Annotated in this window: 223 protein-coding genes, 5 tRNA genes and 1 pseudogene (2 of these 229 cut by a window edge); 117 read left to right on the top strand and 112 right to left on the bottom strand. The window is 63.2% G+C overall.

The window, feature by feature from the left end; all coding sequences use genetic code 11:
* The 3 genes in view from ACO08C_RS06210 to ACO08C_RS06220 are tightly spaced (at most 47 nt apart) and all read right to left on the bottom strand, a layout consistent with a single transcriptional unit that may run on beyond the window.
* Positions 1-1,367 carry the 5' portion of a primosomal protein N' gene (locus ACO08C_RS06210; protein ID WP_421788659.1) on the bottom strand. It extends 769 nt beyond the left edge of the window, so 1,367 of the gene's 2,136 nt are visible here — the first part of the coding sequence; its start codon is at positions 1,365-1,367; its stop codon lies off the left edge, out of view.
* Between the two features lie 47 nt (positions 1,368-1,414).
* On the bottom strand, positions 1,415-1,720 hold the full coding sequence (locus tag ACO08C_RS06215; RefSeq protein ID WP_421788415.1) for a HigA family addiction module antitoxin: 306 nt from the start codon (positions 1,718-1,720) through the stop codon (positions 1,415-1,417).
* A 21-nt stretch (positions 1,721-1,741) separates the two neighbouring features.
* Positions 1,742-2,026, bottom strand: coding sequence for a type II toxin-antitoxin system RelE/ParE family toxin (locus ACO08C_RS06220; RefSeq protein ID WP_421788416.1), 285 nt, complete (start codon positions 2,024-2,026; stop codon positions 1,742-1,744).
* Positions 2,027-2,162: 136 nt separating this feature from the next.
* On the opposite strand from ACO08C_RS06220, the gene ACO08C_RS06225 reads away from it, so the two are divergent.
* From ACO08C_RS06225 to ACO08C_RS06240, 4 genes are all read left to right on the top strand, one after another.
* Positions 2,163-2,840: a DUF484 family protein gene (locus ACO08C_RS06225; protein ID WP_421788417.1), complete on the top strand. Its 678-nt coding sequence runs from the start codon at positions 2,163-2,165 to the stop codon at positions 2,838-2,840.
* Positions 2,822-3,757 carry a tyrosine recombinase XerC gene (locus ACO08C_RS06230; protein WP_421788418.1) on the top strand — a complete coding sequence of 312 codons (936 nt, stop codon included), beginning with the start codon at positions 2,822-2,824 and terminating at the stop codon, positions 3,755-3,757. The genes ACO08C_RS06225 and ACO08C_RS06230 overlap by 19 nt, the downstream gene beginning before the upstream one ends.
* 94 nt (positions 3,758-3,851) lie before the next feature.
* A complete protein-coding gene (locus ACO08C_RS06235; protein WP_421788419.1) occupies positions 3,852-4,472 on the top strand; it encodes a hypothetical protein in 621 nt (206 codons plus the stop codon).
* Entirely contained in the window at positions 4,465-4,767 is a 303-nt protein-coding gene (locus ACO08C_RS06240) for a winged helix-turn-helix domain-containing protein (RefSeq protein WP_421788420.1), read from the top strand. Before ACO08C_RS06235 ends, ACO08C_RS06240 begins: the two co-directional genes overlap by 8 nt.
* Here ACO08C_RS06240 and ACO08C_RS06245 read toward each other — a convergent pair.
* The 11 genes from ACO08C_RS06245 to ACO08C_RS06295 all read right to left on the bottom strand — a co-directional run bounded on the left by ACO08C_RS06245 (position 4,764) and on the right by ACO08C_RS06295 (position 17,044).
* Positions 4,764-5,309 carry a GNAT family N-acetyltransferase gene (locus ACO08C_RS06245; protein ID WP_421788421.1) on the bottom strand — a complete coding sequence of 182 codons (546 nt, stop codon included), beginning with the start codon at positions 5,307-5,309 and terminating at the stop codon, positions 4,764-4,766. The genes ACO08C_RS06240 and ACO08C_RS06245 overlap by 4 nt on opposite strands.
* A 163-nt stretch (positions 5,310-5,472) precedes the next feature.
* Positions 5,473-6,873 (bottom strand): dihydrolipoyl dehydrogenase, encoded by a 1,401-nt coding sequence (gene lpdA / locus ACO08C_RS06250; protein WP_421788422.1) that lies wholly within the window; start codon positions 6,871-6,873, stop codon positions 5,473-5,475.
* 70 nt (positions 6,874-6,943) lie between these two features.
* Positions 6,944-7,342 (bottom strand): hypothetical protein, encoded by a 399-nt coding sequence (locus ACO08C_RS06255; protein WP_421788423.1) that lies wholly within the window; start codon positions 7,340-7,342, stop codon positions 6,944-6,946.
* A gap of 9 nt (positions 7,343-7,351) precedes the next feature.
* Complete coding sequence (locus ACO08C_RS06260; protein WP_421788424.1) at positions 7,352-7,789, bottom strand: hypothetical protein; 438 nt, start codon at positions 7,787-7,789, stop codon at positions 7,352-7,354.
* A 168-nt stretch (positions 7,790-7,957) separates the two neighbouring features.
* Positions 7,958-9,538 carry a 2-oxoglutarate dehydrogenase complex dihydrolipoyllysine-residue succinyltransferase gene (gene odhB / locus ACO08C_RS06265; RefSeq protein WP_421788425.1) on the bottom strand — a complete coding sequence of 527 codons (1,581 nt, stop codon included), beginning with the start codon at positions 9,536-9,538 and terminating at the stop codon, positions 7,958-7,960.
* A gap of 29 nt (positions 9,539-9,567) precedes the next feature.
* Complete coding sequence (locus tag ACO08C_RS06270) at positions 9,568-12,546, bottom strand: 2-oxoglutarate dehydrogenase E1 component (protein ID WP_421788426.1); 2,979 nt, start codon at positions 12,544-12,546, stop codon at positions 9,568-9,570.
* A 132-nt stretch (positions 12,547-12,678) separates the two neighbouring features.
* Positions 12,679-13,584 carry a succinate--CoA ligase subunit alpha gene (gene sucD, locus ACO08C_RS06275; RefSeq protein WP_421788427.1) on the bottom strand — a complete coding sequence of 302 codons (906 nt, stop codon included), beginning with the start codon at positions 13,582-13,584 and terminating at the stop codon, positions 12,679-12,681.
* A 12-nt stretch (positions 13,585-13,596) separates the two neighbouring features.
* Complete coding sequence (locus ACO08C_RS06280; protein ID WP_421788428.1) at positions 13,597-14,043, bottom strand: acyl-CoA thioesterase; 447 nt, start codon at positions 14,041-14,043, stop codon at positions 13,597-13,599.
* The gene (locus tag ACO08C_RS06285; protein ID WP_421788429.1) at positions 14,040-14,333 is read right to left on the bottom strand and encodes a hypothetical protein; all 294 of its coding nucleotides are present in this window, start codon (positions 14,331-14,333) and stop codon (positions 14,040-14,042) included. The genes ACO08C_RS06280 and ACO08C_RS06285 overlap by 4 nt, the downstream gene beginning before the upstream one ends.
* Before the next feature lie 161 nt (positions 14,334-14,494).
* Positions 14,495-15,688, bottom strand: coding sequence for an ADP-forming succinate--CoA ligase subunit beta (gene sucC / locus ACO08C_RS06290; RefSeq protein WP_421788430.1), 1,194 nt, complete (start codon positions 15,686-15,688; stop codon positions 14,495-14,497).
* A 108-nt stretch (positions 15,689-15,796) separates the two neighbouring features.
* Positions 15,797-17,044, bottom strand: a complete 1,248-nt coding sequence (locus ACO08C_RS06295; protein WP_421788431.1) for an MFS transporter — start codon at positions 17,042-17,044, stop codon at positions 15,797-15,799.
* Positions 17,045-17,103: 59 nt separating this feature from the next.
* Between ACO08C_RS06295 and ACO08C_RS06300 the strand changes: the two genes are divergently transcribed.
* Complete coding sequence (locus ACO08C_RS06300) at positions 17,104-17,700, top strand: YceI family protein (RefSeq protein WP_421788432.1); 597 nt, start codon at positions 17,104-17,106, stop codon at positions 17,698-17,700.
* On the opposite strand, the gene ACO08C_RS06305 is transcribed toward ACO08C_RS06300, so the two are convergent.
* From ACO08C_RS06305 to ACO08C_RS06340, 8 genes are all read right to left on the bottom strand, one after another.
* Positions 17,697-18,407 (bottom strand): methyltransferase domain-containing protein, encoded by a 711-nt coding sequence (locus tag ACO08C_RS06305; protein ID WP_421788433.1) that lies wholly within the window; start codon positions 18,405-18,407, stop codon positions 17,697-17,699. The genes ACO08C_RS06300 and ACO08C_RS06305 overlap by 4 nt on opposite strands.
* Positions 18,408-18,540: 133 nt before the next feature.
* Positions 18,541-19,116, bottom strand: a complete 576-nt coding sequence (locus ACO08C_RS06310; RefSeq protein ID WP_421788434.1) for a DoxX family membrane protein — start codon at positions 19,114-19,116, stop codon at positions 18,541-18,543.
* A gap of 13 nt (positions 19,117-19,129) precedes the next feature.
* Positions 19,130-19,876 carry a DNA-binding domain-containing protein gene (locus ACO08C_RS06315; protein ID WP_421788435.1) on the bottom strand — a complete coding sequence of 249 codons (747 nt, stop codon included), beginning with the start codon at positions 19,874-19,876 and terminating at the stop codon, positions 19,130-19,132.
* Positions 19,869-20,738: a DUF692 domain-containing protein gene (locus ACO08C_RS06320; protein WP_421788436.1), complete on the bottom strand. Its 870-nt coding sequence runs from the start codon at positions 20,736-20,738 to the stop codon at positions 19,869-19,871. The genes ACO08C_RS06315 and ACO08C_RS06320 overlap by 8 nt, the downstream gene beginning before the upstream one ends.
* 20 nt (positions 20,739-20,758) lie before the next feature.
* A complete protein-coding gene (locus tag ACO08C_RS06325) occupies positions 20,759-21,058 on the bottom strand; it encodes a DUF2282 domain-containing protein (protein ID WP_421788437.1) in 300 nt (99 codons plus the stop codon).
* Between the two features lie 165 nt (positions 21,059-21,223).
* Complete coding sequence (locus ACO08C_RS06330) at positions 21,224-22,387, bottom strand: alkaline phosphatase D family protein (RefSeq protein WP_421788438.1); 1,164 nt, start codon at positions 22,385-22,387, stop codon at positions 21,224-21,226.
* 125 nt (positions 22,388-22,512) lie between these two features.
* Positions 22,513-23,250: a hypothetical protein gene (locus ACO08C_RS06335; RefSeq protein ID WP_421788439.1), complete on the bottom strand. Its 738-nt coding sequence runs from the start codon at positions 23,248-23,250 to the stop codon at positions 22,513-22,515.
* Positions 23,251-23,355: 105 nt separating this feature from the next.
* Positions 23,356-23,895, bottom strand: coding sequence for a DUF2306 domain-containing protein (locus tag ACO08C_RS06340; RefSeq protein WP_421788440.1), 540 nt, complete (start codon positions 23,893-23,895; stop codon positions 23,356-23,358).
* 148 nt (positions 23,896-24,043) lie between these two features.
* On the opposite strand from ACO08C_RS06340, the gene ACO08C_RS06345 reads away from it, so the two are divergent.
* Positions 24,044-24,778 (top strand): LytTR family DNA-binding domain-containing protein, encoded by a 735-nt coding sequence (locus tag ACO08C_RS06345; protein WP_421788441.1) that lies wholly within the window; start codon positions 24,044-24,046, stop codon positions 24,776-24,778.
* Here ACO08C_RS06345 and ACO08C_RS06350 read toward each other — a convergent pair.
* Positions 24,775-25,326, bottom strand: coding sequence for a GNAT family N-acetyltransferase (locus ACO08C_RS06350; protein ID WP_421788442.1), 552 nt, complete (start codon positions 25,324-25,326; stop codon positions 24,775-24,777). The two genes, ACO08C_RS06345 and ACO08C_RS06350, sit on opposite strands and share 4 nt — an antisense overlap.
* A 141-nt stretch (positions 25,327-25,467) precedes the next feature.
* Between ACO08C_RS06350 and ACO08C_RS06355 the strand changes: the two genes are divergently transcribed.
* A complete protein-coding gene (locus ACO08C_RS06355; RefSeq protein WP_421788443.1) occupies positions 25,468-25,980 on the top strand; it encodes a tryptophan-rich sensory protein in 513 nt (170 codons plus the stop codon).
* A gap of 78 nt (positions 25,981-26,058) precedes the next feature.
* Here ACO08C_RS06355 and ACO08C_RS06360 read toward each other — a convergent pair whose 3' ends face one another.
* From ACO08C_RS06360 to ACO08C_RS06370, 3 genes are all read right to left on the bottom strand, one after another.
* Positions 26,059-27,339: a hypothetical protein gene (locus tag ACO08C_RS06360; RefSeq protein WP_421788444.1), complete on the bottom strand. Its 1,281-nt coding sequence runs from the start codon at positions 27,337-27,339 to the stop codon at positions 26,059-26,061.
* A gap of 300 nt (positions 27,340-27,639) precedes the next feature.
* Positions 27,640-28,602, bottom strand: coding sequence for a malate dehydrogenase (mdh, locus tag ACO08C_RS06365; protein ID WP_421788445.1), 963 nt, complete (start codon positions 28,600-28,602; stop codon positions 27,640-27,642).
* A 70-nt stretch (positions 28,603-28,672) separates the two neighbouring features.
* Positions 28,673-29,449, bottom strand: coding sequence for a helix-turn-helix domain-containing protein (locus tag ACO08C_RS06370; protein ID WP_421788446.1), 777 nt, complete (start codon positions 29,447-29,449; stop codon positions 28,673-28,675).
* Positions 29,450-29,508: 59 nt separating this feature from the next.
* Between ACO08C_RS06370 and ACO08C_RS06375 the strand changes: the two genes are divergently transcribed.
* Positions 29,509-29,949 (top strand): DUF6265 family protein, encoded by a 441-nt coding sequence (locus tag ACO08C_RS06375; RefSeq protein WP_421788447.1) that lies wholly within the window; start codon positions 29,509-29,511, stop codon positions 29,947-29,949.
* Here ACO08C_RS06375 and ACO08C_RS06380 read toward each other — a convergent pair.
* The 5 genes from ACO08C_RS06380 to ACO08C_RS06400 all read right to left on the bottom strand — a co-directional run bounded on the left by ACO08C_RS06380 (position 29,946) and on the right by ACO08C_RS06400 (position 35,558).
* Entirely contained in the window at positions 29,946-30,617 is a 672-nt protein-coding gene (locus tag ACO08C_RS06380) for an O-methyltransferase (RefSeq protein WP_421788448.1), read from the bottom strand. The two genes, ACO08C_RS06375 and ACO08C_RS06380, sit on opposite strands and share 4 nt — an antisense overlap.
* A 133-nt stretch (positions 30,618-30,750) precedes the next feature.
* A complete protein-coding gene (gene zapE, locus ACO08C_RS06385) occupies positions 30,751-31,869 on the bottom strand; it encodes a cell division protein ZapE (RefSeq protein WP_421788449.1) in 1,119 nt (372 codons plus the stop codon).
* 321 nt (positions 31,870-32,190) lie between these two features.
* On the bottom strand, positions 32,191-32,625 hold the full coding sequence (locus ACO08C_RS06390) for an acyl-CoA thioesterase (RefSeq protein WP_421788450.1): 435 nt from the start codon (positions 32,623-32,625) through the stop codon (positions 32,191-32,193).
* Positions 32,622-33,761, bottom strand: a complete 1,140-nt coding sequence (locus tag ACO08C_RS06395; protein ID WP_421788451.1) for an iron-containing alcohol dehydrogenase — start codon at positions 33,759-33,761, stop codon at positions 32,622-32,624. Before ACO08C_RS06395 ends, ACO08C_RS06390 begins: the two co-directional genes overlap by 4 nt.
* 300 nt (positions 33,762-34,061) lie before the next feature.
* Positions 34,062-35,558: a CoA-acylating methylmalonate-semialdehyde dehydrogenase gene (locus tag ACO08C_RS06400; RefSeq protein ID WP_421788452.1), complete on the bottom strand. Its 1,497-nt coding sequence runs from the start codon at positions 35,556-35,558 to the stop codon at positions 34,062-34,064.
* 185 nt (positions 35,559-35,743) lie between these two features.
* Here ACO08C_RS06400 and ACO08C_RS06405 point away from each other — a divergent pair, with 185 nt between their 5' ends.
* The gene (locus ACO08C_RS06405) at positions 35,744-38,242 is read left to right on the top strand and encodes an ATP-binding protein (protein ID WP_421788453.1); all 2,499 of its coding nucleotides are present in this window, start codon (positions 35,744-35,746) and stop codon (positions 38,240-38,242) included.
* On the opposite strand, the gene ACO08C_RS06410 is transcribed toward ACO08C_RS06405, so the two are convergent.
* A complete protein-coding gene (locus tag ACO08C_RS06410) occupies positions 38,239-38,559 on the bottom strand; it encodes a 2Fe-2S iron-sulfur cluster-binding protein (protein WP_421788454.1) in 321 nt (106 codons plus the stop codon). The two genes, ACO08C_RS06405 and ACO08C_RS06410, sit on opposite strands and share 4 nt — an antisense overlap.
* A gap of 99 nt (positions 38,560-38,658) precedes the next feature.
* On the opposite strand from ACO08C_RS06410, the gene tsaE reads away from it, so the two are divergent.
* The 6 genes from tsaE to trxA (ACO08C_RS06440) all read left to right on the top strand — a co-directional run bounded on the left by tsaE (position 38,659) and on the right by trxA (ACO08C_RS06440) (position 47,892).
* Entirely contained in the window at positions 38,659-39,114 is a 456-nt protein-coding gene (gene tsaE / locus ACO08C_RS06415) for a tRNA (adenosine(37)-N6)-threonylcarbamoyltransferase complex ATPase subunit type 1 TsaE (protein ID WP_421788455.1), read from the top strand.
* Positions 39,107-40,201, top strand: a complete 1,095-nt coding sequence (locus tag ACO08C_RS06420) for an aminoglycoside phosphotransferase family protein (protein WP_421788456.1) — start codon at positions 39,107-39,109, stop codon at positions 40,199-40,201. Before tsaE ends, ACO08C_RS06420 begins: the two co-directional genes overlap by 8 nt.
* Complete coding sequence (locus ACO08C_RS06425; protein WP_421788457.1) at positions 40,198-40,908, top strand: nucleotidyltransferase family protein; 711 nt, start codon at positions 40,198-40,200, stop codon at positions 40,906-40,908. Before ACO08C_RS06420 ends, ACO08C_RS06425 begins: the two co-directional genes overlap by 4 nt.
* Entirely contained in the window at positions 40,905-43,922 is a 3,018-nt protein-coding gene (addB, locus tag ACO08C_RS06430; RefSeq protein ID WP_421788458.1) for a double-strand break repair protein AddB, read from the top strand. The genes ACO08C_RS06425 and addB overlap by 4 nt, the downstream gene beginning before the upstream one ends.
* Positions 43,915-47,478, top strand: coding sequence for a UvrD-helicase domain-containing protein (locus tag ACO08C_RS06435; protein ID WP_421788459.1), 3,564 nt, complete (start codon positions 43,915-43,917; stop codon positions 47,476-47,478). Before addB ends, ACO08C_RS06435 begins: the two co-directional genes overlap by 8 nt.
* A gap of 78 nt (positions 47,479-47,556) precedes the next feature.
* Entirely contained in the window at positions 47,557-47,892 is a 336-nt protein-coding gene (gene trxA / locus ACO08C_RS06440; protein ID WP_421788460.1) for a thioredoxin TrxA, read from the top strand.
* 54 nt (positions 47,893-47,946) lie between these two features.
* On the opposite strand, the gene ACO08C_RS06445 is transcribed toward trxA (ACO08C_RS06440), so the two are convergent.
* The 10 genes and pseudogenes from ACO08C_RS06445 to ACO08C_RS06490 all read right to left on the bottom strand — a co-directional run bounded on the left by ACO08C_RS06445 (position 47,947) and on the right by ACO08C_RS06490 (position 57,801).
* Entirely contained in the window at positions 47,947-49,263 is a 1,317-nt protein-coding gene (locus ACO08C_RS06445) for a bifunctional folylpolyglutamate synthase/dihydrofolate synthase (protein WP_421788461.1), read from the bottom strand.
* A complete protein-coding gene (gene accD, locus ACO08C_RS06450; protein ID WP_421788462.1) occupies positions 49,250-50,152 on the bottom strand; it encodes an acetyl-CoA carboxylase, carboxyltransferase subunit beta in 903 nt (300 codons plus the stop codon). The genes ACO08C_RS06445 and accD overlap by 14 nt, the downstream gene beginning before the upstream one ends.
* 12 nt (positions 50,153-50,164) lie before the next feature.
* Entirely contained in the window at positions 50,165-50,950 is a 786-nt protein-coding gene (trpA, locus tag ACO08C_RS06455) for a tryptophan synthase subunit alpha (protein WP_421788463.1), read from the bottom strand.
* Positions 50,951-51,116: 166 nt separating this feature from the next.
* The gene (trpB, locus tag ACO08C_RS06460; protein WP_421788464.1) at positions 51,117-52,331 is read right to left on the bottom strand and encodes a tryptophan synthase subunit beta; all 1,215 of its coding nucleotides are present in this window, start codon (positions 52,329-52,331) and stop codon (positions 51,117-51,119) included.
* A gap of 169 nt (positions 52,332-52,500) precedes the next feature.
* The gene (locus ACO08C_RS06465; RefSeq protein WP_421788465.1) at positions 52,501-53,136 is read right to left on the bottom strand and encodes a phosphoribosylanthranilate isomerase; all 636 of its coding nucleotides are present in this window, start codon (positions 53,134-53,136) and stop codon (positions 52,501-52,503) included.
* Positions 53,137-53,151: 15 nt separating this feature from the next.
* The gene (locus ACO08C_RS06470; RefSeq protein ID WP_421788466.1) at positions 53,152-53,439 is read right to left on the bottom strand and encodes an integration host factor subunit beta; all 288 of its coding nucleotides are present in this window, start codon (positions 53,437-53,439) and stop codon (positions 53,152-53,154) included.
* 350 nt (positions 53,440-53,789) lie between these two features.
* Positions 53,790-55,484: pseudogene (gene rpsA / locus ACO08C_RS06475) on the bottom strand (30S ribosomal protein S1); the annotation flags it as partial.
* Between the two features lie 190 nt (positions 55,485-55,674).
* A complete protein-coding gene (cmk, locus tag ACO08C_RS06480; protein ID WP_421788467.1) occupies positions 55,675-56,313 on the bottom strand; it encodes a (d)CMP kinase in 639 nt (212 codons plus the stop codon).
* Positions 56,310-57,656, bottom strand: a complete 1,347-nt coding sequence (gene aroA / locus ACO08C_RS06485) for a 3-phosphoshikimate 1-carboxyvinyltransferase (protein ID WP_421788468.1) — start codon at positions 57,654-57,656, stop codon at positions 56,310-56,312. The genes cmk and aroA overlap by 4 nt, the downstream gene beginning before the upstream one ends.
* 22 nt (positions 57,657-57,678) lie before the next feature.
* On the bottom strand, positions 57,679-57,801 hold the full coding sequence (locus ACO08C_RS06490) for a hypothetical protein (protein WP_421788469.1): 123 nt from the start codon (positions 57,799-57,801) through the stop codon (positions 57,679-57,681).
* On the opposite strand from ACO08C_RS06490, the gene ACO08C_RS06495 reads away from it, so the two are divergent.
* Both ACO08C_RS06495 and ACO08C_RS06500 read left to right on the top strand, forming a co-directional pair.
* Positions 57,800-58,237, top strand: a complete 438-nt coding sequence (locus ACO08C_RS06495; protein WP_421788470.1) for a TIGR02300 family protein — start codon at positions 57,800-57,802, stop codon at positions 58,235-58,237. The genes ACO08C_RS06490 and ACO08C_RS06495 overlap by 2 nt on opposite strands.
* 91 nt (positions 58,238-58,328) lie before the next feature.
* Positions 58,329-58,404, top strand: a tRNA-Ala gene (locus ACO08C_RS06500).
* A gap of 108 nt (positions 58,405-58,512) precedes the next feature.
* On the opposite strand, the gene ACO08C_RS06505 is transcribed toward ACO08C_RS06500, so the two are convergent.
* Entirely contained in the window at positions 58,513-59,298 is a 786-nt protein-coding gene (locus ACO08C_RS06505; RefSeq protein ID WP_421788471.1) for a MipA/OmpV family protein, read from the bottom strand.
* Positions 59,299-59,401: 103 nt separating this feature from the next.
* Here ACO08C_RS06505 and ACO08C_RS06510 point away from each other — a divergent pair, with 103 nt between their 5' ends.
* The gene (locus ACO08C_RS06510) at positions 59,402-59,842 is read left to right on the top strand and encodes a hypothetical protein (RefSeq protein WP_421788472.1); all 441 of its coding nucleotides are present in this window, start codon (positions 59,402-59,404) and stop codon (positions 59,840-59,842) included.
* Here ACO08C_RS06510 and ACO08C_RS06515 read toward each other — a convergent pair.
* From ACO08C_RS06515 to ACO08C_RS06525, 3 genes are all read right to left on the bottom strand, one after another.
* A complete protein-coding gene (locus ACO08C_RS06515; protein WP_421788473.1) occupies positions 59,839-60,120 on the bottom strand; it encodes a 4a-hydroxytetrahydrobiopterin dehydratase in 282 nt (93 codons plus the stop codon). The two genes, ACO08C_RS06510 and ACO08C_RS06515, sit on opposite strands and share 4 nt — an antisense overlap.
* 53 nt (positions 60,121-60,173) lie before the next feature.
* Positions 60,174-61,208, bottom strand: coding sequence for a CPBP family intramembrane glutamic endopeptidase (locus ACO08C_RS06520; protein WP_421788474.1), 1,035 nt, complete (start codon positions 61,206-61,208; stop codon positions 60,174-60,176).
* 113 nt (positions 61,209-61,321) lie between these two features.
* On the bottom strand, positions 61,322-62,401 hold the full coding sequence (locus tag ACO08C_RS06525; RefSeq protein ID WP_421788475.1) for a helix-turn-helix domain-containing protein: 1,080 nt from the start codon (positions 62,399-62,401) through the stop codon (positions 61,322-61,324).
* A gap of 97 nt (positions 62,402-62,498) precedes the next feature.
* Here ACO08C_RS06525 and ACO08C_RS06530 point away from each other — a divergent pair, with 97 nt between their 5' ends.
* Positions 62,499-62,771, top strand: a complete 273-nt coding sequence (locus ACO08C_RS06530) for a histidine kinase (protein WP_421788476.1) — start codon at positions 62,499-62,501, stop codon at positions 62,769-62,771.
* Between the two features lie 6 nt (positions 62,772-62,777).
* Here ACO08C_RS06530 and ACO08C_RS06535 read toward each other — a convergent pair whose 3' ends face one another.
* Positions 62,778-64,043, bottom strand: a complete 1,266-nt coding sequence (locus ACO08C_RS06535; protein WP_421788477.1) for a UbiH/UbiF/VisC/COQ6 family ubiquinone biosynthesis hydroxylase — start codon at positions 64,041-64,043, stop codon at positions 62,778-62,780.
* A gap of 101 nt (positions 64,044-64,144) precedes the next feature.
* Here ACO08C_RS06535 and ACO08C_RS06540 point away from each other — a divergent pair, with 101 nt between their 5' ends.
* The 8 genes from ACO08C_RS06540 to ACO08C_RS06575 all read left to right on the top strand — a co-directional run bounded on the left by ACO08C_RS06540 (position 64,145) and on the right by ACO08C_RS06575 (position 72,314).
* Entirely contained in the window at positions 64,145-65,152 is a 1,008-nt protein-coding gene (locus tag ACO08C_RS06540; RefSeq protein ID WP_421788478.1) for an AraC family transcriptional regulator ligand-binding domain-containing protein, read from the top strand.
* Between the two features lie 104 nt (positions 65,153-65,256).
* Positions 65,257-66,102, top strand: a complete 846-nt coding sequence (locus ACO08C_RS06545) for an NAD(P)H-binding protein (protein ID WP_421788479.1) — start codon at positions 65,257-65,259, stop codon at positions 66,100-66,102.
* Complete coding sequence (locus tag ACO08C_RS06550) at positions 66,099-66,533, top strand: DUF4345 domain-containing protein (RefSeq protein ID WP_421788480.1); 435 nt, start codon at positions 66,099-66,101, stop codon at positions 66,531-66,533. Before ACO08C_RS06545 ends, ACO08C_RS06550 begins: the two co-directional genes overlap by 4 nt.
* A complete protein-coding gene (locus ACO08C_RS06555) occupies positions 66,530-67,081 on the top strand; it encodes a DUF1772 domain-containing protein (RefSeq protein WP_421788481.1) in 552 nt (183 codons plus the stop codon). Before ACO08C_RS06550 ends, ACO08C_RS06555 begins: the two co-directional genes overlap by 4 nt.
* 128 nt (positions 67,082-67,209) lie before the next feature.
* The gene (locus ACO08C_RS06560) at positions 67,210-69,564 is read left to right on the top strand and encodes a DNA translocase FtsK 4TM domain-containing protein (RefSeq protein ID WP_421788482.1); all 2,355 of its coding nucleotides are present in this window, start codon (positions 67,210-67,212) and stop codon (positions 69,562-69,564) included.
* A gap of 51 nt (positions 69,565-69,615) precedes the next feature.
* Positions 69,616-70,476, top strand: a complete 861-nt coding sequence (locus tag ACO08C_RS06565; RefSeq protein WP_421788483.1) for an SMP-30/gluconolactonase/LRE family protein — start codon at positions 69,616-69,618, stop codon at positions 70,474-70,476.
* A gap of 54 nt (positions 70,477-70,530) precedes the next feature.
* The gene (locus tag ACO08C_RS06570) at positions 70,531-71,211 is read left to right on the top strand and encodes a LolA family protein (RefSeq protein ID WP_421788484.1); all 681 of its coding nucleotides are present in this window, start codon (positions 70,531-70,533) and stop codon (positions 71,209-71,211) included.
* A gap of 302 nt (positions 71,212-71,513) precedes the next feature.
* A complete protein-coding gene (locus tag ACO08C_RS06575; protein ID WP_421788485.1) occupies positions 71,514-72,314 on the top strand; it encodes an undecaprenyl-diphosphate phosphatase in 801 nt (266 codons plus the stop codon).
* Between the two features lie 10 nt (positions 72,315-72,324).
* Here the strand turns inward: ACO08C_RS06575 and ACO08C_RS06580 are convergent, their stop codons facing one another.
* Positions 72,325-73,284, bottom strand: coding sequence for a complex I NDUFA9 subunit family protein (locus ACO08C_RS06580; RefSeq protein WP_421788486.1), 960 nt, complete (start codon positions 73,282-73,284; stop codon positions 72,325-72,327).
* Positions 73,285-73,468: 184 nt separating this feature from the next.
* On the opposite strand from ACO08C_RS06580, the gene ACO08C_RS06585 reads away from it, so the two are divergent.
* The 3 genes from ACO08C_RS06585 (at position 73,469) to ACO08C_RS06595 (ending at position 75,122) form a co-directional block, all read left to right on the top strand.
* Positions 73,469-74,689, top strand: coding sequence for a hypothetical protein (locus tag ACO08C_RS06585; protein ID WP_421788487.1), 1,221 nt, complete (start codon positions 73,469-73,471; stop codon positions 74,687-74,689).
* Complete coding sequence (locus ACO08C_RS06590) at positions 74,686-74,982, top strand: hypothetical protein (protein WP_421788488.1); 297 nt, start codon at positions 74,686-74,688, stop codon at positions 74,980-74,982. Before ACO08C_RS06585 ends, ACO08C_RS06590 begins: the two co-directional genes overlap by 4 nt.
* A gap of 53 nt (positions 74,983-75,035) precedes the next feature.
* Positions 75,036-75,122 (top strand) — tRNA-Leu (locus tag ACO08C_RS06595).
* 310 nt (positions 75,123-75,432) lie between these two features.
* Here ACO08C_RS06595 and ACO08C_RS06600 read toward each other — a convergent pair.
* Positions 75,433-76,143 (bottom strand): winged helix-turn-helix transcriptional regulator, encoded by a 711-nt coding sequence (locus tag ACO08C_RS06600; RefSeq protein WP_421788489.1) that lies wholly within the window; start codon positions 76,141-76,143, stop codon positions 75,433-75,435.
* Positions 76,144-76,309: 166 nt separating this feature from the next.
* Here ACO08C_RS06600 and ACO08C_RS06605 point away from each other — a divergent pair, with 166 nt between their 5' ends.
* From ACO08C_RS06605 to ACO08C_RS06620, 4 genes are all read left to right on the top strand, one after another.
* The gene (locus ACO08C_RS06605; RefSeq protein WP_421788490.1) at positions 76,310-76,726 is read left to right on the top strand and encodes a DUF1330 domain-containing protein; all 417 of its coding nucleotides are present in this window, start codon (positions 76,310-76,312) and stop codon (positions 76,724-76,726) included.
* Positions 76,727-77,225: 499 nt separating this feature from the next.
* Positions 77,226-79,403: a catalase/peroxidase HPI gene (gene katG / locus ACO08C_RS06610; RefSeq protein WP_421788491.1), complete on the top strand. Its 2,178-nt coding sequence runs from the start codon at positions 77,226-77,228 to the stop codon at positions 79,401-79,403.
* Positions 79,404-79,581: 178 nt separating this feature from the next.
* A complete protein-coding gene (locus ACO08C_RS06615; RefSeq protein ID WP_421788492.1) occupies positions 79,582-80,046 on the top strand; it encodes a YybH family protein in 465 nt (154 codons plus the stop codon).
* Positions 80,047-80,180: 134 nt separating this feature from the next.
* Positions 80,181-80,654, top strand: a complete 474-nt coding sequence (locus tag ACO08C_RS06620) for a hypothetical protein (protein WP_421788493.1) — start codon at positions 80,181-80,183, stop codon at positions 80,652-80,654.
* A 31-nt stretch (positions 80,655-80,685) separates the two neighbouring features.
* Here ACO08C_RS06620 and ACO08C_RS06625 read toward each other — a convergent pair whose 3' ends face one another.
* A complete protein-coding gene (locus ACO08C_RS06625; protein ID WP_421788494.1) occupies positions 80,686-81,171 on the bottom strand; it encodes a hypothetical protein in 486 nt (161 codons plus the stop codon).
* A 184-nt stretch (positions 81,172-81,355) separates the two neighbouring features.
* Between ACO08C_RS06625 and ACO08C_RS06630 the strand changes: the two genes are divergently transcribed.
* Positions 81,356-81,826: a GNAT family N-acetyltransferase gene (locus tag ACO08C_RS06630; protein WP_421788495.1), complete on the top strand. Its 471-nt coding sequence runs from the start codon at positions 81,356-81,358 to the stop codon at positions 81,824-81,826.
* The gene (locus ACO08C_RS06635; protein ID WP_421788496.1) at positions 81,823-83,301 is read left to right on the top strand and encodes a RimK family protein; all 1,479 of its coding nucleotides are present in this window, start codon (positions 81,823-81,825) and stop codon (positions 83,299-83,301) included. The genes ACO08C_RS06630 and ACO08C_RS06635 overlap by 4 nt, the downstream gene beginning before the upstream one ends.
* Here ACO08C_RS06635 and ACO08C_RS06640 read toward each other — a convergent pair.
* Both ACO08C_RS06640 and ACO08C_RS06645 read right to left on the bottom strand, forming a co-directional pair.
* The gene (locus tag ACO08C_RS06640) at positions 83,298-83,693 is read right to left on the bottom strand and encodes a hypothetical protein (protein ID WP_421788497.1); all 396 of its coding nucleotides are present in this window, start codon (positions 83,691-83,693) and stop codon (positions 83,298-83,300) included. The two genes, ACO08C_RS06635 and ACO08C_RS06640, sit on opposite strands and share 4 nt — an antisense overlap.
* 68 nt (positions 83,694-83,761) lie before the next feature.
* Complete coding sequence (locus ACO08C_RS06645) at positions 83,762-84,160, bottom strand: hypothetical protein (RefSeq protein ID WP_421788498.1); 399 nt, start codon at positions 84,158-84,160, stop codon at positions 83,762-83,764.
* Positions 84,161-84,287: 127 nt separating this feature from the next.
* Between ACO08C_RS06645 and ACO08C_RS06650 the strand changes: the two genes are divergently transcribed.
* The 7 genes from ACO08C_RS06650 to ACO08C_RS06680 all read left to right on the top strand — a co-directional run bounded on the left by ACO08C_RS06650 (position 84,288) and on the right by ACO08C_RS06680 (position 89,768).
* Entirely contained in the window at positions 84,288-84,902 is a 615-nt protein-coding gene (locus tag ACO08C_RS06650; RefSeq protein WP_421788499.1) for a ribonuclease D, read from the top strand.
* Between the two features lie 156 nt (positions 84,903-85,058).
* Entirely contained in the window at positions 85,059-85,637 is a 579-nt protein-coding gene (gene lptC / locus ACO08C_RS06655; RefSeq protein WP_421788500.1) for an LPS export ABC transporter periplasmic protein LptC, read from the top strand.
* Positions 85,634-86,233, top strand: coding sequence for an LptA/OstA family protein (locus ACO08C_RS06660; RefSeq protein ID WP_421788501.1), 600 nt, complete (start codon positions 85,634-85,636; stop codon positions 86,231-86,233). Before lptC ends, ACO08C_RS06660 begins: the two co-directional genes overlap by 4 nt.
* On the top strand, positions 86,230-87,003 hold the full coding sequence (gene lptB, locus ACO08C_RS06665) for an LPS export ABC transporter ATP-binding protein (protein ID WP_421788502.1): 774 nt from the start codon (positions 86,230-86,232) through the stop codon (positions 87,001-87,003). Before ACO08C_RS06660 ends, lptB begins: the two co-directional genes overlap by 4 nt.
* Positions 87,004-87,066: 63 nt before the next feature.
* Positions 87,067-88,527: an RNA polymerase factor sigma-54 gene (rpoN, locus tag ACO08C_RS06670; RefSeq protein ID WP_421788661.1), complete on the top strand. Its 1,461-nt coding sequence runs from the start codon at positions 87,067-87,069 to the stop codon at positions 88,525-88,527.
* A 115-nt stretch (positions 88,528-88,642) separates the two neighbouring features.
* Entirely contained in the window at positions 88,643-89,239 is a 597-nt protein-coding gene (gene hpf, locus ACO08C_RS06675) for a ribosome hibernation-promoting factor, HPF/YfiA family (RefSeq protein ID WP_421788503.1), read from the top strand.
* Positions 89,240-89,303: 64 nt separating this feature from the next.
* On the top strand, positions 89,304-89,768 hold the full coding sequence (locus ACO08C_RS06680) for a PTS sugar transporter subunit IIA (RefSeq protein WP_421788504.1): 465 nt from the start codon (positions 89,304-89,306) through the stop codon (positions 89,766-89,768).
* Positions 89,769-89,894: 126 nt separating this feature from the next.
* Here the strand turns inward: ACO08C_RS06680 and ACO08C_RS06685 are convergent.
* Positions 89,895-89,970: transfer RNA gene (locus tag ACO08C_RS06685), tRNA-Ala, on the bottom strand.
* A gap of 144 nt (positions 89,971-90,114) precedes the next feature.
* On the opposite strand from ACO08C_RS06685, the gene ACO08C_RS06690 reads away from it, so the two are divergent.
* From ACO08C_RS06690 to ACO08C_RS06710, 5 genes are all read left to right on the top strand, one after another.
* Positions 90,115-91,290 (top strand): sensor histidine kinase, encoded by a 1,176-nt coding sequence (locus ACO08C_RS06690; protein WP_421788505.1) that lies wholly within the window; start codon positions 90,115-90,117, stop codon positions 91,288-91,290.
* A gap of 126 nt (positions 91,291-91,416) precedes the next feature.
* Complete coding sequence (locus ACO08C_RS06695; RefSeq protein WP_421788506.1) at positions 91,417-91,728, top strand: YggT family protein; 312 nt, start codon at positions 91,417-91,419, stop codon at positions 91,726-91,728.
* A gap of 20 nt (positions 91,729-91,748) precedes the next feature.
* Complete coding sequence (gene folD / locus ACO08C_RS06700; RefSeq protein ID WP_421788507.1) at positions 91,749-92,645, top strand: bifunctional methylenetetrahydrofolate dehydrogenase/methenyltetrahydrofolate cyclohydrolase FolD; 897 nt, start codon at positions 91,749-91,751, stop codon at positions 92,643-92,645.
* 74 nt (positions 92,646-92,719) lie between these two features.
* Positions 92,720-93,130, top strand: coding sequence for a response regulator (locus ACO08C_RS06705; protein WP_421788508.1), 411 nt, complete (start codon positions 92,720-92,722; stop codon positions 93,128-93,130).
* Positions 93,131-93,328: 198 nt separating this feature from the next.
* Entirely contained in the window at positions 93,329-94,246 is a 918-nt protein-coding gene (locus ACO08C_RS06710; protein ID WP_421788509.1) for a glycosyltransferase family 2 protein, read from the top strand.
* Here the strand turns inward: ACO08C_RS06710 and ACO08C_RS06715 are convergent.
* Complete coding sequence (locus tag ACO08C_RS06715) at positions 94,243-95,940, bottom strand: hypothetical protein (protein ID WP_421788510.1); 1,698 nt, start codon at positions 95,938-95,940, stop codon at positions 94,243-94,245. The two genes, ACO08C_RS06710 and ACO08C_RS06715, sit on opposite strands and share 4 nt — an antisense overlap.
* A gap of 127 nt (positions 95,941-96,067) precedes the next feature.
* On the opposite strand from ACO08C_RS06715, the gene ACO08C_RS06720 reads away from it, so the two are divergent.
* The 4 genes from ACO08C_RS06720 to ACO08C_RS06735 all read left to right on the top strand — a co-directional run bounded on the left by ACO08C_RS06720 (position 96,068) and on the right by ACO08C_RS06735 (position 99,113).
* Complete coding sequence (locus ACO08C_RS06720) at positions 96,068-96,772, top strand: response regulator transcription factor (RefSeq protein WP_421788511.1); 705 nt, start codon at positions 96,068-96,070, stop codon at positions 96,770-96,772.
* Positions 96,741-98,363, top strand: a complete 1,623-nt coding sequence (locus ACO08C_RS06725) for a stimulus-sensing domain-containing protein (RefSeq protein WP_421788512.1) — start codon at positions 96,741-96,743, stop codon at positions 98,361-98,363. Before ACO08C_RS06720 ends, ACO08C_RS06725 begins: the two co-directional genes overlap by 32 nt.
* A 70-nt stretch (positions 98,364-98,433) precedes the next feature.
* A complete protein-coding gene (locus ACO08C_RS06730) occupies positions 98,434-98,841 on the top strand; it encodes a PTS sugar transporter subunit IIA (protein WP_421788513.1) in 408 nt (135 codons plus the stop codon).
* Entirely contained in the window at positions 98,841-99,113 is a 273-nt protein-coding gene (locus tag ACO08C_RS06735; protein WP_421788514.1) for an HPr family phosphocarrier protein, read from the top strand. The genes ACO08C_RS06730 and ACO08C_RS06735 overlap by 1 nt, the downstream gene beginning before the upstream one ends.
* 2 nt (positions 99,114-99,115) lie before the next feature.
* Here the strand turns inward: ACO08C_RS06735 and ACO08C_RS06740 are convergent, their stop codons facing one another.
* Complete coding sequence (locus ACO08C_RS06740) at positions 99,116-100,756, bottom strand: hypothetical protein (RefSeq protein WP_421788515.1); 1,641 nt, start codon at positions 100,754-100,756, stop codon at positions 99,116-99,118.
* Positions 100,757-101,020: 264 nt separating this feature from the next.
* Here ACO08C_RS06740 and ahcY point away from each other — a divergent pair, with 264 nt between their 5' ends.
* The 5 genes from ahcY (at position 101,021) to xth (ending at position 105,021) form a co-directional block, all read left to right on the top strand.
* A complete protein-coding gene (gene ahcY / locus ACO08C_RS06745; protein ID WP_421788516.1) occupies positions 101,021-102,412 on the top strand; it encodes an adenosylhomocysteinase in 1,392 nt (463 codons plus the stop codon).
* A 64-nt stretch (positions 102,413-102,476) separates the two neighbouring features.
* Positions 102,477-102,929 carry an energy transducer TonB gene (locus ACO08C_RS06750; protein ID WP_421788517.1) on the top strand — a complete coding sequence of 151 codons (453 nt, stop codon included), beginning with the start codon at positions 102,477-102,479 and terminating at the stop codon, positions 102,927-102,929.
* A gap of 5 nt (positions 102,930-102,934) precedes the next feature.
* Positions 102,935-103,525: a hypothetical protein gene (locus tag ACO08C_RS06755; protein WP_421788518.1), complete on the top strand. Its 591-nt coding sequence runs from the start codon at positions 102,935-102,937 to the stop codon at positions 103,523-103,525.
* A gap of 12 nt (positions 103,526-103,537) precedes the next feature.
* Positions 103,538-104,209 carry a phosphoribosylanthranilate isomerase gene (locus ACO08C_RS06760; protein WP_421788519.1) on the top strand — a complete coding sequence of 224 codons (672 nt, stop codon included), beginning with the start codon at positions 103,538-103,540 and terminating at the stop codon, positions 104,207-104,209.
* Positions 104,206-105,021, top strand: a complete 816-nt coding sequence (gene xth / locus ACO08C_RS06765) for an exodeoxyribonuclease III (RefSeq protein ID WP_421788520.1) — start codon at positions 104,206-104,208, stop codon at positions 105,019-105,021. The genes ACO08C_RS06760 and xth overlap by 4 nt, the downstream gene beginning before the upstream one ends.
* Here the strand turns inward: xth and ACO08C_RS06770 are convergent.
* Positions 105,018-105,584 carry a DUF922 domain-containing protein gene (locus ACO08C_RS06770; RefSeq protein WP_421788521.1) on the bottom strand — a complete coding sequence of 189 codons (567 nt, stop codon included), beginning with the start codon at positions 105,582-105,584 and terminating at the stop codon, positions 105,018-105,020. The two genes, xth and ACO08C_RS06770, sit on opposite strands and share 4 nt — an antisense overlap.
* 203 nt (positions 105,585-105,787) lie before the next feature.
* Between ACO08C_RS06770 and ACO08C_RS06775 the strand changes: the two genes are divergently transcribed.
* Positions 105,788-106,162 (top strand): hypothetical protein, encoded by a 375-nt coding sequence (locus ACO08C_RS06775; protein WP_421788522.1) that lies wholly within the window; start codon positions 105,788-105,790, stop codon positions 106,160-106,162.
* Positions 106,163-106,228: 66 nt separating this feature from the next.
* Here the strand turns inward: ACO08C_RS06775 and ACO08C_RS06780 are convergent, their stop codons facing one another.
* On the bottom strand, positions 106,229-106,915 hold the full coding sequence (locus tag ACO08C_RS06780; RefSeq protein ID WP_421788524.1) for a response regulator transcription factor: 687 nt from the start codon (positions 106,913-106,915) through the stop codon (positions 106,229-106,231).
* A 306-nt stretch (positions 106,916-107,221) separates the two neighbouring features.
* Between ACO08C_RS06780 and ACO08C_RS06785 the strand changes: the two genes are divergently transcribed.
* Entirely contained in the window at positions 107,222-107,728 is a 507-nt protein-coding gene (locus tag ACO08C_RS06785) for a L,D-transpeptidase family protein (RefSeq protein ID WP_421788525.1), read from the top strand.
* Here ACO08C_RS06785 and ACO08C_RS06790 read toward each other — a convergent pair.
* Positions 107,718-108,401, bottom strand: coding sequence for a YggS family pyridoxal phosphate-dependent enzyme (locus ACO08C_RS06790; protein WP_421788527.1), 684 nt, complete (start codon positions 108,399-108,401; stop codon positions 107,718-107,720). The two genes, ACO08C_RS06785 and ACO08C_RS06790, sit on opposite strands and share 11 nt — an antisense overlap.
* On the opposite strand from ACO08C_RS06790, the gene ACO08C_RS06795 reads away from it, so the two are divergent.
* Complete coding sequence (locus ACO08C_RS06795) at positions 108,400-109,017, top strand: thiamine phosphate synthase (RefSeq protein WP_421788529.1); 618 nt, start codon at positions 108,400-108,402, stop codon at positions 109,015-109,017. The two genes, ACO08C_RS06790 and ACO08C_RS06795, sit on opposite strands and share 2 nt — an antisense overlap.
* Here ACO08C_RS06795 and ACO08C_RS06800 read toward each other — a convergent pair.
* A complete protein-coding gene (locus ACO08C_RS06800) occupies positions 109,014-109,433 on the bottom strand; it encodes an NtrZ family periplasmic regulatory protein (RefSeq protein WP_421788530.1) in 420 nt (139 codons plus the stop codon). The genes ACO08C_RS06795 and ACO08C_RS06800 overlap by 4 nt on opposite strands.
* A gap of 102 nt (positions 109,434-109,535) precedes the next feature.
* Positions 109,536-110,720 (bottom strand): porin, encoded by a 1,185-nt coding sequence (locus ACO08C_RS06805; RefSeq protein WP_421788532.1) that lies wholly within the window; start codon positions 110,718-110,720, stop codon positions 109,536-109,538.
* Between the two features lie 267 nt (positions 110,721-110,987).
* On the opposite strand from ACO08C_RS06805, the gene ACO08C_RS06810 reads away from it, so the two are divergent.
* The 8 genes from ACO08C_RS06810 (at position 110,988) to ACO08C_RS06845 (ending at position 118,828) form a co-directional block, all read left to right on the top strand.
* Positions 110,988-111,467, top strand: coding sequence for a DUF3576 domain-containing protein (locus ACO08C_RS06810; RefSeq protein WP_421788534.1), 480 nt, complete (start codon positions 110,988-110,990; stop codon positions 111,465-111,467).
* A 42-nt stretch (positions 111,468-111,509) separates the two neighbouring features.
* Positions 111,510-114,104: a leucine--tRNA ligase gene (gene leuS / locus ACO08C_RS06815; RefSeq protein ID WP_421788536.1), complete on the top strand. Its 2,595-nt coding sequence runs from the start codon at positions 111,510-111,512 to the stop codon at positions 114,102-114,104.
* 2 nt (positions 114,105-114,106) lie between these two features.
* Entirely contained in the window at positions 114,107-114,598 is a 492-nt protein-coding gene (gene lptE / locus ACO08C_RS06820) for an LPS assembly lipoprotein LptE (RefSeq protein ID WP_421788538.1), read from the top strand.
* On the top strand, positions 114,595-115,647 hold the full coding sequence (gene holA, locus ACO08C_RS06825) for a DNA polymerase III subunit delta (protein ID WP_421788540.1): 1,053 nt from the start codon (positions 114,595-114,597) through the stop codon (positions 115,645-115,647). Before lptE ends, holA begins: the two co-directional genes overlap by 4 nt.
* Positions 115,648-115,692: 45 nt before the next feature.
* Positions 115,693-115,769 (top strand) — tRNA-Arg (locus ACO08C_RS06830).
* Between the two features lie 263 nt (positions 115,770-116,032).
* Complete coding sequence (locus ACO08C_RS06835; RefSeq protein WP_421788541.1) at positions 116,033-116,572, top strand: DUF4019 domain-containing protein; 540 nt, start codon at positions 116,033-116,035, stop codon at positions 116,570-116,572.
* A 78-nt stretch (positions 116,573-116,650) separates the two neighbouring features.
* Complete coding sequence (locus tag ACO08C_RS06840) at positions 116,651-117,196, top strand: molybdopterin-dependent oxidoreductase (RefSeq protein WP_421788542.1); 546 nt, start codon at positions 116,651-116,653, stop codon at positions 117,194-117,196.
* A 105-nt stretch (positions 117,197-117,301) separates the two neighbouring features.
* Positions 117,302-118,828 (top strand): alanine/glycine:cation symporter family protein, encoded by a 1,527-nt coding sequence (locus ACO08C_RS06845; RefSeq protein WP_421788543.1) that lies wholly within the window; start codon positions 117,302-117,304, stop codon positions 118,826-118,828.
* 46 nt (positions 118,829-118,874) lie between these two features.
* On the opposite strand, the gene ACO08C_RS06850 is transcribed toward ACO08C_RS06845, so the two are convergent.
* Both ACO08C_RS06850 and ACO08C_RS06855 read right to left on the bottom strand, forming a co-directional pair.
* Entirely contained in the window at positions 118,875-119,699 is an 825-nt protein-coding gene (locus ACO08C_RS06850; protein ID WP_421788545.1) for a heme-dependent oxidative N-demethylase subunit alpha family protein, read from the bottom strand.
* On the bottom strand, positions 119,696-120,016 hold the full coding sequence (locus ACO08C_RS06855; RefSeq protein WP_421788547.1) for a teicoplanin resistance protein VanZ: 321 nt from the start codon (positions 120,014-120,016) through the stop codon (positions 119,696-119,698). The genes ACO08C_RS06850 and ACO08C_RS06855 overlap by 4 nt, the downstream gene beginning before the upstream one ends.
* Before the next feature lie 70 nt (positions 120,017-120,086).
* Between ACO08C_RS06855 and bioB the strand changes: the two genes are divergently transcribed.
* Positions 120,087-121,085: a biotin synthase BioB gene (gene bioB / locus ACO08C_RS06860; RefSeq protein ID WP_421788548.1), complete on the top strand. Its 999-nt coding sequence runs from the start codon at positions 120,087-120,089 to the stop codon at positions 121,083-121,085.
* A 193-nt stretch (positions 121,086-121,278) separates the two neighbouring features.
* Here bioB and ACO08C_RS06865 read toward each other — a convergent pair whose 3' ends face one another.
* The 7 genes from ACO08C_RS06865 to ACO08C_RS06895 form a co-directional block, all read right to left on the bottom strand.
* Positions 121,279-121,575, bottom strand: coding sequence for a gamma-butyrobetaine hydroxylase-like domain-containing protein (locus tag ACO08C_RS06865; RefSeq protein WP_421788550.1), 297 nt, complete (start codon positions 121,573-121,575; stop codon positions 121,279-121,281).
* Positions 121,572-121,784 carry a Trm112 family protein gene (locus tag ACO08C_RS06870; RefSeq protein ID WP_421788552.1) on the bottom strand — a complete coding sequence of 71 codons (213 nt, stop codon included), beginning with the start codon at positions 121,782-121,784 and terminating at the stop codon, positions 121,572-121,574. Before ACO08C_RS06870 ends, ACO08C_RS06865 begins: the two co-directional genes overlap by 4 nt.
* 32 nt (positions 121,785-121,816) lie before the next feature.
* Positions 121,817-122,050: a helix-turn-helix domain-containing protein gene (locus ACO08C_RS06875; RefSeq protein WP_421788554.1), complete on the bottom strand. Its 234-nt coding sequence runs from the start codon at positions 122,048-122,050 to the stop codon at positions 121,817-121,819.
* Positions 122,050-122,499 (bottom strand): hypothetical protein, encoded by a 450-nt coding sequence (locus tag ACO08C_RS06880; protein ID WP_421788556.1) that lies wholly within the window; start codon positions 122,497-122,499, stop codon positions 122,050-122,052. Before ACO08C_RS06880 ends, ACO08C_RS06875 begins: the two co-directional genes overlap by 1 nt.
* A gap of 83 nt (positions 122,500-122,582) precedes the next feature.
* Positions 122,583-123,212: an LON peptidase substrate-binding domain-containing protein gene (locus tag ACO08C_RS06885; protein ID WP_421788558.1), complete on the bottom strand. Its 630-nt coding sequence runs from the start codon at positions 123,210-123,212 to the stop codon at positions 122,583-122,585.
* Positions 123,213-123,255: 43 nt separating this feature from the next.
* A complete protein-coding gene (gene trxA, locus ACO08C_RS06890) occupies positions 123,256-124,188 on the bottom strand; it encodes a thioredoxin (protein ID WP_421788559.1) in 933 nt (310 codons plus the stop codon).
* Between the two features lie 57 nt (positions 124,189-124,245).
* Positions 124,246-124,755: a prolyl-tRNA synthetase associated domain-containing protein gene (locus ACO08C_RS06895; RefSeq protein ID WP_421788560.1), complete on the bottom strand. Its 510-nt coding sequence runs from the start codon at positions 124,753-124,755 to the stop codon at positions 124,246-124,248.
* Positions 124,756-124,816: 61 nt separating this feature from the next.
* Here ACO08C_RS06895 and ACO08C_RS06900 point away from each other — a divergent pair, with 61 nt between their 5' ends.
* Together ACO08C_RS06900 and ACO08C_RS06905 are read left to right on the top strand one after the other, a co-directional pair.
* Positions 124,817-125,383 (top strand): DsbA family protein, encoded by a 567-nt coding sequence (locus ACO08C_RS06900; protein WP_421788562.1) that lies wholly within the window; start codon positions 124,817-124,819, stop codon positions 125,381-125,383.
* 82 nt (positions 125,384-125,465) lie between these two features.
* Positions 125,466-125,540: transfer RNA gene (locus ACO08C_RS06905), tRNA-Gly, on the top strand.
* Positions 125,541-125,634: 94 nt separating this feature from the next.
* On the opposite strand, the gene ACO08C_RS06910 is transcribed toward ACO08C_RS06905, so the two are convergent.
* From ACO08C_RS06910 to ACO08C_RS06920, 3 genes are all read right to left on the bottom strand, one after another.
* Complete coding sequence (locus ACO08C_RS06910) at positions 125,635-126,297, bottom strand: peroxiredoxin (protein ID WP_421788564.1); 663 nt, start codon at positions 126,295-126,297, stop codon at positions 125,635-125,637.
* A gap of 134 nt (positions 126,298-126,431) precedes the next feature.
* Entirely contained in the window at positions 126,432-127,337 is a 906-nt protein-coding gene (locus ACO08C_RS06915; protein ID WP_421788565.1) for a hypothetical protein, read from the bottom strand.
* A gap of 69 nt (positions 127,338-127,406) precedes the next feature.
* Positions 127,407-127,832: a hypothetical protein gene (locus ACO08C_RS06920; RefSeq protein WP_421788566.1), complete on the bottom strand. Its 426-nt coding sequence runs from the start codon at positions 127,830-127,832 to the stop codon at positions 127,407-127,409.
* 176 nt (positions 127,833-128,008) lie between these two features.
* On the opposite strand from ACO08C_RS06920, the gene ACO08C_RS06925 reads away from it, so the two are divergent.
* Entirely contained in the window at positions 128,009-128,866 is an 858-nt protein-coding gene (locus ACO08C_RS06925; protein ID WP_421788567.1) for a LytR/AlgR family response regulator transcription factor, read from the top strand.
* 139 nt (positions 128,867-129,005) lie between these two features.
* The gene (locus tag ACO08C_RS06930) at positions 129,006-130,331 is read left to right on the top strand and encodes an acyl-CoA thioesterase/BAAT N-terminal domain-containing protein (RefSeq protein WP_421788569.1); all 1,326 of its coding nucleotides are present in this window, start codon (positions 129,006-129,008) and stop codon (positions 130,329-130,331) included.
* A gap of 4 nt (positions 130,332-130,335) precedes the next feature.
* Here the strand turns inward: ACO08C_RS06930 and ACO08C_RS06935 are convergent, their stop codons facing one another.
* From ACO08C_RS06935 to ACO08C_RS06955, 5 genes are all read right to left on the bottom strand, one after another.
* Positions 130,336-131,457, bottom strand: coding sequence for an NAD(P)/FAD-dependent oxidoreductase (locus ACO08C_RS06935; protein ID WP_421788570.1), 1,122 nt, complete (start codon positions 131,455-131,457; stop codon positions 130,336-130,338).
* 63 nt (positions 131,458-131,520) lie between these two features.
* Positions 131,521-132,177, bottom strand: a complete 657-nt coding sequence (locus ACO08C_RS06940) for a hypothetical protein (RefSeq protein WP_421788571.1) — start codon at positions 132,175-132,177, stop codon at positions 131,521-131,523.
* A 54-nt stretch (positions 132,178-132,231) separates the two neighbouring features.
* Positions 132,232-134,484, bottom strand: coding sequence for an MFS transporter (locus ACO08C_RS06945; RefSeq protein ID WP_421788573.1), 2,253 nt, complete (start codon positions 134,482-134,484; stop codon positions 132,232-132,234).
* Entirely contained in the window at positions 134,481-135,425 is a 945-nt protein-coding gene (locus ACO08C_RS06950) for an alpha/beta fold hydrolase (RefSeq protein ID WP_421788574.1), read from the bottom strand. Before ACO08C_RS06950 ends, ACO08C_RS06945 begins: the two co-directional genes overlap by 4 nt.
* 53 nt (positions 135,426-135,478) lie before the next feature.
* Complete coding sequence (locus ACO08C_RS06955) at positions 135,479-137,797, bottom strand: TonB-dependent receptor (protein ID WP_421788576.1); 2,319 nt, start codon at positions 137,795-137,797, stop codon at positions 135,479-135,481.
* 244 nt (positions 137,798-138,041) lie between these two features.
* Here ACO08C_RS06955 and ACO08C_RS06960 point away from each other — a divergent pair, with 244 nt between their 5' ends.
* Both ACO08C_RS06960 and ACO08C_RS06965 read left to right on the top strand, forming a co-directional pair.
* On the top strand, positions 138,042-138,680 hold the full coding sequence (locus ACO08C_RS06960) for a TetR/AcrR family transcriptional regulator (RefSeq protein ID WP_421788577.1): 639 nt from the start codon (positions 138,042-138,044) through the stop codon (positions 138,678-138,680).
* 95 nt (positions 138,681-138,775) lie between these two features.
* Positions 138,776-140,317, top strand: a complete 1,542-nt coding sequence (locus ACO08C_RS06965; protein WP_421788578.1) for a class I adenylate-forming enzyme family protein — start codon at positions 138,776-138,778, stop codon at positions 140,315-140,317.
* Between the two features lie 53 nt (positions 140,318-140,370).
* Here ACO08C_RS06965 and ACO08C_RS06970 read toward each other — a convergent pair whose 3' ends face one another.
* From ACO08C_RS06970 to ACO08C_RS06980, 3 genes are all read right to left on the bottom strand, one after another.
* Positions 140,371-140,883 (bottom strand): RT0821/Lpp0805 family surface protein, encoded by a 513-nt coding sequence (locus tag ACO08C_RS06970; RefSeq protein ID WP_421788579.1) that lies wholly within the window; start codon positions 140,881-140,883, stop codon positions 140,371-140,373.
* A 63-nt stretch (positions 140,884-140,946) separates the two neighbouring features.
* Entirely contained in the window at positions 140,947-141,642 is a 696-nt protein-coding gene (locus ACO08C_RS06975; RefSeq protein ID WP_421788580.1) for an anti-sigma factor family protein, read from the bottom strand.
* The gene (locus ACO08C_RS06980) at positions 141,639-142,151 is read right to left on the bottom strand and encodes a sigma-70 family RNA polymerase sigma factor (protein ID WP_421788581.1); all 513 of its coding nucleotides are present in this window, start codon (positions 142,149-142,151) and stop codon (positions 141,639-141,641) included. The genes ACO08C_RS06975 and ACO08C_RS06980 overlap by 4 nt, the downstream gene beginning before the upstream one ends.
* A gap of 104 nt (positions 142,152-142,255) precedes the next feature.
* Here ACO08C_RS06980 and ACO08C_RS06985 point away from each other — a divergent pair, with 104 nt between their 5' ends.
* Complete coding sequence (locus ACO08C_RS06985) at positions 142,256-143,515, top strand: S8 family serine peptidase (RefSeq protein WP_421788583.1); 1,260 nt, start codon at positions 142,256-142,258, stop codon at positions 143,513-143,515.
* Positions 143,516-143,608: 93 nt separating this feature from the next.
* On the top strand, positions 143,609-144,478 hold the full coding sequence (locus ACO08C_RS06990) for a hypothetical protein (protein ID WP_421788585.1): 870 nt from the start codon (positions 143,609-143,611) through the stop codon (positions 144,476-144,478).
* A 47-nt stretch (positions 144,479-144,525) separates the two neighbouring features.
* Here ACO08C_RS06990 and ACO08C_RS06995 read toward each other — a convergent pair whose 3' ends face one another.
* The gene (locus ACO08C_RS06995) at positions 144,526-146,523 is read right to left on the bottom strand and encodes a TonB-dependent receptor (protein ID WP_421788587.1); all 1,998 of its coding nucleotides are present in this window, start codon (positions 146,521-146,523) and stop codon (positions 144,526-144,528) included.
* Between the two features lie 120 nt (positions 146,524-146,643).
* On the opposite strand from ACO08C_RS06995, the gene ACO08C_RS07000 reads away from it, so the two are divergent.
* Complete coding sequence (locus ACO08C_RS07000; protein ID WP_421788589.1) at positions 146,644-147,435, top strand: DUF3108 domain-containing protein; 792 nt, start codon at positions 146,644-146,646, stop codon at positions 147,433-147,435.
* Positions 147,436-147,495: 60 nt separating this feature from the next.
* Here ACO08C_RS07000 and ACO08C_RS07005 read toward each other — a convergent pair whose 3' ends face one another.
* The gene (locus tag ACO08C_RS07005) at positions 147,496-148,281 is read right to left on the bottom strand and encodes a hypothetical protein (protein ID WP_421788590.1); all 786 of its coding nucleotides are present in this window, start codon (positions 148,279-148,281) and stop codon (positions 147,496-147,498) included.
* 199 nt (positions 148,282-148,480) lie between these two features.
* Between ACO08C_RS07005 and ACO08C_RS07010 the strand changes: the two genes are divergently transcribed.
* Complete coding sequence (locus ACO08C_RS07010; protein WP_421788591.1) at positions 148,481-149,704, top strand: saccharopine dehydrogenase family protein; 1,224 nt, start codon at positions 148,481-148,483, stop codon at positions 149,702-149,704.
* Here ACO08C_RS07010 and ACO08C_RS07015 read toward each other — a convergent pair.
* Positions 149,701-150,060 (bottom strand): winged helix-turn-helix transcriptional regulator, encoded by a 360-nt coding sequence (locus tag ACO08C_RS07015; RefSeq protein WP_421788593.1) that lies wholly within the window; start codon positions 150,058-150,060, stop codon positions 149,701-149,703. The genes ACO08C_RS07010 and ACO08C_RS07015 overlap by 4 nt on opposite strands.
* A 261-nt stretch (positions 150,061-150,321) precedes the next feature.
* Between ACO08C_RS07015 and ACO08C_RS07020 the strand changes: the two genes are divergently transcribed.
* Positions 150,322-150,735, top strand: coding sequence for a GFA family protein (locus ACO08C_RS07020; RefSeq protein ID WP_421788594.1), 414 nt, complete (start codon positions 150,322-150,324; stop codon positions 150,733-150,735).
* Here ACO08C_RS07020 and ACO08C_RS07025 read toward each other — a convergent pair.
* From ACO08C_RS07025 to dinD, 5 genes are all read right to left on the bottom strand, one after another.
* Positions 150,732-151,790, bottom strand: a complete 1,059-nt coding sequence (locus ACO08C_RS07025) for a helix-turn-helix domain-containing protein (protein ID WP_421788595.1) — start codon at positions 151,788-151,790, stop codon at positions 150,732-150,734. The genes ACO08C_RS07020 and ACO08C_RS07025 overlap by 4 nt on opposite strands.
* A gap of 82 nt (positions 151,791-151,872) precedes the next feature.
* On the bottom strand, positions 151,873-152,208 hold the full coding sequence (locus ACO08C_RS07030; RefSeq protein ID WP_421788597.1) for a UrcA family protein: 336 nt from the start codon (positions 152,206-152,208) through the stop codon (positions 151,873-151,875).
* Between the two features lie 144 nt (positions 152,209-152,352).
* Complete coding sequence (locus ACO08C_RS07035) at positions 152,353-155,016, bottom strand: M14 family zinc carboxypeptidase (RefSeq protein WP_421788598.1); 2,664 nt, start codon at positions 155,014-155,016, stop codon at positions 152,353-152,355.
* A gap of 71 nt (positions 155,017-155,087) precedes the next feature.
* Positions 155,088-157,337, bottom strand: a complete 2,250-nt coding sequence (locus tag ACO08C_RS07040) for a M3 family metallopeptidase (RefSeq protein WP_421788599.1) — start codon at positions 157,335-157,337, stop codon at positions 155,088-155,090.
* Between the two features lie 139 nt (positions 157,338-157,476).
* The gene (gene dinD, locus ACO08C_RS07045) at positions 157,477-158,415 is read right to left on the bottom strand and encodes a DNA damage-inducible protein D (protein WP_421788601.1); all 939 of its coding nucleotides are present in this window, start codon (positions 158,413-158,415) and stop codon (positions 157,477-157,479) included.
* 240 nt (positions 158,416-158,655) lie between these two features.
* Between dinD and ccoN the strand changes: the two genes are divergently transcribed.
* The 9 genes from ccoN (at position 158,656) to ACO08C_RS07090 (ending at position 166,968) form a co-directional block, all read left to right on the top strand.
* Positions 158,656-160,311, top strand: a complete 1,656-nt coding sequence (gene ccoN / locus ACO08C_RS07050; RefSeq protein ID WP_421788602.1) for a cytochrome-c oxidase, cbb3-type subunit I — start codon at positions 158,656-158,658, stop codon at positions 160,309-160,311.
* Positions 160,312-160,322: 11 nt separating this feature from the next.
* Positions 160,323-161,078, top strand: coding sequence for a cytochrome-c oxidase, cbb3-type subunit II (ccoO, locus tag ACO08C_RS07055; RefSeq protein ID WP_421788604.1), 756 nt, complete (start codon positions 160,323-160,325; stop codon positions 161,076-161,078).
* Between the two features lie 9 nt (positions 161,079-161,087).
* Positions 161,088-161,276 (top strand): cbb3-type cytochrome c oxidase subunit 3, encoded by a 189-nt coding sequence (locus ACO08C_RS07060; protein ID WP_421788606.1) that lies wholly within the window; start codon positions 161,088-161,090, stop codon positions 161,274-161,276.
* Entirely contained in the window at positions 161,269-162,183 is a 915-nt protein-coding gene (gene ccoP / locus ACO08C_RS07065) for a cytochrome-c oxidase, cbb3-type subunit III (protein ID WP_421788607.1), read from the top strand. The genes ACO08C_RS07060 and ccoP overlap by 8 nt, the downstream gene beginning before the upstream one ends.
* 41 nt (positions 162,184-162,224) lie before the next feature.
* A complete protein-coding gene (ccoG, locus tag ACO08C_RS07070) occupies positions 162,225-163,709 on the top strand; it encodes a cytochrome c oxidase accessory protein CcoG (protein WP_421788609.1) in 1,485 nt (494 codons plus the stop codon).
* Entirely contained in the window at positions 163,706-164,164 is a 459-nt protein-coding gene (locus ACO08C_RS07075) for a FixH family protein (protein ID WP_421788611.1), read from the top strand. Before ccoG ends, ACO08C_RS07075 begins: the two co-directional genes overlap by 4 nt.
* Positions 164,152-166,311 (top strand): heavy metal translocating P-type ATPase, encoded by a 2,160-nt coding sequence (locus ACO08C_RS07080; RefSeq protein ID WP_421788613.1) that lies wholly within the window; start codon positions 164,152-164,154, stop codon positions 166,309-166,311. Before ACO08C_RS07075 ends, ACO08C_RS07080 begins: the two co-directional genes overlap by 13 nt.
* Entirely contained in the window at positions 166,311-166,508 is a 198-nt protein-coding gene (gene ccoS / locus ACO08C_RS07085) for a cbb3-type cytochrome oxidase assembly protein CcoS (protein ID WP_421788614.1), read from the top strand. Before ACO08C_RS07080 ends, ccoS begins: the two co-directional genes overlap by 1 nt.
* Positions 166,509-166,596: 88 nt before the next feature.
* On the top strand, positions 166,597-166,968 hold the full coding sequence (locus ACO08C_RS07090; RefSeq protein ID WP_421788616.1) for a VOC family protein: 372 nt from the start codon (positions 166,597-166,599) through the stop codon (positions 166,966-166,968).
* Between the two features lies 1 nt (position 166,969).
* Here the strand turns inward: ACO08C_RS07090 and ACO08C_RS07095 are convergent, their stop codons facing one another.
* On the bottom strand, positions 166,970-167,749 hold the full coding sequence (locus ACO08C_RS07095) for a DUF2189 domain-containing protein (RefSeq protein ID WP_421788617.1): 780 nt from the start codon (positions 167,747-167,749) through the stop codon (positions 166,970-166,972).
* 110 nt (positions 167,750-167,859) lie between these two features.
* On the opposite strand from ACO08C_RS07095, the gene ACO08C_RS07100 reads away from it, so the two are divergent.
* Complete coding sequence (locus ACO08C_RS07100) at positions 167,860-168,561, top strand: sulfite exporter TauE/SafE family protein (protein WP_421788619.1); 702 nt, start codon at positions 167,860-167,862, stop codon at positions 168,559-168,561.
* On the opposite strand, the gene ACO08C_RS07105 is transcribed toward ACO08C_RS07100, so the two are convergent.
* Positions 168,558-169,082, bottom strand: coding sequence for a CC0125/CC1285 family lipoprotein (locus ACO08C_RS07105; protein ID WP_421788620.1), 525 nt, complete (start codon positions 169,080-169,082; stop codon positions 168,558-168,560). The two genes, ACO08C_RS07100 and ACO08C_RS07105, sit on opposite strands and share 4 nt — an antisense overlap.
* Before the next feature lie 138 nt (positions 169,083-169,220).
* Here ACO08C_RS07105 and ACO08C_RS07110 point away from each other — a divergent pair, with 138 nt between their 5' ends.
* Positions 169,221-169,559, top strand: a complete 339-nt coding sequence (locus ACO08C_RS07110) for a hypothetical protein (protein ID WP_421788621.1) — start codon at positions 169,221-169,223, stop codon at positions 169,557-169,559.
* Positions 169,560-169,562: 3 nt separating this feature from the next.
* On the opposite strand, the gene ACO08C_RS07115 is transcribed toward ACO08C_RS07110, so the two are convergent.
* The 3 genes from ACO08C_RS07115 to ACO08C_RS07125 all read right to left on the bottom strand — a co-directional run bounded on the left by ACO08C_RS07115 (position 169,563) and on the right by ACO08C_RS07125 (position 172,539).
* Complete coding sequence (locus tag ACO08C_RS07115; RefSeq protein ID WP_421788623.1) at positions 169,563-169,835, bottom strand: usg protein; 273 nt, start codon at positions 169,833-169,835, stop codon at positions 169,563-169,565.
* 107 nt (positions 169,836-169,942) lie between these two features.
* A complete protein-coding gene (locus tag ACO08C_RS07120) occupies positions 169,943-171,226 on the bottom strand; it encodes a hypothetical protein (protein WP_421788624.1) in 1,284 nt (427 codons plus the stop codon).
* Between the two features lie 74 nt (positions 171,227-171,300).
* The gene (locus ACO08C_RS07125; protein WP_421788625.1) at positions 171,301-172,539 is read right to left on the bottom strand and encodes an argininosuccinate synthase; all 1,239 of its coding nucleotides are present in this window, start codon (positions 172,537-172,539) and stop codon (positions 171,301-171,303) included.
* A gap of 148 nt (positions 172,540-172,687) precedes the next feature.
* Between ACO08C_RS07125 and ACO08C_RS07130 the strand changes: the two genes are divergently transcribed.
* Complete coding sequence (locus ACO08C_RS07130) at positions 172,688-173,203, top strand: GAF domain-containing protein (protein WP_421788626.1); 516 nt, start codon at positions 172,688-172,690, stop codon at positions 173,201-173,203.
* A gap of 81 nt (positions 173,204-173,284) precedes the next feature.
* Positions 173,285-174,214, top strand: a complete 930-nt coding sequence (locus ACO08C_RS07135) for an NAD-dependent epimerase/dehydratase family protein (RefSeq protein WP_421788628.1) — start codon at positions 173,285-173,287, stop codon at positions 174,212-174,214.
* On the opposite strand, the gene ACO08C_RS07140 is transcribed toward ACO08C_RS07135, so the two are convergent.
* Both ACO08C_RS07140 and ACO08C_RS07145 read right to left on the bottom strand, forming a co-directional pair.
* Complete coding sequence (locus ACO08C_RS07140; protein ID WP_421788630.1) at positions 174,211-174,897, bottom strand: SdpI family protein; 687 nt, start codon at positions 174,895-174,897, stop codon at positions 174,211-174,213. The two genes, ACO08C_RS07135 and ACO08C_RS07140, sit on opposite strands and share 4 nt — an antisense overlap.
* Entirely contained in the window at positions 174,894-175,163 is a 270-nt protein-coding gene (locus ACO08C_RS07145; protein WP_421788631.1) for a metalloregulator ArsR/SmtB family transcription factor, read from the bottom strand. Before ACO08C_RS07145 ends, ACO08C_RS07140 begins: the two co-directional genes overlap by 4 nt.
* A 67-nt stretch (positions 175,164-175,230) precedes the next feature.
* On the opposite strand from ACO08C_RS07145, the gene ACO08C_RS07150 reads away from it, so the two are divergent.
* Complete coding sequence (locus tag ACO08C_RS07150; RefSeq protein WP_421788632.1) at positions 175,231-176,607, top strand: alpha/beta hydrolase family protein; 1,377 nt, start codon at positions 175,231-175,233, stop codon at positions 176,605-176,607.
* 24 nt (positions 176,608-176,631) lie between these two features.
* On the opposite strand, the gene ACO08C_RS07155 is transcribed toward ACO08C_RS07150, so the two are convergent.
* Both ACO08C_RS07155 and ACO08C_RS07160 read right to left on the bottom strand, forming a co-directional pair.
* Positions 176,632-177,810 (bottom strand): dipeptidase, encoded by a 1,179-nt coding sequence (locus tag ACO08C_RS07155; protein ID WP_421788633.1) that lies wholly within the window; start codon positions 177,808-177,810, stop codon positions 176,632-176,634.
* An 89-nt stretch (positions 177,811-177,899) separates the two neighbouring features.
* Positions 177,900-178,337 carry a hypothetical protein gene (locus ACO08C_RS07160; protein WP_421788635.1) on the bottom strand — a complete coding sequence of 146 codons (438 nt, stop codon included), beginning with the start codon at positions 178,335-178,337 and terminating at the stop codon, positions 177,900-177,902.
* A 237-nt stretch (positions 178,338-178,574) separates the two neighbouring features.
* On the opposite strand from ACO08C_RS07160, the gene ACO08C_RS07165 reads away from it, so the two are divergent.
* Positions 178,575-179,411, top strand: a complete 837-nt coding sequence (locus ACO08C_RS07165; protein WP_421784414.1) for an SDR family NAD(P)-dependent oxidoreductase — start codon at positions 178,575-178,577, stop codon at positions 179,409-179,411.
* A 4-nt stretch (positions 179,412-179,415) separates the two neighbouring features.
* The gene (gene pyrF / locus ACO08C_RS07170; protein WP_421784416.1) at positions 179,416-180,102 is read left to right on the top strand and encodes an orotidine-5'-phosphate decarboxylase; all 687 of its coding nucleotides are present in this window, start codon (positions 179,416-179,418) and stop codon (positions 180,100-180,102) included.
* Here pyrF and ACO08C_RS07175 read toward each other — a convergent pair.
* Both ACO08C_RS07175 and ACO08C_RS07180 read right to left on the bottom strand, forming a co-directional pair.
* Entirely contained in the window at positions 180,099-181,274 is a 1,176-nt protein-coding gene (locus tag ACO08C_RS07175; protein ID WP_421784418.1) for a hypothetical protein, read from the bottom strand. The genes pyrF and ACO08C_RS07175 overlap by 4 nt on opposite strands.
* A gap of 63 nt (positions 181,275-181,337) precedes the next feature.
* Complete coding sequence (locus tag ACO08C_RS07180) at positions 181,338-181,559, bottom strand: DUF1674 domain-containing protein (protein WP_421784420.1); 222 nt, start codon at positions 181,557-181,559, stop codon at positions 181,338-181,340.
* Between the two features lie 34 nt (positions 181,560-181,593).
* Here ACO08C_RS07180 and ACO08C_RS07185 point away from each other — a divergent pair, with 34 nt between their 5' ends.
* From ACO08C_RS07185 to ACO08C_RS07210, 6 genes are all read left to right on the top strand, one after another.
* Complete coding sequence (locus ACO08C_RS07185; protein ID WP_421784422.1) at positions 181,594-182,898, top strand: RsmB/NOP family class I SAM-dependent RNA methyltransferase; 1,305 nt, start codon at positions 181,594-181,596, stop codon at positions 182,896-182,898.
* A gap of 43 nt (positions 182,899-182,941) precedes the next feature.
* Positions 182,942-183,604, top strand: coding sequence for a ribulose-phosphate 3-epimerase (gene rpe, locus ACO08C_RS07190; protein ID WP_421784424.1), 663 nt, complete (start codon positions 182,942-182,944; stop codon positions 183,602-183,604).
* A 5-nt stretch (positions 183,605-183,609) separates the two neighbouring features.
* Positions 183,610-185,325, top strand: coding sequence for a heparinase II/III family protein (locus ACO08C_RS07195; protein WP_421784425.1), 1,716 nt, complete (start codon positions 183,610-183,612; stop codon positions 185,323-185,325).
* 71 nt (positions 185,326-185,396) lie between these two features.
* A complete protein-coding gene (gene purH, locus ACO08C_RS07200) occupies positions 185,397-186,986 on the top strand; it encodes a bifunctional phosphoribosylaminoimidazolecarboxamide formyltransferase/IMP cyclohydrolase (RefSeq protein WP_421784426.1) in 1,590 nt (529 codons plus the stop codon).
* Positions 186,987-187,022: 36 nt separating this feature from the next.
* A complete protein-coding gene (locus ACO08C_RS07205) occupies positions 187,023-187,847 on the top strand; it encodes a dienelactone hydrolase family protein (RefSeq protein ID WP_421784428.1) in 825 nt (274 codons plus the stop codon).
* A gap of 36 nt (positions 187,848-187,883) precedes the next feature.
* Positions 187,884-188,759 carry a dienelactone hydrolase family protein gene (locus ACO08C_RS07210; protein WP_421784429.1) on the top strand — a complete coding sequence of 292 codons (876 nt, stop codon included), beginning with the start codon at positions 187,884-187,886 and terminating at the stop codon, positions 188,757-188,759.
* Here the strand turns inward: ACO08C_RS07210 and ACO08C_RS07215 are convergent.
* Positions 188,741-193,639 (bottom strand): NAD-glutamate dehydrogenase, encoded by a 4,899-nt coding sequence (locus ACO08C_RS07215; RefSeq protein ID WP_421784431.1) that lies wholly within the window; start codon positions 193,637-193,639, stop codon positions 188,741-188,743. The two genes, ACO08C_RS07210 and ACO08C_RS07215, sit on opposite strands and share 19 nt — an antisense overlap.
* A gap of 514 nt (positions 193,640-194,153) precedes the next feature.
* Positions 194,154-194,642, bottom strand: coding sequence for a hypothetical protein (locus tag ACO08C_RS07220; protein WP_421784432.1), 489 nt, complete (start codon positions 194,640-194,642; stop codon positions 194,154-194,156).
* A gap of 267 nt (positions 194,643-194,909) precedes the next feature.
* Between ACO08C_RS07220 and ACO08C_RS07225 the strand changes: the two genes are divergently transcribed.
* The 4 genes from ACO08C_RS07225 to ACO08C_RS07240 all read left to right on the top strand — a co-directional run bounded on the left by ACO08C_RS07225 (position 194,910) and on the right by ACO08C_RS07240 (position 201,600).
* Positions 194,910-196,694 carry an N-acetylglutaminylglutamine amidotransferase gene (locus ACO08C_RS07225; protein WP_421784433.1) on the top strand — a complete coding sequence of 595 codons (1,785 nt, stop codon included), beginning with the start codon at positions 194,910-194,912 and terminating at the stop codon, positions 196,692-196,694.
* Complete coding sequence (gene ngg / locus ACO08C_RS07230) at positions 196,691-198,466, top strand: N-acetylglutaminylglutamine synthetase (protein ID WP_421784435.1); 1,776 nt, start codon at positions 196,691-196,693, stop codon at positions 198,464-198,466. The genes ACO08C_RS07225 and ngg overlap by 4 nt, the downstream gene beginning before the upstream one ends.
* Complete coding sequence (locus tag ACO08C_RS07235) at positions 198,463-199,611, top strand: osmoprotectant NAGGN system M42 family peptidase (RefSeq protein ID WP_421784437.1); 1,149 nt, start codon at positions 198,463-198,465, stop codon at positions 199,609-199,611. The genes ngg and ACO08C_RS07235 overlap by 4 nt, the downstream gene beginning before the upstream one ends.
* A gap of 87 nt (positions 199,612-199,698) precedes the next feature.
* Positions 199,699-201,600: a cytochrome c peroxidase gene (locus ACO08C_RS07240; RefSeq protein ID WP_421784438.1), complete on the top strand. Its 1,902-nt coding sequence runs from the start codon at positions 199,699-199,701 to the stop codon at positions 201,598-201,600.
* Here the strand turns inward: ACO08C_RS07240 and ACO08C_RS07245 are convergent.
* Positions 201,597-202,253 carry a DUF6445 family protein gene (locus tag ACO08C_RS07245; protein WP_421784440.1) on the bottom strand — a complete coding sequence of 219 codons (657 nt, stop codon included), beginning with the start codon at positions 202,251-202,253 and terminating at the stop codon, positions 201,597-201,599. The two genes, ACO08C_RS07240 and ACO08C_RS07245, sit on opposite strands and share 4 nt — an antisense overlap.
* An 86-nt stretch (positions 202,254-202,339) precedes the next feature.
* On the bottom strand, positions 202,340-202,546 hold the full coding sequence (locus tag ACO08C_RS07250; RefSeq protein ID WP_421784441.1) for a hypothetical protein: 207 nt from the start codon (positions 202,544-202,546) through the stop codon (positions 202,340-202,342).
* Between the two features lie 121 nt (positions 202,547-202,667).
* Here ACO08C_RS07250 and egtB point away from each other — a divergent pair, with 121 nt between their 5' ends.
* The gene (gene egtB, locus ACO08C_RS07255) at positions 202,668-203,981 is read left to right on the top strand and encodes an ergothioneine biosynthesis protein EgtB (protein WP_421784443.1); all 1,314 of its coding nucleotides are present in this window, start codon (positions 202,668-202,670) and stop codon (positions 203,979-203,981) included.
* 1 nt (position 203,982) lies between these two features.
* On the opposite strand, the gene ACO08C_RS07260 is transcribed toward egtB, so the two are convergent.
* The gene (locus tag ACO08C_RS07260) at positions 203,983-204,762 is read right to left on the bottom strand and encodes an SDR family NAD(P)-dependent oxidoreductase (RefSeq protein WP_421784445.1); all 780 of its coding nucleotides are present in this window, start codon (positions 204,760-204,762) and stop codon (positions 203,983-203,985) included.
* Between the two features lie 141 nt (positions 204,763-204,903).
* Between ACO08C_RS07260 and ACO08C_RS07265 the strand changes: the two genes are divergently transcribed.
* Both ACO08C_RS07265 and ACO08C_RS07270 read left to right on the top strand, forming a co-directional pair.
* Positions 204,904-205,779, top strand: coding sequence for an isoaspartyl peptidase/L-asparaginase family protein (locus ACO08C_RS07265; protein ID WP_421784446.1), 876 nt, complete (start codon positions 204,904-204,906; stop codon positions 205,777-205,779).
* Positions 205,780-205,793: 14 nt separating this feature from the next.
* Positions 205,794-206,309 (top strand): RNA methyltransferase, encoded by a 516-nt coding sequence (locus tag ACO08C_RS07270; protein ID WP_421788663.1) that lies wholly within the window; start codon positions 205,794-205,796, stop codon positions 206,307-206,309.
* On the opposite strand, the gene ACO08C_RS07275 is transcribed toward ACO08C_RS07270, so the two are convergent.
* Positions 206,306-206,989, bottom strand: a complete 684-nt coding sequence (locus tag ACO08C_RS07275) for a ChrR family anti-sigma-E factor (protein WP_421784448.1) — start codon at positions 206,987-206,989, stop codon at positions 206,306-206,308. The genes ACO08C_RS07270 and ACO08C_RS07275 overlap by 4 nt on opposite strands.
* A gap of 73 nt (positions 206,990-207,062) precedes the next feature.
* The gene (locus tag ACO08C_RS07280; protein WP_421784450.1) at positions 207,063-207,644 is read right to left on the bottom strand and encodes a sigma-70 family RNA polymerase sigma factor; all 582 of its coding nucleotides are present in this window, start codon (positions 207,642-207,644) and stop codon (positions 207,063-207,065) included.
* Positions 207,645-207,778: 134 nt separating this feature from the next.
* Here ACO08C_RS07280 and ACO08C_RS07285 point away from each other — a divergent pair, with 134 nt between their 5' ends.
* Positions 207,779-208,276 carry a hypothetical protein gene (locus ACO08C_RS07285; RefSeq protein WP_421784452.1) on the top strand — a complete coding sequence of 166 codons (498 nt, stop codon included), beginning with the start codon at positions 207,779-207,781 and terminating at the stop codon, positions 208,274-208,276.
* Between the two features lies 1 nt (position 208,277).
* Here ACO08C_RS07285 and ACO08C_RS07290 read toward each other — a convergent pair whose 3' ends face one another.
* Both ACO08C_RS07290 and ACO08C_RS07295 read right to left on the bottom strand, forming a co-directional pair.
* Positions 208,278-209,024, bottom strand: coding sequence for a DUF6065 family protein (locus tag ACO08C_RS07290; RefSeq protein ID WP_421784454.1), 747 nt, complete (start codon positions 209,022-209,024; stop codon positions 208,278-208,280).
* Positions 209,025-209,034: 10 nt separating this feature from the next.
* Positions 209,035-210,255, bottom strand: coding sequence for a hypothetical protein (locus tag ACO08C_RS07295; protein WP_421784456.1), 1,221 nt, complete (start codon positions 210,253-210,255; stop codon positions 209,035-209,037).
* 90 nt (positions 210,256-210,345) lie between these two features.
* On the opposite strand from ACO08C_RS07295, the gene rlmN reads away from it, so the two are divergent.
* The 4 genes from rlmN to ACO08C_RS07315 all read left to right on the top strand — a co-directional run bounded on the left by rlmN (position 210,346) and on the right by ACO08C_RS07315 (position 213,992).
* Positions 210,346-211,482 (top strand): 23S rRNA (adenine(2503)-C(2))-methyltransferase RlmN, encoded by a 1,137-nt coding sequence (rlmN, locus tag ACO08C_RS07300; RefSeq protein WP_421784457.1) that lies wholly within the window; start codon positions 210,346-210,348, stop codon positions 211,480-211,482.
* Positions 211,479-212,330, top strand: a complete 852-nt coding sequence (locus tag ACO08C_RS07305; RefSeq protein ID WP_421784459.1) for a GNAT family N-acetyltransferase — start codon at positions 211,479-211,481, stop codon at positions 212,328-212,330. Before rlmN ends, ACO08C_RS07305 begins: the two co-directional genes overlap by 4 nt.
* Positions 212,331-212,444: 114 nt before the next feature.
* Positions 212,445-213,113: an extensin family protein gene (locus tag ACO08C_RS07310; protein WP_421784461.1), complete on the top strand. Its 669-nt coding sequence runs from the start codon at positions 212,445-212,447 to the stop codon at positions 213,111-213,113.
* Positions 213,114-213,221: 108 nt separating this feature from the next.
* Positions 213,222-213,992 carry a DUF3800 domain-containing protein gene (locus ACO08C_RS07315; RefSeq protein WP_421784463.1) on the top strand — a complete coding sequence of 257 codons (771 nt, stop codon included), beginning with the start codon at positions 213,222-213,224 and terminating at the stop codon, positions 213,990-213,992.
* Positions 213,993-214,127: 135 nt separating this feature from the next.
* Here the strand turns inward: ACO08C_RS07315 and ACO08C_RS07320 are convergent, their stop codons facing one another.
* Positions 214,128-214,925, bottom strand: coding sequence for a class I SAM-dependent methyltransferase (locus tag ACO08C_RS07320; RefSeq protein ID WP_421784465.1), 798 nt, complete (start codon positions 214,923-214,925; stop codon positions 214,128-214,130).
* A gap of 172 nt (positions 214,926-215,097) precedes the next feature.
* Here ACO08C_RS07320 and ACO08C_RS07325 point away from each other — a divergent pair, with 172 nt between their 5' ends.
* Entirely contained in the window at positions 215,098-215,841 is a 744-nt protein-coding gene (locus ACO08C_RS07325; protein ID WP_421784467.1) for a creatininase family protein, read from the top strand.
* Here ACO08C_RS07325 and ACO08C_RS07330 read toward each other — a convergent pair.
* Genes ACO08C_RS07330 through tsaD form a run of 3 tightly spaced genes read right to left on the bottom strand, consistent with a single transcriptional unit; the run spans position 215,838 to position 218,253 of the window.
* Entirely contained in the window at positions 215,838-216,167 is a 330-nt protein-coding gene (locus ACO08C_RS07330) for a Rieske (2Fe-2S) protein (RefSeq protein WP_421784469.1), read from the bottom strand. The two genes, ACO08C_RS07325 and ACO08C_RS07330, sit on opposite strands and share 4 nt — an antisense overlap.
* Positions 216,167-217,168 (bottom strand): NAD(P)H-dependent glycerol-3-phosphate dehydrogenase, encoded by a 1,002-nt coding sequence (locus ACO08C_RS07335; protein WP_421784471.1) that lies wholly within the window; start codon positions 217,166-217,168, stop codon positions 216,167-216,169. The genes ACO08C_RS07330 and ACO08C_RS07335 overlap by 1 nt, the downstream gene beginning before the upstream one ends.
* Positions 217,165-218,253, bottom strand: coding sequence for a tRNA (adenosine(37)-N6)-threonylcarbamoyltransferase complex transferase subunit TsaD (gene tsaD, locus ACO08C_RS07340; protein ID WP_421784472.1), 1,089 nt, complete (start codon positions 218,251-218,253; stop codon positions 217,165-217,167). Before tsaD ends, ACO08C_RS07335 begins: the two co-directional genes overlap by 4 nt.
* A 115-nt stretch (positions 218,254-218,368) precedes the next feature.
* On the opposite strand from tsaD, the gene ACO08C_RS07345 reads away from it, so the two are divergent.
* Positions 218,369-219,103, top strand: coding sequence for a uroporphyrinogen-III synthase (locus tag ACO08C_RS07345; RefSeq protein ID WP_421784473.1), 735 nt, complete (start codon positions 218,369-218,371; stop codon positions 219,101-219,103).
* Between the two features lie 56 nt (positions 219,104-219,159).
* Positions 219,160-220,267 carry the 5' portion of a COG4223 family protein gene (locus tag ACO08C_RS07350; protein ID WP_421784475.1) on the top strand. It continues 113 nt past the right edge of the window, so only the first 1,108 of its 1,221 coding nucleotides appear in the window; it begins with the start codon at positions 219,160-219,162; its stop codon lies off the right edge, out of view.

The following is a 220,267-nucleotide window of genomic DNA, read 5'->3' on the forward strand; positions in this document are numbered from 1 at the left end:
CGCGGCATGGAAAAACCGGTGAGATGGCAAATCAGCTGGCCGGTATAGCGGTGCTCAGTGAGATAGGCGTCGACATCGGGCGATTTCATCCGGTGCCCGCAGTCGCGGCACAAGACCAGCGGCGCATAGCCGCGGCGGTTGAGATAGAGCAACACCTGTTCACCGCGCCGCAGCGTGTCGGCCATCGCCTCGACCAGCGGATCGGACAGCCACAGGCCGCGTGCCGGGCGATTCTGGCGCAGATCGATGGTGGCGATCTCGGGTAGCACAGCCTGGCCGATCCGGTCGGGCAGCTGAATGTAGGCGTAGCGGCCGGCCCGCGCGTTCGCCAGCGTCTCTATCGAGGGGGTGGCCGACGCCAGCACAATGGCGGCTTTTGACGCGCGGGCCCGCACCACGGCCAGATCGCGCGCCTGATAATGCAAGCCATCACCCTGCTTGTAGGTCGCGTCATGTTCCTCGTCGACGACGATGAGGCGCAAATTCTGGAAAGGCAGGAAGAGTGCCGAGCGCGCGCCGATGACGATGCGGGCGCGGTTCTCGTTCACTTCACGCCAGATGCGCCGGCGTTCCTTGTGGCCCTGATCGGAATGCCAGACCGCGGGCTCCGCCCCGAAGCGCTCGATGAAACGCGCGGTGACGGCCTGGGTCAGGGCGATCTCCGGCAGCAGGACGAGGATCTGTGCATCGGGGTCGCTGCGCAATGCATGCGCGATGGCCTCGAAATAGACCTCGGTTTTGCCGGACCCGGTGACGCCGTCCAGCAATGCCGCCTGAAAGCCGCCGGCATCGAGCATGCGCTTGAGCTGATCGGCCGCTTGCGCTTGTTGCGGGACCAGGTCAACGCCCGGCCGGTCAGGATCAGGCGCGGCAAAAGGCGGATCGGCCGGCCGCTCAATGCGGCGCAGCCCGGCGGCCTTCACAAGCCCGGTGACCACGCCCGGCGTGACGCCCGCAAGGCGGGCGATCTCGGCAGCGCTGTCGGGGCCGTGGCCGGCGATGACGTCCATCACCTTCTGGCGCGCTTCAGTGAGACGGGCCGGTTCCTCCCCGGTCGCCTCGAACAATATTTCCGTGGGCGAGGGATGAAGCGAATCCTCGCTGCGCAACACATTGCGCAACATGATGCCGGGCAGCTGGACAAGATATTTCGCCGACCAGTCGACGAATTCGATCATCGCCGGCGACAGGGGCGGCGCGTCATAGACGCTGTCGACGGCTTTCAGATTACGCGTGCCGTCATCGGCCGACAGCGCCCAGACAACGCCGCGTGCGATGCGCGGGCCGATCGGCGCACGAACATGATCGCCCACCCGCAAATCCATGCCATCGGGGACCGTGTAGTCGAACGGTTCTGGCAGCGGCATCGGAAACAGGATCGAAGCCTTGGTTTTGAGGATGGGTGGCACGAAGGTCAGGTCTCGGTGGTAAAGGGGCGCGCGGGTTCGCGGATCGAAGCGACAATCTGCTTGCCCTTGTCCGCCTGCAACTTTGAAAGCTCAAATGCGGATTGCAGATTTAGCCAGAATTCGGGCGACGTTTTGAAGTAAGTGGCCAATCTGAGCGCCGTGTCCGCGGTTACCGCGCGGCGTGCATTAACAATGTCCGAGACGCGCGAAACCGGGATATCGAGATCCCCCGCGAGCTTGTTGATCGACACGCCATGCGGCGCCATGAATTCCTCTCGCAGCACTTCGCCCGGATGTGTTGTGATTCTCATTTCCGCTTCCTCGGTTGCCGCTCAGTGATAATCGACGATTTGCACGCCATGCGCCCCGTTTCGCCAGACGAAACAGATGCGCCACTGGTCATTGATCCGAATAGAATGCTGTCCGGCGCGATCCCCGGATAGCGCCTCCAGCCGATTGCCTGGTGGTGCAACAAGATCGTCCAGGCGATGAGCGGCGTTCAGCATGTCGAGTTTTCGCGCCACGACCCGCGCCGCCTTTTTCCACCCGGCCCGCTTGCCGATCCGGCCGGTCTCGAAAAACACTTTCGCCGTCTTGTCATGCCAGCTGACGATCATGACCCCTGTGTTCTGTTTGCCGGAATATGTATATCAGAACACTTTGCTGTCAGCAATTGGTCTCACGTTTACGGAACACCAAGGCGTTTCTGTTATCCCGGTCTCCAATATCAATCCGAAAACGGATGGTGGGACATTGACGGATGTTTTTGAAGAGCCGGGCTCCGCGCCCGCAGCGATGGATCGCGCCATGCTGCGCCAAATGCTGATTGAAAACCCGGACTGGGTTCGCGGCGATACCGAATTGCTGTCGCACCTTGCCGGTGCGCCGGAGGGTGTCGCCGATCTCGGCCGCGTGGTCCGCGACCGGCTTCTGGGCGAGGTGCGCCAGCTGAAGCAGCGGGAGAAGGCGATCGCCCATGCGGCGCGCGAAAACCTGGCCCTGATGGCCCGCGCCCAAGGATTTGTCCTGTCGCTGATAAATTGTGCAGACATGGACGAGCTGGATTACACGCTGGCCTGGGAAGCGCCGGCGGCCCTCGGCGTCGATTGCGTGCGCCTGTATCTGGAAGGCGCAACGCCGATGATTGTGTCCGAAGCCATTCACGCTTGCGCCGGCGGCCTGACGAACGAGCTATTGGGCGACGACAATGATTTCACCGGGCTGTGCCCGTCCCGGACCGCGCGGACGCTCTATGGCGCGGAGATGGGCAGCCATGCGCTGTGCCGCCTGGAAATAGGCGGCCAAACGGGCCTGCTGGCCCTTGCGGCACGGGAGCCGGACATTTTCCATACCGGACAAGGCACCGAAATCCTCAATTTCGTCGCCCGCGCCGTGGAACAACGGCTTTCTCTATGGCTGACGACGGACTAGGCGCGCCTGCCGACTTCGCGCTGTCGGCCTGGCTCGATCATCTGGCCGGCGAGAAGCGCTACAGCACCAACACGCTGGAAAGCTATGGCCGCGATGTCGAGGGCTTTCTCGACTTCCAGTTCAGCCATTGCGGCACGCGTCTGACGGTGTCTGGCCTTGGCCAGCTGAAGGCGGCCGATATCCGTGCCTGGCTGGCCGACCGGCGCCGCGACGGAGCGTCCGCCCGGTCGCTTGCACGCTATCTGTCCGCGCTGCGCAGCTTTTACGCTTATGCCGACCGCCGATGGGGCGTCGACGGCAGCGCGCTGGGTCTCGTTGAAACACCGAAAGTACCGCGCAGCCTGCCACGGCCGGTCAGTGCGGATGCGGCGCGCCAGCTGATCGCCGAGACGGAGGCGCGCGGCAAACCGGCCTGGATCGCAGCCCGCGATGCGGCGGTGCTGTTACTGCTCTATGGCTGCGGATTGCGGATCAGCGAGGCGTTGTCGCTTGAGGGAAGAGACCTGCCGCTTGGCGACATGCTGCGCGTGACCGGTAAAGGCCAGAAAACCCGGCTGGTACCGGTGCTGCCCGCCGTGCGCGAAGCGATGACCCGCTATGCCGCACTTTGCCCGTTCGATCTCGCGCCCGACGGACCGGCCTTTCGCGCCGTGCGTGGCAGCGCGCTGGGGTCTCGCGCGGTGCAGGCGCTGGCAGCCGAGCTACGCGGGCGGCTGGGATTGTCCGCCAGCACAACGCCGCACGCCTTGCGCCACAGTTTCGCAACGCATCTGCTGGCGGGCGGGGGCGATCTGCGCACGATCCAGGAATTACTCGGCCATGCCAGCCTGTCCTCGACCCAGATCTATGCCGCCGTCGAAGGCGATCAGCTGGCCGCAGTCCACGCCGCCGCCCATCCGCGCGCAAGGCGTCGCTAACGGCGATCCGGCACGCGGGACTTGGATGCGATCTTTCCCCTTGCGGTTTCCTAGCCCTTCTATACTTTGCTTTACAAAGTTGTTGGAGGGACCAATGAGCCAAGCACAACCATCGGATCTCGATTATCTGCGCCGCATGGCGGAATCGGGCGAACAGGCGCCCTTGATCGGCGGCCGCTTCCTCGTCATCTGGGGCGGTCTGGCCGTGATCGCCTGTATCGCGCATTGGGCGATCATGGCGCAGGCCGTACCTGTTGCGACGCCCTATGTCGGCGCGGTCTGGCTCGTTTACGGCGTGACAGGCCTTTTACTGACCGCCATTTTCTGCCGCGGGCTGATGCGCAAGCCGGGGAGTGGATCGATCGGCAACCGGGTCAATCGCACGACCTGGCGGTCGGTCGGTATCGGAATCGGCCTCTATGTGGCCGGTGTCGTGTTTTCCGTCAGCGCGCTTGACGCCTCGCCGGTGCTCTTCGATTCGATCCTGACAATCGCCTTGTTCGGCTATGCGATTGCGTTTTCGGTCACCGCCGCACTGTCGCCGGAAAAGTGGCTCTACGGACCGGCCTGGATTTCGATTGCCGGCGCCGCCCTGTCGCCCGCCTTCTACGGCCGGCCTGAACTCTATCTGCTGGTAGCCGCCATCATCGTCTTTGCGGCCGTCTTGCCGGGGTTCCGGCAGATGAGCCGGGAGCCGGGCGCTGACGATGAGTGAAGACGCTTTCAACGCCGCCGCGCTCGACGAGGTCATTCATGGCAAGCTCCGTCTTGCCATCATGGCCTATCTGTCCGCGGTTTCGGAAGCCAGCTTTACCGAGGTCAAAGCCCGGACCGAGGCTTCGGACGGCAATCTCTCGGTTCACATGCGAAAGCTGGAAGAGGCCGGTTATGTCGATGTCGACAAAAGCTTTGTCGGGCGCCGGCCGCGAACCACATTGAAACTGACGGGCAAGGGCCGGAAGGCCTGGATCGCCTATCTGGATGAATTACGCCGGTTGACCGGCGGTTAGGCTGCGGCTTTCTCGCGCGTCAAGGCAAAGCGCAGGATGCGGACGCCGTCCTCCTCGCGCATGCCGGTCTCGACGAAGCCGGCTTTCTCCAGAACGCGCTGCGAGGCGATCAGATGCGGCAGGGTCTCGGCGACGACCTCGCGGACCTGACCCGTCGAGAACGCCCAATCGACGAGCAGGCTGACCGCTTCGGTCGCCAGCCCCTGCTCGCGGAACGACACCAGCATGGAGTAGGCGATCTCGACCCGGCCCTGCGCATCCGGCGGGCCATTGAATCCGCCGCCCCCGACCAGCCGGTCCATCCCGCCGGCCGCGCCCGGCCAAATAAAGGCCCAGAAATACCAGCCGGTCTCGCGGGGGCGTTCTCGGAGCGCCGTTTCCGCACGTTCAACGGCGGCCGGATCGAGCATTTCCGGCGGCCAGCTGGCTTCGGACTGGACATTCAGCGCTTCGAAAAAAGCCGCTGGCGCGCGGGCGTGCAGACCCGTCAGGCGCGCATCCAGCGCGACCAATTTCAACCTGTCTGAACTGACCTGCAGCATGGCCTCGAATCCTGCGCGAATCCCATGTCCCGCTGACATAAGAAGTGGTCCAAATCCAATTGTCCGATCACAGATCAAATGCGCCGCCAACGCCGATCTGATGCGAAACATCATAGCACAAGTTTCTGATTCTGCGTCTGACTTTTTCGTCAGCAGCGCGAGATCAGGCTTGCATGGTCCAGCCTTCGACGCCCATTGCGGCCTGGCGAATCGCCTCCGTCATGGTCGGGTGCGGATGGGAGGTGCGGGCGATGTCTTCCGACGCGGCGCGGAATTCCAGGGCAAGACAGAGCTCGGCGATCATCTCGCCGACGCCCTTGCCGATCATGTGGGCGCCCAGAAGCTCGTCCGTTTCGGCGTCGGCGAGGAGTTTGACCATGCCGTCGGTCTCATGGTTCGCCCGGGCACGGGAGTTGGCCATGAAGGAGAACTTGCCGGTTTTGTACTTGCGGCCCTGCTGCTTGAGCTCGTCTTCGGTGGCGCCGACCGCCGCAATCTCGGGATGGGTGTAGACGACACCCGGAATGGCGCCGTAATTGACATGCCCGGCCTTGCCGGCGATCCGCTCGGCACAGGCGACACCCTCGTCTTCAGCCTTGTGCGCCAGCATCGGCCCGTGCGTGCAATCGCCGACCACCCAGACGCCCTCGGCGCCGGTCTTGAATTGGTCATTGGGGATAAAGCCGCGCTCGTCGGTTTTGATGCCGACAGATTCGAGCCCGAGACCCTCGGTGTAAGGCCGGCGGCCGATACACACGAGCGCGACATCGGCGTCGAACGTCTTTTCCTTGCCGCCATCGGCCGCTTCGGTCTTTACGGTGAGGCCGTTGTCGGACTTGTCGATGCCGGTCACCTTGCGCGACAGCTCGAACGTCATGCCCTGCTTCCTGAAAATGCGCTGGGCCTGTTTGGTGATTTCCGAATCCATGCCCGGCAGGATCCGGTCGAGATATTCGATCACGGTGACTTCCGCGCCCAGCCGCCGCCACACCGAGCCCAGTTCCAACCCGATCACCCCGGCGCCGATCAGCACCAGCTTCTTCGGCACCTCCTTGAGGTCGAGCGCGCCCGTCGAGGAGACGATGCGTTCTTCATCGATCTCAACGCCCGGCAGCGGCGTGACCTCAGATCCTGTGGCGATGACAATGTTCTTGGCCTCAAGCGTCTGCTTCCCGTCCGGCCCGTCGACCTCGACCTTGCCCTTACCGGCAATCCGTCCCTTGCCGCGGATATGATCGACCTTGTTTTTCTTGAACAGGAAGGCCACGCCCTCGGTCAAGCCCTTCACGGCTTCAGCCTTGCCGTCCATCATTTTCGGCAGATCGATGCCCAGCCCCTCGACCTTGATGCCGTAATTGCCGAAATCCTTGTTGGCGGCCTCATAGAGTTCGGACGAATGCAGCAGTGCCTTGGAGGGGATGCAGCCGACATTCAGGCAAGTCCCGCCCAAAGTTTCGCGCATCTCGATGCAGGCGGTCTTCAGCCCCAGCTGGCCGGCGCGAATGGCGCAGTTATAGCCCCCAGGACCGCCTCCGATGATGACGATGTCGTAGCTCTTGGACATGGGGCGGCCTTTCGTGTGTGGAGCGATTTCGCTCCTACCTAGAACCGCCCCCGCGGGGATTCAACCGGCTTCACGCCCTCCTGGTGCCGAAAAGCCGGACAGTCAACACGACCGCCAGAACCGTGATCAGCGGCGTGGCTATCATCATCCAGACGGGATGGGGGATCATCGTCATGGTGACGATCCCCATCGCGAGCACGGCAAGGCCGACAATCCAGGCCGACCAGTTCCGCTTCGAGATCAGAATGGCCAGCGTTCCGCCGATGAAAATGCCGATCGCCCAAGCGACCAGAACGGTGATTTTCGCACCGAGCGGGATCTCGCTCATGATCGCAGCGAGTTGCTCAGGATCGGTGATGTCGACGCCTTCGGGCGGCGGAAATATCATGTGGCCGATCGTCTCAACGATCATGACCGTGACGACCGCCGCCACCAGGCCGGCGACAATGCCGAGAATGATACGGAGCATGTCCCGTTCCTACTTCAGAATACCGCGTTGGCTGGCCCAGCGGGCGAGCCAGAAATAGGCGAGGATGGACACAAATATGACCGCCGAAAAAATGACGGCCCCGAAGCCGCCCATGATTTCCACGCCATTCGTGAATCCGAAGCTGTAGATGGCGCCGACGATGAAGCTGATCAGGCTCACGAGAAACAGCAGCGAGGCCAGTTTCATCCGGAGCAGGAGGAGGATGGCGCCGATGAAGCTCCCCCAAACCGAAATCGCCCATGTGGCGACATACCATGACGGAAACCCATAAAAATAAGCCAGCTGTTCCTCGGTGAAGTTCGACATGTAGAAATCCAGCCGGAGCTGAGTCGCCGCATAGTCGAACGCACCCATGGCAAACCATAGCAGGCCGATCACGGCCAGAATCCAGTACCAGACCGGTGTTTTCGCTTGAGATGCTGTCATTTAACCCTCCCCAAAATGTGGGCCGACGTTAGCGTGAAAGCCTTCGCGTGGGGAGAGGGTAAAGCCAAGCCACCCGTCGTCGCCCGGCTTGTCCGGGTGATGCTCCGAATAAATCGGGGGATGACGAGGCGTTATTCCTCGACCGAAAACGACAGAGAAATTCGTCCCCTAAATATCAAACAACAGGCGCTGCGGGTCTTCCAGCGCGTCCTTGACGCGGACGAGGAAAGTCACGGCCTCCTTGCCGTCGACGATGCGGTGGTCATAGGACAGAGCCAGATACATCATCGGCCGGATCACGACTTCGCCGTTCTCGGCGACCGGGCGTTCCTGGATCTTGTGCATGCCGAGAATGCCCGATTGCGGCGCGTTGAGGATCGGCGTCGACAGGAGCGAGCCGAAAATGCCGCCGTTTGACAGGGTGAAGGTCGCGCCCTGCATCTCGTCGATCGACAGCTTGCCGTCGCGCGCCTTGGTGCCAAGCTCGATGATCTTCTTTTCGATATCGGCAAGCGACATGGTGTCGGCGTCGCGCACCACCGGCACGACGAGGCCGCGCTCGGTCGAAACCGCCACGCCCATATCGTAATAGTTCTTGTAGACGATCTCGTCGCCGTCGATCTCGGCATTGACGTTCGGGATTTCCTTCAGCGCATTGACGCAAGCCTTCACGAAGAAGCTCATGAAGCCGAGCTTGACCCCGTGCTTGGCGACGAAGGCGTCCTGGTGCTGCTTGCGCGCCTTCATGATGGCGGACATGTCCGCCTCGTTGAAGGTGGTCAGCATGGCCGCCGTGTTCTGCGCGTCCTTCAGGCGGCGGGCGATGGTCTGGCGCAGCCGGGTCATCTTCACGCGTTCCTCGCGCGGATCGTCAGCGCGGTCGTCCGACGAGGACGAGGCCGGCTTCGGGGCCGGTGTTTTCGGGGCCGTCGCGCCGCTCTCCAGCGCTTTCAGCGTGTCGCCCTTGGTGATGCGGCCATCCTTGCCGCTGCCCTCGATCTTGGAGAGGTCGAGATCATTCTCTTCTGCGATCCGCGCCGCTGACGGCATGGCCCTGGTTTCACTGGAAGTCTCGGACTTCTTCTCGGCCTTGGCCTCGGCCTTCGGTTCCGGCTTGGCCTTTTCGGATTTGGCGGTCCCGCCTTCACGGATTTTGGCGATCACATCGCCGGGAGACACGCTGTCGCCCTCGTCGGCATTGCGCTCCTCAAGCACCCCATCCACCGGGCACGGTACTTCGACCGCAACCTTGTCGGTCTCGATCTCGACCAGAGCCTGGTCCTTCTTGACCGCCGCACCGACATCGACCAGCCAAGCGCCGACCGTGCCTTCCGACACGCTCTCGCCCATTTCCGGGATTTTGGCTTCGACGAGATTGCCGCCGTCATCGCCGCTTTCGTCCTCGCCGCTGTCATCCTCGCCGGAGGCGTCTTCAGCGGGTGCGTCCTCCTTTGCGGATTTATCTTCGGCCGGCTCGTCGCCGCCATCGTCCTGGGCCGCATCCGAGGATCCGCCACCGGAGCCCAGCTCAGCCAGCTTGGCGCCGATCTCGACGGTTTCGCCTTCGGCGGCCACGATTTTCGACAGCGTTCCGTCTTCCTCCGCGCGGACTTCAATGGACACCTTGTCGGTCTCCAGCTCGACCAGGATGTCGTCTTTCTTGACGGCATCGCCTTCCGAGAAATTCCACGAACCTACCGTCGCTTCGGAAACGGATTCGCCCAGCTCGGGAACCTTGATGTCGGTCATGTCTTGAAAGAGTCCTTCGTCTCGGAATATCAGGCCAGGGCCTCGTTGATCAGTGCGTCCTGTTCCGCCTTGTGGGCGGCGGCGGTACCGGCGGCCGTGGAGGCCGCGGCGCTGCGCCCGGCATATTTCGGGCGGCTTTGCTTGGCGCCGGTTTGCGCCAGCACCCAGTCCAGCGTCGGCTGGATAAACGTCCAGGCACCCATATTCTGCGGTTCTTCCTGACACCAGACCAGTTCGGCGTTCGGGAAGCGCTGGAATTCCAGCAGCATGGAGCGCGCCGGGATCGGATAGAACTGCTCGATGCGGAGCAGGTAGACATCGTCGATACCTTGTTCCTCACGCGCTTCGAGGAGATCGTAATACACCTTGCCCGAGCACATCACGACGCGGCGTATCTTGTCGTCGGCGACGAGCGTCGTCTCAACGGTGTCGGCGCCGCCTTCGGCACGATGCGACGGGTCGGCATGATCCCAAAGGACACGGTGGAAAGACGACCCTTCACCCATCGCTTTCAGGGTCGACACGCAGCGCTTGTGCCGGAGCAGCGATTTTGGAGTCATCAGGATCAAGGGCTTGCGGAATCCGCGATGGATCTGGCGGCGCAGGATGTGGAAGTAGTTCGCCGGCGTGGAGCAGTTGGCGACCTGCATATTGTCCTGCGCGCAGAGCTGCAGGAAGCGTTCAAGGCGGGCCGAGGAGTGCTCCGGACCCTGGCCCTCATAGCCGTGCGGCAACAGCATGACGAGGCCGGACATGCGGAGCCATTTGCGTTCACCCGAGGCCAGGAACTGGTCGATGATGACCTGGGCGCCGTTCACGAAATCGCCGAACTGGGCTTCCCACATGACCAGCGTGTTGGGCGCCGACAGCGAATAACCGTATTCGAAGCCGAGCACGGCCTCTTCGGACAGCATCGAATCGATCACCTCATAACGGACCGGCGCGGTGCCGAGTTCGCATAGCGGCGTATAGCGCTCCTGCGTTTCCTGATCGATGATGTGCGAATGGCGCTGCGAGAAGGTGCCGCGGCCGGAATCCTGACCGGACAGGCGGACCGGAAAGCCCTCATCCAGCAGTGAGGCGAATGCCAGGCTCTCGGCCGTCGCCCAGTCCAGTCCCTCACCGGCCTTGATCGCTTTTCGGCGGCCTTCGAGCACGCGCTTCAGCGTCTTGTGAATGTTGATCTCGTCCGGATAGGTGGTGAGCTTGTCGCCCAACGCCTTGAGTTTCTCGACCGGAACGGCGGTTTCGCCGCGGCGATCATCATCCTCCGGCAATCCCAATCCCGACCAGACTCCATCGAGCCAATCGGCGTCCTTGGATTCGAAGGCGCGGCCCTTTTCGAACTCGGCTTCCAGATAGTCGTCGAATTCCTTCGCCATCTGATCGGCTTCCGCGTCGGTGAGGATGCCTTCGGCGACCAGGCGTTGCTGGTAGAGTTCGCGGGTTGTGGGATGTCCCTTGATCGCGCGGTACATGATCGGCTGGGTGAAGGACGGATCGTCGCCCTCATTGTGGCCGTAGCGGCGATAACAGAACATGTCGACAATGGCGTCCTTGCCGAAGAGCTGGCGGTATTCGGTCGCCATCTTGGCGGCAAAGACCACGGCCTCGGGATCGTCGCCATTGGCATGGAAAATCGGCGCCTGAACCATCAAGGCGACATCCGACGGATAGGGCGAGGAGCGCGAATCCTTCGGGTCGGTGGTAAAGCCGATCTGGTTGTTGACGATGAAATGGATCGCCCCGCCCGTGCGGTGTCCCTTGAGGCCCGACAGGCCGAAACACTCCGCGACAATGCCCTGGCCGGCGAACGCCGCATCGCCATGCAGAAGCAGCGGCATGACCTGTTCGGCGGTGTTCACGTCATCGCCCTGTTCTCGGCGGAATTTGGTCTGCTTGGCGCGTGCCTTGCCCAGAACGACCGGGTCGACGGCTTCAAGGTGGGACGGGTTGGCGGTCAGCGACAGGTGCACCGTCTTGCCGTCAAATTCGCGGTCGGATGACGCGCCGAGATGGTATTTCACATCGCCGGAGCCAAACTCGCCGCCCTGCGTCGTGCCGCCCTGAAACTCGTGGAAAATCTGGTGATAGGGCTTGCCCATCACGGCGGCGAGCACGTTGAGGCGGCCGCGATGCGGCATGCCCAGGATCATGTCGGTCACGCCCATCTGACTGCCGCGCTTGATGATCTGCTCGAGCGCCGGAACCATGGCCTCGCCGCCGTCGATGCCGAAGCGCTTGGTGCCGGGATAGCGCTTGTGCAGGAAGCGTTCGAATGCTTCCGCTTCCACCAGCCGCGAGAAAATCGCCTTCTTGCCGTCGGCCGTGAAATTGACGCCCTTGTCAGGCCCTTCGAAGCGCTCCTGAAGCCAGGCTTTTTCCTGCGGATTGGAGATGTGCATGAACTCCACGCCGATCGTGGAGCAGTAGGTGCGGCGCAGAATATCGAGCATCTGCCGCGGCGTGGCCGTTTCGAGGCCGAGATAGCCGTCGATGAATATCTCGCGATCCATGTCGGCCGCGCCGAAACCATAGGAGTCCGGCTGCAATTCCGGCTGTTCACCGAATGTTGTCAGCGACAAGGGGTCGAGATTGGCAGCCAAGTGTCCGCGCATCCGGTAGGCGCGGATCATCATGATGGCCCGGATGGAATCCTGGGTGGCCTTGCGGACGTCTGCCGGATCGGCATCGGGCAGGCGTTCGGCGACCTTTTCGATCAGCGCCGGTTCGGCCGCGGCATCGATGGCGCCGAGTGCGGATGTCAGGTCGCCATTGGCTTCACGCGGCCAGTCGGCGCGCTTCCAGCTTGCTCCACGCGCCGCCCGGCCGGTTACCGCCGGATCGCTGCCATTATCCTCGAAAAAGGCGCGCCATTCGGGCGGAACCGATGTCGGGTCTTCGGCCCAGGCGGCGGCCATTTGCTCGATATAGCGGGCATTGCCGCCGTAAAGAAAGGAGGTTTCGAGGAAGGTCTGGTTCGCGTCGGTGCGCTTGGTGTCGGACATATCCGTTCCTGTTTGGCCAACCCCCGCACGGTCGACCGTAATCGCTAGTCTCCGGGTGGGCCGGTCCCGTGTAAAGCCCGAATTGGCGCGGCCTGCCTGCTGTCGCCGCGCCTCCTTATGTGTGCCGCGGGCCTAGCCCTTCAATACCTCGACCATGGTCGTGCCCAGACGAGCCGGGCTGTCGGACACGGTGATACCCGCCGACTTCATGGCTTCGATCTTGTCCTCGGCGCCGCCCTTACCGCCGGACACGACCGCGCCGGCATGGCCCATGGTGCGGCCCGGAGGGGCGGTGCGGCCGGCGATGAAGCCGACCACCGGCTTGGAGCGGCCTTTTGCAGCTTCAGCCTTGAGAAACTCTGCCGCTTCTTCCTCGGCGGAACCGCCGATCTCGCCGATCATGACAATCGACTGGGTCTCGTCATCGCCCAGGAACATTTCCAGGCAGTCGATGAAATTGGTGCCGTTCACCGGATCGCCGCCAATGCCGATGCAGGTGGACTGGCCGAGGCCGACATCGGATGTCTGCTTCACCGCTTCATAAGTCAGCGTGCCCGAGCGTGAGACCACGCCGACCGTGCCGCGCTTGTGGATGTGACCCGGCATGATGCCGATCTTGCATTCGCCCGGCGTGATGACGCCCGGGCAGTTCGGGCCGACCAGCCGGGATTTCGTGCCGGAGAGCGCGCGCTTCACCTTGATCATGTCGGACACCGGAACGCCCTCGGTGATCGCGACGATGAGCTCGATGCCGGCATCGATCGCTTCCAGCATGGCGTCACCGGCGAAGGGCGGCGGGACATAAATGACGGACGCATTGGCACCGGTGGCCGCGCGGGCTTCCCCGACCGTGTCGAAGATCGGCAGGGAGAGGTTCTTGTTCTCATCGCCATGCCAGGTCTGGCCGCCCTTGCCGGGCGTCACGCCACCGACCATCTGCGTGCCATATTCCATGGCCTGCTCGGTGTGGAAGGTGCCGTTGCGGCCTGTGAGGCCCTGGCAGATCACCTTGGTATTCTTGTCGACGAGTACGGCCATAGTGCTTGAACCTCAGGCAGCTTGTTTCGTTTCAATCGGGTGTTTCTCGAAGGCGAGAAGGCGGGAGGTGTAGTCCTCCGGCAGCGGTTTCGGGCGGCGGGTTTCAGCGTCGGCGCAGACATAGGTCATGGTGCCGTCGGCGAGCAGTTCGTCGCCGCGGAAAATGCCGAAGGCGTAAACCACGGAAGAGGTGCCGAAACGCTGGCAGCGGAAGCCGATCCGGATCAGATCGTCGAGCTTCGCCGGCGAGCGGAAATTGCAGTTCGCATTGACGGTGAAGAAGTCATAGCCGCGCTCCAACGTGTGTTCCCACATCAGATCATTGGCGCGGAAATATTCGGTCACGGCATGATCGACGAAAACGAAATAATTCGCATTGAAGACGATCGCCTGCGGGTCGACTTCGGACCAGCGCACGCGGTGCTCGTGGAAAAAGGTGAAGTCCGAGCGCTGGGTCATGTGTCGCGTCCATTGAAGCGGAACATGAGGGCCCCGCCGAGCCAGCCGGCGCCGGCCGAGACGCCCATCAGCATGGGGACGGCGAGCGCCGTACCGGTCTCGACATGCTCGATCATGGCCTGGGCGACGAGCAGGCCGATGAGGACCGGTGTCAACAGCCCCATCATCAGGGCGAAGGCATAGATGTTCCAGCGCATGGCCGCGAGCCGGCTGCGCAAATACCAGGCGGCAGCGCCGCCCACCGCCACCGGCAGGGCGATCATGACGAGGATCTGGAACAGATTGCTCACTCTCTTCTCCCCCTGCTTGCGGGGGGAGTGCCCCCCACGGGTCCGACCTTCGGTCGGCCCGAGGACAGGCTCCTGGCCGAGGGGGGCATGCCCCCTCCGTCAGCTTCGCTGACACCTCCCCCGTGAACGGGGGAGGAAAAATATGAGTCGCGCCTCGCCACCTAGCCCTTCACCGCCTTGACGATCTTCTGGGCGGCATCGTCGAGATCGTCAGCCGCGATCACGTCGAGATCGCTCTCATTGATGATGCGCTTGCCCTCTTCGACATTGGTGCCTTCGAGGCGGACGACGAGCGGCACCTGGAGGCCCACCTCCTTGACCGCCGCGATGACGCCGCGGGCGATGACATCGCACTTCATGATGCCGCCGAAAATGTTGACCAGAATGCCTTTGACGTTCGGATCGGCGGTGATGATCTTGAAGGCTGCGGTGACCTTTTCCTCGGAGGCGCCGCCGCCGACATCGAGGAAGTTGGCCGGTTCTGCGCCATAAAGCTTGATGATGTCCATAGTCGACATGGCGAGGCCCGCGCCGTTGACCATGCAGCCGATATCGCCATCGAGCGCAATATAGGCGAGGTCGTATTTCGAGGCTTCGATTTCCTTTTCGTCCTCTTCGGTGAGGTCGCGCAGGTCCTGGATATCCGGATGGCGGTAAAGCGCGTTATTGTCGAAGCCGACCTTGGCATCGAGCACGTGCAGATTGCCCTCACCGGTGACGATCAGCGGGTTGATCTCCAGGAGCGCCATGTCTTTCTCGACGAACGCCTGATAAAGCTGACCCATCAGCTTCACGCATTGCTTGACCTGCGCGCCTTCCAGCTTCAGCGCCGCGGCAATTTTGCGGCCGACATAAGGGCTGTAGCCTGCCGCCGGATCGACATGCACGGTAATGATCTTTTCCGGCGTCTCCTCGGCGACCGCTTCGATATCCATGCCGCCCTCGGTGGAACATACATAGGCGACCCGGCTGGTTGCCCGATCGACGAGCAGAGACAGGTAAAGCTCGCGCTGAATGTCAGCACCGTCTTCCACATAGATCCGGTTGACCTGCTTGCCGGTATCGCCGGTCTGCTTGGTGACCAGCGTATTGCCCAGCATCTGCTTGGCGAATTCGCGCACCTCGGCCACCGACTTGGCGAGGCGGACACCGCCCTTGTCGCCGGCATCGGCCTCCTTGAACTTGCCCTTGCCGCGGCCGCCTGCATGGATCTGCGCCTTCACCACCCATAGCGGGCCGGGCAGATTCTTGGCGGCGGCTTCGGCCTCAGCGGGCGTCATCGCGACACCGCCATCGGCGACCGGCGCGCCAAAGGATTTGAGCAGGGATTTGGCCTGGTATTCGTGGATATTCATGGATCAAGAGCCTCGCGTGAGAATCGGCGGTCAGGCGAATGGATGTACCGGGCTTATAACACCGGCATGTTGGGGTGCAATGCGGGTTGGACCGCGCTTGCGCAGGACCTATGGCTGGGGATCGTCGGCCTTGTTTTCGGCAAGCGCTGCGGAGGTGGCGTGAAGGTTCACGAACTCCTCGCGCTCGGCCTCGCTGGCCGCTGTACGGCTGCGGGATCGCAGCAGCATGGCACCGGCGAGAGCGGCACCGAAAATCGCCGAGAACAGGAACACCCCGCGCATGCCCATCGGGCTCGCATAGAGCGCGCCGGAAATCAGCGGCCCGACGACGGATCCGACTGCCCAGACCAGCAATAATCCGGACGCCATGGCGGGCAATTGTCCCGGCTTGGCGCGATCGGCGGCGTGCGCCACCGCGATGCCGTAATGGGCAAGCGATGTCGCGCCCCAGAGGCCGATCAGCAGGATGCCGATGAACAGGCCTGGATCGACAAAAGCGGTCAGGACCAGAGAAACCGCGGCCCAGCTGGCGCCCAGAACGCCGATCACCAGGCGCCGGTCATATTTGTCGGAGATTTTGCCGGCCGGCCATTGGCTCGCCATCGAGGCCGCGTAGATAATCCCCATCACGAGTGCCGCAGCGGCCGCAGTATTTGCGTCCTCGGACGGGGTTCCGAGCTGACCCGCCCAAATCGGAATAAAGGCCAGAACGCCGGTATTCACCATGCCTGCGGCGAACACGGCGATGGCGGCCGCCGGGGCCACTTTCAGCACGGCGAGCGGTGAGTGCGGCGGATGATCCGGCAGGATCGGCTGCGCGCGGCCGGTCGCGGCCACCGGCGAGATAGCCAGTGCAAGGAAGACGCCGGCCGTCAGCAATGCCCCGCCGATCAGCGTCTCGCCACCGGCGATCAGGAACGGTCCGACGACGATGCCGGCGCGTCCGGCGATCTGATAGGCCGAGATGACACCGCCACGGCGGTCCGCCGGGGTCGCATCGGCAATCCAGCTCTCGGCGACTGCGAAGAGGACCGCCGCGCTGGCGCCGAACACCAGGCGCAGGGCGAACCAGAGATAAACATTGGTGTCGGTGCCCAGCAGCAGCGTGGCCGCCACGGCCAAGCCGCCAGCGGCCGCGAAGGCGCGGATATGGCCGATCCGCGCGATCAGCGTCGGGGCGTAAAAGGCGCCCGCCATGAAGCCGATAGCATAGGCCGAGGCGATGGCACCGATCGCAATGCCCGACCAGCCGGATTGCGCCATGGTCAGGGGCAGGGCGACATTCAGAAGGCCGTTGGCGATCTGCCAAACGCCCATCGCCAGCATGACAACGGCAACATTGCGATAGAATTTCACGGTGTTTGTCCTAGGTTCGGGTTCGGCAACCGGCTGCGAAGCAACAGGAAGGCGACGCCATGTTCAAGGGTCTGACAGCTATTTTTCTTGCGGCCGCACTGGCAGCCTGTTCGGCGGAGCGTCCGGTTAGCAGCGGTTCGTGGCAGTTGAATGGCAGCCAGTCGGATATCGTGTTTATCAGCGTCAAGAATGGCGACGTTGCGGAGATCAGCCGCTTTGGCGAGCTTTCAGGTGCGGTTTCCGCCGACGGGCTCGCCGAGCTGACCGTCCAAGCGGCCAGCGTCGAAAGCTATATCGACATCCGCAATGAGCGCCTCCGGGACATCTTCTTCGAGGTGTCGCAATATCCGCAGATCACCGTGACCGCCCAACTGAACCCGGCCGCGTTCGAGGACCTGGCGGTCGGCGCCGCGACCTCCATCGAGCTGCCCTTGACGGTCAGCCTGCATGGCGAAGCCCGCACAGTCTATGCACCGGTGCGGGTAACGCGCAGCGCGGCCGATCAGGTGGTGGTGACATCCAGCGAGCCGGCGCTCGTCGATGCCCGCGATTTCGGCCTGGGCGATGCCGTCGATGCGCTGGCGGAGATTGCTAATCTGAACGGAATCACGCCGGTTTTCCCGGTCAGCGCGCATCTGGTGTTCGAGCGCCGCTAGCCCGGCTTGCGGCACAAATAGATCACGTCCTGCTTGAAGAGGCCGTATTTCGGTTCTTCCTCGGGCTCTAGCCGCCATTCGGTGACATTGAAACCCGCCTCGCGAACCCGGCCGGCAAAGTCACGGCCGTAATAGCGGACATGGCTGGCATCATCATAATGCGCAAACTTTTCGGCCGGCGTTTTCACGTCCGGGTTTTCATAGGTTTCAGCGCGCGCCCAGTTTTGCGGCACGGAAAAGATGGCCAACCCGCCGGGCTTCAAAACGCGGAAGCTCTCGCGCATCGCCTCTTTGTCGTCGGGCACATGCTCGAGAACATGATGGGCCAGAACGCAATCGACGCTGGCGTCCTCGAATGTCATCGCCGACATGTCCATCGCATGGCGCGCCTTGCCGGGTACCAGGTCAGCGGTGTGATAGTTCGGGGCATCCCCCATCATTTTCTTGAAATAACCTTCCGGCGCAAAATGCAGGATGGTGCGCCCGTCAGTCAGATCGATGCCCTCGCGTTCCAGACAGATGTGAAGCAGACGGTGGCGTTCCCGCGAGCCGCAGCTCGGACATCTGCCGTCCCAGCGCGGCGGCGTTCCCAGCGACAGGAATTTCCCCTCATAGCCGCAGATCGGGCAGTGGCGGTCCATCGACGGGACCGAAAACTGGCGCGGATCGCGGAAGCGGGCCTGCAGTTTCTTGAGGAAGATGCGCATTTGATATCCGGGTCTGTAGCGGTCTGTCAGCGGCATAGCGCGTTCAGACCGCATCGCCAAACCCGAAGCGCCGCTGGCGTTCCGGGGGGAAGTGGATCGTCAGCGGCGCGGGGTGACCAGCTTGCGCGGAGGGTTATCGGGCAAGCTGGCGGGACAGGAGATGATCGACGGAGATAGGTCCCGATCCGCGCCCGACAAGATAAAAGAGCGGAACGAACCAGAGGGCGATACTGCCCCAGAAGTGCGCATTGGTCGGAAACACAAATATCTGGATCACCAGCGCCATGACAATCAGGCCGGTTGCCGCAAAGCGGGTCAGCAGGCCGAGCACCAGCAAAATGGGAAGAATTCCCTCACCCGCCGTTGCCATAACCGCCGCGACGCCGCCCGGAATCAAGGGCAGCTCAAACATGCCGCCTTCTCCGAACTGGGCGAACGTCGAGTCCTCGATGGTGATGGGAAAGGCCGGAACTTTCATCAAGGATCTCTGCACTTCGAAATTATTGATGACCTCGACATAGTCGAACAGGCCGTTGGTCTCGACCTTGTTCAGAAAGGACCGCCAGAACACGCCGGCAATCGCCAAACGGGCGAACAAAGCCAGCAAGGCGTGGCTGATCAGATTTTGAGCCGTGCCGTAGACGCTCTGGTAGAGGCGCCCAAGCGCACCGAAAACCGGCGGATTGCCGTCGAATGGTTGAGTGGTCATGTGTGGTCCCTTTTTATTCCAACCCCTTGAAAACGCCTTCCTTCATTAAGGCGATAAAGACCGGGGCCGGTTCGGCTCCGGGAAACTGGTCGGCAACAGAGCTGGAAGCGGTTTCGAAGCTCCCGCCGGCGGCGATAATCGACAAGAATGCGGTCTCGGCCGGCGACAGCCGGCGATGCCGGACCTCCATCTGCGGGCGATGGATGAGGGCCGTTTCGGCGCCGGTTTCGAGGCTGATACGCTTGACCTCGGCGTCCTCGCGATTGGTCCGCCAGATCGCATAGGCCGGCAACCGGGATTCTCCGATCCTGACCGAAGGGTGGAGGCCCGGCGCCATGGCGGCGAGATCTTCTGGCGGCAAGCCGGCCACATCCTTCGTCGTGAGGGGCGGCGCATCCGGCGCGTGATGTGCTTCCAGCCAGGCCCGGTCGAGCCGGGCGACATCCGCGAGGTAGATCAGCGGGCGAGCCGGCTCGAAGCGCTCGATAAATGCCGGAAAGGCTTCCCCGTAGAGTGTGAGCGTGCGTTCCGCGGGCGGGTGTTCGGCCCAGAAAGCCCTGGCCATTCCCTGGAAAAAGCTTTCCCCGACGAGACGTTTGATCGCCGGATAGGCGTCACCGAGCGTATCAGCGGCCCCTTTGACGACATTATTGCGATAGACCTGAAAGCGGCTGTCCGGCTCGCCGTCCGTGAATGCGGATAAAGCGTGCGCATCGCCATTTTTCAATGCAGCGGCAAAACTGTCGTGGAAGTCAGGCATGGGCCGGCTCCGCGGCCAAGGTATCAAGGATGGCCTGAGCGCGCATGCATTCGGCCATCAGTGTCTCGAAGGCCGGCAGATTGCTGTCGCGCTCGATCAGTGTCGGTTTCGGACCGATCCGCTCGATTGCATAATCGTAGAGCGCCCACACCTCGTCGCGCACCGGCGCGCCATGGGTGTCGATCAACAGCTTATCGCCGAGATTTTCGTCCTGTTCGTGTCCGGCCAGATGAATTTCGCCGATGGCAGCCGCTGGCAGTGCATCGATATAGCCGTGCGGGTCCTGGCCGAGATTCCAGCTCGTGACGAAGACATTATTGATGTCGAGCAGGAGGCCGCAGCCGGTCCGTTCGACGGCTTCGGCGAGAAATTCCTGTTCCGTCATCTCTGCTTTCAGCGGCAGATAGATGGACGGGTTCTCAATCAGAATGGCGCGGCCAAGCGCGTCCTGCGTTTCGCTGACATGCGCGCAGAACCGGTCGAGCTGGTCGCGCGTGTAAGGCGTCGGCAGAAGATCGCCGAAATAGGTTCCGTCATGCGCACACCAGGCGAGATGCTCGCTCATCAGTTCGGGCTGGTAGCGGTCGGCCAGCGCGCGCAACTTTTTGAGGTGCCCGCGGTCCGGCCGTTCGGCACCGCCGAGCGACAGCGCGACCCCGTGCAGGGATAGGGGACGGTCGCGGCGGATCGCCTCAAGCCAGGCGTGGCGCGGCCCGCCGGCCGTCATGTAATTCTCGGGGTGAACCTCCACCCAGAGCCCGGCCTCGCGGTTTTCCAGCACGCTGCGATAATATTGCGGCTTGAGACCGATTCCGGCCCCCATGACAGGGGCCGGTGCCGAGGCGGGGTGGACGGAGGTCATTCCGAAGTCGGTGCGGCTGATTACGGACGTTCGACCGGCTCAAGCGAACCGTTGCCATAAGGCGTTTCGATCGACTCGCAGGTGCCTTCCGGGACATAGGTCCAGGCATTGCCCTGATAGTCGACCGTCGAGGTTCCTTCGCAGGACGTGCCCGGTCCGGCGGCACAATCGTTTTCACCGGCGAGGGCGATGCCGTAACAGCGCTCCATGCCGTTGTCCGATGACTCGCCGTCGCTGTGGTTGTCAGCGTTGGCCGCAGCGGACAGGGACAGGGCCATTGCCGAGGCGGCGATGGTCGCGAATGCGGATTGGTTCTTCATGGTCAGACTCCCGTGGGTTTCAACTCCCCGGCCAGATGTCCCGACCGGTGGACTGAACGATGTCTGAATGGCCCATGATTGACCAGTCACGTTCCGATAACAGCGCTAACAGCCACGTTATCGCGTGCTAGCGGATTTGCGGATCTGCGTGATCGGCAAACCGGTTCAGCGGTGACGCAAACTGTCGAGCGCAACCTCGACATGCCGCACCACAGCGCCTTCCGCGTCACGAATCTGCAGGCTCACGAAACGCTCCCCCCAGTTCACATCGATCACGCCATAGTTCACGGGCGCGTACATTTCGCCGATGCGGTGGGGCCCCGGTTCGTTGTTTTCATCGTGGAATGACCGGTTGAGGGAGGACGACGTGATCTCGTAAAGCGGATAGCCGATCACATCCTCGCGAACATAAAGGCCCGAGGAATGACGGTCGCCTGACACGATGATCACGCCTTCGGCACCCGATTCGCCGATCAGATCGTAAAACCGCTGGCGTTCCGCCGGCATGGTCCGCCAGGCTTCCCAGCCATGTCCGTCGGCGTGAAGCTGGATCGAGGTCACAACCAGACGCAAGTCTGCGGGAACCTGCAGCTGATCCGCCAGCCAAGCCCATTGCGCGTCACCCAACATGTTCTGGTCGGGATCGTCGGTCGGCACATAGCGTTCCATGCCCGGTTCACCGCGCTGAGGCGAGCGCGCCAGGTCGGTGCGGAAATAGCGCGTGTCGAGCAGGATGATCTGGGTGCGTTGGCCCTCCGGACCATAGACATCCGACGCATAAATGCCCGGGCGTGTGCGGCGCGCATCGTTTTCGGGGATATCCCAGAAATCCAGGAACAGCGTTTCAGCAAATTCCTTGTAAGGAAAACCGCCGCCGAAATCGTTCATGCCATAATCATGGTCGTCCCAGGTCGCGAGCAGCGGCGTTGTCGACCGCAAGGTCTGGAAGTGGTCCGTGGCCGCGAGCATGGCATAGGCTTCACGCAATTCGGGCAGGGTCGCATCCCAGGTCCATGTGTCGCCATAGACATTGTCTCCCGTGTAGATGAATACGTCCGGACGATCGCCTGCGACGCGGCTCAATATCTCCATGCCCTCATGCTCGGGATCGTGACAGGAGCCGAACGCAATCCGGGTCAGCGGCTGTCGCGGATCCAGTGTCAGAACCTCACCGGCGTGGGGCGGTTCATAATCCAGATGGGCGTAGAAGGGGCGCAAGGCCTCGAACACGGTGGCGGGCGCCCAGTCGGCGGGTGCCTCTTCGGGATCCGTGGGTTGTGCGGCGGCGCAGGCAGAAACGGCCAGGGCCAGGACAAGGGCGACACGCATGCATAACTCCTTCGACTGCCCGATCGGAGCTACACCGGATTTGTGAAGGGCTGACGACATTTCGGCGCGGATAAAAAAAGCGGAGCCGGTGGCTCCGCCTTCTCGCATCGAACGCGCGTCTGGCCCTATTCGCCCGCGGGCGCCGGAATGGCTTCAAAGCGCAGGGGCTGACCCAGAACATCAATGCGCACGACCTGACGCACGCCGTCATTGGCCGTCACATAGATATCGTTCTCGGTGCTGCTGCCGCGCACCTCAATCCGGATGGTGTCATGGCTGCCGCTCAAGGTCTCGATCGTGCCGCCATCGGCCACGGTAAGCGTGACGCTTTCCGCAATACCGGCGAGCGGAGCGAACCAGTCGAAGCTGACCGATTCCCCCACCGAAAGCGGCAGGGTCTGCGACACGAAAAAGGCGGCGCCGCGCATGATCAAGCTGTCGGTGACCGCAATATCGATCGGCGCCGACTGCTCCCCGGCATAGGGCCGCATGAAGGTCCGGCCGCCGGTAATCACGCCATTGCGGGCCGCCGCATTCACCGTGAGGATGGCATTTTGCTGGAAGAAGGTGATGTCGATGTCGACCGGCGCCAGCGTTTCGCTGTTCACCGACCCTTCCACCGTCTCGAAAATTTCCTGACTGCCCCACATGGTGCGGTCGTAGAAATGGATGAGTCCGGCGTCCTCGTCGCGCTGCCAGCCGAGCCGCATGAAGCCGTCGGCCTCGCCGTCGACCAGCATCTGCAGGTGCATCTCGCCGCTGTCCGGCAAGGCCGCCGCGGCTGCAGCCCGCCAGTCATCCCGAGCCAGGGCCGGGCTTGCGATCAGCGCAGCCGCCCAAGCCGATAGAATATAATTGCGCATTTCAATCCCCCAGGGTCAAAATTGTCCTCCGGAAATCGAAAACTACACGATCAGTTACAGGCCTATACTGAGAAGGCGGTAAGAGAGTTCACGAGGGCGTGAAGCTCAGCCGCCGAAAAACATCTGCCACATCAGCCGGCCCGGCATGAAAGCAAACAAGCCGGGCACAATGAGCGCGCCGAAGAACAGGCCGAACACGGCATTACGATGCTTGTCGGTGCGGAGGGCACGGGCATGGGTGATCAGGCCGAACAAGCCGAACAGGGTGAGCGGCACGAAGATGTGGATGAAGCTGAACTGGCCGTCATTGATCTGGCGGATGAAGATCGCGGTCAGCGCGGTGATCAGCATCAGCGCGACCCAGACATAGCCGAGCGTGCGGTGCGGAATGGTGCCTTTCGGAGCGAGCAGCTGGACCAGGCCGAGCCCCAAGGCGCCGATCGCCGCGCCGGCATGAATCTGAATGATCAGCGGCGCCGTTGCGAAAGCGTTGAAGTCGGGGCGGAAGCCGCCCGCCATGCTGGTGAGTTCACGCCAGTAGGCTGCAAGATATCCGTCTTGAAGAATACCGCCCTGAACGAGGGCGAAACCGACGACGACCGTGACGATGCCAATGCCAATAGCGAGATGACGGACTGCATTCATTTCCAACTCCCTTGATGTGCGAGATCTGACGGCGATTGCGTGCCATGACGCGGGTTTGCGGGGGAGCGGCAATTCGCTGGCGGGCTGTTTCTTGACGCGAATGGCGCTAGGTTTCCGTTCGCGAACCGTGAATGGAGTGTCAGCCAAGGTGCAGCGGATCATCGAGTCTCTTAACGCGCGAACCCGCTATTTGCTTTTTCTGCTCGGAGTCGGGACGTTTCTCGCCATTCTGGGCCCCTACAACACCGGCGGGCTGGGCTGGCCTTGGGTCTGGATCTACTGGACCGGGCTGATGGCCCTCGGCGGTTACAGCGGAATGGCAGTCTCAGCCCTGCTCGACCGGTTTGCACCCGACCTGCCGGTGTGGGCGTCCTACACGATCATCGCCTTCCTGGTCGCGCTGCCGGTCACCGTCGCCGTCATCGCCCTGCAAAGCCTGATCGGGCCGATGCCGCCGATCTATTTCTGGCCGGTCATTTACGGTTTCGTTCTCGTCATTTCCGGTGCCGTCACGCTGCTGGCCTATCTGCGCGACCGCCCGGGACAGACGACGTCGACGCCGGCCATCGGCCGGACGCTCACGGACAAGCTGCCAGTCAGGCTGCGCACCGCCGACCTATTCGCGCTGCAATCCGAAGATCATTATCTGCGCGTTCACACCAGCCGGGGGGATGCGCTGATTTTGATGCGCTTGTCCGACGCGATAGCGGCCGCCGAAGGGCTTGAGGGCACACAAACTCACCGGTCCTGGTGGGTTGCCCGCGCCGCGATCGACCATGCGGAGAAATCCGGCGGGCGGGCGGAACTGACCCTCACGAATGGCGTCACGGCGCCTGTGAGCCGGCGATACTATGCCGAATTGCGCGATCGCGGCTGGATCTAGCGCCGTCTTTGACGCCATTCCTGCCGCGTCTGGCCCCATTGATCGGCCATCATGTTGAATCCCGCCACTTCGACCGGCTGGTTCCAGTTATACGAGCCGATTTTCCGGGCCACGCCTTGCGAGGCGCGATTGTCCGCGTGGATCAGGTGAATGACCGAGTCCCAGCCGAGATCCTCGAACGCCCAGGCCAGGCAGCGTTCGGCAGCTTCAGCGGCCACGCCCCTCCCCCAGGCTTCCCGCTTGACCGTCCATCCGATCTCCGGCTGCGGCCAACCCATCGGATACCAGGGTCCGATCCGGCCGAGCCACTCCCCGGTGGCCTTGTCCTCCACCGCGAAAAATCCGTATCCGCGCAGCGCCCAGTGACCGATGATCGAGGCCACAGCCCGCCAGACCATGGGCGGCGACTGGACGCCGCCGATGTATCGGGCGGTTTCCTCGTCCGCCATCACGGCGATCAGGTGCTCGACATCGCGCTCTTCCAAAGGACGCAGGATCAGGCGTTCCGTTTCGAGACGCGGGCCGAAGGTGGCGATATCGACCGGCAATTGATCCTCCCCTGGGCGACCGGCAGCGGGGATAGGCTGCGGCACTGGCATTGGCAAGCCGGCGACCATGCTTGCGCCTAGATTGGCGCGATTCTTGCGCAAGACAGGTGTTGTTTAACCCGAGCCGAAGCCAGGACCGGAATGGCCAAACAGAACCGTCCCACAATCGTACGCCTCGCCGTGTACTGGATCTTTGCGTCCGGCATGATGGGACTGATCATCGGCCTGGCGTTCGCGACAGGCGTGGTCGAGTGGGTCTATGACGAACTCAACACACCGGCCTGGCTCCTGCCGACACAGGTGCTGACCTGGCTGTGGGTGGCGAAAACCATGTGGATGGCCTTCATCCTGTGGATGGTCGACCGGTTCGGCCACAGCTGGTGCCGGTGGGCGTCGATGGGGCTGATCACGCTGTTGTTTGCGGCCTCAGGCGGCTGGATTACCGGGTTTGTCATCCTGCGCGATCTGACGGTGGGGTTTTATGCCATACTCGTGAGCTGGCTGATCACGGTGGTGACCCTCTTACTGATCGGGCGGGCGCACAAAGCCGCCGGGATGCTGATGTGGCCGGTCTTCATCTGGACGACCTATATGACGGCCGTGTCTTTCGAGTTGATGCGGCTCAACACAGGGCTGCAGATCGCCGGGCTGTAATACTTCGGAATGACTTGCGTCAAACCGCGCGGGATCGTCGCGCAATCATGCAATGGGCGTCTGTTTCACGACGAATCGTCACCTTCCGATTTCCAATCGTTTCAGTGGCGACTGGTCATTTGAATGCGTTGATGCAACCAATGACTCGAGTTCTGCATTTGTTTCGCGCGAGCGACGATCTCCGCGTATCTTAAACGCAAACGCGCTTTTGCGGAGCGCGCGGACAAGAAATCCGGGATTCGAAACAGACTCCGGGGAAGCGCGCATATCATTGATCCCTTCTTTGATGAGTCCGAACGCCGTACTCGGAAAGATAGAGGTCAATGCGAGGGCAAAACCGTAATCGACCTTCGCTTCGCCGAGCGCATGGCGGTTAGTCGCCAAGCTTTCTCTGATGGCTAAAGCCTCGGCTAAGTCTTGCCTTGCTTTCAGAAGTTGGAGGGGGTGTCCAACTCGCGCCAATTGCAGTCGCGCATTGCCGCGAATCAGCAGCGATCCCGAGCGGTCTCCTGTAACGCCTTCCAGTTGACTCGAAACCAGTCGGACTACGAGCCTGAACAGACCAACTTTTGTTTTTTTCGCTCGCTGGGCAATCGAATGCAATGCGCTGGCACGGGCACCGAGTAGCGGTCGCTCGGGATCGACACCCGAGACACGGCCCGAACGACGCAAGTGAATTTGCGATTGAACCGCCGCGAGTGGGCTAATTTCGCTGTGATAATGCAGGCCGTACCAAGAACCGGATATTGCCCAAAGTCCAAGCGCTTGGTCCCACAAGGCCGCAGTTGATGGCTCGCTCAAACCGCATTCGCCTAAAGCGCCGAGATCGCGTATCGCGACCCAGAGTCTGGACAAGCGTTCAAGATATGAAATCGGATTGCCGTTGTCGCTTTTTCCTAATCGGACTTCGCGCAAACAAGCCGCAACAAATGCATGATTAAATGAAAACGTCTCGTGATACGCTCCCCGCCAGCCGCCCAAAAAACGGAGCTTCGGATTTGAAGCTTCCATGGACATCCGGTCGCGTTGTCGACGTATTGCACACATATCCACAAATCTTGCCGCTCGGGCGCGGCTAGGATGCGACGAATTCAGACAAAGTTCGCGGACAGAGAATAGGATGTCAGCCCAAGCATTTTTCAGCTCTTTGTAGCTTCGGCATCTGTGAACGGAATTGCCGAACAGCCGCTGGAAAAGCACTAAAAACTCATCGAGTTGACGCGCCGTCTCACGTGTCCTGAAATCGATTACGAAGCAGAACTTGTTCGCTAATGCCGCCGCGAACAGCTCCGCCTCCAAGAAGGTCGAGTAGCTGAGGTGGGCCTTCTCCGAACCGTTCGGTGCTTGTCCGAGTGCCATGCCCGAGCCGTGAGACCCTGTGAGCAAGAATACTACGGCGTCGCATCCCGCAACCGCGCCTACACAACGGTCCAAAATAGTTGGCGGGTCCGGATTGTCACGACCGAATACGGCTTCGTAAGTCCAAATGTTCGCTGCCGGAATCCCGGAAACTGGTGCTAGAGTCGGGAGTTCCTCCCTCTCGAATCTCAGATAGCCCGAAGTATCCCTCTCGGGCGTTATGTCTTTGAATGCAGAGGAGAGAAATACCTTAGGAAAGCGGGGATCAGGCGACCAATTTCCAAGAGTTTGCGTCACTGTTTATCCCAAGCTGGGCTCCAGACCCTTGCACGCTTCGACCAGACCCTTCACCGCCTCGACCGAGTGGTCGAACATCGCCTGTTCGTCCTTATTGAGCTCGATCTCGACGATCCTCTCGGCGCCGTCCTTCCCGATGACGATCGGCACGCCGACATAAAGATCATCGACGCCGAACTGACCGGTCAGGTGAGCCGCGGCCGGCAGGATGCGTTTCTTGTCGCGCAGGTAGGAGACCGCCATGTCGATGGCGCTCTCGGCCGGGGCGTAATAGGCCGAACCATTGCCCAGGAGGCCGACGATCTCGCCGCCGCCCTTGCGGGTGCGATCGACGATGGCGTCCATCTTCTCTTGCGTCGACCAGCCCATCTTGACCATGTCCGGCACCGGGATGCCAGCGACCGTCGAATAGCGCAGCAGCGGCACCATGGTGTCGCCATGACCGCCCATCACGAAAGCCGTGACGTCTTCCACGGAGACACCGAACTCGTCGGCGAGGAAATAACGGAAGCGCGCCGAATCGAGCACGCCCGCCATGCCGACCACCTTGTGGGTCGGCAGGCCGGAAAATTCGCGCAGCGCCCAGACCATGGCATCCAGCGGGTTGGTGATGCAGATCACGAACGCGTCCGGCGCGTGTTTCTTGATGCCCTCGCCGACGGCTTTCATGACTTTCAGATTGATGCCGAGCAGATCATCCCGGCTCATGCCCGGCTTGCGCGGCACCCCGGCGGTGACGATGCAAACATCGGCGCCGGCGATGGCGGCATAATCGTCCGATCCTTTCAGATTGGCATCCTTGCCGAAGACCGGGGACGCCTCGGCAATATCGAGCGCCTTGCCCTTGGCAATGCCTTCGGCAATGTCGAACAGGACCACATCGCCCAGCTCGTCGCGGGCTGCGATATGGGCGAGCGTGCCGCCGATCATTCCGGAACCGATGAGGGCGATTTTATTGCGGGCCATGGGATGCTCCTTCGCAAGCGCGGCAATTTTCGGAAGGGTCTAGCGCCCGGCTGACGCGGCGGCAAGGCGGTCAGTTGTCATAGTACAGGTCATGGCCTTCGCCGGCGCGCTTGCGGCGCGGGGTGAGGCCGGAAAAGTGCCGGAATTCGCGGGTCATGTGGGCTTGGTCGGCATAGCCGTGATCGGCGGCGATGTCCGCCAGATTCGCCGCCCCCGCGCTCACCGCCCGCCGCGCGGCGTGATAGCGGTGGATCCGCAGATATTCTCCGGGCCGCAATCCGGTTTGCGCCAGAAAGGTCCGGTCGAGCGTGCGGATAGAAATGCCCAGCTCAGCCGCCAAACGGCGTGCTGTCAGGCCCGGCGCGGCGGCCAGAAGCTGCGCCGCCCCGGCAATCCGGCCAGACCGCCGGGACGGTGAGTCATGGGGCAGGGCCGCGGCCGCGGTTTGCAATGCCGGCAGCCCGCGATGCGCCGCTGCCTGGAGCTTTGACGCCGTTTCGGACCCCATCACCGACGCGAGCTCATGACTGGCATTGCGCAGCGATGGCGGATCATTCGCCAGCTCGCCAATGCCGCCGGGTTTCAGCCGGATCGCGTGAAGTTTCATCGGGCCGTCAAACTTGAGGCCCAGCACGCGCGTCAGCGGACCATAGAGCAAGGCCGGCGCCTGCCGGCGCCAGCCGGACGGCAAGCGTTCAAGCGGAGGTTCAGCGAGATGGAAAATGATCTCGCAACAGGTGTCGGGCGCGATCCGGTCTTCGCCCGGACCGGTTTCAAGCGACCAGACGCCCTCGACCGCCGCATGCCCGCTCACCGGCTGAAAGCGATAGTCTGGTGTCGTGTCCATTTTCTTCAAGAATTCCGGCTGCGCGCCCGCTAGTCTTGCTGCGAACAGGAGACAAATCCATGCGAAACATTGCTTGCGCGCTCGCGCCCCTTTTGACCGCCGCCGCACCGGCCCTTGCCAATGATCTCGACTGGATCACAGGGCATTGGCGCGGCGAAGACGGCGGTCAGGTTTCGGAAGAGATCTGGACAAATGGCGACGGGGGTCTGCACCTCGGGGTTAACCGGACAGTGATCGACGGCCAGGCGCGCGGCTATGAATTCCTGCTGATCGCGATGACCGAAGACGGCGCCACCTATTGCGCCCAGCCGGGCGGCAATGAGGCGACCTGTTTTGCCTCGACCAGCGTTGCGGCGAACCGGGCCGTGTTCGAGAATCCCGAACACGACTTTCCGCAGCGCATTGTCTATCAGCGCGATGGCGATGTGCTGACCGCCACCATCTCGGACCTTAACGGCGAGCAGGTCTACGAGTTCGGCTGGACGCTTGTGCCGGACTAGCGCTTCATGGCGATCAAGAGCCCGTCACCGATCGCCGTGAAGGCGTTTTCGACGCGGTCGTCCTGATTGACCTTTTGCGCGATCGCACGAAGCGCTTCGGTGTCGGGATCGGTGGTCGACGGGTCGGCGACGGACCCGCTCCACAGGACATTGTCGAACAACATCACCCCGCCCGGGCGCAGGAGTGTCAGACCGGCCGTGTAATATTCAGGGTAACCGGTCTTGTCAGCGTCCACGAACATCATGTCGACTGACTCTGCGAGACCATCATTGATAAGGCCGATCAGGCTCTCGCGGGCGTCGCCGATCACGGGGCGGATGACATCGGCAACATCGCCTTCCTTCCAGTAATCCTCGGCGATACCGATCAGCTCGTGCGAGACATCGCAGGCATAGAGCCGCGCCTTCTCGCCGTGCAGCGCCTTCATCGTCTCGGCAACGGCGAGTGCGGAATACCCTGTGAACACGCCGACTTCGACCGCGGTTTTCGCGTTCACCATGCGGGCGATCATCTTCATGAAGGCCGCCTGTTCCGGACTGACCTGCATGTTGGCGTCCTCGCGCGCCTCGGTCTCTTCGCGGCAGCGTTTCAGGGCTGGCGATTCCGCCGGATTCACCTTGCGGACATAGTCTGTGAGCGTGGCGTCCAGCCCGATCGATCGTGACATTTTCTAAGCTGCTCCCGAGTTTTTCGTCGTGTTTTCTCCCCCCGCAGGCGGGGGGAGTGGTCCGAAGGACCGAGGGGGGCCTGCCCCCTCCACCCCTTCGGGGTCCCCCTCCCCCGTAAACGGGGGAGGAAAATCAATCTTCTAATCCCTCTTCCGCCAGCGCTTCCTCGTGCGCGGCGGCGAGATATTCCTGTGTGCGCATTTCCATCAGACGCGATGCGGTGCGCGCGAACTCGAAGGCGCCATCTCCCTCTTTGTATAGCCCGTCCGGTCCTGCCGCAGCGCTCATCACCAGCTTCGTCTTCGCTTCGTAAAGCGCATCGATCAGCGTGACAAAGCGTTTGGCTTCATTGCGCTTGGCCGGTTTCAGGACGGGTACGCCTTCGATCAGCAAGGTGTGGAAGCGTGCCGCCAAAGCCAGATAATCCGCCGGTCCCAGCGGTTTCGCGCACAACTCCGCGAAGGTAAAGCGGGCAACACCCGCGGCTTCGCGCGGCACCGTCACCGCGCGGTTCTGGACGGTCAGCGTACAGGCCTGCGGCTCGGCACCCTGGGTGAGACGTTCCCAGGCCTCCTGCATGGCATTGTCCGCGCTATCGTCCAGAGGCGCATAATAGACCGGCGCGGCGGTCAGCTGCCGTAGCCTGTGATCCTCGCCGGAGGGGATTTCCATCACCGCGAGGCGATCTTTCAGCATATCGATGAAGGGCAGGAAGAGCTGGCGGTTGATGCCGTCCTTATAGAGATCGTCAGGCACGCGGTTGGAGGTTGCGACGACCACGACGCCGATACCGAACAATTGTTCAAACAGGCGGCCGAGCAGCATCGCATCGGCAATGTCAGTAACCTGGAATTCATCGAAACAGAGCAGGCGGGCGTCTTGCGCGATTGCCTCGGCGACGGGCGGGATCGGATCGTCCTGTCCCTTCTTGCGCTCGAGGCGCTTTCGCCACGCGGCAATGCCTGCATGGGTTTCCTGCATGAATTGGTGAAAATGAACGCGGCGTTTCTGTTTTACCGGTGCATTGGCGAAGAACATGTCCATTAGCATGGACTTGCCGCGGCCGACACCGCCCCAGAGATAAAGTCCTTTGGGGGGCGCGGTCTTGTGCCGGACCCAGCCATCCCTGATGCGCCAACCGGCGAGGCGCTGGTGCAGATCGGTCAGCGCCTTGGCGGCGGCGACCTGCCCGTCATCACGCGTCAGCGTGCCCGCTTCGATGCGCGATTCCAGCACCTCCAACGGGGTCATGCGCCGAACACCAGAATGGCGGTCAGCAGCCCGAAGGCGATGATCGCGGCAGCGATGAGAAAGACCGGGCGTTTAACCTCGCGCATGCCCCGCGTGATGGCAGCGGTCCACGCGGTTGGCAAGATGGGGGTAGCGCGGCTCCGAAGATTTTCCAGTGACCGCGGGCGGCTCAAAGAGGGCAGTGTCTTTCTCCCCCCGTTCACGGGGGGAGTGTCGCGAAGCGACGAGGGGGGCCTAGCTGTTTGCGCCTGCCCCCTCCGTCTTTCGCTTCGCTCAAGCCACCTCCCCCGTAAACGGGGGAGGAAAACTTGCGCCTGATACTCAGCCTGTCCGCAGCGCTTCCACCACGGCACGGAAGTCGTCGCGCATTGGCACCGGGCGGCGGGTTTTCGTGTCGACATAGACGTGGACAAAAAAGGCTTCCGCGGCCGCCGTGTCCGCGCCTTTCGCGAAGGCGCCGACCTCGTAGCGCACCGACGAATTGCCGACATGCGCCACGCGCAGTCCGATCTCGACCGGTTGGGGATAGGCAAGCGAGGCGAAATACCTGCAACCTGATTCGACGACGAGGCCGATGCGGTCGCTGCTCGCCGGGTCGAGCACGCCCTGCTCGATCAGATGCCGGTTCACGACCGTGTCGAGCAGTTCGTAATATACGACATTGTTGAGATGACCGTAGACATCATTATCCTGCCAGCGCGTCGCGATCTCGTGGAAGACGGCATAGCCGGCGCGGGTCGACGGCGCCGTGCTCACACGATCTCCTCATAGAGGCGAACGATGTCGTCATAGGTCAGCTCGCGCGGATTATTGGGCAGGAGGCGGTCGTTCGCGGCAACATCCTCAGCCATGCGCGGAATGTCATTGTGCGAAATGCCGAGCTGCGACAGGCGGCGCTCAATCCCGGTGGCGTCGGCGATCCGTTCCATCTCGTCGATCAGGGCGGTGGATGACGCCTCGAGGCCGATATGCGCCGCCATCTCGGCATAGAGGGATTCCGCCGCCACCGCGTTGAATTTCAACACGGGCGGCAGGACGACGGAATTCGACAGGCCGTGCGGCACGTGGAAAATCCCACCCAGCGGATAGGCCATGGCATGCACCGCACCGACCGGCGAATTCGAGAAAGCCTGGCCGGCCAGCATCGCGCCGAGCAGCATGTCGCCGCGCGCTTCGAGATTCGACGGTTCCTCGCAGGCGGTCAGGATCGCGCCCTGCAGTTTCTTGAGCGCCGCCAGCGCCAGAGCGTCGGAGACCGGGTTCTTCGAGCGCTTGTTGGTGAAAGCCTCGATGGCGTGGACCATGGCATCGATGCCGGTCGCCGCCGTGGCATGACGCGGCAGGCCGAGCGTCAGTTCCGGATCGAGGATCGCCATGTCGGCATAGAGCGCCCCGGCAGCGATGCCGCGCTTGGACGTTGCGCCGGTGGTGATGACGGCGACATTGGTCACCTCCGAGCCGGTGCCGGCCGTGGTCGGGATCATGATCGAAGGCAGGCCGGAAACACGCACCTGCTCCACGCCGTACATTTCCGACAGGGGCTGATCGCTGCCGGCGAGGAGCGAGACCACTTTCGCTGTGTCCATGGGCGAGCCGCCGCCAAATGCGATAATGGCTTCGGCGCCGAATTGCCGTGCCTTGTCGGCCGCGTCGAGGACCACGGCCTCCGGCGGGTCGGCGACCACCTCGTCGTAGACGCAAACCTCGAACCCGTCAGATTCCAGCGCGGCCAGCGCCGCGTCAATCAGGCCGGCAGCGCGCACGCCCTTGTCGGTGACAAAGAAGAGGCGTTTCGCGCCCTTCAACACCGGTGCGGCGAGCGTCGACAAACGTTTCGAGGCGCCGGCCTCGAAGACGATGTGCGGTACCGTGCGGAAGGAGAAAGCGTGCATGGGCGCGAGAGTAGTCGGCAGTCTGGAAGTGGCAAGCCTCAACCCCTCACTCTCGCGGGTCGGTGAACACAAGCCCCGCCCTTCAACCTCCGCCTTCCTCCGATTTAATCGGAGGATCTCGATGTCGCGGAGGCCCTCCGGTCAAGCCGGAGGGAGGCGGGAATCCGGGAAAGCCAGCATCGTTCTGGTCGTCATTCCGGGGCGCGCCGCAGGCGAGAACCCGGGACCCATGCCGCGTCGCTACCGCTCCGGAATGGGTCCCGGATCAGGCTGACGCCTGTCCGGGATGACGATTGAGGGTTACTGCATTGTCGGGATGACGAAGGCCTGGTCGCCAATGTCGCCTGTGGGCCAGCGCTGGGTCACCGTCTTGATCTTGGTGAAAAAGCGAATGCCCTCGGTGCCGTACTGGTTGGTGTCGGTAAACGCCGAACGCTTCCACCCGCCGAAGCTGTGATAGGCGACCGGCACGGGGATCGGCACATTGATACCGACCATGCCGACCTGGACCTTCGATGCAAACTCGCGCGCCGCCAGCCCGTTGCGGGTGAAGATGGCGACACCATTGCCGTACTGGTGATCGCTCGGCAAATGAGCCGCCTCGTCGAGGTTTTCCGCGCGCACCACCTGCAGCACCGGGCCGAAAATCTCTTCCTCATAGGACTGCATGCCGGGCTTCACATTGTCGAACAGGGTCGGGCCGATGAAGAAGCCGTTTTCGTGGCCCTGCAGCGAGAATCCACGCCCGTCGAGCAGGAGGTCAGCGCCCTCTTTTTCACCCATGGTGATGTAGTCTTCGACGCGCTGCTTGTGCGCGGCGGAGACGACCGGGCCGTAATGCGCATCCGGGTCTGTGGAGACACCGACGCGCAGCTTGGCGGCCTCGTCCTTCATGCGGCCGACGAATTCCTCGGCCGTGTCGCGGCCGACCGGGACGGCGACAGGCAGCGCCATGCAGCGTTCGCCGGCGGACCCGAAGGCCGCGCCGAGGAAGTCGTTGACGACCTGGTCCATGTCGGCGTCCGGCATGATGATGCCATGGTTTTTCGCCCCACCCATCGCCTGGAAGCGCTTGCCATGCTCGGTGCAGGTCCTGGCGATGTAATGCGCGATATCGGACGAGCCGACGAAGGAGACCGCCTTGATATCGTCATGGGTCAGAAGCGCGTCGACCGCCTGCTTGTCGCCGTGCACGACTTGCAGCACGCCTTCCGGCAGACCGGCTTCCATCCACAGCTCGGCGAGACGCACCGGGACGCTCGGATCCTTCTCGGAGGGTTTCAGCACCAGCGCATTGCCGGTCGAAATCGCCATGCCCATGAACCACATCGGGATCATGGCCGGGAAGTTGAACGGCGAGATGCCGGCGACCACGCCCAGCGGCTGGCGCATGGAATAAACATCGATGCCGGTGCCGGCGCTTTCCGTGTACTCGCCCTTTAAGAGGTGCGGTACGCCGCAGGCGAACTCGATCACTTCGAGGCCGCGGATGATGTCACCCTTGGCGTCGGCAATGACCTTGCCGTGCTCGGAGGAGAGCAGCTCGGCGAGCGAGTCCATCTCGTTCTCGACCAGCGTCTTGAAGGTCATCAGAACGCGGGCGCGGCGCTGCGGGTTCATCGCCGCCCAGGCGCGCTGGCCCTTCCTGGCGCCCTCGATCGCCTTGGCGACCTCGCCCTCGTCGGCAAACTGGACGCGCGCTTGCACCTCACCGGTATTGGGATTGTAGACGTCGCCAAACTTGCCGGTCGAACCGGTGAAGCTCTTGCCGTCGATGAAATGATTGATCTCGCGCATCGTGTTCTCCCTCGCCAATTGGGCGGTGATTTCTTGGCGGCTCATATCGCGCGGGGCGGGGGGAAGGTCAAATGACGTGTCAGGTATTCACCCCCTCCCCACGGATTCGCGAAGCGGCTAGAGTGGTGATTCGTCAAGGCCGGTCAGCCCAGCCTCGCCTTTGCACCATGGGGGACACACCCGGCATGCCCGACGCCGGACCGGACATAACGCAAATCGTCTCGATTTCCGTCACCCTGGCGGCCGTCCTTTTCGCTCTCATCTCCGGAGCCTGGGCTTACCGGCTGACGGCCGGTGCGCGGGCCGCGCAGGCCCTGTGGCGCCGGCGTTCGCGCGAGCTGGAAGACAGGATTGCCCGGGCCGATGGCGTGTTCGGCGCTTTTCCGGGCCTGGTGCTGGTCTGGGATGATGCGCCGGAGCTTGCCGACGGCAAGCTCGACAGCTGGGGCAAACCCCGGATTTTCGGCTCCCCCTCGGCGCTGGCCAGCCTGTTGAAATTCGCCGAAGCCAGCGACGGGCCGGATCCGGCCTCGCTGCTGCTGGAGGGCGTTGCCGACTACGAAGCGCGGTCGGCAGCGGGTGACGACACGACGCTGCGCCGGCGCTTTGGCGAGCTAATTTCGGACGGGCGGCCGTTCTCGCTGACCATTATCGGGCCGGAAGGACGATTCCTTGAGGCCGACGCACGGGCCGCGGGCAGCCAGCTCGTTGTCTGGCTGTCAGACGCGACGATCCGCGGGCTGGACGAGTCGGAAGCACGCGGCCGGGTCGAGGAAGCGCGGCGGCAGCTGGAAGCCGATCCGATTGCTATTCTCGACACGCTGGAGCGGGCGCCCTTCCCCGCCTGGCGGATCAATGCGTCGGGCCGCATCATCTGGGCCAACGGCGCCTATGCACGGGCGGTCGAAGCCGAAGCGCCCTCCATCGTTCTGGAACAGCAAATCGCGCTCGAACCCGCGATCAAGACGCTTGCCCTTGATGCGGCCAAGTCGGGCGAAGCGGTCTCAGCGCTGAAACCAGTCGTGGTCGATGGCTCGCGGCGGGCGCTCGACCTCGTCAGCTTCCCGATTTCGGGCGGAGCCGCCGGGTTCGCGCTGGATGTCACCGATGGCGAGGAAGCGAAAACCGCGCTGAAGCGCTTCCGCCGCGCCTTCGACGATACGCTGAACCAGCTGGCCGAGGCGGTCGCGGTGTTCGATCGCGGCCAGAAGCTGGTCTTCCGCAATACCTCTTTCGACAATCTGTTCGGGCTTGATGCCAAGATGCTGGACGCACGGCCCGGCCATGGCGAAATGCTCGACCGCCTTCGGGAAGCGCGGCAAATCCCGGAACAGGCCGATTATGCCGGCTGGAAAAAGGCCGAGCTGGCGCGCTATGACGATGCGCCGGATGCGGAAATTCCGGACGATCTGTGGAATCTGCCCGATGGCCGGACATTGCGCGTGGCGCGCCAGCGCAACCCGCTGGGCGGCCTGCTCCTGGTATTCGAAGACAAGACGGACGAGCTGGCCCTGCGGGCACGTTATAACACGCTGATCAATGTCCAGCGGGCCACGCTGGACAAGCTGCACGAGGCGGTCGCCGTGTTCGGATCGGACGGGCGGCTGCGCCTGCACAACACAGAGTTCGAGCGGTTGTGGAATCTGGATGCCGCGGAGCTGGAAGGCCGGCCAGAACTGGAAATCGTCGCCGAAAAATGCGCGGCCCTGTTCGACGATCCGGATGTGTGGACCGAGATGAAGGCGCGGGTCGCCGATCCGAGCCCCGAGGCGCGGCGTCACGTCACCGGCGAGATGGAGCGCGAGGACGGCAAGACGCTGGTCTGGCTGTCACGCCCGCTGCCGGACGGTGCCACGCTGATCGCCTGGCAGGATGTCACAGACAGCCGGCGCATTGAGGAGGCGCTGCGCGAGCGAGCCGAAGCCCTGGAAGCGTCGGAGCGGATCAAGGGTGAGTTCGTCGAGCATGTCAGCTACCAGCTGCGCACGCCGCTGACCACGATTACCGGTTATACCGACATGATCCTGCAGGGCATTGCCGGCGAGCTGGGTGAGCAGCAGACGACCTATATGGGCTATGTGCGCAGCGCCGCCGACGAGCTTGAGAAAATGGTCACAGACATCCTTGATGTCGCAGCGATCGACGCTGGTCAGCTGGAGCTCGAAACGTCGGAGGTCGATCTCAAGGACGTTGTCCAGGACGCGGTCGAATTACTGGCCTCAAAGGCCGAGCATGGCGGTGTGCGCCTGGCGATCAACGCGCCGTCGGGCGACGCGACCATCACCGGCGACGCCAAGCGGCTGCGCCAGATTACCGTCAACATGTTGTCCAATGCGCTCAAGCATACGCCCCGCGACGGTCGCATCACGCTGACCGTCAAGATGGACGAGGATGGGGCGTCGATTGCGGTAGCCGATACCGGCGAGGGCATTGATCCGGATCGTCAGGCGACCGTGTTCGAGCGGTTCGAGCGCGGCAGCCGCGGCGGCGCGGGGCTGGGTCTCGCTCTGGTCAAGGAAATCGTCGAAATGCATGGCGGCTGGGTCGATCTGGCCTCGGAGCCCAAGAAGGGTACGACCGTGGTCTGCCATTTGCCGGCGATCGCCAAGACGCAGGCTGCACCGGATCTCGATCTGACAGGATTGCTGCGTCCGGACGGCGAGAAAGCCGCGGCCGACGGCTAGCCCTGATATTCCGGCATGCGCACAACCAGCCCGTCGAGCTCGGGCGAAACCTTGATCTGGCAGGACAGGCGGGAATTCGGTTCCACATCGGTGGCGAAATCGAGCATGGATTCTTCCACGCCGGACTTTTCGCCGGTCTTCGAGAGCCAGGCTTCGTCGACATAGACATGACAGGTCGCACAGGCGCAGGCGCCACCGCAATCGGCATCGATCCCCGGCACCATGTTACGGATTGCGCCTTCCATGACGGTCAGCCCGTCAGCGACGTCGATCTCGTGCTTGGTGCCGTCGTGCTCGATATAGGTGATCTTGGCCATCGACTTCCTCCGCGAACCGAGGGCGAATTGGCGGCTAAGACCCGGAAAGTCAAGGCATGGACGCTTGCCGCACGCGGCTGGCTTCACTAATCCGTGTCCATGCCGCGCCGCGATCCGATCCTGCTGCCCGATCCCGCCGCCACCGAAGCGCTTGGTGCGCGGTTGGGCGCTGTGCTTGCGCCGGGCGATATCGTCCTGCTGCACGGAGATCTCGGGGCGGGAAAGACGACGCTGGCGCGGGGACTGATCTCGGCGCTGTGCGACGTCGAGGAGGTCCCGAGCCCGACCTACACGCTGATGCAGCATTACGACACGCGCAGCGGAGACTGGCTGGTGCATGCCGATCTCTACCGTATCGAAGATGAGGCCGAGCTGGCCGAGCTGGGACTCGATGAGGCATTCGACAATGCCATCTGCCTGATTGAATGGCCGGACCGGCTGGGCGCCTATGCGCCGGAGCGGCGGATCGATCTTCACCTCAAGGCGGACGACGGCACACGAATCGCGGAGATTGCCGCGAGGGGAGATTGGGGAGACCGGCTGGATCATGTCTGAACGCGAAGCGGAGATCAGCGATTTTCTGCGCAAAGCGGGTTGGGGTGCAGCGCGCCAGCAGGCGTTTCCCGGCGATGCCTCGACGCGCAGCTATCGGCGGCTGTTCCGCGAAGATGAGACTGCGGTTCTGATGAATGCGCCCGCGCAGGCCGAAGCCCCGGCCTGCCCGCCCGGGGCCAGCCCGCAGGAACGCGCCAGGCTCGGCTATAATGCGCTTGCGCGCCTGGCCGGGCCGAACCTCGCCGCCTTCGCGGGTCTCACCGAAGCGCTGACCACCCGCGGTTTTTCAGCGCCCCGCATCCTCGCAGCCGACCTGTCTGCAGGTCTCTTGCTGCTGGAGGATCTGGGCGACGACCTGTTCGCGCGGGCGATCCCGGCCGGTGCGGACGAAACCGCGCTCTACGCCCATGCGGTCGACACGCTGGCAGCGATCTACCGCTCGAGCTTTCCCGCCGAGCTTGCTGCGCATGGCGGGCAGTGGCAGGTCATGGATTACGACGCACCGGCGCTACTGGCCGAGACCGGTTTGCTCCTCGACTGGTTTGTTGCCCGCCATCTGGGCCGGGACGTGCCGGAGACCGCGCGCCGCGACTGGGACCGGGCCTGGATCGGAGCGTTCGAAGCGCTTTCAACCGAAGCCTCCGGGTTGGCGCTGCGCGATTATCACGCCGAGAACCTGCTATGGCTGCCAGACCGGGCCGGGCCCGCGCGGACCGGGCTGATCGACTACCAGGACGCGCTGTTCGCACACCCGGCCTATGATCTCGTCTCGCTTCTTGAGGACGCACGCCGCGATGTACCGGCGGACATCCAGGCCGAGATGAAGGCACGCTTTATGGCCGCGGCGCATATCCGCGACAATGACGCCTTCGACGCGGCTTATGCCGTTCTTGGCGCCCAGCGCAACGCCAAGATTACGGGCATTTTCGTGCGGCTGGCGGTACGCGATGGCAAACCGAAATATCTCGGCCTATTGCCGCGTGTGGCGCGCCATTTTCTCACAGATATCTCTCACCCTGCCCTTTCGGAGGTGCGGGCTCTGATCCATGATCTGGCTCCGGAACTGACAGATCTCGCGCGGACATGACATCGATCAAAACAGGCATGGCGCTGGCGGCCGGGCTCGGCACGCGCATGCGGCCCCTGACGCTTTCACGCCCGAAGGCGCTGGTCGAAGTGGGCGGCAAGGCGTTGCTCGACCATGTTCTCGACCGTTTTGCCGCCAGCGGCATCGAGACAGCCGTGGTCAATGTCCATCATTTCGCCGACCAGATGCGCACGCATATCGCCGCGCGGGCCGGCGCGCCGGACATCATCATTTCCGATGAAAGCGACCTTGTGCTGGAAACCGGCGGCGGACTTGTGAAGGCGCGGGAATGGCTCGGCGACGAGCCGGTCGTCGTCTCCAATATCGACGCGATCTGGTCAGAGGGCGAAAGCCGCGAGCTCAACCGGCTGATGGCGGCCTTCGATGCCAGCCGCATGGATGCCCTGCTGCTGCTGGCGCCGAAAGAAAACACACTCGGCTATGACGGTGCGGGCGATTTTTTCCTTTACGCTGACGGGCAGGTGGGGCGGCGCGGTGCCGCAAAAAGCGCTCCCTTCGTCTATGCGGGCACGCAGATTCTCAATCCACACGTATTGAAGAACTATCGAGAAGAGCCCTTCTCGCTGAATGTCGTGTGGAACGATCTGCTGGCGCGCGGCCGGGTCTACGGCCACGCGATGTCGGCCTTCTGGATGCATGTCGGCAATCCCGAAGCGCGCGAGGCGGCCGAGCGCCGGCTGGGATGAGCCGGTTGTTCGAGACCCCGGCGCCGCGCGTCTTCACCACACCGCCGCAGGCGGATTTCCTCAAATTGCTGGCGCGCACGCTGAAAGACGAGTTCGGGCAGACGCCGGAATCGCTGGCGGCTGTCACCGTGCTGACGCCGACGCGGCGCGCCGGGCGGGCTCTTGCGGCGGCGTTCACCCAGTTGGAGGATGGCGGCGCCGCTACGCTGCTGCCATTAATCCGGCCGATCGGCGATATCGATGCCGACGATCCGCCTTTCGAACCGGGTGAACTCGCAGGGATTGCCCCGGCTTCGATCAATCCTGTCCGCCGCACATTCGAACTGGCGCGACTGATCCTCGAAAAGGACAAGGCGCAGGGCGGGCGGATGTCGGCGTCCGGCGCGATCGCCTTGGCCGGACCACTGGCCGCGCTGATCGATGATCTCGAAACCGAGCAGACCGGCGATGTGAAAGCGTTAGGCGAGACGATTCGTACCCTCCTGCCGGAGCATTTGCGCGAATCCGCGGATTTCGTCTCGATTGTGTTGACCTACTGGCCGCAGCGGCTCGCCGAGCTGGGCTTTACCGATGCCACCCAGCGGCGCTCGATTTTGCTCGCGGCATTGGCGGATCGGTGGCGCGAGGCGCCGCCGCAGGGACCGGTGATCGCGGCGGGCTCGACCGGTTCGATTCCTGCCGCCGCGGATCTCATGGCAGCGATCGCACAACTGCCGGAAGGCGCCGTAGTGCTGCCCGGGCTCGACAGGGACATGGATGACAAGGCCTGGGCAGCGCTGAAGGACGATCCGCAACATCCGCAACAGGCCATGCAGGCCTTTCTCGACAAGATCGGGCACGATCGCCGCGACGTCGCACACTGGCCGGGACAAGCGCCTGACCGTGCGGCCATTGCGCGCCAGCGTATTCTTGCGGAGGCGCTCCGGCCAGCTGAGGAAACCGGAGACTGGCTGAAACGGATCGACGATTTGGAAACAGGCCGCGGCGCAGGATTTCTCGAGAGCGGTTTCAAGGGTCTCTCACTGATTGAGGCGGCGACACCGGAAATGGAGGCGCGTGCCATCGCGCTGGCCTTGCGGGAAACGCTGGAGACGCCGGGCAAGACGGCCATGGTGGTGACGCCCGATCGCGGCATCGCTGACCGCGTCCTGTCAGCCATGCGCGGTTATGGCGTGGCACTTGATGACTCCGCCGGCCGGGCACTGTCGCAGACCCCGACGGGCAGTTTTCTTCGGCTGATCCTCGATGCCGCCGGCGATCCGGGCGCAGCGCAGCCTCTGGCGGCACTATGGGCTTCGCCCCTGTTCGCATTGGGCGAGGACCGGCCGAAGCTGAAACGGCGGCTCGACCGGATCGATATCGCGCTGCGCGGCGCGCGCCCTGGCCGCTCTTTCGAGGCCGTTCTGTCGCGGCTCGACACGCCCGACGACCGGACGCTTATAGCCCGTCTCACCGGGACGCTGAGCCGTCTGGCCGGCTATGAGCGGACGGTCGCCGACTGGGCACGCTGTCATGCCGAGATTGCCGAAGCCCTTGCGGCCAATGACCAGCAGTCGGGCGCGGAGCGATTATGGCGCCGGGAGGATGGCGAAGCCGCGGCCGGTCTGGTGCGCGAGTTGATCGCCGAATCCGAGACCCTGCCGCCGGTATCGCTGACGGGTTATCGGGACCTTTTCGACACGCTGGCGCGTGCCCGGCCGGTGCGGCCACGCGGGGCGGTGCATCCCCGGCTGCGTCTGCTCGGGCCGATCGAAGCGCGCCTGCTGTCCGCCGACCGGGTCATCCTGGCCGGGCTCAATGAAGGCATCTGGCCGGCCGGTCTGGGGCTCGATCCCTGGATGTCGCGAGGCATGCGCGCCGAAGCCGGCCTGCCGCCGCGCGAGAAGCGTCTCGGGCTCGCCGCGCACGATTTCGCGCAGCTGGCATGCGCGCCGGAAGCCATTCTGACCCGGTCACAGCGGCAGGACGGGGCCCCTGCCGTCGCATCGCGCTGGCTCTGGCGGTTGAAGACGCTGGCCCGCGGCGCGCTCGGCGATGACGGCGCGCGCGAGCAGCTCAAGCCCGAGCCCGATTTTCTCGCCTTTTCCCGATTGCTTGATTATACGCCGCAGCCCGAACCGATTGCCGAACCGCAGCCGAAGCCCCCCGCCGGAGCCCGGCCGACCCGCCTGTCGGTCACCGAAATCCGGAACTGGATCCGCGATCCCTATGCGATCTACGCCCGGCGTATCCTGCGGCTCGAAGTGCTGGATGCGCTCGACCAGGATGCCCGGCCGCGTGAGCGCGGTACGGCCATTCATGCTGCGCTGGAAGCCTTCCTGAAAGCGGCAGGATCGAGCCCCATGTCGGCGACGGCGCTTGAGGAATTGATGGCGCTGGGCCGGGCCGAAGCGGTAACAGCGGGCATGGACGATGCCGAGCTGGTGGCCGAGATGATCCGGTTCGAGCGCGCCGCGCGCTGGTTTATCGGCTGGGAGACTGCGCGCAGGGCGTCGGGCATCGTGCCGCTGGGTCTGGAAGTGACCGCGGAATGGGCGGTGCCAGGCACCGGCTTTATCCTGCGCGGCAAGGCCGACCGGCTCGACACACGTCCGGACGGCCGTATCGATGTTCTCGATTACAAGACCGGTGCGACGCCGACTACCGCTGCCACGGTGGCCGGTTTCGAGCCGCAAACGCCGCTGGAAGCCGCCATGTTACGGGACGGTGCGTTCGCCGCGATCGATCCGGCGGAACCCGGCGATCTGGTCTATGTGAAGATCAGCGGCGGACGTCAGCCGGGCGAGATCCGGACGATCAATAACGAGACCAAGGACGATGCGTCCTCCGATGCGCTCGCCAGCCGGTATGAAGCGCTGCTGCGCCAATTGGTCGAGAGATATTCCGACCCCGAGACGCCCTACCGCGCCCAGCTTTTTGCGCAGTTTCAGAATGATTACGGCGATTACGACCGATTGAGCCGCCGTGCGGAATGGGCGTCGGCTGACGACAGTGACGGAGGCGGGCATGGCTGATGCCGTGAAGGACGCCACCGAGCAGCAGACGCTCGCCGCGCAGCCGGATTACCAGATCCATGTCGAAGCCAATGCCGGTTCCGGTAAGACACGCGTGCTGGTCAACCGCGTGGCACGTCTGCTGCTCGACGGCGCCAAGCCGGACAAGATCCTCTGCCTGACTTATACCAGGGCCGCTGCGGGCGAGATGAAATCGCGCCTGTTCGACACGCTGGGCAGCTGGTCGATCGCCGATGATGCCGCGCTGACGAAAAAGCTCAATGCACTGCACAATGACGAAGGCGGTTCGTATTCGCGCGACGCGCTGGCCGATGCACGGCGGCTCTTTGCCCGCGCGCTGGAGACGCCTGGCGGACTGGCGGTGCAGACCATCCACGCCTTCTGCCAGTCGCTTTTGCAACGCTTTCCGCTGGAAGCCGGCCTGGCGCCCGGTTTCGAGGTGGCGGATGATGGAGAAGCCCGCGCGATCGCCGCTGAGGCCAGGCGTGGCCTGTTGCTAGAAGCGGGCCGAAATAGCGGTTTGCATACTGCTTTGGCCACGCTGCATAATCGCGGCAGCGATGCGTTCGAGCTTGTGACGCGTACTGCGGCGTCGAAGCGTTTAGCACTGGCGCATCTGCTGATCGCAGAAGGCGGGGCCGTCTTGCGCAGCGCGCTGCGCCGCGAGCTTGGCCTCTCTGAACAGGAAACCGTCGCCAGCCTGATCGACAGCGCCTGGGCGGACGCACCGCACGCAGCGCTGCGATCGGCGGCTGAGACGCTTGCGGGCGGAATACAGGCGGATCAGAACACGGCGCAAGCGATCGACACCGCGCTCGCGGCCCGCTCGCCGGACGAGGCTTATGGCGCCTACAGCGGAGCGTTTCTCACTCAGCAAGGAAAGTTCCGGGCGCGCATCATCGGCGCGAAGACGGCCAAGGATCACCCGGCGGTCGCGGAGCTCATGGCCGGCGAAGCCACCCGCATGACTGAGATCATCACACGGGTTGCTGCCGCGGACATGGCCGAGACATCGGAGGCCGCCATGACCGTCGCGGCAGACTATATCGCGCGCTATGAGACCGGTCTGGCGGCGCGCCGTCGGCTCGATTATGCCGATCTCATCGCCTACGCGGTCAAGCTCCTGCAAGACTCTTCCGCGCGCGATTGGGTCCGCTACAAGCTGGACGCTGGAATCGATCATGTTCTGGTCGATGAAGCGCAGGACAATGCACCAGAGCAGTGGCAAGTCATCGGCGCTCTGGTCGACGAATTTTTCACCGGCAACGGGATCGCGCGCGAGCGGCCGCGTACCGTGTTCACAGTCGGCGACGAGAAACAGTCGATCTATTCTTTCCAGGGGGCCGAACCGAAACAGTTCCTGGCCTGGGGCGAACGGATCGCGCGCGGCGCAGCCGATGCCGCCCTGGTATTCCAGCAGCCCTCCCTGGCCGTCTCTTTCCGCTCTTCGGCAGTGATCCTCAACGCTGTCGATACCGCTTTCGAACCGGAACGGCTTCTGGGTGAGATAAAGGCGCTGTCGTCTGCGCCGGAAACCAAGTTCACCGCCGATCCGGCAACGCTCACCGCGCCATATCCGCCGGCGCAGGACGCCTTCGAGCGCTACCAGCCGCATCGGCCTGCCTGGAAAGACCGGCCAGGCTGCGTCGAGCTTTGGCCCGCGGTGCCGCGCGATCCCGCTGGTGAGAAACCGGACCCCGCCGCGCCGGTGGACCGCGAGAGTGCCGCCAGCGCCGCGCACCGATTGGCGCGACTAATCGCAACCGAAATCGCGCGCATCCTGGCCGACGGTGATGGCGTCCATGACGAGGGCCACCGAGATTTACGGCCTGCCCTTCCCAGCGACATCATGGTGCTGGTGGCCAAACGCGGCGGTTTTTTCCGGGAGTTGATCCGGCAACTCAAACTGCGCGGTGTGCCGGTCGCCGGTGCCGACCGCATGATCCTGACCGAAGAGCTCGCCGTTCAGGACCTCATCTGCCTGGCTGAGGTCGCGCTTAATCCGCTCGACGATCTGAAGCTGGCCGAACTCCTCAAATCGCCTTTCCTCGATCCCGCCGATGCGCCGCCGCCGATCGACGAGGAAAAGCTGTTTTCGCTGGCTCACGGGCGCGGCGAAAGCGCCTTGTGGTCGCGGCTGATGGACAGCCAGGACGACGCGTTTGCGGACGCCCAAGCGATGATCCGGCGCGCCCGGCAGCGAATCGAAACCGCCGGCGTGCACGGCTTCTTCGCCGACTTCCTGCATGAGCGGACGCCGACCGGCGAAACCCGGCTGAAACGCCTTTTTGCGCGGCTTGGCGAAGAGGCCCGCGATCCGGTCGAGGAATTTCTCGCCCGCGCCATTGCGTTCGATCAATCGCGGACCGCCTCGCTGGCCGGTTTTATCGCCGAAATGAAAGCCGGATCCGGCGAGATCAAGCGCGAGATGGATGATGGGCGCGGCGAGGTCCGGGTCATGACGGTGCACGGGTCGAAAGGACTGGAAGCGCCGATCGTAATCCTGCCGGATACGACCGCCAAGCCTGCGCTGCGCGCGGATCGCGGCCTTTATGCCGATGACCGGCTGGGCCTGGCCTGGGCGCCGCCGGGAAAAATACAGCCGGATCTGTCCGATCGACTGAAGCTGGCGGACGAAAAGCGCGCCGAAGGCGAGCATGCCCGATTGCTGTATGTGGCGCTGACCCGCGCCAGCCAGCGGCTCGTGGTTTGCGGCTGGAAGCGCGGCGCCGGCGAGGGGCGGATAGAGAGCCGCAGCTGGTATGAACGTCTCGACACGCTCTGGCAGGGCGGGGATTGGACAGAGATCGAAAGCCCGGTGTGCGATCCCGACGGCGCGCCGCTGGCCGGGCGCCGCCTCGGTTCACCATCGCCGGCCCTGGGCGGTGCCGCCCGCCCGGATGCGGACACTCAGGTTCCCGAATGGGCACGCACGCTTGCGCCGGAGGAAGAATATCGCGCACGCACGGTCGCGCCCTCCCATCTTGTGGAAGGCGATGAAGGGCCGGTTTACTCGCCCCTGACGGACGATGGCGGACGCCGTTTCCGGCGCGGCGCGTTAATCCACAAGCTATTGGAAACGCTACCTGACTTGCCTGACCCTCGCCGTGCTGCAGCTGCTGAAGCCTATCTGGCGTCTCAATCGGACCTCGATGACGCGGCGCGCAGCGAGATCGCGCAGGAAACCCTGGCGGTGCTGTCGCACCCTGATTTTGCCGCACTGTTCGGCCCCGGCAGCCTTGCCGAGGTGTCGTTGACCGGGACCGCGCCCGGCCTGCCCAAAGATATTGTGCTTAACGGCCAGGTCGACCGGCTTGTGGTGACCGATCACGAAGTTCTGATCGTTGACTACAAGACCAACCGGCCACCCCCAGCCGACGCCAGCGGCGTCCCGCGCCTTTATCTGGCCCAGATGGCTGCGTATCAGGCGGTCCTGCAGGCCATACACCCGGACCGGAAAGTGCGCTGTGCGCTGGTTTGGACAGACGGTCCGCGCCTGATGGAACTGGCCGATGACGTTCTTGCGGATGCTCTCGCCTCGGGAGTGAAAGCTTGACGCTGACCGCCGCAATTCCTAGGTCACGCCCAACCGGATTTCGCCCCGCGGAATCGGTCAACAAGAAGGAGAGTAGCGATGTCGACCATAGCGGTCAGCGATGACTCGTTCGAAAACGACGTTCTGAAAGCCGACAAACCCGTCCTCGTGGACTTCTGGGCGGAATGGTGCGGCCCCTGTAAGCAGATCGGGCCGGCGCTCGAAGAGCTTGCCAATGAAATGTCGGGCGAGATCACGATCGCCAAGGTCAATATCGACGAAAACCCGATGACCCCGGGCAAGTACGGCGTGCGCGGCATCCCCACGCTGATGATCTTCCAGGGCGGCGATGTCGCTTCGACGAAGATCGGCGCCATGGCCAAGGGCAAGATCGAGGAATGGATCAAGGAAACGCTGGTGTCGGCCGCGGCCTAGTTTCGATTTCCAATGTCATTTGAGAAGGGCCCGCCAGTTGGCGGGCCCTTTTCTTTAGCCGCTTGTTGTATGCGGCGTGATGCCCTCATTGAGGCCGAGCACTTCACCCGCCAGATAAAGCGAGCCGCAGATCAGGATGCGGGGCGCCGGATCGTCCCGGACCGCGTCAGCGATGGCGGAATAGAGATCGGCATTGCTTTCGGCGACAAGCCCCGATGCCTCGGCGGCGGCGACAATGGCGTCCGGCGCCTGCGAACCGGCCCTTCCACCGGAGAACCCGATCGCCTGCACCCGCCGGGCCAGCCCGGCAAATGGCATGAGGAAAGCGGCGGCATCCTTGTTCGGCGACATGGCGCAGATCAGTATCAGAGGCCGCGGGGCGCGGGTCTCCAGGTCCGCCATGGCGCGCGCCAGCGCCTGGCCCGCCGAGGCGTTATGGCCGCCATCCAGCCAGATCTCCCCTGCCCCGGCCGCTTCGACGACGGGCCCCGAACCCAGCCGCTGAAGGCGGGCCGGCCAGCTGGCCGCTTGCAGCCCCTCGCGGACTGCAGGCTCGGGCAGTCCGGCGGCGCGGGCGGCAGCAATCGCGATCCCGGCATTGACGATCTGGTGTTCGCCTTCCAACGCCGGGCGGGGCAAATCCCAAAGCAGGTTTTCTTCCTCGTAGACGAGGCGTCCCTGTTCGCTCCAGGCGCGGTAGTCGCGCCCCCAAAGCCGCGCCGGTGCACCGATGGCGTTGGCGATCGACGTGATGCGGTCGTCGGCTTCGGGCGTTTGCGGTCCGATAATGGCCGGCACGCCCTTTTTCAGGATGCCCGCCTTTTCACCCGCGATTCCGGCGATATCGGTACCAAGAAATTCCGCATGATCGAGGCTGACCGGAGTGATCACGCTGACCTTCGGTCCGGCAATGACATTGGTGGCATCCAAGCGCCCGCCGAGACCGACTTCGAGGATCAGCCGGTCCGCAGGGGTTTCTTCAAACAGGAGAAAGGCGGCGGCCGTTGTGATCTCGAAGAAGGTGATCGGCGCGCCATCATTTGCCGCCTCACAGCGGGCAAAAGCATCAATGAGCCGCTGGTCGTCGACGATTTCGCCGCCCAATACGATGCGTTCATTGAAGCGCACCAGATGCGGTGAAGTGTAGACATGGACTTGCTCGCCCACGGCTTCGGCCATGGCCTTCAGATACGCGCAGACCGATCCCTTGCCATTGGTGCCGGCGACGTGGATGACCGGCGGCAAGCGACGCTGCGGATGGCCCAGTTTTTCCAGCAGGCGTTCTAGACGGCCCAGCGAGAGATCGATTTTCTTCGGATGGAGGCCGGCCAGCCGGTCGAGGACCGGCTGGAGCGCGTCACTCTTCGGCATAGTCGGCCGGGGCCGTATTGCGGCGCAGCGCCGGTGCGTTCGATCCGCCGCGTTTCGTCAGCGTGCGCAGTATGCGGCCGAGAACAGAGCGCAAGTCGCGGCGGTGCACGACGCGGTCAATCATGCCTTTCTCCAGAACGTATTCCGCTGTCTGGAAATCCTCCGGCAGTTTCTCGCGAATGGTCTGCTCGATGACGCGCCGGCCGGCGAAGCCGATCATCGCGCCGGGCTCGGCGATATGAATGTCACCGAGCATGGCGTAGGACGCTGTCACGCCGCCGGTCGTCGGATCGGTCAGAACCACGATATAGGGCAGGCCGGCCTCATTGAGCTCCTGGATGGCCAGCGTGGTACGCGGCATCTGCATCAGCGACAGACAGCCCTCCTGCATGCGGGCGCCGCCTGCGGCGGTGAAGGCGACAAGCGGTGTGCGATCTTTCATTGCCGCCCCGGCCGCAGTGATGAAGGCCTCGCCGGCTGCCATGCCGAGCGAGCCCCCCATGAAGGCGAAATCCTGGACCAGAACGGTTGCCGGCACGCCACCAATCGCGCCTTGGGCGATCGCCATCGCATCGTCGCGGCCGGTCTTCTTGCGCGCCGCGGACAGGCGTGAGGTGTAAGTTTTGTCATCCTTGAATTTGAGCGGGTCTTTGGGAACGTCCGGTGTGCCGAGCGTCGTCCAGTCGCCGTCAAACGTGAATTTGAAGCGATGGTCGGGGCCGATCCGCATGTGATGACCGGCGGGTGTCACAAACAGCCCGGCCTCGAGGTCCTTGTGGAAGACCATTTCACCGGAGATCGGGCATTTGACCCAGAGGTTTTCCGGCGTGTCGCGCTTGGCGAACATTTTCGAGACACCCGGAGGCGTGAGACGTTCCAGCCAGCTCATGGCAATCCTGCTCTATGACGCAGCGCGAACCGCTGCCGACAGTGTCCAGACCAGTTCTAACGCACTTTGCGTGCCGCCGTCATGGTTTGCACTCACAATGGCGCTGCCGACCACGACGGCATCCGCGCCGCCGGCCGCGATCTCGGAAGCCTGATCGGGTGTTTTCACGCCAAAGCCCACCGCAACCGGCAGGCCGGAGGCGGTCTGAACACGCCTGACGGCTTCGGCGACATCTGTCGCCGCGCCGCGGCCCATTCCGGTCACACCGGTCGTTGAGACATAGTAGACAAAACCGGACGATCCTTCGGTGACGGCTTTCAGGCGTTCATCATCGGTCGTCGGTGTCGCGAGCCGGATGACGGAAATGCTCACCGCCGCCAGTGCTTCACGCAGCTCGGTATCTTCTTCCGGCGGCAAGTCCACGCAGATCAGACCGTCGACACCGGCCGCGGCGGCCGCCTTGGCGAAGTTGGCGAAGCCGAAATGATGGATGGGATTGGCATAGCCCATCAAGACGAGCGAGGTGTCGGGGTGCTTTTCGCGAAAGGCTTTCGTGAGTTCGAGCGTTCCCTTCAGCGTCATGCCGTTGTCCAGCGCGCGCAGGGCGGCGGCCTGGATGGCCGGCCCGTCCGCCATCGGATCGGTGAAAGGCATGCCCAGCTCGATGATGTCAGCGCCGGCAGCGGGGAGCTGGTCAAGAAGGTCTGCCGTCTCGCCATCGCCGGCCATAATGTAGGCGACGAAACCGGCGCGGTTTTCGGACTTCAGGCGTGCGAAAGTGGTGGTGAGGCGGTTCATATATTCAAGCTCACGATCGGCGCGACACGAAACGCCCATCCTCCCCCTTGACGGGGGAGGTGGTTGAGCGACGCGAAACCGGAGGGGGTGGGGGCTCCACCCCTCCCGTCCCTTCGGGACACCCTCCCCGTCAAGGGGAGGGATGAATGGGCGCGGCGAACGAAGATCATACCTCCACTCCCAGCATGCGCGCGACCTGCGGCACGTCCTTGTCGCCGCGGCCGCACATATTCATGAGGATGATGCCGTCCGGGCCGAGTTCCTTGGCCAGATCACGGACGCGGGCCAGCGCATGGGCCGGTTCGAGCGCCGGAATGATGCCTTCCAGTTTCGAGCACAGCTGGAACATTTCCATCGCCTCGTCATCCGTCGCGGAGACATATTCGGCGCGTTTCACATCGTGCAGGAAGGCGTGCTCCGGACCGATGCCGGGATAATCCAGCCCCGCGGAGATGGAATGGCCCTCGACGATCTGGCCGTCCGCATCCTGCAAGAGATAGGTGCGATTGCCGTGAAGAATGCCGGGTTCGCCGCCATTGAGGCTGGCGGCGTGGTCGGGCGTATCGAGCCCCTTACCGGCCGCTTCGACGCCGATCAGCCGGACGTTTTCGTCCTCCAGGAAGGGGTGGAACAGGCCCATCGCATTGGAGCCACCGCCAATGCAGGCTACGGCGGCATCCGGCAATCTTCCGATCCTTTCAAGCATCTGTTCGCGCGCTTCGCGGCCGATCACCGACTGAAAGTCGCGGACCATCATTGGATAGGGGTGCGGGCCCGCGACCGTGCCGATGACGTAGAAGGTCTCGCCGGGATAGGTCACCCAGTCGCGCAGCGCCTCGTTCATCGCGTCCTTCAGCGTGCCGCGCCCCGAGGACACGGCATGGACCTTTGCGCCGAGGAGCTTCATCCGGAAGACGTTCGGGGCCTGCCGCTCGACATCGGTGGCGCCCATGAACACTTCGCAGGGCAAGCCGAAACGCGCCGCAACCGTAGCCGTGGCGACGCCGTGCTGGCCCGCACCGGTCTCGGCGATGATGCGGGTCTTGCCCATGCGGCGGGCCAGCAGGACCTGGCCGAGGCAGTTATTGATCTTGTGGGCGCCGGTGTGATTAAGCTCGTCGCGCTTCAGCCAGATCTGCGCGCCGCCAAAAACTGCCGTCAGGCGCTCGGCGAAATACAAGGGGCTCGGCCGGCCGACATAGTGTTTCGAAAAATCCTCGAATTCGGCGGCAAAAGCCGGATCGGCCTTGGCCTCGTCATAGGCTTTTTCCAGCGCCAGAATATTCGGCATCAGGGTTTCGGCGACATAGCGTCCGCCGAATTCGCCGAAGCGGCCATTGGCGTCCGGATAGTGCGAGAAAGCGTTGGGTTTAGATGACATGGGCGGCGTTTCCTTTTCCTCCCCCGTTCACGGGGGAGGTGGCTTGAGCGAAGCGAAAGACGGAGGGGGATGACAACAGCCTCGCCATCGCCCCCCTCGTCCGGGCGTTCCGCCCGGCCACTCCCCCCGCAGGCGGGGGGAGAAAAGCTTTATTTCTCCTGTCGTCACCCTATTCCCTCACCGCCTTTGCAAAAGCCCTCATCAACGCCACAGACTTCTCGCCCGGCGCGGTCTCGATGCCGGACGAGACATCAACCGCACGCGCACCCGAGGCTGCCACAGCGGCGCGGACATTGTCCGGCTTGAGCCCGCCGGACAAGAGCCAGGGCGTTTGAATGTTCAGCTGTTTCAGCAGTGCATAATCATAACCCTCGCCCCAACCGCCGGGGCGGTCGGCGCCTGCGGGTGGTTTGGCGTCGAACAGCAGCATGTCGGCGACGCCATCATAGGCCGCCGCCGCTGCGAGATCGCCGGCGCCCGCTACCGGCAAGGCCTTGATCACGCCTTTTCGGGCGAACGCGCGTGCCACGCCGGCTTGTTCTGGCGTTTCCGATCCGTGCAACTGGATCCAGTGGGGTTCAAGCGTGCGGCCGATCTCCTCGAGCAGAGCGAGATCGGCGTCGACGGTTACGGAGACCGCCTCGACATCGTTGCGGACGGCGGAGACCAGCCCCGCCGCCATGTCGGGATCGATATGGCGCGGCGAAGGCGGAAAATGCACAAAGCCGACCCAGCGCGCGCCAAAACGGACGGCGTCCAGCACATCGCTCTGCGTGCGCAGGCCGCAAAACTTGATCTCGGTCATGCGAAGGCAGATAGCCTATTTTGCGGAGGCGTCGACGCGTTCGCGCAATTCCTTGCCGGTCTTGAAGAAGGGCACGTGTTTGTCCTTCACGGAGACCGTTGCGCCGGTGCGGGGATTGCGGCCCTCCCGTGCTTTGCGATGACGCACGGAGAAAGCTCCGAAGCCGCGCAACTCGACCCGGTTTCCATCGGCCAACGCATCGCCAATCTCGTCGAAGATCGCGTTCACGACGCGTTCGACATCCCGCTGGAACAAGTTCGGATTTTCCTCGGCCAGCCTGGCAATGAGTTCCGACTTGATCATGGACGTCTCCCCCCTCAAGCTGTGAGCGGGTAAGTTGCGCCAGCCCAAGCCAATGAGTCAATGAAAGATCACAAGAAAAGGCCGGGCGCTTATGCACCCGGCCCGATCCTGTGGCGAAAACAACCTTTCGGCTATTTTCCGGCGCCGGCTTTCACGGCCTCGCGCACCTCGGCGACTTTCGCCGATTTCACGATCTCGATGCCATTGGCTTCTGCATATTCCACCAGCTGAGCCTTGGTCATCTTGTCGAAGTCGACGTCATCGGATGCTTCTTCGACTTTCTCTTCGACCTTTTTAGCCGCTTTTTCGGAACCCGTTGCCGTTTCATCCGACGCCTTGCGGTCGGTCGACTTCGGTTCCTGCTGCTTCAGGGCTGCACCGAGGATGTCGCCCAGCGACGCGCCCGAATCGGACGAGCCATACTGTTCGACAGCTTCTTTTTCCTCGGCGATCTGTAGCGCCTTGATCGACAGCGAAACGCGGCGCGAGGACTTGTCGATATTGGTGACCTTGGCGTCGATCTTGTCGCCGACCGCAAATCGCTCGGGGCGTTGTTCGTCGCGGTCGCGCGACAGGTCGGACTTGCGGATGAAGGACTTCATCGCATTGTCGTCGCCGAAGGTGACCTCAATACCGCCCGAGGTGATCTCGCTGACGGTAACGGTCAGCGTCTGACCCCTGCGGACACCGCTTTCGTCCATCGGATCGCCGGCGAGTTGCTTGATGCCGAGCGAGACGCGCTCTTTCTCGACATCGATGTCCAGCACTTTGGCTTTGACGATATCGCCCTTCTTGTAGTCCTGAACCGCGGCATCGCCGGACTTGCTCCAGTCGATGTCGGAGAGGTGGACCATGCCGTCGATATCGTCGTCGATGCCGACGAAGAGGCCGAATTCGGTGATGTTCTTGACTTCGCCCTCGACGGTCGAGCCGATCGGGTGCTTCTCGGCGAGCAGATCCCAGGGATTGCCCTGCGTCTGCTTGATACCGAGCGAAATGCGGCGCTTGTCGCTGTCGACGTCGAGCACCATGACTTCCACTTCTTCGGAGGTGGAGACAATCTTGCCCGGATGGACGTTCTTTTTCGTCCAGGACATTTCCGACACGTGAACCAGGCCTTCAACGCCCGGCTCCAGCTCCACGAATGCCCCATACTCGGCGATATTGGTCACGCGGCCTTTGAAGGTGGCGTTGACCGGGTATTTCGCGGCGATGCCTTCCCACGGATCCGACATCAGCTGCTTCATGCCGAGCGAGATACGCTGGGTTTCCGGATTGATGCGGATGATCTGGACGTTAACGGTCTGACCGACTTCCACGACCTCGGACGGATGACCGACGCGACTCCATGACATGTCGGTGACGTGCAGCAGGCCATCGATGCCGCCGAGATCCACGAAGGCACCGTAATCGGTGATGTTCTTGACGACGCCTTCGCGGGCTTCGCCCTCGGCCAGCTGGCCCACAAGCTCGGCACGCTGTTCGGCGCGGGATTCTTCGAGAACGGCGCGACGCGAAACGACGATATTGCCGCGCGGGCGGTCCATTTTCAGAATGGCGAATGGCTGTTCGATATTCATCAGCGGGCCGACATCGCGGACCGGACGGATATCGACCTGCGAGCCCGGCAGGAAGGCGGACGCTCCGCCCAGGTCGACCGTGAAGCCGCCCTTGACGCGGCCGACGATGGCGCCGTTGACCGGATCCTTGGTATCGAAGGCTTTCTCGAGACGATCCCAGCTTTCTTCGCGGCGCGCCTTGTCGCGCGAGATGACGGCATCGCCGAGCGCATTCTCAATGCGCTCCAGATAAACTTCCACGTCATCGCCAATGGACGGTGCGGTCGAGCCCGGGCCGGTGAATTCCCGAAGCGGAATCCGGCCTTCGGTCTTCAGACCGACATCGACGGTGACGAAATCATTTTCGACCGCGGTGACGCGGCCTTTGACGACCGTGCCCTCGGCGAGGTCCTGGCCGGCAAAGCTGGCTTCCAGCATCGCGGCGAAATCATCGCGGGACGGGGTTTGGGTTTGGGTTTCGGACATGGGTTGGAGGAACTCCGGTATGAAACGATATTCCGGCCTGCCGGTTGGCTCCGGCGGTCTTGCCTGATCGGCCTATTTCATACGCGCTGTGCCGCGCGGACGCGGCGGGTTGAAGAATGGACGAACTGACATCGGATACCCAATGGGCGGAGAGTCCCACCATCAGGACCCGAACGTTCAGGCAGTCCGGCTAGTTGCGCGGCGTGGCGCCCGTCTTGTTCTCGATGATGCGGACGGCCTCGGCGAGCGTGGCGTCTATACTCAAATGAGTCGTATCCAGCAAGATGGCATCCTCTGCCCGCATCAGCGGGGCGGATTCCCTGGAGGCATCGCGGCGGTCGCGTTCCTCGAGCTGGCGGCGGACGTCTTCCAGGCTTGTGCTATCGCCGCGTGCGACCAATTCGCGCCATCGGCGCTCGGCGCGGACGCCGGGATCGGCGTCGATATAAAGCTTCACATCGGCATCCGGACACACGACCGTGCCGATGTCCCGTCCGTCGAGCACGGCGCCGCCATCCTGCTCGGCAAAGCGCCGTTGCAGGGCGAACAAGGCGTCGCGCACCTTTGGCTGGGCAGCGACAACAGATGCAGCAGCGCCAGCCTCGGCAGTGCGAATGGCGGTCTCGTCGATTTCAGCCGGGTTCAATGACAGCGCCGCCTGTTCCGCAGCGGCCACATCGGCGGGGTCCTTGCCAGCCGCAAGAACGCTGATGGCGACCGCCCGATAGAGCGCGCCCGTATCGAGATGCGCGAGGCCGAACCGGACCGCCAGTCCGCGTGCCACCGTGCCTTTTCCCGAAGCTAAAGTTCCATCTACCGCGATAATCATGGCAGCGCCTCTATCATGGCCCCGGTCCGGTTCATATCCCCTGTAAAGCCCGGATAGCTCGTGGCGATCATGCCGGCCTGATCGGCGATGACGGGCTGCTCGGCCGCGGTGCCAAGAACCAGTGCCGCCATCGCGATGCGGTGATCGCCATGTGTGTGAATGGCGGCACCGCCCCTGACCGTATCGGCGCCGACGATGATCAGGTCGTCGCCTTCAATCTGCGCCTCGACACCGCTGGCCACCAGCAGCGCGTGTGTCGCCGCCAGCCGATCGCTCTCCTTGGCGCGCAATTCGTGCAGGCCGCGCAGTCGCGATGTCCCCTTTGCGAACGCACAAGCGACTGCGAGCACCGGGTATTCATCGATCATATCCGGCGCGATATCGGGTTCCAGATCGATGGCCTGCAAACGCGACGCACGGACCGACAGGCCGGCAACGGTCTCGCCGGCGGCGGTTCCGCTGTTATCGAAGCGAATCGCGGCCCCCATGCGCTCAAGAACCCGGTAGAGCCCGGTGCGGGCGGGATTTGTCATCACATTCCGGATCGTGATGGACGAGCCCGGACAGATGAGGGCGGCAACGGCCGCGAAAGCCGCCGAGGACGGATCTCCCGGAACCGTCAGTTCGGCCGCCGTCAGGGATTGCGGGCCGGCCAGGCGGATCACGGCGCCCCCTGATGATTCCGGTTCAACGGTGAGTTCGGCGCCGAACAGGCGCAGCATTTTTTCCGTATGATCACGGGTCAGACGGCTCTCGCGCACAATGGTCTCGCCCGCCGCGCCGAGACCCGCCAAGAGAACGGCCGATTTGACCTGGGCCGAGGCAATCGGGGGCGAATAATCGATTGCGGTGAGTTGCGCCCCCTCAAGGATGACCGGAAGCCGCCCGTCGCGCGATCCGGCTTTCACGCCCATCGCTTCGAGCGGATCAAGGATGCGCCGCATCGGGCGCGATGACAGGCTGTCGTCGCCGATGAATTGCGCGCTAATGCCGGCGCCGGCGACCGCCCCCATCGTCAACCGGGCGCCTGTGCCGGAATTGCCGAAATCAAGCGGTTCTGACGGTGCTACGAAGCGACCGCTACACCCTTGCACAGTCCACACACCCGTCTCGATCTGATCGCGCTGGATCCCGGCACCTAGTGCGCTCATGGCCCGCGCAGTCGCGAGAACATCGTCCGATTCGAGCAGGCCGCGGATCCGCGTCGATCCGTGCGCCAGCGCTCCGAGGATCAGTGCCCGGTGGGAAACCGATTTGTCGCCCGGCGCGGCGAAGCTGCCATGCAGGGGAGCGGCGCGTGAGGCGCGCGCCTTGGCAGCCGGTGACGATGGAGCGTTGGACATTGGCAGATGGACAATTCACGAGTCAGCAGACATAGGCTTTTGACAGGACGCGGTGAACGTGGCAACGACGCGCGCCGTAACCACAGACATCCGGGCCGCCATGCTTGTCGCCAAGGCCCGACAGACTGCCGATGGGGACCGTCATGGCTAAGCCCAACCTTGGTGAAAAGCGCATTTGCCCGGAATGCAGCGCGAAATTTTATGATCTGAACAAGGATCCGGCGCACTGTCCGAAATGCGAACACGAGTTCACGCCGGATACGGTGCTTCCGGTCGAAAGCAAAGCCCCGGCACCGGAGCGGTCGACCGAAAAGGACGACCAGACAGACGAAAAGGAATCGGACGACGAAGAAGACGAGGACGACGTCCCGGAAATCGACGAAGGCGACACGGTGCCGCTCGACGACGCCGATGACGACGACGATGATGATGATGAAAAGCCGGAAGGTGATGACCTTCCCGAGGGCTTTGACGAAGACGATATCGACATCGACGATGATGATGATGACGACGTGCTGCTCGATGATGATGAAGACGATGATGACTTCGGCATCGCCGGCGAGGAAGACGACGACGATTAATGCTGATTGAGCGGCGCTAATGCCGCTTGATCCGTGCGTGGGCTTTGACTAGTTTCCGCGCCTCGCGCCGCCCCAAGGGCGCAAAGATTTCGGGGCTATAGCTCAGTTGGGAGAGCGCTTGAATGGCATTCAAGAGGTCGGCGGTTCGATTCCGCCTAGCTCCACCAAGTCAAACCCCGCGCTGACAAGCGTGGGGTTTTTCTTGCAAAGCGCCGGAGTCAGCACGCGTCACAGGACGTGACCGTCTGCCCCCAAAGCCGCGCATCTCTCCGATGCTAGAAGCGGCGGCCCAGCCCGATACCTGCGAAATACTGCATATCGTCACCGCGGATGGTGACGATCGGGCTGTCCGCAAAGTCGCCCTGCAGACGGCTGATCCCGAAAATGCCCGTTACCGACCAGTCATCGGTCACGAGTTGGTCGAGGAAGAGGGTCAGGCCGATGTCCTGGACGCCGCTCTGGGCCGTATAGACCGGGAGGCCAGAGGCGGCCGATCCGTTGGGGGTCACCGAGAACAGCGCGTCAGCATAATCATCCGGCGATCCCGAGACCGACAGGTTCGCGATGAACAGCGTCGAACGGGACAGCGGCGTCGCATAAGCGGCCGAGCCGGACCAGAAGACGCCGCTGTATTCACCCGTCACGTCCATGCCGAGGCGGCCGCTGAAATAGACGCGGTCATGCGGATTTAACAGGCCTTCCGCGGCCAGGTAACGCACGAAGCCGCCGGTCACGATCGCATTGTCGGCTTCCGGCAGGAGGTCGACCACGGCATCGCCCGTGTCGTCGTCACGGCCGCCATAATAACGAAAATAAGCGCCGGCCTCGATCCCGTTCTGGTTCACAAAACCGGCGGACAGGCCCGGCCCTTCCGCCTGCAGCACGACGCTTCCGAGCCGGACACGGCCAGCCGCGAAGGGGATGAAACGGTAGCTGTCGGCGCCCGGCGATTCCGGAATGGCCGCAACGCCACCGGCAATGAAGTTCGGCGCGCCTTCGCCGTCTTGGGCCAGGGCGGGCGTCGTGGCGAGGGCTGCGATCAAAATGGCGAGGCGGAACATGGTCGACTCCTGACGGTGTGCGGATGTTCTTCTCTACGAAAGCTAATGAATAATGGATTGGCAGCGAACGCTTCTTTTACCCAGAGCGGATAAAAGTGGCGATGTGAAACACGCGCTTGCAGCCCTCCTTTCCAGCTTGCTGTTGACCATTCCGGCCGACGCCCTCGGCGGTGGCGGCGGCGACGGCGATGAGGAAAGCGGCGGACGGCGTCACCGTATCATCACATCATCGGACGATTTTATACCGCTCGATCCGCTCACCGCGACGGTACATTCCGATTTCCGCTTGCGGGGCATCCTGCATATCGAGGCCGGGCTGGACATTCCCGACAGCCGCTTGCGGCATCGTGCGGAGCGGCTGATGCCGCGTCTGCGCGACCGCTATGTCTCGGCGCTGGCGATGTACGCCGGTGCGAATTACAGCTATGGCGAAGTGCCCGACGCGGACCGGATTTCAGACATTCTGCAGCAAGCCACCGATGAGGCGCTCGGCGAAAGCGGCGCCGAAGTCCTGCTCGGCATGGTCATTATCCACGACAACTAGGGCGCGATGGTGTCCATGAAGCGCGCCAGCTCGAGATCGAGTGTGGTGACGCCGCCGGCATCATGGGTCGAGAGCAGGACATCGACCTTGTTGTAAACATTGAACCATTCTGGGTGATGGTCCATCTGGTCGGCGCGCAGAGCGACGCGTGTCATAAAGCCGAACGCCTCATTGAAATCGGCAAACTGGAAGACTTTCCGGATCGCGTCGCGGCCGTCGACCACCGCCCAGCCTTGCAGTTCCGCGACTGCCTTTGCCGCGCCGATCTTTTCCGCCATGACGGCCTCCCGCTGTTGATGCAGGAGGCAGTCTGCCGATTGGCCGGAGCGGATCAAGAGGCCGATTGCCGCCAGGCCGAGCGGTAGACGAGGCCCAGCGCAAGCGTGGCGAATACGACCATTGCCAGGATCCAGATGGCGTATGCCTGGAACATGACCGCCAGAATACCGAGCGCAGCTATCGGCGCGAGCACCGCCAATGCCATTAATGTCGAGGTCCGGAAGAACAGCCGGGCCCACTCGCGCACTTCGCGGCCAATCGGCCGGTGAAACACAATCAGCAATGCCAGGCCGGCCAGGAGCTGGATAGCGCCCAACCAGGCGTCGGCAGGGAAATTGGTCAGCGCATGGCCGATGATGGCGGGCCAGACCGTGCCGGTGCGGATCGTCGCAAACGCAAAAGCGAGGCTGACAATCATGACCGAGACGCTGGTCGCGATCATCGCCGGATCGGTCGAGGCATACTGGACATGCAGCAGCGCAAAGGGAATTGCGGTGAAGAGTACGGCGGCGCCCGGCGCGAGGGCTTCGGTGAGCCGGCCAATCGCATAGCTGCGCCAGGTCAGTTCTTCGAGGGGCGGCACCAGTCCGAAACTGCCGATAAACAGGAAGGTCCAGAAGCTGACATCGCGCTCGGCTTCCCGCAATGCAGCCCAGATGGGTGTGTCCTGGCCGATCGGCGCGACATCCTGCAGGAAGAGAACCAGCGTTCCCGGAGCGCCGGCGATCAGCCCCAGCGCGATCCCCCATTTGAAAATACCGGTCAGGGTGAGATTGCCGCGGCCCAATGCGTAACTGCGGGCGGTTCGCCGGCCGCGCACAAGCCCGAAGGCGAGCGCCAGAATGAGCAGAATTCCGTACTGCATCGCGAACATCTGGAGCAGCGTCCCGCTGCCGGCCAACAGGTCCTGCTCGCCGCCAGTGAGGCCGAGCGCTTCCCCGATGGACGGGGTAATGAACTGCTGCGCCATTATGGCCGCCGTGGTCGACGCGCCGATCAGCGCCACAACTTCCAGTCCGGCGCCAAGCGCCGGCAGGTATCCGCGCTGTGGTGCGTCTGGCTGGAAAGCGGTTTGGGATGACGTCATGGTTTGCTCCTTTTGTCCCATTGGACCCAAGGAGAGCCATACGCTTCGCGCGGCGTCGTCCGGTTCGGTTGGAAAACTTCAACCGGACCTTCATTTCACATATTTTCAATATGTTACGACTGCGCCAGCTCACGCCGCCAGGCGCCGGGCGAGGTGTTCAATTCGCGCCGGAACGCCTCGTACATAGCGGATTTCGATCCAAATCCGGCATCGAAGCCCAGCGCCAGCGTCGTGACGCGGCGATTGACCGGATCGCGGGCTAGCCGCTCCATTTCCGCTAGACGCGCCCGCAGGACCGCATCGTGGAAATTGGTGTCGCCGCCAATCCCGATAGCCTGCGTCAGCCGCTCCGGGGCCCAGCCCAAGGCGTCCGCGAGCCGCGGTGCCGTGAGGTCCGGATCGAGGAAGGGTTTCTGCGTGCCGAGATGGTCCCGGACGGTGGCGAAATCGGCTTCGGCCGCGGCGCGATCAATGCTGGGTTCAGCGCGCGCCTGACCGGCCATAAATATCCCGGGCCGGGTCAATCCCCGATGCGCGACATAAACCACTTGCAGGATCTGAAAGCAGAGTAGCGCTGCGACATGGAGGCCGAGGGGCAATACCGCGACAAATGAATTGCCATAGGCGAGCAACGACACCGTCAGCACGATCAGCGAGGAGACAGCCCAGATCCGGATCCAGCCCGGATCCACCGGTCCAAGATTGGAGTAGCGGTCCTTGGCGCGCCGGCGCAGGCGCGCGGCTATCTTGAGCGAAAGCAGCGGCCACAGTGCGGACAGGATGAGGGCGGCCGGCGGCAATCCGATCAGCCAGGCGGGCGGTTGCTCGACCAACATGGTGCCTTCGCGGATTTCGACGCGCGTCAGCATGGGCATCAGTGTGACCAAAACGGCCACGAGCAGCAGGGCGGCACCCTGCCAGCCGAGTCCCAAGGGCAGTCCGGCGGACGCCCGCGCGTAGGTCAATTGGGCGGGACCCAAGCTAAACAGCAGGAACTGTCCCAAAGACAGCAGGATCAGCGGCCAGACGGCCGGGAACGCCGAAGCAAGGGCGACCACCGTAAAGGCGCCGGCCTGTGCGGCCAGCCAAAAAAGCAAGGCGCCATCGGCGGTCTGGAAAGGGCGTTTCACCGCGAGCACGGTCAGCAGGAAACCGCATATCGCTGTGCCCAGAATGGCGAGGGTCAGGATCATTGCGGAAAGACTTGCGACACCGCGCCGGCATTGTCAGCCGAAAATTAACGCGTTTCTGTTTGGATGCTTGCAGTTCGTGGATGGAAAGGAGGCGGCGATGACCCGTTTTCTGAAATCGGAAGCCAATCCGGGCGGCCGCAAGCTGGAAGACATTCTCATGGAGTTGCGCTCGGACGTGCTCCTGCGCTGTACGAAGATTGCCGATGATCACCGGCCGGAAGCGCTGAAAGTGCTCGCCAACAACATGAAGGTGCTCGAACACCTCACGGCGGCGTTGGAACTGGCTCAGGACTCGACCAATGTGCTGGATCGCGCCTTCGGCCCGTCGGAGGCCGGCGATGGCGGGCAGCCGCGCATCGGCGTCGCCTGAGCCGGCTTAAGCGGCCAAGCTTTCCCCCCTTAGGAGTTTCGGCAGATCGCCGGTTTCGCCGCCGGCTTCGCGCATGAAAAACCGCCGGGCAGGCGCAATTCTGTCGACCATCGAAAGACCCAGCCCGCGCGCCCAGCGCAATGGGCCGATATCATTGGAAAACAGGCGGTTGAAAAGATCGGTCGCGGCCACCAGCCCCATGGAATCGAGCTTCCGCCAGTTGGCATAGCGCTGCAGCGTGACTGGCGATCCGAGCTCCAGCCCCAGCGACTTGGCTTCGACCAAGACTTCGGCGAGGGCTGCTGCATCGCGAATTCCCAAATTAAAGCCCTGCCCGGCGAGCGGATGGATGCCGCGCGCTGCATCCCCGACATAGGCGATCCGGTCTTCGTAGAAGTTCTCCGCAAAGCGAACGCTCAACGGATAGGAGAATTTCGGCCCGACCGGTTTGACCGCGCCGAGGAAATCGCCAAAGCGTTTTTCAAGTTCCGCCTGCAATCCCGCTTCGTCGAGCCCGAGGATGGCCGCGGCGATATCGGTCTTCTCGGTCCAGACCAGCGATGACCGGTTGCCCGGCAGCGGCAGGATGGCAAACGGTCCGGCCGGCATGAAATATTCATAGGCGGCGCCGTCGTGCGGTTGTTCGTGCTCCACCGTCATGACAAGGCCGGCCTGGTTATAGGTCCAGCCTGCCGTCCGCGTCCCGGCCTGCTGCCGGGCGCGCGAGAACTTGCCATCGCTGGCGCATAGCAATCGCCCCGTGACGGCGCTTCCGTCTTCCAGATCCAGCCGGATCCCGCCGGGGATACGCTCCCAATTGCTGGCCTTGGCCGGCGCCCGTAAATCCAGCCATTTCGACGCCTTCAGGCATTGCGTCAACGCGTGACGGGTATGACGGTTTTCGGCCATGTAGCCCAAGGGCTCGCCGTCCTCTTCAGGGTGAATTTCACGGCGGTCGAAATGCAGGGTGTGCGCACCCGGTCCGCCGGGGCGGGCGCCGCCATAGGGCCGGCCATCGCACACCAGAATATGTTCGATACGCTGGACGTGTTCACGCAGTTGGTCTGCGGCGCCAATCGCCTCGAGCATGCGGAAGGACGTGTAGGCCAGCGCCGATGCCCGGCCGTCAAATTCCGGCGCCAGCATGTCATCCAGCGGCGCCGCGTCGACGAGCGTGACGGATAGACCGGCCTGATCGAGCGCCAGCGCCAGCGTCTGACCGGACAGCCCGCCGCCGAGCACGATCACATCGCAGTCGAATGTCTTTGTCATGGCGCGGACTTTAGACGGATGCGCGACGCGGGAAAGGGGGCGGGCTGCCGCAGGCCGGCCGCCTGCTTACATTCCACAAGTGACCGTATATAGCTGACCGGATGGCGCAGATTACGTCGCTCTATGTCTACAAGGTGATCAGCCAGGCGAGTCCGGGTGTTAAGACCCGTGACCTCCTGAATGGGCTTGGCCTTGATCCGGACGGGGCGGTCGATCCGGCTCTGCTGATTTCGTCTTCGGACTATTATGATTTCTTCGCAGCACTGGCGGAGCGCGACCCGAACGGGCTGCTGCTGCCACTGCGTATCGGCGCGTCCATGCGAACTGACGAGTACGGCGCCTTTGGCCTGGCCTGGAAGTCGGCTCCAGATCTGCGCGGATCGATGTTGCGGTCAGAACGCTACGGCCAGGTCCTCGGCAGCGCGGAAGTCTACTCGCTCGACGAGACCGCCGAAGGATTCTTCTTCTGTCTGGACAAGGCGGGCGACAGGCGGCCGGGAATGTTGCTTTCCAACGAGGCCAGCCTTTCCGCCGTGGACGTTATATGCCGCGAAGTCACGACAGCCGAATTCAGGCCGCTCGCCATATATTTCAAGCATGCCCCGCGCGGCGATATCGCGATTTACGAGAACCATTTTGGCTGTCCGGTTCTGTTCGAAACCGGACGCGATGCCCTTCAGCTGCGCGAAGACGATATTGATGCGCCCAACAAGGTCGGAGATGAAACCATTGCGAGCTTCTTTGACCGGCATCTCGAAAGGGAGCTTGCGATGATCGAGCGCGAAGCGGGGCTGGAACATGACGTTCGACGCGCCGTGGCAGACGTGCTCAGCGAGGGTGTGCCGACGCTTTCCCATATCGCATCGAAATTGGGTATCGGTGCCCGAACCCTGCAAAGGCGATTGTCAGATCAGGGTCATTCATTCCAGTCCGTCGTGGACGCGGCCCGCAAGGATCTCGCACGGCGATTGCTGCACGAGACGGCCTACAGTCTTGCGGAAGTGGCCTTTCTGACCGGGTTTTCCGAACAGAGCGCTTTTACCCGCGCGTTCAAGCGGTGGGCCGGCCAGACGCCGCGCTCCTACCGGCTTCAGGCCGGACGTCTTTAGCCACCCTTTTGACGCGATCAGTCAATTAATTGGCACAGGCCGCAAAGAGTGCGTGGGCGGATGCGCATAGCCATGACTTGCAAACCCGATAACGGAGCAAGTCAATGAAACATCTCGAGAATACCGAAGAGCTTACCCTGGTTCTGGGTGCCACAGGAAAGACCGGCCGCCGTGTGGCCGAACGCCTGGAAGCCAAGGGCCGCGCCGTCCGCCGGGGCTCACGATCGGCCTATCCGTCCTTCGACTGGGACAATGAAGACAGCTGGGAGGCCAGCCTGGAGGGTGTCACGTCAGCCTACATCACCTATGCGCCGGATCTGGCGATGCCCGGCGCCAGGGATGCGGTCCAGGCCTTTGTCGATCTCGCCAGCCAGCGCGGCGTGAAGCGGCTGGTTCTCTTGTCCGGGCGCGGTGAGGAAGAAGCGCAGGCTTGCGAGCGCATCGTTCAGACTTCCGGTCTGGAATGGACCATTGTCCGCGCCAGCTGGTTTTACCAGAACTTCTCGGAAGGCGCCTTCGTCGACATGGTGCTGAACGGTGCCATCACCCTGCCCGCGGGCGATCAGGTCGAGCCGTTCGTGGATGTGGATGACATCGCCGATGTCGCTGTCGCCGCCTTCATCGAAGATCACCACAATGGCGAAATCTATGAAGTCACGGGCCCCCGCGTGATGACGATTGCCGATGTCGCCGCGGACCTGTCGAGGGCGACCGGCCACAAGGTCGCTTATGTGAATGTCGCGCATGACAGCTTTGTTACCGAGGTCGCGAAATCCGGCGCGCCCAAGGATGTTGTCTGGATGCTCGACTATCTGTTCTCGACCGTTCTCGACGGACGCAACGCGCATCTGACGAATGGCGTACAGCGTGCGCTGGGCCGGACGCCGAAGGATTTCGCGGATTATGCCCGCGACGCCGCGGCCAACGGGGCGTGGGAGCGTGCGCAATGAAACGGATTGTCACGAGAACCGCGCTTGCCGCGGCGGGCGCCCTTCTGGGCGTGGTAGGCGGTGCGCTGATGTTGGCACCTCAGGATTTCCTGGCGACCAGCCATGTCGTCATCGAAAGCGATCCGGGCTTGATGTCCGAACTGGCAGCGCCGGCCGGCCTTCTGTTGGTGGCGGGTGTCCTGATGGTATCCGGCGCGATCCGTATCCGGCTCGCCGATCGGGCCCTTGTGGCCGGGGCGATCGTCTATGGCAGCTATGGCGCGGGACGCGTGATCAGCATGATGCTTCACGGCCTCCCGTCCGGCGCGCTTGTCGCCGCGACCGTGATCGAGCTGTCGGTGGCGGCCGTCCTGACCGGTCTGTGGCGCTCCGGCCTGTCCCGGAAACCGCGTCTCGATGCGGACGACGATCTGCGCGGCGCCATCGTTTGAGCCAGGCGCGTCAAACGATAATTCCCAACACAGGAGTTAGAACCATGACTTATGAATGGCTTGTCTTCGCCAGTTTTTTCCTGGCTCTTTGGAGCGCCGTTATCGGCGGTGTTTTCTCGGCTTTTTCTGAATTTATCATGGCCGGCTTGCGCAGGGCCAAGCCGTCCGCGGGCATCCAGGCGATGCAGGAAATCAACAAGACGGTCATCCGAACCCAGTTCGTCGCCGGAATATTGCTGATCCCGGTTCTGTCGGTTGCCGTGGCGATACTGGGTGCCAACGCCCTCGAGGGCACCGCCCGCATGGCGTTTTATCTGGCCCCGGTAGTCTTTATTCCGACGGTGTTTTTGATGACGATCATGGGCAATGTACCGATGAATAACCGTCTGGATTCACTCGACCCTGCAAGTGCCGAGGCGGCAGCCTATTGGAAGCTTTATGGCCGCCGCTGGACCCGGCTCAATCACGTGCGGTCCTTTGGCAGTCTTCTCACCGCTCTGGTTTATCTCGTCGGGGGCATTGCTCTCATCACGCGCGGGCAGGTTTGAGGCGGTGGATGTGGCCTCCTGCGCACATCCACATGTCTTCCCTTCGGCAAGACTGGCTGTGTTTTCATTGCCGCAGAATCCTAACGCCCGTTTACCCTCGACTCACGCTTTCCCGATTGAATGGCGCAATGGCAGGCTATGATGCTGTTTCGTCCGAAGACGTACCGGGCCGGGTGCGCCGCGCAGGCCGCGCGGTGATGGCGCGCGCCGGTGTGCTGTTGCCCGGCGGTCTGTTGCTGGCTACGAGCGGGCTCATCGCGCTGGCGCTCTACGATCACCATCCGCTGGATCCGAGCTGGAATGTGGCTGCGGCGGGACCCGTGACGCACCGGCTGGGCCCGTTCGGGGCCAACCTCGCCGATCTTCTGCTGCAATCATTGGGCTGGGCGGCGGGCGTCCTTGTCCTGGTTCTTGCCGGATGGGGCGTTATGAAGCTGACGCGGCCCATCCAGCCGCGATTCTTCGCGTTCAAATTCTTGCGCCTGACGGCCGCCGGATTTGCCGTGCTCGGCTTTGCGCTCGCACTGGCCTCCCTGCCCATTCCCGAGCGCTGGCCTTTCGCCACCGGTCTGGGCGGTATCGTCGGCGACGGCCTGTTGTTCACATTGACCGCGCCGCTCCAGGATCTGGGCGTTCCGGGCGCGATGATCATTGCCGCCGCATTCGGCCTGCTGGTAGCAACGCTTGGTGCCTTCTTCACCTTCGGCCTTAGACCGTCGGACGTGGTCGCGGCGGCCGACACGGCCAGCCTTGCCTGGGCGACGATGCGGGTGTGGATCGATTCTCTCGCCGGACGCATTCCCTGGCGGGAAGGAGCGCCGGACGGCGGTGCAGCGGGCGAACGAGCTGCGGCCGCCTCCAGGCCGCGGCCGAAGCGCCGGAAAGCGGAGACGCCGGCGGTCAAGGTCGCGCCGACGCGCAAGCGCAAAACGTCCGGCCGCGAGGCGCGGGAAGCGCAGGGCGCCCTGCCCTTTGCCGAATCCGGCGGATTCAAACTGCCGCGGCTGGACCTGTTGTCCCATCCGCGGGCGCGGACCGACACGGTGGATGCGCAATCGCTGCAGCAGAATGCCGAGCTGTTGCAGGGCGTGCTGGAGGATTTCGGCGTGCGCGGCGAGATCGGCCAGGTGCGGCCCGGCCCGGTCGTCACGCTGTACGAGTTCGAGCCGGCGGCGGGTGTGAAATCCTCGCGGGTCATCAATTTGGCCGACGATATTGCGCGCTCGATGAGCGCGACGGCGGCCCGCGTGGCGGTCGTGCCGGGCAAGAATGCGATCGGGATCGAATTGCCCAACCCGCGGCGCGAGACGGTGTTCCTGCGCGCGCTGTTCAATTCGAACTCCTTCGAGACGGCGAAAGCCGAACTGCCGCTGGCGCTCGGCGAGACCATTGGCGGCGAACCGTTCGTGGCCGATCTCGCGCGCATGCCGCATTTGCTGATCGCCGGTACGACGGGCTCGGGCAAATCGGTGGGGATCAATGCGATGATCCTGTCGCTGCTTTACCGGCTGCCGCCGGAAGATTGCCGGCTGATCATGATCGATCCGAAAATGCTGGAATTGTCGGTCTATGACGGCATTCCGCATTTGCTGTCGCCGGTGGTCACCGATCCGAAGAAAGCCGTCGCGGCGCTGAAATGGACGGTGCGCGAGATGGAAAGCCGCTATCTGCGCATGTCGAAGATCGGCGTGCGCAATATTGCCGGCTTCAATGAGCGGGTCGCGGAATCGCTGGCCAATGACGAACCGCTCGAGCGCACGGTGCAGGTCGGCTATGACCGCGAGACCGGCGAACCCTTGTACGAGACGGAGACGATCGAGGCCGTGAAGATGCCCTATATCGTCCTGGTGATCGACGAGATGGCCGACCTGATGATGGTCGCCGGCAAGGAGATTGAGGGCGCCGTCCAGCGCCTGGCGCAAATGGCGCGGGCTGCCGGTATCCACATGATCACGGCCACACAGCGGCCGTCGGTCGATGTCATTACCGGCACGATCAAGGCGAATTTCCCGACGCGGATTTCCTATCAGGTCACCTCGAAGATCGATTCGCGCACCATTCTCGGCGAGCAGGGTGCCGAGCAGCTTCTTGGCATGGGCGACCTTCTCTACATGGCGGGCGGCGGCCGGATAAGGCGCCTGCACGGGCCTTTCGTCTCAGACCAAGAGGTCGAGGATGTCGCCTCCTATCTGAAGAAGCAGGGCACGCCGGAGTATCTCGAGGAAGTCACCGAAGAAAGCGACGATGCGCCCTCGCCCTTCGAAGCGGCTTCGGGCGGATCGGGCGACGACCTGTTCGACCAGGCTGTGGCCGTGGTGGCGCGCGACCGCAAGGCCTCGACCAGCTATATCCAGCGGCGTCTGCAGATCGGCTATAACCGTGCCGCGACGCTGATCGAGCGCATGGAAGACGAGGGCATGATCGGGCCGGCGGATCACGCGGGAAAGCGCGAGATCTTCCTGCCCGAACACAACGCCGCCTAGCTCACGAAGAATTCAGGATATTTCGAGGCGTGACGCTGCCATACTTGTGGCATGTATCCGCGCGCTTCCCTGATCGCCCCGGTTTCCGCCACGCTCTGCCTGGCCTGCTCGCAGGCGGAGGTCGCGCCGCTTGAAACCGTGGAGTTGACCGAAATCTGGCGGACCGGCGGATTTGCGGCGCCGGAGAGCGTCCTGCCGGATCCCGTCACCGGGCTGCTCTTCGTTTCGAACGTCAATGGCGAAGGCGATGCGGCTGACGGTAGCGGATTCATCTCGCGGATGACACGCGCCGGCGAAGTCGAGACCCTGCAATGGGCCACCGGTCTGGACGCGCCGAAGGGCTTGGCACTTGTCGGCGACCGGCTCTACGTCACCGATATTGCAAGGATCGTCTGCATCGATCGCGGAACCGGCGAGATCGTCGAAAGCTGGCCCGCTCCCGGAGCGGGGTTTCTCAATGACGCCGTGGCCGGTCCGGACGGTCGTATCTACGCGTCCGATTCCGCCACCAGCCGGATCTATGTGCTCGAGAATGGCATGGTCCATGTCTGGGCCGAAGATACCGCCCTGTCCGCGATCAACGGCTTATGGCTGGAAGCGGACCGGATGCTGGCCGTCACGATGGACGGCCGCTTCGTGTCGATCTCGCTGGATGGTCAAACCGTCGAGGTGATTGGCGAGGGGCTGGGCAATGGCGATGCGCTCGCGCCCGACGGCCAGGGCGGTTATCTCTCCAGCGAGTGGCCGGGGCGTGTGTATCATCTCGCGCCCGATGGCTCTTTCACGGTGCTCGCCGACACCCGCGAGGCGGATATTTACATCAACGACTTCTATGTGTTGGATGACGTCGTCATCATTCCGCACTGGTCACCGGGCGAGGTCTCGGCCTGGCAGATCCGCTATAGCCACTGACACGCTGCGCTTTGGCCATGACGCCGCCGCATTTTGCAGGGCATTGTCGCGGCCATGATCAAGAGCCTTCTCATATCCATTGCGCTATTCGCACAAGACGCCGCGCCCGCCGGTGACGGCGATGCGGGCGGTGAAGCCGCGCCGGCTGGGATCCTCTCCGCCGACATGCCTGAAGCCGTCGCCTCGTTTGATTCCGAAGCAGCATTGGCCGGTGTGAATGCCTGGCTGAACGGGATTGAAACCTATCGCGCGCGGTTCGATCAGGTGGCGCCGGACGGGTCTGCCTCCGGCGGGACGCTTTCGATCCGCCGCCCGGGCCGGTTGCGTTTCGAATATGACGCGCCATCGCCCCTGCTGGTGGTCGCGGACGGCACAACCGTCGCGATGGAAGATTCGGCGCTGAACACGGTGGACCGGGTGCCCCTGCGCTCAACGCCGCTTTGGCTGATCCTGAAATCCGACATTGATCTGGCCGATGATGCACGGGTCACCAATGTGATGGTCGAAGACAACCGGCTGTATGTCGATGTCGAGGACCGCAATGACGAGATGGATGGCAGCGCACGCTTTGTCTTTCACCCGGAGACTTTCGCGCTGGAAGAATGGTTCGTCCGTGATTCGCTGGGCTATATCACGCGCGTGATCCTGTCCGATGTCGAGGCCGATATCCGCCTGGATCCGCGTCTTTTCGTGCTCGACGAACCTGAGGATGACCGCCGGAGCCGGCGCCAATAGGCTGAAACAGTTTGTTGCAATTTTCACACATCAAAATTGTTTCTCATTTTTCATTTGCGTTTTTTTCATCAGCGTGTCTTTAATGTAACGGCTGATTGGGGCGCCGGATCGGCGTCGTCCCCCCGCTGACGGATCTGCTGTCCCAATCACGCCGGAGTCCCCTCCCGGCGTATGCGCAAGAGTTTTGACGGCGCACAGCATGCGCCCGGCCGCACCCCCTCGCGGCCGGGCGTTTTTGCGTTTAACGGTCTGGTGATGCGATTGCGGCGAGATCGATCATCAAGAACCGCCCGGAGACCGCGATGCCCCTGTTTCAGCTCGTCCTGCTCGCTCTCGTTCAAGGCCTGACCGAATTCCTGCCCGTCTCGTCCTCGGCGCACCTGATCCTTGCGCCGATCGCGGCCGGTCTCGAAGATCAAAGCCCGTTGATCGATGTCATGGCGCATGTTGGCAGCCTGGTAGCGGTCCTGGTCTATTTCTGGCGCGATATTCTCGATGTCGCCAAGGGCAAGCTGGCCTGGCTGTCCGGGAAAATGACATCGGGCGGCCGCCTGGCCCTACTGGTCGGGATTGCCACGCCGCCGGTGATCATTGCCGCCGGAGCGCTCTATCTGACGGGAAATGCCGATCTCTTCCGATCGCCGCTGGTAATCGCGATTGCAACCCTGGTGTTTGCCATCCCGCTATGGGCCGCAGACCGGTTTGGCCGCAGGACCGAAACCTCTGAAACACTGGGCTATGGCGCTGCCTTCCTGATCGGGCTGGCCCAGGTGTTTGCGCTGATCCCCGGTGCCAGCCGGTCCGGGGTCACGATGACGGCGGGACGCGCCCTCGGTTTGACCCGTCAGGAAACGGCGCGCTTTTCCATGTTGATGGCAATCCCGGTGATCGCGGCTTTCGGGCTGGTGGCCGGGTTCGATCTGGCACGTGGAACCGAGGCGGGCGCCAGCCTCACCGACGGTCTGATCGTCGCCGCCCTGTCCTTTGTCTCCGCCTGGGCGGCGATTGCGGTGATGATGCGCTTTGTCGAACGCGTGGGCTTCCTGCCCTTCGTCATCTACCGCTTCGCTCTGGCGGGCCTGATTTTCTGGCTTCTGGTCTAGACGGCTATTTTCAAGCCGATTCGTGAAACTGGCCGTAGCGGCGGTAGCGCTCGAGATAGCTCGGCACGATCGATTCGACCGTCTCGGGTGTGACGCCGAGGTCGGCGATGCCCCGCATGTCGGGCGAGACCACATTGTCCTCACCCAGCAAGATCACCTGATCGCGGGTCAAGAACGGCTCGACGAAGGGAAAGGCGCCCGCCAGCTCGCCGGCGAAACCGAGCGCCGACATGGCAAACATCGGCACCGGCACGAGGAAGCGCGGCCGGTCGATGGTTTCGAGGATGAATTCCATCAGCTCGCGATAGGTATAAACGCGCGGGCCGCCGAGCTCGTAGATACCGGCAGCGGAACGATCGTCGATGGCATTGGCCACGCAGTCGGCGACATCGCCAACGAAAACCGGCTGCATCTTCATCTTTCCACCGCCCGGCAGTGGCAGGGCCGGGGCGAAACGGGCCATTCCGGCAAACCGGTTGAAAAACTCGTCCTCAGCCCCGAACACAATGGAGGGCCTCAGGATCACAGCGCCCGCGAAGGCCGTCGACACCGCCTCTTCGCCCTGGGCCTTGGTCTGGGCATAGCGCGAGAGCGAGTCCGGATCGGCACCGATCGCCGAGATCTGCACGAAGCGCTCTGCACCGGCTTCGGCTGCCGCTTCCGCGATATTCTGGGCGCCTTTGGCCTGCAGGCTGGCAAACTGCTGGCTGCCGCTTTCCGCGAGAATGCCGACGAGGTTGACCACGCCATGAGCACCCTCAACCGCCCGGCGGACCGATGCGGCATCGCGGACATTGGCCTGCATCAGCTCGACCTGGCCTACAACGCCCGTGACTTTCAGGTCGAGCGCGATGTGCGGACGGCGCGTGGCGACGCGGACCCGGTATCCTTTTTTCACCAGCGCGCGCACCACATAGCGGCCGACAAATCCGGACCCGCCAAACACCGTAATCATCTCGTCGCGAAGCATGTGTCCTCGTCTCCCGCGCAAGGGTGAATTTGAGCCCGCATAGATCAGAAATCAAACCGCCTGTCCATGCGGCGCTGCGTAGCTCATTCGCTTTCGACGCGAACCGACTCCTCTTGTCAGCCTGCGGCAGCTAGGCTTTCAATTAACCAAGACCGCAAATGGCGTATCGGGAGTGGAAGAGGGGATGACGGCAGAGGTCGCCTTGCTGAACAAGCAGGCCGTGGCGCTGGCTGCGGACTCCAAGGCTACGTTCGGCTCGGGCATGAGCATCAAGACCTATGACAGTGTCGACAAGCTGTTCGAACTGTCGCGCAGCCATCCCGTCGGCGTCATGATCTACGGCAATGCCGAGTTCATGCGGGTGCCCTGGGAAGTCATCATCAAGGAATTCCGCGAGCGGCATGGCGGCGAGGCCCATGCCACCATCGAAGGCTGGGGCGAGGCGTTTTTCGGCTTTGCCGGCCAGTTCGAGGACTTCTCCCTGCGCGACAGCGAGCTTGCGGTGTTCACCAAGACCGCGTCCTTTTTAAGGGCCATCGAAGCGAGCGCCCTGGTCAACCGCTCGCTGGAACCGCTGATCAGCGATGTCGAAGCGCGGACGGTGCATCCGGCGCTCGGCGACCTGACCGAAAACGAATTCCTGCGCAGCTTCCCGGATCTGCTGGAGCGCTACGATTCGCTGCTGCATTCGCGGATCGGCGATCGCATGACGCCGGATATCCGCCAGCAATTGCCGCGGCTTTTGCACCGTCTGGCGGTGGCCGATATCGAAACCGTCGCGCGCTCGGGCATCGTCATTGCCGGCTTCGGCGACAGCGAGACCTTTCCCGCGCTGATCAATCTGGAAACCGATGGCGTGATCGCCGGCCGGCTCGCCGTATCGCCGCGCTCCGACAGCCAGATCACGGTGGATCATCCGGCGGATGTTTTACCCTTTGCGGTGCGCAATGTGATGATCTCGATGGTGCACGGGGTCGACCCGTCCTTCCTCGATTATTCGCTGACCGTGTTCCGCGACCTGATCCGTGCCAATGGCGACCGGCTGATCAACCAGTTTGCCAAAAGCGACCAGGAGCGCTTACGGCTGGCGGCGGAGAACTCCGCCATGTCGGACGATTTCATCCGCGTCTTCCTCGATTATCTGCGCGATTATATCCAGGACATGCATCTCGGACCTTTTGCCTCGACGCTGCAGGGCATGCCGCCCGACGAGATGGCGTGGCTGGCCGAGTCGCTCGTGCATCTGACATCTGTTAAAATGCGCATGTCGCTTGGGCCGGAAGGCGTGGGCGGGCCGGTGGACACGGCCGTCATCACCAAGCGCGAAGGGTTCAAATGGGTGAAGCGGAAAGCGCCGATCGAGGCTTTGACCGGCCCCGGAGGCGGCAAGGGAGGCCTGGAATGAGACGTTATCGTCATCGCAAGCGCGACGAGGTGCAACGGCCCAGCGTGCCGGTCCGGCAGCCGCATGATGTGCCAAACGACGAGGCGCCGCCGGCGCTGTTCGACGGCGATGTGGCCTCGCAACGCCTGTTCAATCGCGCTGCGCTCGCCCAGATGGGCGATTATTCCGCCGTGATCCTGGCGTCGGATTCCCTGCGCCCGGCCTGGGCCGAGCCCGGCGATCTGGTGCATGTCCGGCGCGGCGCAGAGGATGCGCGCAACATTGTCGACACCGTTTCCGGCAAGAAACGCTGAAGCGCGAATTGACACGGGCGCGCGGTCTTCGTATGTCCCGCGCCCTGTTACCTGCCCAGGTGGCGGAATTGGTAGACGCGCCAGCTTCAGGTGCTGGTTTCCGTATGGAAGTGGAAGTTCGAGTCTTCTCCTGGGCACCATTTACCGACGCCCGCCTTCGGCGGGAAATTTGATCCGGGGGATCAAATTTGGTCGGTGAATACATCTCTTCCTTGTTATTCGGACCCCTCCGGGTCCTCATTCCTCGCTCACGCTGCGGGCGGGCGGTCGCCCTTGCCGAACCCGTTGGGTTCGGGCGATCTCGCTCCGCGAGCTTCGGATAGGCAAGCCATTCCCCAAGATTCGAGTGAAGGATGTCTCGCCGTAGCCTTGGCGGAGGCGGACTCTCGCATGTTTGCTTCGCAAGATTTTCGACGCGGGGATTTCGTAGACGGGTCTGGTATATGACGCCTAGGCCGTTTCTGCTGCGCGCTGCTTGCCGTCCTGCGCGAAGGGGCTGAGGCCGAGCCAATCCTGGGCGGTGCTTGCCAGACCTCTCTCACCTTCCATGAGTAATGCGCCTGACAGCCTTGCCTGGCGGATTGTGGTCCGTCCCATCCACACCGTCGTCATGGTTTCAACGTCAGAGGATATGAACAGATCGATCTCATATCCCGGCTCAACAGAGCACAGATCGACACCGTCGACAGGATCGATGATCAGCCACCATCGGTTCTCGGGCGGCGCCAGATCGACATAGGTGAACTCAACCACCTTCCGGGAGGCCGGCACCGGATCGAAGCGAATGTTCCGCCGCATGTCCCACATGAGCAAGGACACATCCAGATTTTGAAGCGCCAGGTCGAACTCGATCCACTTCTGACCCCAGAAACCGACGGCTTCGACAATCGGGCGGAGTTCGCGACCGGATTCCGTGAGTTGGTACTCGAAAACCCCTTTTTCCCGAGGCACGGCTCGACGAGTCAGAATGCCTGCCGATTCCAGAGACTTCAGTCGCTTCGACAGGAGTGCTGGCGACATTTTTGGCAGGCCGCGCCGCAACTCGTTAAAGCGGGTTGAACCTGCGACCAGTTCGCGAAGCAAGACCATGGTCCAACGCGCGCACAAAATTTCCGATGCCATCGATACCGGGCAGAACTGCTTGTAACCTGAAGTGACCATGTTCGCCGTCCTTGCCGATCATCCGAAGGACCATGATCAGATTGCCCGCTCAAAACGCCAGTACAAAAAATGAACTGCATGATTCATTCTCGGAACTAGTCGTCAGCCGCCATTGTTCGGAATTTTGGCTTCCGATGAAATGACAACCAACCGGAAGGCGCAAGACATGATCAACAAGTTGAAATTTTTCGCGGCGGTCCTGCCCATTGCCTTGTTGGGCGCAAAAACAGACGCGCTCATGGATGGCGAGGCTGAAGCTGAGGGCGAACAGCCACACTATCTGATCGCCACAGTCTCGGTGTCTGACTTTGATACCTATATGTCAGACTATGCATCCATTGCCATTCCGACCATTCTTGAGGCTGGCGGGGAAATCCTGGTGGCGTCTCGAGACGCGGTGAGTCTCGAACAGGAATCCCGCACGAACTGGACCGTTGTGGTACGGTTTCCGTCCGAGGCAGCCGCCAACCAATGGTATCAATCCGATGCGTATCAAGGCGTAGTCCCGGTGCGGCAGAGCGTGACCGACCCGTCTGCGACAGCGCTGATGTTTGCGCCGCAATTCCAGCCACCAGCTGACTGAGCCGGAAAAGGCAGGTTTGCGGGTATCGGTTCACTACACATTCGTGCCGGTCAATCCGGATTGTTGTCAGTGGTGAAGCGGCACCCCTTTCCTTCTTGCTTCGCATGATTTTCGACCCACCGGGTCGAAAATAGGTTTGGAATATAACTCCTGGGTCGTTTCCGCTTCGCACGGCCCGGGCGTCGGTGAGAACTGCTTGCGCTGCGGGCGGGCGGACGCCCTTGCCGAGCCCTCACGGGCTCGGATGCCATCGTCTTCACCCAAGCACCCGGCTTCCTCCGGTTTAACCGGCGGATCTCAGGCCAATTGAGCCCGATATCGAGATCCTCCGGTCCGCGCCAACGCGGCCGGAGGAAGGCGAACAACTTTACTATAAAGTCCCACCCCACCTCTGCCTCTATGGCTGCGGTAGAAAGAATCAATTGGGAAAAAATCCGTCGCAGGCGCACCCTGACGATCAAGGCCCGAAAGGCGGCCAAGATTTTAATGGGAGAAAGTTATGGACGGACATACAGGCGACAAACCGCGCGGCTGCCCGGTGATGCATGGCGGCAATACGGGCACGGGCAACCACCCCGCCAAATGGTGGCCGAACTCCCTCTATCTGGACATTCTTCACCAGCACGACGCCCGGTCGAACCCGATGGACCGCGGCTACAATCATCGCGAAGCCGTCAAGCAACTTGATTTCGAAGGCGTCTGGAAAGATGTCGAGGCACTGCTCACCGACAGCCAGCCGTGGTGGCCGGCCGATTGGGGTCATTATGGCGGCCTTTTCATCCGCCTGTCCTGGCACGCCGCCGGGTCCTACCGGCTCGGTGACGGGCGCGGCGGGGCGGGCAGCGGCAATATCCGCTTCGAACCGCTGAATTCCTGGCCGGACAATGCCAGCCTCGACAAGGCCCGCCGCCTGCTGTGGCCAGTCAAAAAGAAATACGGGAACGCGTTGAGCTGGGCCGATCTTCTGGTGCTGGCCGGCACCGTCGCCTACCAGAATATGGGCTTGAAGACCTTCGGTTTTGCCTTTGGCCGGGAGGACATCTGGGGTCCGGAAATCGATATCAATTGGGGCAATGATAGCGAGATCCTCGCGCCCACGGATGAGCGCGTGGCGGATCTGGACGATGCCAATTCCATGTATGATCCGCTCGCGGCCTCGCACATGGGCCTGATCTATGTGAATCCGGAGGGCGTGAACGGCACGCCGGATCCAGCCAAAACGGCTCTATTTGTGCGCATGACCTTCTCGCGCATGGCGATGGACGATGAGGAAACCGCGGCGCTGACCGTCGGCGGACACACGGTTGGCAAGGCGCACGGTTCCATTCCGGGTGCACATATCGGCGACGTTCCCACCGCCTCCGGCTATCAGCATGGCGGCTTTGGCTGGGAGAATGACAAGTTCGACGGTAATGCGAACACGGCGCACACGTCGGGCCTCGAGGGCGCCTGGACGTCCAGTCCGACGAAATGGGACAATGGCTATCTCGACATGCTGTTCAAGCATGAATGGGAAGTCACCAAGTCACGCGCCGGCGCCTGGCAGTGGGAGCCGGTCGACATCGCCGAAGAGGACATGGTTCCGGACGCGACCGATCCGTCGATCAAGCACAAGCCGATGATGACCGATGCCGACATGGCGATGAAGGTCGATCCGATCTATCGCGAAATCTGCGAGCGCTTCCACAAGGATCACGACTATCTGTCGGACACGTTCGCGCGCGCCTGGTTCAAGCTGACCCACCGCGACATGGGGCCGAAAGCCAATTATTACGGTCCGTTCGTGCCCAAGGAGGACCTGATCTGGCAGGATCCGGTGCCCGCAGGAAATACGGATTATGATGTGGATGCGGTGAAGGCGAAGATCGCGAAGAGCGGTCTCTCGGTCGCCGAGTTGGTCGCAACGGCCTGGGACAGCGCCCGCACCTATCGCAGCTCGGACAAGCGCGGCGGCGCGAATGGCGCGCGGATCCGGCTGGCCCCGCAGAAGGACTGGCCGGCCAACGAGCCGAAACGGCTGTCGAAAGTGCTGAGCGTGCTCGAGCCGATCGCCAAGGACAGCGGGGCCTCGGTCGCCGACGTCATCGTGCTGGCCGGCAATGTCGGGATCGAGAAAGCGATCCGGGCCGCCGGGCATGATGTGGCCGTTCCATTCTCCCCCGGGCGCGGCGACGCCGCCGATGACATGACCGATGGCGACAGCTTCTCCTCGATGGAGCCCTATGCCGACGGCTTCCGCAATTACCAGCGCGAAGCCTTCAGCGTCAGCCCGGAGGAATTACTGCTCGACCGGGCGCAGTTGCTCGGCCTGACCGGACCGGAAATGACCGTGCTGGTGGGCGGTCTGCGGGTGCTCGGTGCCAATCATGGCGGGGTGAAGCACGGCGTCTTCACCGCGCGCGAAGGCCAGCTGACGAGCGATTTCTTCCAGACCATCACCGACATGGCCTATCTCTGGGCGCCGGAGAAAGACGGCGTTCACGAGATCCGCGACCGGAAATCCGGCAAGGTCAAATACACCGCGACCCGTGCCGACCTGGTCTTCGGTTCGAACTCCATCCTGAGGGCCTACTGTGAAGTCTATGCATCGCATGGCAATGAGGAGAAATTCGTGCGCGACTTCGTCGCTGCCTGGACCAAGGTCATGGAGAATGACCGCTTCGATCTCGTGGCTTAAGCGGAATCCCTTGGGTGAGAACAGGACGCGGCGCCCGCCACCAGAAGCGTGAGGTGCCGCGTCTTTCCCGCCCGTTCGTAATGGACTAGGCTGACCGCGTGGGGCTTCACCGGACCTGATGTCAGGTCCGGGAAGGAGCACTGCCACGATCTATTCTCTTATTGCGGTCAGCCTGTTGATGGCTCAACCGTCCGATGGTGCGGATTTTTCGGCCGAGGAAGTCGCACTTGCCGAATTCTGGGAGCAAATGGGCCCGACACTGCGCGATGACGGCATCGAGGCCTATGTCGAGCGATACCACCCCGATTTCACGCACTGGAATCCGGCAACCGGTAGCCCGGTGAGCGACCGGGCATCAGCCGCCGCATATTGGTCGGCCTTTGTTGAAGCCGGGCATGTCATTACCTGCACCTTTGTCGATCCTGTGACGCTGACGATCGCCGGCGATACCGGGTTCGGCCGGCTTTATTACGAACAGACCAACCGCTATGCGGACGGCCGGGCCGAAACTCATGCCTTCCGTATGAGTATCGTCCTCTTGCGCGGGGAGTCAGGCTGGCAGGTGCGGGAAACCAGCATGATCCGGATTGATAATGCCGGAGCGGACGGCACCGCGTTCGCATTCCGGCACTGCCGGGGATAGCGGCGATCGTCCGGCGCCGCCGCGAGGGTGGATGGCGGCCGCAAATCTGGGGCAGCCTGTGTGAATCCGATTTCGTCTTGTGCGTTTTCGGAAGGCGGCGCACAAATCGGCCGTCCATTGATGTGAGCGGACTCATGACATCGCAATCGGCGCATCGCCGTGTTTCGCCCGTCGCCCGGGTCTGGCTGGCCGGACTCATCCTCGCTGCATGCTCGACGGCGCCGCGGCCGTACAGCCCGGTCCTTGCGCCGGACGGCTTGCAGCCCACGTCACCGGAATTCATTGCGGCCCTGGAGACCTGCCTCGCCGAGCTTCCCGAGGGCACGGCGGCCTTGCATGAAAGCCGGATCGCCAGTGCCGGGGTCGGAACCGCGGCTGGTTATGCGACCGGCGTCGTGCTTGTCGTGTCAACGCTCGATGCGGGATTGGCTACAACAGTGGCGGTCGCCGATACCGCGGTTATTGCCATGCCGATGGCCGGCCTTCTTGCTGCCGGCTATTATTCGCACCGGGTCCGCGCGCGCCGGGAACGGGCTATCCAGTCGCAACTCTCGGCCTGTCTCGCCCGGAACGGTTATGCTGTGGAAAGCTGGCAGCGGGTCGCGTAACCCGTTGCCAGCGGCCGGATCGTGCTGGCGCCTATTGATCGGATGCCGCCGTGGTGGCGGGCGTGAAGTCAAGCGTCACGGCGTCCGGCAGGAACAGGTCGTGGATCCAGTCACCCTCAACGCGGTACCAGACAGCTGATACGTTGTGCAGGCGTGTGCCGTCATGGCGCCCTGCCCAGACCGCGCGTTCGCCATTCGCCAGGGCATGCTCGGCGCGGAACGCAAGCCCTCCGGGCACAGGCCGGACGCGGTAGGCGCCGGCATCCCGCGTGCCGCGCGCCGTCCAGACCAGCAAGCCGTCGCGGAAGGACAGTGTGCCGGGCGCGCTGAAAAGGCCCGCCGGACCGCGTGCGCGCACATGACCGTCGACCGAGAGACCATCTAGCGCGGCCCCGGCCTCTGCCGGATCGCGCCACTCGCCCGACAGCGCGGACAGGTCGGGCGTTTCCGGGGGACGCACCTGGGCACAAGACGTGGCGGCGATCAAAACAGAAATGACGATAGTCGAATACTTCATATACTAATCATACCACGCCTCTATAATTGCTCAATGTTTATTTGATTCACAGCGTGAATAGTATTTACATTTTTCTATTTCGCTTGATGATTGAATGCCGGATTTCCTGAGCCCGTGAACCAGATGCGCACGTCGTCTTGCCCGCAAGCCGAAGCGCGCAGATGATCCGTTCTTGATCTTCGCTATGGCTTTCGCTCTCCGCCCCGCCTCTTCCGCCGATCTTGACGCGCTCACCGGGCTCGAAGCCCGCGCCTTCGCGCCTGCCGACCGGTTTCCGCGACGCAATCTGCGGCGCTTGCTGGCCTCGACAAGCGCATGGCTCGGTTTGTGCGAAAGCGCCGGGGCTGCGGCGGGCAGTGTCATTGTGCTGTTCCGCGAAGGCAGCCGGGTCGCCCGGCTCTATTCGCTGGCCGTCGATCCGGCTTTCGCCGGGCGGGGCGTGGGGCGCGCGCTGATATCGGCAGCCGCCGAAGAAGCGCGTCAGCGCGGCTGCCTTTGGATGCGCTTGGAAGTGCGGGCTTCGAATGTGCGCGCCGTCGCGCTTTATGAACGCAGCGGATTTCGCTTGCGTGACACCAAGAAAGACTATTACGCGGATGGCGAAGCGGCGCAGATCTATGAGCGCGCGCTCGAAGGAGATCCGGACTTGAAATGAGCGACTGGCTCGTCCTCGTCGAACGCCCGAATGATGTCGGGCAGGCCGACACGCCACACAAGCTTATGCGGATCCGCGATTATCTCACGCGGCCGCAATTGTTCGCCGGGCGGCGGCCGTCAATCTTCAATATCGCGCGCAGCTATGCGTATCAGTCGGAGGCTTATTACGCCTCGCTGCTGGCCGAAGCCCGGGGTCACCGGATCGCGCCCAGCGTCCAGACCATGGTCGAGCTGTCGCGCAAGTCGCTCTATGCGCATGCGCTTCCAGAACTGAACGCGGCGTTGCAACGCGATCTGACTGCCGGCGCCGGCGCCGAGCCGAATCTCGTGGTCGCTTTCGGTCAGTGCGAGCGGCCGGGTTTTTCGAAGTTTTCGAAACTGCTGTTCGACTGGTTCCGGGCGCCACTTCTGGAGGTCGTGCTCGATACCAAGAAGGCCGGCGAGATCGACAAAATCCGGCTCCTGCCGGTCCATGCGCTGAAAGCCGAGCGCCGCGATTTCGCGATGCAGGCGATGGCGGACTATACCCAGCGGCGATGGACGGCGCCCAAGGAACGCAAGATGCCGCGCTGGACGCTGGCCGTGCTCATCGATCCGAATGAGGGCCAGCCGCCGTCGGATCCGGCTTCGCTGAAACGACTGGCCAGCGTCGCGGCACGAGAAGGCGTCATCGTCGAGCCGATCTATCCCGGCGATCTCGCCAGCCTGGCGGAGTATGATGCGCTGTTCATCCGGGCCACGACATCGATCGACAATTTCACCTACCGCTTTGCGCGCCGCGCCGAACAGGAAGGCATGCCGGTGATCGACGATCCGGCGTCGATGATCCGGTGCACCAACAAGGTCTATCTTGCCGAACTGCTCGAGACGGCCGGATTGCCGGCACCGCGTACGGAAATCCTGGACCCGAAAACGCGGCTTGACGGCGTCCTCGATCGCCTGGGCAGCCCGGTGGTCCTGAAGGCGCCCGATGGATCGTTCAGCCGCTCGGTCCACAAGGCGGCAACGCTGGACGAGTTCAAGGCCACGGCGAAACGCCTGTTCGAGGATACGGCGCTCATCATCGCGCAGGAATACATGCCGACGCTGTATGACTGGCGCGTCGGCGTGCTGGGCGGCAAGGCGCTGTTCGCCTGCAAGTACAAGATGGCGCGCGGGCACTGGCAGATCATCAAGCGGGACGCGTCAGGCAAGGTGATCGAGGGCGGCTCGGAAACCCTGGCGGTCGATCAGGCCCCGGCGGCAGTCATCGAACTGGCAGAAGCCGCGGCCCGCCTGGTCGGAACCGGCCTATACGGTGTCGATATCAAGGAGAACGAGACCGGCGCATACGTGATCGAGATCAATGACAATCCGAATCTTGAGTCAGGCGTCGAAGGCGCCGTTCTAAAGGACGAGCTGTGGCGGGCCATCATCAACTGGTTCGCCGCGCGTCTCGAGGCGCGGATCGCCGCTGGTCAGTTGCCCAGCTAGCGTTCCCGCAGCCAGCGCATTGCCGCGTCAATGTCGGAAAAGAACTTCACGTCGATACCTTCATTGAAGGCGGCCGCCTCAATCAGCATGAAATGCTTGGTGAACATGTTTTCCGGCGCGCAATAGGCAAAGCGTGCGGTCTTGCCGCCAGCCCGGCCCAGGCGCCGGACCTCGTCGAGCACGTCGACCGGGGAGAATGTGGGCACGGAGTCGCCGACATCATACAGAATGCGCCGGCACCCCGCTTCGATATGTCCGATGATGCGGTTAGACGTCTGTTCGGCGAAAGCTAACGAGACGCTGCCGGTAAAGCGTGCAAGGAGGACGTCTCCCGCCTGGAGCTCAAGCACGACGCAACCATCGCTTTGCGGGTCTCGCGCAATCTCGGCCATGTCCCTACTTATAGCATGGTTTTTCCGGCTTTCGTGCCGCGGGGTCGAGCCGGGCTTTTGCGGAGCCGTCAGCTGTCGCTCTTCAACCAGTCGCGGGCCGCATCTTCGGAGGTTTTGAAGGCGACATTGATACCGGCATTAAAAGCCGCAGCCTCAATGAGCATGAAGTGCTTTCCGAAGAGGTTTTCAGGCGACACATAGGCAAACTTGGTGCCGCGCACCGGTCCAGCGAAAACCCTGTGAAATTCATCGACAACTTCAATCGGCGTGAACAGCGGATTGGCCTCCGCTACGCAAACCATGATGCGGCGCCTACCGGCCTTCACCTCTTCCGCGATCTTGTCGCTCGATTGGTGAAGCAGGTCGATATCGATATCTCCGACGAATCTCACCTTGACGATGCCGCCGGTCTCACGCTCGTACTCGACGCGCCCGGAAGCGCCTTGGTCGAGGGCGATCGAGCCCATGGCGGCAACCTTACCATGTTTTGACTGCGCCAGCATCGCAATTCGATGGCCGGTCCGGACAGAGAACTTGTTGGCGCTGACGGGTCAGGCTAGACCGCGCTTAGGCACAAGATGCAAGGGCGGCCCGATGAATGTTCACCTTCATACGCACGATTTGCCCCGCGGGGTGACTTTTGGCCCCTCGGTCGCGGTCGATACCGAGACGCTGGGCTTGTCACTGGTGCGCGACAGGCTGTGCCTTGTGCAATTATCCGCAGGCGATGGCGATGCGCACATCGTTCAGCTGGATCGCCAGACGTATGATTGCCCGAACCTGAAAGCGCTTCTCGCCGATGCAGGCGTTGAGAAAATCCTGCACTTCGCCCGGTTCGACGTGGCGATGATCAAAAAGCATCTGGGGATCACGCTGGCACCGGTATTCTGCACGAAAATCGCGTCAAAACTGACCCGCACCTATACCGACCGGCACGGGCTGAAAGACGTGACTCGCGAACTGCTCGGCATCGAATTGTCAAAACAACAGCAGAGTTCGGACTGGGGCGCAGATAATCTAAGCGAGGCGCAGCTCGAATATGCTGCATCGGACGTGCTTTATCTGCACAAGCTGCGCGACCAGCTCTCGGACCGGCTGACCCGCGAGGGCCGCACGGCCATGGCGCGCGCCTGCTTTGACTTTCTGACGACCCGCGCCGATCTCGATCTGCTGGGCTGGGACGAAACTGATATTTTCGCCCATTCCTGAACGCGCTGCCTTAAACTCGCCGCCTAAGACGTTCACGACCGAAATGCGATGACCGCCACGACCGCCCATAAATCTTCTTTCCAACCTGCGCCACATTCGGTGTGGGAGCCGCGGCGCGCGACCACGCTGGCCGCGGCGCGGAAGCGGACGCGCTTCGTGCGCCTGCTCCGCATGGCGCTGGTTGGTCTGGCTTCGGTCATCATCTTCCTGATGGCGGCGCAAATCCTGATTCGGTCGCTGGGCGGCGAGGCGCAGGAGGCGGTAACGGTCGGCGAAGATGCGCGGATGATCAATCCGCGGTTCACCGGGCGCGACGAAGCCGGAATGCCTTATGTGGTGACAGCCGACGCGGCGATCCGGCGGCGCGGAACCGAAGCGCGGCTGACCGAGCTGGAATCACCGCGGCTCGATTACGATCTGATCGCCGCCTACGAACAAGCCGACGGCGTGCTGGCCCGAACCGGCGTATTCGATGCCGATGCCCGCACGCTGGATCTGAATTCGGATGTCCAGTTCCGGACCCAATCCGGTTACGCGTTCGAAGCCGACCATGCGCGGATTTACCTGACCGATGAGCGGGTGGTCGGAAACAGCCCCGTGGAGGGCGAAGGGCCGCTCGGCACAATCCGTGCCGATTCGTATGAAGTACTGGACGGCGGCAACCGGGTCGTGTTCAGAGGGAATGTCCGGGCCACTATTTATAACGATGCCGCCAATGATGGAGATCAGCCATGATCACGCGCTTCCTGGTTTTCGCCGCACTGATGCTTGGCATGCCGGCTGCGGCCCTCGGCCAGATCGGCACTCAAGGCGGGCCTTTGGACATCACTGCCGAGCAAGGCCAGGTCTTCGATTCCGAGCGGCGCGCGGTGTTTATCGGCAATGTCGATGCCGCCCAGGGCGACGCCAATCTGCGATCTGACCGGCTGGAAGTGTTTTTTTCGGCGCGAACAGGACAGACCGGTGGCGTCGGGTCCGGCTGGCGGAATGTGAACCGCGTCGTCGCGAGCGGGAATGTCTTTTACGTCACGCCGGATGAAGTCGCCCGCGGTGAGCACGCCGTCTACGAGTTGACAACGGAAACCATCACCATGACCGGCGGGGTGACCCTGACGCGCGGCCGTGATGTGATCACCGGCTCCTGCATCATCGTCGATTTGGCAACGCGGAATTCACAGATCAATTCACCGGACTGCATGGAAGCCGCCGGTGAAGATGTCACCACGAGCGATAATGGCCGGGTGCGATTCATCGCCTTCCCGTCGGGCAATGATGAGGGTGAGGAAGACTCCGACGAACCCGCCGCCAGCGACGAGGACGCAGAAGGGTGAGTTACGCCGAAGATTTCCATTCCGGGCACCCGCTTGCTTCGGCCGCCCCGGCAAACGGTCTGGTTGTCGAAAATATCGGCAAGTCCTATCGCAAACGGCCAGTCGTCAAAGGGGTCTCGCTGCGCCTGAAACGCGGTGAGGTCGCCGGATTGCTCGGACCGAACGGCGCCGGCAAAACCACATGCTTCTACATGATCACCGGCCTCGTCGAGGCGGACTATGGCCGGATTCTCCTGGATGGCGAGGATATCACCCGCCTGCCCATGTATCAGCGCGCGCGGTTGGGCGTCGGTTACCTGCCGCAGGAAGCGTCGATCTTCCGGGGCATGTCGGTGAAAGACAACATCATGGCGGTCGCCGAGATCGTCGAGCCGGACAAGGCGGCGCGCAAGGAGACAGTTGCCCAATTGCTGGAGGAGTTGCGAATCTCGCATCTCGCCAATGCGGCGGCCCTTTCGCTTTCCGGCGGTGAAAGGCGGCGCGTGGAGATCGCGCGGGCGCTTGCCACGCGGCCCTCTTTCATGCTGCTCGACGAACCGTTCGCCGGAATCGATCCGCTGGCGATTACCGATATCCGCGACCTGATCCGCTTCTTGCGGGATCGCGGCATCGGGATCCTGATCACCGACCATAATGTCCGCGAAACCCTGGAGATCACCGACCGGGCGACGATCATCCACGAGGGCGAAGTTCTGTTTGAGGGCGCGCCGGCCGAGATACGCGCGGACCCCGACGTCCGCCGTGTTTATCTCGGTGAAAGTTTTGGCTGATTAACTCCACGCGACTCATCAGCGTGGAGGCACCCCTTGGCGGGACTTCATCAGAAACTGGAAATGCGGCAGGGCCAGTCCCTGGTTATGACGCCGCAATTGCAGCAGGCTATCAAGCTGCTGCAGCTCTCGAATATCGAGCTGTCCGCCTTTGTCGAGGAAGAGCTGGAACGCAATCCGCTGCTCGAGCGCGATGACCGCGAGAACGAGCCGGAGACCGTCGAGCTGAAAGAGGACGGCCAGCGCAAGGAGCTGGAGCTTGACGGTTCGTCGCATTCGGAAGCCCGCGACGCCGTCGATGCCGACAATGAAGCGCTGAACGTTTCCGATTCCAAGGCCGACCTGGCCGGAGCAGGTGACAGCAACAGCTGGACGGGCGCCAATCGCGGCGGTTCGTTCGAGGGCGGCGACTATGATGCGGCGGCCAACACGTCGCGCGAGAAATCTCTCGCCGAACACCTGCATGACCAATTGTCGCTGTCGGGGTCCAATCCGGTGCGGCGGATGATCGCCGCGCACCTTATCGATCTGGCTGATGATGACGGCTACATGCGGGCCGATCTGGCCGAGGTTGCCGCACGCCTGGGCGTGCCGCATGGCGATGTGGAAGCGGCGCTGAACGTGTTGCACAGCTTCGAGCCGGCCGGGATCATGGCGCGCGACCTGGCCGAATGCCTGGCCCTGCAACTGAAAGACCGGAACCGGCTGGACCCGGCGATGACCAAGCTTCTCGATCATCTCGACCGGCTCGCGAAGCACGATTATCCGGCGTTGCAGTCGATCTGCGAGGTCGATGCCGACGATCTCGACGAGATGATTGCGGAATTGCGCGCGCTAACGCCGAAGCCGGGCCTGGCTTATGGCGCGGACAATACCCGCGCGATCGAGCCCGACGTCTTTGTCCGCGAGAACCCCGACGGAAGCTGGCGCATTGAGCTCAACACCGACACGCTGCCGCGCGTGCTGGTCAACCAATCCTACGCTGCCGAAATCAGCGCCGTGGCGCGCAGCGAGAAGGACAGGACCTTCATCACCGAATGCGCCCAGAATGCGAGCTGGCTGGTGAAATCACTGGACCAGCGGGCCCGCACCATCCTGAAGGTCGCATCGGAAATTGTCCGGCAGCAAGACCTGTTCCTCGCCAAGGGCGTGGCGTTCTTGCGCCCGCTGAACCTCAAAACCGTGGCCGATGCGATCGACATGCACGAATCGACCGTCAGCCGGGTGACCTCCAACAAATATGTTGCGACGCCGCGCGGGCTGTTCGAGTTGAAATACTTTTTTACCTCGGCGATCCCTTCAGCCGGTGGGGGCGAAGCCCATTCGGCGGAAGCGGTCCGTTACCGGATCAAGGCGATGATCGACACCGAAACCGTCGATGATGTTCTCTCCGACGACGCCCTCGTCGAGCGCTTGCACCATGAGGGAATCGATATCGCCCGGAGGACGGTGGCGAAATATCGGGAGGCGATGAATATTCCGTCGTCGATCCAGCGCCGCCGTGTGCTGAAACGCGCCAGCTGAACGGTCCACAGTGGCGCAATTGACTTTTCGGAAACCGCGAATAGGTTCCGCGCGCTCCTGCGGGGGCTTTCCCGCTCGCTTGTCCGCAAACCCTGTGCTAGGCTGGGATTTAGCAATGCAGATACAAGTCGTTTCCAAAGGCATCGATGTGTCCGAAGCGCTCCGCGAGGAGATCGTCGGTCGTGTCGAGGAAGCCGTATCCAAGTATTTCAACCGTCCCAGCGAAGCCTATATCGCGGTCTCTCGCGAAGGCGGCGGATTCCGGGTCACCGTCTCGCTGCACCTGCCGTCCGGCGTGATGCTGCAGGCGCAAGGCGATGACGGCGACGCGTACAAGGCCGCCGACAAGGCCAGCGAACATCTCGAAAAGCGCTTGCGCCGCTATAAGCGGAAGCTGAAAAATCACCATAATGAAAACAAGGCCGAACTGCCTGCCGAAACCACGCCGATCACGGTGTTTCGCGGCCGTCCGGACGACGATTTCGACGATGAAGACATGGACGCGCCCGGGGGCGACGAGCCGGTCATCGTCGCGGAAACGCCAGGGGAGTTGCGGGCTATGACAGCCGGTATGGCGGTTCTGGAACTGGAAGCGGCCGGGGCGCCCTTCCTGATGTTCCGAAATATCGCTCACAACGGGGTCAATATTGTCTACCGCCGCCCGGACGGGCATGTCGGCTGGATCGATCCCGATCGGGACAAGAGCGGCTAACCCTCTGCATCAATCCGGGCCGGCGCGAGAGGCGCGACCGAGCCCCCCAAACCGGACACACAACATGGCTCTTTCCGATCTGTTATCGGCCGACGCCGTCCTTGGAACGCTCAATGCGTCCAACCGCAAACAGGCGCTGCAGATGATGTGTGAAGCTGCCGGTGCGAAGCTGGGCATCGATTCGCGCGGCATTCTCGATGCCGTGATGGAGCGCGAGCGGCTGGGGTCGACGGGAGTCGGAGACGGCGTGGCCATTCCGCATGCCCGCCTGGACGGGTTGAGCGGGGTTCTCGGGCTGTTCGCACGGCTGAAGACACCGATCGACTTTGATGCCATGGACGGCCGCCCGGTCGATCTGGTCTTCCTGCTGCTGGCGCCGGAGACGGCCAGTACCGAGCATCTCAAGGCGCTGGCGCGGGTAAGCCGCGTGTTCCGCCGCGACGATATCCGCACCCGGCTGCGGATGACGGATTCGCGCGACGGAATGGCCGCGCTGCTGACGCTGCAGGAAGATTCCGACGCGGCCTAGCCGAAGCAATTTCCACGTCCAAAATTGAATGATTGGTCCGCCTTCGCCAAGGCTCCGGCGGGACAGCCTTCACTCGTTTACTTAGGTTTGGCTTGCCTAGCCGAAGCTCGCAAAGCGAGCGAAGGCTGGTGGAGCTAGGCGGAATCGAACCGCCGACCTCGTCATTGCGAACGACGCGCTCTCCCAACTGAGCTATAGCCCCGACCGATTGGGAGGCGGATGAATAAGTCCGGGCGGATCGGGCGTCAAGATTGCTCGCCAGATTGCGAAACCCGCGCACGGAATTGGCCGAATCGTTTCAATTGTGCAGAATTACGCGAACGACAAGCGAGCTGCGGGGGCGAAGTTGGAGCTGTTTGTTTCTGGCATGACCATGTCCGGCTTTATGCCGCACGGGATGTGTTTCCTGTGGACGCCATGGATATTGTGGACCCATGTATCGTCGGATGCGATCATCGGCCTGTCCTATTTTTCCATTCCTTTCGTGCTCGGCCTGTTTGCACTCAAACGCCCGGATGTGCGCTACCGGCCGACGCTCTACCTTTTCATGGCGTTCATCCTGCTGTGCGGTGCGACGCATTTCATGGCTCTCGCAGTGATTTGGCATCCGCTGTATGAAATCCAGGGGATTTTGAAAGCGGCAACGGCCGCGGTGTCATTGTTGACGGCGATCATGCTCTGGCCGCTCCTGCCCAAGGCCTTGGCCCTTCCGTCGACCGCCCAGCTCCTTGCCAAGAACACGGAATTGTCCGATGAGGTCGAACGGCGGCGGATTGCCGAAGTCGAACTGACGGCGGTGGCGCGTTCGCTTGAGACCCGGTCGAAAGAGTTGACGCAATCCAATGAAGCGCTGCGCCAGTATACCGCGGTGGCCTCGCATGACCTGCAATCGCCACTGAGGCACATCACGATGCTGGCGCAATTGTTGGAAGAGGAAGCGTCCGATGAGCTCAGCCCGCAGGGCCGTGAAATCATCGGGAATATCGTCAACGGCACCCAGCGCATGCAGCGCATCATCGAGAGCCTGTTGGAGTATTCCACACTGGTGGAACGGGAACTCGTAAGGGAGCCGGTCGATCTCGAGGCTGTCGCACGGGAAAGCGTGAAAGGGCTCGCGCGCGACATCAAGGACGCAAAAGCCGACATCCATCTCGACATGGTGCCGGTCAAAGTCGCGGGCGATGCCAAAATACTCTCGCGGCTGTTCGACAATCTCATCGGCAATTCGCTGAAATACCGGTCGGAAGCGCCGCCGCGAATCCGGATCACTAGCGTGGCCGATGGCGACCAGTTGGAAGTGTCGGTTACAGACAATGGTATCGGCGTACCGAACGCCTACGCCGATCGGATATTCGAAATGCTGCGCCGGCTGCACCGGGAAAACGAGATCCCCGGAACCGGCATCGGCCTATCCCTCTGTCAGCGCATTGTCGAAAGCCATGGCGGCGAGATTTGGCTCGATAAGACATATTCGAAGGGCGCTCGGTTTTGTTTCACGCTGCCGATTTCAAAACCAGAATAGCATTCTAGCCGGACCTCTTGCGAACGGGCGGTGCGCAAGCATCGGCGCGTCTGAGCCAGCCTGCTTGCGCCACGCCTGTGAATGCGGCTAGACGGAATGTTCCCTTAGCGACGACAGATGGCGAGCATGCGCAGCAATCAATCCTTTCTGGACGGTCTGATCGTCTACATCATTGATCCCATTCTCGGCCTCTTCATCCTGCTGATGATTGTGTCGATCATTTTGAGCTGGCTGATCAGCTTCCGGATTATCAATCCCTACAATCCGTTCGTTGGATCGATCTGGCGAATGACCTCGACGATTACCGAACCGGTGCTGAAGCCCATCCGCAGCATCCTGCCCCCTCTGGGCGGGCTGGATTTCTCACCGATCGTGGTCATCCTGCTGGTGCAGTTCATCCGCGGCTGGCTTCTGCCCGAACTGATGTTGCGCTTCTAGGTCCGGGAGGTTCGCGCGGAATGACGGCAACCCTGATCGACGGCAAGGCGGTTGCCGAGGATATTGATCGCCGGGTGGGCCAGGCCGCGGCGCAATTGCGGGGCCTGCTGGGCCGCAAGCCTGGCCTCGCCGTGGTGCTGATCGGCGACGATCCGGCCAGCGAGGTCTATGTCCGCAACAAGGTGCGCCGGGCGGCCCAGGCCGGCATGGAGTCGATGGAAATCCGGAAGCCGGCCTCGATCACACAGGATGAAGCGATCGCGATTGTCCGGCAGCTCAATGGCAATCCCTCGGTCGACGGCATTTTGGTGCAGATGCCCTTGCCCGATCACATCGATGCCGGCGCGGTCATTAATGCCATCAATCCCGACAAGGATGTCGACGGGCTGACCGCTGTCAGCGCCGGCCGGTTGCTTGCCGGCGAAGACGGGCTGCGGCCGTGCACACCCGCCGGATGCGTCCTGCTGGCCGAACGGGCGATGGGTGACCTGACCGGAAAATCGGTCGTGGTCATCGGCCGCTCCATTCTCGTCGGCAAGCCGGCAGCTTTGTTGTTCCTCGAAAAGAACTGCACGGTGACCATCGCGCATTCCCGCACCCGCAACCTGCCGGAACTCTGCCGCTCGGCAGATATTCTCGTGGCCGCGGTGGGCCGGCCGGAAATGGTCCAGGGCGACTGGATCAAGCCGGGGGCGTGCGTGCTGGATGTCGGCATCAACCGTGTCGATGCCCCCGAAAAAGGCCCGGGAAAAACCCGGCTGGTGGGAGATGTCGATTTCGCCGCGGCATCGGAGAAAGCAGGTTGGATCACGCCGGTTCCGGGCGGCATCGGCCCCATGACGATTGCCATGCTATTGCGGAATACGATGACCGCAGCGGCACGGCGCGCCGGCATCGATCTGGCCGTGGCGCGCTGACCGGCGGCGGATGAACGTCAACGTCACGTTAATGGAAACTTGGGACAAGAAGGCTTGGCCGGGGAGGGCAATTCATGTCGGCATTGCGGGTGCTACACGTCGAAGACGATTTCGCGGACGCGTTACTGGTTCAGAACACGGTCTTCGAATCCGGCGACTTCGAGATCGGTTTCGAGGTCGCGCGTGATCTGCAGGACGCCAAGCGCAAGCTTCACGCCCGTGACTATGATCTCGTGCTTCTGGATCTAAGACTGCCGGATTCGGTCAATCCGGAAGATACGCTCAACACGATGCAGTCGCTGTGCCCGGATACGCCGATCGTGGTTCTGTCCGGATCGGTGCGGGTCGACCGCTATACGCTGCCAAAAGACATTCAGTTGCTCGACAAGAATGAGCACCTGACCGGCCGCAAGTCGGACGCCACGCGGCCGCTGGCCCAGATACTGCGCATTTCCGCGGCGAATGACGATTTCGCGCGGATCTAGACTCTCGCGGCGTCCATCTTGCAGACCAGCATCCGGGGCTAGCTGGAGCGGTTCAAATTGGGTCAGGTCAGGGCTTTACACTCCATCCGCCATTTAATGGCCAGACCGCCGGTATACCGGATTTCCGCGCTTTTCCGGCGAACCAATCTCACGAAATCAAGGACGTCATCCTGGCTTGCGGGATACGCGATCTAGGCCATGGATGTATCCGTCATCATACCGACTTTCCGCCGGCCCGAGGGCTTGGAGCGCGCCGCCCGCAGCGTTCTTAACCAGGCCAATCCGTGCGGTTTGAGTATCGAGCTGATCATCGTCGACAACGATCCTGGCGGGTCAGCGCTGGATGATGCCGGCGCCCTTGCCGAGGCAACAGATCTGCCCGTCCGCGTGGTTCACATGCCGGAACCGGGCGTTGCAAACGCCCGCAATGCAGGGCTTGCGGCCAGCACGGGCGAGCTGATCGCCTTTCTCGACGACGATGAGGAAGCTCCGGCAACCTGGCTCTGCGAACTGGTCGGGACCATGCGGTTTTATGACGCCGATGCCGTATTCGGACCGGTGCGGACCCGTTTGCCCGACGATGTGACGCGGCACCGCGAGTATTATTCAGAATTCTTTGCCCGGTCCGGCCCGGATGAGAGCGGGCATATCGATCATTATTACGGTTGCGGCAATTCGCTGATCCGGCGCTCTGCCCTACCGGGCGGTCAGCCCTTCGATACGGAGCGGAACACGACCGGCGGCGAGGACGATCTCCTGTTCGCGCAAATGCAGGCGGCGGGCGCGGTGTTCGCCTGGTCCGCCGAGGCCTGGGTGTTCGAAGATCCGCTGGCGAGCCGCGCGACGCTTCAATACACGCTCAAGCGGGCGTTCGCCTACGGCCAGGGACCGAGCGCGGCTTGCGCCTCTCGCCGGCCGGTCAATATACCCGGCATCATCTTTTGGATGGTGGTCGGTGCAGGCCAAGCTGTTGTCTACGGTATCGCCGCCGGTTTGCTCTGGGCCATCGGCGCGCCGCGCCGGGCGCGGATGCTCGACAAGGCCGCGCGGGGACTGGGCAAGGTGTTCTGGGGTGGCCCGTTCAAGCTGGGCTTCTATGGCAGCGCTGCCGCCTAAGCCGCATCTGCCGGCGGGTTCAGGCTTTTCATCATCTGCTCGATATCGGTCAGTTTTTCGCGCTTTGTATCGGCCTTGGCTTCCTCCAGCCCAGCTTCCGAGCGAATCAGCCGCATGGCCCGTTGTTGCGCCAGAGCCGCGCATTTGCCGGCCGGCACTGCCTGGCATGTGACCAGCTTCAGCAGCGAGGCGGCCCGGTCAAGAACCGGCTGGTCGCCATTGGCAATCGCGTCGATCAGCCCGGATCGCTCGATAATCTTCATGCCAACGGCGTCAAACGTATCTGACAAACCGGCTTTTTGCTCGTCCGGGTAGTTGCCCTTCAAGGCGCGGGTCTGGAAGCGGGACAAGCGGTGCAGCCGGTCAATCGGCCGGCCGTCGCCGGACACGAACCAGCTTTCGGTCTTGTGATTTCCCAAGCAAGCCCGGATATAGCCGGCCAGCTTGTGCTTGTTCTGGCCGCCGACGATATTCTCTTCAAGCGCCAGGAGTTGGTCGATTTCGTCGTCGGGATGGCTGCACTTGTCGAGGAAATCTCCGATTGTCTCCGGTGTGAGCAACCGCGCGGAGCGTTTCGAGAAGGCGTCTTGCAGCGCGTCCGGTGACAGGTCCGGCCCCTGCGCAATCACCAGCTTCTGCGCCAGCTTCCGGGCCAGTTTCACTTCGGCCATCACATCGCCGGGGCGTAAACGGCGCGGCCGGCGAAGGCGCTCCAGAAGGGCGGCGGCGACGGCCGTCCGGCTGGATTTGAAATCACCGGCCGCCATGAGCTCGGTCAGCTTGCGGGCGCCCTTCGGTGCATTCTCCAAGCTCTCGGCTGCCGCCGAGCCGTCATACATGTCGGCCAATAACTGGACTTCGTCTCCGAGCTCGTCGACCGACCCCAGCAGGGCGGTCAGGCCGGAGTCGAATCCCAGAATCTCTGCGACGAAGACGTCCAGTTGCTCGACCGCGAGCGCCCGTGCTTCGGAATCGGACGGAAGATCGTTCGCGAACTCCATTAGAACCGCGAGTTTCTTGCTGTAGCTGCGCTCATTGCTGAGCCGGTCCGCCAGCGCGGCGCGGATTTTGTAGACGGCGGTCTTGGGCGCGAACTCGTCGACCAGCTTCGAATAGGATTTGTATTCGGAGAAGCGCGGCAATTTGCCGGCCTTGCCGTCCTTATAGATGCGGTCAAAGGCTTTCTGGGTCAGCTCATTGAGCTGTTTCACATAGGCATGCACCGTCGAATCGCCGTCCCGCGCACTGGCGACCGCCACCTTCTGGATGGCATGCTGCAGCTCGGTCCCGCCGGATTCCAGATCCTCGGCTTGTGCGGGGCTATGCATCAACTCCATCGGCGTGACCTGCTTGCGCACGAACCATTCGTTGAGCACGCGGCTCATCGTGTCGCGGGCCGACGGGTTGGTCAGATCGTCCGGCGAGACGCAGGGCAGCGAACCGTCGCCGGTCTTGTCCTCTTCCTTTTCGAAGCGTTCGGCACCCTCTTCAAATACGGTCGTCGACCGGAAGGTGCGGCTGTCGTCGTCAAAGCGCTCCTTGCTGACCCGGACCGAACCGGTAGGCATGTCGGCGAGAAGCTTGCGTGCAATTTCGATGGCTTCCTCGCGGCCCGGACGTGCCTCGGCGAGGGTCCAGCCGGCCTTGCGGTGCTTCTTGACGAAGACTTCGAAATGAACCTTGCCTGACGGCATGCGGGCAGCTCCGCTCGATAAGGTTGAATAAATGCCACTGAAACATTTAAGGCGTGGTGAACCCTGACGCTTTCGCTTCGCGTTCAGCTTGTCTAAGGTCCGGAAAACACATTTGGGAGACAGGCCAATGGCCACGATCGCGCTGGTCGACGATGACGAAAACATCATCACTTCGGTCTCCATCTTTCTGGAGGGCGAAGGCTATACGGTCCGCACCTTCAATGACGGATCGAGCGCTCTGGAAGCGCTGACCACGGATCCGGCGGATCTGGGCGTGTTCGATATTAAAATGCCGCGGATGGACGGGCTCGAACTGCTGCGCCGTTTGCGCCAGACGTCGAACATGCCGGTGATCTTTCTGACATCCAAGGACGACGAGTTCGACGAGGCTCTGGGGCTCAATCTCGGCGCCGACGATTATATCACGAAGCCGTTCTCGCAACGGTTGCTCGGCGAACGGGTCAAGGCGGTCCTGCGCCGCGCCCGGCCGGACCCGGTCGGCGAGCCCGGTTCCGGAAATGGCGATTCGAAACCGATCATGCGCGGCCGGCTGTCCCTCGATCCCAATCGCCACTCCTGTGCGTGGGAAGGCGAGCCGGTGCGGCTGACGGTCACCGAATTCCTGATCCTGCAATCGCTGGCCCAGCGCCCCGGCTATGTGAAGAGCCGCGATGCGCTGATGGACGCGGCCTATGACGATCAGATCTATGTCGACGACCGCACGATCGACAGCCACATCAAGCGCATCCGCAAGAAATTCAGAGAGGTCGACAAGGAGTTCGACGCCATCGAGACGCTTTATGGTGTTGGATACCGTTACAAGGAGAGCTAGCAGCGCGCTGACATCGGTTCGCGGCGCCTCGTTCTCGCGTCTGGCCTGGATCATCCTGGTCGCCAACGGGCTTGCGCTGATTGTGCTCGTCATCGGTATGCTGGCGGTGTCGGAGACCCGCCGCGGCCTGGTCAATGCGAAGCTGGATGCCCTGCGCGTGGAAGGCGAGCTGATCGCCAATGTCATGGCCGAAGGCGCGGCCGAAAGCGACCCGTCGCCGGTTCTGATCGAGGGCGATGCGCGCCTGCTTCTCCGCGATCTTTATGTGCCTGACGATGTGCGGGCGCGGATTTTCAACAAGGCCGCGCAACTGGTCGCCGATACCCACCTTCTGAACAACCGGTTCGATGTCACGGTCCTGCCACCGCCCGGTGAAGAGTTGCCCAGCGATCTTGCCGAAGATGCGCGCAGCCTGTTGTCGCGGCTGCTCGACGGTTTTGGCGGCCTGTTCCGGACCGATGAAGAACGCGCGGCGCTGAACCGGACACTTGAGGAGGAGGTCGCCACCGCGATTGAGGGCAACATCGTCGCCGGCGTGCGGCGTCAGCCCGACGGATCGCGGGTGGTGTCGGTAACAGTGCCGATCCAGCCGGTGCGCGCGGTGGTCGGTGTTGTGACGCTTGAATCTTTCGACCTGGATGAGCTGATCGCGGACGAGCGGCGGGCGCTGTTCCCTTTCATCCTGATGGCCGCACTGGTCTCGATCCTGTCATCGCTCATGCTGACCGTGTTCATCGCGCGTCCCATCCGGCGTCTCGCCAAGGCAGCGCGGCGCGTGCGCCAGGCGAAAGGCCGGCGGGTTGAAATGCCCTCGCTGGCAGGCCGGCGCGACGAGATCGGCGAGCTCGGCGAGGCGATGCGGCTGATGACGGCAGCCCTGTATGACCGCATGGATGCGATCGAGCAATTCGCCGCAGATGTCGCGCATGAGCTGAAAAACCCGCTCACCTCGATCCGCTCGGCGGCCGAGATCCTGCCGCGCGCCAAGAGCGCGGAGCAGCGCGACAAGCTGCTGGCGGTAATCGCCTCGGATGTACGCCGCATGGACCGGCTGATCACGGATATCGCCCGGGCTTCGCGGCTTGATGCCGAGCTGGCGCGCGAAGATGTCGGGCAGGTCGACCTCGTCCGCCTGATCCGGGATACGGTGTCGTCCTATCTGACCGCGCAAGTTGGCGGGCCCGATATCGTGTTCCAGACGGCGCTGGACGCAGGTCCTGTGGAGGGCCGCGCGGCGCCGATCGGACAGGTCATCCGGAATCTGATCGACAATGCCTTGACCTTCTCGCCGCCCGATGGCCGCATCACCATAGGCCTGACGCTTGAAAGCGATGAAACGCTTGCGATCCGCGTCGAAGACCAGGGCCCCGGCATTCCGCCGGAAAGCCTGGAGACGATCTTCAAGCGCTTCTACACCGAGCGTCCGCAAGGCGCGGAGTTCGGTTCACATTCGGGCCTCGGCCTTGCTATTGCGCGGCAGATTGTACGGGTTCACGGGGGTGAAATCCGGGCCGAAAACCGGACCGGTGAGTCCGGCAATATTGCCGGCGCGCGTTTCGTGGTGACCTTCCCTCACGCTGCGCAAATATGACGGCGGCGTGAAAAAAGACCTTTTCGTTACAGAATGGCCGCGATTTAATTACATCCCTATGGGGTGAGGCATGATCGGCTTCCTGATCGTTACACACGGTGAACTGGCCCGCGAATTCCTGGCGGCGACCGAACATGTCGTCGGCGCGCTTGAGCAATGCGAAGCGGTGTGCATCGGTGCGGACGACGATCTGGCCGAGCGCAGGGACGATCTGTCCGAACGGATCCGGCGCCTGGACACCGGATCGGGCGTGCTGATCCTCACCGACATGTTCGGCGGCACGCCGTCCAATCTTGCCATTTCCCAGCTTTCACCGGGCAAGGTCGATGTCCTCGCCGGCATCAATCTGCCGATGATGATCAAGCTGGTGGAATCGCGAGAGACGCTCGGACTGGAAGCGCTGGCAGAAGCCGGCGAACAGGCCGGCCAACGCTATATCGCCCGGGCTGCCCGGGTGCTGGAAAGCGCCAACAAGTAATGCCCGCATCCCGATCGGTCGTCATCTGCAATGAGCGGGGCTTGCACGCTCGCGCCTCCGCGAAATTTGTCGATCTCGCCACCGGGTTCGATGCTCTCATCGAAGTGCAGCGAGGCGATGAGCGGGTCGAGGCCTCCTCAATCATGGACCTTCTGATGCTGGCCGCCAGCCACGGCACCGAGATTACCATTCACGCTGACGGACCGGACGCCGAATCAGCACTGTCTGCGCTGGTCACGCTGATTGAAAACCGGTTCGACGAGGCCGTTTAGGCCTAGGAGCGGTTGTCGCGATCATCCGCAGGCGCATCGTCACCGCTTTTCTCGTCCGATGCCCTGGTCAGGAACGGATCTGATTCATCGTCGGCTAACGCTGTTGACCCTTCGACATCGTCCGTCTCGCCTTCCACATCGTCGGCGGCGGCGGTTTCGGCGCGCGGGGCGTCGTCAATTTCCGGCTCTGCTGGCGTTGTGCCGGCGTCTTCTTCACCCGTTTGCGGCCTTTCGCTGACGCTTTCTGGCGGCGCGGCCTCGGCGGGCGTCTGGATCAGATCCGGCGTGTCCTCCGGATCCGTTGCCCCCTCGTCCTGCGGCTCGGCATCGCTCACAACCGCAGCCATGGCAGGAGCCTCGGCGCTTTCCGGTTCGCCGGCTTCGCCCGAACCGCCGGATTCACTCACCGCGCGGTTTGCCAGCGGCGGCGGCGGCGGCAAGATCATCTCGCGATCATCCGCCGCATCGTCATTTTCTGCCGCGGCCGGGACGGCGAGCGACGGGACTGGCGCCGGATCGTCGCCGTTCTCGCGCTCATTGTCGGCGCGGGCCGCGGCCAGTTCCTCGTCGCTGGGCAGCTCATCGTCTGCGTCCGGTGCTTCAGATTCAGCGTCATCCCCGGCGCGGGTTTCCCCGTCCTCTGCCGATGCATCGCTTTCGTCAGCCGGCTCGCTGGTTTCCGCGTCAGCGATTTCCGGCTCGGAAACGGTTTCACTGACCTCTTCAGCGGCTTTCGCCTGGGCGGCAGAGGCCGCGAGCGCCGCTCCGGCAGCCGCCGGTGCCGTCACGGCCTCGCGCGGCGGATTCCGCAGTATATTCTCGCTCAGGCGCGCAATCCGGCCCTCCAGACGCGCCGCGTCGCGGGTGCGATTGACGGTCCCGCCAATGCAGAACAGCAGGGCCACGCCGGCCAGGGCCAGCAAGGCAGGCATCAGCGGCGATGCCGTGCCCAGGGCCAGGCCTGCGACCAGCGCCGCCACGATGTAGAGCGGCACCCAGACGATACGCCAGGACCGGGCGAAATAGGTGAACAGGGCCAGCGCCGACAATAGGAGGGTGAAAGCCAGCCCGCTCGGTGTCAGCCAGCCCGGCAGGCCCAGCTGCGATGCCAAGCTGCCGAAGCCCGGTATTGCGGCCGCCAGATCAAACCCTGCCAGGGCCGGAATCTGCGCATTGGCCATCGCAAACAGGTCGAGTTGCGGCAATGAGGCGAACAGCGCCGGATCCACTTCCAGCATGAACAGGCGCACATCGGGCCAGGAAAAGGCGATGGTCGCGACAATGAAAGCGATCATTGCCAGCCACCAGTTCAGTGCGCGTGTAATGCCGCTGCGGCCAAGTACGCCGGTGGCATCCGGCGCGGTCCGGGTCCACGCATTGCGGTCGTGATTGATCAGCGCGACCGGCCGCGATCTGTGGGCGGGTCCGCTCTGCAGGCGGAGCACGGTAACGGTCTCGCCATTTTCCAGAGGTGTATCAGGACGCGACAGGTGAAGGGTCTGCTTATGACCGTCGACATTGCGGACTTCGTGCTCGCCGCGGCGGCGATGCGATGCGTCCGCGGTGACACCCGGCGACGCATAAAACTCGACGCGCTTACGCCCGAAACCCAGGCTGGCGTGTGCCCCCGGAATACTCGACATGAACCCACCCCCTGATGCATTTCGCGGCACACCCGCCGCCACAAGGCCCGCCTCCCGCGGACACCTGCCCATCGGTTATACAAGATTTGCGCCGGAAGAGTCAGAGGCGGGCTGGATTCTTTTCCGGATCAAGACATCGCCCTACATTGTGCGCATGCCGGGGCCATGCTAACCGGCGCGCCACGTATTCCCTTTCCGGCCGGGAGTCCCCGCCCCGGAGGGTCGTTATTCCATTGAATTCCAGGACGGAAGGACCCTCGAACCATGTCTGATTACGCCGTTAAAGATCTCTCCCTCGCCCAATGGGGCCGCACCGAAATCGAAATGGCCGAAATTGAAATGCCCGGCCTGATGGCGCTGCGCGAAGAATACGGCGCCGAGAAGCCGCTGAAGGGCGCGCGGATCGCCGGATCGCTGCACATGACCATTCAGACGGCGGTGCTGATCGAAACGCTGGTCGAGCTTGGCGCCGACGTCCGCTGGGCATCGTGCAACATCTTCTCGACACAGGACCATGCCGCAGCGGCGATCGCCGACCAGGGCATTCCGGTCTTTGCCCACAAGGGCGAAACGCTGGAAGAATACTGGGATTTCGCTGACCGGATCTTCCACTGGCCCGGCGGTGAAACCGCCAACATGATCCTCGACGATGGCGGGGACGCGACGCTTTATCTGATCCTCGGCGAAAAGGCCGAAAACGACCCGTCGATCCTCGGCGAGCCGAAGTCGGACGAGGAAAAGTATCTGTTTGCGCAAATCCGCAAGCGCATCGAGCAAAGCCCGGGCTGGTTTGCCAAGGCCAAGGCCGCGATCCAGGGCGTGTCGGAAGAAACAACCACTGGCGTGATGCGCCTCTACCAGATGCAGAAGCGCGGCGAGCTGCCCTTCCCGGCGATCAATGTGAATGACTCGGTCACCAAGTCGAAGTTCGACAACCGCTATGGCTGCCGCGAAAGCCTGGTTGACGCGATCCGCCGCGGCACCGACGTGATGATGGCCGGCAAGACCGCGCTGGTCTGCGGTTATGGCGATGTGGGCAAGGGCTCCGCTGAGTCGCTCGCCCAGGCCGGTGCCCGCGTGGCGGTCACCGAGGTCGATCCGATCTGCGCACTGCAGGCGTCGATGGACGGTTTTGCCGTCGTCACCGTCGAGGATGTGGTGAAGGATTGCGATATCTTCGTGACCGCGACCGGAAACAAGGACGTTTTGACCGTCGACCACATGCGCGCCATGAAAGACATGGCGATCGTCTGCAATATCGGCCATTTCGACAATGAGATTCAGGTCGAGGCGTTGCGGAACTTCCAGTGGACCAATGTGAAGCCGCAGGTCGATCTGGTGCAATTCCCGGAAGGCAACCGGATCATTCTTCTTTCAGAAGGGCGGTTGGTAAATCTCGGGAATGCCAATGGTCACCCGTCCTTCGTGATGTCGGCATCGTTCACCAACCAGGTGCTGGCACAGATCGAGCTCTGGCTGCGCGGCGACAACTACAAGAACGAGGTCTACATCCTGCCGAAGCATCTCGATGAGAAGGTCGCGGCGCTGCACCTGCCGAAACTCGGCGCAAAGCTGACCGAGCTGTCAGCAGAGCAGGCCGATTATATCGGCGTGGAACAGGCCGGCCCGTTCAAGGCCGAGCACTACCGCTACTAAGGCGGCGCGCCCCGGCGCCGCGCCGGGGCGTTTTCTTTCCGGATCAATCCGCTAGCGTGAGCTCATGATCGTCCGCCTTCTCGGTTCCGCCTTGCCGCTCGCCTTGACCGCCTGCACGGCCGTATCGTCGCTGCCCGGTGCAGGCGGGCTCGATCCGCGCGAAGAACCGTTTCAGGCGACACAACCCTTTCCGACGCCGGCCAATGTGGAGCGGCTGATCGGGCCGGAGGACTGTCAGGGGGCCCAGCTGGCCGCCCGGGCGTTCGAAATGCCCGACTATCCGCCACGTGCCTGGTCGCGCGGGCTTCAAGGCTGGGTGGTGGTCCGCTTCCATGTCTACGACACCGGCCGGCCGCACCGGGTGCGCGCGGCGGAAAGCGTTCCGGCCGGCTATTTCGAGGGCGCGGCCGAGCGCGCCGTGCAACGCTGGCGGTTCGAGGAGCTGCCCGACGGGCAGGCCTTGTCGAATTGCGTCGTGCTGTTCGAGTTCCGCAATGGCCGCGTGCGGATCAGGTAAACGTCATGTCCGATGATGATATTGTCCGCCTGCTCGACGAGATCCCGCTTCTCTATAAGGTCCGGGCTTTTGCCGATGGTATCGCCGACGGGCGCCTGTTCATGCGGCTGGGCGATCCGCTGGACAAGCGTGAACAGGACCTCTCGCGGGCCTATCTCGACGCGCTCGGCTTTCCGCATGCCGAAGCCGGACTCCTGACCAGCTGGGACGAGGCGGCCGAAGCCGCGGAAGCGCTCGATTTCAATCCCGAAGGCTGGGAAGCCGAGGAGATGCTGCGCGCCGGGCTCGTGGCACAGGCGTTGGAGAGGCTCGATGAAAGCGCGATCCAGACCGCACTGGAATATGTCGGCCTGAAGGCCGGCGAAGCCGCGCAGGACGCGGTGGCCTATTCCGCCTCGCTCGGCGATATGCGTGACGAGGCCGTGCTGAATGCCGCAGCCGGTGCGCTGGTACAGGCGGCGAACGGGGCGGCCTTGGTGATCCTTGCCGAGGCCGAGGACGAGGATCCGCCCCACGCCTTTCTCGCGCGCTGGCGCCTGTTCGTGCGCGGACGCTGGCCGGTCGGGCTCGCCGGTTCGACCTATAACGTTCTTTAGGCGGACGGCGCGATGCACCGGACGCGGGTCAAGGTCTGCTGCATTTCAAGCCGGGAGGAGGCGTCGAAAGCGATCGCGGCCGGCGCCGATGCGCTGGGCCTGGTCGGTCCGATGCCGTCGGGACCGGGCGTCATTTCCATTAAGCAGTCTGCCGATATTGCCGCTTCGACCGGACCGTCGGTCGCCCGGTTTTTCCTGTCCTCGCAAAACACGGCCGAAGGGCTCGCCGCGGAAGCCCGCCGCGGCGGGGCCGAGACGGTTCAGATTGTGCGTCACATCGCGCCAACGGAGCTGGAGCGGTTATCGCGTCTCGATCCTTCCTTGCGGCGCGTACAAGTCATTCATGTCGAGGACGGGACCGCTCTCGATCTCATCGACGCCTACGCCCCGTTTGCCCAGGCTTTCCTGCTCGATTCCGGACGGCCAGGCGCCGAAACGGCGGAGCTGGGCGGAACCGGGCGGGCGCATGACTGGTCGATCAGTGCTGAGTTCGTGCGGCGATCGCCGCTGCCCGTCTTTCTTGCCGGCGGCCTAACACCCGACAATGTAGCAGATGCGATCCGCACGGTTCGGCCCTTCGGGCTTGATCTCTGTTCGGGAATCCGCACTTCTGGCCGCCTCGATCCCGATCTTCTGGCGCGCTTCATGCGGGCCGTCCGCGAAACCGACCAGGACCTCTCATGAGCAAGCTCACCATTGCCAGCTGGAATGTGAACTCCGTGCGGCTGCGCGCCGAGCCATTGATCGCGCCCTTTGTGGCCGCACACCAGCCGGACATTCTGTGCCTTCAGGAAATCAAATGCCTGGAAGAACAATTCCCGGATAAGGCTTTCCGGGCGATGGGCTATGAGCATTTCCACATTCGCGGCCAGAAGGGCATGCACGGCGTGGCCATTGCGTCAAAACTGCCGCTGACCGAGCTGGGCGATGAGGCGATCTGCCCACGCGAGGAGGCGCGGCATCAGCGGGTCGGCGTAGCAGGGATCGAGCTGCACAATTTCTATGTTCCGGCGGGCGGCGACGAGCCGGACCCCGAGACCAATCCGCGCTTTGCCCACAAGCTCGATTTCGTGGACCGGATGGCCGATTATTTCGGCTCGCGCGACACGCAATCCGACAAAATCCTGATCCTCGGCGATTTCAATATCGCGCCGACGGAAAACGATGTGTGGTCGCACAAGCAACTTTTGAAGGTGGTGTCGCACACGCCGGTCGAGGTGGAGAAGCTGAACGCGGTGCTGTCGGTAGGGGATTTCATCGATGTCGCGCGCGAAGTGATCCCGGAGCCGGAGAAAATCTATACCTGGTGGAGCTATCGCGCGCGGGACTATCGTGCCTCAAATCGCGGCCGGCGGCTGGATCATATCTGGGTGACGCCCGCTCTGCGCGACGCCGCCCTGGCCAAGGGCCGTGACGGGTTCCGGGTCCACGAGCCGGAGCGTGGCCGCGAGAAACCTTCAGATCACGTGCCCGTGGTGCTGGAACTCGTGCTCTAACGGAAGCGCAGCCGCGCGCCCTGTGCCGCGCCATTGCGGGTTTCGGCCTCGTAGGCAGACTGAATGCGTGCCATCTCCCGGTCGAAGCGATCCTGCTCGCGTTCAACGGCGCGGCTTAGCGCCTGGCAGCTTTCCTGCGGCGGCAAGGCGGCCAGGCGATCCGACAGGCCCTGCGCGCCCTCGCGAAACCGGTCGACATGGCCCTGTTCGTGGATTTCCAGCGCCGTCAGGAATTGCGTCCATGCCGCTTGCATGGTTTCGCTGCCGCGGTCCTGTTCCCGCCATCGCGGATAGGTGATGTCGATGTCGCGCAGAAGCTCGACCTGCATCAGCCGGCATTCACCATTGCCGAAGGCAAAATCATAGCGGGTTGACATGCCGGCGCGCGTGATCGCCATGACTGACGGGTTGGGCCGCTGCCGGAAACTGGCCACCAGATGCTCCGGCGAAAGACCGGTAACTTCGTAGTGATGGACGTCGAGCGTTTCCTGCAGTGTCACCGGCACAGACGGTGGCGCGCTGGCATTCAGCGCCCAAACCAACATCAACGCGAAAAACGGCATGATCCCGCCTGTACAACTCCACCCACGGGCAGCCTAGCAGACCGGTGCGTGATGTCATGCGCGGAATCGTAACAGAGGAGTCTGCGTGGCGGAACGACAGACCTGGCCTGAATGGCGCTCCTGCCCTCAATCAGAGCGGACTACCAACTTGTCTTCAGCTATGACCGTTACACAGTTTTAGAGATCATGAACCGGAGGCCGTTGTGCGTTTATCTGTCATCACCTGCTCATTGGGCGTGGTTTTTGTTGTCGCGATCGCAGTCTTACACGGGTCGGGATACGCATATTTCACAACGGAAATGAGCAACAGCAACGCCCCGGCTTTCTTGAAGGACATGTTTGAAGTCCTCTACATCATACCGAGCCTCTATCTCCTGGTTTTGGCCGCATTTGGAACCCTGGCGCTTCTCCGACCAAATTACCGGCGTCCCATTTGTCTGATACTGGCCCCGGCGGTCGTCGCGGCAGGATTATTGGCGCTGATGCTGGGGGAATGGATTCCCGTTGCCGTTATGGGTTCGGGCGGGAGCTTGTTTGCAATCGCAGCGCTGACATCCAGAGCCGCGCAACCAGATTAGCCAAGCGTCAGTCCAATGGCCCGGCCGCTTAAGGCGCGCGGCCTAAAACGGCGATAGCTTTGAGGCCTAATTCTGCAACCGGTAGCCGCCGCTTTCAGTGATCAATAGACGGGAGCGGGCCGGATCGGGCTCGATCTTCTGGCGCAGCCGGTAGATATGGGTCTCCAGCGTGTGCGTGGTGACGTTGGGATTATAGCCCCAGACCTCGTGCAACAGCTCGTCGCGCGAGACCGGCTTGCCGCCGGCTCGATAGAGATATTTGAGGATGTTGGTTTCCTTTTCGGTGAGCCGCACCTTCTTTTCATCCGACGTCACCAGAAGCTTCATCGACGGCTTGAACTCATAAGGCCCGATCTGGAAGACCGCGTCCTCGCTCTGCTCGTGGCTGCGCAGATGGGCGCGGACGCGCGCCAGCAGGACCGAGAATTTGAACGGCTTCGTGACATAGTCATTGGCACCGGATTCCAGCCCGAGGATCTGGTCGGCGTCGGTGTCCTGCCCGGTCAACATGACGATCGGCGCGGAGACGCCATTCTTGCGCATCAGGCGGCAGGCTTCGCGCCCGTCCATGTCCGGCAGCTCGACATCCAAAAGGACAATATCGACGCGCTCGTCGCGGGCGATTTTGATGCCGTTGGTGGCGTTGGCCGCATCGCGGACCTCGAATTCGTCGTGAAATCCGAACTGTTCGATCAGGGTCTCGCGAAGATCGTCATCGTCGTCGACGCAGAGAATCATTTTTTTAGCGCTCATAGTTTTCGATCATGCCAGTTTTTCCGAGGGAGGCAATTCCTGCCGACCGGCAGAAAATTCGCGGCAGAAATGGCCCGGTCCGGCGATCACGGTCAAGCGCACAATGGTGTTACGCGGCCGTCAGATCGGCGTGATAATGGCAGCAAAATTGCATGGTTAACGCCCGGCACGTCAGGGCTGCAGGAGCGGCGGCGTGAAACCTCCGTGGTGGGGAGGCGATCGGGGCGCCGCGCCGGGCTTGGCCTGAAGTCTGGCGTCCCGCGCCGACCGCTTGATCTTCCACGCGGGCCGGGTGCAAATCCCGGCATGACCGATTTCATTGTGACGTCCGACGGACGCTTCATCACGCCGGATTCCGAATACAGGGCGGCCCTCGGCAAGGGCGGCGTTGTGACGGAAGCCCGGAAGCGCGAAGGCGATAGCGCGACGCCGCTGGGACGCTACCGCTTGCGCCGGGCACTGTATCGGCCCGATCGCGGCGCTCCACCGGAGACCGGGCTGCCGATGCGGGCGTTGCGCGAGGACGATGGCTGGTGCGATGCGCCGGATGATCCGGCCTACAACCGCCCGGTCCGCCTGCCCTATCCGGCGTCGTGCGAGCAGATGTGGCGGCATGACGAACTCTACGACATCGTCGTGATCCTCGACCATAATGACCATCCGCCGGTGGCTGGCGCCGGCTCCGCCATTTTCCTGCATTGCGCCAAGCCGGACTATCCGCCGACGCTGGGCTGCGTGGCGCTGAGGCGGGCGGATCTGGAAGCGGTTCTGAAAATGGCGCAGCCCGGCGATGCGCTGGAGATCAGGCGCTAGGCCGTTCGCCGAGCAGGGCCGAGCCGACGCGGACACTGGTGGCGCCGAACTTCACCGCGGTTTCATAATCGGCGCTCATCCCCATGGAGAGCTTTGACAAGCCGTTTGCTGCCGCCAGATCAGCCAGCAATGCGAAATGCGGCCCTGCAGGCTCCTCGACCGGCGGGATGCACATCAGGCCTTCGACGTTGAGAGCGTAGGCGTCCCGGACACGGGTTAGAAACGCGCCGACTTCGGCGGGGGGAAGGCCGGACTTCTGTTCTTCCTCGCCGGTATTGACCTGGACATAGAGACGCGGCGAGCGGCCGGTCCTGTCCATGGTCTTGCGGATCTCACGCGCCAGTTTTTCCCGGTCGAGCGTTTCGATGACATCGAACAGTGCGACGGCCTGTTCGGTCTTGTTGCTCTGCAAGGGCCCGACGAGCCGCAGTTCAAGGTCAGGAAATTGGGTCCGGCGATGCTGCCAGCGGCTCTCGGCTTCCTGAACGCGGTTCTCGCCGAAGATGCGATGACCCGCCGCAAGGGCGGCGTCGATCCGCTCCTCCGGCTGCTTCTTGGAGACGCCGACCAGCGCGACCTCGCCCGGATCGCGATCGGCGGCGCGGGCCGCGGCGGCAATCCGGCCGAGAATGTCATCGCGGCGGCGGGCGAATGCGTCTAGATCAGGGCTCATGACGCTTCGCACCTATGACGATGCCACGCGGCTGGCAAGGCTGGCAGCCAGATGGCCCGGCGTGCCCGGCGTCCTGCCACCGCTGATCGCGCTGACCGATCCGGTCCGCACACCGGACGCGGCGGCCTTTGCGCGCGGCCTGCCGGAGGAGTGCGCGCTGATCTACCGGCATTTCGGGCGCGATGAGCGGTTCCGCGAGGCCAGCGATCTGGCTGCCATTGCCCGCGACAAGAACCTGGTCCTCCTGATCGCCGCCGATCCGGACCTTGCCGACGCCTGCGATGCGGACGGGGTGCACTGGCCGGCGCGGCTATTCCGACCGGCACGGCGCTGGTCGCGTACCCACCGGGCGCGCGTCTTCACCCTGTCGGCGCACAATCGGGCCGAGCTTGCGCGCGCCGCCGTGCTGGGCGCGGATGCGGCGCTCCTGTCACCGGTGTTCGGAACGCGAAGTGCCGGCAGCAGGGCGGCGCTTGGCCGTTTGCGCGCGGCCGCACTGGTTCGCACCAGCGGCCTGCCGGTCTATGCGCTGGGCGGCATCACGGCGGACTCAGCCCTTCGGCTGCAAACATCGGGATTTTCGGGATTGGCCGCGATTGACGGCCTGAAACGCTAGAAGCGCCAACCGGTCTCGAACTTCACTTCCGGCGCGCGTTCCTGAAGCTCCGGCCCGGAGACGAGATTGTCCGGGTTGGAGAAGCGGATCGAACCGCCAAAGCGGAAGCGGCTGTTGAGATCGACATAAACGCCGGTCTCGATCGAGTCGAACTCGCGGCGCTGATCGTCGCTGCGGTCGAAGCCGAGCGTAAAGCCCCAGCCATCGCCGGAATCGAATTCCACTTCGCTGTCAGGAAAATCGAGATTGACACCCGGCGCGATATCCGAGCTCAACGTGTAGGTCTCATACCATTGCTGGGCATCGTCATCGCTGGATGCGCTGACCACGTCCTGAGCCGCGAAAGCACCTGGCGCAGCGGCCAGAACCGCCACGACCGCACCCGCGATCCATTTCGAGTTGCACGCAATGCGCATGACAATCACCCCTCAACAGCCTCATAATATAGGCAATTGCTTACAAAACGCGAAGAGCCGAAGCAGTGTCTTACGGCGAATTAAGGCGAATTTTTCAACCGGCTAGCGACTGAAAGCGACCTCGAAGAAGGCGCCAAATCCTTTTCTGCTATTTAATTCAATGGGTAAGGCGGGGCTTGGCGGCAAATCGGTGTCGATGTCGTGTAATCCAAATGCCACACTGAATTCGTTGCCGATCAACCGCGAAATCGTGAACTGGGCGGCGGATTGTGCCTCGCCAAGATAATCATCCTCGGCCTGCGCCCATTCCGCTCCCACACTCCAATCTCCGAAATCATACCGCAATGCGGTCATCACGGCCGCGTATTCGCCATCGGATACGGCGTTATCGGCCCACAGCGCGGACACGCCGGCGTGCCAGCCTTCGCGTGACCAGCGGGCCTGAAGGCCGTAGGCCACATAATTGTCCGGAAAGAGCGGAGACACCGGTTCCGCGCGGGCAATATTGGCGCCCAACCGGACCCTGCCGGCCGTATTGAATGTGTGATCGAACGACAGGGCCGCCTCGAACACCGAGTCCAAGCGGGCGGACGGCAAGCCGCCGGCATTACCCGGATCTCCGCAGACATCGATCCCGCAATAGCTTGTCTCCGGCGTGAACGAGGCCGAAGCACTGAGGCCGACAATGCGCGGGGTCGTGTAGACCAGCGACGGACCCAGTGCCGACGCCAGGTTTGCCGTCCGGATCGCCGCGCCATAGGGCGGGGCGAGCGGTCCGCCATCGAGCCGGACATAGGCTGAACCGGTCGGCATCGGGACGGTTTCAACCGCCGCCGCGCCGGGCGTCAGCCCTGCGCGAAGCTCGCCCCAACCGGTTCGCAAGAAAAGATTGGCCCGGCTCGCCGCAAAGGCGCTGTCACGGGTTTCACGGACCCCGCCTGTGTAACGCCCGGTTGCCAGGGACCGGCGCGCACCGGCTGCCGGTGCCGCGCGATCGGCGAAACCCTCGCGCGGGCTGTCCTTCTGGGCCTGCAGGCCGAGCTCGGCGCCCCAGCGCCAGCCATTGTCGGAAATACCTTCCCATTCAAACCGCAGATCGAGGTCGGCCAGCGTGCTGCCGCCATAATCCGCCGCCGCAAACACCAGCGCCGCATCCGCGGCAAAGCGGAATTCGACCGTCGAGAACGGTCCCGGTTCAGAAGCTTCGGTTTGGAAAGAATGCGCCGGCGCGGCCGCGAGGGCGACGGATAGCGCGGAGAATATGATCGCGCCGCAATTCCGTGTCATCGTGCCTCTCGCGGCCCCGCCGGACGGCCCCGTCCCCCCGGACGAGACCTCAATCCACACCGTGCCGCCCCCCAACGTCAAGCGAACGCTGCGGAAAATATGGCAAGAAAAAGGCGGTTGTGTCCTGAATGCCACGCCGCAGGAACAGCGCGGGCGCCTGAAACAGGTGTCGCTTGTGGCTGGCCATGCGCGTTTCGCATGTTATAGATCGCACAGCTCTCCGGCTGCCTGCCGGATGGGCTCACCTTCTCTCTTGGAGACTGATCGATGAAGCTTAGCCGCTCACTTGCCTTGCCGGTTCTGGCGCTCTCCGCAATCGCGCTCGCGGCCTGTTCCTCGTCACGCGGTGCCGACAGCGATGAGAGAGGCGGACTGCGCCTTCCGAGCCTGCCCAGCCGTGCGGCTGATGAGCGGCCGGCCGGCATAGGCGTCAACAGCTTCCTGTGGCGGGCCAGCCTGGATACGATCAGCTTCATGCCGCTGCGCGAAGTCGATCCGTTCGGCGGGGTCATCGTGACGGACTGGTATGCCAATCCGGAACTGCCGTCCGAGCGCTTCCAGGTCACGGTCTATATTCTCGACACCCGACTTCGCGGCGATGCGCTGTCCGTGCGTGTGTTCCGCCAGGAACGCGCGGAAGACGGCGAATGGATCGACGCTTCGGTGTCTGGCCAGACTGCTCTGGATATCGAGAATGCGATTCTGACGCGGGCGCGTCAGTTGCGGATCTCGACCCTCGACGACTAACGCTTCGGCCCGCGGCGATACGCGGGATCAGGACCTTTCAAAATGAGCCGATACAATCCCAGGGAAGCCGAGCCGAAATGGCAAAGCCGCTGGGCCGGAGACGGCGTGGATCGCGCGGCGCGCGAAGCGTCTGACCGGCCGAAATATTATGTCCTCGAAATGTTTCCCTACCCGTCAGGGAAAATCCATGTCGGGCATTCCCGGAATTATGCGATGGGCGATGTCGTGGCGCGCTACAAGCGGGCGCGCGGCTTCGACGTGCTGCACCCGATGGGGTGGGACGCGTTCGGCCTGCCGGCAGAAAATGCTGCGCGCGAACGCCAGGTCCATCCGCGCGACTGGACGCTGAAGAATATCGAGGTGATGCGCGGTCAGCTGAAACGGCTGGGCTTGGCGCTGGACTGGGAGCGCGAGATCGCCACTTGCGAACCGGATTATTATCGGCATCAGCAGGCGATCTTCCTGAAATTCTTCGAGAAAGGCTTGGTCGAGCGGCGCAAGGCCAAGGTCAATTGGGATCCGGTAGATCATACCGTGCTGGCCAATGAGCAGGTGATTGACGGCAAGGGCTGGCGCTCCGGTGCGCCGGTCGAATTGCGCGAGCTGGACCAGTATTTCTTCAAAATCACCGATTATGCCGACAGCCTGCTCGATGGGCTGGAAACGCTCGACCGCTGGCCTGAGAAGGTGCGCCTGATGCAGGCGAACTGGATCGGCCGGTCGCGCGGCGCACACATCACCTTCCCGTTTGCCGATCCCAGGGATGCGGACCGTTTCGGCCTGGACGGCATCACCGTCTTCACGACGCGGCCGGACACGATCTTCGGCGCCAGCTTCCTGGCGCTGGCCGCCGATCATGCGATCACCAAGACGCTGGCAGCGCAGTCCACCGACATCCAGCGCTTCGCCAAGGAGTGCGCGGCGTCCGGCACCAGCCAGGAAGAAATCGAGAAAGCGCCGAAATCCGGCATCGATCTTGGCGTGAAGGTGCGCCACCCGTTCGATGAAAGCTGGGAAATCCCGGTCTGGTCGGCGAATTTCGTGCTCTCGACCTACGGGACGGGCGCCGTGTTCGGCTCGCCCGCCGGCGATCAGCGCGATCTGGAGTTTGCGCGCAAATACGATCTCGACGTGACGCCGGTCGTCTTGCCGCCGGAGGCCGATCCGGACACGCATGCGATCGGGGACGAGGCCTATACGGGGCCGGGCACGATCTACAATTCGCGCTTCCTCGACGGTCTGCCCACTGACGAAGCGATCGAACGGGTCATTGCGGAGCTGGAAAAGGCGGGTCTCGGCGAGGGCGCGACGACTTACCGGCTGCGTGACTGGCTGGTGTCGCGGCAACGCTATTGGGGTTGTCCGATTCCGGTCGTGCATTGTGATAAATGCGGTGTCGTGCCGGTGCCGGAAGCCGATCTGCCGGTGGAATTGCCAAGCGATGTGACCTTCGACAAGCCGGGCAATCCGCTCGACCGGCATGAGGCCTGGCGTTCGGTCGATTGCCCGAAATGCGGCGGGCCGGCGCAGCGCGAAACCGATACGCTGGACACGTTCGTGTGCTCGTCCTGGTATTTCCTGCGCTTTGCCTCGCCCTGGCCGGAGGACAGACCGTTCGACGCCGAGGAAGCCCGACGCTGGATGCCGGTCGACCAGTATGTCGGCGGTATCGAGCACGCGATCCTGCACCTTCTCTATGCGCGCTTCGTGACGCGGGCACTGCACGAATGCGGGCTGATCGATCTGCCGTCCGGCGAACCGTTTGCCGGCCTGTTCACGCAGGGCATGGTGACACACGAAACCTACAAGTCCGCCGACGGGCGCTGGCTGTTGCCGACCGAGGTCGAACCGCGCGATGGCGGCGTGGTCGAGGTCGCGAACGGCGAGCCGGTCACGGTGGGCGGCATCGAGAAAATGTCGAAGTCGAAGAAGAACGTCGTCGATCTCGACGATTTCATCGACACTTATGGCGCCGATGCGGCCCGCTGGTTCGTCTTGTCCGACAGCCCGCCGGAGCGCGATGTCGAATATACCGATGGCGGTGTCGACGGTGTCTGGCGTTTCATCCAGCGGCTGTGGGCGATTGTCGACGAGCGCGCGGGCGGCGATTACGGCCCGGAGACCGTTGCCAACAATGCCAGTGGCGAAGCGCTGGAACTGCGCCGCACAGCGCATCGCGCGATCCGCGATGTCACCGAGGCGATTGAGGGTTTCCGCTTCAACGCAGCGGTCGCCAAGATCCATGACTTCGTCAATGCACTGCGCAAGTTCATGGCGGCGAGCGAGGCCGATGCAGCCGCTGAAGCCGAAGCGCTGGGCGTTCTCACCCGGCTGATTTCACCCTTCATGCCGCACCTTGCCGAAGAATGCTGGACCCGTCTTGGCGGGGAAGGCCTGATCGCCACCACGCCGTGGCCGGATGCCGATGCGTCGCTGCTGGTCGAAAACACTGTGACGATCGCGGTCCAGGTCAATGGCAAAAGGCGCGGCGAGATCGTCGTTCCGAAAGGCGCGGACAAATCCGACACCGAAGCCGAAGCGCTGGCCGATCCGGGGGTGGCGCGCGCGCTCGAAGGCCTTAATGTGCGCAAAGTGATCGTGGTCCCCGACCGGATCGTCAATATCGTGGCGGGATGAAGATGAAACGCACGCTGACCGTACTTGTTCTGGCTCTGGGCACGATTGGCCTTTCCGCCTGCGCCTTCCAGCCGCTCTATGGCGATGCCCGCCAGGTCTCGACCGTCCGCAATATCGATGTGGCGGTCGAGGGCCAGGACCGGATCGACCAGCTCTTGAGTGAAGCTCTGAACGACCGGTTCGGCACGCCGTCCGGCAATGGCTACCGGCTGGTCGCGGTGACCGATCTGGCGCGGTCCGGGCTTGGCGTGGGCGCCGACGATATCGCCAGCCGCGCGGCGCTGGTGCTGACCGTTGATTTCTCTCTGGTCGACACTCGAACCGGCACGCCGGTGCTGACCGATGCGGTCCGTACCGAGGCTTCGTTTGACATTCCGGCTGAGCCCTATGCCGCGATCACGGCGCGGCGGGATGCCGAAGAGCGGGTGACGCAGGAGGCGGCGGACCGCATGGCGCTGCGCATCGCCCGGTTTGTCCACCGCGACAGCCGGTGAAGGCGAGCGCGCGCGACGCCGCCGGGCGCATTGCGCAACCCGATTCCTCGCTGCGCGCCTGGCTGATCTACGGGCCGGATCGCGGCCTGGTGCGGGAACGCGCCAATGCACTCGTCAACGAGCTGCTGGCCGATCCCGACGATCCGTTTGCCGTTACCCGCCTCACCGATGAAGATATCAAGGCCGATCCGGCGGCGCTGGCCGATGCCATGGCGGCGCTGTCGCTGATGGGCGGGGAGCGCCTTGTGCGGGTGCAGCTGTCGAGCGAAGCCGGGGGCGCCCCGGTGGCCGCCTTTCTCAAGGATTATGAGGCCGGGAAAGCCGCGGCCGAGGCCTGGATGGTGGTCGAAGCGGGCGATCTCAAACCCGCCGGCAAGCTGCGCAAGACCTTCGAACCGGCCCAGCAGGCGCTCGCCGTGCCCTGTTATGTCGAGACCGGGCGAGGACTGGCCGAATTCGCCGACGATGCGCTCGCTGCAGAAGGGCTGACGCTGGCCGCCGATGCGCGCGCGCGGCTGATCCCGCTGATCGAGGGCGATCGCGGCATTGCGCGCTCGGAGATCGACAAGCTGATCCTCTACAAGGGCCCGAAAGGTCTTCGCGCAGATGGCAATGACACGGTGACGCTGGACGATGTCGAAGCCTGCGGCGCGGCAGGCGGCGGCAGCGCGATGGACCGCATCGTCGATAGCGCCATGTCCGGCTCGGTGAAACCGGCCGATGCCGGCTGGAGCCGGGCGCGGGCCGGCGGGGCGAGTGGTGTCGGCTTGGTGCGCGCGATCCAGCGCCGGATCGACCAGCTCCTCGAGATTCAGGTTAATGGCTATGACGCCGCTTTGCGGCTGGGCGCGCCGCGCTATCCGCCGGGCCGGCCGGAGGTGGAGCGGCAAGCTTCGATCTGGGCGGCACGGGCGCTCGACCAGGCGCGGCAGGCTGCCTTCGATGCCGAGCGCCAGATGAAGCGCAGCGGCTCGCCCGCCGAGCAGATCGCCGGCGATCTTCTGCTCAAGCTGGCGCTGCGCGCACAAGCCATGTCGGCACGGCGTTAGGGGCATTGCGCGCCCGCGCCCGCTCGGTTAGACAACGCGGCCAACGCACCCGTAGCTCAGCTGGATAGAGCGCTGCCCTCCGAAGGCAGAGGTCACAGGTTCGAATCCTGTCGGGTGCGCCATTTTTTCCTTTCCTCCCTCGCCTCCGCTCGGTCGGTCCTCGCTTAGTCCAGACAAGCTGGACACGCTGCGGGCGCGCGGTCGCGCTTGCCGACCCCCGCCGGGTTCGGGGTGTCAGCGTATTCTGCACAATCCCCGTCTTCCTCCGGCTTGACCGGAGGATCTCGATTTCTCGAGCCGTTTCCGTTGCGCCGCTCCCGCAGCCCGTTTCGCCCTCACCAAAGCGTGATTTGAAACCGATGCATGCGGATTGTTCTCTGTCCGTATGAGAAAATTTCTATCTGCCCTGATTTTTTGGTCATTCTTGCTGTTTTCACCGCACGCCGATGCCGGCCAGGACGAGATGGCCACCGACGCCGAGGTGCGCGAGGCGTATGACGTCTTTCTGGACTGGCTCAACGCCTATCAGTCCGAGGACTATCACCAGCAGTGGCAGCTGACCGACCGGCGCATCCGGACCTGGTGGCCGCGCCAGCGCTGGACGGATTTCATGCAGGCGTCGCGGCGCCATACCGGTGAGCTGACCTCCCTTGAGGTCTTGCAGGCCGGCCCGATCGAGGCGGAAACTCTGCCCTGCACCGAGCGCGGTCACTGTTACCGGCGCGGCGTGCGTTATGTCTTCCTGATGTTCCGGACGAGCTATTCCGGCGTCGAGGGTGAGCTGACCGAATATGTTGCCATGGCGGACAGCGGCGGGGGCTGGCGCTTCGGCGGCGGCAATATCCTCAACCGCCCCCTGGGCGAAACCTCGGTGATCATGACCCGCACCGATGAGAGCCGCTACCGGCACAGCTTTTCGCAATAGGGGGCGGCGTTCGCTTTCCCGTTCACCCGTCGCACAAACTCAGCTAAGGTTCCCGCGAAAGTAGCGGGGGCTCTCGACATGATCCGGATATTGGCAATCTGTGCAGCAGCGATCGGCCTGGCGGCCTGTTCCGGCGATCCAGACTTCGCCGAGGGCGGCGATCTGGTGACCATTCACGGCGCGATCGGAACGGTCGACCGCGGCGGCGTCGATGCCGCGACCGAACCGCTCTTCCGTGCCTACGGGATCGATTTCGACAGCGCCTGCGTGATGCCGTTCGCCAGCCTGGCGGACATGGATCAGCACACGATCCGCGTCGCCTATCCGCAAGGCGGCGAGACGCGGCAGTTCTCCGGCCCGCTTTTGCGCGACGTGCTGGAAATCGCCGATCCGCAAGGCTCGACGCTCACCGTTACGGCGCTCGACGGCTATCAGCGCGACATCGGGATCGACCGCATTCTCGAACACGATGTGATCCTCGCTATCCGCATGGAGGGCGATGCGCTGAACATTGGCGGGTTCGGGCCGACGATGATCGTCTGGCCGCGCGAAGAGGATGACGATCTGGCCGACATGGACGATGCAGACTGGGTCTGGGGCGTGTTCTCGATCGAGGTTCGCTAGCCGCGCGGCCCGCCGGTCACAACACTGTCATTTCCTGCCAGAAAAGCGTTTTCAAGCGCCAAAGAGCTTTCTAAGGTCGGCGCCGAGTAGACCTTGGGGAGAGGTATGGACGCCTTTTTTGACGCGGCCACAACGGTCAGCGACTTTCTTTGGGGCGGGAATTGGGGCGACACCCGGATCCTGCCGGTCGGCATAATCACAATTGCCCTTCTGGGCACCGGCCTGATCTTCATGTTCCTTCTGGGCGGACGGCCACTGCGCCGCCTGTTCCCGGCCTTCGGCGAGTTGTGGGGCGGCCGCAAAGGCAGCGGTGAAGGCGAAATCTCGCCCTGGAACGCCCTCTCGACCGCGCTATCCGGTCAGGTCGGCACCGGCAATCTCGCGGGTGTGGCGACGGCGATCACGCTCGGCGGGCCGGGCGCGATCTTCTGGATGTGGGTGACGGCCCTGTTCGGCATGGCCGCCGCTTATGCAGAATCGAGCCTGGCGGTGCGCTTCCGCGAGAAACATCCGGACGGCCACTTCCATGGCGGCCCGATGTATTACATCAAGAACGGCCTCGGCAAAGGCTGGACCTGGCTGGCCATCCTGTTCTGCCTCGGCTGTATCCTGTCAGCCGTCGCCACCGGCGGCGCCATCCAGGCGAACTCGGTGACACAATCCGCGGTCGAAGCCGGCACGACGCTCGGCCTCGACATTCCGAACTGGGCGGTCGGTCTGGTGCTTGCTGCGCTGGTCTTCATCGTGATCATTGGCGGCATCAAGTCGATCGGCAATGTCGCGGGCAAGATCATCCCCTTCATGGCCGGCGCTTATGTTCTCGCCGCGCTTTATGTATTGGTGACGCATGCCGGACATATCCCGGATGCGTTCATGCTGATCATCGGCGGGGCGTTCGGCTGGGAGCAGGCCGGAGGCGGCCTGGCCGGTTATGGCGTGCTGGCGGCCGTCCGCGCCGGTGTCGCACGCGGCCTGTTCTCGAACGAGGCAGGCCAGGGCTCGGCGCCGATCGCACACGCTGCCGCACAGACGAAAAACCCGGTGAAGCAGGGCGAGATCGCCATGCTCGGCGTGTTCATCGACACGATGATCATCTGCACCATGACGGCGCTGGTCATTCTGGTGGTCGAGGGCGCCTACCCGTCCGCAGGCGGCACGGTGGCCTATGCCTGGCAATCGGCCGATCTCGAAGCCTCGGCGATTACTACGGCGGCCTATTCGCAAGGCATGGTCGGCGGGGCCTGGGTGGTGCTGGCAGCGCAGGCGCTGTTTGCGTTCACCACCATTATCGGCTGGTCCTATTATGCCGAACAGTGCGCGACCTTCGTGGTCGGCGACTGGGCCGCGCGCCCGTTCCGCTTTCTTTGGGTCGGGGTCGCTTTCGGCGGCACGCTGATCACCAATGTGGCCGGCCTCTGGCGCTTCGGCGACATCGCCAATGCGACCATGCTGTTGCCCAATGTGGTGGCCTTGCTTTTGTTGTCGGGCGTGGTCGTGGCTTACACGAAGCGTTTCGACAAAACGGGCGAATTGCCGCCGAACTGGGCCGGCGATATCTGGGGTACCGAACCGCCGGCACCCGGCGAGCCGGATCCGTCCGATCCGATGGATCCAAGCCATCCAAAGGGTTAGCGATAGCTGAACCGATCAAGGCCCCGCTCATTGGCGGGGCCTTTTTCTATGCCGTTTCCATGGCTTTCAACGCGGCTTCGACATGGGGGTTGAAACGCCCCCAGCGCTTGTAAGCGAGTGCGTCCTCCGACGCCGCCCGCCAGCTGGCGGCAAACGCATTGCGATCTGCCGGATCGGCCAATGCGTCCCGCAGCGGATCGAGACAGATACGGATGCAAAAGAGGACGGCATTTGTCGCTTCGAGGCGCACCAGGGTTTGCCGTTCGACGCGCAGGAAAAGCTCGTCGATGGCGTTCCGCGGCGCCAGACTATCGAGCCGGTCGCGCATGGCGCTGCCATGCGGCCACCAGCGTTCCTCGCCTAGCTGGACCGTCCAGTTGAAACGTTCGAACACTTCGCCGGCCGGCATGCGGTCGAAGACGCGGCTGATCTTGCCGGCCAGTCCCGGTGAACCGCCCGGAACCGGGGTGTGCAACTGGTGCAATTCCCGATCGAAACTGTCTTCCAGCGAAAAGAAGGTCGGCTGGGTCAGAAGCAGGCTGGTTGCGGTCCAGCCTTCGCCGCCATCCTCCATCACAACGAGATCGTCCGAGACCAGGCGTCCGGCCGCGACAAGGGCGGGCTCGTCGCGCGCGCTGCGCGATCTGCCGACCGCCTGTTCGATCCGGGACAATGCTTCCGCTTCGGCCGGTGCCGCTTCGGGCCGCGCGCGATAGTAGTTCTGCGGATCGGCATCGAGCCGCTCATTCTTGAGCGGCAGCCAGTGGGCCTCGGGGTCCGGTTTGAGCCAGGTGGCCGGATCGATCCGCTGCAGCCCGACCTGGAATCGCGGCGGGCCATTGTAGAAGGGCGTGTAGGGTGGCCGGTTCACTTGCGGCGCAACCCCAGCAGGACCCCCAGGCCGAGCCCGAGTGCGATGCCGACGGCGTCGGCCGCCAGATCGGCAAAGGACGCTGTGCGCTGCAGCACGGGTGAGCCCTGAATCAACTCGATCAGCGTGCCGTGGGCGAACAGCCCGAGCGCGATAAACCAGAGCGGCAGGCCGCGCCATCCGAAGGCTGCCAAAAGGCTTAAAACGGCAAAAGCGGCGGCGTGCTCGATCTTGTCCGTGCCCAGGAGACGCGGCGGTGCTGCGGGCCCGGGCAGCAGCGCAATCACGGTGATGGCTGCAAAGGCCAGCCAGAACATGCCCTTGGCGGCTTGCCGCAGGACAAGGCTCTTCCTAGGGTCCGCAAAAGCTGATGACGAGCGAGGGGTCATGACCGCATCTGTCCTTGATATCGAAGCCTTGTCAAAGCCGCGCTTTGACTGGACGCCGGAAGAGGCGGGCCGGGTCTACCGCGCACCTTTTAACGATTTGCTGTTCGCCGCGCAGAGCGTGCACCGGCGCCATCATGCGGCCAACGAAGTGCAGAAATCCCAGCTCCTGTCGATCAAGACGGGCGGGTGTGCCGAAGATTGCGGCTATTGCAGCCAGTCGGCGTTTCACGAGACCGGGCTGAAGGCGTCAAAACTGATGCCGGTGGAGGATGTGCTCGACAAGGCGCGCAAGGCGAAAGCCGGTGGAGCCACGCGTTTTTGCATGGGCGCCGCCTGGCGCTCGCTGAAAAACCGCGATGTGGAGGCAGTGTGCGCGATGATCGAAGGCGTGAAAGCGGAAGGGCTGGAGACCTGCGTCACGCTCGGCATGCTGGAAGACGGTCAGGCCGAGCGCCTGAAAGACGCCGGGCTCGATTATTACAACCACAATCTCGATACCAGCCGTGAATATTACGGCTCGGTGATCACGACGCGGACCTATGAGGACCGGCTCGACACGCTGGGCAAGGTGCGCGCGGCGGGAATTCATATCTGTTGCGGCGGGATTATCGGCATGGGCGAAGGCGAGGATGACCGGATCGGCCTGCTGGTCGAGCTGGCGCGGCTGTCGCCGCATCCGGAGAGCGTGCCGATCAACCATCTTGTGGCCGTGCAGGGCACGCCGCTGGGGCATGCGCAGCCGCTGGACGGTTTCGATTTCGTGCGCGCCATCGCCGCGGCGCGGCTGATGATGCCGCGCTCGGTGGTGCGCCTGTCGGCCGGGCGCGAAGGCATGAGCCGGGAATTGCAGGCTTTGTGTTTCCTGGCCGGCGCCAACTCGATCTTCGTGGGCGAGGAATTGCTGACCACGCCCAACCCGGACCTCAAGCAGGACGGCGCGCTGATGCGCGATCTGGGGCTGGCGCCGATGGCGGCGCCGTCGGCACCGGCGGAGTAATCGAGCGTGGTTCGAGGCTGCCCCGCCTTCGCGGGGGCAGGCGGCCAGCACCTCACCATGCGGTGATTTTGTGCCTAGAGGATTTTTCCTCCCCCGTTTACGGGGGAGGGGGACCACGAAGTGGTGGAGGGGGCATGCCCCCCTCGTCCCTTCGGGACACTCCCCCCGTGAACGGGGGGAGAAACCGTTAGGGCTAAAGCCCCGCCAGCTCGCGCAGATAGTCCCAGGTGAAAAGCCCGGTGTCGTGGCCGTCGTCGAAGACGATCTGAACGGCATAGCGGCCGACCGGGTTCGCCGCCGTGACGCCGACATTCTCCTTGCCGGTGATGATTTTCTTCTGCGCGGGCGAATGACCCTGCACTTCCGCGCTCGGCGATTCGACACGCAGCGTCTCGAACGGGATCTCGCCGGTCTGTCCGTCATCGAAGGTGACGGTCAGCACTTTTCTCGATGTCGAGAAATCGAGCTTGGTCGGCCAGGCGCGGCTCATCGGGTTTCCGCATCGCTCAATTCCCGCGCCTCTTCCGGCAGCATGATCGGCACCCCCTCGCGGATCGGATAGGCGAGCCCGGCCTGTTTCGAGACCAGCTCATTTTTTTCCCGGTCATAGCGCAGGGGGCCGCGGCTGACCGGGCAGACCAGCACTTCCAGGAGTTTCGGATCGACGTCCTTGGACGGGGATTTATCGGTATCGCTCATGCGTCCAATCTAGTGTCGGGGTGTGCGAACGGCTAGGGGTTTGCTTCACCCAGATCCGCCGGATCCGGTTCATAATCGATCAGATCGCCGGGGCGGCAATCCAGCACCAGGCAAAGCTTCGCCAGCGTGTCGAAACGGACCCCCTTGACCTTGCCATTGCGCAGCAGGCTGAGCTGGGTTTCCGACAGGCCGATCTTCTCGGCGAGGTCGCGCGCGCGAACCTTGCGGCGGGCCAGCATGACGTCGAGCGACATGACGACCGGCATCAGACGAACCCGTCCAGTTCTGCGCGAATGCGCTGGCCGCGGCGCGCGATCAGTACCAGAACCAGCCCGGCAAAGGCGAGGACCAGATTGGCCAGGCTGACATCGAGGTTGGCCCCGGTCATGGTGGTGAAGCCGTTGCGCATCAGGTGACGCAAGGCCGGTTCGGCAATCATCGCCATCCATGCCCCCAGCATCAGGCCGGCCCCCATCCGCATGAGTGCGCGAACCAGCGCAGGCTGAAATTCGCCTTTCCTGGCCTCGGCATCAAAGACGGCTGCCCCTGACCAGAAGGCCCACAGATAAAACGCCGGGGCTATCAGGCCGAGCCAATCCGAACCGGCCGGCATGGCCGGATAGAAGCCGGACTGTTTCAGCAGCAAGACCAGCGCCGCCAGAAGAATCACGGCGCGCATGAGGCGGGCCGCGGTCGGCCGCAGAAAAGCAGGCATGGCATAACCTCTCAGGTCAATTAATTAACCTGGCACGATAATTATTTTATGTTTTATTTAAAGTCAACCAGCCGTTAGCTGGGCTAGTTTTCGATCCCGCTCGCGCCCTCGGCCAGCTTGCGCTCCAGGAGCGCGGTCATGAGATCGTAACGCAGGCGGATATCGCCCGCTTCCAGCAGCGCCTGTTTTTCCTTTGCGGCGAAGGGCGCCACCATCGCCATCTGGTCGATAACCCGAACGATCGGGGCCGCTTCCACCGTCGACCAGTCGCACTTGATGCCTTCATTGGCGAACCAGCCGCGCAGCAGGGCCGTAAAGCGTTCGCGGTCGGAATTGATCAGGGCTTCTGGCGCACGCCGATCGGCCTCGAAGACCGACCAGTCGACAGAGGCCGTGCGATAGGGCGTTTTCTCATCGAGTTCCTGGCGGATCTCGAAACGCGAAATGCCCTGCAAGGCGATCAGATACCGCCCGTCCTCGGTCTCGGCGTGTTCGGTGATAAGGCCTGCCCCGCCGACGGCTTCAAGCGCGGGGCGGTCGGGCGTGCCGCCATCGCGTGTTTGCACGATGCCGATAAGCTTGTGCGCGGCCATCGCATCATCGGTCATGTTGAGATAGCGCGGCTCGAACACGTTCAGCGGCAAGACCTCACCAGGCAGCAGGATTGCGCCGCCCAGGGGGAAGAGCGGCAGGGTATCGGGCAGAGTTGTCATGTCCTAGGACCTAGGCTGCAGACCGCCGCCCGCCAAGGGCACATCAGGCAAACAGCATCGCCGAGAGCCTGCGGCGGCCCGACTTGGCGACGTCAGACGCAAAGCCGGCGGCCTCGAAAATTTCGAGCAGGCGCGCCTTGGCCTTGCCATCCTGCCAATCCTGATCGGCTTCGAGAATGGCGAAGAGCTGATCGCTCGCGCCCTGCAGGTCGTTGCGGCCGGCCAGCGCATTGGCGAGCTGGAAACGGGCGTCGAAATCGCCGGGATTGGCGGCAACATTCTGCTCCAGTTCTCCCGTATCGCCGGCATTGCCCGCCTCGTCCTGCAGTTTCAGTGCGGTCAATACCGCCTGAACGGACGGGTCGGACTTCTTGTCCTCGGGCACGTGCCCGAGCACTTCGCGGGCCTTGTCGGTATCGCCGCCGGCGATGAAGACACGGGCCATGCCGGCGATCGGGGCCGGGTTTTCGGGATCGGACTGGGCGGCCAGTGAAAAGTCCTGCGCCGCTCCGCCAAGATCGCCATTGTTCAGGCTCTCCTCGGCGCGCGCGATCAGGGCGTCGATCTCGGCCTTGTCCGGCCCGTCGCCGGTCAGGCGCTTGATGAAGTCATTGATCTGGCTTTCCGGCAGCGCCCCCATGAAACCGTCGACCGGCTGGCCGTCCTTGAAGGCAAACACGGCGGGAATGGACTGTACCCGCAATTGCTGGGCGATTCCGGGATTCTCGTCGATGTTGATCTTGACCAGGCGGACCTTGCCGGCGGCCTTGCGCACCGCGTTCTCGATCGCCGGGCCGAGCTGGCGGCAGGGGCCGCACCAGGGCGCCCAGAAATCGACGATGACCGGCACCTCTTTCGACGGCTCGATCACATCGGCGATGAAGTTCTGATCGCTGGAATCCTTCACCGGATCGAGACCGTCAGCCTGCGAGGCGGACGGCTGGGCGTTCGGATCGGACGTAAAGAACTGGCTCATATCGTATTTCCTGCTGTTTCCTGCCCTACTTGGCGTTCCCGACCCCGGTTGACAAGATTACTCGGCTGCCGCGAGCGCGGCAAAGTCGACAATCAGCGGCTCGTGGCCGGTGGCGCGGGCAAAGACAAGCAGATCGCCGGGCGAAAGCGCTGTCGTGGCATCATTGCGCAAGGGGTGAAAATTCACCGGGTCGTGCTCCAGAAGCGCCTTGTCGAGGACGAAGCTGACGCGGTTCGCGTTATCGTTGATCAGTGCGAAGGCCGTGACCGAGCCGGGCCGCACGCCCAGTGCCTCCCACAAATCGTCCTCCTTGGCGAAGGATAGGCGCTGGCAATCGGCCAAGCGGTGCAGGCGGTTGACGCGAACGGCGGTATCGCCCAGCGCCGACACCAGGACCAGCCGGCCCTTCTTGTCCTTCAGGAAAAGATTCTTCGTGTGCCCGCCGGGCAAGCCGGCCTTGATCGCCTCGCCTTCGGCGACGGTGAAGACCGGCTCATGGTCGAGCGTTCGATGGGCGATGCCCAATTCATCGAGGTATCGGAACAGATCTTCGCGGGAGGCTGGCATGGTTCCGGGTTATGCGGCATGACGGGCGCAGATCAAGCGCGTTTTCGGGGGATCACACCACATGACAGAGCCTGTCTGCTTTTTCGCATTCCGCAGCCCGTATTCGCGGCTCGGCCTGCACAAGCTGGCGCGCGCCGGGGTGATGCCGCGGATGATCCCCTTTACCGGACCGCCGGACGGGGTGCCGTTCTTCAATCCGACCGAGTCAAAGCCGAAGCTCGACTATTATCTCGAGGACATTCCGCGGATGACGGCACGCATGGACCTGAAGCTCGGCTTTCCCGACCCGTTCGAGATCCGGGGCGATCTGCCCCAGCGCGCCTTTCACTGGGCCGACCGGCAGGGGCAGGGGTTTGCGTTCGCACTGGCGGCCTCGGATGCGCGCTGGGGCGAGGGGCTCGATCTTGCCGATCCGGAGGTGCTGGCAGCGATCGCTGCGGGAGTCGATCTCGATCTGCCGGATGCCGATACGCTGCAGGGCGATGCAGATCTTGATGCCGACATTGCGGCAGCGCGAGCTTTCGTCACGGATTATGGCGTGTTCGGCGTCCCGTTCCTGGTCGCCGGCGGGTCGAAATACTGGGGCCAGGACCGGTTTGATCTGTATTTGGAGACGTTGTCCGGTTAGCTGAATCTTGCGGCTTGCCAAGGCCGGGAGATTGGGCGATATACCCCGCCTCCCGGCGTAAAGCCGGTACCCCAATTCATGAGCGGGCGTAGCTCAGGGGTAGAGCGTCACCTTGCCAAGGTGAATGTCGTGAGTTCGAATCTCATCGCCCGCTCCATTCTCCCACGCTGAAAATGAAAAGAGCCGGAGGCTGGGCTCCGGCTCTGATTACGGCCTGTGAGACGCACCGGCCAGCATTCATCGGTGTCTGGCTAGCCCTTTTCGGGCTGGTCCACGTAGCGCAGGTAAGGCTTTACGCGGTCGAACTGACCAAACGCCGCCTGCGCATCCTCGTCAGACACCGCCGGAACGACAATGACTTTCCCGCCCGGCGACCATTGGGCCGGTGTGGCGACCTTGTGTTCCGCCGTCAGCTGCATGGAATCGATGACGCGCAGGATTTCATCGAAATTCCGGCCTGTGGTCATCGGATAAGTCAGCGACAGCTTGATGCGCTTATCCGGACCGACGACAAACACAGACCGGACGGTGGCATTGTCGGCGGCTGTGCGCCCCTGCGCCCCGCCTTCGATATCGGCCGGCAGCATGTCGTAGAGCTTGGCGACTTTCAGATCGGGATCCCCGATCAGCGGATAATCCACCTTGTGGCCGGTCACATCCTGAATATCCGATTTCCAGCGATTGTGATCATCGACCGTATCGACGGAAATCCCGATCACCTTGGTGTTGCGCTTGGCAAAGTCGTCGACCAATCCGGCCACATATCCCAGCTCGGTGGTGCAGACCGGCGTGAAATCCTTGGGGTGCGAAAACAGCACCGCCCAGCCATCGCCAACCCAGTCGTGAAAACGGATCGGCCCATGGGTGGTCTCGGCTTCGAAATCCGGGGCAACATCATTGATGCGTAAAGTCATGGCAGTCTCCTCGGCAAGGTCTCCTTTGCCCGATATGGGCACGCCGTTCTGGTTTAAAAGGGCGGCGGGTTGGGCAGCGCTTGACGTCCTGTCCGTTCCGCAGAGCGTTTTCATGGCGATCACGGGCGTGATGATCAGGGCTGGGGCGCCATCGGCAGCGTGGTCATGTCGGGCCGGGTCAGATTGTAGTCCTGCTCAAAGGCCGGGATCAGCGCGCAACCGGCCGCGGCATCTCCCTGATAGATGGCCGCGACGATGGCCTGCATCCGCCGAATGGCAGTCGTCAGCTCTGCCTGGCTCATCTGGTCGGCCCGATAGCGCTCGCCGAGGATGATACCGTAGCCGGTGACCAGGCCCATGGCCCGTGGCGGCCCGTCGGGGTCAGGCCGGCAGTATTGAATCGGCATAGTGTTGGGACCGGACGGTGTGGACGCCAATCCTTCACCGATTCCGACGAAAACCAGCTGCGGCGCCGTGAGCTCGACCGCCGGATTGCCGACGCCCGCAAACACCAGTTGCGGCACCACATATTCAGCGTCCGGTGCGCCCACCCCGGCGAAAACCAGTTGTGGAACGGCATAGTCTACGTCCGGCGCGCCCGCGCCGGCAAAGACGAGGGGCGGGACCGCATACACGATGTCCGGGCTACCCATGCCGACGAAGGCAAGCCCGGGAACCGAATACTCAATGTCTGAAGCCCCCACGCCGGTAAAAACGAGTGTTGGAACGTCATATTCGGCATCGGGCGCACCCACCCCCACGAAGACGAGTTCCGGGACGGTGTATGCAGGGTCCGAAGCGCCGATTCCGACAAAGGCCAGTTGCGGGACAGCATATTCAACATCGCCATTGCCCACGCCCGCGAACACCAGGTCCGGCGTCACAAATTCCATGTCGCCATCGCCGACGCCGGCGAAGGTTAGTTGCGGTACGCCGTATTCGATTTGCGGGTCGCCGGTGCCGGAAAAGACCAGTGGCGGCACGTCGAATTCCACCGGCGCCGTCTGTGAATGGGCCGGGCCCGTCAGCCAAAGGGACATGACTGCGATCAATGCAGCGGGAAGCGCCCGGTATGTGAAGGAAGCGGGAACGGGAAACTCGCTTATCGCCTAGTATTCGCCGACATGCTCGTATGATCCGTCGCCATTGACGTGGAAATACTCTTCGGCGCCGTTCGGATCCTCGTGCGACGCCATCCACATATTGTAATTGCCCTGATGCTGGATATTGCAGGTCCAATCCTCGACGCTGTCCAGGAGCGAGACGTCATTGATCGGGATTTCGATGGTGACGGTGCCGGAATAGGCGCGATTGGCATCGAGCGGAATGTCGGCATAACCGGTCACAACGGCGTAGCCGCTACTGTTGCGCAGATAGCAGTAGACCCGAACCGCCGGAACGTCAGGATGTACGTCCGAGACTTCGACCGGTACGGTGAAGACATGGGTCGGGCCGGCTTGTGCGAAGGCTACCCCTGCGCTCATCAGGCCGGCGGCGGCAAGGCTCAAAACACCGATGCATGATCTGATTTTCATCGCAAACTCCCCTGCTGGTTGACGCGAGCCTAGCGAATTCGCGCGACCGCAGCAATTTGGGTCGGCGATGCCGGAAGTTTGTGCCTTGGAATACGGGCGAGGCTGTTCTGCCGCCCGCTATTGCGGTCCTGCCAAAGCGCTGGACTTCGGCAAAATGACGATGGCAAGCTGAACCCATGGCGGATCGGGCGAGTGGTTCCGAGAACAGGATCGACGCCTGGACGGCGCGTTTGGCCGGCCTGGCGCGGGCGCGACCGGCGGTAGCGTTGTTCGCCACCGCCTGGCTGGTGTTTACGCTTGCCTATTTCTCGGTTTTTTTGATCACCGGAGCCGGCAGCGGCACCGGCCGGCTGCTCGTCTCGGCGCTCATGAATACGAGCTCGGCCTTCGTTCTGGCGGCCCTCCTGATATTGCTGTTCGAGCGCTATGTGTTCGATCTGAAGCTGCCGCGGCAGGCGCTCGCTCACCTCGTGCTGGCACCGGTCTATGCGCTGACCTGGTATGTGGTCGTGATTGTGTCGATCGGCTGGCGCGACGGGTCGCTGGATGTCGGTTTCGAAGTGTTTCCGTTTTCGCTGGTCGCCTTCACCTGGCAGACCTTTCAGGGGCTGACAATGTACAGCGCCGTGGCGGCGGCGGCCTGGGCGCTACGGCTGTACCGGGCGCAGCGGTCGGCGGCAGCGGACGTGGCCGCCGCCGCACCGGAAAGCCCGCGCCGGGTGCTGGTGCGCGTGGATGACGCCCTCGCCTCGCTACCGGTGCGCGACATTTCGCGGATCAGCGCGCGCGGCGATTATGCTGACATTTTCGCCGCCGGCCGGCGCCATACGGCGCGGCGCACGCTGGCCTCGCTGGCCGAGCTCCTGCCGGGCGACCAATTCGTCCGCGTGCATCGCTCCCACATCGTCAATCTCGACGCCGTAATCAGTGTCGAACCGGCCGGCGACGGACGGCTGACCGTGCATCTGCCGGGGGGCGAATCGGTCACCACCAGCCGCGCCGGCGCGCGGCTCGTGCGCGCGCGCGCCCTCTGAGCCCCTGGCGCAGGGGCAGCGGCTTGCCTTCAGGCATGGGCGTTCGCCGCCCGGCGATGGCGATTCGTCGTTTTTTGGCGCGCAGCGGAGGGGCCGATCTAATCTGCTGGCGACTCGTCAACTGTCCCAGGGGAATGTCATGTCCCAGCTTCGCTTGTCCGCCTGTTCGGCCGCCCTGCTTCTTGCAGCGGTCTCTTCTGCGCTCGCCGATCCACGCTTTGAAGGTGTTGACCAGCCGATCCGCGACGGCGACGTGCCGCCCTTCGTGTTGAGCGGGCTGACGCCGCAGGCTGAGGTCCGGCTGATCGCGGAACGGAGCTCGCCCTGGGGACCCAACCAGGCTTATCGCGCCAGCGCCGTGTTCCGGGCCGATGCTTCCGGGATGGTGGATCCGACGCGGCAAGCCCCGGTCCGCGGCGACTGGCTGCGGGTTGATCCGTTCGCCCTGTTGTGGGCTGCCGACCGCGTGGAGGCCAGCGGGCTCGCTGCCGAAGACCCGCTGATCATCGGCCTCGGCGCGGATCTCGATCTCGACGGCGTCGCCGATGTGACCGCGCAGCTCGACATGCGCGGCGGCCTTGATGGGGTGGAGGAAATTGCCGTCAGCTCCGACCTTCCGGGCGCCTATTTCCTGCGTCCGGCCGGCGAGGGCCCCTTCCCGGCGATTATCGCGCTGGGCGGTTCGGAAGGCGGGGATCGCGGATCACGGTCGCTCGCGGCGCCGCTGGTGGCCCGCGGTTATGCGGTGCTCGGCCTGCCCTATTATTCGCCGACCTGGTTCGGGCGGCCGCAGCAAATTCCGGAACTGCCGGTGGCGTTTTCCGAAATCCCGCTCGACACGGCGGAGGCGGCGCTGGCCTGGCTGGTAGCGCGTGACGATGTCCGCGCCGATGCCATCGCCATATACGGCGTGTCGAAAGGCGCGGAATTTGCGCTGGCCGCCGCCTCCCGCATCGACGGGTTCGCGGCGGTCGCAGCCATCGTGCCAACCGATGTGATCTGGGAGGGCTGGGGCGCCGGCACGGCGCCCGGCCAGAATTCCAGCTTTTCCTGGCGCGGTGAGCCGCTCGATTTCGTGCCCTATGAAGGTATGACCGAGACGATTGCCGCCCTGGCGCGCGGCGAGCAGCGCAGCTTGCGCCCGGCGCATGAGGACGGCCGGGCCGCGCATCCGGAACGGGTCACGCCGGCGCGGATCGCCGTCGAGACGATCGACGAGCCGGTCTATCTGTTGGGCGGGATGCTGGATAATGTCTGGGCGTCAGGGCCCATGACCGTGACCCTTATCGAGCGGCGTGAAGCCGCAGGCCTGCCCACATTCGGACTGGTTTACGAAGATGCCGGGCATGGCCTGTCGGGCCCGCCAACGACACCTTCGGGCGCCGCGGATGCCGCGGCGAAGACCGAAGCCTTTCCGCACCTCCTCGCCTTCTTTGCAAACCATCTGGGCGGCCGCAGGGAGTAGCGCGCTAGCGCAGGGTCCCCGCCACCCGCTCCGCAATCGCCAGCGAAGCCGTCAGACCCGGGCTTTCAATGCCGCGCAGATAGACGAGGCCTGCCTGGCCGTGACCGGCTTCGCCGAGGATCTGGAAATCCGCGGGCGGTTCGCCCTCGGCGTGGAGTTTGGGGCGGACGCCGGAGTAGTCCGGGGCGAGCCGGCCGGCCTCGATATCGGGCCAATAGGCGCGGATCACATCGGCGAAGGCCTCCCGTTTGGCGGGATCAACGGCATAGTCGATGCCGGTGGGATCGCTGGTGTCCAGCCAGGTAACGTCCGGTCCGAACTTCACCCGGTGATCGAGCCCCACCGTGGCGTGAACGCCCAGCCCGCCGCGCGCCGGGAGCGGGTAGATATGATGGCGGAAGGGTGCCGCTCCGGCATAGGAAAAATAGTCGCCCTTGGCGAAGCGGTAGGACGGCGTCAGGTTTTGGATCCGTTCCGAACGGCCGTCATGCGGGATCGTGGCGAGTCCGGTGGCGAGCACGAGCGCGCGGCAGCGGATATCGGTCCGGCCGCGATCGTCGAGCCGGATCGCGAACCCGCCGTCGATCTCGCGCCAGGCCGCCACGGGATTTCCGAGCGCCAGAATGCCGCCCGCCGCCTCGAATTCCGCCAGCAATGCGATCATGTATCCATGGCTGTCGAAAATGCCGGTTTCCGGCGATTGCAGGGCGGCGGTGCAGTCGAGGGCGGGCTCGAGCGCCCGTGCCTCCGCTCCGCTCAGCCATCGCAGCGAATTGACTCCGCAGGCGCGGGCATTGTTGGCGATCCGTTGCAGTGCCGGCAGCTGGGCTGCATCGGTGGCGACCACCAGCTTGCCACACTTGCGGTGCGGAACGTGGTGCCGGGCCAGGAAGTCATAGAGTTTTCGGCGGCCCGCCAGGCAGAGCTCGGCTTTCAGCGATCCCGGCGGATAATAGATCCCGGCATGAATGACCTCGCTGTTGCGGGACGAAATACCGCTGCCGATGGCCGTTTCGGCCTCGACAAGCGTGACGTCACGTCCGGCGCTGGCAAGCTCGGCTGCGCAGGCCAGGCCGACAGCGCCGGCGCCCACAACAATCGTATCGGCCTCAAACATCCCGGTCATCGCGCCAGAAGGGCCGCGCCGGAGCGCCGCGTCAATGTCTGGCCTGTTTGATCTCCGCCGGGGTCAGATGCCTTCTTCCAGACGCTGGATGGCCGCCTGCACATGGCGGCGTCCCAGTATCACACGGAGGATGAGATATCCGATCGCCAACATGACAGCGCCAGCAAGCACGCGATAGGCGAGAATGATGCCGGAGAAGGTGAGGTTGTCCGGGTTGTTTTCAATCGGCGAAATACCGAGGCCGAAGACCTCAAAGGTGTCGGCCAGGCCGCCACGCAGTGCCTGGTCGGACAGGAAAACGCCCAGATCCAGCGCCCCGATCTCGGCCGCGCCGACGCCTTGTCCATTCAAAGCCAGCGCCGCAGGTCCCGGCAGAAACCAATCCTGTTGGACCACCAGCACGGCGATAACGGCGCCGGGTATCACGAGCCCGACTACCACCAGACCCAGAGCGCGAAGCGCGACGGCACTGGCGGTTCGGCTTGCATGTTGCCGCAGATCTCGAATCCGGCGGTCTATCGATCCGGATTTTGTCGGCGGCGGGCCTGGATACCGCCGGAGCACATCCGCTTCGTTGAACGTCTTTGCGATGTTCAGCAATGCGCGTGCGACTGTCAGCGAGATCAGCAGCGTAAGCACAATTGCGGCCCAGCTGTATGCGTACAAGGCGATGTCGCCGGTCAGCGCGGCAATGATCTGGTCGAATCTATCCGTGTCCATGCTTGCCCCCCGGGAAGGAACGCTAACATCGGATAGTGCCGGTATTGAAGGGCCCTACGCCAAAAACGCCTTGATCTTCGATAGCGCCGACGGCTCGGTCAGGAAGGGCGCATGGCCGACATCCGGCACCGAGACGAATTCGAGATCCGGCTTGCGGTCCTTCATTTTCTCGACCGTCGACATCATCAGGAGGTCGGAGAGCGCGCCCCGCACCACCAGCGTCGGGATGTCTTTCATGGCGTCGAACAGCGGCCAGAGATCGACATCGACATCGCCGCCCTCGGCGATCGACTCCGCGATCGCCTTGTCATAATCCAGCACAATCGTGCCATCATTGGTCTCGCGGCAGGTCTTGCGCGCAAAATCGAGCCAGAAAGCCTCGCCGGTCTGTTTCGGGAAAGCCTCGCCGTTTATCTCGCGGATCGCTTTGGCGGCTTCGGACCAGTTGGCAAAGCGGCCTTCGGTCTTGCCGGCATAGCCGCGGATGCGGGCAATTCCGGCCGGATCGAGCTCCGGCCCGATATCATTGAGCACGGCCCTGGCAATGCGTTGCGGCGCCATGGCCGCGGCGGCCATCGTCATCAGGCCGCCCATGGAGGTGCCGACAAAGACCGCGCGCTCGATCTTGAGATGGTCGAGCAGGTCGAGCATGTCCTGCGCATAAATGGCCGGTGTGTAGCGCTCGGGTTTCGGGTCATGTTCGGACCGGCCGCGGCCGCGCTGGGTGGCGCAGATCACGGTCCGGCCCATGGCCGCGGCGTGCGGCGCGAAATCCTCGAAATCCTTCAGATTGCGCGTGAGTCCGTGCAGGCAAAGCAGCGGATCACCGGTCGCTTTGCCGGCTGGTTCGTAGACCCGGTAGTGAAGTTTCAACCCGTCGGCATTTTCGAAGAAGTCGTCGCTGAAGGTGTCGTCGGCACGTTCCACTGCTTCGGCCTTGGAGCCCGCGGGCCTGACCGGCGAGTCGCCTTCCCAGTCCTTGCGCAGGCGCGGGGCGGCAAGGAAAAGCAGGATGGAGGCCATCACATAGTAGGCCGCCCCACCCATCAGCGCGTAGCGCAAGCCATCGTCTCCAAAGACCGGGGCCAGCGCATCCGACAACAGGCCAATCGAGAGATTTCCGAGCGCGAGGCCCATCAGATTATTGATCAAGAGGAAAATCGCCGAAGCCGTGGCGCGCATGTTCGGCGGTACGATGTGCTGGAAGGCCGACAGGACCGGGCCCAGCCAGGCGAGGCCCAACGCAGTCGGGATGACGAGCGCGAAGAAGGTGACCGTCAGGCCGCCGCCCCACAGGGCGAAGGCGAAGAAGGGCACAACGGCCGCGAAGGCGATGGCGGGTACGCGTGCATAGGCCGCCTTGTCGGATGCGCCGAGCTTGTCGCCGATGAAGCCGCCTAGCCAGATACCGATCAGCCCGCCGATCAGCACGACCGTGCCATAGAAATAAGCGGCGCTCAGCAGGATCTGGCGGGCTTCGGTGATACCTTCCGGGAACAGTCCACCGGGCAGGAAGCTCATGAAATCGGGCAGATCCGCCCCATAGCTGCGCACCAGGAAGGCCGGGATCCAGAAGAACAGGCCATAGCCCATCATCGAAGAAAAGGCGGCGCCGAAGGACAGGAACCAGAAGCTGGGTTTTGAGGTCAGCTTGCTGAGCACAGCGGACACCTTGGCCGGCTTGGTGTCTGCGCCGGGCGGATCATAGCGGCCGCGCTCGGGCTCTTTCAGGAACAGTTTGAAAACCGGCGCGAAGAAAACCCCGGCTAGACCGACGATCAGAAACGCCCAGCGCCAGTCCAGCAGGCTGGCCAGTACACCGCCGAGCACGATGCCGAGGGCCGATCCGATCGGAATGGCAAAGGAATAGATGGCCAAGGCGCGGGCCCGCTTTTCGGGCGGGAAATAGTCCGAGATGATGGAATAGGACGGCGCAACACCGCCAGCTTCGCCAATGCCGACGCCGACCCGCGCGAGGAAAAGCTGCCAGAAATTCTGGGCGAGGCCGCAGACCGCTGTGAAGGCGCTCCAGACCACCAGCGCGATGGTGATGATCCAGCTGCGATTGGTGCGGTCTGAGAGCCAGGCGATCGGCACGCCGAGCGTCGAATAGAAGATCGCAAAGGCCAGGCCGCCCATCAGGCTGAGCTGGGTATCGGATAATCCCAATTCCTGCTGGATGGGCACCGCCAGCACGCCGATGATCTGGCGATCGACGAAATTGAAAATGTAGACCCCGATCAGAAGGAACAGGACGGTGGCGCGATAGCCCGCGGTGTGTTCGGCGCGGGCGGTGGTGTCACTCATTCAGCGGTCTCCAGAAAGGCGCGGACATCGGCGACGGTGCGGGCCGGGTCGTCCTCGTGTGCAGCGTGGGCGAGGTCCTCGTAAACGATCAGCCGGGCATCCGCTATGGCGGCCTCGACCCGCGGGCCGTGGCTGGCCGGAATGAGGACATCGCGCCCGCCCCAGAGGATCAGCGTCGGGGCGGTAATCTGCGCCAGCATCGGCGTCGGGTCGGGCATGGTGAATTCGCGGATATGGGCGATGAAGGCGTCGCCATTTCCCTCCCGCCGCATCATGTCGATGATGGTCCGTACGCGGGCATCGCTGACCGAGGCCGGGTCGGCATAGCTGAAGGCCAGGCTCTGGCGGACGCCGGCTTCGGGCGCGAGCTGCAGGAAGGCCTGGATGGCGGCGGGCGGTTCGACCGGCTCATCGCCGACCTCATTGAACTGAAAGACGCCGGGATCGACGAGAATCAGGCGGTCGACGCGGCCGGGATAGGTTGCCGCGAAGCGCCAGGCGATTGTGCCGCCGAGCGAGTTGCCGGCGAGGGCCGCGCTATCGATGCCCAGCGCATCCATCAGTCCGGCCAGGAATTCGGCGCGTTCCTGCGCAGCATAACGCTGATTGGGGTCGGGTCCGGTCAGGCCGTGGCCGAGGAGATCATAGCGGATGACCCGGTAATCCCGCGAAAGGTCTTCCGCCCAGCCGTCCCAGCTTTCCAGCGAGAAGGTAAAGCCATGAATGAGGATGATCGGCGGGGCGTCTACCGGCCCTTCCTCGCGGACCCGGACGCGCGCGCCAGAGACCTCCACGAAGCGGTCGGCGGCGGTTACGTATTGCGCTTCGAGCGCGGTGGCGGGCTCGCCACTGGTGGCGTCCTGATACCAGAGATAGGCCGCGCCCAGCGCGATCAGGATGAGCGCCAGCAGGCCGCCGACGATGTAGAGGAGCACACGCATCGCGATACCCTACACGGCTCCGGCCCGGAGGCCAGAGCCGTCAGGTGCTGTGATCAATAGCGGAAGGCAATGGTGCCGGTGACGGTCCGCGGATCGCCGTAGAAGGCGGTCAGCGTTCCCTCGAGGCCGAGCTCCGGAGCCAACGTCGTATTGTTCACGAAATCATAGCCGGCGACGATGTAGCGTTCGTCGGTGAGGTTGCGGCCGTGCAAGCCAAACTGCCAGCGGCCGTCGTCGGAATCCCAAACAATGCTGGCATTCCACAGCGTGAAGGCGTCCTGATCGATGCGGTCGAACGGGATTTCGAACTGGGTCGAGTCGCCGCGGTAGGCCAGCGTGTTGAGAATGGTCAGATCGCCATTCCGCACCGGCGTGACATAGGTCAGCGTCGCGGCGGCCGTCACATCGGGCGTGTTCTGGATCTCGACCTGATTGGAAATGTTCTGGCCGAAGGCGTTGATGAAGGTGCCGTACTCGCCGTCGAGCAGGCCGATCGCCCAGTCGAGCGACAGGGAATCACCGCGTCCAGACACGTCATCGGAGACCAGAAGCGAACCTTCGTATTCAAGACCGCGGATTTCCGCTTCGGCAGCGTTGGTGGTGACACCGGTGAAAGTATCGTTGACGCCGTCACCGTCGGTATCGACCCCGACCGAGCCCGGGATCTGCACGTCCTTGTAGTCCATGAAGAAGACCGCCAGCGCATGGCGGTAGCGGCCATTGTCATAGCGCCAGCCGACCTCATAGCTGTCCACCTCTTCCGGATCGAAGCCCATGAACTGGAAGATCTCGTCTGCGGTAACATTGCCATCACCGTTGAAGTCCGGCGTGGCCGTCGTCTGTCCCCGCGGATCGAAGCTGCCGCCCTTGAAGCCCTGGCTGTAAGCGCCATAGAGGCTGTTTTCATCATTGATCGTGAAGTTCAGCGAGGCGCGCGGCGAGAAGTCTTCCCATTCGGCCGATCCCTGGAAATCCGACGTGGTCGCGATCAGGATTGGATTGCCGCCGAAGAATTCCGAGAACCCGCCGATATAGGTGCGGCGCAGGACCCGCGATGTCCGTTCGTCATTGGTATAGCGTCCGCCGATGGAGGCGCTGACCCAATCGTTCAGGTCAAAGCTGATGTCGGCGAACACCGACCAGGTTTCGGTCGACACATCACCGAAAGTCTGTGCGTTAAGCCCGGGCAGACCGATCAGGCTGCCGAGCGGGCCGAGCACGACATCAAACACCGTGCTCGCATTGGCGTCGAGATAGTAGACGCCGCCGACGCCGCTGATGCGGTCGCCTTCGTAGAGAATCTGGAATTCCTGCGAGAACTGGTCGTTCTCGTAGATGGCCGGCACGTCGAGATCGTCAGCGGGCAGGCTGTCGAAATCGATTGGCGTGGTGGATTCGTCCTCGCGATAGGCGGTGACGCTGCGGAAGCTCCAATTGTCGTCATGATAGTATTCGGCGAGCAACGTTCCGCCAGATGCTTCGACTTGCTGATCAACGACGTTAAGACCGGCGCGCGTGTCATAGACATCGTTGAGCACCGGCGCACCGGAGAGCGCGCCCGGGATCAGGCGATGGCCCTGGCGTGGCGCGGAATCATCGGTCACCGTGTCGCCGGACAAGCGGAAGAACCATTGCGCATTCGGCTCGAATTCAGCCGACGCGCGAAATGCCAGCACCTCTTTGTTGTAGTTGTCCTCGCCGGTTACGAGATTGCTGCCATAGCCGCCGCGGTTGAGGCTGGCGACGGCACCGCCGACGCGGAAGGTCTCGGACAGCGGAACCGATCCGGAGACAATCGCGTCGATCTGCTCATAGCTGCCAATGTTGAGCCGGGCGTTGAGCGTTGGCGCGTCGGGATCGAGGCGGCGGGTGATGTATTTGACCGCGCCGCCAATCGTGTTCCGGCCATAGAGCGTGCCTTGCGGGCCGCGCAGCACTTCGATGGCCTGCACATCGTAAATGTCGAGGACTGCCGCCTGCGGACGGTTGAGATAGACATCGTCGAGATAAAGACCGACGCCGGATTCAAACCCCGCTACCGGGTCCTGCTGGCCGACGCCGCGAATGAAGGCGGTCAGGGTGGAATTGGTGCCGCGCGACACTTCCAGCGTGACGTTCGGCGTCGTCTGCCCGACAAAGGTAATGTCCTGCGCGCCTGCGGTTTCGAGTGCCTCGCCCGAGAAGGCGGTCACGGAGAGCGGGACATCCATGATGGATTCTTCACGCCGCCGCGCCGTCACCGTCACGGTGTCGCGCGGTTCGCCCATGCTCGACGTCTCGTCCTGGGCAGCGACTGGCGCGGCTATGACCGGTAACAGCGAGACGCTGGCCAACAGGACGGCGAGCCGTACGGAACGGTTGCGGTGTGTCATGATGATCTCCCTCACGCCCCGGATATTTGGTTTTGGGCTTGCAGCGCGTACGCGGCCGCCGCCCGGCGGGGCTCCTTTGCTTGGCGCCAACAAATTCAACGCTAGTTGAAATGTCAATCGAAATTCATTGGGCGTTGAAATTAGTTTTCGATGTGGGCATTGATGCAACACTGGCGTTCGCCGCTTGCCGGATTGTCCGCCGGGTGCAAGGGTCTTGCGCAAACCTCTGACAGGGGGAGGGAAATTGGCCAGTCGCGGTGAGAAAACACGGCAGAAGATTCTCGATTCTGCCGAGAATCTCTTTGCCAAGCGCGGCTATCACGGCGTCACGATCCGGCAGATCACGGCCGACGCCAATGTCGATACCGCGCTGGCGAATTATCATTTCGGCACGAAGCGCAACCTGTTCGATGCGGTCCTGCTGCGCCGCGCCGAAGAGCTCAACGAGGTCCGCCTGCACCGGCTTGAGGAGATCGAGGCGGCAGCCGAAAACGGGGTGGCCAGCCTGGAAGACATTATCGACGCCTTTTCCCATCCGCTGCTTGAGAAATCGGCTCGCGGCGGGCCCGGCTGGAAAAGTTATTTCGCGCTGATCGCCCAGATCAACAATTCGCCGGAATGGGGCGGGAAGCTGATGACGGAGTATTTCGACCCTCTGGTGCGGCGCTTTATCGCCGCCATCAAGCGCGCCCTGCCCAATGCATCGGATGCCGACATATACTGGAGCTATCACTTCTTTTCCGGTGCGCTGGTCCTGACCTATGCCGAAACCGGCCGGATCGACAATCTGTCGGACGGCAAGGTGCATTCGAGCGATCTCGATGCTGTGCAGCTCCGGCTACCGCCCTTCATCGCCGCCGGATTCCGCAAGCTTTGCGAATAGCGCGACACTGACAATTTCAACGCTTGTAGAATTCTGGTTGACGGCTGCGGCTCTCCGCGCCCACCATGGCTGCAGGCTGGAGGGAGGCTCGCGGCATGGCATTGCGGCTGACGTCGGACGCACCGTTCTTTCCGGAAATCCTGTCTTTGCATGCGCGCTGGCGCGGCACGCAGCCGGCGATCGTATGCGATGAAATCGCCCTTAGCTGGGCCGAATTCGACGCCGCCGCGAACCGCCGGGCGAATGCCTTCAACAAGGCCGGCCTGAAGCCGGGCGACGCGATTGCCCTGGCGATGACGAACAGCGCGGACATGGTGTTGGCGATTGCGGCGGCGATGAAAGCCGGGCTCGTCACGGCACCGCTCAATGTCAGCGTCCGGCCGGCTGCGATGCTGAGCATGATCGCTGACGCCGGCGCCCGCGCCATCATCGCCTCCCCGGAGCTCGCCGCGCCGCTCGAGGCGGCAGGAAGCAGCTCCGATCTGCCGAAATTGAAACTGCTCGACCGCCCCGGGCCGGACGGATGGCATGTGCTGGCCGATTGGGCGGAGGCGGCTGAGGACGGTCCCCCGAGCTATCGAGCCCGGCGAGACGATCCGCTGAACATCATCTATTCCTCCGGCACGACCGGGCAGCCGAAAGGCATATTGCATACGCATGGTACGCGGCTCGACTGGGCCTACGATCTGGCGATCGCGCTGCGCTATCATTCCGGAGCGCGCACGCTGGTCACGCTCGGGCTTTATTCCAATATCAGCTGGGTCATGATGCTGTGCACCTGGCTGGCCGGCGGTACACTGTTCATACGGTCCGGTTTCAGCGCGGCCGATGTTCAGGAGCAGGTCAGGCGTCACCGCATCACCCACACCGCCATGGTGCCGGTGCAGTATCAGCGTATTCTCGACGATCCGGGGTTCGACGCCCGCGCCTTCGATACGCTGCAATATGTCATGTCGTGCGGTTCGCCGCTGCTGGCACATACCAAGTCGGCCTGGCTCGAGATCTGCCCGGGCGTGATCGAACTTTATGGCCTGACCGAAGGTCTGATCACGACCCTGGATCCGGAGGACGCGCCGGGGCGGCTGGCCTCCGTCGGCAAGCCGCTGCCGGGCACGGATATCCGCATTCTCGACGAGCAGGACCGGGACTGCCCGACGGGACAACCGGGCGAGATTGTCGGGCGCGGGCGCATCGCCATGCCTTTCTATCATAACCGGCCGGAGGCGACGCAGGCGGCGAGCTGGACGGATAAGAACGGTCAGGTCTGGCTGCGCACCGGCGATATCGGCCAGCTGGATGCCGACGGGTTCCTCTACATTGTCGACCGCAAGAAGGACATGATCGTCTCCGGCGGACAGAACATCTTTCCGAAGGATATCGAAACCGTGCTGATCGACCATGCCGAGATCGCCGACGTCGCCGTGATCGGCGTGCCCGACGAGATATGGGGCGAAACGCCGATCGCGGTCATTGTGCCAACCATTGGCGCTTCGCCGGAACCGGCAAAGATCGTTGCCTGGGCGAATGACCGCCTCGGCAAGCAGCAAAGGCTCCGCGGCGCGCAGCTGATCGACGAATTGCCGCGCAATGCCAATGGCAAGGTTCTGAAACGCGAATTGCGCGACCGGTTCAGCTAGAAAAAGGCCGGAGACAGAGCTCCGGCCCTCAGGGTGTCCAGATTGTGCCGGGCCTAGCGCCGGTGCGTATAGGAACCGGCAAACTCCCATTCACCGTTTCGGCTCCGGCACATCTCGAACGATCCGCGATCGTAATCGCCATAGCCGGACCAGGATTCGGATTCGAACCGGGCGCAGGTCTGACCGCCGCGATCATAATAGTCGCGGGGGTGGATTGCGCCTTTCGCGCCCGTGCGCGGGTTTTCCCAATAAGCCGGCTGGCGATATTCCGCGGACCAGCCGCTGGCATAGGCATATTGCCGCTCGTCGCATTCATTGAAGCGGCCGCCGAGGCCGACATCGACATTCAGTACCGGACCGACATCCAGGACCGCGCCGAGGCCCAGCCCACCGGAGCGGCGGGTTTCACAAGCTTGCGGATAATAGCGGTAATCGCGCCGGTCATATCCGCCTTCATAATAGCTGTGGTGATAGCTGAAGCTGGTCGAATGGCCGGATTGCGCGTGCGCACCGGCGCTTCCCAGCATAGCCACCGGCAGCGCGGCGGCGAGGAAAAGCTTCTGCATTTGCATCACATCCTCCTTGGCAAATGACGTCTTGCAAGGAGAACAACGCATGAAGTGCGGTTTTTATTCCCGCCAGTCCGCAGCGGCCGCCTGCGCTACCGATTCGGCATCCAGCGGATCGCCTTCCATGCGGGCGTCGATCTCGGCCAGCAAAGCCGGTGGCAACGCGGATGACGCCAGCTGATAGCCGCCGGTTTCGCCGGCGGGCGCGGTCAGGAGAAGGCGCACTTGCCAGCCTTCATTGTCACGGCAGGCCAGGCCCCGGGCGTCTCCTTCGGCCGCTGCGAAGGCGCGACAATAGTCGCCCTCCGTGTCCCGGAAGGTGACCGGCACCTGCCAGTCGGCATTGCCGGCTGCTGCGTCGAGCGCGGATGCGAGGCGGGCTTCGGCGCGCGGGTTTTCGCCACTGATGCCGGGACCGGCCGCGAAGAATTGCGCGCCGACAAAGATGCCGAGCGCGAGGCTGGCGAAGGCGGCCAGGCCGGGCGCCGCTACCGGGCCGGTGAGCCAGGCACGGATCTGGGCCAGAAGCCCCGCCGGAGGCGCCTCCTGGGCCAACAGGGCGGTCAACCGGTCGGGCGGGGCCCGATGGGCGATGGGCGCATAGTGGGAACGGACGCGATTGGCGATACGGCGCTGCCTTTCGGTACGCGCCGCGAGATCTTCGTCGCCGGCCAGATCGGCTTCGAACCGGGCCTGCACATCGGCCGGCATTTCGCCGTCGACATAGGCCATGATGTCTTCATCACGCCAGCTCATGCAGCGTCTCCCTCGCTATCGGACAGACGCGCTTCCAGCGCCTGGCGGCCCCGCGCAAGGCGGCTGGTCAGCGTCCCCATCGGCACGTCGAGCACGGCTGACGCTTCCTTGTAAGACAGGCCTTCGACGAGGACGAGCGAGACCGCAACGCGCTGCTCGTCCGGCAGATCCTGCATGGCGGTTTCCACCGACATCGCCCGGATCCGCTTGTCGAATGCAGGATCCTCGGCGCCGACGCCGAGCCCGGCTTCTTGCGGCGCGAAGGTCCGGGCTCGACGTTGCCGCGCCCTGCTCTCGTCGATCCAGATATTTTTGATGATCCGGTACATCCAGCTGTCCAGTCGGGTGCCGGCCACGAACTGGCCGGATCGCGTCAGGGCCCGCTCCAGCGCCATCTGGAGCAAATCGTCGGCATCGGCGTCATTCCGGGCCAGCGACCGCGCAAACCGGCGCAGCCGCGGCAGGAGGTCGAGCAGTGCTGCCCGGAATTCGGCATCTTTTCGAGGCATGCTATTAATCCGGCAACGAATGGAAGATGCGGTTTCTTCCATACGTTATCGAAATATCCGGACCGGCATAGCCTGCCGGACCGTAGGAAACCCGGAGTGAGGATGTGTTGCGCCTCGTCCTGTTGATGGCGATCTGGCTGGCCGCAGCGCCAGCCTTCGCCCAGCTGAGCCTGCCCGACCGGTTGCCCGTGCAGCTGCCGGACACGCCGCTGCGCGAACCCGAACGCCTGCTCGACCGGCTCGACGACCGCGTGCTCGGCGAGATCGAGGCGGCGCGCCGTGACGCGCTGGGCACGTTGCAGCGGGTGAATCGGGACTTGCTCGAGACGCTGCCGGGCGGCGATGTCGCGCTGCGCGGCGAAGTGCTGGCTGTGGATCCGTCCATCGCCCTGCTCGGCTCCGCCCAGGCGGCCGGATTCACCATCATCGAGGACCGCACCGAGCCGGCGCTGAATCTGCGGTATGTGCGGCTGCGCGCGCCATCGGGCATCGGAACGCTGGGCGCGGTCGGGCTGTTGCAGCAATTCGATCCGGGCGGGCTGTTCGACGTCAATCCCTTATATGCGACGTCCGGAGTAGCGATGACCGGCCTCGCAGTGCAGGCCGCGCCGCGGCAGAGCCAGGTGCGGGTCGGCATGATCGATGCCGGCGTGCCGGACACGGGGTTCCCTGACGGCCAGCTGGTGACGCGGCATTTCCGGGGCTCGCAGGTGACCCCGCACGAGCACGGGCTGCAAGTGGCCGCCATCCTCGCTTCAGCCGACGGCGCGGCGCCGGGCGCGAGGGTTTATGCCGCCGATGTCTATGGCGGCGAACCCACAGGCGGTTCGGCCGACACGATCCTGCGGGCGCTCGGCTGGATGGCGGAGCGGGATGTCCGCGTCGTCAATATCAGCATTGTGGGTCCCCGCAATGTCGCGCTGCGCGCGGCCATTGAGCGCTTCACCGCCCAGGGCCGGATCGTCGTCGCGGCCGTCGGCAATGACGGGGCAAATGCCCGCCCGCTCTACCCGGCCGCCTATCCGCAAGTCGTCGCCGTCACCGCAATCGATGCCGGCGCCCGGATCCTGCCGGAAGCCGTGCAGGGCGAGCATGTCGACTTCGCGGCGCGCGGCATGGACATGGTCTGGCCGTCGCTGAACGGACGGCGGGTGCAGGTTCGCGGCACCTCCTTCGCCGCGCCCATTGTCGCCGGCCTCCTGGCCAATGAGGTCGCTTCGGGACGGACGGCCCGAGATGCCGAAGCTGCGCTCACCGCGGCGGCCCGCGATCTCGGCCGGCGCGGCCGGGACGATGTTTACGGGCATGGTGCTGTCGGCGATGCGATGTTCCGGTCACGGCGGGCAGATCTGCGCCGCCGCTAGGACTGTCCCGGAAGAAAACCCGCATGCGATCCGTTGTCGGAGATGACGGGCCCGGCCGCACGGCTGGTCCCCGGTCTGCAAAGGGAGGATCTCATGCGTACTCTTCTATCGATAGCCGCCATCCTGGCGGCCATGCCCGCCGCCAACGCCCAGCTCGGCACGGTGACCGGCACGGTTCAGGACACGACGCGGCTGGAAACCGAAGCGCTCGACCTCGACGCGACGGGACGGCTCGGCTCGCGCCTGCAGACCGGTGTTGCGACTTCGCGCATTGAACAGATGCGTCAGCGCCGCGCCCTGCGGGAGGCCCGCCGCGCCGCCGTCGAGGCGCGCGATGCGCCGGCCGTCAGTGCCGGATCGCAAGCGGCCTTGCAGACGGGCGTCCGTGAAACGGCGTCTGCCCCTGTCTCGAACGCCACGAACGCCTCCGCCACGGCACGCCGCGTGACGGCGGCGACCGATAGCAGCGCGCAAACCGATACCGACGGTCAGGCGGTGGCGGTCGGCCAGACCGCAGCCATCGCTGCCGACCGGCCCGTCGTGCGCCCCGCGGCGCAAGTGAGCCGCACCGTCGCAATGGCCGACAATGCCGCAGCCTCGGTCGAGGTCGAAGTGCCGACAGCCGCAGTCTCCGTGCCGGCGCCCGCCGTCACCGTTGCGGCCCCGTCAGCCGTGATCGCCACTCCGGCGCCGCGGCCGGTCTATGCCGGGTCGGGCGGTTCGACGGTGATTGTCCGCGATCGGATCCGGAGGGTGTCGTCCGAACCGGCGGTGACCGCGCCACCGGCGGACGCAGCGGCACTGCCTGCCAGGGCAGCCACCCATCCCGTACCGGCGCGTGCCGCCAATCGCTGGATCGACCCGCATAGCGTCTCGGAAAACGCGTTTTTCATCTGCTGCGCACTTCTCCTGATCCTTGCGCTCCTGATGTCCGCCCACATGCTGACCCGGCGGCGGGCCTGACACCGGTCCACGCGGCAAGGGCGGTCTTGAGACCGCCCTTTTTCGTGTCAGCGGGCAAACCGCACGCCCAGGCTGAACGCGCGTGCCTCCCCCGGGAAATAACGCTCGCTGCCGAAGGCGAAGTCTGCACGCTCAGCATAGCGCTCATCGGTGAGATTGCGGATCGTGCCGAACAGGGTGATGCGGTCCGTCGCGGCAAAGCGCGCCCGCAAATTCAGAAGATCATGCCCGTCATAGCGGTTCTGGTTCGCCGCATCGGTAAAGTATTCGCCGACATGGACCCATTCCAGCCCGGACTGGAACCGGTCCGTCGGGCGCCATGACAGGCGTGTATTCCAAAGCCATTCCGGTGCCGTATCGACGCGATTGCCGTCACGGATCGTCTCGGTGGCATTGCCGACAACGCGATCGAAGTCATAGCGGTGATCGGCCCAGCTCCCGGCAATTTCAAACTCCCAATGGCCGGACAGCGGCCAGGCCAGGTCGAACTCGACGCCGTGATGCCGTGTCGCCCCGTCGGTGACATTGAAGCCGTCTGCATCGCGGAAAAAGACATTCGTCTTGCGCATTGCATAGGCGACGAGCTCGACGCGCCCGCCGCGGGCAAAGGCATGGCGTAGACCCAGCTCGGCGCTGTCGAGCACCTCCGGTTCAATACCTGTAATGTCCTGTCCGGGCTGGAGCCGGTAAAGCTCCGCGGTTTGCGGCGTGCGGCTGCCGCGCGCCAGCCGCGCAAAAACCGCCGAAGCGTCCGACACCTGCCAGATCAGCCCAGCATGCGGGGTAAGAACTGAAAAATCATCGCTGCGGTCCGGCAGACGCAGGAATCGGCCGACCGTGTTGTCGGGCAAATGGTTGTCATACACATAGCGCGTGACTTCCCAGCGCGCGCCAAGCTGCGCGGTCAAAGACGGCGTCAGCGCCCAGCGGCCCTGCGCGTAGAGCGCGGCGACATCCGCGGTGACCGTGTAATCATAGTGATCGCCCTGCACGAAAGAAAAAATCGTCGGCCGTTCCTGAGTCTCGGTGAGATAACCCCAAGTGCGCTCCAGATCCGCGCCGATCGTGAGGCGGCTGTCATCGGTTTCGCGGACCAGTGCCGCCTGCAGGCCCAGACTGTCATGGCCGCTCTCTTCCAGCGCTTCGGACGGCAGGAAATGCATGCGGAAGTCCATGGCGTTGGACCGCGCATAGGGCGTCAGCGACCAGTTCCAGAGGTCCTGCCAATGCCCGTCGAGGCGCAAGGCTGTCCTGATCGCATAGGCGTCGCGAAAGCCCTCCGGATCCGGATTGCTGCGCGCCAGTGTCCGGTCGCGATACGCATCGCTTCCACGGATAAAGCCCGCCGTTTCCTGGTTCAGGGAGATGCCGGACAGGGTAAAACGCCAGTCAAAGTGCGGGGCGGTCCCATCCGCGCGAACCAGGGCTTCCAGCCGGTCGAGCCCGGATTCGGCACGCCATCCCTCCTCATGCTGGCCGGCCAGTCCGGTCAGCCAGGAAGTTCTCTCGTGCGTTCCGGTCCAGATGGCCTGGCCCCGGACACGGCCAAAGGAACCGGCTTCGATCTCGATCGATTGCGGCGTGCTGCCCGGTTCCGGCGTACGGAAATGGATGAGGCCGTGCAGCGCGTTCGACCCGTAATGCGCCGGACCGGGACCGCGAAAAACCTCGACATTGCCGGACAGGCCCGACAGCGCCTCGAACAGGCCGTTGACATTGGAAAAGCCGGCGGCCCGGAGCGGAATGCCATCTTCCAGATAGAGGAAGGCGCCGGCGCCCGCGCCACCGGTCAGTACGGGCGAACGGATGGCGGTGAGATGCTCGGCGCCGTTGCCGCGATGAAGGAAGGCGCCCGGCGCGCGGTTGATCAGCTCGGCCGGATGTTGCGCGCCCGTATTCAGGATTTCGGTGCGGTCGATAAGGGTGATCGGCGACACCGTTTCATTGGGGCGTTCACCGGAACGGTCACCGGTCACCACGATCACGTCCTGGGCCCATAACGGGCTGACGCAGAGCAGACACAGCGGGATCAGGGCACGGATCATCCCGGCGAATGTAGGCGCCAACGCGGCGGAGGCAATTTGCCGTTGCCGAGCGATGACAATCGCCGCCAACCCGGTAGGATTTGCAGACCGGGGGCGAGACACGACAAGGGAGGCCGGGCCGTGACGGTTTATCGTTGGCTGATGGCGGTGCTTTTGCTGCTGGGCGTTCTGACGCCGGACGCGCTGGCCAATCGGCGCAGCGCCCTGTCCATCGAGGCCGATTATTCGGCGTCCATACTGGTCTTCCGCGTCGGCCGGGTGACGCTCGATGCCGAGCTGGGCACCGAGCGCTATACCGCGCGGGCGCATGTCGAAGCGGCGGGCCTCGCGGCGCTGTTTACCGATTTTTCGATCGATTCCGACGTCGAAGGCCGGTTCGCCGAAAGCGGACCGGTGCCGGTGAATTACGGTCACATCGAACGCACAGGCGACAAGACGCGGATCATCGATGTCGATTTCGAGGATGGCGTCGCACGCGCGACGGCGTCGCCTGCCTTTTCGACCTGGGGCGATCCGCCCGCCAGCGAATCCGATCGCACGGGCGTGGTCGATCCGATGACGGCGACGCTGCTCTTGTCAGAACTCGTCGCCGCAGCCGAGGCCGCGCCATGCGCGGGATCAATCCCGGTTTTCGACGGCAAGCAGCGCTATGATCTGAACCTTGTCGCGCGTGGGACGGAAACCATACGAACTCGCGGATATCAGGGCGAAGCGATGGTGTGCGACGCCTTCTACATCCCGATCTCCGGATATGATCCCGAGGACTGGCCGGAGCCGGGCGAAACCCGGCATCCCTTGCGGATGTGGATCGCGCCGATTGCGGAAGGTTCGGCCTATCTGCCGGTTCGCCTGCACACACGCGCCGGGTTCGGCGGCGTCACGGTCGAATTGCGCGCATTGCGGGTCGATTAGCCAAAAGAAAAGGCGCGGACCGCGCCGCGCCTTTCCAAGGAGTAGCTGGGCCGGTTGGCGTTAGCCGACCGAGGCCATGCCGGAGACGTCTGCCCGCGTCGCGTTCAGCACGATGGCTTGTGCGTCCGCATCGAACATGGCGTCGCTCTCCGAAACAGCCACAACGCCATCCGTATCGATGCCCGAACGGTCGAAGTGAATCCGGCCATTGGTATCGGAATCATAGCGTGTCACCGTACCGATGCGGTATCCGTCACGGCTGTAGACCGCGACCTGGGAATAGCCGCCGGAATTCGAGGACACGTAGGCCGAGCCCGTTCCCGTATAGACCGACGGACGGTCGGGCGTGTCGGCGCTGACCGAACCGCCAGCATAGACTTGCGAGCGCTGCTCCAGCTGGGACGCCAGACGCGAGCTGGCGCGGCTGCGATCGTAGGCCGACAGCGACGACTGCAGCGACTGGCCGATACGGCTATAGGCATTGGCCGATGCATCTGCATTCGCGTTGATCGACTCGTCGACATTGACGGCGGAATCAACAGTGCTGTCGAGACGGGAATCGATGTCCGTCTGCTGATCGAGACGGGAGTCCAGATCCGTTTGCCGGTCGAGGCGCGAGTCCAAATCCGTCTGCTGGTCCAGCCGCGAACCGATGTCCGTCTGCTGATCGAGACGGGAACCGAGACGCGATCCTTGGCTCAGAGAGCCGCGAGCGGTCTGGCTGGTGTTCGTGGACAGCGTGCTTTGCGTCTGACCTTGTACGGAGCCTGTGAGGTCGGTCACTTGCGCCATGGCGGCAGGCGACAGAACCATGGCCAGTACGAGGCCGGTTGTAGCGAGTTTCATGTCAAGCTCTCCATTGGTTGCGAGCAGGAATACAACGCGGGGGCCGAATGGGAGTTCCGGGAAATTTCAGATCGTGATCAGCGACCCCGAGTCGCCATGCCTGACAGGCGAGCTGCAAGATGACGTGCACGGCAATTCTGCAATTTGCTTGACGCTTCGCGGCGATCGGCAATGCTTCCGGCAGCAGGGAGGCTGATCCATGGCAGAACGCAAATACGGCATTGTGGTCTACGGTGCGACCGGGTTTACCGGGCGATTGGTCGCGGAATATCTCGATGCCCATTATCGGGGCGATAATGCCGTCAAATGGGCGATGGCGGGACGCTCTCCCGGGAAGCTGGAAGCCGTTCGCGACGAGATCGGTATTTCGCCCGAGGTCGATCTGATGACCGCAGATGCCAGCGATCCGGCATCGCTGAAAGCGATGGCGCAAAGCGCGCAGGTCGTGATCACGACGGTTGGGCCCTACCAGCTCTATGGCGAGCCGCTACTGACCGCCTGCGCCGAGGCCGGGACCGATTATGTCGATCTTTGTGGCGAACCGGCCTGGATGGCGCAGATGATCGGCAAGTACCAGGGCGCGGCAGCGGCCAGCGGAGCGCGCCTGGTGTTTTCCTGCGGGTTCGACAGCGTGCCTTTCGATCTCGGCGTCTGGTTCCTGCAGGAAGAAGCCAAGCGTGCGCAGGGCAGGCCGGTGCCACGCGTCAAAGGCCGCGTGCGCAAGATGAAAGGGACGTTCTCGGGGGGCACCGCTGCCAGCCTGACGGCAACGATTGCGGCGGTCAGCAAGGACCGGTCGCTTCTGAAACTGCTGACCAACCCGTTCTCGCTCTGCCCGGGCTTTTCGGGTCCGAAACAGCCGCATTCGGCCGAAGCGGAATATGACGAGGCCGCCGCCTCATGGACGGCGCCGTTCGTCATGGCACCGATCAACACGAAAAATGTTCATCGTTCGAACTTCCTCTCCGGTCACCCCTATGGCGAGGATTTCGTCTATGACGAGCGGATGCTGACCGGCGATGGCGACAAGGGCGAAAAGCGCGCCAAGTCGGCGGCGCGGCAGGACAAGATGCAGAATGTCATGCTGGCGATGGCACCGACGCGCTGGATCCTGAAAACCTTCATGATGCCCAAGCCCGGCGAGGGGCCGGACAAGGAGGCCCGGGAGACCGGTTTCTACGACATTCTGTTCATTGGCGAATCTTCGGACGGACGGGTCGTGAAAGCATCGGTGAAGGGCGACAAGGATCCGGGCTATGGCTCGACCTCGAAAATGATTTCAGAGTGCGCGCTATGCCTGTTGCTCGACATCGACCGCGAGACGACGCCTGGCGGTATCTGGACGCCCGCAGCGGCAATGGATGGAAAGCTTGTCGAGCGATTGCAGGCAAAGGCCGGACTGACCTTCGCGGTCGAAAGCTAGCCGGGCTTGTCGGCCATGAAGTCCGCAGGCGGTGTCCAGGTTCCCGGAATGTGAGTGTTGGCCCAACGGCACATGGCTTGGACTGTCGGTCGCAAATCCCGCCCCTTGGCCGTCAGCCGGTATTCGCGGCGCGGCGGCCGCTTCGAATAGAGCGTTGCCGTGACAAGTCCGGCCGCCTCCATCTTGGCCAGGCGGTCGGCCAGCACATTGGTGGTAATCCGCTCGGGCGAATCAAGGAAGTGGGAATAGCGCGACTTGCCATTGAGCATGTCGCGCAAAATGACCAACGTCCATCGATCACCGACAAGATCGAGCGTCGCGGCAATCGGGCATCCGGAGCGAAAATCCACATCCATGCCTCATTCTAAGCTTGCGACTTGCAAGTTACAAGTAACATGGATAGCGTAATTGTCGGGAAGCGACGGGTTGAGCGGGCGGGCTGTAGGGGCGGTTTATCCGGACGAGATCGCGGTTCCGGTCGCCAGCCGAACCCGTCGCAGCGCGTGCCGCACAGACGTTTCGATGGCGAATTGGCGGGATATTCCAAGCAGGTGCGAGTCGCCCGAACCGCCCGGCACCGGCTTAAAGCGCTGCGGCAATTACGGAAGGAGACCAGGATGAGCGAGGAGAGCATTGAAGGCGGATGTTTGTGCGGCGCGGTCCGCTATGCCATCAGCGGCGAGCCGGCTGTAACCGGCGATTGCTATTGCACCGATTGCCGCAAGGCGAGCGGCACCAGTCATTGTACACATGCCGCCTTCCCCGAGCCGGCCTTCGCGATTGAAGGGCAGTTGCGGTTTTTCGACAAACCGGCCGACAGTGGAAATATGGTCAGCCGCTGCTTTTGTCCGACGTGCGGCTCGGCTGTCTATTCGACCAATTCCGGAATGCCGGGCCTGGTTTTCGTGCGGGCGTCCAGCCTCGACGATCCGGAGCGCATCTCGCCGGCAATGTCGGTCTATGCCAGCCGCGCCCCGTCCTGGGCGGCGGTCAGCGCCGCGCGTCCGGCCTTCGCGGAAATGCCGGGCTAGTCGGCGGTCAGCGCTTTGCGGCGGAAGCTGGTCGGCGCCTCACCGGTCGCCTCCCTGAAGGCCCGGTTGAAGCTGGCGATCGAGCCATAGCCGAGATCAAGCGCGACCTGCAGGATCTGGCGCCGGGCCTGTTCCGGGTCGGCCAGGATTTCCTTGGCGTCTGCCACACGGTGCGCGTTGATATAGCTGGAGAAATTGCGGTAGCCGAGGCCTTGATTGATGAGCTTGCGCAGCCGGTGTTCCGGCGTGCCCAGCTGATCCGCCAGCTTGCCGACGGTGAGGCCGGTTTCGCGATAGGCGCCCGCCTCCATCGCCGATTCCAAACGGGCCAGAAGCGGCTTGTCGGCCGGTTCGATGGCGGCGATCGCGGCCTGTGTGTCGTGCCGGCGCGTTACCATGTTGCGGTCGACGAACATGGCCGGGCTGGCGCGCAGTGCCCACATGGCGAAGGCGAAGGACAGGATCAGCAGCCAGATTGAGGACGCTACCTGATAGGTCTGTTCCGCCTGCGGTCCGAAATCCATCATGTCGAGGCCCATCAGGACTATGGCCGACAGGCCGACCGAGACCGCAATCGCGACGCGGAAGCGGCGGCGGCTGTCGACGAGATCGTCCTTTAGGCTCAACAGGGCAAAATAGGTCGCGTGCATGAAGAGCAGAATGGAAATGAGTTGTTTGATGCCGGTCAGCACATCCAGGGTGAGACCTTCGCCGATGACGAACCGCAGGGGCGTCAGCACTAGGATGGGGATGGCCGGGATCAGGTGAAACACCCGGAAGCGATAGTGATCGCAGAACAGCGCCAGGCAGAACCACCAGAAGAAAACGCCGTCCAACCATGACAATGGCACCAGCGGCAATTGCCAGACGCCGAGGAAGTCCACCAATGCCGGTGAGGCACATATCATGTAGGCGAACGCGCCGAGACCGAAAAGCGCGCCCAGCCGCGCAGCGAGCGAGCGCGGCGCGTTGACCAGCAGTATAGCGCTGGTCAGCAAACACAGAATGCCCGCTGACATGCGGGCAATCATCTCGATCAGGACGGCGTCGGACATGGGCTGATTATGCCCCTATTGAAAGAATCCTGCCAGCCTGAACGCGACGGGGGGTGGCGATCAGGCTGGCAGGCCAGGGACGCTAGTCGCGGTTGGCGGCCAGCACCATGCTGTCCCGTCCATCTGGGGAGATGCTCCGGGAGGCATGGATTTCGTTCAGCTGCGGGGCGGCGATCTGGTCGAGCGTGCGCTCGATGGTGTCGCGGACACACAGGCGGGTGGCGGTTGCCGACATGGCGCTGTGGCGGTTTTCCTCTGCGCAGACGCGCTGGGCGGTGTCGGCGATGCGCTCGTAGACGGATTGAGCGCCCGCCGGCGTGGTCAGATCGGCCGTGGCGAAGGACAGCTCGGCGCTGGCCGGACCGCCGGCCAGGCTGGAAGCACCGAGAAAAAGGGCGGGAAGAAGCGCAGTAAACATGATCGACCTCGTGAGGTGGCGCCGCTTTGCGCGGCTAACGGGGTCAATCTGCCGGGCGGCGCCACGCCGCGCTCCGCGATTTCGAAAATCGCGCGATCATTTTCAGAATCGCGCGATGAATTTCAGAAACGCGCAGGCTCGGGCCTATCGCAACCGGGTGGACCGGGCCGGCGCCAGGATCACCGCGTTCAGCAGGGCCAGATCGAGGCCGGCCTGGTAAGCCCGCGCCGTGGGGTCCTGGGTGAAGGCCACCACAAAGCCCGAACCGACGCGGCGAGAGACCAGGAAGGGCTTGAACGCGATCTGTTCGGCGTTCTCGGCCCAGAGATGACCCGACGCGACGAGGTCGTCCGCGGCGGCAAAGCGGAAGACCGTATCGGCCTCGTCGAGCGGGATCGCCGTATAGATGTCCGATCCTGTCACCATGGCCGCCGCGCCGTCCTCATAACCGGCCGACAGGAAGCTGTCGGTATTGGCGATGATGTTCAGGAGGGCGCCGGGCGATGAATCCGGGCGCGCATTGCGCGGCTCTAGCGCGTCGCGCAGCGCGGTCTCGTCGGCGATCACGCTGCCTTCGACCGTCGCGTCCTCGCCGGCAGCGCCGGTGGGCGTGCCCGCGGCCAGCTCGCGGCGGATCGGCAGAAGGTCGATGTCCGGATCGGCAATAAAGCGCGTGGCATCGCCGAGCGCGATGAGCGTCCCGCCACCCCGCACGAAGGCCGACAAGTTTCCGGCGCCGCTTTCCCCGATTTCGCGGCCATAGCCGCTGCCGCGTTGTTCCGGCAGCAAGAGCACATCGAAACCGGACAGGTCGGCGAAGGACAGGCGGGACGCCCGGATCACCGTCACCGGCAGGCCATAACGCCGCTCCAGCACGTAGCGAACACCGCCGACCGAGTTGGGGTCGGTGCCATCGCCCCAGGCCATGGCGATGCGCGGCTCGATGATTTCGGCGAACTGGCCGGATCCGAAATTGGGTCCGTCCTCGGTCCAGCTAGTATCGATGCCGTGATAGACGGCGCCGATCGTGCGCGCGTGCAGGCGCATAATCGAATCGAGGCTGGCCGGCGCGCCGGCGCGCGCCACGATGACCGAGCCTGCCGGATAGGTTTCGTCCTCAATGGTGAATTCGCTGCCTGCAGTGCGCAGCGTGACGCCTTCCGCGGCCAGCCGGGCAACCAGCATGGCCTGGCCTGCATCGGTCCAGGGGATGACATAGCCGAACTCACCACGCTCACCGGTTTCGGCGAGGACGGGATCGTCGGCATTGACGGTATCGCCCTGCGCGCGCGGACGCGCGGCGCATTCCGCCGCTTCGACATTGAACATGACGGGCAGCGACCAGGCGGTGACATCATACATTTCATGGTCGAGCCCGCGCAGGCGCCGATCCTCCTGGTTTTCGAGGAATTCCGCGGGGATTGGCGTTTCGCGCTCCAGCAGCGTGCGCGCCAGCTGGCCGGCAGGCTGGTTGAGCTGAACCAGGAAACCGCCGGTCTCCAGCGACAGGCCGCACAGCGAGGTGCCCGCGTCGAGCCGCGTGATCTCAATGCCGTTGCGGGCAATCAGCCGCGCCAGCTGTTCGGCGCCCCAGCGATTGGAATCGCGCGACAAGACCACTGCGGCCGGGCCGTCATTGTTTCCGGCCGCGTTCGCCCGGGCCTCGACATAGCCGCGGACAAAGCGCTCGCGATTGGCGGCGGCGACTTCGGCCGTCGACAGGCTGGCAATGAAATTGCGGTCTACGCCGTCGGCATAGGTCAGGTCGGTCCCGTTGCGGCGGGTCCAGACCAGGCCGCGGGCCGAGCCCTGCTCATAGGTGAAGGCGACGCCGCCCTGCAGCATCGGCCACATGTCGCCATAGCCCGGATAGAAAGCGTCGAAGATCTCGCGGGTGAAATAATCATAGCCCAGGCGGTCGAACCAACGCGCATTGTTGAGCCCGACAATGTCCTGACCCTCGATCTGACCGTCGCCGAGCGCCGGGTTTACGGGCGGGGCAACCGGCGGGAAGAAGTAGGACTGGTCGCCGCCCATCTCGTGGGAATCGACGATCACCATCGGGCTCCATTCGCGCATGGCGGCGGTCCGGCCGCGCGTCTCCGGCTGTGACTGGATGAACCAGTCGCGGTTCAGGTCGAACAGGTAGTGATTGACGCGCCCGCCGGGCCAGGGCTGGTCATGCTCGGCCGACCAGCGATAGCCGTCGGGTTCAAGGCCGCGCGCCTGGGTAAAGGACTGGATGAAGCGGTTGCGGCCATCGGGATTCTGCACCGGGTCGATCACGACGAGCGCGTTTTCGAGAATGGTGTCGGCGACCGGGTCATTTTGCGCGGCCAGCAGGTGATAAGCCGTCCGCAAGCCGGCATCCGCCGGTGAAATCTCGTCACCATGGACGCTGTAGGCGAGCCAGACGACGACCGGCAGCCGGCCGATCAGCTCATTGCGTTCTGTGTTGCTCAAGGCCCGCGGATCGGCCAGGCGCTGCAAATCGGCCTGCACCTCATCGAGGCGCGCCATGATGCCGGCATTGCCGATCACCGCATAGACCAGCGGGCGGCCCTGCCAGCTTTCGGCATAGTCGAAGACCTGCATGCGGTCGGGCGCGGCTTCGGCCAGCTCGCGGATATAGTCAACCGCGTCTTCCGGCGGCGTAATCTCCTCGCCGAACTCGTGACCGAGATAGCTTTCAAGATCGGGGATCGCCGGGTCATAGCGCGCTTCGAACGGAGTCGGCGCGGTTTGCGCGAAAGCGGTGGCGGCGAGCATGAGGCCGGCCGTCAGTGCCGGCAGGAGGCGGTGAAGCATGTCGTTTCCCCGATCAGGATGTCCGATACAAAAACGGCCCGGCTGGCGCCGGGCCGTGTCATTTGGCGCGTCTAGTCGTTGTTGGCGTCCTCGTCGCCGGCGCTGCCGCCGGCCTCGGCCGGAACCGGGAAGCCGCGGTCCCGCATCAAGGGCGCGATGTCGGCGTCACGGCCACGGAAAGCGCGGTAGGCCTCCGCCGGATCGACCGCATTGCGCGGAGCGAACAAGTGCTCGACCATGCTGCTGGCCAGTTCCTGGTCGTAGAAGCCGCCCGGCGCATCGCGGAATGCCTCGGTGGCATCAGAGGTCAAAACGTCGGCCCACATATAGCCGTAATACCCGGCGGAATAGCCCTCGCCCGAGAAGATGTGACCGAAATGGGTCGAGCGGTGGCGCATCGGCAGCTCCTCCGGCATGCCGAGGCGTTCCAGCGTCTCGCGCTCGAAGGCGTCGGGGTCGATGCCCGCCGGATCGGTCGTGTGATAGGCCATGTCGACCAGCGCCGAAGCCAGGTATTCGGTTGTCGCGAAGCCCTGGTTGAAAGTCGCGGCGGCCTGGATGCGTTCCACCAGCGCGTCCGGCATCGGTTCGCCGGTCTCGACGTGAATGAAATAGTTGTCGACCACCGGCTCGGTGAACAGCCAGCGCTCGAGCAGCTGCGACTGGAATTCGGTATAGTCGCGCACGCCGCCATTGAGCGTCGGATAGACAACGTTCGAGGACAGGGTGTGCAGGGCATGGCCGAATTCGTGGAAGAAGGTGTTCGCATCATCCCACGAAATCAGCACCGGCTCGCCCGGTCCCGGCTCGACGAAGTTGGAATTATTCGTCGATAGCGGCCTCTGCTGGCCGTCGAATGTGGTGTGGCCGCGGAAGGAGGACGCCCAGGCACCGGAGCGCTTGCCGGTGCGCGCGAACGGATCGAGATACCAGACCCCGACATGATCGCCGCTGTCGCGATCGGTTACTTCATAGACGGTGACGTCCTCGTGCCAGACCGGCACCGAGCCCTCGGGCACCGGCGTGAACTCGTAATTGAAGAGCTCACCGGCGACGTAGAACATGGCCTCGAGCAGATTATCGAGCTGCAGGTATTGGCGCACCTCGTTGGAATCGAGCTCGTAGCGGTCCTGGCGGATCAGCTCCATGTAATAGCGGTAATCCCAGGGCTCGATCGTGATGCCATCGCCACGGTCGTCCGCCAGCGCCTGCATGTCGGCGACTTCCTCGGCAACGCGGCCAATGGCGGCCGGCCAGACGGCTTCCATCAGCTCCATGGCGCGTTCCGGCGTGCCCGCCATGCGGTTCTCGAGCCGCCACTGGGCGTAGTTGTCATAGCCCAGGAGGCCGACGCGCTCGTCGCGCAGCTGCAGGATTTCGGCAATGATGGCGTTGTTATCGAACTCGTCGCCATTATCGCCGCGATTGTAATAGGTGCGCCAGACCGTCTCGCGCAGGTCGCGCTCGGTGGAGAAGGTCAGGAAGGGGTCCATGGAGGAGCGCGTGTTGGTCACCGCATATTCGCCCTCGCGGCCGCGCTCGGCCGCCGCAGCGGCGTAGGCATTGACGACGGATTGCGGCAGGCCGCCCAGCTGGTCTTCCGCGATGTAGGTCACATAGGATTCTTCATCATTCAGCACATTGTTGGCGAATTGCGTGTGCAGCTCGGACAGGCGCTGATTGATTTCGGCGTAGCGCTCCGCAGCTTCGCCCTCGAGTGTCGCGCCATTGCGGGCAAACCCGTCATAGACAATCGTGACGAGGCGCTGCTGGTCGGGGCGCAGCTCGCCCATTTGCTCGTCATGCACCGTCCGGATTCGGTCGAACAGGGCGGCATTCTGGGTGATCTGTGAATTGTAGGCGGCGAGTTCCGGCGACAATTCACGCTGCAATTCGCGGAATTCCGGGCTCGACATGTTGGCCGACCAGATGCCCCAGAAATTGAAGACGCGGCCCAGCGGCTGGCCGGCGCGTTCCATCGCGACGATCGTGTTCTCGAAGGTCGGCGGCTCGGAATTGTTGGCAATCTCGTCGATCTCGGCGAGATGTGCCGCCATGCCGGCGCGCACCGCCGGGGCGAGCATGTCGAGCTCGGCCTCGTCAAATTGCGGCACGCCGCCATAAGGACCCGACAGCTCGGCCAGCAGCGGGTTGGTTTCAAGCTCGGCCTGCCAGTCCATGGCGGTCTCCGTTGCGGCGTCCTCGGCGGCGGCTTCCGGCGCTGCGCTTTCGGCCGGCGCGGCGTCGTCGGAGGCGGGTTCGCCGCAAGCCGTCAGGACCAGAGCGGCCAGGCTGGTGGAGGTGATCAAAAGGCGTTTCATGTCGGATCTCCGATTGGTCGGGCTGAATTCGGCGCGGACCCTAGCGCCACAAGCCGCACGCGGAAACGCTTCGAGATGACTCATTGCGGAGAGTTAATGTTCAACGGTAAAAGAAGCCGCGCCGCAGACAGTGGGCTTGTCAGTCTTTCTTTTGCTCCGCGATTTGCGCCTGCTGCTCTTTCCCGATCCGTCGGCCAACCTTTTTAATGTCCTCAGCAGCAGGAAGTTGCTCTGGCATAGTTCCGCCGATGTCCTTGATTGTCTGTCGGACTTTCGCTCCGACTTCATAGTGCGCGCGATTCGCAGCGGCTTTTCCTTGCACGTTTTCTCGTCTTAGCTTGTCTTCTGTCTGGGTGGCACGGAAAAGATTCGCGGCCAACTCGGTGCTGCCCATGTGGTCCAGTACCGCCTGGTTTTTTCGCAAGCCCTTTCGGCGCCGAATTCCCGGCACGTCGAGTCCGCCATAAAGCCCTTTATAGCCTTCTGTTTGGAAAATCGCGTAATCTAGGCCTTGGTGAACACCGGCTCCCTTCGCCGCAGACGCCAAATGCTTGTTGTGCGTCTTGACCTCCTCGCGAAGCATAATCCGACGTTCGTCTTCGCTGAGCGACTGGTATTCCTGTTCCTCCTGCTGCCGGACCTCCTGCCGACGTGTTTGAATCGCAAAATATGTCTGGGCGAAAGCCACAGGCCGTTTCTTTGCATCGGCGTTCTGCGCAGCCAGATAACAAGCATATCGACTTAGAATGATGTCTTCGATTTCACGCTCGGCGCCGCTGCCGACAGAAACCATTTTCCCGACGCCGGCAAAATGGTCGTCAGTGACATTTCCTGACTTGTCACAAGCCGCCTTGGCTTTTGCAATGACCGTCAGGAAATTATCCCATTTCGTATAGCCAAGCAGGCCCTGCAAATCGCGCGCGAACCAGAACTCTTCGCCTTCGTCGTCAACCTGCGCCGAATCTTCGAAGTTCGAAATCAGCTTGTCGATCGTGTCATCATTCGTTGCCAGATCGGTCAACGCTTCGTCGAACGCGACTTCGGCAAATTTCTTGGGTGGTTCATCTTCGTTGCTCATTCGCCTGTCCGTACGATTTCGATGGCTAACCGTCGCGAAAAATCCTACCGACTCGCGATTGTGGCATCGTACTATAGAGGACCCAGTCAGGCAAATTTGTTCTCTTTTAGTTCCGTCACGGCCTGCCATTTCCTGCCATGAGACAGAACGCCACATTCTTTTTGTGGGAAATCCCCGGATAACCTTTTCTTGGCTGTGGTTTCTCCACAGACTGGGACTTTTCGAGCTGGGGGATAATCCATGTCGCAAGCGAACGCGATGCCAGTGAGGTCATCGGGCCTTGACGGGATGCTGATCGGGCTGATCTGCATTCTCGGCGCTTTCTGGAGCCTGATGGCCGCAGCCCAGGGCGCCGACCCGCAAATGGTTGCGCATGGCTGGCTGATGCTGGGCGGCTTCATTGTCGGTCTGATCCTGCTGGTCAATGCGTTCTCCGGCCAGGGCCGGTATGAGGAAAGCGGGCTCTACCATGACAATGTCATCAAGGCCGGCGCCATCGCGACGATTTTCTGGGCAATTGCCGGGCTGCTGGTCGGCGTCGTCCTCGCCGTGCAACTGGCCTGGCCGAACATCTTTTATTTCGAACAGTTCGGCTTCCTGAATTTCGGCCGCCTGCGGCCGCTTCATACATCAGCGGTGATCTTCGCCTTCGGCGGCAATGCGTTGATCGCCACCTCCTTCTATGTCGTGCAGCGCACCAGCCGGGCGCGCCTTGCCGGCGGGCTGTGGCCCTGGTTCGTGTTCTGGGGCTATCAGTTCTTCATCCTGATCGCCGCCACAGGCTATCTGATGGGCGTCACCCAAGCCCAAGAGTATGCCGAGCCGGAATGGTATGCCGATATCTGGCTGACCATCGTCTGGGTCGCCTATCTCGGTGTCTTCCTGGCGACGCTGTGGAAGCGCAAGGAACCGCACATCTATGTAGCGAACTGGTTCTATCTGGCCTTCATCGTGACCATTGCGGTGCTGCACCTCGTCAACAATCTGTCGATCCCGGTCGATCCGTTCGGCTCGTTCAGCTACCGCGTCTTCGCCGGGGTTCAGAACGCGCTGACGCAATGGTGGTACGGGCACAATGCGGTCGGCTTCTTCCTGACCGCCGGCTTTCTCGGGATCATGTATTATTTCATCCCGAAGCGGGTGGAGCGGCCGGTCTATTCCTACCGGCTGTCCATCGTGCACTTCTGGACGCTGATCTTCATCTATATCTGGGCCGGCCCGCACCATCTCCATTACACGGCGCTGCCGGAATGGGCGCAGACGCTGGGCATGACCTTCTCGATCATGCTGTGGATGCCGTCCTGGGGCGGGATGATCAACGGGCTGATGACGCTGTCGGGCGCGTGGGACAAGCTGCGCACCGATCCGGTGGTCCGGATGATGGTCGTGTCGGTCGCCTTCTACGGCATGTCGACCTTCGAAGGGCCGCTGATGAGCGTGCGCGCCGTGAACGCGCTGTCGCACTATACCGACTGGACGATCGGCCATGTGCATTCCGGCGCGCTGGGCTGGGTCGGCATGATCTCGTTCGGCGCGATATACTGCCTTGTGCCCTGGCTGTGGAAGCGCAAGGGCATGTGGAGCCGCGCTCTCATCGAATGGCATTTCTGGCTCGCGACGATCGGCATCCTCTTGTACATCGCGGCGATGTGGCCGTCCGGCATTACGCAGGGGCTGATGTGGCGCGCCTACAATGATCTCGGCTTCCTCGAATACTCCTTCGTTGAGACCGTCGAAGCCATGCACCCCTACTACATCATCCGGGCCGGTGGCGGGCTGCTTTACCTCCTCGGCGCGCTCCTGATGGCCTTCAACATGTACAAAACGATCAAGGGCGATGTGCGCGAGACCGAAGACGTGGTCACGCCGCAACCCCGTGCGATCCCGGCAGAATAGGAGCAGGGACGATGGCTGACACACCTGAAAAGCAGAGCCTGCACCAGAAATTCTTCGAGAAGAATTCGCTGCTGCTGACGGTCGGAATCGTCCTGACCATCTCGGTCGGCGGGCTGATCGAGATCGCGCCGCTCTTCTATCTCAATTCGACGATCGAAGAGGTGGACGGGGTCAGACCGTATTCGCCGCTCGAGCTGATGGGCCGGCAGATCTATATGCGCGAGGGCTGCTATAACTGCCACTCGCAGATGATCCGCCCATTGCGCGACGAGGTGGAGCGCTACGGTCACTATTCGCTGGCCGCGGAAAGCATGTATGACCGGCCCTTCCAGTGGGGGTCGAAACGCACCGGTCCGGACCTCGCGCGGGTTGGCGGGCGCTATTCCGACGAATGGCACCGCGATCACTTGATCCACCCGCAATCCGTGGTGCCGGAATCGATCATGCCGCCCTATGCCTTCCTGCAGGATGCGGCACTGGATTACTCGACGATCGAGGCGCATCTGCGGGTCAACCGTTTCCTCGGCGTGCCCTATTCGGACGAGGCGATCGAGAATGCGCGCGCCGATCTGGAAGCCCAGGTCGACGAGTTTTCCTCGGGCTATGACGATCTGCTCGCCCGCTATCCGGGGGCGCAGATCCGCAATTTCGACGGCAATGCAGACGTGATCACCGAGATGGACGCCCTGATCGCCTATTTGCAGGTCCTCGGCACGATGGTGGATTTCTCCACCTACGAGCCGGAGGCCGAAGCCAACCAGCGCTAGGGGGCGGGGATGTATGACACGCTCGCCAGCTTCGCCCAGACCTGGGGGCTTTTGTTCTTCTTCGCGGTGTTCATCGGCGTGCTGATCTATGCGCTATGGCCGAAGAACCGCGACAAGTTCGACCGCGCCGCGCGGCTGCCGCTCAATGACGACATGCCGGCAGATGAACGCCGGAAAGAGGATGACCGCGATGACTGACAAGGATATCGATCCGGAGACCGGCACGGAAACCACCGGTCACGAGTGGGACGGCATCAAGGAGCTCGACAATCCGCTGCCGCGCTGGTGGCTGTGGATTTTCTACGCGACGATCATCTGGTCCGTCGTCTACTGGGTGCTGATGCCGGCCTGGCCGGCACCGCCGGGCATGCAAGGTCACACCGAAGGCATTGTCGGCAATTCGGAGCGTGTCAATGTCGCCGCCGACATGGATGCCCTGCAGGCCTCGCGTTCGACGCTCTATGGCGAGCTTCAGGCGGCCGACGATTATCGCGCCATCGAGTCCGATCCGGTGCTGTTCCGCTTTGCGCTGGCCGCGGGCGATTCCGCGTTCGGGAATTTCTGCGCGACCTGTCATGGCGCCGGGGCGCAAGGCTTTATCGGCTATCCCAATCTCAACGATGACGACTGGCTGTGGGGCGGCACGTTCGAGGACATCCGCCGCACGCTGGAAGTGGGTATCCGCGCCGATCACCCGGATACGCGTTTCTCGCAAATGCCGGCCTATGGCGGGGACGGCCTGTTGTCGCGCGAAGAGATCCGCCATGTGCGCGACTATGTGCTCAATTTGTCGGGCGAGACCGGGTTTGACGCGGTGGCGCTGGAGGCCGGCGGTGAGATCTTCGCGGCGCAATGCGCCACCTGTCACGGCCTTGACGGGGCGGGCGACCCCAGCCAGGGCGCGCCCAATCTGACCGATGCAATCTGGCTCTATGGCAGCAGCCCGGAGCAGGTCGAGAACACGATCTGGCGCGGCCCCTATGGCGTCATGCCGGCCTGGGAAGGGCGGCTCGATGATCCGACGATCACCGCGCTGGCCGCCTATGTCTATTCGCTTGGCGGCGGTCAGGACGGCGCTGCAATGGACGGTGCGGCGGGCGAATAGCCGCATCCCCAAACCGCCTTGTCAGAGGCATTGTACAGATCATGAGCACGGCCCCCTCTTCCCCGCAGGCTGCCGCTGGCGTGCGCCAGCACGATGTCGAAGCGGTCAACGACCCGATCAAGCGCAAGCTCTACAAGAAGCGCGAGCCGATCTATCCGAAGCTGGTGCACGGCAAGTTCCGGCTTGCCAAATGGGTGTTCATGATCCTGGCCCTGGGGGCGTATTACTTCATCCCCTTCTTGCGCTGGGATCGCGGCGCGTCGGCACCCGACCAGGCGGTGCTCATCGATTTCGAGGGCCGGCGTTTCTACTTCTTTTTCATCGAGATCTGGCCGCAGGAGATCTATTATATCTCCGGCCTTTTGATCATCGCGGCGCTGGCGCTGTTCCTGGTGTCGGCACTGTTTGGCCGCGTGTGGTGCGGCTATGCCTGCCCGCAGACAGTGTGGACCGATCTCTTCATCGCCGTCGAACGCCTGTTCGAGGGCGACCGCAACAAGCGGATCAAGCTGGATCGCGCGAAATGGTCGGTCGACAAGGCCTGGCGGAAAGCCGGGAAACACGCGGTCTGGCTGGTCATCGCAGCGGCCACCGGCGGGGCGTGGATCCTCTATTTCCACGATGCCTACGAGACCATCGGGAATTTCTTCACCGGGCAGGCGGCGGTCTCCGCCTACCTGTTCTTCGGGATCCTGACCTTCACCACCTACACGCTCGCCGGTACGATGCGCGAGCAAGTCTGCACCTATATGTGCCCGTGGCCGCGCATCCAGGCGGCGATGACCGATCGCGACGCGCTCAACGTCGTCTACCGGGTGGACCGCGGCGAGCCGCGCGGGCCGCACAAGAAGGGCGAATCCTGGGACGGGCGCGGCGATTGTATCGACTGCAAGGCCTGTGTGGCCGCCTGCCCGATGGGAATCGACATCCGCAACGGTTCGCAACTGGAATGCATCCAGTGCGCGCTGTGCATCGATGCCTGCGACGACATCATGACAAAGGTCGAGCGCCCGACCGGGCTCATCGCCTACGACACCGACGTCAATATCGACCGCCGGCAGCGCGGTGAGCCACCGGTCTACCGCTTCCTGCGGCCGCGGGTCCTGGTCTACGGGCTGGCGCTGGCGATTGCCGCGGCCATCATGCTGGCCGGGCTGACGACGCGGGCGACGCTGGACGTCAATGTCACACGCGACCGCAATCCGAATTTCGTGCAATTGTCCGACGGTTCCATCCGCAACGGGTACACGCTGAAAGTCATCAACCGGACGCATGCGGATGCGGTCTACGACATCGCGATCGATGGGCCGGAGGGGCTGGACTGGCGCATTCTCGGCCAGGAGGCTGACCGCGGGCTGACCGTCGACGTGCCGGCCGAGCGGACACAGGATTTCCGCATCTTCCTGACCCTGGCACCGGACTCCGTGACCTCGGCCAATGCACCGGTTAGGTTCACCGTCCGGCCGCAAGGTTCGGATGAGAGCCGAACGGCCAACACCGTCTTCCTGACCGGAGCCACGCGATGATCAAGGAAATCAAAGGCCGCCACGTTCTGATCGCGCTGATCGTTTTCTTTGGCGTGATCATCGCCGTCAATGCGGTCTTCCTGACCCAGGCGCTGACCACGTTCCGCGGTGAAGATGAGCGCCGGTCCTATATGCAAGGCAATAATTATAACGAGGTGCTGGAGCGGCGGGCGGCACAGGCCGAGCTGGGGTGGACAGCGACCAGCGCCGTAACCGCAGACGGCGTCGAAGTGCGCATCCGCAATGCCGATGGCGATCCGGTCAGCGGCCTGGTTCTGGACGGCCGGCTGCGGCATCCGGCAGATTCGACGCTCGACCTCCGGCTGACTCTCGCGGAGACCGGGAGCGGGCTCTATGCGCAATCCTTCGATGTCCCCGCAGGGCGGTGGACGCTGATGGTGTCGACGCCGGAAGGGCCGCCCTTCGAACTGGAGCAGGATGTATGGCTGCGATAGATGCCGCCATCGATCCTGAAGCCTTTGTCCGCGACAAGGACGGGCATCGCGAGATGGACCTACTGGTTTCGGGCGTACACTGCGCGGCGTGCATCTCGCGCGTGGAGACCGCCATGCGGGACTTTCCGGGTGTGTCCCATGCCCGGCTGAACCTGTCCACAGGGCGGCTGGCGCTGGCCTGGAACGGGCCTGCGGGCCAGTCGCGGGACATGGTCAACCGTCTTTCCGAAATCGGTTACCCGGTCACGCCCTACCAGCCGGAAAGTCGGACCCATACGGCCGATCTGGAAGAAAAGCAGCTATTGCGGGCGATGGCCGTGGCCGGGTTCGCGACCGCCAATGTCATGCTGTTTTCCGTCTCGGTCTGGGCGGGCACAGATATGAGCGCGGAAAACCGGGCCTTCTTTCACTGGCTATCGGCTCTCATCGCCCTGCCGGCCGTCGCTTATTCAGGGCGACCCTTCTTCATCAGCGGTTGGAAAAGCCTGAAGACGCGCAGCGTCAATATGGATGTGCCGATTTCGCTGGCCGTGCTGCTCGCCTGTGGCTTGTCCATCTATGAGACCGTTCTGGGACATGGCGCGGCCTATTTCGACGCTGCGGTGATGCTGCTCTTCTTCCTGCTGATCGGGCGTTATCTCGATGTCCGCCTGCGCGCGAAGGCCGGGCAAGCCGCCAGGGATCTGGCCGCTTTGCAGGCGACGATCGCTCACCGCCTCCTGCCCGACGGCACTCTGAAGGCCGTTCCGGCAGGCGATATTGCACCGGGAGACAAGCTGATCGTCCCGCCAGGTGAACGCATACCGGTCGATGGCCGTGTGCTTGCAGGCGAAGGCGTGGTGGATGCGTCTCTCGTGACCGGTGAAACGGCGCCGCATCCGCTGAAGGCGGGCGATGAGGCCTGGTCCGGCATGATCAATCTGGATCGGCCGTTGACGCTCACCGCCACGGCCGCAAGCCAGGATTCGCTGCTCGCCGAAATCACGCGCCTGGTGGAGGCGGGAGAGCAATCGCGTTCGCGCTATGTGCGCTATGCCGACCGCGCCGCGCGCGCCTATGTTCCGGCTGTCTTCGCCATGACGGCCGCGACACTGGCGGGTTGGCTGGCGGTTGGCGCGACGATTCACGACAGCCTGATGAACGCGATCGCGGTGTTGATCATCACCTGCCCGTGCGCGATGGCACTGGTTGTGCCGGCGGTGCAGGTCGTCGCGACCGGCCGCCTGTTCAAGGATGGCGTGCTGGTGAAATCCGGCGATGCTCTGGAGCGGCTCGCGAGCGCCCGGACGGTGGTGTTCGACAAGACAGGCACGCTGACCGAAGGGCGCGCCCGGCTTCTGAACGCGAATGACATTGCCGACGAGGCGCTGGAAACCGCCGCCCGCCTCGCCCGCCTGTCCCGCCACCCGCTTTCGCGCGCCGTGACCGCCGCGGCCGGCGACGGTCCGGTCTGTGATAATTTTGAAGACAGTGCGGGCGGCGGGTTGTCGGGCTGGGTGGATGGCCGCGCGGTGCGCTTCGGGTCTGCCGACTGGCTGGGACTGCCGCCAAGCGATGGCGACGCGGCCCAGGAAGCCTGGCTGGTCGTGGACGGTGAAAAGCCCGTACGGTTCGTCTTCGCCGATACGCTGCGCGCGGACGCCGCCAAGGCCGTGTCCGGCCTGAAGGCACATGGATTTGACGCTGAATTACTGTCCGGTGACCGGGAAGGACCTGTCAGGGCTGCCGCTGAAGCCCTGGGCCTTGATCGCTGGCGCGCCGGCCTGAAACCCCAGGACAAGATTGCGCGCATCGAGCAGCTCAAAGCCGAAGGCGCTGTGCCGCTCATGGTCGGCGATGGCGTCAATGACGCCCCGGCACTGGCCGCCGCTCATGTTTCGGTGTCGATGGGATCGGCAGCAGAAATATCACGCTCCGCCGCAGACCTGGTGATCCAGGGGGATCGCCTTTCGGCCTTGCCGCGCGCCTTCAGCGTGGCGCGACAGGCCAGGGCGCGGGTCATGGAGAATTTTGCACTGGCCAATATCTACAACGTCATCGCCGTACCGCTCGCCGTGTTCGGATTTGTGACGCCCCTGGTGGCGGCGCTTTGCATGTCGGTCAGTTCCATTGTCGTCATGCTCAACGCCCTAAGACTGGCGCGCTGATGGACGTTCTGATCTTCCTCATTCCGATCGCGCTGGGCCTGGGCCTTGCCGGCCTAGGCGCCTTCCTGTGGTCGCTGCGCTCGGGCCAGTATGAGGATCTCGACGGGGCCGCGCAGCGTATCCTGATCGATGATGACGACCGGCCGCTGGAGGACGGGGATGATGGTCTGCCCTCGTCGGAGACTGATGGCGATTGAAGCCGGCGCCGTCCGGCGGCAGTCTGAAGGCCGAACGGTCAAGGCCGCCGGCTGGCGGCAGGCCAAGCCAGCGGCGAAAGGATAGATCATGCAACTCGGGAATTTTTCCGTCAGCCTCGCGGTGAAAGACATCGCCGCCTCGCGCGCATTCTATGAAGCGCTCGGGTTTGAGGTGTTTCACGACCAGTCGGATCATGGCTGGATGATCCTGCAGAACGAAACCGCCACGATCGGCCTGTTCCAGGGCATGTTCGAAAACAATATCCTGACGTTCAACCCGGGATGGGACCGGTCGGGTCAGGCGCTGGACGCCTACACCGATGTCCGGGACATCCAGAAAGCGCTGAAGGCGAAGGGTATCGCCCTGATGTCAGAAGCCGATGAGGACGGGTCCGGCCCGGCCAGCCTGATGGTGCAGGATCCGGACGGGAATACGATCCTCGTCGACCAGCACGTCTAGATCAGGCGGCAACGGCGCGGGCGGAAGGACCCGCATCGGTGCAGACGTCCTGATAGGCGCGCCAGCTGGCATGGCCCAGCCAGGGGAAGACAATCGCCAACCCGATCAGGAAAAAGGCGATACCGATGACCGTCCAGAAGGCGATCAGCCAGGCCCAGGTCAGCATGGCGAAAGGGTAACGCCGGACCGCGGTGACCGATGCGATGAGGGCCGTGGCGGCGTCGATCTCGCGATCGATCAGCATGGGAAAGGAAATCGCCGAGATGGCAAAGGCCACAAGCGCCAGCGCGGCGCCGATGATCGTGCCGACAACGGCCATGGTAAGGCCCGCCGGATCACCGAGCACCCAGGCGGTGAAGCTGGCGAAGGAGGTGTAATCCTGCGTCGCGAAATAGGCGTAGAGGAATTGCGCGATGCGGGCCCAGCCAAGCAGCAGGATCACCAGAAGCAGACCAAGAAATGCGACCTGGCTGATCTTCTCGCCAGACACCAGCCAGAGATCCTTGAAGGTCACCGATTTGCCTTCGTCGAGATGCTTGGAGATCTGGTAGATGCCGACTGCGAAAAGCGGCGCAATGAGGGCGAAGCCGGACAGGGCGACCGGAATCCAGGCCGACCAGCCGATCGCGTAGAGGCCGAGCGATAACAAGACACCGACCGCGACGAAGATCAGCCCGTACCCGATGGACACCAGGGGCGCGCGGCGCAGATCGTTGGCACCGGCCTTGAGCCAGCGCATCGGCGCGCCCGGCCGGATCTCGTTGATTTCGACAGCTGCCATGTGGTCCTCCCCCCGAATAATCGCAGTTATCTTAGGGCTATTGCGCCCTACCCGCCCAGCGGCACAACGCCGCGCTTTATCCTTACTGAAAATACGTCATTGTGCGCGCCATGGAAGCCTTGGCGGAAATCAGTTTTCTTGGCGGCTTGATCGCCGGGCTGGCGTCGAGCCTGCATTGCGCGGGCATGTGCGGCGGCATCGCGTCCGGCGTGATGTTCTCGCTGTCGCCGAGCGCCGACACCGCGACCCGGCTCGGCGTGCTGATGACGGCGCAGACCGGGCGCGTGCTGGCCTATGTCCTTGCAGGCGCGGCCGTCGGCGTGGGCGGCACTGCGCTTTATGCGCAGATGGATTTTGCCGCCGCGCAGGCGCTGTTCCGCTGGGGCGCGGCGGTGATGCTGGTCGCCATCGGGTTTTCGCTGACCGGCTGGCTGCCGGGTATTGCCGCGTTCGACCGCGTGCTTGCGCCCGTCACCCGGCTGGCGCTCCGGCCCGCCCTGGCGGCCGGACCGGCCTCGCCCTTGCTGGCCGGGATTGCCTGGGGCGCCCTGCCCTGCGCCATGGTCTATGCGGCGCTGCTTTACGCCATGCTGTCGGGCAGCGCGCTGCAGGGGGCGCTGGTCATGCTCGGCTTCGGCGCCGGGACGCTGCTCCCGGTGACGGCCACCGCGCTCGGCATAGGCTGGCTCGAACGCAGTGGCCGCAAGGCGCAGTTCCGCACCGTGTCAGGAGCTGTCATCGCCGTGCTGGGCCTGGCGATGCTGCTGGTCCCGCCGGAGGTGATCGCGGCGTTGTGCCGGGTGCCGGCCTAGCTGGATTCCGGCCGGACGATATCCGGGCCGAGATTGCGCAGCACCTCGCCGGCATTGAAATCATTGGCCCCGTCGCCGGCCAGGCGGCGGCCCATCACGATCTCGGCGCTGGCTTCATAACGCGTGACTTCGCGATAGCGGGTGTCATTCCAGAACGGGTCGTGCCAGCCATACCAGCCCCAGCGCGGATGGTAGTAGCGGTAATCGACGAAGAAGCTGGAATAGTACGGGTCGCCGCCCCAATAGCGGGTTTCCTCGTCGGTATAACGGTCGATCACGGTAAAGCTGTCATAGCCGCTCTCACGGGTCAGCTCCGCAGCGCGGTAAAGCAGGTAGGTCTCCACCGTCTCGCGGTCGGTCAGCGAATTGCCGGAAAAGGTGATGCGATAGCGATCGCGTTCAATGCGTTGTTCGGAATAGCCGTAGACGCCGCCATCGCTGCCGGACGCCTGATACGGGGTGGGGGTGGCACAGGCCGCCAGCAGGAGGCCGGCCATCAATAGCACTGCGGTGAGCCGCATGATCAATCTCCTCGTGTCACTGTCCCCACACCCTGATATTATGGCGTCTGGCGCCGGGATTTTCCAGTGACCGCCATTCAGACTTCGCGCCAACCGTGCCAGGATGGCCGGCAAAAGCGAATGGCAAAGGATAAGCTTATGTTCCGTCTGATTTCGGGCGCCCTGACAGCGCTCACCCTCTCGGCCGCGGCCAGCGCTTTCACCCCGCAGGAGGAGATGGCGTCGCGCTGCGTCGCGGAGGGCAATGATCCCGCACAATGCGCGTGTGCCGCGGAGGTCATTGTCGACACGCTGGAGGACCATGAGGTCGCCTTCATGATGGCGATGATGAATTCGGGCTCCGAGGAGCCGGAGCAGATGTTGACGGTCGCGGCCGAGCACGGGCTTGACATGAGCGGCGTGGTCGCAATCGGTCAGAAAATGGCCGCTGCCGAGCCGGAGATGCGCCGCCAGTGCGGCATCGAGGACGAGGAATAGGCCCTATTGCAGGCGGAGATCGAGGTCGATGCCGCGCCAGTCCGATGGCGTGATCAGCCCGGCATGGGCGACCCGCACGGAATGGATGACGGCCTCGATCTCGCGCTTCCAGAAATCGAGAAACCTGATCAGCCGCGGATAGTCCGGCGCCATGTCGAGCGTTTGCCAGAGAAAGCTCTGCAACAGGCCGGGATGATCCGGCATGTGATAGTAGATTTCTGCGGTGGTCAGCCGCGCACCGGCGAGCTGGCTGACAAATCCTTTATCGCTCTTCATGACAGACCTCCTGACCCGCCCCATCTGGCGAACGTTCAGAATAGCCTGCAATTCCTGAAAGTTTTCTGAAACTTGCGCTGTCAGCACCTGCCGATGGCGGCTGCCAGTCAGTCGAGATCGTATTCGAGCACGACCAGTGGCGGCACCGGTTCGGCCGGTCCGCCGCCCTCATTCGGCCAGAGCGCCCAGGGGGCGTTGGCGACAACAAAGATGCGGTCGTCCTGGACATCGGCGAGCGTCGGCTCGCCGAAATCGGCATGATTGCGCAACAGGATTTCGGTGTTGGCGATGCTCAACCCGTCGGCGGCGAGATCGATAGCCATGACGACCCAGGGCAGGACACCGTTGCGGACCGCGATCAGCCGCCCGTCGCGCGTCGCGGCCAGGCCATCAATGCCGAGCAGGCTTTCCCCGCCGGGCTGCACCAGCCGGGCGGTGCCGTCGGCGAGGTCGACGCGCCACAGGCCGAGCGCATAATCGGCGACATAGAGCGCGCCATCGGCCAATGCCGCGCCCTGCAGGCTGGCAAAGCGGCGATCGCCGGACAGAAGCTGCAGCGATCCCGACAGCGAGGTCAGCTGATAGATGCGGTTGGCGCCGCTGTCGACGGCATAGACGATGCCGTCGCGGGTGACGATATCGGCGAAACGGTCGGCGCCGCCGGCCTCGTAGCGGCGGTAAAGATCGCCGGTCACCAGATCGAAGGCGATCAGCGCGGTCGTGGCGGCCTCGCCCTCCTCCAGCGGCGTCTGCGGCAGGGCGCCCGTGGCCGCCCAGATCACGCGATTGACGTCGTCGGCGGCAATCCCGAACACGGATTGCAATCCATCTCCGCGATCGGCGAAGACGCTCGCGGAAGCGCGGTCGAAGGGTTCGACGACCAGAATCTGCCGGCCGATCACGTCGGACAGGAAGATGCGGTCGGTCTCGATCTCCACCGCGACGCCTTCAATGAGGCTGTCCGGCACATCGATGCGGAGCGCGCGCTCGGCCTGTCCGTATTCGCCGGCATTGCGCGCCAAAGCGCCATCGAGCGCGGCATAACGATTCGGCTGCGTGTCGCGGAGATGGGCGTCGGCTTCGCCCAAACGGGCCAGATCGAAGCTGATCCCGGCCGCCGCGGCGCGTTCCAGCGCCGAGAAGGTCAGCTCGTCATCGCCGCTCATGACACCGGTCTGCGCCAAGCCGAAAAGAATGGATGGGCTGCCGGGCTGCAAACCATAAGCCGCCTCCAGCGCCCGCCGAGCGGCCTCGAACTCTTCCGCCTGCAGGGCGCGTTGCGCCTCGATGCGGAGATCCCGTGAGACCTCGAAGGGGGCGAGGGGCTCCGGCGCGTCCTGCGCCCAGGCAACAGAAGACAACAGGCAAAAAGCGGCAAGCGAACGGATCATCTGAAACTCATTATCTGGTGGGCCGGCATTGGACGATAATTGCGTCCCCGGCGCATCTGACATTTCGGTGAGGACTAGCCGTTTTCGCCCAGGCGCTTTTTGCGCGCGGCCATCAGCTGCAGGCGCAGCGCGTTGAGGCGGATGAAGCCCTGGGCGTCCTTCTGGTCATAGACATCGTCTTCCTCGAAGGTGACGTGTTCGAGACTGTAGAGCGAGGCCGGCGAATGGCGGCCGACGACATTGACGGATCCCTTGAACAGGCGCAGCCTGACATCTCCTGACACGTATTTCTGCGACAGGTCGATCGCGGCCTGGAGCATTTCCCGCTCCGGCGAAAACCAGAAGCCCTCATAGAGGATCTTGGCGTATTTCGGCATCAGCTCGTCCTTGAGATGCATGGCGCCCCGGTCGAGCGTGATCTGTTCGATGCCGCGGTGCGCCGCCATCAGGATGGTGCCGCCCGGCGTCTCGTAGATGCCGCGAGACTTCATGCCGACAAAGCGGTTCTCGACGAGGTCGAGCCGGCCGATGCCGTGGCCATGGCCGATCTCGTTCAGCCGGCTGATCAGCGCGGCCGGAGACAGCGCATCGCCGTTGATCGCAACCGCATCGCCCTTGTCGAAGCTGATGACGATGTATTCCGCCTCATCCGGCGCCATTTGCGGTGCGAGGGTGCGCTGGAAGGTGTCCTCGAAGGCCTCGGCAGACGGATCTTCGAGGTTTTTGCCTTCCGAAGACGTGTGCCAGAGATTGGCGTCGACCGAGAAGGGCGCCTCGCCGCGCTTGTCCTTGGGCACTTGCAACCCGCGGCTCTCGGCATAGGCGATAAGCTTGGTGCGGGAGGTCAGATCCCATTCCCGCCAGGGCGCGATGACGTGCAGGCTGGGGTCGAGGGCGGCAAAGGCGAGCTCGAAGCGCACCTGGTCATTGCCCTTTCCGGTGGCGCCATGGGCGACCGCGTCGGCATTGGTCTCGTGCGCAATCTCGACGAGGCGCTTGGCGATCAGCGGCCGGGCGATCGAAGTGCCAAGCAAATAGAGGCCTTCATAGACGGCGTTGGCGCGCACCATCGGGTAGATGTAATCGCGCGCAAATTCCTCGCGCAGATCCTCGATGAAGACGTGTTCGGGCTTGACGCCGGCCGCGAGGGCTTTCTCGCGCGCCGGGTCAATCTCCTCGCCCTGACCGAGATCGGCGGTGAAGGTGACGACCTCGGCATTATAGGCTTCCTGCAGCCATTTCACGGCGATGGAGGTATCCAGCCCGCCGGAATAGGCGAGAACGACCCGATTGATCTTGCGCTGCGGACTCATCTGACCTGCCATCTCCCTGATTGGCGCGTAATCTAGTCGGACCCGTACCACATGAAAACAGGCGATAGCTCGAATAAAATCCGCAGCTTAATCAATTTCACACGGTTTTGGTTGAAATGTCCTTCACCCATGGACCGGGAGTGTGAAATTGCCCAAAGCCTCTTTGCCCGCAAATGAACGGGAACGCCTTCTTGCCCTTCATGGTTTGTCGGTGCTCGATACCGAAGCCGAAATTGAATTCGACGCGATCACGGAGACGGCCAAACACTGCCTCAATGCCGATGTCGGCGTGATTTCGCTGATCGATGCCAATCGGCAGTGGTTCAAGTCCAGCTGCGGCCTCGATACCCAAGAGACCGACCGCGACAGTGCTTTTTGCGCCTATTCCATTCTGCAGACAGAGCCGATGGTCGTCCTCAACGCGCCGCGCGACGCCCGTTTTGCCGACAATCCGCTCGTGACCGGAGATCCCTATATCCGCTTCTATGCAGGCGCGCCTCTGATCCTGCCGTCCGGCCATGCCGTCGGGACACTCTGCATTCTCGATTTCGAGCCGCGTTACCGCTTCGGTGCGGGCGATCTGCAGTCGCTGAAATTCTTCGCCTCGGTTGCGGTCGACCGGCTGATGGCGCGGGCCAGCAAGAGGAAATCGAAGGCCGCCTAAGACCGCGGCTGGCCATCCGGCGCAGGCACTTATACAAAGACCTCAAGTTTCAGCACGCGCCTGCAGGGAATTTTATTGAAGATGACCGGGCACAATGTGGCCATTCTCGGCGGAGGGGGATTCGTCGGGCGTGCCATCGGCCGGGGGTTATTGGAAAGGCAGGCCAACGTCGTTTGCCTCAACCGGCGCGGCGAAAGCGGCGATCGCCGTATTCCCGGTATTCGCGTCGAGCGTGGCGACCCTCAACAAGTGGCCGGCGTCCTGGATCGCGTCCAGGCGGACATCGTCATCGATTGCATCGGTCTGTTCGAGCACGACACGTTACCGCTCATCGATGCGCTCGATTCGCGCGGCGGCCGGTATGTGCTTTTGTCGTCATGCGATGTTTATGCGGCTTTTGGACGTGTGCTGGGGACGGAGCCTGGCGACGTTGACAATTCGCCACTTGTTGAAGCCAGCCCCATCAGAACAGTTTTGCATCCCTACGCCCGGCTTGGCGGTCCTGCAGAATACGACAAGATTCCGCTCGAAACCTATGCGCTGAATGCCTCGCAGCTTGGAACTCGCATCGCGCGCTTGCCGGCCATGTTCGGCCCAGGCGATCCCCGCCATCGTTTCCGGGATGTTGTCGAATGTGTGTCGAACGGAACCGCACTTGAGATTTCCAAGGTGAAGGCCGCATGGCGGTTTGCCATGGTTTACGTCGAAGATGTTGGCGACGGCGTCGCGATCTATGCGCTTAAGGAGGATCCGGTGCCGTCTATTTTACACTTCGGACCAGACCAACACCCGACACAGGCTGAAACCCAGCGCGAATTTGCGTCGGCTGCGGGACATGAGCTTTCGATGGAGATTGCCGGCCGAGACGAGGAGGGCCGTTACGATCAGCACATTATGATCGACTCTTCCCGTGCAAGGAAGGAGCTCTGCTGGTCGCCGAAAACCGAAATCACCGACGCATATCGCGAGACGTGGGCATGGGAGGCCGGGCTCTTTCCGAAAACAGCCTAGTCGTCATCCGGCGTCAGGGTTTCGCGGGCGGGGTCGTGCTTCCACACCCACCAGGAATACACTACCAGGCCCAGCGTTGTGGTAAGCAGCGCCGCCAGCAGAACGAATGTTGTGACCTCGGGCGGCATCAGGAACGCCGCCGCGAGTCCTGCCAGGCCGACCAGCAGATAGATGCGGCTCGCCCAGCGATGGGTCTTGTCCCAGGATAGATCCGAGGACAGCGTCCAGGGCGTCCGGATGCCGGCGAAAAAGTTCGGCCGGGCCTTGGCGATGACCAAGCCCAACAGAATCATTATGAGCGCGATGAAGACCGCGGCGCTGCGCGCCATGACGGCGCCTTCAATCCCGCCGCCGACCGCCGTCCAGGTGATGAGGCCCTGCCCGCCCGCCAGAGAGACCACCCCGATAATCCAGCCGACAATGTAAAGCGGGCGGGACCGCCGCACATTCTTGCCGCGCGGGTCGATTTCCGGCGCGATGGCCAGCAGGAAGGTGATGCCGACGAGAAGCGCCGGCAGAAACAGAAAGGCTTCGGCCTTCGACCCGTAGCGGTCCGGCTGGCCCGACAGGTCGAAATGGACCGGCACCTGGGCCCCGGGCTCGGTATTGAGCCAGCCATAGGCCGAGAAGGCCGCGGCGATAACGAAGGCGATCAGCGAAATCAGCAATCCGAGTCGGATCATGTTCCGGTTTCCTTTCCAATGATATCCATAAGCAGAGCGACCGCTTCTTCCGCAGCGCCGGCATTCAGCCGGTAGCGGATTGTGGTGCCATGACGCTCCGCGAGAATCAGCCCCGCCTCCTTCAGCGTGTTGAAATGGCCCGACATGGTCGGCTTGGAAACGGGGAAGGCGGCCGCCAGATCGCCCGCGGTCATCGGGCCGTCGCGCAATTTTCTCAGCACCTGACGCCGGACCGGATGGCCCAGCGCCCTGAAGACATCGCTCATGGAATCCGATTGACATCATTCTTATTTAGCGTCAAGCCTAATTAGTGATTTAACGAAAGAGGTTGTCATGCGTGCGCTTGTCCTGTCCCTGTTGCTACTGGCCCTCCCATTATCGGCCTGCGCAGAACCCGCCTCCGACGAGATCGCTGCCACGGTCAGTGAAGAGAGCGGATATGAGGGGCGGTGGTCCGGAACGCTGGAAACCGGCGGTTCACGTTTGCGCTTATTGCTCGAGATCGAAGCCGATAGCGCGACATTGATCAGTCTCGATCAGAACAATGCGCGCCTGCCGATCGACATCACACAACGCGACGCGGCCGGTTTCGCAGGCACCATCGCCAGCGTGGGCGCATCCATCGATCTTGATCGCATCAGCGATGACGCACTTTCGGGCACATTTTCGCAGGGTGGCGCCACACTGCCGCTGAGCCTGAGGCGTCAGGCGGCAGCAGATCAGGCCGGGGACCGCCCGGCCCTGCCGCCCTCCATCGGCCAAGATGAAGAGGTGACGGTGGTTTCAGGCGATGTCTCGCTGTCGGGTGCGCTGCGGCGGCCCGAGACCGGTGGCGCCTCACCGGCAGTGTTATTGCTGAACGGATCGGGATCGCAGGACCGCGACGGGCTGGTCTTCGGCCGTCCCGTCACCGAGGTGGTGGCCAGCGCCCTGGCGGGCCGCGGTATCGCCAGCCTGCGCCTTGACGACCGCGGCGTGGGCAATTCGTCCGCCATTGCGCCAAACGATTTCGATGATCTCGCCGGCGATGCCGCTGCCGCGGTCGGATTTCTTCGCAGGCAGGGCGGGATTGCGGGGCAATGCGTTGGGGTTTTCGGTCATTCCCAGGGCGGAATGATTGCGTTCATTACCGCGCAGATGGTGCCGGTCGACTTCATCATTTCGGCCGCACCGCCCACCGCGCCGCTCTCGGACATACTCTACGAGCAATCGGAGGCCATCATTCTCGCTTCGGGTGCGCCGCAAGCGGCCGCCGACCAGAACCGGTCGCTGCAAACCGCCATGTTCACGGTCATGCGGGATTCGTCAGTCGAGGATTACCCGTCCGCGCTGACGCAGGCCCTGATGGATTTGGGTTTGCCGGCACCGTCCGCAGAGCAGCAGGGTCAGATCTGGGGACAGGCTTTCGCCGTCAATGCGCTCGACACGCCCGTGGCTCCGTATTTTGCGGCCTATGAGGGCCCTGTGGTCGCAATCCTTGCCGAGGACGACCTTCAGATCCTGGCGGATCCGGCCCGGGCACGCCTGACGGGCGCGCGGGCCGACCGGCCGACCGAGATCATCACCCTCGAAGGGCTCAATCATCTTTTCCAGGCGACCGAAACCGGCCTGCCTCAGGACTATGCCAATGCGCCGCATGCGATGGCGCCGGAAGCCCTCGACGCGATCGGAGATGCGGCCGAGTCGTTGATCGCTCAGGCGTGCGAATAGGGTGGGCGGGGGTGCGGGCGACCGTTATTCCTCGGGCAAATTCTCGATAAAGAAACGGATCTGGTTTTCGCCCATGACGGCGCGGGTGTCAGCTTCGCTCATCCCGGCGGCGAGCAGCGCATGGGTGAGGGCTGCCAATTCCGACGCATCAAAGCGCGCGGTGATCGAGCCATCATAGTCTGAGCCCAGCGCCACGGCGTCGACACCGAAAAGGTCCGCTGCATACCGGATGACGCGGGCGATGCCGTCTGGCGTGTCATCGCAGGTGACATCCGCCCAGAACCCGATGCCGATCAATCCGCCGCGGGCGGCGATCTCGGCGAGCAGCGCGTCGGGAATATTGCGCGGCGTTTCGCACAGCGAGCGCACGCCGGTATGCGAGACGATCAGCGGGGCGCGTGTGATGTCCAGGACTTCGCGCACGACGGCTTCGGAGGAGTGGGCGACATCGATAATGAATCCCTGCTCCACAAGGTCGCGTACCGCTTCGCGTCCGAAGTCCGTCAGGCCGGCATTGGATATTCCGTGCAGGGAACCGCCGAGCTCATTGTCGAAGAAGTGATGCAGGCCAACGATGCGATAGCCTTCGTCGTAAAGGCGCGGAATATTTGCCAGTTCGCCTTCCAGCGGGTGCGCGCCCTCGGTCCCGAGTATTCCGGCGACCAGATCCGGGTTCCGGTCGTGGGCCGCCAGCGCCGCGGTCAAATCATCGCGGTTTTCGACAACGACAAAATCGCCATTGGAGCGGGCCTCCGCCCTGTGCAGGCGGCGGGCGTGAAAGCGGGCGCGATTATAGAGCGAGCCCCAGGTATCCACCGGCCAGCGCTGGGCAATCGCGAGCAGGGTGATGTCGTCACTGGTCGAATCATTTGTCTCGTAATTCATGTCCGACGGCGTCTTGGTGACCGAGGTAAACACTTGCAGCACGACACCGCCTTCGCGCAGGCGCGGCAGGTCGGTATGTCCGCGCCCGTAGCGACGCACCGGATCGCGTGACCACAGAAGCAGGTCGGAATGCAGGTCGGCGACGCGCAACGTGTCGTGCAGCGCCTGCGCCTCGGCCGAAACCGGCCAGGAATCGTGCGGCACAACCACGTTCAGGCTGTCGTCAACGCGCGCCGGAAGAATGAAAAAGAAAATGCCGGCCCCTGCGAGAGCCAGTATAAGAACGGCCAGCCCGGCCCATCTGAATATCGTGCGCATGGTCAGCTCCCCCGTCTGTCAAACCCTGCCGCCGCGCCATTCATCCGGCAAGATGCCAGCATTGTCCGCCGCCCTCGGGGTCTGCCACCTCAATAGGGCGGGCGCGGCCTGCCGGCGGTGAACCAGTAGGCGAGACCGCCGGCCAGACCGCCCGCGGCGAACAGCAGATTGACCGGGTTGGGCGGCTCGGAAAAGCCCGACGCTCCATAAGCGACGAGATGGATCATGCCCGCGCCGACCAGCGCGCCGGCGGCGGCGTCGGTCCAACCGCGCGGCAGTTTCACGATCCGGATCAGCCAGATCAGAACGATTGTGGGGATCGCCGCGAAGACGGCGACGTAAAGGCCGAGAAAGCTCGAAACCGCGAACACGCTGGCAAGGCTTTCCGCGGTCACGTCTTCCTCGCCTTCCGCCAATGAAAGACCATAGAAAAACAAGGTGATGACGAGTGCGGCCGCGACGGCGGCCACGATGTAGGCGAGGGCCGGCCGCACAGCGCGGCGCCAGGCCCAGTTCATTGCGCTCATGTCCTTTCCCTTCTTTTTGCACCCCTGCATGGCCAGCCTAGCCTTGGCGGCGGCGGCCTCAAGCCGGCGTTGTGACGCATTCCTGTCCACGCCCAGCCGGCGCATGGCACAATGGGCAGGCGACCGCCCTTCCGGCTTGCCGGACATCGCCGGAGTCGTAGTAGTAGTAGTCGTCGTAGTAGACGAAACCGAAAAACCGGAGGGTTTATCCACGCCCTCCTCGGATTGGAGCAGATCATGGCCCGCAAACTGGTTCTTATCACCGGCGCATCGTCCGGGATCGGCGAGGCAATGGCGCGGGAATTCGCCCGCAAGGGCTGGGATTTGGCGCTGGTCGCGCGGCGCGAGGACCGGCTCGCCGCGCTGGCCGAGGAGATGAAGGCGCAAAACGGGGTCGACAGCCTGGTCATCGCTGCCGATCTCGCCAAGCCGGGCGAGCCGGAGCGCATTGTCTCCGAGATCAAGAAAGCCGGCCGCCAGGTCGACGGTCTGGTAAACAATGCCGGTGCCGGGCAGCCGGGATATTTCACCGAGACCGATTGGGACGATCAGGAACGCTTCCTGCAGCTGATGGTAACGGCCTATCTGCACCTCATCCATCTGGTGCTGCCCGGCATGGAAGAACGCGGCTTCGGGCGCATCATCAATGTGTCCTCGGTGTCGGCCCTGTTGCCGATCGCGACCGGCCACACGCGGTTTTCCGGGACGATCTATCCCGGCGCGAAGGGGCTGCTGATCAAGGTCTCGCAATCGATCAAGGCCGAAATGCACGGCAAGAATGTGCATGCCACCGCGGTCTGCCCGGGTTATACTTGGTCGGAATTCCATGATGTGAACGGGGCGCGGCAGTCGATCTCGAACCTGCCGTCCTACTGGATGCTGAAAGCCGAAGACGTCGCCACCGCCGCCTATGACGCAGTCGAACGCAATGTCGCCTGCCGGGTTCCCGGCGCCTGGTACAAATTCATGGTGGGGCTGATGCGCGTGCTGCCGGATCCGGTCGGGGAATGGATCATTGCCAATCAGTCGAAGCGCGCAATGAAGAAGGCGCAGGCCCAGCAGGCGGAGGCTTAAGGGGGTGAAGAACCGACTGATCGTTGCCCTCGACCTGCCGAGCGTGGCCGAGGCCGAAGCCCTCACAGCGCGCTGTGGCGACGCGGTCTCCTTCTACAAGATCGGACTGCAACTGTTGCCGGTCGGCGGCATGGACTTGTCGGAAAAACTGCGGGCGGCCGGAAAGAAAGTCTTCCTCGATTTCAAACTGCACGACATCCCCGCCACGGTCGAAAAAGCGACCCGCTCGATCGCCGGGCGAGGCGGTGACCTGCTGACCGTGCATGCCGAGCCACCGGTGATGCGCGCGGCCGTCGCGGGACGCGGAGACGATCGCGATCTGAAGCTGCTCGGCGTCACGGTTCTGACGGCCTATGATGATGAGATGCTGACGGAAATTGGCTATGCCCACAGCGCCCGTGACCTGGTCATGCGGCGCGTCGAGCAGGCGCTGGGCTGTGGAATGGACGGGGTCGTTGCGAGCCCGCTGGAGGCGGCGGAAATCCGGCAACGCTTCGGCGACGGCTTCCTGATCGTGACGCCCGGGATCCGGCCCACCGGGTCCGATGCGGGCGATCAGAAGCGAGTTGCAACACCCGCAGATGCCCTGAAAAGCGGGGCGACCCACCTCGTGGTCGGTCGCCCGGTCAATGCCGCGGACGATCCGGCGCAGGCTGCTCGCGCTATCCTGGCCGAGATGGAGAGCGCCTAGTAGCGGCCGCCCCCATAGCTGCCACCGCCATAGCTGCCACCGCCATAGCTGCCGCCACCGTAACCGCCGCCGCCATAGCCCCCACCGCCATAACCACCGCCGCCACCGTAATGACCGCCTCCGCCATGATGACCGCCACCCCCATAACCGCCGCCATGGCCTCCGCCGCCGCCACGAATGCGAACGCCGGTGCGCACATTGACGTTGGTGTTCACGTTGACGCGGGATGTCGCACTCGCATTGGCGTTGGCGCCCGCATTGGACCCGGCACCGGTGCCCACGAAGCTGCGGCCCCCGCCGCCGCCCGTAATGATCACGCGGCCACCCCCGCCGCCTGTGAAATAGACGGGCGAACGGCCCCCGACGCCCGGGAAGATCACGCCGTCAAAGCTGGCATACCGGCTGTCATGGCCGCATCCATGATAATGACCGTGGTCGTGGCAGCCACAGCCATGTCCGTGCCCGCCACCATGGTGATAATCCTCGCGCCAATAGCGGCCGTCCTGACCATGCCATTCGCGCGCATAGCGGGACCGCGTGTGGGTGTATTCGCGGCGGTAATAGCTGTCTTCGTAAGTTACATAGCGCGGCGGATGGTGTTGCGGCGGGCGTTCTCGCGGAATGTCGACCAGCCGGCACGGCCCGCCCCGGGCATTCCATTCGGCCTCGGTCGGGACGGGATCAAGCACCACGCAGGGATGGCCCGGAACGTGGCCACCCAACGTGGCGCCAGAATAGCCGCCCGAAAATTGCGTGCCGCCGCCGCGCGATCCGACATCGGTCCAATAGCGGCCCGGATCGTCGGTGTAGATCGTGCGCCCCTCCGTTGGCGGGCGCGCCAAAGTCGGCCGGTATTCGTACTGATCGGAGATACCGATCTGACCTGCACCGGATGTCATCGTGTAGCCGCCGCCGCTGGAAAAGCGGCCGGAAGAGCTTGTGCTGTATCCACCCGAAGCGGCCTGTGCGGAATAGCCACCGCCGGTGTTCACAACGCAAATCGGTTCGGCACCGGGCTCGGGAATCTGACGGCTGGTGCCGGCCGGGCATTCCGCGAACCGGACCTGAGCGCCCGACGGGACGTTCTGGCCCCCCAAAAGACGGTTATAATCCTGCGCTACAACAGGCGTTGCAGCGGTGAGGGCGAAGACGGTGGCGAGCATCTTGTTCATTAACAAAAGGCTAATGCCAAAGCCGTGCCAGTTGACAGCCTTTTCCCTTTGCGGGCGACTGGATCAGAAATCGTAGGCGACGCCCTTGCGTTCCCAGTCGCCGTAGCGGGTCGGCTCCGGACCCGACGGACCATTGATTTCACTATTGTTTTTGTCGTTCTCCGCTTCCAGTTTCGCGCGCCGTTCGGCCGCCTCTTCCAGCGCGCGGCGCGCCGCCGGCGTCAGCGGTTTATCGGCTGAACCGGCGAGAGATGGCTTGTTTTGATCCGTCATGATCCGGGACATAGCGCGGCGCCCCCCGCCATGCTAGGGCGCGTCCATGTCCCAAGGCCTTCCTGCCCGCCGTTCCGCCGTTCTTGCCCTGCAATTCGTGCTGAAAAGCCGGACCGCGCTTGATGCTGCCTTGTCGCAGGCGCCGGATTTCGACGGTCTCGACGCGCGCGACCGGGCGTTTGCCCGGCTCGTGGCCGCGACCACATTGCGCCGCCGCGGCCAGATCAATGCCGTGCTCTCGACCTTCGTGCAGCGGCCGCTGCCGGACAGCGCCATCGAGGCCCGCTTGATCCTCGAGACCGCGGTGGCGCAGCTCGTTTTCCTGAACACGAAACCGCATGCGGCGGTCTCCGGAGCGGTGGACCTGGCCAACCGGTCAAGGGATTCGGCGCGCTTTGCCGGCCTGATCAATGCCGTGTTGCGTAAAACCGTCAGCCAGGGAAAAGCGATCGCCGAGGCCACGCCGCTGCGGCGCAATCTCCCCGAATGGCTGCAAGCCAGCTGGCAGGCAGCCTACGGTTCGGAAACGCTCGACGCCATTGCCGCAGCCTGGATGGCTGCGCCGCCGCTGGACATCACCGTCCGGGCGCCGGATCAGGCCGAGGAATGGGCCGCAATGCTCGGCGCCGAATTGCTGCCGACCGGCACGCTGCGCAAACGTGAGATCGGCGATATCACTACCCTGAAGGGGTTCGACGACGGGCATTGGTGGGCGCAGGATGCGGGGGCCGCCCTGCCGGCAATGCTTCTAGCGGCGAAAGCCGGTGAAACCGTTCTGGATCTGTGCGCGGCACCCGGGGGCAAGACCCTGCAACTCGCCAGCAAAGGTGCGCGGGTCACTGCGCTGGATGCGTCGCCGAAGCGCATGAAACGCGTCGAGGAAAACCTCGCGCGCACTGGTCTCGAAGCGGAACTGGTGACCGATGATGGCCAGAGCTGGGGACAGGCCGAGCGTTTCGACGCTATTCTTCTGGATGCGCCGTGTTCGGCGACCGGCACGCTGCGCAGGCGTCCAGATGCAGCCTGGATCAAGGCGGCGGACGATGTCCGTTCGCTGATGCCGATTCAATCGGCGCTGTTCGACAATGCGGTGAGGCTGCTCAAGCCGGGCGGGCGGATGGTGATTTGTACCTGCTCGCTTCAACCGGAAGAAGGCGAACACTGGCTGTCCAAAGGACTCAAACGGCATGCCGGGATTTCGCTCGATCCGGTCAGGCCGGATGAATTGCCGACGCTGGAGGACGCCGTCCTCAAGAATGGCGCGGTCCGGTTGACGCCCGCGCTCTGGCCGGAGCGGGGCGGGATTGACGGGTTCTTCATCGCGCGCCTCGTGAAAGCGGGGACGGCCTAATCGCTCGCTTGCACGCCCAACATCGCCCTGTTAAGCGGTTTCCATGACCGACGCCGTCCTCATCGCGCCGTCCATCCTATCGGCCGATTTCGCCAAGCTCGGCGACGAGATCCGCGCGATCGACGCGGCCGGCGCCGACTGGATACATATCGATGTGATGGACGGCCATTACGTCCCGAATCTGACCATCGGACCGCAGGTCGTGAAAGCGCTCCGCCCGCATTCGACGAAGCCGTTCGACTGTCATTTGATGATTTCGCCGGTCGACAGCTATATCGACGCGTTCGCCCAAGCGGGGGCGGACATCATCACAGCGCATCCCGAAGCGGGGCCTCATTTCCACCGGACGGTGCAGGCGATCAAGGCGGCCGGATGCAAGGCCGGCGCTGCGTTGAATCCGTCGACACCTGACAGCGTTCTCGATTACGTGCTGGACGAGTTGGACCTCGTCCTGGTGATGAGCGTCAATCCCGGCTTTGGCGGGCAGAGCTTTATTTCCAGCCAATTGCGGAAGATCGAGCGACTGGCCGAGACGATCGAGCGGCGCGGACTTGGCACGCAGATCGAGGTCGATGGCGGCGTCAATCCGGACACCGCCGGCCAGTGCCGTTCGGCCGGAGCTCAAGCCCTCGTTGCCGGAACGGCTGTTTTCAAAGGCGGTCCGGACGCCTATGCGCGCAATATCCAGTCGCTCCGCGGGGATTAGACAGGATGACCGGATTGGTCCGCTTGTCCGAGTATGCGCAAACGGCAAGCCGCCACTTCCGGCGCGAGATATTCGAGACGCTGAATTCGGTCGGCCTGTCCGGCGGCCTGCTCAAGGGCAGCCTGCCGGAAAAGCCGTTTGCGCTTCCGCTGAAAGACATCCGGGGGGTCGATCCGGCCCGAGGGGCGGCGATTCTCGACGGGCGCTTCGCGTTTTCGGGGCATGTCCTGGACGCTGACGATCCGTTCGAGCGGACCATGCCATCGCGGCGTTTTGCCCTGTCGCTGCACAGCTTTGGCTGGCTGCGCGATCTCATGGCCTGCCGGGATGCCGACGCCGAGGCGCGAGCCGGTCAGTTGATCGATTGCTGGATCGGCGCCTATGCGAAGTGGAACAGCTTTGCCTGGGCGCCGGAAATCAGCGCGCAGCGTCTGATCAACTGGACGCTGGCGCCGGCCTTGTTCCGGGAGGATGAATCACGTCTCCAGGCCCTGGCGCGGCAGGCGAAGCATTTGCGGCAATCGATCCGCCATGTCGAACCGGGCGCCGACCAGCTCCGGGGCGGTGCCGCGCTGATGCTGTCGGGCGCGCAGCTGGGGCATGCAGGCTTGCGCGATGCCGGACTGCGGATCCTCGGGAGCGAGCTGCCCCGGCAGATCATGACGGATGGCGGCCATATCAGCCGCTCGCCGGCTCTTACCATCGAAATTCTCACACTTCTGACGCTGGTCGACATGGCCGAGGGTCACGCCAATCGCGATACGTCCGGGCCGGTCAGCCGGGCGATGGACCGGATGGCGCCACTGATCCGCTTCTTCCGGTTGGGAGATGGCGGACTTTGCGCCTTCCACGGGGGCGGCGAAGGCGACCGCCGCACCATCGACCATGTTCTCGCGGCGCGCGACACGGGGGCCAAGTCGTTCGGATTTGCGCCGAACAGCGGGTATCAGCGCATCGAGGCGGGCGGCGCTTGCCTGATCATGGATGTCGGAAAACCTGCGAGCGGCCAGGCCTCCGCGTCGGCCCATGCCAGCGCGCTGGCGTTCGAACTGGCCGCGGGGGGGCATCGCATCGTGGTCAATTGCGGCTGGACCGACCAGCAGCCGGACAGCTGGCGCGAAGCGGTGCGGGCCACAGCCGCGCATTCTAGCCTGACCATCGAGGAAACCTCGTCGGCACGGCTGATCCCCAATGGCTGGCGGCGGCGCCTCATGGGTCCGCGTTTTGATTCGCAACCGCAGAAAGTTACTGCGCGCCGCAATGAGGAAGACATCGGCACCTGGGTCGAAGCGAGCCATGATGGCTATCGGGATTTATTCGGCCTGTTTCACCGGCGCCGCGTATTTCTGGCCGCAGATGGCGGAGATCTACGTGGCGAAGACGGGCTTTATCGTCCGGTCGAGGACGGAGCCCCCGACGATGTCGACCTGCGCTATCGATATGCCATCCGCTTCCACCTGCATCCGGATGTGAAAGCGTCCCTTGCCCGCGACGGGATGAGCGTTCTTCTGGTACTCGGCAATGGCGATGGCTGGCGGTTCCGCACCGATGGCGGTCCGATCCGGATCGAACGCAGCGTCTATCTAGCGACCGGCGGCAGTCCCAAGCGGACGTCGCAAATTGTCGTGCAAGGCGACGCCGAACCCTTTGGCGCCGGAGAACGGCCGCCGAACCGCGTACGCTGGGCGTTTCAGCGTCTGGGACGCGTCGGCGGAACCTGAGCGCTGACGCCTTTGCCTCGACGCAAGCGCATGATAAGCGGCGTGCCTTCAAGCCAAGGATAACGATCACGATGAGCCTGCCCGACCTGGTCCCCGTCAAACGCGCCCTGATTTCCCTGTCCGAAAAGGAGGGGCTGGAGGACCGGGCGCGGCGCCTGGTGGCGCTCGGTGTCGAGATCTTGTCGACTGGCGGAACGCTGCGCGCGCTCACAAAAGCCGGCATCAAGGCGCGGGACGTCAGTGAGGTCACCGGCTTTCCCGAAATGATGGACGGCCGGCTGAAAACGCTTCATCCGCTGGTGCATGGCGGGCTGCTGGGCCGCCGCGATCTGGAAGCGGATCAGGCATCGATGGCCGCGCATGCTATTCCCGAGATCGATCTGCTATTCGTCAACCTTTACCCGTTCGAGGCGACCGTCGCAGCAGGAGAGCCTTTCGCCGCCTGTATCGAGAATATCGATATCGGTGGTCCGGCTATGTTGCGCGCCGCTGCTAAAAACCATCCGTTTGTTGCCGTCTGCGTGGACAATATCGACGCTGACGCCGTGCTGGATGCCATGGACGAAAACAATGGCGCCACGCCGCTGTCGCTGCGTCAAGCGTTGGCGGCGAAGGCTTATGCCCGCACCGCCGCGTACGATGCTGCCGTGTCCGGCTGGTTCGCCGATGAGCTGGGTGAGCGTTCGCCAGGCTTCCGGGCTTTCGGTGGCGCCCGGCTGTCGCCTTTGCGTTATGGCGAGAATCCCCACCAGAACGCTGCATTCTATGCCGCCGGACCCGGCCGTCCGGGAGTGTCGGCAGCCCGCGTGGTCCAGGGGAAAGCCTTGTCCTACAACAATCTGGCGGATGCGGATGCGGCCTTCGAGCTGGCGGCGGAATTCACCGACGAGCCTGTCTGCGTGATCGTGAAGCATGCCAATCCCTGCGGCGTTGCACTCGGCCGGTCAGTGCGCGAGGCTTGGGATCGGGCGCTGACGGCCGATCCGATCTCCGCGTTTGGCGGCATCGTCGCCTTCAATCGCGAGATCGACGCCGAAACCGCCGACGCGCTGACAGGCCTTTTTCTGGAAGTGATCATTGCGCCCGCGGCGAGCGAGGCGGCACTCGACATTCTCGGCCGCAAACAGAATTTGCGCGTCATGCTGACCGGCGATATGCCGGATCCCGATCAAGCCAGCTGGACGGCGAAAACGGTGGCGGGCGGCTTGCTGGTGCAGGAACGCGATCGTGGGCGCGTCGGTGCCGACGACCTCAAGACCGTATCGTCGGTACAGCCCGATGAGAACATGGTACGTGACATGTTGTTCGCCTGGATGGTCTGCAAGCATGTGAAGTCGAACGCGATCGTTTACGCGAAAGATGGCATGACCACGGGCATCGGCATGGGCCAGACCAGCCGGGTCGAAGCCGCGAAGCTGGCAGCCCGGAAAGCCGAGGAGATCGCCTCCGAGAATGGCTGGGACCAACCCGCCACGATCGGGTCGGCTTGTGCGTCCGATGCGTTCTTTCCCTTTGCTGACGGTTTGCTGGCTGCGGTGGAAGCCGGAGCCACAAGCGTTATCCAGCCAGGTGGGTCGGTGCGCGACGACGATGTCATCAAGGCCGCTGACGAGGCAGGAGTCGCCATGGTCTTTACCGGCATGCGGCATTTCCGGCACTAGATGATGCGGCGCTGGCTCCTCCGGTCTGGCGCTATCTTGCTTGGCTTTTTGCTGGCTTACGCTGCGGCCGCCGCACAGAATCTGGGCGGATGGTTCATTCCACAGCGCGGGCTGGATTCACATGTTGAGATGCTGCGGCCAGGCGTCGAAGTCCATCTGCCAGAAACGTCCGACGAATCTGTTCCGGCCATCTTGTTGTTTCACGGATGCGGCGGACAGCGCCCCATGCATCGGGATTTTGCGGACGCAATCGTGGCGGCTGGTTTCGCTGTCGTGCTCGTCGATTCCTTCGCCCCGCGCGGCATTGGCCGGCTTGCGGCGATGACCCAGGTGTGTCCGGGGTTGCGCCTGCATGGCCAGGAGCGGGCGGCCGACGTCTTTGCCGCCCTCGCAATCGTCCGTGAGATCGACCGGGTCGATTCGCAGCGTCTCGTATTGGCTGGCTGGAGCCATGGCGGGTGGGCATTGCTGGACGCCGCGAGCTATGCCGCCGAAGACCGCCGTCCGGCAGGTCTCAGGGACGGTGAGGTTTCGTTTGAGGGCGTTGTCCGGATCGCGGCGATCTATCCCTATTGCAGTTTCCCGTCGCGGGCGTCGGGACGGCTTTCGGCAGGTTTGCCGCCCGTGACCCTGATTCTGGCCGAGCGCGATCTCGTAGCCCCAACGGCCGATTGCGAACGCCTTGCGCGACGTGCTGTCGGCGCCGGCGCTGATATGGCTTACGAAATCTGGCCCGGTGTCACGCATGCGTTCGACGATCCGGATGCGCCGGCTCTGGATCCGAGAATGCAGTATGACGCCATTGCGGCAGAGCGGCTGCGGGTCTGGCTGATCGGGGCGGCGGCAGAAACAGAGGACTGACTTTACCGCAGGGCGATCCTCGCCCAAGACAGCGCCATGGGATGGTTTTCTCTCGCTGCGCTCCTGATCGCGCTGGCCGCTGCGGTCTTCGTCGGGCTGCGCCTTTACCGCCGCGGATTTCTCCAGCCCGTGGGACGCGCTTCGCTGGATGAGCGGATCGACGTGCTGCGCACGCATACACGAATTCATGTTCCGGACGGCGACGGACCATTTCCGGCGGTCATCCTGCTGCACGGATGTGGCGGCATCCGGCCGAACATGGAGGTTTACGCCCGATTGGCGGCCGGCATGGGCGTTATGGCCTTTGTGCCGGACTCGCTGGGGCCGCGGGGGATCAGCTATGAAGAAGCGGTTGAAACCGTCTGTACCGGCGCAAGGCTTCGGGCACATGAGCGAACCGGCGATCTGCATGCCGTGCTGGAATTAATGCGGCGCGATCCGCGGGTCGATACGCGACGACTCGCGCTTGCAGGCTGGAGCCATGGAAGCTGGACCGCCCTGGAGGCGCTTGCGCTCGACCGGGCCGGTGAACGCCCGGCGTCGCTCGACAGTGTTCCGCCGCGTGGGCTGGACGGCGTTCGCGCGGTTTTCGCAATGTATCCCTATAACAGCTTTCCGGCGCGCTCGCGGCGCTTGCCCTGGCCTCCGGACATCCCGGTGGAGGGCGTGCTGGTGCACGAGGATACGATCTGCGACGACGCCGACTCGGTCGAGGTGTTCAAGCGTCAGATCGCCTGGGGCAATGATGTGCGCTGGCGATATGTCGCGAACGCAACGCACGGGTTCGACGAGCCCGATCATCACCCCACATCGACACTGGTTTACGATCCGGAACGGGCGGCGGTTGCGCACCGACTGTTTACGGATTTTCTCAAGCGGCACCTCGGCGATAATCACGGTTCCGAGGACTGAGCCAGCTCCCTAAGCTGGGTAGAAGCGATCGCCAATTTGGATAGGGTCCAGGCTCCCGTGGTTTCCAGTTCCTCAAGCGCGCCGTCAAAGCGGCCGGCTTCGAGTTCGTTCTGGATGCACCAGGCGCCCAGAAGATCGTCTGCCCAGTCGCGGGTCGGCGCCTCGACGCCGGTTTGCAGGTTTCCACCGGCGGCACGCGCGAAGCGCATCATGGACGCCGCGATCGCCTGTTGGCTAGCATAGAGGTCCTCGATCAGGCGTCGCACGGCGAGCCGGTCCCAATGCAGGTCAGACGACACCTCGGAACCGAGGCCGCGCAGGCGGTCGACCGAGAAGCGCGAGCCCGCCGCGTGATAGACAAAGCCGGCCGATTCCAGCGGCCAATCTTCGCGCAACGCCAAGTCGACCACATCCGAAGACGAGGTCAACGGCCGCAGCACCGCAACGTCGTGCGCCAATTCCTTGGGCGCTCCTGCCGCGACATAGCCTTCCGTGCGCGCCTCGACCGACTTGCGCTCATAGGTCGAGATGATGTCGATGGCGGATTCGCGGAGCTTGTCGACGCCGGGGCGATAAGCGTCGATCAACTCACGGATCGGCGTGACGGTCCCCGTTTCCTGGGCCCGCGCACGGCGCGCCAGCCAATATGTCTGGCGGCGGAGCAGGCGGATGATCTCACGATGCAGTGTTATCTGGACATCCGCCGGTGCCCGATTGTCGAGCCGGTTGATCCGGTCTGTCATCTCCGAAAAGCGGAAAATGCGCCGCCCGGCTTCGAATGCCCGTGCGATCTGTTCCGGATCGGCGCCGGTTGACTCAATGGCGCGATGGACAAAGGTCGGACCGCCAAGATTGATCATGTCGTTGGCCAGCACGGTGGCGATGATTTCGCGGCGGAGGCGATGGCCGGACATCTGTTCGCCAAAATCCGCAAGGTCGGCCGGGAAGTATTCCTTCAGCATCGCCTCGAAATGCGGATCGTCCGGGACGTTTGATGCCACCAGCTTGTCGAAGGTCGTGATTTTTGCATACGAGATCAGGACTGCGAGTTCCGGGCGGGTTAGCGCCATGCCCTGTTCTTTCAGGCCGCGCATTCCGTCACCCGAGGGCAGGCCTTCCACGGCACGGTCGAGGCGGCCGTTTTTCTCGAGCCGCAACATGAACCGCTCATGCGCGTCGATGTCGGCCGGGGCATCGCGTTCGGCCAGCGTGAGAGCGAGCGTCTGATCGTAATTGTGCTTCAGCACGTGAGCCGCGACCTCGTCGGTCATGCCGCCCAGCAGCTTGTCGCGCGCCGCCCGCGTCATGTCGCCAGACCGCAGTAGCGGGCTCAACAGGATCTTGATGTTGACCTCGTGGTCCGACGTGTCGACGCCGGCTGAATTGTCGACAAAATCGGCGTTCACCCGTCCGCCAGCGCGGTCGAACTCGATCCGCGCGGACTGCGTGAAGCCGAGATTTGCTCCCTCGCCGATTACCTTGGCGCCGACTTCTGCGGCGTTGATGCGGATGGAATCATTGGCCTTGTCGCCCACTTCCCAGTGCTGCTGGCTGGACGCTTTCACATAGGTGCCGATTCCGCCGAACCAGAGCAGTTCGACCGGCGCCTTGAGGATCGCCGTCATCAATTCCTGTGGCGAGAGTTCGCTGGCTTCAATCTTCAGCGCAGACCGGGCCTCCTTCGACAGCTTGATCGATTTATTGGCTCGCGGAAACACGCCGCCGCCCTTGGAGATCAGCTTGCGGTCATAGTCCTGCCAGCTCGATCGCGGCAGTTCGAAGAGGCGCTTGCGTTCTTCCCAGGCCGCTTCGCAGTCGACCGGGTCCGGATCGATGAAGATATCGCGGTGATCGAAGGCGGCGATGAGCCGGACCTTGCGTGATAAGAGCATGCCATTGCCGAAGACATCGCCCGACATGTCGCCGACACCGGCGACATCGAAGGGCTCGTTCTGGACGTCCTTGCCCAGCTCGCGGAAATGGCGTTTCACCGATTCCCAGGCGCCGCGCGCGGTGATACCCATTTTCTTGTGATCGTACCCGGCCGAGCCGCCGGATGCGAACGCGTCGCCGAGCCAGAAATCGTATTCATCGGTAGCAACGCCATTGGCGATATCGGAAAAGGTTGCCGTTCCCTTGTCGGCGGCGACGACAAGGTAGGGATCTTCGCCATCCCAGGAGATCACGCGTTCGGGATGATCGACGATGTCGTCCTGGATGTTGTCTGTGATATCGAGAAGGCCGCGGATGAAGGTGCGGTAGGCATTCTGGCCCTCGGCCAGCCATTCGTCGCGAGACCCGCTGCGCGGCAGTTGCTTCGCATAGAAGCCGCCCTTCGAGCCGACCGGCACGATGACCGCGTTCTTGACCTGCTGTGCCTTGACCAGGCCGAGGACTTCGGTGCGGAAGTCGTCGCGGCGGTCCGACCAGCGCAATCCGCCGCGGGCCACCGGGCCGAAGCGGATGTGAACGCCCTCGACATTGGGCGCCCAGACAAAGATTTCGCGATAGGGCTTGGGCAGCGGCAGCTCTTCAAGATCGCGGCTGGCAATCTTGAACGAGATGTGGGCTTTCGGACTGCCGTCGCCGGCGGTCTGGAAGTAGTTGGTACGCAAGATCGCTTCCAGCAGCCGCAACAGGCGGCGCAAGACGCGGTCGTGGTCGATCGATGCGACTTTCTCCAGCTGGCTCCGGATGTCCTGGCCGATAACTGCCGCTTTGTCTTTGCGGGCCTCCAGATCGAGATCGAGTTCCGGATTGAACCGGGTATCGAAAAGCGTGAGCAGATGGCGCGCTATCCCCGGATTCTCCGCCAGCGCCTCTTCCTGGATCGCCTGCGACGGATCGAGGCCGGTTTGCTGGCGGTAGCGGGACAAAGCGCGCAGTACCGCGGCTTCACGCCAACTGACCCCCAGCTTCAGGATAAGCCGGTTGAAACCATCATCCTCAGCGCGATTTGCGATCACGGCGAGCATCGCGTTTTCGAAAGCCTGGCAGAACTCGTCGAGATTCCTGTCCGCCAGCGCGTCCGACTGCATCTCGAAATCGTGTATGTAAACAATGGGTTCGGATCCGCCATCGACGCCCCGCTGAACCTCAAAGCCCGATTCCTGGATGACGTTCAAACCCATATTCTCGAGAATCGGCATGATTTCAGAGAGATGGGTGGGTTCGTCCCGGCGATAGATTTTCAGGCGCAGTGTCGACGCGTCCTCTCCGTCGAGCCGGTAGAGACGCGCACCAACCTTTGTCTCGTCGCCCAGCGCTTCGATCCGGCGCATGTCGGCAATGCCTTCGACCGGTGCGAATTGCTCGCGGTAGCCGGCAGAAAACGCATGATCATAGGCTGTTAGACGGTGACGGGTCTCGTCTGGCAGGCTGCGCCGACCAGCCGCCACGAACTCATCTTCCCAGGTCCGCGCCAACGCGACGATCTGGCGTTCCAGCTCGAGCAGGTCGGGTTCCGGGTGATCGTTCGGATTCAGGCCAATGATGTAATGGACGCGCGCCAGCGGACCGTCTCCGAAATGGGGATAGTAGGCCGACATGCGGCCTTCGAACGCCGCGCGGATCATCTCGCCGGCCTGTTCGCGGACGCGGGAATTATAGCGGTCGCGCGGGACAAAAAGCAGGCACGATACGAAGCGGTCAAAGCGGTCGCGACGCACGAGCAGCTTGGTCCGTGGCCGGTCCTGCAGGTGAAGAATGCCCAAGCCGATCTTGAGAAGATCGTCTTCCTCGGTCTGAAACAATTCGTCGCGCGGATAATTCTCGACAATGTTGCGAAGCTTCTTTTCCGAATGGGTGCCGGGGATTTTTCCCGCCCGCTCGAGAACCCGCCTGACCTTGCGCCGAATAAGCGGCACGTCGCGCGCCATCCTGTCGTAAGCTTCCGCGGTGAACAGGCCGACGAATCGGGCTTCGCCGACGACGGCGCCATCCTCGCGGTACCGCTTCACACCAATGTAATCCATGTAGACGCGGCGATGGACGCGCGACTTGATGTTGGCTTTCGCCACGATGATCGGCGACGGCTCGTTGAGGAAGCTCTCGATGGCCGGGGTCAAAAGCGCGGGTTCGTTGCCCTTGCGCAGCACCTGACGATCCGGATCCCGCAAAATGCCCATCCCGGAGGCGGGCTGAACCGTCGGCTCACTGCTGGTCATCTTGCCCTGGTCATCGACCTCGAACTGATAAACGCGGCAGCCGAGAAAAGCGAAATGGTCATCACGCAGCCAGCGCAGAAATTCCAGCGCCTCGGCTTTCTCTTCCGGATTTGCCGGCGTGTTGGCATCCTCGACATGGGCGATGGCCATATTCATCGCCGCGCGCATTCCCGTGAAGTCTTCGGTCGCGAGACGGACATCCTCCATGGCGCCGCGAACCGCTTCGGCGAGGTCCTCGCGAGTGCGCTCATCGAGCGGTTCGACATGGACCTGAATAAGGCTTTCTGCGGGACCGCTCTTGGCATTGCTATCCATCACCACGATCGGGTGGAACATGGCCAACACATCAAGGCCCTGGGCGCCAATTTCGCCCATCACCGAATCGACGAGGAAGGGCCGGTCCGGACCGACCACTTCAACAATATCCCGCCGTATCGCGGCGGCGCCATTGCTGTCCGACGGACGCGCGCGAACGTGAACTTTCTTGCCGTCGACCTTTTGTGCCCATTCCCAGAACTCGGCCGCCTGTTCGGCTAGCTGGGTCGCTGTTATGCCATCAAGGTCCTCGGCAAGCGCGTCGCCATGTATCTGTTCGAGAAACGTCTTGGCGGACTGATCGGGTTCGTCCCCGAATTTCTTGTTCCAGACTTTTTTAGCGGCTTTGTTGAATGTGGCCGCGGTATAGGCCTGGGCAGTAGCGACAACAGCGGTCATGAGGCGGCTCTTCTTGCGCACAATCCGTTTTGACCGGCCTGCCTACAGCGCAGCCGACAGGGCGATCGTATCGATGCCCTTACTCTTGCAATCGAAATGGTTAATCAAGCGCAATTGCCGATAGAGGATCAGCTTTGCGAATGGTGCGGCACCGCCGGGCGGGGACAGGGGAGTGCCCGGCGGTGCCTGCAGGCCTCTAAGGCAGGCTGGGGGGACGCACACAGAGGCCTGTTTCCAATAATGCCTGCGGTCTCGCTAGGCGATGTAGAGGCTGGAGCCCGCACTTGTTGTCCAAAGCAGCACAACGGCCGATAGGATCGCAAACGCAAGTCCAACCGAGATGATGCGGTACATGGGGAGGCTCCGTCTCTCTCGCAACCATGATATGGGGCGGCGACGCCGTGTTTTCATCGCACCCCGTTTCACAAGCGCGTGAGAGACTGTGTTTCCGCAATGGAAAAAGGCTGCTCCCGAAAGAGCAGCCTTCGTCAAGTCATTGGTATTCTGTGGCTCTTCAGGCGGCCAATGCCTGCGCAAATACTTCGACGGCCTCTTCAGATGCCGCCTCTCCCCGCGCCGCGAAAACCTTGCCATTCATGGAAATCGCAACGCCCGCGTCCGCAATGTCCGGCGAGCTTGCAGCTTCGGCCAGCAGCGGAACATCGTCTGAAAGCGCAATAACCGGTTTACCGTCGCCGAGAAATTTCTTGAGCGCTGCCTGGGTCGATTCGCCGATACTGTGAGAATTACCGGGCAGCACCAGTGCGCAATACCCATCGAACTCCATTTCGCCAACGGTTGACGCAGGAACGAAATTCACGTCCTGGCCAGCTTCCGTCCGGCCAGTAAGCATGGCGTTGGTGTTCGACACAACCGCGACAGAAAAGCCTTTCTGTTCGAGCGGGCGGGTTGCGCGGGTGAATTGATCGGCGTCGAATTGCTGGCTTGTAACAGCGGCAATGCGGCCGAGCGATGGCTGACGTTTGCGATGAAAGCGGTTCATTCAACTCCTTCTACCCCGGGCCGTCACTGGCTGGAGGTTTTGGCTACAGATAATAATTGGACGCTTGAGACATAGTGATTGAACGCCGTAAATCAAGCGTCAAAGGCTGAATCGGCGATTTCGGAAGCATAATCCGGTAAGATGCAAAGTTACATCGGGTTCCTTGATTATTGATAGTTACGCTCTTAATTCTGGAACAGCTGCGGGTTCTGCGCGGATTGCTCGTAAATATTGTTATAGTGCAGAATGTATAGAGGGTAGTATTTAATGTGCGGAATTGCCGGAGATTTGCACTTCGATGGAAAACCCGCTGATCCATTTGTTCTCGACGCGATGGCGCAAGTCATGCAGCCGCGAGGACCTGACGGAGGCGGGCTTGTACTTCGGGGCGCGACCGGGCTAGCGCACCGTCGGCTCAAAATCATCGACCTTTCCGAGGCCGGCCGTCAGCCCATGGAGGATGCCGAGCTCGGACTGGCGATCGCTTTTAATGGCTGTATCTACAATCACGAATCGCTCCGCCAAGAGCTTTCGGAGAAAGGGTACCGGTTCTTCTCGACCTCCGACACGGAAGTCATCCTGAAAGCCTATCATGCCTGGGGCGCAGACTGCGTTCAGCGGTTCAACGGAATGTTCGCGTTCGCAATTACCGAGCGGGACAGCGGCAAATCGCTTCTCGCGCGCGATCGTATGGGTATCAAGCCGCTCTATCTGGCGGACACGGCCAAGGGGCTGCGTTTTGCTTCATCCTTGCCCGCATTGCTCGCGGCCGGAGGCATCGACCGCGCCATTGATCCAGCCGCCCTGCATCATTATTTCAGCTTTCATGCCGTTGTCCCGGCGCCCTACACCCTTTTCAAAGGCGTCCGGAAACTGCCACCGGCCACCCTCATGGAGATTTCGCCGGACGGCCGCCGCACAGAACGGTGCTACTGGTCACCTTCTTATGATCCCGAGCCTGGCGATAGCGGACTATCTGCCGGCGAATGGCAGGAGCGGATCGAGGCCGCCCTAAAGGCTGCCGTCAAGCGGCGCCTCGTGGCCGACGTGCCGGTCGGCGTCCTCCTGTCCGGCGGGCTGGACTCCTCGCTGATCGTCGGACTGCTCGCCGAGGCTGGCGCCACAGGGCTCAACACCTTTTCAATCGGTTTTGAAACCGTCGGCGAAGAGAAAGGCGACGAATTCGAGTATTCTGATATTGTTGCGGAGCATTTCGGCACCCGCCACCACAAAATCCCGGTCGAAACCGCGCGGGCGCTTCCGGCCTTGGGGCGCGCCATCGGCGCCATGTCGGAGCCGATGACATCTCATGACTGTGTCGGTTTCTATCTGTTGTCGGAAGAAGTCGCCAAGCATGTGAAAGTGGTTCAGTCGGGCCAGGGCGCTGACGAGGTTTTCGCCGGCTATCACTGGTATCCGCCCATGGCCGGGGCCAATGATCCGCTCGCGGCTTACCGTCAGGCCTTTTTTGACCGCGACCAAGACGACATGGCGCGGCTCGTCTCGCCGGCGTTGCTGTCCAAGGATGTTTCATCCGAGTTCGTGCGGCGGCATTTCGCGGCGAGCGGCGCCACCGATCCGGTAGACAAGGCGTTGCGGCTCGATTCCCACATCATGCTGGTCGACGATCCGGTGAAACGGGTCGACAATATGACTATGGCGCACGGTCTGGAAGCGCGCGTTCCCTTCCTTGACCACGAGCTGGTGGAACTTGCGGCGCGTTGCCCTGCCGAACTGAAAATGGCGCAAGGCGGGAAGGGCATACTCAAAGACATTGCCAGGGACCATATTCCGCATGCTGTCATCGACCGGCCGAAGGGTTATTTCCCGATGCCGGCCCTAAAATACTTGCGCGGACCCTATCTCGAAATGGTGCGCGATGCGGTGACGTCAAAATCGTTCCGCGACCGTGGTCTCGTGCAAGAAGATTATATTGCACGGCTGTTGGATGACCCTGAAGCCCACATCACACCCCTGCGCGGCTCAAAGCTCTGGCAGGTCGGTGTCCTCGCGCTGTGGCTGGCACAGCATGATAGCGGCGCTCCCGCATGACACCGAAGCGGTCAAAATCCGGCCGGATTCGCGAAGCCACACAGCACCGGCTCAAGCGCTTGCGGCGGCAATCCGGGCTCGAACCGCCGCCGGATTCCCTACCGCCGGCACACTCCGAACAGGCCGGTGTTGCCGTTGATTGCGGGTGGGGCCGGCTGGTTTTCTGCCAGACCTTTGCCAGCAACGAGGCCATAGCTGCCGAGCTTCGCGACGAAGGCGAGAACCGCCGCGATATCGCTGTTTATGTGCGCGATCCGCATGTCCTGCTGGCGATTGCGCCCACCGAGCTGTTTCTCGATCCTTCTCATACCTACCGCCTTGATCTGAACCGGCCTGCCACGCCAAAGGACAGGCCGCGAGGGTTTTCGATCCGGCGCTTGTCCTCCGCCTCGGATGCCGAGGCGATCAATCGCATCTACGCGGCTAACGGCATGGTCCAGCTCGACCCGGAATTTCTCTGGAAACGGCGCGATTCCCGGATTGTGACCGTGTTTGTTGCCGAAGATAATGAGAGCGGTGAGATTATCGGCACGGTGAGCGGCGTCGATCACGCACGCGCCTTCGACGATCCCGAAAAGGGCAGTTCTCTTTGGTGCCTTGCGGCAGATCCGACAGCACGGCTGGCGCGCATCGGAGACGCGCTGACCCGGCATCTCGCGGCGCATTTCCAGGTGCGCGGATGCGCCTTCATGGATCTGTCGGTCCTGCACGACAATACGGCGGCAATTGGTCTCTACGAACGGATCGGCTTCAAGCGCATCCCGTTCTTCGCAGTAAAGCGGAAGAATCCGATCAATGAGGCTCTGTTCACCGGGCCGCCGCAAGAAGAGACGCTCAACGCTTATGCGCGGATCGTCACAACGGAAGCCCGGCGGCGTGGCATCGCGGTTGAAGTGCTGGATGGCGAGGGCGGTTTTTTCCGTCTGACACATGGCGGCCGATCGATTGTGTGCCGCGAAAGTCTCTCCGAGCTGACCAGCGCGGTCGCCATGAGCCGGTGTGATGACAAGGCTGTTAGCCGGCGATTGATGGAGCAAGCGGGCCTGCCTGTGGCGAAAGCCGTCGATGCCGATGACCGGGACGCCGCGCTGGCGCTCCTGAAGAACGCCGGGGAGGTCGTGGTCAAGCCGGCCAGGGGTGAGCAAGGCCGCGGCGTTACAGTGGGTATTCGCACGAAGGCGGCACTTGATGCCGCGATCCTGTCGGCCCGGGCGCAATGCCCCGAAGTGTTGGTCGAAACCTATGCGCCTGGCGATGATCTGCGGGTCATTGTGATTGACGGGAAGGTCGTCGCGGCGGCCCTGCGCAAGCGGCCAACCATTGTCGGCAATGGCCAGGCCACGGTCCGCAAGTTGATCGAAGGCCTGTCGCGCCGACGGCAAGCGGCCACGGATGGCGAATCGCAAATCCCGCTGGATGCGGAAACGCAACGCTGCGTCGGCGATGCCGGCTACGACATGGACGATGTGCTGCCGGTGGACACGGTGATCGAGGTGCGGAAAACCGCAAACCTCCACACCGGTGGCACGCTGCACGATGTGACCGCGGACCTGCATCCGTCGCTGGTTGACGCATCGGTTCGCGCAGCCAGCTGTCTCGATATTCCGGTCGTTGGTCTGGACTATATTGTCGAGCGCCCGGACGGCGACCGGTTCGTATTCATCGAAGCCAATGAACGCCCCGGACTGGCCAATCACGAACCCCAGCCGACGGCGGAACGTTTCATCGATCTGCTGTTCCCACAGACAGCGCGACGCCGGGAAGAGACATGACGACCCGACTCGAGATTGACCAAGATTATCTGAAGAACACGCTCGCCCATCTGCTATCGATTCCGAGCCCGTCCGGCTACACGGATGCTGCCGCGCGCTGGGTGACCGAGGAACTCGAGCGCTTAGGGGTCGAAACCGAGCTTACCCGGCGCGGCGCCATCCGGGCGCGGATACCCGGAGAGCAGGACCAACCTGCGCGCGGCATCATCGCGCATATCGATACGCTTGGGGCCATCGTTCGCCAGGTCAAGGACAACGGGCGTCTGGCGCTGGCACCGATCGGGCACTGGTCATCGCGTTTTGCGGAAGGCGCGCGGGCGACGATTTTCTCGGAAGCCGGAAGCTTTCGCGGCACCATTCTGCCGTTGAAGGCATCGGGACATGTCTATGCCGACGAAGTCGACGAGCAGCCGGTCAATTGGAAGCAGGTCGAGCTTCGTATCGACATGCCGATTTACAGCCGCGAGGATGCCGAGCGCGCGCATTTGGCGGTCGGCGACATCGTGGCCATCGACCCGCAGCCGGAGTTTTTCGACAATGGCTTCATCGTTTCGCGGCATCTCGACGACAAGGCCGGTGCTGCCGCGCTGCTAGCGGCCATCAAAGCCCTCAAAGAATCCGGCCAGAAACCACCGGTCGACACCATTTTCCTGTTCTCGATTTCGGAGGAAGTCGGGGTCGGCGCGTCATCGATTGTCACCCATGACATTGCCTCGATGGTCGCGATCGACAACGGGGCCGTCGCGCCCGGTCAGGGCTCCAAGGAAACCGGCGTCACGATCGCAATGGGCGACATGACCGGTCCGTTTGACTTTCACCTGACCCGAAAGCTGATCGATCTTTGCCGCGACAATGATATCCGGTTCCAGCGGGATCATTTCGAGCATTATCGCTCGGACAATGCCTCGGCCGTCGAGGGCGGCGCAGACATCCGAACTGCGCTGATCACATTTGGCGTCGATGCCAGCCATGGTTATGAGCGCACCCATATCGACGCGCCAGTCAGTGTCGCACAGCTCGTGACAGCTTATGCCCTAAGCGAGATCATCATTCAGCGCGATGCGGAAGAATTGGGCGGGCTGGAGGGCTTCACCGATCAGCCTACAGAGGCGGCGCGCGGGTCGAAAGGTCACCGCACCGACTAGCGCCATTTGGCGACGGATTATCAACACTCGCGCGTTAGGCCTATTGGGGACGACGCTTTTGAGACTCAAAAGCGAGGACAGGCGCGTATGAAAACTCTGATTCCGGCCCTCATAGCGGGCCTTATTCTCCCCATTTTTCCGGTATGGGCCCAAGACAATGGAACGACGATTGTCGCGGCCGTGCTTCCGGCGAGCCGGGCCGTGCGTACAGGTGACACTGCGACGGCTTTCGCCACGCTGATTAATGCCGGCAGCAATACCGCCGAGAATTGTAGCATTTCGTTGAGCGCCGGAGGCCCGACCGGCAGTTTTTCGTTCCAAACGACTGATGCATCCAATGCGCTTTCGGGCTCGCCGAACACCGCCGTAGATATTCCGGCCGGCGCCTCCCAGAGCTTTGTCTTCGCGTTCACGCCATCCCAGCCCTATTCCGGCGGAGATTTGCCACTGTCGTTCGACTGCGACAACACGGGGGCGGCGGCCGCTACTCCGGGTGTCAACAGTTTCTGGATGAGCGCCTCGGACCCGCCGGGCGCCGATATTGTCGCAATTTCGGATTCTGGCGCGAGTGTCGGCCTGAACTCGCTACCCGGCGTCGTCGAGACAGTGGATCGCCAACGCAATGGCGCGTTTGTTGTTGCCATCAGCAATGTCGGCAGCGCCGGCAACCTCGTCGCGCGTCCGGTGCTGAGCGATGAATCGCTGACGGTCACGCCGCGGATCTGCCAGACCGATCCTGCGACCGGCGCTTGCTTGGCACCGGCTGTTTTGAGCGTCAATTTCTCGATAGGTGCGAATGCGACGGCGAGTTTCGCTGTCTTTGTGGAAGATGGATTGCCGGTGGCGTTCAACCCGGCAACCAACCGGATCGCCGTTCGGTTCGAAGAGGACGGTGCCTTGAGGGGATCGACTTCTGTGGCCGTGCGCACGCTGATGTCAGAACCGGTATTGCCACAGATTCCCTATTTATATGCCGATGCCGACGTGACGCTGCCGACCCATTATCGAAACGGTCCGGTTGCCGCCGCCGACAACACGCCGATCCAGAATCACATCACCAATCCAGGCGCCGCGTTGGGACGCGTTCTGTTCTACGAGCGCCGCTTATCAGCCAATAACACGACCTCCTGCGCGAGCTGTCATATCCAGTCGACCGGATTTTCCGACACGCTGCGGTTCTCGCGCGGGTTCGCCGGCGAGCTTACCGAAAGGCACTCTCCGGGCCTGTCGAATGCGCGCTATTACGCGAACGGTCACTTTTTCTGGGATGAGCGCGCGGAAACGCTCGAAGACCAGACGCTAGCCCCGATTCAGAGCGAGGTCGAAATGGGGCTGACACTGGAGGAGGCTGTGGCGCGGATTGCCGCCGAGGCTTTCTATGCGAATTTGTTTGCGGACGCTTTCGGCGATCCGGAGGTGACGTCGGACCGGATGGCGGAGGCGATGGCGCAATTTGTGCGGTCCATGACATCGGCCGATTCGCCTTTTGATCGGGCCCTTGCCGATGGGCCGCTGGGATCACCGGCCTTCCAAGCCCACTTCTCGGAAGCCGAATATCTCGGCTTGCAGCTTTTCATGCCGGTGCCGGGCTCGACCATCGAGGATGTCGGCTGCGCGGCCTGCCATAACACGCTCGCGCATATCAGCGACGACGTTCACAATATTGGCCTCGATGCCGGAAATGATGCCGATGCGGACCCCGGAAACGGGCTCGGTGAGTTTAAATCACCGTCGCTGCGGAATGTCGGCGTGCGCACCCATTTCATGCATGACGGCCGGTTTACCAGCCTGGCGGAAGTCATCGAACACTATAATTCCGGGATCATCGGCAGCCGCAATCTTGATCCGCGTCTGCGGGACGGTCCGGGGCAGCCGCAGCGTTTGAACCTGACCGCCGAAGAGGCCGCCGCACTGGAAGCCTTCATGCACACGCTGACCGACAACATCTTCCTGACCGACCCGCGCTTCTCGGATCCGTTTGTCGATTAGCCCGAGGCTTCAGCGCGGGTTAGCTCGGCCTTTTCGGCTTCAAGCTGCGCGGCGCTGTGAAAGAACAGAAGATAGACCAGCCGGCCGTTACTGATATCCGTTCCAAAGCCAGGTCCGGCATTGTGAAAATACCAGGGCCGGAAGAGAATCAGGCGATTGAAGCGCATCGGCACATGCATGACGTGCGCCCAAGCGTCCGGATTCTTGGTGTCGGGCAACGCCATGTTTTTGACGTAGTCTGCATAGGACTTGGCGCCCGTTCGCGCGAGCTGGTCCGGCGTATAGGGCGCGTGTTCCAGTCCGGATTTTTTGTGACGGAAGAAGTCGGTTCCGCCCTGGCAATACTGGTCGGGCGTAAGAAAGTAGACGCAGGTCCAGTGGCACGGATCAACGTGAACGCCGCCCCGGCCATCTTCGCCTTCAAGGCTTAGACGGAAGCGGGCAAAACTATCTCCTCCGGCCGCTACCAGTCTTTCGCCGAGCAGGTTTTCGATTTCCTCCTGGAAACCCTCAAGATGGATTTGCTGACGGGAGTTGCGGCCGGGATAAAGGACAGACGCGGGCGCCGGAGGAAATTCCAATGTCGAAGCGGCTTCGCGAAACCGTTCCGCATTATTCATGACGTTGTCAACGATCACGAGCGAGCGGTTCATGCTTTCCCCCAAATCGGGACAAAGCTATTGGCGCGCGGCTTGCCAGCAGCTTTCGCGGACGTTACCCCCGCGTAAGGTAGATCGCGTTACCGTGATGGTTCGGAGTGCAGATCGATTTCGGGCCGATCACCCTCCATCACCGCAACAAAAAGATCGATTTGCCGGGCAACCTCCGCCTTCAATTCCGGAGGAATCTCAACCGCTTCCTGTGCTTGAGCACGTATGTGCTGCGGACATAAGGCCGCAATAAGGATCATGAGCGCCGCAACGGACACTCCTGCCAACAATTTCATCTTGCCCCCTCCCCAGACGGCTGAATCATTACAGACCGTTCATATTCGTCCGTCAAGGGCGGCGGACTAGCCCTGCCGTGCCGCCCTGATAGGATGAGGGCTGCAGTTCAGGAAACCTCACATGACGCATCCGGCCCTGGCTTATCGCCCTCAGTTTGACGATCGGTCCGCCTGTCTCGACCACTTCAAGGCCGTTCGCGGTGAGACGCTGCAATTGACAAGCGGCCTTTGCGCCGAAGACATGCAGGTCCAAACAATGCCGGACGTCAGCCCGACGAAATGGCATCTCGCGCATGTCACCTGGTTTTTCGAGACCTTTCTCGCGAAGCGTTTCATTCCGGACTATGAAGTTTTCGATCCCGGATACAATTATCTGTTCAATTCCTATTACGAGCAGGTCGGCGAGCAATGGTCGCGACCGGATCGAGGGCTGCTGTCGCGGCCGCGACATGCCGACATTCTTGCCTATCGCGAACATGTCGAGGGAGCGGTCGCGCAACTGATCGAACAGGCCAGCGAGACCGATTGGCTCGACATCGCACCGCTACTTGAACTCGGCCAGCAGCATGAGCGCCAGCACCAGGAATTGTTGCTGACCGATATAAAGCATGTGCTCTCGCAGGCTCCCAATCCACATGCGCCCTTTTCCGGCACCATCGAGCCGGCCAGGCGACCGGGCGACATGCGGTTTATCTCTATGTCCGGAGGCCTTGTGGAGATCGGCGCCAGCCAGGCGGATTTCGTATTCGACAACGAATTGCCGCGACACAAGCGCTGGCAGGAAGATTTCGAGATTGCGGCGCGTACCGTCAGCAATGCCGAGTTCGCCGAGTTTGTCGCCGACGGCGGTTACAAGAATCCGCGATTCTGGCTGTCTGACGGCTGGGCCTGGGTAGAGGAGAACAACGTCCGGCACCCGCTGTACTGGCGTGAAACCGACGATGGCTGGCAAGAGTACACGCTGCACGGTCTCGTCCCGCTCCAGCCCGGACTGCCAGTTTGCCATGTCAGCGCTTATGAAGCGGCAGCCTTCGCCGAGTGGAAAGGGATGCGCTTACCGACAGAGACCGAGCTGGAGTTGCTTGCGCGCGCCCATCCGGCCGAGGGCGTGCTGCTCGGCGATGATGAACGCTATCATCCCGGCCGACTGGACGATCAGGAGGTCGCGCAGGGCGTGTTCGGCGATGTCTGGGAGTGGTCCTCGAGCGGCTATGAAGCCTATCCCGGCTATCATCCGCCCGATGGCGCAGTCGGCGAATACAATGGGAAATTCATGTCCGGCCAACAGGTACTTCGCGGAGGTTCCTGCGCCACCGAGCGCAACCATATCCGCGCGACCTACCGCAATTTCTTCCCGCCCTCTGCACGCTGGCAGTTCACCGGAATCCGGCTGGCCAAGCGCACACGCCCGGCCAGCTCGCTAAAATCCGCCTAACCTATTTCGGAGGCATGCGGGCGCCGGCATCGAGCCGTACGCATTCCGCGTTGATGTAGCCATTCGTCACCATGAATGCGACGAGGTCCGCATACTCATCCGGTGTGCCGAAGCGTTGCGGAAACTGCAGGTGAGAGGCCAAGTTGGTTTTCACCTCCGGCGGCATCTGCTGGTAGATCGGTGTCTCGAAGAAGCCCGGCAGAATCGTGTTCACGCGGACGCCTTCGCGGGCGAGGTCGCGGGCCATCGGCAGGGTCATGCCGTCGATACCGCCTTTCGAGGCGGAATAGGCGACCTGACCGATCTGGCCGTCCTGGGCGGCAACCGAAGCGGTGTGCACGATGATGCCGCGCTCGCCGCCATCGTCTGGTTCGTTGGACAGCATGCCTTCGGCCGCAATCGCCGCGCAGTTGAACGAACCGATCAGATTGATGTTCACGACCAGTGCAAATTTATCGAGCTGGTGACGGACAATGTCGCCCTTGGAGGAACGCCGCGCCGTTTTTTCAGCCCAGCCAATGCCGGCGCAATTGACGAGGACGCGCTCCTGGCCATGTGCCTCGCGGGCCTTGGCGAAACCGGCCTCGACGCTGTCGACATCTGCGACATTGACCTGGCAGAATACGCCCCTCAGCTCGGACGCGACCGCCTCGCCGCGTTCGGCGTTGAGGTCGAAAATGGCCACTTTAGCGCCCTCAGCAGCGAGCCGGCGCGCCGTGCCTTCGCCCAGTCCGGATGCGCCGCCGGTGACAATCGCAGCTGTGTCGTTGGTAATTTTCATGGAACTCCCCATTCGGCCAATCGAGTGCTGCCGCCGACATAGCGTCTTCGCCAGCTAAAGTGAACGGTGTTCAACGGTTTTGCTGACATCCGGCGCGGTGCTAGAGGAAAGCATGGCTCCACCGCCAAAAGGATATGCGCGATGACGTCCAATCCCTTCTCCCTGGTCCTGCATGGCGGCGCCGGGGTGCTGGCTGACCGTTCCTACCAGAAAGAAATTGACCACATGCGCGCGCTGGCCGGCGAGGCGAAGGAGATGCTGGGCGACGGGATGGCCGCACTCGACGTTGTGGAGCGCGTCGTCTATGCGCTTGAGACCAGCGGGCTCTATGTCGCCGGCAAGGGGTCCTCGCCCAATACCGACAATCGCTACGAGCTGGACGCCGCCATTATGGATGGCGCGACCCGCAACGCCGGAGCGGTCGCGGCGATGGAGGGTTTCGTCTCGCCGATCCAGGCTGCCCGGAAGGTGATGGAAACCACACCGCACGTCATGCTGGCTGGCTGGGGTGCAAACAAGCTGGCGCGCGAAGCCGGACTGGAAGCCGTCGACGATCCGAAAAGCTACTACAAGCCGGCCGCCGTTCCGGACAACCGTGCCATTGCGACCGGTACCGTCGGTTGTGTGGCGCGCGACCGGGATGGGCGTCTGGCCGCGGCGACGTCGACAGGCGGTACGCTTAAAAAGACGCCGGGCCGGGTGGGCGACTGCCCGTTGATCGGTGCCGGCACCTGGGCCGATCAGGAAATCGCACTGTCTTGCACCGGCCAAGGGGAATATTTCATCCGCTCGCTGGCCGCCGGAACCGCGGCGGCGCGCGTGCGCTATCTGCACGAAAGCCCGGACGAGGCTTGTCGTTGGGCGCTGAAAGACGTGAAACGGCTGGGCGGCGACGGCGGTATCATTGCCGTCGGCCGGGATGGCCGAGTCGCCTATCCCTACAATTCAGAAGGCATGAAATGCGCCGTGTTGCACGCCGACGGGCGGATCACAGCCGGCGTACAGGACCAGACATGAAGCCGATCCGGCCTTTGAAGGGCTATTTCGGCATCGGCGCAGAGGAAATTTCCAAACCCATGAATCTGGGCGCAATCCTGCGCACAGCTCATGCGTTCGGAGCCAGCTTTGCCTTCACGGTAAACGCGCACCACAAGGCGCGCTCCGTGTTTGATTCGGATACGTCGCGGGCGCTGAAAAATGTGCCCTATTATGGCTGGGAGTCGCTGTCCGAAATGCGTCTACCGAAAGGTTGTGCGCTGGTCGGGATCGAGCTGGCCGACGATGCGATCGATCTGCCGAGCTTCCGGCATCCGCGGGCCGCGGCTTATGTTCTGGGCCGCGAGCGCGGGTCGCTGTCGGAGGAGATGCTGGCCATGTGCGACCACATCGTGCGCATTCCGACGAAGTTCTGTGTCAATGTCTCGGTGGCAGCTGCCATCACGCTCTATGACCGGACGCTGGCCATGGGCGGGTACCCGGAACGTCCGGTGATGCCAGGCGGGCCCGGTCTATCCGCGATCGAAGCGTGGAATTTAAAACAGCACTAGCCGCCGAAGAGGCGCTGTACCGCACCTAAAGCACCGGTGAATTTGAGAGAGCCATCCGTCACCGCCAGCGCGAAACAAACTTCGCCCGGTTCGGCGATCGGTCTGTGCGTCGTTTCGGCGCCAACGGCACACAGGTCGCCCTTGCCGTAGCGGTTATGGCCATCCGAGAAGGCTCCGGCGAGAACCAGTGTGAACTCGCGTCCATCATGCGTATGGCTCGGAGAGCCGTGACCGGGTTCAATCCGCAAGAGCTCGGCCTTTGCGCTGCCTTCGCTTGCAAGCTCGATTCGCCGCACGCCGGGCGCTGCGAAACGCCATTGCCCGCCCGCTTCGAGGGCTTTCTCCCGGACCGGATCGGGCAGGTTCAGCAACTCGCCAATTGCGTTTTCGGTCTGGCGTGCGACGTTTTGCGGTGCGGCCGCGTTTAGTCCCGCGGCCTCCCCGGCTCCGGCTTCAACGGCCTCGACCATGGCGAGCGCTATATCGACGGCATCATCCGCCAAGGCCTGGCCGGGCGCGGATTCAAACAGGGCCGCGGCCGTCACCTCTGCATCGGCCATGGCTTCGGCAACATCCGAATTGATGGCCGCATAGGTTTCGACGAGCAGCCGCATGGGTTCGCTTAACATGCCGGCGGCATGCGCGATCAGCAGCTCGTCATCCTTTGAAACCAATGTCATCGTTTACATCTATACCTAGTCTTTGTTTTTTCGATATGATCCGTCTCGAATATCCGTCAAGGGTCAAAGCGAGCTAAATATCTCCTGGATCAAACTGACCCCGCAATTTTCCGAAGGCCAGCCGGATGCGGGATTTCACCGTTCCCAGCGCCACACCTTCCTGTTCCGCGATCTCCGAATGCGAGAGACCATCGAAAAAAGCGAGGCGGAGCAGCCGAACTTGATCGTCTGGAAGCAATTTCAAGGCCTCGTGCACACGTGCCTCGCGATCGCGGGCATGGGCAGCGGAATCCGGTGCTTCGGTCTCGACCGGCTGTAGCATCGGCTCATCGGCGTCGAGGTCCGGTTTGTTGGCGCGGCGTGCCATATCGATGCGGCGGTTGCGGGCGATCCGGAATATCCAGGTCGAAGCCGAAGCCTGACGCGGATCGAACTGTCCGGCTTTTCGCCACACCGTCAGCAGGACCTCCTGCGCCAGCTCCTCGGCTGCCGCATCGTCAGTCGCCAGGCGTTTGAGATAGCCCTTCACGCGGGGGGCATAATAGGTGAACAAGGCCTTGAAACATTCGCGGTCGGCGCGGGCACATCCCTGAACCCATGCATCGAGCTGTTCACGCGATGGTGCCGCCCCGCTGTCATTCTGCGCCTGTGTCAACCAAGCCCCCTGATATGCAATTCCGCCTAGCAGATAATTCGGGCGCGCGGAAAGGCTGTCTGCCATTAACTGCCCATAAAGCGCCGCATTGCAGGGATGAGATAGAATCCAGAAGCCGCGAGCCGAACGCCGACATGTTCCGTCTTTCCAGTTTGATCCTTTTTGTGTGCCTCGGTGCCAGCACCGCCCTCGCGCAGGAGGCCCAGAACCAAGGTGCCTATGGTGACTGGGTCGTCCTGACACGAGACACCGCAGAAGGCCGGGTGTGTTTTGCGGTCAGCGAACCGCAGGAAAGTTCGCCGTCCAATGTCGATCACGGATCGGTCTTTTTCGTTCTTTCTACCTGGGCCAATGGCGCTGCGGAAGAACAACCCCGCTTTATCGCCGGCTATCCGCTACGTCCGGAGACGCCACCACGGGCGCGCATCGGGTCGAGCCGGTTTCAGATGTTCGCCGCAGGACAAGACGGTTTCGTCGAGGACCTTGAGGATGAAGGCGATCTCGTTCGCGATATGCGGCGGGGTGCCAGCATGCGGATTGAAGCCACCAGCCAACGCGGCACGGCGACCTCCTATCTGTTCTCTCTGCAAGGCGTGACCGCGGCGCTGCAACGCGTCGAAGCTTTGTGCTGACCTATTTTATCGGTTTGCGGAAGGGTTTGACGCGCAGCTTGATCTTGTGATCGCGGGCTCCTTTGGAGCCGTCGGGGCGCAGACCGCGATAATAGGTTTTCTGCCACTTTTCCTCAACGGCGTTTTCCTCGAGCGCCGCCAGTCGCTGGGCAAAATCACCCCGGCTTTTCCGCCAGGTTTCGAAGTCCTCAAAGGCCTTCGGTTCGGACTGGATTGGCGCGATGACCGGATCGAAGCGTTCAAACATGTCACGCCGCAATGGGAAAAAATGGGCGATGGCTTCGCCGGCGTCAAAACGCACGCTGCCCGGTTGGGTAAAGCGCCAATTCATGGTGAAGGAATAGGGGCTCCAATCGGTCTCGATGATACCGGACAAAGGCGCGATACCATGCTTGATGCCATTCATCGGCCCGGTCACGAAGACATTCCAGCCCGGCGGGGTGCGCAACAGGAAATGCAATTCGAAAGTCAGCACACCGGAGCCAAAATTGGCGAGCGGCCCGCCGCTAAGGCGTTCTGAAGGTGGTTGATCGAAGCGTATCGCGACATCAGTCGGCGCAGTTCCACCGTTCCAGTCCGCCTCGAAACCGACCGGCGTCGTCACTTCCCAGCCATGCTGGTTGGCAATAGCTAGCGGCAGGCAGCGATAGGCGAAACTTTCCGGCGTGTCGTCCATCCAGTCGCGTCGGGCTTCAGCGGGGCGAACGGGCGGTTCTTCTGCGGAGAGCGGGTAGAGCGTCAGTCTCATGCGCGGAGTCTTACTCCGCTACGACGATCTCCGGAACCGGTTGCGGCAGGCGCGGCAAAAGCCGTTTCGGCAAGTGCCTGATCACGGGATTGAAGTGGCAGGCGAGGGCCGGCAGCGGATCGTCAGGGCTGAACACGCCGTGCACGGCGCCGACAGAGTTCCAAAGGGAAAGTCCGAAGCGTGAGACGAGCTGGCCATAACGCTTTTCGCGCAGCAGCTTCTTGTAGGTCTGGTTCTCTCCCTTGAGCCAGACAAAGCGCTGACCGCGTTTATAGGCCCACGGATCGGGACGATGCGCCAAGGGCGTGCCTTCGACGAGATCGGCGAACCAGTCAATATAGGGCAGAACAGATTCAACCAGTTTCGAATTGGCGCCCAACCGCGGATTGATCTCCAGGAAGGTGATTTCGCCGGTTTGCTTGTCGAGCAGGAACTGCGCCGATCCGGTGCCGTGATAGCCCAACGCCTCGACCAGCCGGGTCGCATAATCGGCCAGTTCCGGGACCGGTTCGATGGTCCGTGCGAATGTGCCGTAACCCGACGCATCACCGGCCGTGGTCAGACCAACCTCGACATTGACGCCGGCATGGAGGCGGCCGCGGTCCGCGGTCCAGTAGAGATTGTGGCGTCCGCCGGCATTATAGCGCTGGATCATGAGCTGCTTGTGGCCTTCGGTCGGCCAGTCCGTACAAACCGCGTCGAAAGTTGCGCGGTCATGGCAAACCAGAACTTTCACGCCGTAGACATCGTGATTGCACTCGACGGCACGGACAACGAGCGGAAAACCGATGTCTGCCGCTGCGGACTTCAGGTCAGCAAAGTTGTCGACGGTAATCCGCGGGGCGACCGGGATTCCGCAATCCGCCGCAAGTTTGGCCGCCCGCGACTTGTCGGTGACCCGGCGCACAGTCTCGGCGGCGACGACATACTGCAGAACATGGTCCGGCAGTCCGGCACCATGGTCCGTCAGGAAGCGCACGCCGGTCTCGTCAACCGGGAACAGGCCAGTGATTTCGGGATAGGCCGCGAAAATACGGTTGAGATCTGCCAAGGCCCGTTCGGGCGTCTCCACGAGATCCGCCATGGTCAGCGAACGTGTCACGAAGCGGGACAAGTTGAGATAGTCACATGGGCCGTCGATCCCGGCATAGACATCACGTCCGCGTCCCGCCATGGCGCGCGCTACCGCAAGGCTGCAGCGATTGTGGTCAATCAGCAAAATACCGGACATGGCAGGATCCTCCTGTCCGGATTACTGCAACCGGCGTGCCGGAATGCCCCTCTCGCTTTTGCTGCCAAGATGATATATGTCCGCGCGCCCATGACAGCTGCATTGAACATATACGACCCTTCCACCCGTCCGGCAGCCAGTCCGTCCTCTCTGGCGGGGCTCACGCGTCCGCAGATGCGCGAAGCGATGATCGCAGCCGGTGTCGACGAGCGGAAGGCGAAGATGCGCGCCGACCAGGCCTGGCGCTGGGTCTATCACCATGGCGCGCGCGATTTCGACGCGATGACGAATATCGCCAAGGATATGCGTTCCGTCCTCAAACAGCATTACACGCTGGCGCGTCCGGAGATCGTCGAGCGCCTGGTGTCGGTCGACGGAACGCGCAAATACCTGATCCGGCTCGCGCCCGGCGTGGAATGCGAGACGGTGTTCATCCCGGATGTTGGCCGTGCCGGCGCGCTGTGCGTGTCGAGCCAGGTCGGCTGCACGCTGAACTGCACCTTCTGCCATACCGGGACGCAGCCGCTGGTGCGGAACCTCAGCGCGCAGGAAATCGCCGCCCAGGTGATGGTGGCGCGCGACGATCTGGCGGAATGGCCGACCTCAAACGAGAATCGGCAGATCACCAATATCGTCTTCATGGGCATGGGCGAGCCGCTCTACAATCTGGATGCGGTGTCCGATGCGATCGACATCATTTCGGACGGTGACGGGATCGGAATCGGCCGCCGGCGTATGACGGTGTCCACCTCAGGCGTGGTTCCGAAGATTCCCGAGCTCGGCGAACGTACCAAAGCCATGCTGGCGATCTCGCTGCACGCCACCAATGATGATTTGCGCAATGAGCTGGTGCCGCTGAACAAGAAGTATCCGATTGCCGAGCTGATGGAGGCGATCAAGGCCTATCCGGGTCTCGGCAATTCCAATCGCGTGACCTTCGAATATGTGATGCTGAAAGGCGTGAATGATTCGCCAGCCGAAGCGCGGGCTCTGGTCAACCTCCTCAAGGGCATCCCTTCGAAGATCAATCTCATCCCGTTCAACCCGTGGCCGAACAGCCCGTACGAGTGCTCGGACTGGGAGACGATCGAGACCTTCGCCGAAATCGTCAATCGCGCGGGCTATGCCTCGCCCATCCGTACGCCGCGCGGCCGCGATATCTTTGCCGCCTGCGGCCAGTTGCGTTCGGAATCGAAAAAGCTCCGGGCGAGCCAGCGGCGGGCATGAGTTCCGCCGTTCTCTATCGCTGGCAGCTAAAGGCTGGCACCGAAGAAACATTCCGCAGAGCGTGGGTCGAAGGCACGCAGCTGATCCACAAGCAATGTGCGTCTTACGGTGCGCGGTTGCACAAGGATGCGGACGGCGTGTTCTGGTCCTATGCGCGCTGGCCGTCCGAAGCGGTCCGTAGCGCGTGTTTCGAGACACACGATTTTTTCTCTATGGACTGTTTCAAAACGATGCAGGCCTGCATCGAAGAGCGCTTTTCCGAAACCGTGCTGACGCTCACCGATGATGAACTCGCCGAGCGGGGACCGTCGCACGACGTGCCGCGGCTGAAAACCGAGCGACTTATCCTTCGGGCCATCCGGCAAGACGATGCCGAGGCCCTCTTTCCGGCGCTTTCGGACGAAACAAACATGCGTTACTGGTCGCGCGGACCGCTGGCGAGCGTCGAGGCGGTTTACGATTATCTGGCGTGGAATGCGTATGGCGAGGGCTGCCAGTGCTGGGCCGTCGAGCACAAGAATGCGCCGGGCGACGCTCTGGGGTGGGTTATCCTGATGGACAAGGCTCACGGCCAAGCCGAGATCGGCTTCATGTTCCGGCCGGATGCGCAGGGTCAAGGATTTGCCTTCGAAGCCGCCCGCGAGATGCTTGATTACGCCAAGTCCGCGCGACAATTGCGGCGGATTTGGGCCGACGTCGATCCGGACAATACCGCCTCGATCCGGTTGATCGAAAAGCTGGGTCTCGGTTATGAGGGTCAGCTGAAGGCTAATTGGGAAACGCATATAGGCGTACGCGACAGCCTGATCTACGGGCTGGCCGTGCCTGAAAATCGCCAAAAAGATTAGGTCTACCGCCCCGTCATGTCCTGGAAGACGCCAAACTCCAACCGCTCACCGCGTGACGGCCTCTGGGCCGGGTTGCCCTTGGCTTTTCACATCGCCGTGCGCGGGGCGATCGTCATGTTCGCATTTCTCGGCGTGTTGGCCGTTTTCTATTATGTGGAATCCATGCCCGACGGCGCCAAGGCCTGGGGCGAGGCCGATCTCGAAGAGCCAATCCGGCTGTTTACCTCGCAACAGATCCGAGCGCTGCGCGACAATCCGCAAGCCTGTTTCGCGGCACTCGATGGCTCGAATATGAGCTTTGCGCAGGTCGAGCCGCAATCCGCGACGCCGCAGTGCCGCTGGCAGGCGGGCGTGTCCATTTCGGGTTCCAATCTCGATTATGCCGATCCGCAACCCCCCGTGGCATCCTGCGCGCTGGCCGCCGCGCTTTACGTCTGGGAACGCGAGATCGTGGCGCCCGCCGCGGCGCGCCATCTTGATTCCGAGGTGTCCGAAGTCCTGCATTACGGCACCTATAACTGCCGCCGTGTGAACTCTTCGCAGGCCGGCCGCTGGTCGCAGCATGCCGGCGCGAATGCCATTGACGTGTCCGGATTCAGGCTCGCCGACGGCCGCGTCATCAGCGTTCGCGATTGGGATGATGGCGGTGCGGAAGCCGAGTTTCTCGTCGAGATCCGCGACCGCTCCTGCGCCATTTTCACGGGCGTGCTCGGTCCGGACTACAACGCCGCGCACGCCGACCACTTCCACCTCGATATGGGCCCGTGGGAAATCTGCTCCTAGCCGGCGCCTTTTTACGGGACCCAGTTCTGGCTCCCCTTTGAGGCGAGCGCGCTTCCGTCGCTACAATGTCACGTGTTAACCATAAGGTGGCCCAAGGGGTGGTGCGCCATGTATCTGATGTATGTCGACGAATCCGGAGATGCCGGCCGTGAGCCGGGTTCAAGTCCGGCTTTTGTGTTGGGCGGACTCATCGCGCCCTCCAGCAAGTGGACCGAGATCGAGAAAGAGCTCGTCGACCTGCGTCGATCTCTCGGTGCGCAGTACGGGCTGAAATCGTCGGACGAACTTCGTGGCTCAACCCTGATGCGCAAGGGCCCCGGCGATGCCGCCCGGAGGGTGGCGTTGATTGAAGCGGCACTGAAAGGGTTGGCCGGCATAAAAGCGTTGCGGGTGTTGCTGACCGTGGTCCGCAAGAAAAACCTGCCGCCGGAAACCGACGTATTCCGTGCCGGCTGGTCAGCCCAGCTCGGATATTTTGACGGGTTTCTGGCGCGGTCCGGCTCGCGCGGACGCCAAGGCGGTGCGCAAGGTTTCGTAGTGGCCGACCGGACCCAGTCTGCACAGCTCGACAAGCTTGTCCGGGCGCTGCGGCGCGAACGGCCGGTCAGGGAATCCTACGGCCTGATCCGGAAGCGGCGGCGGATCGTGAATCGCCCGCTGCAGAATGTGATTGAGCTGCCGCAGCATCAGGATTCGCGGCGCAGCTTATTGATTCAGGCGGCGGACCTCTGCGCTTACGCGGTTTATCAGAAAGAAACGCCTGCGATGGCCGTCAAGGCGCACAAGGGTGATGAACGCTTTCTGAAAGCTTTGGAACCCGCAATATTGAAGGGCGATGGCGCCGATGCTTCAGGCGTTCATGTAATTGAAAATGCCTGATGCTGGGTTGGCGTCTGGAAACAGAACGGGCGGTACATCTGCATAGCGACGTACCGCCCGATCATTGCTTAACCTTGTCGGGCCTTTCGGCCGAACTCAGCTCGCGAAATAAATATAATCGTTCTGCGCGTATCTTCAAAGCGGTTTACGATACAACAATACAAATCGATCGGTATTGCCGCGAATGGACGGATCAAAAACCGAAACGGTGAGGCTATCGTCCGGATTGGCCAGCAGATCGGATTCCGCTGCCAGCTCGAAACCCACGGCTTCAATCTCCTCGCGAACAAAGGCTTCATCGATCCGGTGATAATCGCCGACCACGCTGTCGCCCGTACCCGGCTCGGCCCGATGATCCACGACCAGGTACACGCCGCCCGGACGCAGGGCATTGTAAATCGACCGGTTCATCGCGATCCGGTCTTCCCGCGTCGGCGCCGGGAATCCCTCCTGCTCCCAGGCCTGATCGTGATAGATCAGCACCATCATCGCGGCGTCGAGCTCGTTATTGTAGTCATCCAGGATACCGCTCACCGGCGAAACGAGGCGGGTGACATTGTCGCGTTCGGCCGCCAAAGCGGTGATGGCCTCATCGGCATTGGGGAAACGCTCGACGATCCAGTCCATGTTTTCGGCGATGACTTCGCCTTCCGCGCCGACCGCGCCGGACAGGATTCGCGAATAATATCCGCTGCCGGCCCCGAGATCGGCGACCCTCCAGCCGGGCTGCACGCCGACAAAGGTGAGCATTTCCGCCGGGTGGCGTCCCGCATCGCGTTCGGTCTGCGATTCCGGTCGGCCGGGATCGTTGACCGCCGCGACAATGTGAGCCGCAGGCTCGACCGGCCCGGTCGAAACGTCAGTTTCAGACGTGTCGCTGGCCGAACAGGCCGCCAGAGTAAATGCCGACAAACAGGTGAGTGCTATTCGCATTGTGTTCCCCTCGATAGTCGCCAGCAGTTTTTCGATTCCCCAGGCGCTGGCAAGTCCTCATCGACGCACAGTTTTGTGAATAACCGACCCTTGCAATCCACTGTTTGCGCAACCGCTTGCATTCATTGCGCTTGAAGCGTAGCCCTGCACGGACAGGCAAGAGGGTAAACGCATGCTGCTGCATCAATCGACCTGGCAGGAAATCGAAACCTTTCTCGAGACTTCAACCGGTGTCGTGATTCCGATCGGCTCGACGGAACAGCATGGCCCGAACGGCCTGCTGGGCACCGACGCGTTATGCCCCGAAATCATCGCCCACGAAGCAAGCAAGGCTTCGGATATTCTGGTTGCGCCGACGTTCAATGTCGGGATCGCTCAGCACCATCTCGGCTTCGCCGGAACCATCACGCTGCGGCCTTCGACCATGATTGCGGCCTTACAGGACTGGATCGACAGCCTGGTGCGGCATGGGTTTACACGTATCTACTTCCTCAACGGCCATGGCGGCAATGTTCCGACCATCCAGGCCGCGATCGCCGAAAGCTATAGCGACTGGTCGATGTCTGGCGAGGCTTGCCCTTACCGGCTGACGAGCCGCAATTGGTGGGAGCTGCCGGGCGTCGCGAAAGTCTGCCGCGACGTTTTCCCGGTGGGTGATGGTTCGCACGCCACCGCTTCGGAAGTGGCCGTGACCTATTTTGGATATCCGGCTTCGGTGAAACGCGTTGAGATGAGCCCGAAGATCGCGCCCGACGGCGATTTCGCTGATGCCGCCGACTACCGGGCCACCTTCCCGGACGGGCGGATCGGCTCCGACCCCTCGCAGGCGACGCCGGAGAAGGGCGAGACCATCACGTTGGCGGCGCGCGACGCCCTGATTGAGGAAGCGACGCGCTTTTTCCGGTCGAACGACTAGGCGACAACCACTTCATTGCCGACAATATCAATGGCGATCGCGGTCAGCGGATCGCCCGCCGGCCCGCCGGTGCAGGCGCCGCTTGCGGCATCGAAGGTCGCACCGTGTACCGGGCAGATAATGTTGGTGTCCTTATGCACGAAGACGCGTCCGTCCGGCAGGGCTAGCGAGCGGCCGGCATGCGGGCAGACATTCACGTAGCATCGCACATCCGCGCCGGCGCGCACGAGGATGAGTGGCGTGTCCTGCCAGTCGACGGCGACCCCACCTTTGTCAGGTAGCCTGTCGACGTTAGCAAGCACGGTGCCGGCCGGCGGTCTGTCCATCAATCGCCCTCGGCGGTGAAGGGCCGGGACAGGAGCTGATCCATCGCCGTATCGACGTCTAGCCTGCCGTCGAGAATGGCATGCATGGCCTCGCAGATCGGCATCGACACGCCGGCCTTCGCGGCCAGCGCGGCGATCGCCGGGGCGCTGGACACGCCCTCGGTGACAGCCCGCCTTTTGGCGAGAACATCCTCAAGCTTTTCGCCGCGCCCCAGCGCCATGCCGCAAGACATGTTGCGCGATTGAGGTGAGGAGCAGGTCAGGACGAGATCACCCAGCCCGCACAGTCCGGCCAGTGTCTCGCGCTCACCACCCAGCGCCACAGCAAGTCGGGTCATCTCGGCAAATCCGCGCGCGATGAGAGCAGCATGGGCGGATCTGCCGAGTTCGCGCCCCTCGACTATGCCGCAGGCAATGGCTAGCACATTCTTCACCGCACCGCCGATCTCGGCACCGATCAGATCGCCGGACCAGTAAGGCCGGAAGCGCGGTGTCCCGATCGCCTCCATGAGGGCGTGACCCAGCGATTTATAGCGCGTGGCCAGCGTGACGGCCGTCGGCAGGCCACGGGCCACATCGATCGCGAAACTGGGACCGGACAGCACGGCGGGGATCGCGGCGGGTATCTCCTCATCGAGTACTTCAGTCATCAGCTTTAGCGTGGATTGCTCGATCCCCTTGGCGCACAACAGGATCGGCAGGGCGTCAGCCGCATGCGGCGCAAATGCCCGCAGAACGGCGCGCAGATGCTGGGCCGGCGCAACCGCCAACACGGCACCACATTCCGCAAGGTCAGCGAGATCGCTTGTGGCGCGGATACGGTCGCTGAGCGGCGCATCGGGCAAATACACGGTGTTCACATGTTCCCGATTAATGGCCTCGGCGACGTCGTCCTCATGCGCCCAGAGAGTCACGTCGCGCCCGGCGGTCGCCGCCGTCTGGGCCAGCGCCGTGCCCCAGGCCCCGGCTCCGATCACGCCGATGGATTGATATTCGCTCATGCCTTGGGTCCCTTCCGCCCCGATCCGATCGCCGGCTGCAGATTGGCCGATGCCGCATCCAATGGCCAGCGCGCCCGGGCGGGCGCGTCGAGCGGATCTGTTTCGCCAAGTATAAAGCGCTCGGCCCCTGCAAGTGCGATCATGGCAGCATTGTCAGTGCACCATTTGATAGGCGGAGCCAGCAGGCGGAAGCCTTTGGCGCTGGCGGCTTCGTCAAGCGCCCGGCGGATGGTGCGATTGGATGCGACACCGCCAGCAACAACAAGAACCGGCGCGTCGGCTTCAGGATAAGCTTCCGCGAAATGATCCATCGCGAAGCTGGTGCGCTCGGCCAGGGAGGCGGCGATACGCGCCTGCATGGCGGCGGCAAGATTAGCCGCGTCCTGTTCGTTCGGCGCGTTGAGCCCATCCCAGATCTGGCGGGCGGCGGTCTTCAGCCCCGCGAAGGAGAAATCGAAGCCGGGCCGGCCCTGCAGCGGGTGGGGCAGGGCGAAGCGCTCCGCATCTCCGGCCTCGGCGGCGCGTTCGAGCGCCGGCCCGCCAGGGAAGCCGAGCCCCATCACCTTGGCGGTCTTGTCGAAAGCCTCGCCGGCGGCATCGTCGAGGGTTGAGCCGAGCCGGCGATAGCGGCCGACCGCCTCGGCGATCAGCAATTGCGTATGCCCGCCGGACACCAGCAATAGGAGGTAGGGAAAGGCGAGCGGTTCGACGAGCCGCGGCGACAGCGCGTGGCCTTCGAGATGATTGACCGCAATCAGTGGTTTGCCGCTGCCCAGCGCCAGCCCCTTTGCGGTCATCAATGCTGCCATCACGCCGCCGATGAGGCCGGGACCACTGGTAGCAGCAATGGCATCCATGTCTTCCAGCTTTAGTTCGGCCTGTGACAGCGTCTCGGCAACGAGCGTATCCATGACCTCGGCATGGGCGCGCGCGGCGATCTCCGGCACGACGCCGCCGAACGGGGCGTGGGCGGCGTCTTGGCTGAGCACGCGCTCGGCCAAAACGTCGACGTGACCTTTGGGGTGACGACGGACAATGGCGACAGCTGACTCATCGCAGCTCGATTCCAGGCCGAGCACCGTCACCGGAATCTCTTGCGCAGGCGGGGATGACGCGTCTATGTCCATGGCATGCTCGATACTCCGCCGATGCCTTCATGCGCAACTCGCGAATGCGCCCGTCCTTGTCCCGCTTGCGGCCATGACCCGGTCTGACAAGGTTGCTGTGAAGGTGCTGGTCACGCGCTCGGAACCTGGCGCAACACAGACCGCATCCCGGCTGGAGAAGCGTGGCGCTGCGCCTATTGTGGCGCCACTTTTGTCGATCTCCTTTGTCGACGACATCGCCTTCGACGCGGAGAGAAGCCACGCACTATTATTCACGAGCCCCAACGCCGTCCGAGCCTGGCTGTCGGATCGCAGCGAAACAGATCTTCCGGCCTTCTGTGTGGGCGACACCACCGCGCGTGAAGCCGAGGCGGCCGGCTTCACCCGGGTCCGCTCAGCAGGCGGCGATGTTGGCGACCTCGTCGCGCTATGCGAACAGCGCCTGGTGCCGGGACGGCATCGGCTGCTCTATTTGCGCGGTGAACATGTCAGTACAGATCTTGCCAGTATCCTCAACACGCGCGGCTTCACCATCGACGAGGCTGTGGTCTATAGCGCGACCGCCGCGACCGTCTTGCCGCCTGCAGCGGCGACAGCGATCCGCCGACGCGAGCTGGCTGTGGCGCTGTTTCACTCGCAACGGGCGGCGATTGCCTTCACGGCGCTGGTGGAAGAGGCCGATCTGACAGATTATTTGAATACGGTGATCGCGGTGGCGATCAGCGAGGCCGCTGCGACAGGGCTTGTAGCGGCGGATTGGGCAGCGGTGAAAGTCGCCGAGGCGCCGACTGAGGCCGACATGTTGAACCGCATCGGATTTGCCCCCTAGGCAGGTCATTCGCGGCATGGTTTCGTTAAGGCGAATCAGCCACCAGCTGGATGATCATGACGGAGTCGAACACACCCGAACCGGTCGATGCGGAATTCGAACCGGCAGATGACGCGCCGAAAGCGGATACGCCGCAGCGCGGCAGCGCGCTCGGTCATGTCGTGACCTTCTTCATCGCGGCGCTGGCTGGCGGGGCGCTGGGCGGGGCGGGCGCCTGGTGGCTCGACCGGGCGACGGAGGAAGGCGCCGATGCCATCACGGCGCTGGAGGCCCGGCTGACCGCACTGGAAAACACGGATGTCCCCGGCCCGTTCAATCCGAGCGGGCTCGAGGCGCGGATCGCTGCCTTGGAGGCCGTCGCCGCCACAGATACCACGGCGCTGGAATCCCGTATCGCCACACTCGAGACTGCCGCACCCGATACGGACACGCTGGCGGCAATATCCGCGCGGCTGGACGCGGTCGAAGCGCTGGCCAATCAGGCGCTGGATGGGCTCGGCGCCATGGTCGGCGGGATCGATCCGCAATTGGTGACCGATCTGGGCGAGCGGGTGTCGGCGTTGGAAGCCGCCGGTCTTGGCGCGTCCGACAATCTTGATCTTGCACCCATCGAAGCCCGTTTGGCGGCCCTGGAAGGCGTTCCGCTTCCCGAAGCCTTTGATGCCAGCGAACTGGAAACGCGATTGACGGCCTTGGAAGACACCGGACAGCCCGATATCGAAGGTTTATCCCGACGCCTATCGGCGGTTGAAGACGAGATCGCAGCGCTGGAGGCCAGCAGCGATGACGGTGGCCGGAGGCTCGCCGCGCGCGCGCTAGCGCTGATGGCGCTCACGGAACAAGCCCGCACTGACCAGCCTTTCGAAGCGGAACGCGCGGCGTTGGCTCGGATTTGGCCGGAAAGGCCCGAGCTCCGCCTACTTGCCATGCATTCCCTTTCTGGCGTTCCGGATGGCACTTTGCTGGCCGACAGTTTTCCCCGAGAGGCGCTCGAAGCGGCCGTCGGCACGCATCGTATCTTTTTTGGCCTGATTGAAGTGCGCCCGAGTCGCGGCAGCGAGACGGGCCCGCTGGCGCGCATCCAATTGATTGAGGAGCAGTTGGCTGATGGTGATCTGACTGGCGCAGTCCTGATGACCACTGAGCTGGACGATGAACCGCGGA

Origin of the sequence: Hyphobacterium sp., from assembly GCF_965229905.1 — a bacterium.
In the GTDB taxonomy this organism is placed as follows: domain Bacteria; phylum Pseudomonadota; class Alphaproteobacteria; order Caulobacterales; family Maricaulaceae; genus Hyphobacterium.

Excerpts from the sequence above, each read along its gene's own strand:
- rpe (WP_421784424.1), top strand. The coding sequence starts at position 182,942 with ATGACCGACGCCGTCCTCATCGCGCCGTCCATCCTATCGGCCGATTTC.
- ACO08C_RS06940 (WP_421788571.1), bottom strand. The coding sequence starts at position 132,177 with ATGGACACGGATAGATTCGACCAGATCATTGCCGCGCTGACCGGCGAC.
- ACO08C_RS06570 (WP_421788484.1), top strand. The coding sequence starts at position 70,531 with ATGATCAAGAGCCTTCTCATATCCATTGCGCTATTCGCACAAGACGCC.
- ACO08C_RS07225 (WP_421784433.1), top strand. The coding sequence starts at position 194,910 with ATGTGCGGAATTGCCGGAGATTTGCACTTCGATGGAAAACCCGCTGAT.
- cmk (WP_421788467.1), bottom strand. The coding sequence starts at position 56,313 with ATGATTATCGCGGTAGATGGAACTTTAGCTTCGGGAAAAGGCACGGTG.
- addB (WP_421788458.1), top strand. The coding sequence starts at position 40,905 with ATGAGCCGGTTGTTCGAGACCCCGGCGCCGCGCGTCTTCACCACACCG.
- ACO08C_RS06770 (WP_421788521.1), bottom strand. The coding sequence starts at position 105,584 with ATGCCGTTTTTCGCGTTGATGTTGGTTTGGGCGCTGAATGCCAGCGCG.
- ACO08C_RS06505 (WP_421788471.1), bottom strand. The coding sequence starts at position 59,298 with ATGTTCCGCCTCGCCATTTTGATCGCAGCCCTCGCCACGACGCCCGCC.
- ACO08C_RS06935 (WP_421788570.1), bottom strand. The coding sequence starts at position 131,457 with ATGACCGGGATGTTTGAGGCCGATACGATTGTTGTGGGCGCCGGCGCT.
- ccoG (WP_421788609.1), top strand. The coding sequence starts at position 162,225 with ATGAGCACGGCCCCCTCTTCCCCGCAGGCTGCCGCTGGCGTGCGCCAG.
- ACO08C_RS07345 (WP_421784473.1), top strand. The coding sequence starts at position 218,369 with ATGACCCGGTCTGACAAGGTTGCTGTGAAGGTGCTGGTCACGCGCTCG.
- ACO08C_RS06805 (WP_421788532.1), bottom strand. The coding sequence starts at position 110,720 with ATGACACGGAATTGCGGCGCGATCATATTCTCCGCGCTATCCGTCGCC.
- ACO08C_RS07290 (WP_421784454.1), bottom strand. The coding sequence starts at position 209,024 with ATGAGACTGACGCTCTACCCGCTCTCCGCAGAAGAACCGCCCGTTCGC.
- ACO08C_RS07165 (WP_421784414.1), top strand. The coding sequence starts at position 178,575 with ATGGCCCGCAAACTGGTTCTTATCACCGGCGCATCGTCCGGGATCGGC.
- hpf (WP_421788503.1), top strand. The coding sequence starts at position 88,643 with ATGCAGATACAAGTCGTTTCCAAAGGCATCGATGTGTCCGAAGCGCTC.
- ACO08C_RS06660 (WP_421788501.1), top strand. The coding sequence starts at position 85,634 with ATGATCACGCGCTTCCTGGTTTTCGCCGCACTGATGCTTGGCATGCCG.
- ACO08C_RS06560 (WP_421788482.1), top strand. The coding sequence starts at position 67,210 with ATGGCAGGCTATGATGCTGTTTCGTCCGAAGACGTACCGGGCCGGGTG.
- ACO08C_RS06245 (WP_421788421.1), bottom strand. The coding sequence starts at position 5,309 with ATGCTGCAGGTCAGTTCAGACAGGTTGAAATTGGTCGCGCTGGATGCG.
- ACO08C_RS06530 (WP_421788476.1), top strand. The coding sequence starts at position 62,499 with ATGACCCGTTTTCTGAAATCGGAAGCCAATCCGGGCGGCCGCAAGCTG.
- ACO08C_RS06835 (WP_421788541.1), top strand. The coding sequence starts at position 116,033 with ATGAGAAAATTTCTATCTGCCCTGATTTTTTGGTCATTCTTGCTGTTT.
- ACO08C_RS07100 (WP_421788619.1), top strand. The coding sequence starts at position 167,860 with ATGGAAGCCTTGGCGGAAATCAGTTTTCTTGGCGGCTTGATCGCCGGG.
- ACO08C_RS06305 (WP_421788433.1), bottom strand. The coding sequence starts at position 18,407 with ATGCGCATCTTCCTCAAGAAACTGCAGGCCCGCTTCCGCGATCCGCGC.
- ACO08C_RS06330 (WP_421788438.1), bottom strand. The coding sequence starts at position 22,387 with ATGCGTGTCGCCCTTGTCCTGGCCCTGGCCGTTTCTGCCTGCGCCGCC.
- ACO08C_RS06930 (WP_421788569.1), top strand. The coding sequence starts at position 129,006 with ATGTCCCAGCTTCGCTTGTCCGCCTGTTCGGCCGCCCTGCTTCTTGCA.
- ACO08C_RS06855 (WP_421788547.1), bottom strand. The coding sequence starts at position 120,016 with ATGTTCTGGCTGGCCTTTGCAGCCATCACCGTGATTGCGCTGCTGCCC.
- accD (WP_421788462.1), bottom strand. The coding sequence starts at position 50,152 with ATGAGCTGGCTGGAACGTCTCACGCCTCCGGGTGTCTCGAAAATGTTC.
- leuS (WP_421788536.1), top strand. The coding sequence starts at position 111,510 with ATGAGCCGATACAATCCCAGGGAAGCCGAGCCGAAATGGCAAAGCCGC.
- ACO08C_RS06715 (WP_421788510.1), bottom strand. The coding sequence starts at position 95,940 with ATGCCGTCAGGCAAGGTTCATTTCGAAGTCTTCGTCAAGAAGCACCGC.
- ACO08C_RS06240 (WP_421788420.1), top strand. The coding sequence starts at position 4,465 with ATGAGTGAAGACGCTTTCAACGCCGCCGCGCTCGACGAGGTCATTCAT.
- ACO08C_RS06525 (WP_421788475.1), bottom strand. The coding sequence starts at position 62,401 with ATGATCCTGACCCTCGCCATTCTGGGCACAGCGATATGCGGTTTCCTG.
- ACO08C_RS06760 (WP_421788519.1), top strand. The coding sequence starts at position 103,538 with ATGCACCGGACGCGGGTCAAGGTCTGCTGCATTTCAAGCCGGGAGGAG.
- trpB (WP_421788464.1), bottom strand. The coding sequence starts at position 52,331 with ATGTCATCTAAACCCAACGCTTTCTCGCACTATCCGGACGCCAATGGC.
- ACO08C_RS07330 (WP_421784469.1), bottom strand. The coding sequence starts at position 216,167 with ATGGACAGACCGCCGGCCGGCACCGTGCTTGCTAACGTCGACAGGCTA.
- ACO08C_RS07160 (WP_421788635.1), bottom strand. The coding sequence starts at position 178,337 with ATGAGCGCAATGAACTGGGCCTGGCGCCGCGCTGTGCGGCCGGCCCTC.
- ACO08C_RS06910 (WP_421788564.1), bottom strand. The coding sequence starts at position 126,297 with ATGACTTTACGCATCAATGATGTTGCCCCGGATTTCGAAGCCGAGACC.
- ACO08C_RS06645 (WP_421788498.1), bottom strand. The coding sequence starts at position 84,160 with ATGGGCTCGATCGCCCTCGACCAAGGCGCTTCCGGGCGCGTCGAGTAC.
- ACO08C_RS06975 (WP_421788580.1), bottom strand. The coding sequence starts at position 141,642 with ATGAGCTGGCGTGATGAAGACATCATGGCCTATGTCGACGGCGAAATG.
- ACO08C_RS06845 (WP_421788543.1), top strand. The coding sequence starts at position 117,302 with ATGGACGCCTTTTTTGACGCGGCCACAACGGTCAGCGACTTTCTTTGG.
- katG (WP_421788491.1), top strand. The coding sequence starts at position 77,226 with ATGGACGGACATACAGGCGACAAACCGCGCGGCTGCCCGGTGATGCAT.
- ACO08C_RS06515 (WP_421788473.1), bottom strand. The coding sequence starts at position 60,120 with ATGGCGGAAAAGATCGGCGCGGCAAAGGCAGTCGCGGAACTGCAAGGC.
- trxA (WP_421788559.1), bottom strand. The coding sequence starts at position 124,188 with ATGAGCCAGTTCTTTACGTCCGATCCGAACGCCCAGCCGTCCGCCTCG.
- ACO08C_RS06215 (WP_421788415.1), bottom strand. The coding sequence starts at position 1,720 with ATGAGAATCACAACACATCCGGGCGAAGTGCTGCGAGAGGAATTCATG.
- ACO08C_RS06535 (WP_421788477.1), bottom strand. The coding sequence starts at position 64,043 with ATGACAAAGACATTCGACTGCGATGTGATCGTGCTCGGCGGCGGGCTG.
- rpoN (WP_421788661.1), top strand. The coding sequence starts at position 87,067 with ATGCGGCAGGGCCAGTCCCTGGTTATGACGCCGCAATTGCAGCAGGCT.
- ACO08C_RS07060 (WP_421788606.1), top strand. The coding sequence starts at position 161,088 with ATGTATGACACGCTCGCCAGCTTCGCCCAGACCTGGGGGCTTTTGTTC.
- ACO08C_RS06325 (WP_421788437.1), bottom strand. The coding sequence starts at position 21,058 with ATGAAGAACCAATCCGCATTCGCGACCATCGCCGCCTCGGCAATGGCC.
- ACO08C_RS06410 (WP_421788454.1), bottom strand. The coding sequence starts at position 38,559 with ATGGCCAAGATCACCTATATCGAGCACGACGGCACCAAGCACGAGATC.
- ACO08C_RS07105 (WP_421788620.1), bottom strand. The coding sequence starts at position 169,082 with ATGCGGCTCACCGCAGTGCTATTGATGGCCGGCCTCCTGCTGGCGGCC.
- ACO08C_RS06420 (WP_421788456.1), top strand. The coding sequence starts at position 39,107 with ATGTCTGAACGCGAAGCGGAGATCAGCGATTTTCTGCGCAAAGCGGGT.
- ACO08C_RS06925 (WP_421788567.1), top strand. The coding sequence starts at position 128,009 with ATGGCGGATCGGGCGAGTGGTTCCGAGAACAGGATCGACGCCTGGACG.
- lpdA (WP_421788422.1), bottom strand. The coding sequence starts at position 6,873 with ATGTCCAAGAGCTACGACATCGTCATCATCGGAGGCGGTCCTGGGGGC.
- ACO08C_RS07260 (WP_421784445.1), bottom strand. The coding sequence starts at position 204,762 with ATGAAAATTACCAACGACACAGCTGCGATTGTCACCGGCGGCGCATCC.
- ccoP (WP_421788607.1), top strand. The coding sequence starts at position 161,269 with ATGACTGACAAGGATATCGATCCGGAGACCGGCACGGAAACCACCGGT.
- ACO08C_RS07120 (WP_421788624.1), bottom strand. The coding sequence starts at position 171,226 with ATGATCCGTTCGCTTGCCGCTTTTTGCCTGTTGTCTTCTGTTGCCTGG.
- ACO08C_RS06750 (WP_421788517.1), top strand. The coding sequence starts at position 102,477 with ATGATCGTCCGCCTTCTCGGTTCCGCCTTGCCGCTCGCCTTGACCGCC.
- ACO08C_RS06625 (WP_421788494.1), bottom strand. The coding sequence starts at position 81,171 with ATGAAGTATTCGACTATCGTCATTTCTGTTTTGATCGCCGCCACGTCT.
- ACO08C_RS07315 (WP_421784463.1), top strand. The coding sequence starts at position 213,222 with ATGTATCTGATGTATGTCGACGAATCCGGAGATGCCGGCCGTGAGCCG.
- ACO08C_RS06220 (WP_421788416.1), bottom strand. The coding sequence starts at position 2,026 with ATGATCGTCAGCTGGCATGACAAGACGGCGAAAGTGTTTTTCGAGACC.
- ACO08C_RS06720 (WP_421788511.1), top strand. The coding sequence starts at position 96,068 with ATGGCCACGATCGCGCTGGTCGACGATGACGAAAACATCATCACTTCG.
- ACO08C_RS06280 (WP_421788428.1), bottom strand. The coding sequence starts at position 14,043 with ATGACCCAGCGCTCGGACTTCACCTTTTTCCACGAGCACCGCGTGCGC.
- ACO08C_RS06520 (WP_421788474.1), bottom strand. The coding sequence starts at position 61,208 with ATGACGTCATCCCAAACCGCTTTCCAGCCAGACGCACCACAGCGCGGA.
- sucD (WP_421788427.1), bottom strand. The coding sequence starts at position 13,584 with ATGGCCGTACTCGTCGACAAGAATACCAAGGTGATCTGCCAGGGCCTC.
- ACO08C_RS07150 (WP_421788632.1), top strand. The coding sequence starts at position 175,231 with ATGCGTGCGCTTGTCCTGTCCCTGTTGCTACTGGCCCTCCCATTATCG.
- ACO08C_RS07195 (WP_421784425.1), top strand. The coding sequence starts at position 183,610 with ATGACCGGATTGGTCCGCTTGTCCGAGTATGCGCAAACGGCAAGCCGC.
- ACO08C_RS06795 (WP_421788529.1), top strand. The coding sequence starts at position 108,400 with ATGACGCTTCGCACCTATGACGATGCCACGCGGCTGGCAAGGCTGGCA.
- ACO08C_RS07090 (WP_421788616.1), top strand. The coding sequence starts at position 166,597 with ATGCAACTCGGGAATTTTTCCGTCAGCCTCGCGGTGAAAGACATCGCC.
- ACO08C_RS06785 (WP_421788525.1), top strand. The coding sequence starts at position 107,222 with ATGACCGATTTCATTGTGACGTCCGACGGACGCTTCATCACGCCGGAT.
- ACO08C_RS07235 (WP_421784437.1), top strand. The coding sequence starts at position 198,463 with ATGACGACCCGACTCGAGATTGACCAAGATTATCTGAAGAACACGCTC.
- ACO08C_RS06495 (WP_421788470.1), top strand. The coding sequence starts at position 57,800 with ATGGCTAAGCCCAACCTTGGTGAAAAGCGCATTTGCCCGGAATGCAGC.
- ACO08C_RS06705 (WP_421788508.1), top strand. The coding sequence starts at position 92,720 with ATGTCGGCATTGCGGGTGCTACACGTCGAAGACGATTTCGCGGACGCG.
- ACO08C_RS06920 (WP_421788566.1), bottom strand. The coding sequence starts at position 127,832 with ATGAAAATCAGATCATGCATCGGTGTTTTGAGCCTTGCCGCCGCCGGC.
- ccoS (WP_421788614.1), top strand. The coding sequence starts at position 166,311 with ATGGACGTTCTGATCTTCCTCATTCCGATCGCGCTGGGCCTGGGCCTT.
- ACO08C_RS07175 (WP_421784418.1), bottom strand. The coding sequence starts at position 181,274 with ATGAACAAGATGCTCGCCACCGTCTTCGCCCTCACCGCTGCAACGCCT.
- ACO08C_RS07005 (WP_421788590.1), bottom strand. The coding sequence starts at position 148,281 with ATGAAACTCGCTACAACCGGCCTCGTACTGGCCATGGTTCTGTCGCCT.
- ccoN (WP_421788602.1), top strand. The coding sequence starts at position 158,656 with ATGTCGCAAGCGAACGCGATGCCAGTGAGGTCATCGGGCCTTGACGGG.
- ACO08C_RS07185 (WP_421784422.1), top strand. The coding sequence starts at position 181,594 with ATGTCCCAAGGCCTTCCTGCCCGCCGTTCCGCCGTTCTTGCCCTGCAA.
- ACO08C_RS06870 (WP_421788552.1), bottom strand. The coding sequence starts at position 121,784 with ATGAGCGATACCGATAAATCCCCGTCCAAGGACGTCGATCCGAAACTC.
- ACO08C_RS06425 (WP_421788457.1), top strand. The coding sequence starts at position 40,198 with ATGACATCGATCAAAACAGGCATGGCGCTGGCGGCCGGGCTCGGCACG.
- ACO08C_RS06710 (WP_421788509.1), top strand. The coding sequence starts at position 93,329 with ATGGATGTATCCGTCATCATACCGACTTTCCGCCGGCCCGAGGGCTTG.
- ACO08C_RS06735 (WP_421788514.1), top strand. The coding sequence starts at position 98,841 with ATGCCCGCATCCCGATCGGTCGTCATCTGCAATGAGCGGGGCTTGCAC.
- ACO08C_RS07335 (WP_421784471.1), bottom strand. The coding sequence starts at position 217,168 with ATGAGCGAATATCAATCCATCGGCGTGATCGGAGCCGGGGCCTGGGGC.
- ACO08C_RS06590 (WP_421788488.1), top strand. The coding sequence starts at position 74,686 with ATGAGACGTTATCGTCATCGCAAGCGCGACGAGGTGCAACGGCCCAGC.
- ACO08C_RS06355 (WP_421788443.1), top strand. The coding sequence starts at position 25,468 with ATGGCCAAACAGAACCGTCCCACAATCGTACGCCTCGCCGTGTACTGG.
- ACO08C_RS06980 (WP_421788581.1), bottom strand. The coding sequence starts at position 142,151 with ATGCCTCGAAAAGATGCCGAATTCCGGGCAGCACTGCTCGACCTCCTG.
- ACO08C_RS07325 (WP_421784467.1), top strand. The coding sequence starts at position 215,098 with ATGCTGCTGCATCAATCGACCTGGCAGGAAATCGAAACCTTTCTCGAG.
- ACO08C_RS06400 (WP_421788452.1), bottom strand. The coding sequence starts at position 35,558 with ATGCGCGAGATCAATCATTTCATCGACGGCAAGAGCTTCACCGGTTCG.
- ACO08C_RS06545 (WP_421788479.1), top strand. The coding sequence starts at position 65,257 with ATGAAACATCTCGAGAATACCGAAGAGCTTACCCTGGTTCTGGGTGCC.
- rlmN (WP_421784457.1), top strand. The coding sequence starts at position 210,346 with ATGACAGCTGCATTGAACATATACGACCCTTCCACCCGTCCGGCAGCC.
- ACO08C_RS06490 (WP_421788469.1), bottom strand. The coding sequence starts at position 57,801 with ATGACGGTCCCCATCGGCAGTCTGTCGGGCCTTGGCGACAAGCATGGC.
- ACO08C_RS07075 (WP_421788611.1), top strand. The coding sequence starts at position 163,706 with ATGATCAAGGAAATCAAAGGCCGCCACGTTCTGATCGCGCTGATCGTT.
- ccoO (WP_421788604.1), top strand. The coding sequence starts at position 160,323 with ATGGCTGACACACCTGAAAAGCAGAGCCTGCACCAGAAATTCTTCGAG.
- ACO08C_RS06465 (WP_421788465.1), bottom strand. The coding sequence starts at position 53,136 with ATGACCGAGATCAAGTTTTGCGGCCTGCGCACGCAGAGCGATGTGCTG.
- ACO08C_RS06335 (WP_421788439.1), bottom strand. The coding sequence starts at position 23,250 with ATGCGCAATTATATTCTATCGGCTTGGGCGGCTGCGCTGATCGCAAGC.
- ACO08C_RS06695 (WP_421788506.1), top strand. The coding sequence starts at position 91,417 with ATGCGCAGCAATCAATCCTTTCTGGACGGTCTGATCGTCTACATCATT.
- folD (WP_421788507.1), top strand. The coding sequence starts at position 91,749 with ATGACGGCAACCCTGATCGACGGCAAGGCGGTTGCCGAGGATATTGAT.
- ACO08C_RS07020 (WP_421788594.1), top strand. The coding sequence starts at position 150,322 with ATGAGCGAGGAGAGCATTGAAGGCGGATGTTTGTGCGGCGCGGTCCGC.
- ACO08C_RS06550 (WP_421788480.1), top strand. The coding sequence starts at position 66,099 with ATGAAACGGATTGTCACGAGAACCGCGCTTGCCGCGGCGGGCGCCCTT.
- ACO08C_RS07145 (WP_421788631.1), bottom strand. The coding sequence starts at position 175,163 with ATGAGCGATGTCTTCAGGGCGCTGGGCCATCCGGTCCGGCGTCAGGTG.
- ACO08C_RS06615 (WP_421788492.1), top strand. The coding sequence starts at position 79,582 with ATGGCTCAACCGTCCGATGGTGCGGATTTTTCGGCCGAGGAAGTCGCA.
- ACO08C_RS07220 (WP_421784432.1), bottom strand. The coding sequence starts at position 194,642 with ATGAACCGCTTTCATCGCAAACGTCAGCCATCGCTCGGCCGCATTGCC.
- ACO08C_RS06360 (WP_421788444.1), bottom strand. The coding sequence starts at position 27,339 with ATGGCACTCGGACAAGCACCGAACGGTTCGGAGAAGGCCCACCTCAGC.
- purH (WP_421784426.1), top strand. The coding sequence starts at position 185,397 with ATGAGCCTGCCCGACCTGGTCCCCGTCAAACGCGCCCTGATTTCCCTG.
- aroA (WP_421788468.1), bottom strand. The coding sequence starts at position 57,656 with ATGTCCAACGCTCCATCGTCACCGGCTGCCAAGGCGCGCGCCTCACGC.
- trpA (WP_421788463.1), bottom strand. The coding sequence starts at position 50,950 with ATGAACCGCCTCACCACCACTTTCGCACGCCTGAAGTCCGAAAACCGC.
- ACO08C_RS06445 (WP_421788461.1), bottom strand. The coding sequence starts at position 49,263 with ATGCCGAAGAGTGACGCGCTCCAGCCGGTCCTCGACCGGCTGGCCGGC.
- ACO08C_RS06730 (WP_421788513.1), top strand. The coding sequence starts at position 98,434 with ATGATCGGCTTCCTGATCGTTACACACGGTGAACTGGCCCGCGAATTC.
- ACO08C_RS07275 (WP_421784448.1), bottom strand. The coding sequence starts at position 206,989 with ATGACATTGGTTTCAAAGGATGACGAGCTGCTGATCGCGCATGCCGCC.
- ACO08C_RS07250 (WP_421784441.1), bottom strand. The coding sequence starts at position 202,546 with ATGAAATTGTTGGCAGGAGTGTCCGTTGCGGCGCTCATGATCCTTATT.
- ACO08C_RS07095 (WP_421788617.1), bottom strand. The coding sequence starts at position 167,749 with ATGGCAGCTGTCGAAATCAACGAGATCCGGCCGGGCGCGCCGATGCGC.
- ahcY (WP_421788516.1), top strand. The coding sequence starts at position 101,021 with ATGTCTGATTACGCCGTTAAAGATCTCTCCCTCGCCCAATGGGGCCGC.
- ACO08C_RS07245 (WP_421784440.1), bottom strand. The coding sequence starts at position 202,253 with ATGAACCGCTCGCTCGTGATCGTTGACAACGTCATGAATAATGCGGAA.
- ACO08C_RS06755 (WP_421788518.1), top strand. The coding sequence starts at position 102,935 with ATGTCCGATGATGATATTGTCCGCCTGCTCGACGAGATCCCGCTTCTC.
- ACO08C_RS06585 (WP_421788487.1), top strand. The coding sequence starts at position 73,469 with ATGACGGCAGAGGTCGCCTTGCTGAACAAGCAGGCCGTGGCGCTGGCT.
- ACO08C_RS07110 (WP_421788621.1), top strand. The coding sequence starts at position 169,221 with ATGTTCCGTCTGATTTCGGGCGCCCTGACAGCGCTCACCCTCTCGGCC.
- ACO08C_RS07080 (WP_421788613.1), top strand. The coding sequence starts at position 164,152 with ATGGCTGCGATAGATGCCGCCATCGATCCTGAAGCCTTTGTCCGCGAC.
- ACO08C_RS06340 (WP_421788440.1), bottom strand. The coding sequence starts at position 23,895 with ATGAATGCAGTCCGTCATCTCGCTATTGGCATTGGCATCGTCACGGTC.
- ACO08C_RS06955 (WP_421788576.1), bottom strand. The coding sequence starts at position 137,797 with ATGACACACCGCAACCGTTCCGTACGGCTCGCCGTCCTGTTGGCCAGC.
- ACO08C_RS06565 (WP_421788483.1), top strand. The coding sequence starts at position 69,616 with ATGTATCCGCGCGCTTCCCTGATCGCCCCGGTTTCCGCCACGCTCTGC.
- ACO08C_RS06725 (WP_421788512.1), top strand. The coding sequence starts at position 96,741 with ATGGTGTTGGATACCGTTACAAGGAGAGCTAGCAGCGCGCTGACATCG.
- ACO08C_RS06990 (WP_421788585.1), top strand. The coding sequence starts at position 143,609 with ATGCGTACTCTTCTATCGATAGCCGCCATCCTGGCGGCCATGCCCGCC.
- ACO08C_RS06320 (WP_421788436.1), bottom strand. The coding sequence starts at position 20,738 with ATGACCTCCGTCCACCCCGCCTCGGCACCGGCCCCTGTCATGGGGGCC.
- ACO08C_RS07310 (WP_421784461.1), top strand. The coding sequence starts at position 212,445 with ATGTTCGCATTTCTCGGCGTGTTGGCCGTTTTCTATTATGTGGAATCC.
- ACO08C_RS06790 (WP_421788527.1), bottom strand. The coding sequence starts at position 108,401 with ATGAGCCCTGATCTAGACGCATTCGCCCGCCGCCGCGATGACATTCTC.
- ACO08C_RS06915 (WP_421788565.1), bottom strand. The coding sequence starts at position 127,337 with ATGTCCCTTTGGCTGACGGGCCCGGCCCATTCACAGACGGCGCCGGTG.
- ACO08C_RS06840 (WP_421788542.1), top strand. The coding sequence starts at position 116,651 with ATGATCCGGATATTGGCAATCTGTGCAGCAGCGATCGGCCTGGCGGCC.
- ACO08C_RS06370 (WP_421788446.1), bottom strand. The coding sequence starts at position 29,449 with ATGGACACGACACCAGACTATCGCTTTCAGCCGGTGAGCGGGCATGCG.
- ACO08C_RS07155 (WP_421788633.1), bottom strand. The coding sequence starts at position 177,810 with ATGCGCACGATATTCAGATGGGCCGGGCTGGCCGTTCTTATACTGGCT.
- ACO08C_RS06600 (WP_421788489.1), bottom strand. The coding sequence starts at position 76,143 with ATGGTCACTTCAGGTTACAAGCAGTTCTGCCCGGTATCGATGGCATCG.
- ACO08C_RS07215 (WP_421784431.1), bottom strand. The coding sequence starts at position 193,639 with ATGACCGCTGTTGTCGCTACTGCCCAGGCCTATACCGCGGCCACATTC.
- ACO08C_RS06300 (WP_421788432.1), top strand. The coding sequence starts at position 17,104 with ATGTTCAAGGGTCTGACAGCTATTTTTCTTGCGGCCGCACTGGCAGCC.
- ACO08C_RS06470 (WP_421788466.1), bottom strand. The coding sequence starts at position 53,439 with ATGATCAAGTCGGAACTCATTGCCAGGCTGGCCGAGGAAAATCCGAAC.
- trxA (WP_421788460.1), top strand. The coding sequence starts at position 47,557 with ATGTCGACCATAGCGGTCAGCGATGACTCGTTCGAAAACGACGTTCTG.
- ACO08C_RS06865 (WP_421788550.1), bottom strand. The coding sequence starts at position 121,575 with ATGAGCCGCGCCTGGCCGACCAAGCTCGATTTCTCGACATCGAGAAAA.
- ACO08C_RS06965 (WP_421788578.1), top strand. The coding sequence starts at position 138,776 with ATGGCATTGCGGCTGACGTCGGACGCACCGTTCTTTCCGGAAATCCTG.
- ACO08C_RS06395 (WP_421788451.1), bottom strand. The coding sequence starts at position 33,761 with ATGCACGCTTTCTCCTTCCGCACGGTACCGCACATCGTCTTCGAGGCC.
- ACO08C_RS06895 (WP_421788560.1), bottom strand. The coding sequence starts at position 124,755 with ATGCCAGCCTCCCGCGAAGATCTGTTCCGATACCTCGATGAATTGGGC.
- ACO08C_RS07035 (WP_421788598.1), bottom strand. The coding sequence starts at position 155,016 with ATGCTTCACCGCCTCCTGCCGGCACTGACGGCCGGCCTCATGCTCGCC.
- ACO08C_RS06875 (WP_421788554.1), bottom strand. The coding sequence starts at position 122,050 with ATGCCGGTCGTCATGTCGCTCGACGTCATGCTGGCCCGCCGCAAGGTT.
- ACO08C_RS06575 (WP_421788485.1), top strand. The coding sequence starts at position 71,514 with ATGCCCCTGTTTCAGCTCGTCCTGCTCGCTCTCGTTCAAGGCCTGACC.
- ACO08C_RS06900 (WP_421788562.1), top strand. The coding sequence starts at position 124,817 with ATGACAGAGCCTGTCTGCTTTTTCGCATTCCGCAGCCCGTATTCGCGG.
- ACO08C_RS07285 (WP_421784452.1), top strand. The coding sequence starts at position 207,779 with ATGTTCCGTCTTTCCAGTTTGATCCTTTTTGTGTGCCTCGGTGCCAGC.
- sucC (WP_421788430.1), bottom strand. The coding sequence starts at position 15,688 with ATGAATATCCACGAATACCAGGCCAAATCCCTGCTCAAATCCTTTGGC.
- ngg (WP_421784435.1), top strand. The coding sequence starts at position 196,691 with ATGACACCGAAGCGGTCAAAATCCGGCCGGATTCGCGAAGCCACACAG.
- ACO08C_RS06650 (WP_421788499.1), top strand. The coding sequence starts at position 84,288 with ATGAATGTTCACCTTCATACGCACGATTTGCCCCGCGGGGTGACTTTT.
- ACO08C_RS07025 (WP_421788595.1), bottom strand. The coding sequence starts at position 151,790 with ATGTCCGACGCCGTCCTGATCGAGATGATTGCCCGCATGTCAGCGGGC.
- ACO08C_RS06380 (WP_421788448.1), bottom strand. The coding sequence starts at position 30,617 with ATGTCACGATCGATCGGGCTGGACGCCACGCTCACAGACTATGTCCGC.
- ACO08C_RS06255 (WP_421788423.1), bottom strand. The coding sequence starts at position 7,342 with ATGCTCCGTATCATTCTCGGCATTGTCGCCGGCCTGGTGGCGGCGGTC.
- ACO08C_RS06995 (WP_421788587.1), bottom strand. The coding sequence starts at position 146,523 with ATGATCCGTGCCCTGATCCCGCTGTGTCTGCTCTGCGTCAGCCCGTTA.
- ACO08C_RS06885 (WP_421788558.1), bottom strand. The coding sequence starts at position 123,212 with ATGACAACTCTGCCCGATACCCTGCCGCTCTTCCCCCTGGGCGGCGCA.
- ACO08C_RS07040 (WP_421788599.1), bottom strand. The coding sequence starts at position 157,337 with ATGAAACGCCTTTTGATCACCTCCACCAGCCTGGCCGCTCTGGTCCTG.
- ACO08C_RS06580 (WP_421788486.1), bottom strand. The coding sequence starts at position 73,284 with ATGCTTCGCGACGAGATGATTACGGTGTTTGGCGGGTCCGGATTTGTC.
- ACO08C_RS06270 (WP_421788426.1), bottom strand. The coding sequence starts at position 12,546 with ATGTCCGACACCAAGCGCACCGACGCGAACCAGACCTTCCTCGAAACC.
- ACO08C_RS07010 (WP_421788591.1), top strand. The coding sequence starts at position 148,481 with ATGGCAGAACGCAAATACGGCATTGTGGTCTACGGTGCGACCGGGTTT.
- ACO08C_RS07240 (WP_421784438.1), top strand. The coding sequence starts at position 199,699 with ATGAAAACTCTGATTCCGGCCCTCATAGCGGGCCTTATTCTCCCCATT.
- ACO08C_RS06620 (WP_421788493.1), top strand. The coding sequence starts at position 80,181 with ATGACATCGCAATCGGCGCATCGCCGTGTTTCGCCCGTCGCCCGGGTC.
- ACO08C_RS06375 (WP_421788447.1), top strand. The coding sequence starts at position 29,509 with ATGCGAAACATTGCTTGCGCGCTCGCGCCCCTTTTGACCGCCGCCGCA.
- ACO08C_RS06640 (WP_421788497.1), bottom strand. The coding sequence starts at position 83,693 with ATGGCCGAGATTGCGCGAGACCCGCAAAGCGATGGTTGCGTCGTGCTT.
- ACO08C_RS07015 (WP_421788593.1), bottom strand. The coding sequence starts at position 150,060 with ATGGATGTGGATTTTCGCTCCGGATGCCCGATTGCCGCGACGCTCGAT.
- ACO08C_RS06605 (WP_421788490.1), top strand. The coding sequence starts at position 76,310 with ATGATCAACAAGTTGAAATTTTTCGCGGCGGTCCTGCCCATTGCCTTG.
- zapE (WP_421788449.1), bottom strand. The coding sequence starts at position 31,869 with ATGACCCCGTTGGAGGTGCTGGAATCGCGCATCGAAGCGGGCACGCTG.
- ACO08C_RS06950 (WP_421788574.1), bottom strand. The coding sequence starts at position 135,425 with ATGCGTGTGCTCCTCTACATCGTCGGCGGCCTGCTGGCGCTCATCCTG.
- odhB (WP_421788425.1), bottom strand. The coding sequence starts at position 9,538 with ATGACCGACATCAAGGTTCCCGAGCTGGGCGAATCCGTTTCCGAAGCG.
- ACO08C_RS06260 (WP_421788424.1), bottom strand. The coding sequence starts at position 7,789 with ATGACAGCATCTCAAGCGAAAACACCGGTCTGGTACTGGATTCTGGCC.
- bioB (WP_421788548.1), top strand. The coding sequence starts at position 120,087 with ATGACCGCATCTGTCCTTGATATCGAAGCCTTGTCAAAGCCGCGCTTT.
- ACO08C_RS07210 (WP_421784429.1), top strand. The coding sequence starts at position 187,884 with ATGGGATGGTTTTCTCTCGCTGCGCTCCTGATCGCGCTGGCCGCTGCG.
- ACO08C_RS06405 (WP_421788453.1), top strand. The coding sequence starts at position 35,744 with ATGCCCGACGCCGGACCGGACATAACGCAAATCGTCTCGATTTCCGTC.
- lptE (WP_421788538.1), top strand. The coding sequence starts at position 114,107 with ATGAAACGCACGCTGACCGTACTTGTTCTGGCTCTGGGCACGATTGGC.
- ACO08C_RS06315 (WP_421788435.1), bottom strand. The coding sequence starts at position 19,876 with ATGCCTGACTTCCACGACAGTTTTGCCGCTGCATTGAAAAATGGCGAT.
- ACO08C_RS07305 (WP_421784459.1), top strand. The coding sequence starts at position 211,479 with ATGAGTTCCGCCGTTCTCTATCGCTGGCAGCTAAAGGCTGGCACCGAA.
- ACO08C_RS06740 (WP_421788515.1), bottom strand. The coding sequence starts at position 100,756 with ATGTCGAGTATTCCGGGGGCACACGCCAGCCTGGGTTTCGGGCGTAAG.
- ACO08C_RS07320 (WP_421784465.1), bottom strand. The coding sequence starts at position 214,925 with ATGCGAATAGCACTCACCTGTTTGTCGGCATTTACTCTGGCGGCCTGT.
- egtB (WP_421784443.1), top strand. The coding sequence starts at position 202,668 with ATGACGCATCCGGCCCTGGCTTATCGCCCTCAGTTTGACGATCGGTCC.
- ACO08C_RS06540 (WP_421788478.1), top strand. The coding sequence starts at position 64,145 with ATGGCGCAGATTACGTCGCTCTATGTCTACAAGGTGATCAGCCAGGCG.
- ACO08C_RS07140 (WP_421788630.1), bottom strand. The coding sequence starts at position 174,897 with ATGATCCGACTCGGATTGCTGATTTCGCTGATCGCCTTCGTTATCGCC.
- ACO08C_RS06810 (WP_421788534.1), top strand. The coding sequence starts at position 110,988 with ATGAAGCTTAGCCGCTCACTTGCCTTGCCGGTTCTGGCGCTCTCCGCA.
- tsaE (WP_421788455.1), top strand. The coding sequence starts at position 38,659 with ATGCCGCGCCGCGATCCGATCCTGCTGCCCGATCCCGCCGCCACCGAA.
- ACO08C_RS06310 (WP_421788434.1), bottom strand. The coding sequence starts at position 19,116 with ATGACCACTCAACCATTCGACGGCAATCCGCCGGTTTTCGGTGCGCTT.
- ACO08C_RS06780 (WP_421788524.1), bottom strand. The coding sequence starts at position 106,915 with ATGAGCGCTAAAAAAATGATTCTCTGCGTCGACGACGATGACGATCTT.
- ACO08C_RS06800 (WP_421788530.1), bottom strand. The coding sequence starts at position 109,433 with ATGCGCATTGCGTGCAACTCGAAATGGATCGCGGGTGCGGTCGTGGCG.
- ACO08C_RS06235 (WP_421788419.1), top strand. The coding sequence starts at position 3,852 with ATGAGCCAAGCACAACCATCGGATCTCGATTATCTGCGCCGCATGGCG.
- ACO08C_RS07265 (WP_421784446.1), top strand. The coding sequence starts at position 204,904 with ATGACGTCCAATCCCTTCTCCCTGGTCCTGCATGGCGGCGCCGGGGTG.
- ACO08C_RS07030 (WP_421788597.1), bottom strand. The coding sequence starts at position 152,208 with ATGTTTACTGCGCTTCTTCCCGCCCTTTTTCTCGGTGCTTCCAGCCTG.
- xth (WP_421788520.1), top strand. The coding sequence starts at position 104,206 with ATGAGCAAGCTCACCATTGCCAGCTGGAATGTGAACTCCGTGCGGCTG.
- ACO08C_RS06970 (WP_421788579.1), bottom strand. The coding sequence starts at position 140,883 with ATGCAGAAGCTTTTCCTCGCCGCCGCGCTGCCGGTGGCTATGCTGGGA.
- ACO08C_RS07180 (WP_421784420.1), bottom strand. The coding sequence starts at position 181,559 with ATGTCCCGGATCATGACGGATCAAAACAAGCCATCTCTCGCCGGTTCA.
- dinD (WP_421788601.1), bottom strand. The coding sequence starts at position 158,415 with ATGAGCAACGAAGATGAACCACCCAAGAAATTTGCCGAAGTCGCGTTC.
- ACO08C_RS06635 (WP_421788496.1), top strand. The coding sequence starts at position 81,823 with ATGAGCGACTGGCTCGTCCTCGTCGAACGCCCGAATGATGTCGGGCAG.
- ACO08C_RS07295 (WP_421784456.1), bottom strand. The coding sequence starts at position 210,255 with ATGTCCGGTATTTTGCTGATTGACCACAATCGCTGCAGCCTTGCGGTA.
- ACO08C_RS07135 (WP_421788628.1), top strand. The coding sequence starts at position 173,285 with ATGACCGGGCACAATGTGGCCATTCTCGGCGGAGGGGGATTCGTCGGG.
- ACO08C_RS06945 (WP_421788573.1), bottom strand. The coding sequence starts at position 134,484 with ATGAGTGACACCACCGCCCGCGCCGAACACACCGCGGGCTATCGCGCC.
- mdh (WP_421788445.1), bottom strand. The coding sequence starts at position 28,602 with ATGGCCCGCAATAAAATCGCCCTCATCGGTTCCGGAATGATCGGCGGC.
- ACO08C_RS06230 (WP_421788418.1), top strand. The coding sequence starts at position 2,822 with ATGGCTGACGACGGACTAGGCGCGCCTGCCGACTTCGCGCTGTCGGCC.
- ACO08C_RS06435 (WP_421788459.1), top strand. The coding sequence starts at position 43,915 with ATGGCTGATGCCGTGAAGGACGCCACCGAGCAGCAGACGCTCGCCGCG.
- ACO08C_RS06680 (WP_421788504.1), top strand. The coding sequence starts at position 89,304 with ATGGCTCTTTCCGATCTGTTATCGGCCGACGCCGTCCTTGGAACGCTC.
- ACO08C_RS07125 (WP_421788625.1), bottom strand. The coding sequence starts at position 172,539 with ATGAGTCCGCAGCGCAAGATCAATCGGGTCGTTCTCGCCTATTCCGGC.
- ACO08C_RS06880 (WP_421788556.1), bottom strand. The coding sequence starts at position 122,499 with ATGCCTGCTTTTCTGCGGCCGACCGCGGCCCGCCTCATGCGCGCCGTG.
- ACO08C_RS06630 (WP_421788495.1), top strand. The coding sequence starts at position 81,356 with ATGGCTTTCGCTCTCCGCCCCGCCTCTTCCGCCGATCTTGACGCGCTC.
- ACO08C_RS07115 (WP_421788623.1), bottom strand. The coding sequence starts at position 169,835 with ATGAAGAGCGATAAAGGATTTGTCAGCCAGCTCGCCGGTGCGCGGCTG.